Annotated in this window: 203 protein-coding genes, 4 tRNA genes, 1 other RNA gene and 1 pseudogene (1 of these 209 cut by a window edge); 104 read left to right on the top strand and 105 right to left on the bottom strand. The window is 41.4% G+C overall.

Features of this window, described 5'->3' with window-relative positions; translation table 11 throughout:
* The 4 genes from BR06_RS0114600 to BR06_RS0114585 all read left to right on the top strand — a co-directional run.
* Nucleotides 1-2,938: the 3' portion of a PEP/pyruvate-binding domain-containing protein gene (locus BR06_RS0114600; RefSeq protein ID WP_031484332.1), read on the top strand. The gene continues 647 nt to the left of window position 1, outside the view; only the last 2,938 of its 3,585 coding nucleotides appear in the window; its start codon lies beyond the left edge, outside the window; the stop codon is at nt 2,936-2,938.
* Between the two features lie 133 nt (nt 2,939-3,071).
* A complete protein-coding gene (locus BR06_RS0114595; protein WP_031484330.1) occupies nt 3,072-3,512 on the top strand; it encodes an exosortase system-associated protein, TIGR04073 family in 441 nt (146 codons plus the stop codon).
* A 78-nt stretch (nt 3,513-3,590) separates the two neighbouring features.
* The gene (locus tag BR06_RS0114590; protein ID WP_235727735.1) at nt 3,591-4,433 is read left to right on the top strand and encodes a DsbA family protein; all 843 of its coding nucleotides are present in this window, start codon (nt 3,591-3,593) and stop codon (nt 4,431-4,433) included.
* A gap of 20 nt (nt 4,434-4,453) precedes the next feature.
* Entirely contained in the window at nt 4,454-5,188 is a 735-nt protein-coding gene (locus tag BR06_RS0114585) for a class I SAM-dependent methyltransferase (protein WP_031484327.1), read from the top strand.
* 2 nt (nt 5,189-5,190) lie between these two features.
* Here the strand turns inward: BR06_RS0114585 and larB are convergent, their stop codons facing one another.
* From larB to galE, 3 genes are read right to left on the bottom strand one after another with little or no spacing between them, the layout of a single operon-like run.
* Nucleotides 5,191-5,949: a nickel pincer cofactor biosynthesis protein LarB gene (larB, locus tag BR06_RS0114580; protein ID WP_031484325.1), complete on the bottom strand. Its 759-nt coding sequence runs from the start codon at nt 5,947-5,949 to the stop codon at nt 5,191-5,193.
* Nucleotides 5,936-7,162 carry a nickel pincer cofactor biosynthesis protein LarC gene (gene larC / locus BR06_RS0114575; RefSeq protein WP_031484324.1) on the bottom strand — a complete coding sequence of 409 codons (1,227 nt, stop codon included), beginning with the start codon at nt 7,160-7,162 and terminating at the stop codon, nt 5,936-5,938. The genes larB and larC overlap by 14 nt, the downstream gene beginning before the upstream one ends.
* A gap of 44 nt (nt 7,163-7,206) precedes the next feature.
* Nucleotides 7,207-8,202 (bottom strand): UDP-glucose 4-epimerase GalE, encoded by a 996-nt coding sequence (gene galE, locus BR06_RS0114570; RefSeq protein WP_031484322.1) that lies wholly within the window; start codon nt 8,200-8,202, stop codon nt 7,207-7,209.
* A gap of 274 nt (nt 8,203-8,476) precedes the next feature.
* Here galE and BR06_RS0114565 point away from each other — a divergent pair, with 274 nt between their 5' ends.
* Nucleotides 8,477-10,015 (top strand): mucoidy inhibitor MuiA family protein, encoded by a 1,539-nt coding sequence (locus BR06_RS0114565; RefSeq protein WP_031484320.1) that lies wholly within the window; start codon nt 8,477-8,479, stop codon nt 10,013-10,015.
* A gap of 74 nt (nt 10,016-10,089) precedes the next feature.
* On the opposite strand, the gene BR06_RS0114560 is transcribed toward BR06_RS0114565, so the two are convergent.
* The 13 genes from BR06_RS0114560 to BR06_RS0114500 all read right to left on the bottom strand — a co-directional run bounded on the left by BR06_RS0114560 (nt 10,090) and on the right by BR06_RS0114500 (nt 23,163).
* Nucleotides 10,090-11,370, bottom strand: a complete 1,281-nt coding sequence (locus tag BR06_RS0114560; protein WP_031484319.1) for an OmpP1/FadL family transporter — start codon at nt 11,368-11,370, stop codon at nt 10,090-10,092.
* Between the two features lie 310 nt (nt 11,371-11,680).
* Nucleotides 11,681-12,424 (bottom strand): TlyA family RNA methyltransferase, encoded by a 744-nt coding sequence (locus BR06_RS0114555; RefSeq protein WP_031484318.1) that lies wholly within the window; start codon nt 12,422-12,424, stop codon nt 11,681-11,683.
* Nucleotides 12,425-13,876, bottom strand: a complete 1,452-nt coding sequence (gene thrC / locus BR06_RS0114550) for a threonine synthase (RefSeq protein ID WP_031484315.1) — start codon at nt 13,874-13,876, stop codon at nt 12,425-12,427.
* 37 nt (nt 13,877-13,913) lie between these two features.
* Nucleotides 13,914-14,417, bottom strand: coding sequence for a DUF456 domain-containing protein (locus BR06_RS0114545; RefSeq protein ID WP_031484313.1), 504 nt, complete (start codon nt 14,415-14,417; stop codon nt 13,914-13,916).
* 3 nt (nt 14,418-14,420) lie between these two features.
* On the bottom strand, nt 14,421-15,719 hold the full coding sequence (locus BR06_RS0114540) for a phenylacetate--CoA ligase family protein (protein WP_031484312.1): 1,299 nt from the start codon (nt 15,717-15,719) through the stop codon (nt 14,421-14,423).
* Between the two features lie 55 nt (nt 15,720-15,774).
* On the bottom strand, nt 15,775-17,205 hold the full coding sequence (dnaB, locus tag BR06_RS0114535; RefSeq protein WP_031484309.1) for a replicative DNA helicase: 1,431 nt from the start codon (nt 17,203-17,205) through the stop codon (nt 15,775-15,777).
* Complete coding sequence (rplI, locus tag BR06_RS0114530) at nt 17,177-17,671, bottom strand: 50S ribosomal protein L9 (protein WP_031484307.1); 495 nt, start codon at nt 17,669-17,671, stop codon at nt 17,177-17,179. The genes dnaB and rplI overlap by 29 nt, the downstream gene beginning before the upstream one ends.
* Before the next feature lie 10 nt (nt 17,672-17,681).
* A complete protein-coding gene (gene rpsR / locus BR06_RS0114525; protein WP_031484305.1) occupies nt 17,682-17,942 on the bottom strand; it encodes a 30S ribosomal protein S18 in 261 nt (86 codons plus the stop codon).
* A 2-nt stretch (nt 17,943-17,944) separates the two neighbouring features.
* Nucleotides 17,945-18,259 carry a 30S ribosomal protein S6 gene (gene rpsF, locus BR06_RS0114520; protein ID WP_031484303.1) on the bottom strand — a complete coding sequence of 105 codons (315 nt, stop codon included), beginning with the start codon at nt 18,257-18,259 and terminating at the stop codon, nt 17,945-17,947.
* A gap of 173 nt (nt 18,260-18,432) precedes the next feature.
* Entirely contained in the window at nt 18,433-19,197 is a 765-nt protein-coding gene (locus BR06_RS0114515) for an enoyl-ACP reductase FabI (protein ID WP_031484302.1), read from the bottom strand.
* A gap of 145 nt (nt 19,198-19,342) precedes the next feature.
* A complete protein-coding gene (locus BR06_RS0114510) occupies nt 19,343-20,245 on the bottom strand; it encodes a phosphoribosylaminoimidazolesuccinocarboxamide synthase (RefSeq protein WP_031484299.1) in 903 nt (300 codons plus the stop codon).
* Nucleotides 20,246-20,258: 13 nt separating this feature from the next.
* Nucleotides 20,259-21,563, bottom strand: a complete 1,305-nt coding sequence (hisD, locus tag BR06_RS0114505) for a histidinol dehydrogenase (RefSeq protein ID WP_031484298.1) — start codon at nt 21,561-21,563, stop codon at nt 20,259-20,261.
* A 202-nt stretch (nt 21,564-21,765) separates the two neighbouring features.
* Entirely contained in the window at nt 21,766-23,163 is a 1,398-nt protein-coding gene (locus BR06_RS0114500; RefSeq protein ID WP_031484296.1) for an outer membrane homotrimeric porin, read from the bottom strand.
* 302 nt (nt 23,164-23,465) lie between these two features.
* Between BR06_RS0114500 and uvrC the strand changes: the two genes are divergently transcribed.
* The gene (gene uvrC / locus BR06_RS0114495; RefSeq protein WP_031484294.1) at nt 23,466-25,271 is read left to right on the top strand and encodes an excinuclease ABC subunit UvrC; all 1,806 of its coding nucleotides are present in this window, start codon (nt 23,466-23,468) and stop codon (nt 25,269-25,271) included.
* 133 nt (nt 25,272-25,404) lie between these two features.
* Here uvrC and BR06_RS0114490 read toward each other — a convergent pair whose 3' ends face one another.
* Together BR06_RS0114490 and BR06_RS0114485 are read right to left on the bottom strand one after the other, a co-directional pair.
* The gene (locus tag BR06_RS0114490) at nt 25,405-26,091 is read right to left on the bottom strand and encodes a metal-dependent hydrolase (protein WP_031484293.1); all 687 of its coding nucleotides are present in this window, start codon (nt 26,089-26,091) and stop codon (nt 25,405-25,407) included.
* 2 nt (nt 26,092-26,093) lie between these two features.
* Nucleotides 26,094-26,672, bottom strand: coding sequence for a UbiX family flavin prenyltransferase (locus tag BR06_RS0114485; protein ID WP_031484290.1), 579 nt, complete (start codon nt 26,670-26,672; stop codon nt 26,094-26,096).
* A gap of 250 nt (nt 26,673-26,922) precedes the next feature.
* On the opposite strand from BR06_RS0114485, the gene purT reads away from it, so the two are divergent.
* Nucleotides 26,923-28,104: a formate-dependent phosphoribosylglycinamide formyltransferase gene (gene purT, locus BR06_RS0114480; RefSeq protein ID WP_031484288.1), complete on the top strand. Its 1,182-nt coding sequence runs from the start codon at nt 26,923-26,925 to the stop codon at nt 28,102-28,104.
* A 311-nt stretch (nt 28,105-28,415) separates the two neighbouring features.
* On the top strand, nt 28,416-29,720 hold the full coding sequence (locus BR06_RS0114475) for a Na+/H+ antiporter NhaC family protein (protein WP_031484286.1): 1,305 nt from the start codon (nt 28,416-28,418) through the stop codon (nt 29,718-29,720).
* 184 nt (nt 29,721-29,904) lie between these two features.
* Here BR06_RS0114475 and BR06_RS0114470 read toward each other — a convergent pair whose 3' ends face one another.
* Nucleotides 29,905-30,513, bottom strand: coding sequence for a hypothetical protein (locus BR06_RS0114470; protein ID WP_031484284.1), 609 nt, complete (start codon nt 30,511-30,513; stop codon nt 29,905-29,907).
* Nucleotides 30,514-31,322: 809 nt separating this feature from the next.
* Here BR06_RS0114470 and BR06_RS0114465 point away from each other — a divergent pair.
* Complete coding sequence (locus BR06_RS0114465) at nt 31,323-33,068, top strand: sensor domain-containing diguanylate cyclase (protein ID WP_169738251.1); 1,746 nt, start codon at nt 31,323-31,325, stop codon at nt 33,066-33,068.
* A gap of 191 nt (nt 33,069-33,259) precedes the next feature.
* Here BR06_RS0114465 and BR06_RS0114460 read toward each other — a convergent pair whose 3' ends face one another.
* The 4 genes from BR06_RS0114460 to BR06_RS0114445 form a co-directional block, all read right to left on the bottom strand.
* Nucleotides 33,260-34,210 carry a glycine betaine ABC transporter substrate-binding protein gene (locus BR06_RS0114460; RefSeq protein ID WP_456085392.1) on the bottom strand — a complete coding sequence of 317 codons (951 nt, stop codon included), beginning with the start codon at nt 34,208-34,210 and terminating at the stop codon, nt 33,260-33,262.
* A gap of 79 nt (nt 34,211-34,289) precedes the next feature.
* On the bottom strand, nt 34,290-35,771 hold the full coding sequence (gene betB, locus BR06_RS0114455) for a betaine-aldehyde dehydrogenase (RefSeq protein ID WP_031484278.1): 1,482 nt from the start codon (nt 35,769-35,771) through the stop codon (nt 34,290-34,292).
* Nucleotides 35,772-35,823: 52 nt separating this feature from the next.
* A complete protein-coding gene (betA, locus tag BR06_RS0114450) occupies nt 35,824-37,461 on the bottom strand; it encodes a choline dehydrogenase (RefSeq protein WP_031484276.1) in 1,638 nt (545 codons plus the stop codon).
* A 15-nt stretch (nt 37,462-37,476) separates the two neighbouring features.
* Nucleotides 37,477-38,262, bottom strand: coding sequence for a FadR/GntR family transcriptional regulator (locus BR06_RS0114445; RefSeq protein WP_034603058.1), 786 nt, complete (start codon nt 38,260-38,262; stop codon nt 37,477-37,479).
* Nucleotides 38,263-38,664: 402 nt separating this feature from the next.
* On the opposite strand from BR06_RS0114445, the gene BR06_RS0114440 reads away from it, so the two are divergent.
* Entirely contained in the window at nt 38,665-39,411 is a 747-nt protein-coding gene (locus tag BR06_RS0114440; protein ID WP_031484273.1) for a transporter substrate-binding domain-containing protein, read from the top strand.
* A 113-nt stretch (nt 39,412-39,524) separates the two neighbouring features.
* The gene (locus tag BR06_RS0114435; protein WP_031484271.1) at nt 39,525-39,797 is read left to right on the top strand and encodes a hypothetical protein; all 273 of its coding nucleotides are present in this window, start codon (nt 39,525-39,527) and stop codon (nt 39,795-39,797) included.
* Nucleotides 39,798-39,918: 121 nt separating this feature from the next.
* On the opposite strand, the gene BR06_RS0114430 is transcribed toward BR06_RS0114435, so the two are convergent.
* The 4 genes from BR06_RS0114430 to BR06_RS0114415 form a co-directional block, all read right to left on the bottom strand.
* The gene (locus BR06_RS0114430; protein WP_031484269.1) at nt 39,919-40,818 is read right to left on the bottom strand and encodes a class I SAM-dependent methyltransferase; all 900 of its coding nucleotides are present in this window, start codon (nt 40,816-40,818) and stop codon (nt 39,919-39,921) included.
* Between the two features lie 154 nt (nt 40,819-40,972).
* On the bottom strand, nt 40,973-44,878 hold the full coding sequence (locus tag BR06_RS0114425) for an efflux RND transporter permease subunit (RefSeq protein ID WP_031484267.1): 3,906 nt from the start codon (nt 44,876-44,878) through the stop codon (nt 40,973-40,975).
* 21 nt (nt 44,879-44,899) lie between these two features.
* The gene (locus BR06_RS0114420; RefSeq protein WP_031484265.1) at nt 44,900-47,092 is read right to left on the bottom strand and encodes an efflux RND transporter periplasmic adaptor subunit; all 2,193 of its coding nucleotides are present in this window, start codon (nt 47,090-47,092) and stop codon (nt 44,900-44,902) included.
* Nucleotides 47,093-47,150: 58 nt separating this feature from the next.
* Nucleotides 47,151-48,530 (bottom strand): TolC family protein, encoded by a 1,380-nt coding sequence (locus BR06_RS0114415; RefSeq protein ID WP_031484263.1) that lies wholly within the window; start codon nt 48,528-48,530, stop codon nt 47,151-47,153.
* A gap of 535 nt (nt 48,531-49,065) precedes the next feature.
* Here BR06_RS0114415 and BR06_RS0114410 point away from each other — a divergent pair.
* Nucleotides 49,066-51,186 carry a SpoIIE family protein phosphatase gene (locus BR06_RS0114410; RefSeq protein WP_031484261.1) on the top strand — a complete coding sequence of 707 codons (2,121 nt, stop codon included), beginning with the start codon at nt 49,066-49,068 and terminating at the stop codon, nt 51,184-51,186.
* 37 nt (nt 51,187-51,223) lie between these two features.
* On the top strand, nt 51,224-51,700 hold the full coding sequence (locus tag BR06_RS0114405) for a hypothetical protein (RefSeq protein ID WP_031484259.1): 477 nt from the start codon (nt 51,224-51,226) through the stop codon (nt 51,698-51,700).
* Nucleotides 51,701-51,874: 174 nt separating this feature from the next.
* Here BR06_RS0114405 and BR06_RS19855 read toward each other — a convergent pair whose 3' ends face one another.
* Genes BR06_RS19855 through BR06_RS0114390 form a run of 3 tightly spaced genes read right to left on the bottom strand, consistent with a single transcriptional unit; the run spans nt 51,875 to nt 54,663 of the window.
* Nucleotides 51,875-52,273: a bacteriohemerythrin gene (locus BR06_RS19855; protein ID WP_031484257.1), complete on the bottom strand. Its 399-nt coding sequence runs from the start codon at nt 52,271-52,273 to the stop codon at nt 51,875-51,877.
* A gap of 13 nt (nt 52,274-52,286) precedes the next feature.
* Nucleotides 52,287-53,516, bottom strand: a complete 1,230-nt coding sequence (locus BR06_RS0114395; protein ID WP_031484256.1) for an HD-GYP domain-containing protein — start codon at nt 53,514-53,516, stop codon at nt 52,287-52,289.
* On the bottom strand, nt 53,509-54,663 hold the full coding sequence (locus BR06_RS0114390) for an HD domain-containing phosphohydrolase (RefSeq protein WP_031484254.1): 1,155 nt from the start codon (nt 54,661-54,663) through the stop codon (nt 53,509-53,511). Before BR06_RS0114390 ends, BR06_RS0114395 begins: the two co-directional genes overlap by 8 nt.
* A gap of 592 nt (nt 54,664-55,255) precedes the next feature.
* Between BR06_RS0114390 and BR06_RS19340 the strand changes: the two genes are divergently transcribed.
* Nucleotides 55,256-55,669, top strand: a complete 414-nt coding sequence (locus BR06_RS19340; RefSeq protein WP_169738250.1) for a tyrosine-type recombinase/integrase — start codon at nt 55,256-55,258, stop codon at nt 55,667-55,669.
* A 115-nt stretch (nt 55,670-55,784) separates the two neighbouring features.
* Here the strand turns inward: BR06_RS19340 and BR06_RS0114380 are convergent, their stop codons facing one another.
* From BR06_RS0114380 to BR06_RS20560, 5 genes are all read right to left on the bottom strand, one after another.
* Nucleotides 55,785-56,363, bottom strand: a complete 579-nt coding sequence (locus tag BR06_RS0114380; protein WP_031484252.1) for a hypothetical protein — start codon at nt 56,361-56,363, stop codon at nt 55,785-55,787.
* 69 nt (nt 56,364-56,432) lie between these two features.
* On the bottom strand, nt 56,433-57,962 hold the full coding sequence (locus tag BR06_RS19850) for an RHS repeat domain-containing protein (RefSeq protein ID WP_169738249.1): 1,530 nt from the start codon (nt 57,960-57,962) through the stop codon (nt 56,433-56,435).
* Nucleotides 57,963-57,991: 29 nt separating this feature from the next.
* Nucleotides 57,992-58,207, bottom strand: coding sequence for a hypothetical protein (locus BR06_RS0114370; RefSeq protein ID WP_031484249.1), 216 nt, complete (start codon nt 58,205-58,207; stop codon nt 57,992-57,994).
* 313 nt (nt 58,208-58,520) lie between these two features.
* Nucleotides 58,521-58,597 (bottom strand) — tRNA-Pro (locus tag BR06_RS0114365).
* 362 nt (nt 58,598-58,959) lie between these two features.
* Nucleotides 58,960-59,133, bottom strand: a complete 174-nt coding sequence (locus BR06_RS20560) for a hypothetical protein (protein WP_169738248.1) — start codon at nt 59,131-59,133, stop codon at nt 58,960-58,962.
* A 538-nt stretch (nt 59,134-59,671) separates the two neighbouring features.
* Here BR06_RS20560 and BR06_RS0114355 point away from each other — a divergent pair.
* Together BR06_RS0114355 and BR06_RS0114350 are read left to right on the top strand one after the other, a co-directional pair.
* Entirely contained in the window at nt 59,672-60,220 is a 549-nt protein-coding gene (locus BR06_RS0114355; protein WP_031484247.1) for a hypothetical protein, read from the top strand.
* 423 nt (nt 60,221-60,643) lie between these two features.
* A complete protein-coding gene (locus BR06_RS0114350; protein WP_031484245.1) occupies nt 60,644-61,837 on the top strand; it encodes a type 1 glutamine amidotransferase family protein in 1,194 nt (397 codons plus the stop codon).
* A gap of 77 nt (nt 61,838-61,914) precedes the next feature.
* Here BR06_RS0114350 and BR06_RS0114345 read toward each other — a convergent pair whose 3' ends face one another.
* Nucleotides 61,915-62,625 carry a FadR/GntR family transcriptional regulator gene (locus BR06_RS0114345; protein ID WP_031484243.1) on the bottom strand — a complete coding sequence of 237 codons (711 nt, stop codon included), beginning with the start codon at nt 62,623-62,625 and terminating at the stop codon, nt 61,915-61,917.
* A gap of 169 nt (nt 62,626-62,794) precedes the next feature.
* Between BR06_RS0114345 and BR06_RS0114340 the strand changes: the two genes are divergently transcribed.
* A complete protein-coding gene (locus BR06_RS0114340) occupies nt 62,795-63,214 on the top strand; it encodes a PPC domain-containing DNA-binding protein (RefSeq protein WP_031484239.1) in 420 nt (139 codons plus the stop codon).
* A 79-nt stretch (nt 63,215-63,293) separates the two neighbouring features.
* Here the strand turns inward: BR06_RS0114340 and BR06_RS0114335 are convergent, their stop codons facing one another.
* Nucleotides 63,294-64,226 (bottom strand): glycine betaine ABC transporter substrate-binding protein, encoded by a 933-nt coding sequence (locus BR06_RS0114335; protein WP_031484237.1) that lies wholly within the window; start codon nt 64,224-64,226, stop codon nt 63,294-63,296.
* Between the two features lie 595 nt (nt 64,227-64,821).
* On the opposite strand from BR06_RS0114335, the gene BR06_RS0114330 reads away from it, so the two are divergent.
* Nucleotides 64,822-65,670 carry a hypothetical protein gene (locus tag BR06_RS0114330; RefSeq protein WP_031484236.1) on the top strand — a complete coding sequence of 283 codons (849 nt, stop codon included), beginning with the start codon at nt 64,822-64,824 and terminating at the stop codon, nt 65,668-65,670.
* 54 nt (nt 65,671-65,724) lie between these two features.
* Entirely contained in the window at nt 65,725-66,450 is a 726-nt protein-coding gene (locus tag BR06_RS0114325; RefSeq protein ID WP_031484233.1) for a hypothetical protein, read from the top strand.
* Between the two features lie 192 nt (nt 66,451-66,642).
* Here BR06_RS0114325 and BR06_RS0114320 read toward each other — a convergent pair whose 3' ends face one another.
* From BR06_RS0114320 to BR06_RS0114290, 6 genes are all read right to left on the bottom strand, one after another.
* Nucleotides 66,643-67,062, bottom strand: coding sequence for a cytochrome c3 family protein (locus tag BR06_RS0114320; RefSeq protein ID WP_031484230.1), 420 nt, complete (start codon nt 67,060-67,062; stop codon nt 66,643-66,645).
* A gap of 26 nt (nt 67,063-67,088) precedes the next feature.
* Nucleotides 67,089-67,847, bottom strand: a complete 759-nt coding sequence (locus BR06_RS0114315; RefSeq protein ID WP_031484229.1) for a 4Fe-4S dicluster domain-containing protein — start codon at nt 67,845-67,847, stop codon at nt 67,089-67,091.
* Nucleotides 67,847-70,906: a formate dehydrogenase-N subunit alpha gene (gene fdnG / locus BR06_RS0114310; protein ID WP_156952714.1), complete on the bottom strand. Its 3,060-nt coding sequence runs from the start codon at nt 70,904-70,906 to the stop codon at nt 67,847-67,849. The genes BR06_RS0114315 and fdnG overlap by 1 nt, the downstream gene beginning before the upstream one ends.
* A gap of 26 nt (nt 70,907-70,932) precedes the next feature.
* The gene (locus BR06_RS0114300) at nt 70,933-71,172 is read right to left on the bottom strand and encodes a hypothetical protein (protein WP_031484223.1); all 240 of its coding nucleotides are present in this window, start codon (nt 71,170-71,172) and stop codon (nt 70,933-70,935) included.
* Nucleotides 71,173-71,781: 609 nt separating this feature from the next.
* Nucleotides 71,782-72,843 (bottom strand): glycine cleavage system aminomethyltransferase GcvT, encoded by a 1,062-nt coding sequence (gene gcvT / locus BR06_RS0114295; protein WP_031484221.1) that lies wholly within the window; start codon nt 72,841-72,843, stop codon nt 71,782-71,784.
* Nucleotides 72,844-72,862: 19 nt separating this feature from the next.
* Nucleotides 72,863-74,608: a hypothetical protein gene (locus BR06_RS0114290; RefSeq protein WP_031484220.1), complete on the bottom strand. Its 1,746-nt coding sequence runs from the start codon at nt 74,606-74,608 to the stop codon at nt 72,863-72,865.
* Between the two features lie 372 nt (nt 74,609-74,980).
* Here BR06_RS0114290 and BR06_RS20765 point away from each other — a divergent pair, with 372 nt between their 5' ends.
* From BR06_RS20765 to BR06_RS0114275, 4 genes are read left to right on the top strand one after another with little or no spacing between them, the layout of a single operon-like run.
* Nucleotides 74,981-75,187 carry a DUF6485 family protein gene (locus BR06_RS20765; protein WP_084154161.1) on the top strand — a complete coding sequence of 69 codons (207 nt, stop codon included), beginning with the start codon at nt 74,981-74,983 and terminating at the stop codon, nt 75,185-75,187.
* A gap of 2 nt (nt 75,188-75,189) precedes the next feature.
* Nucleotides 75,190-76,215 (top strand): GAF domain-containing protein, encoded by a 1,026-nt coding sequence (locus BR06_RS0114285; RefSeq protein WP_031484218.1) that lies wholly within the window; start codon nt 75,190-75,192, stop codon nt 76,213-76,215.
* Nucleotides 76,216-76,241: 26 nt separating this feature from the next.
* Nucleotides 76,242-77,267 carry a rod shape-determining protein gene (gene mreB, locus BR06_RS0114280; RefSeq protein ID WP_031484216.1) on the top strand — a complete coding sequence of 342 codons (1,026 nt, stop codon included), beginning with the start codon at nt 76,242-76,244 and terminating at the stop codon, nt 77,265-77,267.
* Nucleotides 77,268-77,284: 17 nt separating this feature from the next.
* Nucleotides 77,285-78,061 carry an inositol monophosphatase family protein gene (locus tag BR06_RS0114275; protein ID WP_031484215.1) on the top strand — a complete coding sequence of 259 codons (777 nt, stop codon included), beginning with the start codon at nt 77,285-77,287 and terminating at the stop codon, nt 78,059-78,061.
* A 3-nt stretch (nt 78,062-78,064) separates the two neighbouring features.
* Here BR06_RS0114275 and BR06_RS0114270 read toward each other — a convergent pair whose 3' ends face one another.
* Nucleotides 78,065-78,580, bottom strand: coding sequence for an NUDIX hydrolase (locus BR06_RS0114270; RefSeq protein ID WP_031484213.1), 516 nt, complete (start codon nt 78,578-78,580; stop codon nt 78,065-78,067).
* Nucleotides 78,581-78,713: 133 nt separating this feature from the next.
* Between BR06_RS0114270 and rimI the strand changes: the two genes are divergently transcribed.
* From rimI to BR06_RS0114240, 6 genes are all read left to right on the top strand, one after another.
* Nucleotides 78,714-79,175, top strand: a complete 462-nt coding sequence (rimI, locus tag BR06_RS0114265; protein ID WP_031484211.1) for a ribosomal protein S18-alanine N-acetyltransferase — start codon at nt 78,714-78,716, stop codon at nt 79,173-79,175.
* 48 nt (nt 79,176-79,223) lie between these two features.
* Nucleotides 79,224-80,417 carry a phosphoglycerate kinase gene (locus BR06_RS0114260; RefSeq protein ID WP_031484209.1) on the top strand — a complete coding sequence of 398 codons (1,194 nt, stop codon included), beginning with the start codon at nt 79,224-79,226 and terminating at the stop codon, nt 80,415-80,417.
* Entirely contained in the window at nt 80,414-81,169 is a 756-nt protein-coding gene (gene tpiA / locus BR06_RS0114255) for a triose-phosphate isomerase (protein WP_031484207.1), read from the top strand. The genes BR06_RS0114260 and tpiA overlap by 4 nt, the downstream gene beginning before the upstream one ends.
* 45 nt (nt 81,170-81,214) lie before the next feature.
* The gene (gene secG / locus BR06_RS0114250; RefSeq protein WP_031484206.1) at nt 81,215-81,556 is read left to right on the top strand and encodes a preprotein translocase subunit SecG; all 342 of its coding nucleotides are present in this window, start codon (nt 81,215-81,217) and stop codon (nt 81,554-81,556) included.
* A gap of 53 nt (nt 81,557-81,609) precedes the next feature.
* Nucleotides 81,610-81,696 (top strand) — tRNA-Leu (locus BR06_RS0114245).
* 160 nt (nt 81,697-81,856) lie between these two features.
* Nucleotides 81,857-81,943 (top strand) — tRNA-Leu (locus tag BR06_RS0114240).
* Between the two features lie 77 nt (nt 81,944-82,020).
* On the opposite strand, the gene BR06_RS0114235 is transcribed toward BR06_RS0114240, so the two are convergent.
* Nucleotides 82,021-83,202 (bottom strand): MFS transporter, encoded by a 1,182-nt coding sequence (locus BR06_RS0114235; RefSeq protein ID WP_031484205.1) that lies wholly within the window; start codon nt 83,200-83,202, stop codon nt 82,021-82,023.
* An 18-nt stretch (nt 83,203-83,220) separates the two neighbouring features.
* Nucleotides 83,221-84,600 (bottom strand): bacteriohemerythrin, encoded by a 1,380-nt coding sequence (locus BR06_RS19845; protein ID WP_051677115.1) that lies wholly within the window; start codon nt 84,598-84,600, stop codon nt 83,221-83,223.
* A 252-nt stretch (nt 84,601-84,852) separates the two neighbouring features.
* On the opposite strand from BR06_RS19845, the gene BR06_RS0114225 reads away from it, so the two are divergent.
* The gene (locus BR06_RS0114225) at nt 84,853-86,256 is read left to right on the top strand and encodes a glutamate decarboxylase (RefSeq protein ID WP_031484203.1); all 1,404 of its coding nucleotides are present in this window, start codon (nt 84,853-84,855) and stop codon (nt 86,254-86,256) included.
* Nucleotides 86,257-86,314: 58 nt separating this feature from the next.
* Here BR06_RS0114225 and BR06_RS0114220 read toward each other — a convergent pair whose 3' ends face one another.
* The gene (locus BR06_RS0114220; protein ID WP_031484201.1) at nt 86,315-86,665 is read right to left on the bottom strand and encodes a DsrE family protein; all 351 of its coding nucleotides are present in this window, start codon (nt 86,663-86,665) and stop codon (nt 86,315-86,317) included.
* A gap of 129 nt (nt 86,666-86,794) precedes the next feature.
* Here BR06_RS0114220 and BR06_RS0114215 point away from each other — a divergent pair, with 129 nt between their 5' ends.
* Nucleotides 86,795-86,989, top strand: coding sequence for a hypothetical protein (locus BR06_RS0114215; protein ID WP_031484199.1), 195 nt, complete (start codon nt 86,795-86,797; stop codon nt 86,987-86,989).
* Between the two features lie 34 nt (nt 86,990-87,023).
* Nucleotides 87,024-88,283, top strand: a complete 1,260-nt coding sequence (locus BR06_RS0114210; protein WP_051677114.1) for a M20 metallopeptidase family protein — start codon at nt 87,024-87,026, stop codon at nt 88,281-88,283.
* A 134-nt stretch (nt 88,284-88,417) separates the two neighbouring features.
* Here BR06_RS0114210 and BR06_RS0114205 read toward each other — a convergent pair whose 3' ends face one another.
* The 5 genes from BR06_RS0114205 to BR06_RS0114185 all read right to left on the bottom strand — a co-directional run bounded on the left by BR06_RS0114205 (nt 88,418) and on the right by BR06_RS0114185 (nt 93,826).
* Nucleotides 88,418-90,508 carry a tetratricopeptide repeat protein gene (locus tag BR06_RS0114205; protein ID WP_051677113.1) on the bottom strand — a complete coding sequence of 697 codons (2,091 nt, stop codon included), beginning with the start codon at nt 90,506-90,508 and terminating at the stop codon, nt 88,418-88,420.
* Nucleotides 90,509-91,075: 567 nt separating this feature from the next.
* Complete coding sequence (locus BR06_RS0114200) at nt 91,076-91,678, bottom strand: transaldolase family protein (protein WP_031484193.1); 603 nt, start codon at nt 91,676-91,678, stop codon at nt 91,076-91,078.
* A 118-nt stretch (nt 91,679-91,796) separates the two neighbouring features.
* Entirely contained in the window at nt 91,797-92,063 is a 267-nt protein-coding gene (locus BR06_RS0114195; protein WP_031484191.1) for a hypothetical protein, read from the bottom strand.
* A 102-nt stretch (nt 92,064-92,165) separates the two neighbouring features.
* Nucleotides 92,166-92,663 carry a 2-amino-4-hydroxy-6-hydroxymethyldihydropteridine diphosphokinase gene (gene folK, locus BR06_RS0114190; protein WP_084154157.1) on the bottom strand — a complete coding sequence of 166 codons (498 nt, stop codon included), beginning with the start codon at nt 92,661-92,663 and terminating at the stop codon, nt 92,166-92,168.
* A complete protein-coding gene (locus tag BR06_RS0114185) occupies nt 92,660-93,826 on the bottom strand; it encodes an LL-diaminopimelate aminotransferase (protein ID WP_031484188.1) in 1,167 nt (388 codons plus the stop codon). Before BR06_RS0114185 ends, folK begins: the two co-directional genes overlap by 4 nt.
* Nucleotides 93,827-93,941: 115 nt before the next feature.
* Between BR06_RS0114185 and xerD the strand changes: the two genes are divergently transcribed.
* The 10 genes from xerD (at nt 93,942) to BR06_RS0114135 (ending at nt 107,116) form a co-directional block, all read left to right on the top strand.
* A complete protein-coding gene (xerD, locus tag BR06_RS0114180) occupies nt 93,942-94,856 on the top strand; it encodes a site-specific tyrosine recombinase XerD (protein ID WP_031484186.1) in 915 nt (304 codons plus the stop codon).
* A gap of 10 nt (nt 94,857-94,866) precedes the next feature.
* Entirely contained in the window at nt 94,867-97,542 is a 2,676-nt protein-coding gene (locus BR06_RS0114175) for a CBS domain-containing protein (protein WP_031484184.1), read from the top strand.
* Between the two features lie 374 nt (nt 97,543-97,916).
* Complete coding sequence (locus BR06_RS0114170; RefSeq protein ID WP_031484182.1) at nt 97,917-98,270, top strand: LapA family protein; 354 nt, start codon at nt 97,917-97,919, stop codon at nt 98,268-98,270.
* Nucleotides 98,271-98,290: 20 nt separating this feature from the next.
* Nucleotides 98,291-99,430: a tetratricopeptide repeat protein gene (locus tag BR06_RS0114165; protein ID WP_031484179.1), complete on the top strand. Its 1,140-nt coding sequence runs from the start codon at nt 98,291-98,293 to the stop codon at nt 99,428-99,430.
* Nucleotides 99,431-99,472: 42 nt separating this feature from the next.
* Entirely contained in the window at nt 99,473-102,115 is a 2,643-nt protein-coding gene (gene mutS / locus BR06_RS0114160) for a DNA mismatch repair protein MutS (RefSeq protein ID WP_031484176.1), read from the top strand.
* Nucleotides 102,115-102,567 (top strand): hypothetical protein, encoded by a 453-nt coding sequence (locus tag BR06_RS0114155; RefSeq protein WP_031484174.1) that lies wholly within the window; start codon nt 102,115-102,117, stop codon nt 102,565-102,567. Before mutS ends, BR06_RS0114155 begins: the two co-directional genes overlap by 1 nt.
* Nucleotides 102,568-102,590: 23 nt before the next feature.
* Nucleotides 102,591-103,829: a diaminopimelate decarboxylase gene (gene lysA / locus BR06_RS0114150; protein ID WP_031484172.1), complete on the top strand. Its 1,239-nt coding sequence runs from the start codon at nt 102,591-102,593 to the stop codon at nt 103,827-103,829.
* A 58-nt stretch (nt 103,830-103,887) separates the two neighbouring features.
* Entirely contained in the window at nt 103,888-104,616 is a 729-nt protein-coding gene (locus BR06_RS0114145) for a 16S rRNA (uracil(1498)-N(3))-methyltransferase (protein WP_031484170.1), read from the top strand.
* A 25-nt stretch (nt 104,617-104,641) separates the two neighbouring features.
* On the top strand, nt 104,642-105,907 hold the full coding sequence (locus BR06_RS0114140; protein WP_031484168.1) for a replication-associated recombination protein A: 1,266 nt from the start codon (nt 104,642-104,644) through the stop codon (nt 105,905-105,907).
* A gap of 84 nt (nt 105,908-105,991) precedes the next feature.
* A complete protein-coding gene (locus BR06_RS0114135; protein ID WP_031484167.1) occupies nt 105,992-107,116 on the top strand; it encodes a sensor histidine kinase in 1,125 nt (374 codons plus the stop codon).
* On the opposite strand, the gene BR06_RS0114130 is transcribed toward BR06_RS0114135, so the two are convergent.
* The 4 genes from BR06_RS0114130 to BR06_RS0114115 all read right to left on the bottom strand — a co-directional run bounded on the left by BR06_RS0114130 (nt 107,113) and on the right by BR06_RS0114115 (nt 111,939).
* Nucleotides 107,113-108,333, bottom strand: coding sequence for an HDOD domain-containing protein (locus tag BR06_RS0114130; RefSeq protein ID WP_031484165.1), 1,221 nt, complete (start codon nt 108,331-108,333; stop codon nt 107,113-107,115). The two genes, BR06_RS0114135 and BR06_RS0114130, sit on opposite strands and share 4 nt — an antisense overlap.
* Nucleotides 108,334-108,366: 33 nt before the next feature.
* Nucleotides 108,367-109,242: a CheR family methyltransferase gene (locus BR06_RS0114125; RefSeq protein WP_031484163.1), complete on the bottom strand. Its 876-nt coding sequence runs from the start codon at nt 109,240-109,242 to the stop codon at nt 108,367-108,369.
* 163 nt (nt 109,243-109,405) lie between these two features.
* Nucleotides 109,406-110,680, bottom strand: a complete 1,275-nt coding sequence (locus BR06_RS0114120; RefSeq protein WP_031484161.1) for a CgeB family protein — start codon at nt 110,678-110,680, stop codon at nt 109,406-109,408.
* A gap of 17 nt (nt 110,681-110,697) precedes the next feature.
* Nucleotides 110,698-111,939: a glycosyltransferase family 9 protein gene (locus BR06_RS0114115; protein ID WP_235727733.1), complete on the bottom strand. Its 1,242-nt coding sequence runs from the start codon at nt 111,937-111,939 to the stop codon at nt 110,698-110,700.
* A gap of 74 nt (nt 111,940-112,013) precedes the next feature.
* Here BR06_RS0114115 and BR06_RS0114110 point away from each other — a divergent pair, with 74 nt between their 5' ends.
* From BR06_RS0114110 to BR06_RS20355, 6 genes are all read left to right on the top strand, one after another.
* Nucleotides 112,014-112,709: a precorrin-2 dehydrogenase/sirohydrochlorin ferrochelatase family protein gene (locus tag BR06_RS0114110; protein ID WP_328285926.1), complete on the top strand. Its 696-nt coding sequence runs from the start codon at nt 112,014-112,016 to the stop codon at nt 112,707-112,709.
* Nucleotides 112,696-113,523: a cytochrome C assembly family protein gene (locus BR06_RS0114105; RefSeq protein WP_031484155.1), complete on the top strand. Its 828-nt coding sequence runs from the start codon at nt 112,696-112,698 to the stop codon at nt 113,521-113,523. The genes BR06_RS0114110 and BR06_RS0114105 overlap by 14 nt, the downstream gene beginning before the upstream one ends.
* Before the next feature lie 5 nt (nt 113,524-113,528).
* On the top strand, nt 113,529-114,839 hold the full coding sequence (gene hemA / locus BR06_RS0114100; protein WP_031484153.1) for a glutamyl-tRNA reductase: 1,311 nt from the start codon (nt 113,529-113,531) through the stop codon (nt 114,837-114,839).
* Nucleotides 114,840-114,856: 17 nt separating this feature from the next.
* Nucleotides 114,857-115,192, top strand: coding sequence for a hypothetical protein (locus BR06_RS0114095; protein WP_031484151.1), 336 nt, complete (start codon nt 114,857-114,859; stop codon nt 115,190-115,192).
* An 87-nt stretch (nt 115,193-115,279) separates the two neighbouring features.
* On the top strand, nt 115,280-116,314 hold the full coding sequence (gene tilS / locus BR06_RS20360) for a tRNA lysidine(34) synthetase TilS (RefSeq protein ID WP_031484150.1): 1,035 nt from the start codon (nt 115,280-115,282) through the stop codon (nt 116,312-116,314).
* 63 nt (nt 116,315-116,377) lie between these two features.
* Complete coding sequence (locus tag BR06_RS20355; protein ID WP_031484148.1) at nt 116,378-117,049, top strand: adenylate kinase; 672 nt, start codon at nt 116,378-116,380, stop codon at nt 117,047-117,049.
* A 144-nt stretch (nt 117,050-117,193) separates the two neighbouring features.
* Here the strand turns inward: BR06_RS20355 and mgtE are convergent, their stop codons facing one another.
* Nucleotides 117,194-118,546 (bottom strand): magnesium transporter, encoded by a 1,353-nt coding sequence (gene mgtE, locus BR06_RS0114080; protein WP_031484146.1) that lies wholly within the window; start codon nt 118,544-118,546, stop codon nt 117,194-117,196.
* Between the two features lie 169 nt (nt 118,547-118,715).
* On the opposite strand from mgtE, the gene nadC reads away from it, so the two are divergent.
* The 3 genes from nadC to nadB all read left to right on the top strand — a co-directional run bounded on the left by nadC (nt 118,716) and on the right by nadB (nt 122,277).
* Complete coding sequence (gene nadC, locus BR06_RS0114075; protein ID WP_031484144.1) at nt 118,716-119,588, top strand: carboxylating nicotinate-nucleotide diphosphorylase; 873 nt, start codon at nt 118,716-118,718, stop codon at nt 119,586-119,588.
* Nucleotides 119,589-119,598: 10 nt separating this feature from the next.
* On the top strand, nt 119,599-120,621 hold the full coding sequence (gene nadA, locus BR06_RS0114070; protein WP_031484142.1) for a quinolinate synthase NadA: 1,023 nt from the start codon (nt 119,599-119,601) through the stop codon (nt 120,619-120,621).
* A 75-nt stretch (nt 120,622-120,696) separates the two neighbouring features.
* Entirely contained in the window at nt 120,697-122,277 is a 1,581-nt protein-coding gene (nadB, locus tag BR06_RS0114065; RefSeq protein WP_235727732.1) for an L-aspartate oxidase, read from the top strand.
* A 77-nt stretch (nt 122,278-122,354) separates the two neighbouring features.
* Here nadB and BR06_RS0114060 read toward each other — a convergent pair whose 3' ends face one another.
* From BR06_RS0114060 to BR06_RS0114005, 12 genes are all read right to left on the bottom strand, one after another.
* Nucleotides 122,355-123,518, bottom strand: coding sequence for an FkbM family methyltransferase (locus tag BR06_RS0114060; protein WP_031484138.1), 1,164 nt, complete (start codon nt 123,516-123,518; stop codon nt 122,355-122,357).
* A gap of 110 nt (nt 123,519-123,628) precedes the next feature.
* Nucleotides 123,629-125,083: a TrkH family potassium uptake protein gene (locus tag BR06_RS0114055; protein ID WP_031484137.1), complete on the bottom strand. Its 1,455-nt coding sequence runs from the start codon at nt 125,081-125,083 to the stop codon at nt 123,629-123,631.
* Nucleotides 125,083-126,447, bottom strand: coding sequence for a Trk system potassium transporter TrkA (gene trkA, locus BR06_RS0114050; RefSeq protein ID WP_031484135.1), 1,365 nt, complete (start codon nt 126,445-126,447; stop codon nt 125,083-125,085). Before trkA ends, BR06_RS0114055 begins: the two co-directional genes overlap by 1 nt.
* Before the next feature lie 213 nt (nt 126,448-126,660).
* Nucleotides 126,661-126,924, bottom strand: a complete 264-nt coding sequence (rpsT, locus tag BR06_RS0114045; protein WP_031484132.1) for a 30S ribosomal protein S20 — start codon at nt 126,922-126,924, stop codon at nt 126,661-126,663.
* Nucleotides 126,925-127,104: 180 nt separating this feature from the next.
* Nucleotides 127,105-129,198, bottom strand: a complete 2,094-nt coding sequence (glyS, locus tag BR06_RS0114040) for a glycine--tRNA ligase subunit beta (protein WP_031484130.1) — start codon at nt 129,196-129,198, stop codon at nt 127,105-127,107.
* 17 nt (nt 129,199-129,215) lie between these two features.
* Nucleotides 129,216-130,088 carry a glycine--tRNA ligase subunit alpha gene (gene glyQ, locus BR06_RS0114035; RefSeq protein WP_031484129.1) on the bottom strand — a complete coding sequence of 291 codons (873 nt, stop codon included), beginning with the start codon at nt 130,086-130,088 and terminating at the stop codon, nt 129,216-129,218.
* 209 nt (nt 130,089-130,297) lie between these two features.
* Entirely contained in the window at nt 130,298-131,038 is a 741-nt protein-coding gene (gene recO, locus BR06_RS0114030) for a DNA repair protein RecO (RefSeq protein WP_031484127.1), read from the bottom strand.
* 19 nt (nt 131,039-131,057) lie between these two features.
* Nucleotides 131,058-131,939, bottom strand: coding sequence for a helix-turn-helix domain-containing protein (locus BR06_RS0114025; protein WP_031484125.1), 882 nt, complete (start codon nt 131,937-131,939; stop codon nt 131,058-131,060).
* Nucleotides 131,940-132,066: 127 nt separating this feature from the next.
* The gene (locus BR06_RS0114020; RefSeq protein ID WP_031484123.1) at nt 132,067-133,005 is read right to left on the bottom strand and encodes a SurA N-terminal domain-containing protein; all 939 of its coding nucleotides are present in this window, start codon (nt 133,003-133,005) and stop codon (nt 132,067-132,069) included.
* Nucleotides 133,006-133,158: 153 nt separating this feature from the next.
* Nucleotides 133,159-134,121, bottom strand: a complete 963-nt coding sequence (locus BR06_RS0114015; RefSeq protein WP_031484121.1) for a SurA N-terminal domain-containing protein — start codon at nt 134,119-134,121, stop codon at nt 133,159-133,161.
* A 29-nt stretch (nt 134,122-134,150) separates the two neighbouring features.
* Nucleotides 134,151-137,609, bottom strand: coding sequence for a transcription-repair coupling factor (mfd, locus tag BR06_RS0114010; protein WP_031484119.1), 3,459 nt, complete (start codon nt 137,607-137,609; stop codon nt 134,151-134,153).
* A 211-nt stretch (nt 137,610-137,820) separates the two neighbouring features.
* Complete coding sequence (locus tag BR06_RS0114005; protein WP_031484117.1) at nt 137,821-138,297, bottom strand: chemotaxis protein CheW; 477 nt, start codon at nt 138,295-138,297, stop codon at nt 137,821-137,823.
* A 263-nt stretch (nt 138,298-138,560) separates the two neighbouring features.
* Here BR06_RS0114005 and BR06_RS0114000 point away from each other — a divergent pair, with 263 nt between their 5' ends.
* Nucleotides 138,561-138,776, top strand: coding sequence for a hypothetical protein (locus BR06_RS0114000; protein WP_031484115.1), 216 nt, complete (start codon nt 138,561-138,563; stop codon nt 138,774-138,776).
* Nucleotides 138,777-138,829: 53 nt separating this feature from the next.
* On the opposite strand, the gene BR06_RS0113995 is transcribed toward BR06_RS0114000, so the two are convergent.
* Nucleotides 138,830-140,176 (bottom strand): UDP-glucose dehydrogenase family protein, encoded by a 1,347-nt coding sequence (locus tag BR06_RS0113995; protein ID WP_031484113.1) that lies wholly within the window; start codon nt 140,174-140,176, stop codon nt 138,830-138,832.
* 287 nt (nt 140,177-140,463) lie between these two features.
* Here BR06_RS0113995 and BR06_RS0113990 point away from each other — a divergent pair, with 287 nt between their 5' ends.
* Genes BR06_RS0113990 through BR06_RS0113955 form a run of 8 tightly spaced genes read left to right on the top strand, consistent with a single transcriptional unit; the run spans nt 140,464 to nt 147,771 of the window.
* Nucleotides 140,464-141,189 (top strand): pyridoxine 5'-phosphate synthase, encoded by a 726-nt coding sequence (locus BR06_RS0113990; RefSeq protein WP_031484111.1) that lies wholly within the window; start codon nt 140,464-140,466, stop codon nt 141,187-141,189.
* Between the two features lie 2 nt (nt 141,190-141,191).
* The gene (locus tag BR06_RS0113985) at nt 141,192-141,566 is read left to right on the top strand and encodes a holo-[acyl-carrier-protein] synthase (protein WP_031484109.1); all 375 of its coding nucleotides are present in this window, start codon (nt 141,192-141,194) and stop codon (nt 141,564-141,566) included.
* 16 nt (nt 141,567-141,582) lie between these two features.
* On the top strand, nt 141,583-143,121 hold the full coding sequence (locus BR06_RS0113980) for a bifunctional ADP-dependent NAD(P)H-hydrate dehydratase/NAD(P)H-hydrate epimerase (RefSeq protein WP_031484106.1): 1,539 nt from the start codon (nt 141,583-141,585) through the stop codon (nt 143,119-143,121).
* Entirely contained in the window at nt 143,115-143,573 is a 459-nt protein-coding gene (locus BR06_RS0113975) for a CBS domain-containing protein (RefSeq protein WP_031484104.1), read from the top strand. The genes BR06_RS0113980 and BR06_RS0113975 overlap by 7 nt, the downstream gene beginning before the upstream one ends.
* The gene (tsaE, locus tag BR06_RS0113970; protein WP_031484102.1) at nt 143,566-144,057 is read left to right on the top strand and encodes a tRNA (adenosine(37)-N6)-threonylcarbamoyltransferase complex ATPase subunit type 1 TsaE; all 492 of its coding nucleotides are present in this window, start codon (nt 143,566-143,568) and stop codon (nt 144,055-144,057) included. Before BR06_RS0113975 ends, tsaE begins: the two co-directional genes overlap by 8 nt.
* Before the next feature lie 40 nt (nt 144,058-144,097).
* Nucleotides 144,098-145,336: an aspartate kinase gene (locus tag BR06_RS0113965; RefSeq protein ID WP_031484099.1), complete on the top strand. Its 1,239-nt coding sequence runs from the start codon at nt 144,098-144,100 to the stop codon at nt 145,334-145,336.
* A 3-nt stretch (nt 145,337-145,339) separates the two neighbouring features.
* A complete protein-coding gene (cimA, locus tag BR06_RS0113960; protein WP_156952712.1) occupies nt 145,340-146,944 on the top strand; it encodes a citramalate synthase in 1,605 nt (534 codons plus the stop codon).
* Nucleotides 146,926-147,771: an MBL fold metallo-hydrolase gene (locus tag BR06_RS0113955; protein WP_031484095.1), complete on the top strand. Its 846-nt coding sequence runs from the start codon at nt 146,926-146,928 to the stop codon at nt 147,769-147,771. Before cimA ends, BR06_RS0113955 begins: the two co-directional genes overlap by 19 nt.
* 206 nt (nt 147,772-147,977) lie before the next feature.
* Here the strand turns inward: BR06_RS0113955 and BR06_RS0113950 are convergent, their stop codons facing one another.
* A complete protein-coding gene (locus BR06_RS0113950; protein WP_031484092.1) occupies nt 147,978-150,215 on the bottom strand; it encodes a DUF3536 domain-containing protein in 2,238 nt (745 codons plus the stop codon).
* 189 nt (nt 150,216-150,404) lie between these two features.
* Nucleotides 150,405-150,830 (bottom strand): hypothetical protein, encoded by a 426-nt coding sequence (locus tag BR06_RS0113945; RefSeq protein WP_031484090.1) that lies wholly within the window; start codon nt 150,828-150,830, stop codon nt 150,405-150,407.
* Nucleotides 150,831-151,068: 238 nt separating this feature from the next.
* Here BR06_RS0113945 and BR06_RS0113940 point away from each other — a divergent pair, with 238 nt between their 5' ends.
* The 9 genes from BR06_RS0113940 (at nt 151,069) to BR06_RS0113900 (ending at nt 158,663) form a co-directional block, all read left to right on the top strand.
* Nucleotides 151,069-151,329: a DUF493 family protein gene (locus BR06_RS0113940; RefSeq protein WP_031484088.1), complete on the top strand. Its 261-nt coding sequence runs from the start codon at nt 151,069-151,071 to the stop codon at nt 151,327-151,329.
* A 246-nt stretch (nt 151,330-151,575) separates the two neighbouring features.
* Nucleotides 151,576-154,392 (top strand): isoleucine--tRNA ligase, encoded by a 2,817-nt coding sequence (gene ileS, locus BR06_RS0113935; RefSeq protein ID WP_031484086.1) that lies wholly within the window; start codon nt 151,576-151,578, stop codon nt 154,390-154,392.
* An 89-nt stretch (nt 154,393-154,481) separates the two neighbouring features.
* Nucleotides 154,482-154,973, top strand: coding sequence for a signal peptidase II (gene lspA, locus BR06_RS0113930; RefSeq protein ID WP_031484084.1), 492 nt, complete (start codon nt 154,482-154,484; stop codon nt 154,971-154,973).
* On the top strand, nt 154,954-155,709 hold the full coding sequence (gene lgt / locus BR06_RS0113925) for a prolipoprotein diacylglyceryl transferase (protein ID WP_031484082.1): 756 nt from the start codon (nt 154,954-154,956) through the stop codon (nt 155,707-155,709). The genes lspA and lgt overlap by 20 nt, the downstream gene beginning before the upstream one ends.
* Nucleotides 155,709-155,945 (top strand): PLD nuclease N-terminal domain-containing protein, encoded by a 237-nt coding sequence (locus tag BR06_RS0113920; protein WP_031484080.1) that lies wholly within the window; start codon nt 155,709-155,711, stop codon nt 155,943-155,945. Before lgt ends, BR06_RS0113920 begins: the two co-directional genes overlap by 1 nt.
* Nucleotides 155,932-156,867: a tol-pal system protein YbgF gene (ybgF, locus tag BR06_RS0113915; RefSeq protein ID WP_031484078.1), complete on the top strand. Its 936-nt coding sequence runs from the start codon at nt 155,932-155,934 to the stop codon at nt 156,865-156,867. Before BR06_RS0113920 ends, ybgF begins: the two co-directional genes overlap by 14 nt.
* A 36-nt stretch (nt 156,868-156,903) precedes the next feature.
* A complete protein-coding gene (locus BR06_RS0113910; RefSeq protein WP_031484077.1) occupies nt 156,904-157,350 on the top strand; it encodes an NIL domain-containing protein in 447 nt (148 codons plus the stop codon).
* A complete protein-coding gene (locus tag BR06_RS0113905; RefSeq protein WP_031484075.1) occupies nt 157,350-157,865 on the top strand; it encodes a PilZ domain-containing protein in 516 nt (171 codons plus the stop codon). Before BR06_RS0113910 ends, BR06_RS0113905 begins: the two co-directional genes overlap by 1 nt.
* A gap of 60 nt (nt 157,866-157,925) precedes the next feature.
* A complete protein-coding gene (locus tag BR06_RS0113900; RefSeq protein WP_031484072.1) occupies nt 157,926-158,663 on the top strand; it encodes a protein phosphatase CheZ in 738 nt (245 codons plus the stop codon).
* A 103-nt stretch (nt 158,664-158,766) separates the two neighbouring features.
* Here the strand turns inward: BR06_RS0113900 and BR06_RS0113895 are convergent, their stop codons facing one another.
* Together BR06_RS0113895 and BR06_RS0113890 are read right to left on the bottom strand one after the other, a co-directional pair.
* Nucleotides 158,767-159,873 carry a M20/M25/M40 family metallo-hydrolase gene (locus BR06_RS0113895; RefSeq protein ID WP_031484070.1) on the bottom strand — a complete coding sequence of 369 codons (1,107 nt, stop codon included), beginning with the start codon at nt 159,871-159,873 and terminating at the stop codon, nt 158,767-158,769.
* A gap of 77 nt (nt 159,874-159,950) precedes the next feature.
* Nucleotides 159,951-160,334 carry a winged helix-turn-helix transcriptional regulator gene (locus BR06_RS0113890; RefSeq protein ID WP_034603055.1) on the bottom strand — a complete coding sequence of 128 codons (384 nt, stop codon included), beginning with the start codon at nt 160,332-160,334 and terminating at the stop codon, nt 159,951-159,953.
* 118 nt (nt 160,335-160,452) lie between these two features.
* Between BR06_RS0113890 and BR06_RS0113885 the strand changes: the two genes are divergently transcribed.
* Together BR06_RS0113885 and BR06_RS0113880 are read left to right on the top strand one after the other, a co-directional pair.
* Nucleotides 160,453-161,058, top strand: a complete 606-nt coding sequence (locus BR06_RS0113885; RefSeq protein ID WP_031484066.1) for a flavodoxin family protein — start codon at nt 160,453-160,455, stop codon at nt 161,056-161,058.
* 265 nt (nt 161,059-161,323) lie between these two features.
* Entirely contained in the window at nt 161,324-161,890 is a 567-nt protein-coding gene (locus BR06_RS0113880; protein ID WP_031484064.1) for a lectin-like protein, read from the top strand.
* Nucleotides 161,891-162,194: 304 nt separating this feature from the next.
* On the opposite strand, the gene BR06_RS0113875 is transcribed toward BR06_RS0113880, so the two are convergent.
* The 6 genes from BR06_RS0113875 to BR06_RS0113850 form a co-directional block, all read right to left on the bottom strand.
* Nucleotides 162,195-162,452, bottom strand: coding sequence for a HypC/HybG/HupF family hydrogenase formation chaperone (locus BR06_RS0113875; RefSeq protein ID WP_031484063.1), 258 nt, complete (start codon nt 162,450-162,452; stop codon nt 162,195-162,197).
* 35 nt (nt 162,453-162,487) lie between these two features.
* On the bottom strand, nt 162,488-162,976 hold the full coding sequence (locus BR06_RS0113870) for a HyaD/HybD family hydrogenase maturation endopeptidase (protein ID WP_031484061.1): 489 nt from the start codon (nt 162,974-162,976) through the stop codon (nt 162,488-162,490).
* A 73-nt stretch (nt 162,977-163,049) separates the two neighbouring features.
* Entirely contained in the window at nt 163,050-164,759 is a 1,710-nt protein-coding gene (locus BR06_RS0113865) for a nickel-dependent hydrogenase large subunit (protein ID WP_031484058.1), read from the bottom strand.
* Nucleotides 164,760-164,818: 59 nt separating this feature from the next.
* The gene (locus tag BR06_RS0113860) at nt 164,819-165,766 is read right to left on the bottom strand and encodes a hydrogenase small subunit (protein WP_031484057.1); all 948 of its coding nucleotides are present in this window, start codon (nt 165,764-165,766) and stop codon (nt 164,819-164,821) included.
* A 539-nt stretch (nt 165,767-166,305) separates the two neighbouring features.
* Nucleotides 166,306-166,950: a dTMP kinase gene (tmk, locus tag BR06_RS0113855; protein WP_031484438.1), complete on the bottom strand. Its 645-nt coding sequence runs from the start codon at nt 166,948-166,950 to the stop codon at nt 166,306-166,308.
* On the bottom strand, nt 166,926-167,960 hold the full coding sequence (locus BR06_RS0113850; RefSeq protein ID WP_031484055.1) for a 3'-5' exoribonuclease YhaM family protein: 1,035 nt from the start codon (nt 167,958-167,960) through the stop codon (nt 166,926-166,928). The genes tmk and BR06_RS0113850 overlap by 25 nt, the downstream gene beginning before the upstream one ends.
* Before the next feature lie 138 nt (nt 167,961-168,098).
* On the opposite strand from BR06_RS0113850, the gene surE reads away from it, so the two are divergent.
* The 3 genes from surE to gap all read left to right on the top strand — a co-directional run bounded on the left by surE (nt 168,099) and on the right by gap (nt 171,019).
* On the top strand, nt 168,099-168,854 hold the full coding sequence (gene surE / locus BR06_RS0113845) for a 5'/3'-nucleotidase SurE (RefSeq protein ID WP_031484053.1): 756 nt from the start codon (nt 168,099-168,101) through the stop codon (nt 168,852-168,854).
* Nucleotides 168,855-169,056: 202 nt separating this feature from the next.
* Nucleotides 169,057-169,980, top strand: coding sequence for a class II fructose-1,6-bisphosphate aldolase (fba, locus tag BR06_RS0113840; RefSeq protein ID WP_031484051.1), 924 nt, complete (start codon nt 169,057-169,059; stop codon nt 169,978-169,980).
* Between the two features lie 52 nt (nt 169,981-170,032).
* Nucleotides 170,033-171,019, top strand: a complete 987-nt coding sequence (gene gap, locus BR06_RS0113835) for a type I glyceraldehyde-3-phosphate dehydrogenase (RefSeq protein WP_031484050.1) — start codon at nt 170,033-170,035, stop codon at nt 171,017-171,019.
* Nucleotides 171,020-171,141: 122 nt separating this feature from the next.
* Here gap and BR06_RS0113830 read toward each other — a convergent pair whose 3' ends face one another.
* Complete coding sequence (locus BR06_RS0113830) at nt 171,142-171,897, bottom strand: M15 family metallopeptidase domain-containing protein (protein ID WP_031484047.1); 756 nt, start codon at nt 171,895-171,897, stop codon at nt 171,142-171,144.
* A gap of 373 nt (nt 171,898-172,270) precedes the next feature.
* On the opposite strand from BR06_RS0113830, the gene BR06_RS0113825 reads away from it, so the two are divergent.
* From BR06_RS0113825 to BR06_RS0113815, 3 genes are read left to right on the top strand one after another with little or no spacing between them, the layout of a single operon-like run.
* Nucleotides 172,271-173,083, top strand: a complete 813-nt coding sequence (locus BR06_RS0113825; protein ID WP_031484045.1) for an amino acid ABC transporter permease — start codon at nt 172,271-172,273, stop codon at nt 173,081-173,083.
* Nucleotides 173,084-173,113: 30 nt separating this feature from the next.
* The gene (locus BR06_RS0113820) at nt 173,114-173,947 is read left to right on the top strand and encodes a transporter substrate-binding domain-containing protein (protein WP_031484043.1); all 834 of its coding nucleotides are present in this window, start codon (nt 173,114-173,116) and stop codon (nt 173,945-173,947) included.
* 18 nt (nt 173,948-173,965) lie between these two features.
* Entirely contained in the window at nt 173,966-174,844 is an 879-nt protein-coding gene (locus tag BR06_RS0113815; protein WP_328285921.1) for an amino acid ABC transporter permease, read from the top strand.
* On the opposite strand, the gene BR06_RS0113810 is transcribed toward BR06_RS0113815, so the two are convergent.
* Nucleotides 174,801-175,496, bottom strand: a complete 696-nt coding sequence (locus tag BR06_RS0113810; protein WP_051677110.1) for an HD-GYP domain-containing protein — start codon at nt 175,494-175,496, stop codon at nt 174,801-174,803. The genes BR06_RS0113815 and BR06_RS0113810 overlap by 44 nt on opposite strands.
* 247 nt (nt 175,497-175,743) lie before the next feature.
* Between BR06_RS0113810 and BR06_RS0113805 the strand changes: the two genes are divergently transcribed.
* Complete coding sequence (locus BR06_RS0113805) at nt 175,744-178,182, top strand: methyl-accepting chemotaxis protein (protein ID WP_031484037.1); 2,439 nt, start codon at nt 175,744-175,746, stop codon at nt 178,180-178,182.
* Between the two features lie 42 nt (nt 178,183-178,224).
* On the opposite strand, the gene BR06_RS0113800 is transcribed toward BR06_RS0113805, so the two are convergent.
* From BR06_RS0113800 to BR06_RS0113790, 3 genes are all read right to left on the bottom strand, one after another.
* Nucleotides 178,225-178,872, bottom strand: a complete 648-nt coding sequence (locus tag BR06_RS0113800) for a lysophospholipid acyltransferase family protein (RefSeq protein WP_031484035.1) — start codon at nt 178,870-178,872, stop codon at nt 178,225-178,227.
* A gap of 189 nt (nt 178,873-179,061) precedes the next feature.
* Nucleotides 179,062-179,712 (bottom strand): lysophospholipid acyltransferase family protein, encoded by a 651-nt coding sequence (locus BR06_RS0113795; protein WP_031484034.1) that lies wholly within the window; start codon nt 179,710-179,712, stop codon nt 179,062-179,064.
* Between the two features lie 8 nt (nt 179,713-179,720).
* The gene (locus tag BR06_RS0113790) at nt 179,721-181,481 is read right to left on the bottom strand and encodes an ABC transporter ATP-binding protein (protein ID WP_031484032.1); all 1,761 of its coding nucleotides are present in this window, start codon (nt 181,479-181,481) and stop codon (nt 179,721-179,723) included.
* Between the two features lie 189 nt (nt 181,482-181,670).
* Here BR06_RS0113790 and yedF point away from each other — a divergent pair, with 189 nt between their 5' ends.
* Nucleotides 181,671-182,297: a sulfurtransferase-like selenium metabolism protein YedF gene (yedF, locus tag BR06_RS0113785; RefSeq protein ID WP_031484030.1), complete on the top strand. Its 627-nt coding sequence runs from the start codon at nt 181,671-181,673 to the stop codon at nt 182,295-182,297.
* Nucleotides 182,298-182,373: 76 nt separating this feature from the next.
* Complete coding sequence (locus tag BR06_RS0113780) at nt 182,374-183,135, top strand: pseudouridine synthase (protein WP_031484028.1); 762 nt, start codon at nt 182,374-182,376, stop codon at nt 183,133-183,135.
* Between the two features lie 75 nt (nt 183,136-183,210).
* Here the strand turns inward: BR06_RS0113780 and lolA are convergent, their stop codons facing one another.
* The 4 genes from lolA to BR06_RS0113760 form a co-directional block, all read right to left on the bottom strand.
* Nucleotides 183,211-183,852: an outer membrane lipoprotein chaperone LolA gene (gene lolA, locus BR06_RS0113775; RefSeq protein WP_031484026.1), complete on the bottom strand. Its 642-nt coding sequence runs from the start codon at nt 183,850-183,852 to the stop codon at nt 183,211-183,213.
* Between the two features lie 142 nt (nt 183,853-183,994).
* Nucleotides 183,995-186,220, bottom strand: a complete 2,226-nt coding sequence (locus BR06_RS0113770; protein ID WP_235727731.1) for a DNA translocase FtsK — start codon at nt 186,218-186,220, stop codon at nt 183,995-183,997.
* A gap of 92 nt (nt 186,221-186,312) precedes the next feature.
* Nucleotides 186,313-186,873 (bottom strand): elongation factor P, encoded by a 561-nt coding sequence (efp, locus tag BR06_RS0113765; RefSeq protein WP_031484023.1) that lies wholly within the window; start codon nt 186,871-186,873, stop codon nt 186,313-186,315.
* Nucleotides 186,874-187,002: 129 nt separating this feature from the next.
* Nucleotides 187,003-187,458, bottom strand: coding sequence for a type II 3-dehydroquinate dehydratase (locus BR06_RS0113760; RefSeq protein WP_031484021.1), 456 nt, complete (start codon nt 187,456-187,458; stop codon nt 187,003-187,005).
* A 129-nt stretch (nt 187,459-187,587) separates the two neighbouring features.
* Between BR06_RS0113760 and yihA the strand changes: the two genes are divergently transcribed.
* Complete coding sequence (yihA, locus tag BR06_RS0113755) at nt 187,588-188,214, top strand: ribosome biogenesis GTP-binding protein YihA/YsxC (protein WP_031484018.1); 627 nt, start codon at nt 187,588-187,590, stop codon at nt 188,212-188,214.
* Between the two features lie 85 nt (nt 188,215-188,299).
* On the opposite strand, the gene BR06_RS0113750 is transcribed toward yihA, so the two are convergent.
* From BR06_RS0113750 to BR06_RS0113740, 3 genes are read right to left on the bottom strand one after another with little or no spacing between them, the layout of a single operon-like run.
* A complete protein-coding gene (locus BR06_RS0113750) occupies nt 188,300-189,433 on the bottom strand; it encodes an LptF/LptG family permease (protein ID WP_031484016.1) in 1,134 nt (377 codons plus the stop codon).
* Complete coding sequence (gene lptF / locus BR06_RS0113745) at nt 189,430-190,590, bottom strand: LPS export ABC transporter permease LptF (protein WP_031484014.1); 1,161 nt, start codon at nt 190,588-190,590, stop codon at nt 189,430-189,432. Before lptF ends, BR06_RS0113750 begins: the two co-directional genes overlap by 4 nt.
* Nucleotides 190,591-190,644: 54 nt before the next feature.
* A complete protein-coding gene (locus BR06_RS0113740; RefSeq protein ID WP_031484012.1) occupies nt 190,645-190,842 on the bottom strand; it encodes a hypothetical protein in 198 nt (65 codons plus the stop codon).
* Nucleotides 190,843-191,056: 214 nt separating this feature from the next.
* On the opposite strand from BR06_RS0113740, the gene BR06_RS0113735 reads away from it, so the two are divergent.
* On the top strand, nt 191,057-191,851 hold the full coding sequence (locus BR06_RS0113735; RefSeq protein ID WP_031484008.1) for an undecaprenyl-diphosphate phosphatase: 795 nt from the start codon (nt 191,057-191,059) through the stop codon (nt 191,849-191,851).
* A 139-nt stretch (nt 191,852-191,990) separates the two neighbouring features.
* Nucleotides 191,991-192,067, top strand: a tRNA-Met gene (locus BR06_RS0113730).
* A gap of 42 nt (nt 192,068-192,109) precedes the next feature.
* On the opposite strand, the gene BR06_RS19840 is transcribed toward BR06_RS0113730, so the two are convergent.
* Nucleotides 192,110-195,331, bottom strand: a complete 3,222-nt coding sequence (locus tag BR06_RS19840; protein ID WP_051677109.1) for an ATP-binding protein — start codon at nt 195,329-195,331, stop codon at nt 192,110-192,112.
* Nucleotides 195,332-195,551: 220 nt separating this feature from the next.
* On the opposite strand from BR06_RS19840, the gene map reads away from it, so the two are divergent.
* The 7 genes from map to BR06_RS0113690 all read left to right on the top strand — a co-directional run bounded on the left by map (nt 195,552) and on the right by BR06_RS0113690 (nt 203,994).
* Nucleotides 195,552-196,346, top strand: a complete 795-nt coding sequence (map, locus tag BR06_RS0113720) for a type I methionyl aminopeptidase (RefSeq protein ID WP_031484004.1) — start codon at nt 195,552-195,554, stop codon at nt 196,344-196,346.
* A 117-nt stretch (nt 196,347-196,463) separates the two neighbouring features.
* Nucleotides 196,464-198,779 carry an ABC transporter substrate-binding protein gene (locus BR06_RS19835; protein ID WP_051677107.1) on the top strand — a complete coding sequence of 772 codons (2,316 nt, stop codon included), beginning with the start codon at nt 196,464-196,466 and terminating at the stop codon, nt 198,777-198,779.
* A 4-nt stretch (nt 198,780-198,783) separates the two neighbouring features.
* Nucleotides 198,784-199,197, top strand: a complete 414-nt coding sequence (locus BR06_RS0113710; protein WP_031484000.1) for a hypothetical protein — start codon at nt 198,784-198,786, stop codon at nt 199,195-199,197.
* Between the two features lie 144 nt (nt 199,198-199,341).
* Entirely contained in the window at nt 199,342-200,742 is a 1,401-nt protein-coding gene (locus tag BR06_RS0113705; RefSeq protein ID WP_031483998.1) for an outer membrane beta-barrel protein, read from the top strand.
* A gap of 268 nt (nt 200,743-201,010) precedes the next feature.
* A complete protein-coding gene (locus tag BR06_RS0113700) occupies nt 201,011-201,640 on the top strand; it encodes a hypothetical protein (protein WP_031483995.1) in 630 nt (209 codons plus the stop codon).
* A 26-nt stretch (nt 201,641-201,666) separates the two neighbouring features.
* Nucleotides 201,667-202,419 carry a DUF4198 domain-containing protein gene (locus BR06_RS0113695; protein ID WP_031483993.1) on the top strand — a complete coding sequence of 251 codons (753 nt, stop codon included), beginning with the start codon at nt 201,667-201,669 and terminating at the stop codon, nt 202,417-202,419.
* Nucleotides 202,420-202,602: 183 nt separating this feature from the next.
* Nucleotides 202,603-203,994: a response regulator gene (locus BR06_RS0113690; protein WP_051677106.1), complete on the top strand. Its 1,392-nt coding sequence runs from the start codon at nt 202,603-202,605 to the stop codon at nt 203,992-203,994.
* Here BR06_RS0113690 and BR06_RS0113685 read toward each other — a convergent pair.
* Complete coding sequence (locus BR06_RS0113685) at nt 203,991-204,194, bottom strand: hypothetical protein (protein WP_031483989.1); 204 nt, start codon at nt 204,192-204,194, stop codon at nt 203,991-203,993. The genes BR06_RS0113690 and BR06_RS0113685 overlap by 4 nt on opposite strands.
* Before the next feature lie 195 nt (nt 204,195-204,389).
* Here BR06_RS0113685 and BR06_RS0113680 point away from each other — a divergent pair, with 195 nt between their 5' ends.
* The 3 genes from BR06_RS0113680 (at nt 204,390) to BR06_RS0113670 (ending at nt 207,162) form a co-directional block, all read left to right on the top strand.
* Nucleotides 204,390-204,707 carry a hypothetical protein gene (locus tag BR06_RS0113680; protein WP_051677105.1) on the top strand — a complete coding sequence of 106 codons (318 nt, stop codon included), beginning with the start codon at nt 204,390-204,392 and terminating at the stop codon, nt 204,705-204,707.
* Between the two features lie 150 nt (nt 204,708-204,857).
* Nucleotides 204,858-205,217: a transfer-messenger RNA gene (gene ssrA / locus BR06_RS20150) on the top strand.
* Between the two features lie 94 nt (nt 205,218-205,311).
* Complete coding sequence (locus BR06_RS0113670; RefSeq protein WP_031483985.1) at nt 205,312-207,162, top strand: site-specific integrase; 1,851 nt, start codon at nt 205,312-205,314, stop codon at nt 207,160-207,162.
* Between the two features lie 7 nt (nt 207,163-207,169).
* On the opposite strand, the gene BR06_RS20960 is transcribed toward BR06_RS0113670, so the two are convergent.
* Together BR06_RS20960 and BR06_RS0113660 are read right to left on the bottom strand one after the other, a co-directional pair.
* A complete protein-coding gene (locus BR06_RS20960; protein ID WP_031483982.1) occupies nt 207,170-207,631 on the bottom strand; it encodes a DUF1643 domain-containing protein in 462 nt (153 codons plus the stop codon).
* A gap of 23 nt (nt 207,632-207,654) precedes the next feature.
* A complete protein-coding gene (locus tag BR06_RS0113660) occupies nt 207,655-208,653 on the bottom strand; it encodes a tetratricopeptide repeat protein (RefSeq protein WP_051677104.1) in 999 nt (332 codons plus the stop codon).
* Between the two features lie 316 nt (nt 208,654-208,969).
* On the opposite strand from BR06_RS0113660, the gene BR06_RS0113655 reads away from it, so the two are divergent.
* Both BR06_RS0113655 and BR06_RS0113650 read left to right on the top strand, forming a co-directional pair.
* Nucleotides 208,970-209,254, top strand: coding sequence for a type II toxin-antitoxin system RelE/ParE family toxin (locus BR06_RS0113655; protein ID WP_031483978.1), 285 nt, complete (start codon nt 208,970-208,972; stop codon nt 209,252-209,254).
* 10 nt (nt 209,255-209,264) lie between these two features.
* Complete coding sequence (locus BR06_RS0113650) at nt 209,265-209,576, top strand: HigA family addiction module antitoxin (protein WP_031483976.1); 312 nt, start codon at nt 209,265-209,267, stop codon at nt 209,574-209,576.
* A 156-nt stretch (nt 209,577-209,732) separates the two neighbouring features.
* Here the strand turns inward: BR06_RS0113650 and BR06_RS20350 are convergent, their stop codons facing one another.
* The gene (locus BR06_RS20350) at nt 209,733-209,921 is read right to left on the bottom strand and encodes a hypothetical protein (protein ID WP_156952711.1); all 189 of its coding nucleotides are present in this window, start codon (nt 209,919-209,921) and stop codon (nt 209,733-209,735) included.
* 91 nt (nt 209,922-210,012) lie between these two features.
* On the opposite strand from BR06_RS20350, the gene BR06_RS0113640 reads away from it, so the two are divergent.
* From BR06_RS0113640 to BR06_RS0113620, 4 genes are all read left to right on the top strand, one after another.
* Nucleotides 210,013-210,294 carry a peptidylprolyl isomerase gene (locus tag BR06_RS0113640; RefSeq protein ID WP_031483973.1) on the top strand — a complete coding sequence of 94 codons (282 nt, stop codon included), beginning with the start codon at nt 210,013-210,015 and terminating at the stop codon, nt 210,292-210,294.
* 589 nt (nt 210,295-210,883) lie between these two features.
* The gene (locus BR06_RS0113630) at nt 210,884-211,885 is read left to right on the top strand and encodes an extracellular solute-binding protein (protein ID WP_031483971.1); all 1,002 of its coding nucleotides are present in this window, start codon (nt 210,884-210,886) and stop codon (nt 211,883-211,885) included.
* 1 nt (nt 211,886) lies between these two features.
* A complete protein-coding gene (locus BR06_RS0113625) occupies nt 211,887-213,548 on the top strand; it encodes an ABC transporter permease (protein ID WP_031483969.1) in 1,662 nt (553 codons plus the stop codon).
* A 9-nt stretch (nt 213,549-213,557) separates the two neighbouring features.
* Complete coding sequence (locus tag BR06_RS0113620; protein WP_031483966.1) at nt 213,558-214,610, top strand: ABC transporter ATP-binding protein; 1,053 nt, start codon at nt 213,558-213,560, stop codon at nt 214,608-214,610.
* Nucleotides 214,611-214,721: 111 nt separating this feature from the next.
* On the opposite strand, the gene BR06_RS0113615 is transcribed toward BR06_RS0113620, so the two are convergent.
* The 3 genes from BR06_RS0113615 to BR06_RS0113605 all read right to left on the bottom strand — a co-directional run bounded on the left by BR06_RS0113615 (nt 214,722) and on the right by BR06_RS0113605 (nt 218,600).
* Entirely contained in the window at nt 214,722-215,777 is a 1,056-nt protein-coding gene (locus tag BR06_RS0113615; protein ID WP_031483964.1) for a hypothetical protein, read from the bottom strand.
* 679 nt (nt 215,778-216,456) lie between these two features.
* Nucleotides 216,457-217,932 (bottom strand): sensor histidine kinase, encoded by a 1,476-nt coding sequence (locus BR06_RS19830; RefSeq protein ID WP_051677103.1) that lies wholly within the window; start codon nt 217,930-217,932, stop codon nt 216,457-216,459.
* A complete protein-coding gene (locus tag BR06_RS0113605) occupies nt 217,932-218,600 on the bottom strand; it encodes a response regulator transcription factor (protein ID WP_031483961.1) in 669 nt (222 codons plus the stop codon). The genes BR06_RS19830 and BR06_RS0113605 overlap by 1 nt, the downstream gene beginning before the upstream one ends.
* A gap of 165 nt (nt 218,601-218,765) precedes the next feature.
* Between BR06_RS0113605 and BR06_RS0113600 the strand changes: the two genes are divergently transcribed.
* The 5 genes from BR06_RS0113600 (at nt 218,766) to BR06_RS0113580 (ending at nt 223,959) form a co-directional block, all read left to right on the top strand.
* Nucleotides 218,766-219,185, top strand: a complete 420-nt coding sequence (locus BR06_RS0113600) for a hypothetical protein (RefSeq protein ID WP_031483959.1) — start codon at nt 218,766-218,768, stop codon at nt 219,183-219,185.
* 86 nt (nt 219,186-219,271) lie between these two features.
* On the top strand, nt 219,272-220,474 hold the full coding sequence (locus tag BR06_RS0113595; RefSeq protein WP_156952710.1) for an efflux RND transporter periplasmic adaptor subunit: 1,203 nt from the start codon (nt 219,272-219,274) through the stop codon (nt 220,472-220,474).
* A 26-nt stretch (nt 220,475-220,500) separates the two neighbouring features.
* Nucleotides 220,501-221,220, top strand: coding sequence for an ABC transporter ATP-binding protein (locus tag BR06_RS0113590; RefSeq protein WP_031483956.1), 720 nt, complete (start codon nt 220,501-220,503; stop codon nt 221,218-221,220).
* Nucleotides 221,221-221,237: 17 nt separating this feature from the next.
* Nucleotides 221,238-222,455 (top strand): ABC transporter permease, encoded by a 1,218-nt coding sequence (locus tag BR06_RS0113585; RefSeq protein ID WP_031483954.1) that lies wholly within the window; start codon nt 221,238-221,240, stop codon nt 222,453-222,455.
* 100 nt (nt 222,456-222,555) lie between these two features.
* Nucleotides 222,556-223,959, top strand: coding sequence for an efflux transporter outer membrane subunit (locus tag BR06_RS0113580; RefSeq protein ID WP_031483952.1), 1,404 nt, complete (start codon nt 222,556-222,558; stop codon nt 223,957-223,959).
* A gap of 188 nt (nt 223,960-224,147) precedes the next feature.
* Here BR06_RS0113580 and BR06_RS0113575 read toward each other — a convergent pair whose 3' ends face one another.
* The 5 genes and pseudogenes from BR06_RS0113575 to BR06_RS20555 all read right to left on the bottom strand — a co-directional run.
* Nucleotides 224,148-225,485, bottom strand: a complete 1,338-nt coding sequence (locus BR06_RS0113575; RefSeq protein ID WP_031483950.1) for an HlyD family type I secretion periplasmic adaptor subunit — start codon at nt 225,483-225,485, stop codon at nt 224,148-224,150.
* Between the two features lie 21 nt (nt 225,486-225,506).
* The gene (locus BR06_RS0113570) at nt 225,507-227,624 is read right to left on the bottom strand and encodes a peptidase domain-containing ABC transporter (protein WP_051677102.1); all 2,118 of its coding nucleotides are present in this window, start codon (nt 227,622-227,624) and stop codon (nt 225,507-225,509) included.
* A complete protein-coding gene (locus BR06_RS0113565) occupies nt 227,621-228,133 on the bottom strand; it encodes a bacteriohemerythrin (protein WP_031483946.1) in 513 nt (170 codons plus the stop codon). The genes BR06_RS0113570 and BR06_RS0113565 overlap by 4 nt, the downstream gene beginning before the upstream one ends.
* Nucleotides 228,130-229,815: a peptidase domain-containing ABC transporter gene (locus tag BR06_RS0113560; RefSeq protein ID WP_031483944.1), complete on the bottom strand. Its 1,686-nt coding sequence runs from the start codon at nt 229,813-229,815 to the stop codon at nt 228,130-228,132. Before BR06_RS0113560 ends, BR06_RS0113565 begins: the two co-directional genes overlap by 4 nt.
* Before the next feature lie 54 nt (nt 229,816-229,869).
* A pseudogene (locus BR06_RS20555) lies at nt 229,870-230,686 on the bottom strand (hypothetical protein); the annotation flags it as partial.

The following is a 230,686-nucleotide window of genomic DNA, read 5'->3' as shown; positions in this document are numbered from 1 at the left end:
TAGCCGTAAAAAAGCTTTCGCCGGGCTTCAGGATACTTATTTGAATATTATCGGTGAGGATAATTGTTCCGAAGCATACCATTGGGATTGTGCCTCGGCATACAATCTGCGCAGTATGACTTATCGCCGTGAAGCTATTCTTGACGCTGTAACTCTGGCTGAAAATACTGGGGATGCTTCTATTGCAGAAGTTGCAAAGAAAGAATGGGCTATCGAAAATACCTCCCTCTCCGTTTGTATCATGCGCATGATCAATCCCGTTATTTCAGGTACTGCATTCAGCGCTGATACCGCCACAGGTTGCCGGGGAACGGATCGTAAGGATCTTGTTTCCATTGATGCCAGTTACGGACTCGGTGAAGCTGTTGTTGGCGGAATGGTTACTCCTGATAAATTTTACGTTTTCCAGCGTGATGACGGCTCTGAAGTTGTTGTCCGTTATATGGGTAGTAAGGATAAAAAGATTGTATATAGCGAAAAGGGCGGGACTAAGGTTGTAAAAGTCCAGCCTAATGAAGTTTACCGCTGGTCTTTGTCCTTGGCTCAGGCTGAACAGGTTGCGAAAGGCGTTCGCTCCATTAGTGAAGCCTATGATGACATGATCATGGATACCGAGTTCTGTCTTGATGCAGCTGATAGGTTGTGGTTCGTGCAAGCTCGTCCTGAAACTCGCTGGAATGAAGATTTTGAAGCACATCCTGATACTATTTTTATGCGTAGACTTGAGGTTTATCCAAAGGCTCTTGAGGGTGCGGAAGTCATTCTTGAAGGTAATGGAGCTTCTCGCGGTGCAGGGCAGGGGACTGTTAAATATTTACGGTCTGCTCTTGAACTGAACAAAATTAATAAGGGTGATATCCTGGCGGCTGAACGTACTGACCCTGATATGGTTCCGGGAATGCGTATTGCTGCAGGTATTTTGGCGGACGTCGGCGGTGATACCAGTCACGCTGCTATTACTTCGCGTGAGCTTGGAATCCCAGCAATTATCGGAATTCAGCGGCTTGAAATTCTTCGTTCTTTAGATGGACAGGAGATTACTGTCGATGGCTCACGGGGTAAAGTTTATCGCGGGTTGCTTCCTCTTAGGGAAGTTGGCGGTACTATTGATACTTCAACATTGCCGGAAACAAAGACTAAAGTAGGACTCATTCTTGCGGATGTCGGGCAGTCACTGTTTTTGTCCCGTTTGAGAGAAGTGCCAGATTTTGAAGTTGGTCTGCTTAGAGCTGAATTTATGCTCGGCAATGTCGGTGCTCATCCACTTGCTCTTGAAGCTTACGATAATGGAGATCTGGATAAACTGGTTCAGCATAAGCTTGATGAACTGGATGCCAGACTTACTACAGTCATGAAATCACAGCTTGATTCAGGGCTTATTTCACTGAATATCAAACTTAGAGAATATGTAGGCGCACTTACTGGGCTTGCCGAAGAAATGGATACTCTTGCCAGCGGTGACACTGCTCGTGGTACGGAAGAAATTCTTGCTATGCATCGTAAGCTTAGAGAGCTGGATAAAAAGCTTGATCATTACCTCGAGCATGCTGCTGAAAGTTTACATGTTTTGAAAACATCTGTGAAAATCGAAGATCACGTAAGAGCTGCACTAGGTATTCAAGCTGGTTCGGAAGAAGCAGCAGATTCCAAGTTTATTTACAGACGTTCGGAATCGTCGGATGAAATTTCCGATATGGTTGCGAAAGCCTCTGTGCATCCGATGGTCATTGAGATTAATGAAAACATTAAAGCTTTACGTGAAGAAGTTGCACTTAAGATGGGACTTAAATCCGAAATGGATGAAGTACGCACTTTACGTCAGCGCATATTTTCTCTCCTACAATCGCGCGGTCTTCGTTCTGGTAAAGAAAATTATATTCAAACCTTATCTCAAGGGCTTGCTCTGTTTTCTATGGCTTTTTACGGTAAAGATATCATTTACCGGACAACAGATTTTAAGACTAATGAATATCATAACTTACTTGGTGGGCTTCTTTTCGAAAACCATGAAGATAATCCTATGCTTGGATATCGCGGTGTTTCAAGAGATGTTCACGACTGGGAGCTCGAAGCATTCAAACTGTCTCGCGGGGTTTTCGGCGGAACTAACTTGCACTTGATGCTTCCGTTCGTAAGAACAATAGAAGAAGCCCGTAGTATGAAACGTTACCTTGCTCAGGTTCATAATCTTGAGTCCGGCAAAGATGGATTAAAGCTTATTTTGATGGCTGAAATTCCAAGTAATGCGATTCTCAGTAAGGAATTTATTAAAGAGGTCGACGGTTTCTCCATTGGCTCGAATGATATGACTCAGCTTGTTCTCGGAACCGATAGAGACAATTCGAGGCTTCAGCACATATATGATGAAGAGGACCCAGCCGTTGTGTGGGCTATTCTTTCAACCATATTTACCGGGCAGAAGTTCGGTAAGAAGATCGGGTTCTGTGGTCAGGGTGTTTCAAATAGCGTCATTCTGCGCGGGGTAGTCTGTATAGCTGGTATCGTTTCAGCTTCTGTTGTGCCAGATACCTATCTCCAGACTAAGCTGGATATGGCTGCTATTGAAGCTGAGAACATTAAAGTCAGCGAGCTTGGACAATGGATCAAAGATAGACATTTTGAAAGGCTTGCAGTGCTTATGGGTGGTAATGGCTATGGGCATATCAGTAAGAAGTACAAAACACCTGAGGATCTGGAAGATTGGTACGAAGGTGAAATAAGAAGACTCAATGAGCAGCTTCGCGATAACATTGATACTCCGAAGGAAGACTTTTACAGACAGGAAATGAACACTTTCCGTGGCACATTCCATAAGCCTGTGATTTATTCTGCTTGGAACTGGAGTCAGACAGTTGAAGATGCAATGCATCATGCCGGTTTTGCTACTTTCGAAGATCAGGAAGTTGCTTTGAAAGAACAGTATACTAAAAAATGGTAGACTTATGATAAGTATAGGAAGGTCGTCCTGTATAGGGACGACCTTTTTGAAATGCATCTTAACGGTTAGGAATCCACCTAACCTTGACAGAAGGCATATCTGAAGGCATATTATCTTAATATGAGGAGCCATAATGCACTATTGTAAACAGTTTGCAAAAATAATGATCATCGTACTCAGCCTCGCGATGCTAATGCTTAGCGGATGTTCGATGAAGTCTGATAATTACGTTGGAAGTCAGGACTCTTATGGTTCTAGAGCTCCTCGTAAGCTTGGGCGTGGTATGACAAATGTTGTAACATCTCTATTTGAAATTCCGAATCAAGCTGTTGATATGGCTGCCGAAAGTGATGGTCCTGCCGAGCAATTAGCAGGTTACTTTGGTGGTTTTTTTGTCGGAGTGGCATATAGTGCCGGGCGCGTTGTGTCAGGTACATATGATATTGTTACTTCTCCTTTTGGAGGTCCGGCTGGCCCCACAATGGATGATGAGTTTATTACATCTGAATTTGCTCACAAAACAGAAGCTACTAATGATAGTTTTCTTGATGTGACAGGTATGCCGCTAAATTAATTTTTCTCTAGATTTTTAAGGTAGTTTGATATTTAATTAGCCCTCCGCAGGATTTTTCTGCTGGAGGGTTTTATTTTTATGAACAAACAAGACACAAGGGCTGTTATGCTTAAAAATGTAATACTATTCGTCTCTTTACTGGTTTTTGCATCTGGTTGTGCAAACAAACAAATGTTGAAACAGCAAATTGCTGAAGTAATTAAAGAAAATCCGCAGCTTCTTCTAGAGGCAATGCGTGAAAATAACATTGAAGTGCTAACTATAGTTGAAAGCGGCCTCGACTCGCGCCGTGAAAAAACTCGGCAGGAACGATTTCAGGGAGAACTGGATAACCCTTTTAAGCCTGTTATTTCTCCTGACAGAGCCATTCTAGGTAATCCTGATGCTCCTGTTACAATTGTTGAGTACTCAGATTTTCTCTGTCCTTACTGCAGCAAGGGCGCCAAAGTTGCTCGCGACCTAGTAGAGAGTAATCCTGAAAAGTACAGACTGGTATACAAGCATCTTCCTTTAAAAGCTGATTCTAAGAAACTATCTGCCGTTTTTGAAGCAATTGCACTTATTGACAAGGATAAGGCTTTTAAATTTCATGATGAGGCATTTAAATTACAGAAAGAGCTGTATAATGACCCTGAGGGTAAGATTTTAGGAAGAATTTTGATCGGTCTTGATATTGACCTCGATAAATTACAGGAAGTTTTAAAGTCTAAAAAAATTGCTGAAAACCTTGCAAGCGATGAAGCAGAAGCAGAAGCATTTGGATTAAATGCGACCCCTACTTTTTTGATTAACGGGGTTTCAATTCGTGGCTATGTTCCAGCTGATAAATTTGAAATGATAATTGCTATTATCCTCGAAAAAAGTTCTCAGAAAGAACCTGTCGATGGAGAAGTTTGTGAAGATTGTCTTAATAAAATGTAATCTTATTTCAGAGTATTAGCATGAGAGATGTAAACAAAATAGCTGAGCCGCCTGAAGATTTGCATATATGTTTTGGTGGTGGCGACTTCCGCGTAATCGGTAAGAACATGATTACCATGTGCAAGAATAAACTTGGCCTGACTCCTCAGGGAAAAGTTTTGGATATTGGCAGCGGGATTGGGCGGTTGGCCTTTCCCTTGCTCGAGTATTTGGATGAAAGCGGTGGTTATGCTGGATTCGATACATTTCCTGTGGGTATTAATTGGTGTGCTGAGAATATTACGCCGGAGTTTCCTAATTTTAACTTCACGCAAGTAGATATTTTCAATACAACTTATAATCCCGGCGGACAGGTAAGGGGATCTGAGTTTGTTTTTCCTTATGAAGATAATAGCTTTGATCTAGTGATGCTAAATTCAGTTTTCACGCATATGATGCCGGATGATATTATTAACTATATCTCTGAAATAAATAGAGTTCTAAGTGATAAAGGGAGAATGTTTGCAACTTTCTTCTTGATTAACAAAGAATCTCTTAAGTTTATGGATCAAGGCAAGAGCGTCCATGATTTTCATAAATTCGGAGTTTTTTATACAGCCGACCCCAAAGACCCGATGGATGCCGTCGGGTACGATGAACAATTTGTGCACAATGTTTTTATAAAGCATAACTTTAAGGTTCAAGAAGTTATGCTTGGAAACTGGTGTGGACGTGAATCAACGAATCATCAGGATATAGTTTTGCTTACGCGGTAAGGTTACCTTTTGCCGTGCACTTTTCTATTGATGAGATGGGCGGCAACTCCTCCGCCGAACCCGTTGTCGATATTTACGACACTTACTCCCGGTACACAGCAGTTTAGCATAGAAAGCATGGTAGTCATGCCTCCGAGATTTGCTCCATAACCGACGCTTGTAGGGACGGCAATAACGGGGGCTGATACTAACCCGCCAACTACCGTGACAAGTGCGCCTTCCATTCCCGCCACGACGACTATGGCGTTAGCCTTACGCAATGTTTCTATGTACGGAAAAAGTCTATGAATTCCGGCAACTCCCACATCATAAATGCGCTCAACTTTGTTCCCCATCAGTTCGGCTGTAACAGCAGCTTCTTCTGCCACCTTAATATCTGACGTGCCGCCTGTTACAACTGCGATGCCTTCTAATTGCGTAGGAACGGTTTTGCACAGCGCTATAATTGATGCTTCGGGGTGGTGTTTAGCTTCAGGAAGTTCCTTTAAAATCAATGCCACCTGATCGTCTGAAACTCTTGTGAAAAGGCATAGTCCTTTCATCTCTAGGGCGGCTTTACATATGGTCTTTAAATGTTCTGGGCTTTTGCCTGGGCAGAAAATAACTTCTTCAACACCGCATCTAAGGCCTCGATGCGTATCCAGTTTTGCACAACCTAAGTCTTGAAAGGGCAGTTGTGAAATCGTTTCCAGAATTTCAGAATCATCGATCTGGCCGTCTTTATAGAGCTGAAGCAGTTTAATTAATTCAATCTCGCTCATTGGAGTCCTTTATAGGTAAAAAGCATTGCCGTTTTACCTCTTCTGAAATTATTCGCGGTGATAACCCTGTCAATTTTGAAATTTCTACTAAATTGTCGAATTCAGGTTTGCGGCTGATCAGATGATCATCGAATGTTGATATTTTGATGCGCACAGGATATTTTTGACCGTTTATTTCAACCTTATATTTGTCAAAGTGGCGCTTTGCAATGAACCTGTCCACAATACGGCTGCGTACGCCTATCGAGCCAGTTTGTTGCATAAGCTTACGGCACATTACTCTTTCTTCGCCCGGAACGCACATAATTGATACAAGGTGAGCCGGACGGTTCTTCTTGCCCGTTGTCGGTGTGATGTAGGCATCAAGGGCGCCAGCGTCAAGCATCTCATTTAGTGCGTGACCTAAAACTTCTCCACTTACGTCATCAACAAGAGTTTCAAGCATCATGGCTTGCTCATTGTTTTCGTGTGATGAAATATTTTCAATAATGCGTAAAATATTGGGAGAAGATTTGAGAGTAGCGTTGCCCGCTCCGCGGCCTGTATTAAGTGGAGTTGATGTCGGGTAAACTTTGATGAAATCATCAACAATACACGCAAGAATGGCGACACCTGTCGGGGTGGCTAGTTCAAACAGCTCAGTTGAAGATGCTATGGGGATGGATCTTTTACATAAAATTTCGAGAGCTGCTGGAGCTGGCGATGGAATTTTACCGTGATCCATGCAAATAATACCGTTGCCGACAGCAACAGGAAGGCATGAAATATTACCTTCCAGAAATTCATATTTGTCGAGAAGCCACAGAGTCCCAGCGATATCAATCACAGTGTCTACTGAGCCGACTTCGTGCAGATGAAAATCTTCTTTGTGAATTGATGATTCTGCTTCTGCAAGTACTGAAATAACTTCCAGCCCTTTATCTATGATAGTTGGAGTCATCTCCATAAAATTTGAAATATTTTTGAAAGCTCCGGCGAGGTCTTCGGCAGAAGCAAATCTTTCACCTTTAAGGCCGATGTCCATCTTAATGGCGCCAATTCCCATGGACGTGGTTTCCAGCGCTTCAATAGAGGCGGTGCAATGCGTCAACTCGCAAACAGCTTTGCTCAGTAGTGGAAGGCATTCCTCATCACCTGTCAGGTCGAGCAGGGATGCAAGCAGCATGTCACCAGCAACACCAGCCATTCTAGGGTCAATTAATAAGGATTTCATTTTAAGCCCTCACACACTGATTTACAGATCAGCAGAGTTGAAAATTAATAGGCGGGGTTTTTATGCCAGCGATATGCCGTCTCAATAATTTCGCGAAGATCATCGTATTTGGGGGTCCATCCTAACAGATTGTGTGCCTTTGTACTGTCGGCAACAAGTCTCGGAGAATCGCCGTCTCGTTTTGGTTCGAAGTCGTATGGTATTTTGCGCCCGGTGACTTCGCTTGCCGCGTTGATAACGTCTAATACACTGAATCCATTACCGTTACCAAGGTTGAATATGTGCGCGCCTTGCTCCTTTGCTAGATAATCAACAGCGGCAAGGTGGGCGTCACAAATATCTTGAATATGGATGTAATCTCTGACGCAAGTTCCGTCCGGAGTAGGGTAGTCATTGCCAAATATCTTTAGCTTACGCCCCTTTTCTATACTGCTTAGTAAAATATTCGGGATGAGGTGAGTTTCCGGTTTGTGAGCTTCACCTATAAGAGCGTCAGGGTGTGCGCCTGCAGCATTGAAATATCTGAAACAGACTGAATTGAAATTGTATGCTTTGGCATAATCTTCAAGAATTTCTTCAACGTAAAGTTTGGATCGCCCATATGGATTCAGGGGAGATAAAGGGTGATCCTCGGTTATTATATCCATGACAGGGTCGCCGTATACAGCCGCCGTTGATGAAAAAACGAAGTTTTTAACATCGTGATTACGCATTGCCCGTAACAGGTTTAAAGTTCCGGTAACGTTGTTGTCGTAGTATTGGTAGGGCTGCTGCACAGAGTCACTAACAACAATTAAGCCAGAAAAGTGAAATACTGCGTCGAATTTCTTTGAACTGAGAGCTTTATCTAGATCATCTGGGTTTCGAAGGTCACCCTTAATAAATTCGCCCCACTTTAAAGCGTCTGCGTAACCAGTTGAAAGATTGTCAAAAACTGTTACTTCGTGACCGTAATCACTTAGCATTCTTGACATATGTGAGCCTATATATCCGGCTCCTCCGCAAACTAGTAGTGACAATTTATTGTCGGAACTGCTCATCACGTCTCCGTGAGTTTAAATGTTAAAAATAGTTAACCAACTGATTATTTAATAAATTTTTAGTTTTGTCGAGAAGGACAGTTTTTTAGTTAGTAAATAAATATATCAATAATAACAATCGTTCAACCTTTGGGTCTTAATTGGGCGTGTCATTGTTAATTAAATTTTTTATATGTTTATATTTTGATGCTTTTTTTGATATAGTAACCATAATGATGGCTTAAATGGAGCTGATACTAATTAATGATTTGTACAGATAAAAGAGGGTGCTTACTTGCGTAAAAAAATTATATTTATGACGTTGCTTATTTCAATAATGTCGGCTTGCTATGCGTTTGCGTCTCCTGACCGGGTAGTGTTTTATCCTTCAGGAGCAGATGTATCTAGGCAAGTTAAAGTTGATTTAAAAACAACAAGTTATGGCGAAAGCGTTGAGTTTATTTTGCCTGGACAGGCTTTGCCTGAATCTTTTTCCATTGCGCCTCTTACGGAAGGTATTTCCATTAATGACGTTTCATGGCTTAGGGACGATTTATCCGAATCTTCAGCAGCTGTGAATATTGTAAAAAATATTGATTTGCTTAGTTCAAAATTAGCAGCTGTAAATGCTCAGGCTCAAGCAGTTGAAGGAGGCATCCTTTTCTGGAAGGAAAGAGGCAAAGTTCAGCAGACTAAGGCTGATGATGTTAACAAAATTGCGGGTTTGGTAGTTTCAAATTTGACAAAGCTATATAATCAATCTGTAAAGTTAAAGGTTCAGAGCCAAGATTTGAAAGAGTTGATTGACGATCAGAAGAGAAAGCTCAATGGAATTTCAGGACAAGGAAAAAGTCGCTGGATAGTTACAGTTTCTGTCGCTGGAGATGGAATTAAAAGTGGTTCATTTAAGATAGGGTATATGCTTCGCAATTGCGGATGGAGACCAAAATACAAACTGGATGCTTACCCTGAAACTCAGCAAATAAAGTTCTCATTTGAGGCAGAAATATGGCAGGGCAGTGGTCAGGACTTCAAAAATTATGATGTAGCACTGGCAACTGTTAAGCAGAATTCGCGAATGTCTCCTCCGAATCTTGCTCGGTGGGTTATCAAACCGCTTGAGCCCGAAAGTCCTCAGCCTAAAAGTTATGCGCGACCTATGATGGCGATGGAATCTGCTCCGATGAATGATGCAGCAGCCTCGCCTGCAGCCCCGAGACAGGTTCGCAAATCAACATATTCTATCTGGGAGCTTGGTACGAAGACTATTGTTGCCGGTCCAGCTAGAAAATACGCTATATCTGCTGAGAATTGGAATTCTGAATTCACATATTTAGCTCGTCCATCACGAAGTTCAGATGTATTTGTGTCTGCCAAGGCTGTGCTTAAAGAGGCTAGAGACTATCGGCCCGGTCAGGCTTTGGTTTTGATGGAAGGAGCAGTGCTTGAGAAGGTTAATTTCTCTTTTTCAGGTAAAGAGAAAACTGTGTTTTTTGGCGCGGATCCGCTTTTGAATGCTAAGCATAAAATCGTAGCGAAACAGTCTGGAGAGAAAGGTTTGTTTGGATCTAAGCAGACTTATGATTGGGATTATTTAATAACATTATCTAATGAACGCAAAAATAAGGTTGTGATTAAGGTTCAGGAATCTGCTCCGAGGGCTGGTGACAAAAGAATTAAACTTGTAGATAGCTCAAAGCCTGAAGCTAAAATTAAAGACAATAATTTTGAGTGGCTTGCTGAAGTTGCTGCGGGTCAAAAAACTGAAATTGAGTACGGCGTAAAATTAAATGCACCGGATGATATGGATATTGATTTAGGTTCAGGAAAATAAAAAATAAGGCCCGCTTCAATCGAAGCGGGCCATTTAAGTTTATAATAGGTTTTACGCCTATATCATAGGAATTATTAGAAGTTGTAACCTAGGCTGAGCCCTACAATGTGGGTCATGCCGTTAGTTGTTTTGGTATCAAGAACACCAGTTCCGGCTCTTGCTTCTATGGTACGATCTTTCATCCAGAGGTAATTGTAAGAGACGTCGACAACAAAGCTGTCAAAAGTCATACCCAAACCTGTTGATACCATCTGACGATCATTTGTCGGCAGCATGTAGTCTTCATACCCTTCGCGAATCGGGCTTTGGTCATAAACATAGCCGGCTCTTAGGGCTAAATCGAAGTCATCAAGTGGAAGGTATTCCACGCCTAGCTGGAATCTCCAAACATCTTCCCATTTCTTATTAATAGTTACGTTAGTTATGCCTATGGCTGTGGAGTCAGCAAAGTTGTAGGCGATGTCGCTGTATGAGCTCCATTCGGAGTAAATAGCGTCAGCTTCGAGGCTGATGTTAGGAATCGGTTTATATTCAACACCAAACATGAACATGTTTGGTGTATTCATAGACATTGTAACCTGTGAGTCGTTAAATCTTGTCGCAGTGCTTACTCCGGTAGGGACATTGTAGCTTGCTGATCCACTTGCGTGGTGAAGCATTTCACTGCGATATGATAATCCGATAGCCCATTCATCGTTTGGTGTAATTCTCACTCCAGCATTAAAACCGGGGCTGACTGTGTCTACTATGATACGTTGATCAACGTCATTTGTCGTATTGTTAGGATCGTTTGCGCCTGTTGGGTCAATCTTTTTACGAAGATCGGCTCTAACATACATGAGCTCAACACCAAGTGCGAAAGAAATATAATCGTTGAATTTGTAAGCAAGATTCGGGTTGACCGAGAAACTGTTTAATTCAGTATCATATGATGAATATCTACCGCTCCAGTTCTGGTCGAAAGATGTACCTAGTCCGAAGCGGGTGAATGTTCCTACTCCAAGCCATAGGCTGTCGTTTACCTGATGTGTAATATACGCGTGCGGTGGGACGAAAACTTTTTTGTTAATACTTTCTGCTGTATCAACGCCGTTGTAGCTAGTTGTTACGTCATTTGAAGGAGCAATTAGTGAAACTCCTGCTAATGTTTGAGTTCCTTCAAGCTGGGTAATTCCAGCTGCATTCCATGCAATGGCTGAAGCGTCATCCGCTTTGGCAATCATTGCTCCCCCAAGAGCATTGCTACGCGCACTCCATTCATAAAGAGCAAATCCAGATGCTTGTGCTTTTACGCATAAGATTGATGATAAAACAAGTCCTAGTAAGAAAAGAAATAGTGTAACCCTTATTTTCATTGTAACTCCTCAAAGCAAAATATACGTAACACTCAAAATAAAACCAAAATAAGCGTGTTGACTATTTTTGAAGCGATTAATCACTATATCTATTGATAATGTAAGTAAAGAAAATTTAAGATATCTGAATAGTGCTTTGATTTTTGTTAACATTGGACGCAATGTTTTAAATAAAAGATACATAAGTGTATGTTTAGAAGAGGTGTTACGTTGCATAACAATCAGAACTAATTGTTGTAGAGTTTTTATAAAAGAAAAAGGGCCGCTTGATAACTCAAGCGGCCCTTTTATTAGTAGAATGTAGCAATGACTATCTTACAAAGTAAGCAAGATATTCCTGATTTCCTTTTGGCCCTTTAATACTCGAAGGAACAATACCTTTAAGTGTTAATTGCAGTTCGGAGGCTGCAAAGTCTACGATCATGTCGACCGTTTGCTGGCGCAGTGCTTCGTCTCTGACGATGCCTTTATCTGTCTGGCCCGGACCTACTTCAAATTGAGGCTTAATAAGGCAGACTATTTCACCTGTATCTTTTAAAAAGCGCACTAAAGCAGGGAGTACCTTTGTTAGGGATATAAAAGATACATCACAGACAACGAGATCAATATCCTCAGGGATTAAGCTTTTTTCGGCATGTCGCAGGTTGATGCGCTCTAAATTTATTACGCGTTCATCCTTTTGAAGTTTCCAATGAAGCTGACCGTAACCAACATCTGCGGCGTACACTCTGACAGCTCCGAATTGAAGCATACAATCAGTGAATCCGCCTGTAGAAGCTCCGGCATCAAGCGCAACTTTATCTTTGGGATCAAGTCCCAATTCTTCAATCGCTGTGAGCAGTTTGTACCCACCGCGACTTACAAATCTGTCTTTGCCTTTAACTACTATTTCAAGGTCAGGTAAAAGTTGCATGCCCGGCTTAGTAATAGGTGTTTTTTGACCGTTCAGAAGATAGTGGGCTTGTCCCGCCATGATCATACGCTTTGCTTGCTCACGGCTTTCTGAAAGTCCTTGAGCGAAAAGCATTTGATCCGCGCGTTCTTTTTTCGCCACTTATTTTTTCTCCAGACCGAGCATAGAAACGACGTTATTAGCTGCTTTAGTAATGTAATCCGCTTCTGACATGGAATCTTTCAATGCAGACTCAATTACAAGCTCAGGTGCATTCGCTTTGGACGCATCAGGTGTAACTTCATATTCCGGTGGGAACGCGTTTTGGTAGTACATGTCCTGAAAGCCAACAAACTTAAGTTGATGAGCAGTAGAATCGAGTACAGCACATTCTTTGTCACTGATGAGTCCCAGTTCTTTTGCTCTGATGAGACCAGCTAAACATTCGCCGCCCTGTGTACAGGCAATGTGCCCATGTGAATTTGCGAGAAGCATGCTGTCCATGATGGACTGTTCGGAAACCTGAATCACTTGAAATGATTCCTTGCCGCCGATTGCTTCGTATTTATCTGCAAAATATTGAACTCTTGGGAATGATACGGGATTACCGATCATTGCCGCCTGCGCGACAGAAGGCTGTACAACGACAGGTTTATATTTGCGCTCTTTCGGATCATCTACTGAGTAGTAACGGTAGACAGGGTCGGCGTGAGCTGACTGAACGCCGAAGATGCGCGGAAGTTCTTTAATGATATCAAGTTCGTATAGTTTCAGGAAACCGGCCATAATGGCGGTGACGTTTCCGGCATTACCGATTGGAACGAAAATGCATTTTCCTTTGAGATCCCAGTCATACCACTGTGCTACTTCAAACGCATAAGATTCCTGTCCAAGGATTCTCCAAGAGTTCTTGGAGTTGAGCAGGGCTACTCTGTAGTTGTCAGCCAAGTGCTCGACTACCTTCATGCAATCATCAAATACACCGGGAACTTCAAGAACTTTCGCTCCGCTACCAAGTGGCTGAGCCAACTGCTGAGGAGTTACTTTCCCTTCGGGCAGAATAACAACTGATTTAACCGGTCCGCCTATGTAAGAAGCGTAAAGGGCTGCAGCAGCTGAAGTATCACCGGTGGAAGCACAAACTGTGAGTATTTCATCCCAGTTGTTTTTAGCGAGGAGAGCATTTATGTAACTGAATGCGCAAGCCATACCTCTATCTTTAAAGGAGGCACTTGGATTCTGCCCGTCATTTTTGTAGGAGGTATTAATTCCAACAATTTTATTTAAATTCGGACTTGATGCAACAACCGGAGTGTTACCTTCGCCAAGGTATAAGATGTCCTTTTCTTCAAGAACTGGAGCAAATAACTCGTAGAATCTGAAAATACCTCTGAGGCTGTCTTTTTTGGTGGCTGTACGTGAATCAAACAAATCGCGCCATTCCTGACCGGATGTTTTTTTCAACTCGTCAAATGTGAGATCCTGTAGAATGAAGACGGAACCACATTCAGGGCAAGTGTAGTATAATTCATCAATTCCGTAATGCTGTCCGCAACCGAGACAGTGGTATTCCATCTTTCCCCTATATGTAGGGAATGTATTAGCCTGAGACATAAGTCCTCCGCGAGGGTTTCATAAATAGCGGTAAATATTACGAAGGCCAAATCTTCGGAATGCTCAAAACGAACATCCATACTCCGAGACTGACCTTAATTGCCAAACCAAATGCTTTTCCCCAGAATGCACCCCATGCGGAGTGTTGGGCGTCAGCGAAAGTTCTACCATGCGAGAGTTCAAGGACTAAGCAGCCCCCGAATGAGCCGAGTAGGGCTCCGGGAAGTGCTCCCAGTCCGAAAAAAAATGGTGCGCCTAAAATTGCTCCGGCAATGGCGCCTACGAATGCGCCTATGCTGCCTCGGCCTGTTGCTCCGTATTTTTTTCCACCAAAATATTGTGCTGCAAATTCTAAAATTTCACCGACAAGAGCAATTGCTGCCAGAACCATGATGAAATTCCAAGTCATGGTCTCCGGTAGAAATAATTTCCAACCAATGACAAGACCCATAATGAGCCAGTTTGCAGGCAATCCAAAAATATGCAGGGCCAAAGAGCATAGCATTAAGAGGATGACCAATATCGCTAAGGCAGTAATCATCTCTTATTTCTCAACTTCTCTTGTGTCGATTACGCGTTGAGCTTTTCCTTCAGATTTTTCAATAGAATTATGCTGAACAAGTTCAACTTTAGGAGTAACCAGAATTTCATCCCTGAGCTTGTTTGCAATAAGTTTTTGTAAACCCTGCAATACTCTCATGTCTTCGACAAAATACTGATCTTTAATTTCGACCTTAACTTTAATCTGGTCAATGAACCCATCTCTGTAAAGTTCAATCAAGTAATTTTCACCAACCTCAGGAATAGCCATGATGATCTGTTCGATCTGCATCGGGTAAATATTAACACCCTTAATAATGAGCATGTCATCGGCACGGCCAGCTATTCTGTCAATTCGGCGAGAAGTTCTGCCGCATTTACACTTGCCGGGAATAAAGCGGGTCAGGTCGCGTGTTCTGTAACGAATGATTGGCATGCCCTCACGAGTAAGGGTCGTCATAACAAGCTCGCCTATTTCGCCGTCAGGAACGTGTTCACCCGTTTCCGGATCAATGATTTCTGCAATGAAAGAGTCTTCCCATATATGCATGCCGTCTTGCTCGGTACACTCAAAAGCAACACCGGGACCGTTCATCTCCGAAAGACCATAAGAATTGTATGCTTTAATATGAAGCATTTCTTCAATCTTTTTTCTGGTGTGTTCGGTGTGCGGCTCAGCTCCGATAAGAGCAATTTTCCAAGGCATTTCGGCTGGATCGTATCCCTCAGCTTTAACTTTACCAGCGAAGTAAAGTGCAAAGGACGGGATAATGTGGAGCGCAGTAACGTTGAAATCGCGGATAAGCTTGATCTGGCGCTTGGTATTACCTGCGCCTGCCGGAACTGTCAGACATCCAAGGCGCTCTGAGCCGTAGTGGATTCCGAGTCCGCCTGTGAAAAGGCCATAGCCGGACATATTTTGTAATACATCAGAACGCCTGACTCCAACTGCATACATTGAACGAGCCATTAGACTTGCCCATGTATCGAGATCTTTTTGAGTATAAAAAACAGCAGTAGGGGTTCCGGTTGTGCCGGAAGAAGCGTGGAGGCGAACAAATTCGTCAAGAGATTTTGTAAGTAAACCGTATGGATACTGCGAGCGGAGGTCTTCTTTTGTTGTAAAAGGAAGTTTTTTAATATCATCAGCAGTTTTTATTAATGATGAATCAATATTATTTTTTTTGAAAATGTCACTATAATATGGAGAATTGGAGGCTTGCTCGATTGTTTCTTTCAGTCTTTTAGCTTGAAGTTTTTCAAGTTCATTTCTATCGAGGTTTTCAACTTTATCGAAATACATATTATTTCTCCGGCTAGTTATTTTTCATTGATTCTCGTCTATTTGTGAGCTTCGATTATTCATCGCCATACTCAGACGGATAAGGCTCTGCAGCAAGGTTTTCAAAGGCCGTATATTGACCGAAAAATGCTAGTTCAACGCTTCCGGTAGGACCGTTACGCTGTTTACCGATAATGACTTCAGCCTTGTTATTGATAGGCTTGTCTTCTTTTTTGTTATAAAAATCTTCACGGTAGAGGAATAGAATAATATCCGCATCCTGCTCGATAGCTCCAGACTCACGTAAGTCAGACATCATAGGACGTTTGTCGGTACGTTCTTCAACTTTACGGTTAAGCTGTGACAGTGCAAGAACGGGTATTTTTAATTCTTTTGCAAGCGCTTTTAAAGAACGCGAAATGTCAGCAATTTCCTGCTCACGAGAGTCAGTTCTTGCGCTTGAACGCATAAGCTGGAGGTAGTCGACCATAACCAGTCCAAGATTGTGCTGGGATTTAAGTCTTCGACATCTAGCTCTTAGTTCCATCGTGGAAAGTGAGGGTGTATCATCGATAAAGATTGGAGCGTCTGTCAAGTCCTGAGCTGCGTCGTAAAGCTTAGCCCAGTCTTCATCATCGAGCTGTCCGGTACGGAGTCTCGCAAGGTCAACTTTACCATGACAAGCGAGCATTCTTGTCATGAGCTGGCCCATGGCCATTTCAAGCGAGAATACGGCCGTTGGAACGCCACTGTTCAGTGCCGCGCGCATGGCTACGTTAAGAGCGAAAGCTGTTTTACCCATACTAGGTCGTCCGGCAATAATGACTAGCTCAGAGTTTTGAAGACCTGCTGTCATTTCATCAAATTTAGTATAAGATGTGGGTATGCCAGTTACTAGAGATTTTTGTTCGACTCTAAGTTCTAGTTCTTGAAAAACTTCTTTAATCAGCTCTTTACTATTTTTAATAGTAGTAGTTTTTTTGGCGTCAGTAATTTCAAAAATTGCCTGCTCGGAATGATCGAGCAATTCTTTGACATTTTGGGCTTCAAAACTATCTGTGATAATTGTAGCGGCAGCGTCTATAAGGCTGCGTTGGATTTTCTTCTCAGCTACAATTTCAGCATGATGAAGAGCATTTGCAGCACTGACAACAGAGTTGGCAAGGTCTGCAAGATAAACAGGACCACCAATAGTATCAATATGACCTGTAATGGTTAAGTACTCATTTACAGTTACGATATCTATCGGTGCATTTTTGGCATAAAGAGCTTCAAAAGCTCTGAAAATTTCTTGATGGGAAGGGGAGTAGAAATCGTCTGAGTGGACTATGTCAACAAGATCATTGAATATAGTATTACTTAAAAAAACTCCGCCGAGCACAGCCTGTTCCGCTTCCAGATTGTGGGGTGGTACTTTCCTTAATAGATCAGACGGAGCATCAGAAGATGCTCCGCCTGAATTATAAGTAGAGCCGGGCTTACGCCTCTTCTGCTTCTGGTTCTGCAGGAGCTTCTTCTTCTACTGCGTGACCTTTCTTAGAAACAGTCACTTTGATTTCACCACGAACTTCCGGGTGAAGTTTAACTTCGAGAATAACTGTTCCTAGTGAACGGATAGGATCTGAAAGCAAAATTTTTCTGCGATCAATATCAAAACCAAGTTCAACAAGAGCATCAGCAACATTTACTGCGGTAACGGAACCGTAGAGTTTGTCGCCTTCACCAACACGAACTTCAACACAGACTTCAACTTCAGCAAGTCTGTCTTTGAGTCCCTGAGCCTGAGCGCGTAGGCTGTCAGCCTGTTCCTGAAGCTTTCTCTTTTCAAGCTCGAACTGCTTGAGATTAGCTGCGGAAGCAGGCATAGCAAGTCCCTGTGGAATCAAGTAGTTGCGACCGTAACCGGCTTTAACTGAAACGATTTCTCCAAGGCTACCAAGAGCGTCTACATCGGCACGTAAAATAAGTTTCATATCATGCCTCCTAGATGCTTCTCTTCTTAACGTCAGTGCTATGCACGGTGGTGTAAAGCATTAGGGCCATCTGTCTTGAACGTTTAATTTCAGTAGTCAGGCGGCGTTGGTGCTTTGCACATGTACCAGTAATTCTGCGGGCAATAATTTTGCCGCGTTCGGTAACAAAGTCCTTAAGAATGTCAGGACGTTTATAATCGAGTGGAAGTGCTTTATCTGCGCAAAAACGACAGAACTTCCTTTTTGGTGTGAATTTTCTCTTGAATGCCATGATTAAGCTTCCTCCTTAGCCTGTACGGTATCGTCAAGTTTAACTGTAACAAACTTGAAGATTCCTTCAGTGATACGGATGTTGCGTTCGAGTTCTGCTACCAACGGTGCTGGTGCTTTGAAAACTACACGAACGTAGTACCCACGGGACTGGTTCTGGACAGGGTAAGCCAACTGGCGTGATCCCCAATCGTCTATTTCCTCAAGATTGCCGCCTTCACGATCAATGATGGCTACAACCCCTTCAACGATAGCTTTGCGGCTGTCGCTCGCAAGCTCGGGGCTTAAAAGCAATAGTGCTTCGTACTTTCTGAGCATTTAAAAACCTCCTTATGGTCTATGGCCCTTTCCTTAAAATTTAGGGCAAGGCGAAAGAAGGGATGTTTAGTCCCTTTATGAACATCTGTCAAGTTTTGAGAGATTATTACGAAATAAAAAGCTGGAAGCGATGAATTCGATCCCAGCTTTTTATTTAAGTTTTATAGTAAAAACTAAATTCCCATGATGTTGTAGCCGCAATCAACGAAGAGAACTTCTCCGGTAACACCGCTAGACAAATCTGAGGCAAGGTAGGTGGCAGTCTTTCCTACTTCTTCTGTGGTCACATTCTTATGAAGAGGGCCGCGCTCTTCGATGTGTGAGAATATGGTCTTAAACCCGGATATTCCGGATGAAGCCAAAGTTTTAATAGGGCCGGCACTTAGAGCGTTAACTCTGATGCCTTTAGCACCCATATCGCAAGCAAGATAGCGTACGCTAGCTTCAAGAGCAGCTTTTGCTACGCCCATTACGTTATAGTTAGTGATGACCTTAGAAGACCCAAGGTAAGTCATAGCCATAACTGATCCACCCTCATTCATGAGTGGTTCAAATGCGTTACAGAGCGAAACAAGTGAATAGGCTGAAACGTTCATTGCGAGGTGGAAACCGTCGCGAGAAGTTTCAATGTAACGTTTTTTTAGGTCATCGCGGTTTGCGAATGCAACCGAGTGAACGAGTATATCAACGTCTCCCCATTGTTCTTTTACGAACTGAGCGGACTTTGCTACGTCTTCATCACTGCTGACATCACAAGGGAATATAAATTCACCGCCAAGCTCTTCACTGATAGGCTCAACGCGTTTTTTAATAGCATCATTAACATAACTGAAAGCAAGCTTTGCGCCTTGCTTTTTAAACTGTTCAGCAATTCCGTAGGCAATACTTTTTTCGTTTGCCACACCGAAAATTACAGCTTTTTTTCCTTCCAGCAGCATTAATTACTCCTTGTAGATAAAAAATATTAATCTGTAGTCAGAGTCGGGGTTCCAGAGACACCTTTAGAGGGCAGCCCTCAAAATGAATGTCAATATTGAATGGAAACTACGCTTCTGGCGAATTAAATTATTTAGTTAACCGTTTTTAAGCATCAAGTTCGGAACTGGTCAAGAGCTTAAACGCTTCTAGGTACTTCTCGCGGGTTTTTGATGCAATGTTCTCTGGAATTTCAGGTGCAGGAGGCTGTTTATTGAAATCAATGACAGTCAGCCAATCTCGCAAAAATTGTTTGTCGAAGCTAGGCTGTGATTGTCCTGCTTTATATCCTTCCATCGGCCAGAATCTTGAAGAGTCAGGAGTTAGAACTTCATCAATTACGATTAGTTCATCGCCTACAAGACCGAATTCAAATTTAGTGTCAGCAATAATAATTCCGCGCTCTTTAGCGAAGTCTCTAGCACGGCGGTAAATGGCAAGGGTTACATCCTGAACCTTTTCAAGGAGGTCGCTGCCCAGCATTTCCATTGCTTTATCAACTGTGATGTTTTCATCATGTTCGCCTAAATCTGCTTTTGTTGAAGGCGTAAATAGAGGCTTTTCAAGCATTTCAGACTCCTGAAGTCCCTTGGGGAGTTCATGTCCAGATACTTTGCCTGTTGCAAGGTAATCTTTCCAGCCTGATCCTGTGATGTATCCGCGAACGATACATTCAATTGGAAGAGGTTTGGCTTTCTTTACCAACACACTGCGGCCTTGAAGCTGATCTTTATACTTATGAAGAACTTCTGGATAGTCATCTACATTTGAAGCAATCAAATGGTTAGGTACGATGTCTTTGCACATTTCCATCCAGAATAAGGTGATCTGGTTTAGAATTTTACCCTTATCTTCGATAGGGGTCGGCATGATTACATCATAAGCAGAGATTCTATCTGTTGTAATTATAAGCAGTGTTTCAGCATCAACTTCGTAAATATCGCGAACTTTCCCTTTCGAGAGAAGTTTCAATTCTTTAATATCTGTATCGATCACATGTACTTTCGACATTTAGGTTACCTCTTTATTTGTAACGGGATTCAACTGAACGGGCGTGCGCTTCAAGTCCTTCAAGTCTAGCCAGTCTGGCAATTTTAGCGCCATGTCTTGAAACGTAGTTCTGATCTGTATAAATCAAACTGGATTTTTTGCAAAATGTATCTACTGAAAGCGCAGATGAAAATCTAGCTGTACCTACTGTAGGTAGAACGTGATTTGGGCCGGCAAAATAGTCTCCGATAGGCTCAGGGGTGTGGTGTCCCATGAAAATTGCGCCGGCATGCTTGATAAGTCCGATGGCGGACCATGGATCATCAAACGCCAATTCCAAGTGTTCAGGTGCCATATTGTTTGAAAAATCTATTCCAGTTTTTCTGTCAGGAACATTTACTACAGCACCCCATGCATTGAGGGACTGTAAGGCTATTTCACCGCGTGGCAATTTTTTCGCCTGAATCCTGAGTTCTTCTTTAACCTTGTCACCTAGTGTCTTATCCCAAGTGATTAAGATTGAAGCGGCGAGTGGATCATGTTCTGCTTGTGAGAGCATATCTGCCGCAATCCATACTGGATTTGCAGATTCGTCAGCTAGAATTGCTACTTCACTGGGGCCGGCTATCATATCAATGCCGACTTCACCAACAAGCTGACCTTTGGCTGTAGCTACAAAAATATTACCTGGTCCGGCAATTACGTCGCAAGGCTTAATGGTTTCAGTACCATATGCAAGAGCTCCAATCGCCCATGCAGAACCACCTGCGTAAATTTCGGTTATTCCAAGTATCTGCGCTGTGGCAAGTATGTATGGATTCAGCGTGCCGTCTTTTCTCGGAGGAGAAATGACCGCGATTTGCTTAACTCCTGCAACCTGTGCAGGAACTGCATTCATAATCATGCTGGAAATAAGTGGTGTTTCGCCGCCTTGTCCGCCGGGAACATATAGGCCGACGCGGTCAACTGGCCTGACAAGCTGGCCAAGTATTGTTCCATCTTCGTCAGCAGTCCACCATGATTCTTGAACCTGTCTGCGATGGAAATCTTTTACATTGCGGATAGATTCTTCAATTATTTCTAGGTCTTCACTTTGAACTTCAGCATATGCAAGACTGAGGTTATCCGCAGTAACTTTGAGCATATCCATGTTGAAAATGGGACAGTCGAATTTCTTGGTATACTTAATAAGAGCCTGGTCACCATCAGATTTAACAGCATCAAGAATGTCTCTGACGATTCCGTCAACTTTTTGATCTGGGTTTTTGCGCAGGTCTAGCCATTTTTTGATTTCAGGCCATGAATCTTGGCCGGAGTAGTCTATATTCTTGCAAGGCATTGAAATATCCTTAACTTGAAAAAGTGAAATAGTTGTTTGTTTTTACCGCTGTGAATTACTTAATATAAGTCCGATCAGTATCGTAATGCGGTTCAAAAGTCGAGCAGAATAGACGGGTGCAAATGTCAAAAAAAAGGCCGGAAGTATCAACTTCCGGCCCGGTGTCAGGTATAAATTGCTAGTAAGACTGGTCTAAGAATTCTTAGAATTCGTAAACAAGGCCAACTGCGAGTTTAAGAGCAGGATCTTCTTTACCGTCACGTGTAGTGTCGTAAGCAGACCATGTGTCTTTATCAAGATCCATTCCGATGTAACCGAATTCAATGATAGCAGCCAGTTCGTCGTAGATCTGGTAGTTTGTGTTGAAGTCAATTTCAAAAGCCTGGTCTTTAGTAGTCAAGAAGTTACCATCAGCGCTGATGTTAGTCAGGCCAGTGTTGTTCTGGATAAGATCTTTATCGTTGGTACCTTTGATGTACAAGAAGTGGAAGTCATGAGTCAGTTTGTCGAGGAAAGAGATATCTTCGAAAGACAGACCAAGAACCATCTGACCAACCTGCTGATTGCTGTTAAGGTCAGCAGAAGTTAGAGCAGAACCACCGTAGTAGTAAGTACCGAAAGCGAAGTCATTGTTGATTACAGGAAGACGTTCAGAACCATTGGATGTTTTGTCATCTTCACCAGAGGTGTAAGCGAAAACAAATTTAGGCTGCATGAAGTCCATGCCTGTGTAAGCAAGAGACAAGTCAGCGCCCCAACCGGAACGGTCGTTCTGTTTCTGGTCTGCATCAAGATCACCGTATGCGAAGTCAGCTTTTAGAACGATTGGATCGAACATGGTCATTCCGAAGGAAGTACCAGCCCACCAGGAGTTAACACTCTTGGTGAAAGTTGCAGCAGAAGGAGCTGTCAAGCCAGCGCGTCCGGAAACAGCTGTGTATGTGTCTTTACCGATAAGACCGTACATGAAGTAAGGAGTTGCTTCAAGACCGTCGATTGTTACAGGAACTGCACCATAGAAGAGGTCAAGTTCATCTTTGGAGTTAGAACCAGTAGTGGAGTAAACTCCGCCTGAATCATCAGAAGTTGCATCATATGCACGGATGAAACCAACTGAAGCAGCGATAACATCTGTGATAGGTGTGCTGATAGTAAGAGCACCAGCGTCAAGGTCACCCATTACCATGGAACCAGCAGCGGCACCAGGAAGGTTGATGGAGAAGATACCAGCAGTGGTCAATACTTCTGTTTCTGGGAAACGGTACTGCAAGAATACGCGTTTGATTCCGAGAGTACGGTCAGAAGAACTGTCAACAAGTGAAGAATCACTAGCTGTACCAATGCGAGTTTTGTATTCAACATACAATTCTGACATCAAGTTTTCGTTTGCAATGAAACGGAACTGAGTACGAGCTCTAAAGTAGAAGTTCAAGTCATCTTCTTGAACGCCATTGTTTTTAGCGGATAGGAAATCGCTGTTGTCCATGAAGTTAGCCTGGAACTGGAATTTACCTTTGGCTTCGAGATCAACCGCAGAAGCGGTTCCTGCCATAGCTAGCACTAGAGTAGCTAGAATAGCGAGGATCATTAATTTTTTCATAATTTTTCCTTCTTTTGCTGAATAAATAAAACTGTGGCAAAATTGCCTGACACCTACCTTCACAAACAGTTCTACAGAGTCGTGGGGTCGATGGCAAGCGAAAAGTTACATTTTTTTGACTAAAGTTAAAATTTTTTTACCGTATAAAAAATTATACCTTGCTAGGCTTTGTAATTACATAGAAAGACTATATATTTATAATAACACTGTACAAGCCCTTTATTGACGGGAATATTGGCTCAGGTTAGTCTTTTTAAAATATTTTTAGTGTTAGTATAAAAAATTATACAGGGGTTCTGTTCATGAGTTTTGAGTTTATTGCTGTCGATTTTCCGACATCGCCCGGTGTATATCTCATGAAAGATTCTACCGGCCTTATTATATATGTAGGGAAAGCTCGAATTCTTCGTAAACGGCTTTCATCATATTTCAGGTCTATTGATAAGCATACTCCTAAAACAAAGGTTTTGGTTTCAAAGATTGCGTCAATAGATACGCTTGTTACCGCTACTGAGAAGGAAGCTTTGCTTTTAGAGGCAAGTCTTATCAAGAAGCACAGGCCACGGTATAACGTGGTTTTACGAGATGATAAACAATATGTCCTTTTCAGACTTGATAAGCGCGCGGAGTATCCTAGACTCCGCATGACCCGGAAGGTTGTGCGCGATGGTTCAGTATATTTCGGGCCGTATACTTCTAGTTTCTTTGCGCGCGAAACTTGGAAAATCCTAGGTAAAGTATTTCCTTTGCGTAAATGTTCGGATTCCGCCTTTAGGAATAGAACAAGGCCGTGTCTTTATCATGATATAGGGCAGTGCCTTGGGCCATGCGTTAATTTTGTTCCGCGTGAGCAGTATATGGCGTTGGTGAAGAAGGTAGAGATGCTGCTTTCCGGCAAAGCTGCAGATTTGATCTCGGATTTGCGTCATGAAATGGAAGAGGCTGCAGCGGAACTCGCTTATGAGCAGGCTGCTAAGATTCGCGATCAGATCACAGCTATCAGCAAAACAATCGAAAAGCAGGCTGTTGTGCTCGATGATAGGTCTGATATTGACGTTATCGCCCTTGCGGAGTCATCGCGCGGGGTTGGTTTAGGATTACTTTTTGTTCGCAAGGGGCGTTTACTAGATAAAAAAGATTTCTTCTGGGCTGGATTAAGTCTTGAGGATGGTGAAGAAGTTCTACACAGCTTTATCAACCAATTTTATTCGTCAACAAAATACATTCCACCGAAACTTCTCGTGCCGTTTGAGTTTGATATGCAAGGTTCGTCTGAAATTTTAGCGGAGCGTAGCAAGTCACCAGTTCGAATTGGTACTCCGCAGACAACTGAAGAGAAGCGTCTTTTAGACATTGCCCGTAAAAATGCGGCTATTGGAGCACAGGAAAAAAAGAATGACGACATTCTTGATGTACTTTTTGCGAAATTAAACCTTCCTTCGCGCCCTGAGCGGATTGAGTGTATTGATGCCTCTCATCTTGGCGGTGAGGGGATGCGCGTAGGCATGGTTGTTTATGAGCTCGGTAAGCCTGAAAAATCGCAGTATCGCACTTATGTCTTTCCAGAGCTCGAGCATTCTTCTGATGATTATGCAGCGCTATATCACTGGGTGTTTAAGAGAATTGATTCTGGTCCGCCATGGGCTGATCTTATCTTAATAGATGGGGGGAAGGGGCAGCTTAGCTCAGTTGAAAAGGCTTTTGCCGATAATTGGAAGTCAGAGACACCAATTCCGCAACTTTCTTCAATAGCAAAGGGGCCGACTCGAAGGGCGGGTGAGTTAGAAGATAGAATTTTTACACCCGGACGAAAAAATCACCTGCCGCTCAAAGGTGGTAGTCCTGCCTTACTGTTTTTACAGCGGTTGAGGGATGAAGCTCACAGGTTTGTAATCGGTAAACAGCGAAAATCGCGCAAGAAGAAGGCCCTGCAGAGTGAGGTGCTGAGTTTGCCCGGTATCGGTCCGAAAACAGCACGTCTTTTATGGGATGAATACGGTTCCGTGCAGAAGATGAAAGAAGCAACTGCCGTGGAATTAGCTAAAGTACCGGGAATCGGTAAGGTTCGAGCTAAGCAGATATACAAGGCTTTTCAGGAGCTTGGTTAGGTTCAATCTTCTAACCAAGCTCAATCATATTTGGTGAAAATCTAACTTTACACTTTGATTCAGTGATTTTTTACCGTTGTGTCTCTGTGTTATCTTCGTTTCAAACTAATCCTATTCGTGATTAGTACGAATTTTATGCAACCTCAGTCGGTTCGCCGATAACTAACTCGGTTACTTTACATTCAGGAGCATACTTTGCGACCTCGGCAGTAAAGTTTGCGGTATTCTGCTCAAGAATCGGGAAGGTTCCCCAGTGCATGGGAATAGCGTTTTTGCATCCGAGAAGTTTGCACGCGTAGGCTGCATCATTTGAATCCATTGTGAACCAGCCGCCTGTAGGGAGCATTGCAACATCAATGTTGTTAAATTTACCGAACAATTCCATGGATGAGAATAATGCGGTGTCACCAGCGCAATATATGCAAAAATCATCTTCGTAGGTTACAATAAAGCCTGCGGGTGAGCCTTCTGAGCAGGAGTGAGCCGCCTGTACCATTTTGATTTTGATACCTGCCACTTCAACTGTTCCGCCCATGTTCATACCTATGATTTTGTCAGAAGCGATGCCCTGATCAATCATACTAGGCACGAAATCGAATATGCAAACCAGTGTTGCGCCTGTGGTGTTGCAAATTTCGGCGGCTTGACCGACATGGTCGCCGTGGTCGTGAGTAATCAGTACTACATCCGCTTTACTAATGGAGGTCCATTTCGCTGTAGTGGATGGGTTTCCTTCAAAGAAAGGGTCGATTACTACCGTTTTTTCGCCAGATTCAATGACAAAATTTGAATGTCCGTTCCAAGTAAAAATATGGTTCATAATTACCTCTGTGAGTTTTCGCCCCAGCGCTGATATAGATCGTGGGGGATATTTAATTGTTCTAGCACTCTGCCAGCCATATGAGCTGCGAGATCGTTAATGCTTTTGGGAGAGTGATAAAATCCGGGCGAGGCCGGCATTATGATCCCACCAGCTAATGTTATTGTTTCCATGTTTCTTATATGAATCAGGCTCAGGGGAGTTTCGCGGGTAACTAATACTAGCTTGTTGCGTTCTTTAAGGCACACATCGGCTGCTCTGTGAATAAGATTTGCACCGAATCCCTGTGCTATTGCTGCTAGTGATGCCATTGAGCAAGGGCAGACTATCATACCGTCATGTTGCCATGATCCGCTCGCTGGAGGTGCCGATATTAATTCCTGCGGGTAAACAAAGTCAGCGTGATCTGTTAAATCTTCAGGCATTAAGTTCGTTTCAAGTTCCATGACTTTCAGCGCCGCATCTGACAAAATAAGATGCAGTTCAACATCATCCATTTTGCCTAGTGCTTTAGCTAAAATTGAAGAGTAAATTGTGCCGCTTGCACCAGTTATAGCAAGGACAATTCTTTTTTTATCCATAATTAAAAGCCTAAATCCTTTCGAGTGGCAGGAGCCTTATTATTTAGCTGCGTTAAAAAGGATAAATACAACAGGGGATAGAAGTTTACAAGTCTCGTTCGTGTGTGAACGATTTTATTATTTAACAATAAATTAATTTACCTATTCCTAATTTCTTGAAATTTTGACTATCATATGAGACTAGAAACAAAACTTAATTCAATACTTGAAGAAATCACGTACACAATTTTTATCCGACGGAGAAAACAGTATGGTAACTCTTGGAACAGCCGGAACTAGTTCTGCTCGTAAGATGATGCTTCTTGGCGGTGGTGAGCTTGGTAAGGAAGTCGTAATTGAAGCTCAGCGGTTGGGTGTAGAAGTTATTGTTGTTGACAGGTATGAAAACACACCTGCTATGCAGGTTGCTCATCGCAGCTATGTTCTTTCTATGCTCGATGCAGATGCTCTCCGTAAAGTTATAGAAACTGAAAAACCTGATTTCATCGTACCTGAAATTGAGGCTATTGCTACTCAGACTCTTGTTGATCTCGAGAAGGAAGGATTCAATGTAATTCCTACTGCCATTGCCGCAAGACTTACTATGGACCGCGAAGGTATCCGTAGGTTGGCAGCTGAAGAGATCGGCCTCAAAACATCTCCATATAAATTTGCTGATACTAAAGAAGAATATCTCGCAGCCGTAAAAGAAATAGGCATTCCTTGCGTGATTAAGCCTGTTATGAGCTCGTCCGGTAAAGGGCAGAGCACAGTAAAGAGCGAAAGTGATATCGACTATTCATGGGAATATTCGCAGTCTGGCGGCAGAACTGGAGAAGGGCGCATTATTGTAGAAGCATTCGTTGAATTCGACTACGAAATTACCTTGCTCACAGTTCGCCACAAAGACGGGACATCATACTGCCAGCCTATAGGTCACAGGCAGGAAGATGGCGATTACCGTGAATCATGGCAGCCACAGCCTATGAGCGCCATTGCCCTCGAAAAAGCGCAGGATTACGCTCTTAGAATTACAAATGCACTTGGCGGGCGCGGCCTGTTCGGAGTGGAGCTGTTCATTAAAGGTGATGAAATTTTCTTTAGTGAAGTTTCACCTCGTCCACATGATACCGGCCTTGTTACCGTTATTTCTCAGGATATGAGCCAGTTTGCATTGCATGTCCGCGCGATCATTGGACTGCCTGTTCCGGCTATTCGCCAGTACGGACCAGCGGCTTCCAGCGTAATTCTTTCAAATGGTAAATCAACATCTCCTTCCTTCGTAAATGTTGATAAAGCATTGGAAGGTCCTGATACGAAAGTATTGATCTTCGGGAAGGGTGAATGTGACGGAGTACGCAGACTAGGTGTTGCTCTTGCGCTTGGTAAAGATGTTGATGACGCTAAAAAACGCGCTATCAAAGCTTCATCAACCGTAGAAGTTAAGTACTAAGCTCCTTAATTAAATAGGCAGCTTCATAGGTTTTGAAGGAATAATTCCAACCGAGACTGCGCAAGCTGTATAGATAAACAAAGTTTCGAGCTATTAGCTAAATTAAAGATCAAATCTTTGCGTATTGCATGTACGCTTAGATTTGATCTTTTTTATGTTGCTTATAAATTATATTTAATGAGTTAGTCAGGATTGACATTTTGCGTTAAAGGGAGAATTGATCTTTCTTTGGTGTTTTAAAAGAGGTAAGTATGCCTTTTTTAACTTTTATCGTAAAATAGAGAGTTTTGTTAATATAAGGATTGTTAATCATGAAACAGGAAGCTAACGGATGGGCTTTAGCCCCATTGGCCTTATTTTTGGTGATATTTATCGGCACTGGTTTTTCTCTAACTATGAGTGAAACTAATATGGCTTTTTATCAGTTGTCCGCAACTGTTGCTATATTGCCTGCAATAGCGTGGGCTGTTTGGATGGGAAAAGGCGTTTTGACGGATAAGATTAATGTTTTCCTTAGAGGCGCAGGTGATTCCGGAATAATAACGATGTGTATGATTTATCTGCTGGCTGGCGGGTTTGCTTCAGTTGCCAAAGCCATCGGAGGGGTCGAGTCGACAGTTAACCTCGGTTTGTCCGTTGTTCCTGCATCCATGGTTCTTCCTGGGCTGTTCATTATTGCGGCGTTTATAGCAACCGCTATGGGGACCTCTATGGGAACCATTGCAGCCATTGCGCCGATTGCCGTAGGAGTTGCGACCAAAACAGATATTCCATCAGCCTTGCTCATGGGGTCCGTTGTCGGTGGTGCAATGTTCGGAGATAATCTTTCCATGATTTCCGATACGACAATTGCGGCCACTCGAACTCAGGGTTGTGAAATGGCTGATAAATTCAAGATGAATTTCTTGATAGCAATGCCCGCGGCAGTGTTAACTATTGTCATATTATATATAGTCGGTGAGGGCGGACAGGTATTACAGGAAGGTAGCTACAGCTTGATTAAAGTGCTTCCTTACTTCCTAATTCTAGCGATGGCTGTGATTGGAATAAACGTATTTATTGTTCTGGGATCCGGTATTGTTCTCACAGGAATTGTTGGATTAATATCAGTAACTGATTTTGGAATGCTTAAATTTTCACAGGATATTTATTCAGGATTTACCGGAATGCAGGAAATTCTGGTTTTATCACTTCTGATTGGCGGGCTTGGTGAGCTGATTAAATACCACGGAGGAATAACCTATATCATTAATTTTATAGGTAAATTGACTCGTGGGACAAAATCAACAAGAGCAGGGGAGTTCAGCATTGGAGCTTTGTCCGTTTTTTCTGATCTATGTACAGCGAACAATACTGTAGCCATCATCCTGACAGGCGGAATGGCAAAAGAAATTGCCAAGAGCCATAATGTGGACCCACGCCGGAGTGCCAGCCTCTTAGATATATTTTCATGTATCATACAGGGATTGATTCCTTACGGCGCTCAAATTCTGCTAGCAGGCTCAATTTCACAGTTGTCTCCGCTCGAAATCGTCGGGAATATGTATTATTGTTACATACTTGCGTTTGTCGCAATCATAAGCATTATCATTGGATTTCCTAAAGCTAGATCCTAGTTTTAATCGGCCAGTTTTTTCCGGAGTTCCATCGGTGAAAGCTGGCCGATTATTTTTTATAAAGACTATCCCACCCCACCAAGGGATAAAGTAATTAACCAAGAGGCTTTCTTACTTTGTCCGCCTGACAGGGGGCATACCGATCATTAGTAAGGATCGGGGCTTCTTTGGCTGAAAATGGTAGCTATGGTGTTGGTTCAATAGGATCTTCAACGGGAGCTTCAACAGGAGCTTCGTCAGTAGTTTCGACAGTAGCTTCTACAGGAGCTTCGGTCTCTTCTGTCACAAAGTTGCTTTGTAGAGAGTCTGCAAACTCGTCCTCAACTTCTCTCCATGTTACAATATCCACCAGTCCAATGTATTTTTGGTAGGAAAGGTCTAGCTTTTTATCTTCATTATCTAGGTAAATATGAACATTAAAAAAGAAATCTTTTGAAACTGGAGTCCTATCGATTCTATATCTGGTAATGTTGCCCAACTTTACCTGAGCATCAAATGCCGCAATGAGTTTTTTTCTGAACCCGGTAACAACTGCGCCTGTTATTGGGTCACTCTCATCTATCTGCCTTACCATAGCGTTGACAAGTAAAGGCTCCTTATTCTGAAATTCAGCAATGTCTCTGGAAGAGAATTGACGAGTAAGGTCGCCCACTTTCAGCTGAAAAGGGAATTCCTCTTTGTCTGAGGGGATAATCTCGTAGTGCACAATGTTCTTGTTGGATTTTTCTTTATCAAGATAGGCCGTGAGGTTTTTTGTAAAGTCTTCGATTTTTTCTGCGAGTTTTTTTGCCATTGTATATTTCTCCTTCGTCCATTTGTGGATATAGTATTCTAGAAAAGTTTCTTCGATGTGTTTTAGATTCAGTTTATCATTATCAACTGTATAAAAAAACGTGTCAAGCTATCTGTATCTAGCTGTACCTTCACTCTGCCTGATGCGCTTAAAAAAAAAGGAGGGGTATAATTTTAGCTACTAATCTAACAGACTATATGACTATCTTGTTGAGCTAAATCATTTTCACCAAGCGGAGAGGTAGCCGGACTCTCTCCTCTATGCCATTTTAGTTATACACCTTCTTATAAAGTAAAGTTGCGAGGGGGCTTTTTAGGGTGTGTACTGATAAATATGATTGGAAGGGGGGGGGCATAGGGTTTTATTTTGGATTTTTTGTGAATTTCCTTTTGGTAGGTATTTTATACTTTATTTATGGTTATTTTAAGTATATCAGTATGTTTTTTTTACTGATCCCATAATCAAAATATTTAAAGATAAGCTGAAAAGAGTGAATTTAATATTGATGAATTTAACAGTGCTTAATTTGACCGCAGGAAACAGCTAATGCCTGTTCTGACGAACGAACTTAGTACTTGCGTTATACTTATCTCCGTCTACGAAAAGTGGAAGGATTATAATTCACTACCCGGGCACTTTTCCTGACTAAACTCTGTAAATTTGCGCCATCAATGTTTTGGATATTCCATCGCAGAACGTTTAATTACTCGAATAAATCATAAATCTATATTTCCCCTTTTGGTTTAATAAAAATGAAACACTATTTTTGTATAACTGCTTTCCTGTTGGCATTGTCTATAGTTCTATCAATGGATACTCTAGTATTGGCCCAACCCAACTCTGTGCCATCTTATGAAGTTTCTGGTGATAGTAAGTCTCTCCAAGAATTTGATATTTATGTCGCTGAGGACATTGAAAGAAACTTGACTGTTGATGATATATCATCGGGCAAAATCAATTGGAGGCTGACCTCTTCAAGGTTTAATATAAAATCTACTGAGCTTGCCTACTGGTTTTGTTTTGCTTTGGTAAATAAATCAACTCAGCCTGTCAGAAAGGTCATAAGTCTTGATGAACCTTTCGCGGAACAAGTTATACTATACTATCGTAATGGTAATTTGTGGCACAAAGAACGAGCAGGGCTTGATACTCCTTTGCTCAAACGGTCGATAGACAACAGAAACCCTGTTTTTTCAATTAAGATCGAGCCGGGCCAATCCAAAACTTTCTATATCAAACTTCATTCAAATTACGGAATGCTGACTGATGGCATTTTTGTTGATAGTCCAAGTGCATTTTTGAAACGTGAACAACTGGCGACTGCTTGCTACTTTTTTTACTTTGGAACTATCTCCGCATTGATTTTTTACAATCTATTTTTATTCATTTCTCTGCGCGATAAACTTTATGGCTACTACGTCATGCATGGCTTATGCTTTGGTGCTTGGGTAATGCTTTATAGCGGGTTCGACCTTTATCTTGGTATTAGTGAATTAGCTCATTACCGACTTAACTCAATCACCAATTTTATTCTGGTGTTTCTTGCCTTGTTCAGTAGGGAGTTGCTCCAAACTAAATTAAATCTACCAAAGATAGACAAGGTTTTGCTGCTGATAATTGGGGTGAGCTTTCTTTCTGGGATAGCCAGCTTTATCAATATTAATTATTATCAATACTTAAACTTTCTGGCTCTGCCAACATATGCGTACTTTATGTTTGTGGGAATATACGCTTGGGTGAAGCGCATTAAACTTTCCTCTTACTACTTATTAAGCATGAGCTTTTATTTTGTCTCGATAATCTTGCTTGGGCTACTTCTGATGGATCTTGTTCCTTATAGCCTAACTACCAGATATGCCTATCTGGGTGGATCAATGGCGGAACTGACAATTTTTTCTCTTGCTTTGGCTTACAGGGTAAAGTTGCTACAAAAGCAAAATATATCTTATCAGCAAGAATTAATTCTTGCTGAACGGGAAGCTAAGGGGCACTTGGAAATAGAAGTCGCTCATCGCACTTCGGAACTTAGGCAGGCAAACCAAGAATTAGCACGTATGGCAAAACAAGATGGGCTTACCGGCTTAGCGAACAGGCGACTTTTGGATGAGCGATTGCTACTTGAATGCAAGAGACTGAAGAGAGAAAACAGTGTTTTGTCTGTCATTATGTGTGATGTTGATTACTTTAAAAACTATAATGATTACTATGGCCATCAGGAAGGGGATGGAAGCTTGATTAAGGTCGCACGTGCCATAGAATCTAGCCTTAAGCGTCCTAATGACCTCGCTGGGCGGTACGGCGGGGAAGAGTTTTTGATAATTTTACCAAACACCGATGCAAAGGGCGCAGTCGAGGTTGCAGAACGAATCATGAGTACTGTTTCAGATATGAGAATCGAGCACGAAAAATCTAAGATATCAGATTACCTTACATTTTCTTTCGGTGTGGCTTCAGTGACATCGAACGAAGTACATTTGCCTGAAAATATTATTTTAGTAGCAGACGAGGCTCTATATAGGGCCAAAAGGCAAGGTCGCAATCAAGTTTGCAATTAAGATCACCATGATGTCCGCACTGATTCTCATAAGAAGGAAAGAGGTTGATGATTAGTAATTTTGTGTCTTTTGATGGAGTGCGCAGGATATTTGTTTTTCACCGGAGCCATGTAAAAAGCCAGCCCCCAGCACAAAACTGGAGGACTGGCTTTCTTTTAACCAAAACTAATTTCAAGTCTTATCTATTCTAATTAATTCTTCAAAGAAGCTTCAAAAGCAGATAATCCAGGTTTTCCGTCTATAGTTGTGACTCCTTCAAGCCATTTCTTATAAACTTCAGGATGTTCTTTAACCCAGATCATGCCTGCGTCGCCGAGTGACATTGAGCTGTCTTTTTCCACTGTGATCATGATCTGGTTAATCATGGAGATGGAGAAGGTCATGTTCTTTAGGAGCTGAGCAACGTTAGGCTGTTCTTTTACAAGTCCGGAGCGGACGTTGGTCCAGATAGTTGCTGTACCGTCATTGCCACCAAAAGTATCACCAGTGCTTCCTGTCAGGTATGTCATGTCGATATATTCGTTCATACTGTGAGGAGCCCAGCCTAGGAAAACAGACATCTTGCCTTGTTTCGCCATGCCCTGAACCTGAGAAAGCATTGCAGCTTCACTGGAAGGAATAAGGGTGAATTTACCTAGCCCGAACAGGTCCTTGTCGATCATGCCCTGAATGATTTCGTTACCGTCATTTCCGGCTTCGATTCCATAAATTTTCCAGTCCAGCTTATCTCCGAATTTAACGATATCTTTGAAATCTTTTAATCCTGCTTCGGCGCAGAATGTAGGGACTGCCAATGTGTATTTGGCTCCATCCATATTGATAGCATATTTTAGCACTGTGCCTTTTTCAAAGTACTTGTCAGCAATGGTAGCCATGGATGGCATCCAGTTACCTAGGAAGGCATCAGCGTCGCCTGTGGACATAGCTTTGTATGCGATGGGGACAGAAACCATAAGGTTTTCAGCTTTATAGCCGAGACTTTGCAGTACGGATACAGCAATATCAGTCTTAATGGTAACACCTGTCCAGCCTACGCTGGCAATGGTGATTTTTGAGGAAGCTTGTGCAAAGGCAGAAAAGCAGAAAAGTGAAACAACCAAAATAAAAACCGAAAGAACCCGCTTAGAGTGGGTTAACATCATAACTCCTTAGTTGAGGTTAAAAGTAGTGCCGGATAATTTTTCAATTGGACCGGCACTGCTTTGTACAAAACACTTTCAATTAAGCAGAAGTGTTGAACCAATTGAATGGTTCGGGGGCATGATTCCTAAATATATGCTTTACCTCTGTGTATTCTTCAAGTCCCATATGACCGAGTTCACGGCCCATTCCAGACTGTTTGTACCCGCCCCATGGGGCCTGTACGAAATACACATTGAAGTCATTTATCCAAACTGTTCCGAATTTCAGAGCTTTAGAAACTCTTTCAATGCGGTCGGCGTCACTTGTCCAGAATCCTGCGGAAAGTCCGTAGATAGTATCGTTGGCCCAGCGGATAACTTCTTCTTCCGTTTGGAAACGCTCTACGGTAATTACCGGCCCGAAGACTTCTTCCTGAACAATTTTCATGTCATTCTTGCAGTCGGTGAACAGGGTAGGCTCAAAGAAAAATCCGTCCTTTAATTTTGGATCAGAAGGTCTTTTTCCACCAGTAAGAAGCTTTGCACCCTCAGAAGGGGCCATTTGCACAAAATTTTCAACCTTAGCTAGATGCTCGGCAGAAATAAGCGGCCCCATCTGGGTTCCTTCTTCAAAGCCGTTACCTACTACAATAGCTTCAATTCTTTTGCGTAACTCTTCCACAAAGCGGTCATGAATACCGTCTTGTACCATGAGTCTTGCCCCAGCGGAACATATTTGCCCCGCATGGAAAAATACTGCGTTGAGAGCGTAATCAATTGCTACATCGAAGTCAGCGTCATCAAAAACGATATTCGGATTTTTGCCACCTAGTTCAAGGGCTACTTTTTTAACATTTACAGCCGCTGCGCGCATGATAGTCTTACCCGTTGCTATTCCTCCGGTGAAGGATATGAGGTCAACGTCGACGTTTTCGGCAAGCTCTGCTCCGACTTCTGCTCCAGCTCCAAGGACTAGATTGACTACTCCTTTTGGGAAGCCTACTTCTTCAGCAAGTTCGGTAACTTTGATTGCAGTCAGCGGGGTTATTTCGCTGGGCTTCATGATTATGGTATTTCCAGCGGCAAGGGCTGGGGCCATCTTCCATGCGGCTTGAAGTAGTGGGTAGTTCCAAGGCGAAATCTGACCGCATACACCGATTGGCTCACGAACAACTATGCTTGTGGAATTAGGCACTGGTGAAGCGATAACTTCGCCGCCATTCTTATCTGCAAGGCCCGCATAATAGCGGAAAATACCTGCTATATCGTTCATGTCCCAGCGGCTTTCTTCAACTGTTTTACCAGTATCCAGACTTTCAAGGCTAGCGAGTTCTTCGTTGTCGCGTTCGATAAGGTCTGCGAGTTTGAAAAGCATTCTGCCGCGTTCAGAGGCTGGAGTTGCGCTCCATTCGCCGGAATCAAATGCATTGCGTGCTGCGGTGATTGCAAGCGCGGAGTCTTCTCTGGCTCCTTCGGCAACCTTCGCAATTACAGAGCTATCAAAAGGATTTATAATTTCGCGTTCGGATCCGGAAAGGGCTGCAACCCATTCGCCGTTGATGAACATTTTTCCCTGTATCATAATGACCTCACAAAAAAGCTCCCCCGCTATGCGGGAGAGCTTTAAATTATATTTATTTAGTATGTTTGTAGTAAGGGGCGTCTTCTCTAGGCATCGGATCGTTTCCGAGAATCATGTCTGCCGCTTTTTCAGCAATCATCATGACAGGAGCGTAGATGTTACCGTTGGTCACGTAAGGCATGACCGAGGCATCAACAACGCGAAGTCCTTCTATACCGCGAACTCGTAATTGTGAGTCGGTAACGGCCATGTCATGGGTTCCCATGGCACATGTACAACTTGGGTGATAAGCAGATTCACCTTCGGTGGCAACGAAATCGAGAATCTCTTCGTCGGTCTGTGCTTGAATACCTGGAGCCAGCTCATCTCCACGGAGTTCGTCAAATGCCGGCTGAGTCATAATCTCACGGGTTTTGCGTATAGCCTGAACCCATTCTTTACGTTCATTCTCTGTAGAGAGGTAGTTGAATAGAATACTCGGGTATTCTTTAGGATCTTTGGATTTAATTTTTACGTGTCCGCGAACATCAGTGTTCATAGGGCCAACGTGAACCTGATATCCGTGTCCTGCTGCTGGAGCTGAACCGTCGTAACGGATTGCGACGGGTAGGAAATGATACTGCAAGTTGGGGTATTCCACTTCATCATTACTACGGATGAAACCACCAGCTTCAAAATGGTTGGTAGCAGCGGAACCAGTTCCTTTAAGCAACCATTCTAGGCCGATCTTAGGCTGGTTGTACCACTGTAAACATGGGTACATGCTGACAGGTTTTTTGCAGGCATACTGTACATATAGTTCAAGGTGATCCTGAAGGTTTTCACCTACGCCTGGAAGATCGTGAACAACGTCAATGCCTAATGCTGCAAGTTCCTTTGCATTACCAATACCGGAAAGTTGAAGCAGCTGAGGAGAGTTGATTGAACCACCGCAAGAAATTACTTCTTTGGCGTAAGCTTTTACAGTCTTTTTGCCTTTTTCATATTCAACACCCACGGCAGTTTTTCCTTCGAAAAGAATGCGTGTTGCCATGGCTCCACATTTTACTGTGAGGTTTTTACGGTTCTTAACCGGATGAATGTAGGCACGGGCTGCATTCCAGCGACGTCCTTTATATGTGGTACGGTCAAATTTACCGAATCCTTCCTGCTGGTAGCCGTTCACATCGTCAGTGAGAGGGTAGCCTGCTTCTTGGACAGCGCCAAAGAAAGCGTCGAAAAGAGGATTGTCACATTCTGGGGTGGTCAAGTAAACTGGGCCGACAGCACCCTGATATTTAGTAGCGCCTGCCATGCGGGATTCAAATCTTTTGAAGTAAGGCAAACAGTCTGCGTAAGACCAGTTCTCGAGGCCGTCGTCTTTGGACCATTTTTCGTAGTCCATTGCATTTCCGCGAATGTGGATCATTCCATTGATACAGCTGGATCCGCCAAGAACCTTACCGCGTGGCTGGTAAACTCGGCGATTCTTCATGTGTGGCTCAGGATCAGATTCATACCACCAGTTGTATGTTTTTCCTGCAAGAGGGTATGTTAACGCAGCAGGCATGTGGATACGAAAATCCATTTTGTAATCTGGACGTCCTGCTTCAAGCACGAGTACTTCGTTCTTTGGATTAGTACTTAGACGATTGGCTAGAACTGATCCAGCTGAACCACCACCGACAATTATAAAATCATATTTTTTCATAATTAATTAACTCCTTTATTCTTCAATATTATCATCAAGAAACGGCGCAACCATCGAGGCTGCATCGCCATTCATTTCATCAACACATTGGCGAAGTAGTGCATAGTGTAAGCCAATAAAAGACAACGCTTTCATCGGCTCGGCTTCTGCAATAGCGCGCGCTGTGTCGCTCCAGTTGTTGGCCGCTTTGGACCGGTATGAAGAGCTTTCATACAATGCAAAATCGTGAGAACTGAATCCCATTTGCAGTGCATGCATCACCCATTCAAAAAGTTCGTTTCCCGCCATGCGGGCCAGCATTATATTTAGATTACGGTCAATCTCAGCCGCAGCTACTAAATCAGGCTCTGGTTCGAGCAGTGTAGCCTTAAAGCGCAGAGCTTCCTTAAGTAATGCCTCTTTTTCTTCAGCACTTGAACGGGCAATTGCCAGAGTGGTAATTGTGCGGTCCATGCTTTCGCGAAATTCAATGAGAGTTTCAGGGGAAACCTGATGTTGTTTCAGGAAAAGAGCCAGTGATTCAGATACATTGGATACTTCCAACTGTCTGACATATGCACCGCCCTTGGCCCCCTTGCGGACTTCAAGAAGACCTTTCTGCTTGAGAATCTTGATCGCTTCCCTGATCACGCCTCGCCCAGTTCCGAACTGGGATTGCATTTCCCGTTCACTGGGCAACCGCTCGCCAGCCTTGAGTCTTCCATCAAGTATGGCGGCTTCAATCTGTAAGACAACTTCCTCACTCACTCGGCCAATGGAAACAGGTATAAAAAGTTTCTCAATAAATTTATCTTCGATCATTGGTCGTACCTTTAAGTTCGTTTTGAGGATGTTAAAGTCTTTTTTTGCCTGAAAGTTATGTGGTCACCCTCAAATGGTCGTACCATTAGTATGTGTGACTTTACTTTGATGTCAACACCTTTTTTATGCAAAGGTTGGTTTAACTCACCCTGCGGTTAAGTTTTTTTAACTTTAATTAATGGGGCAGTTTGTGAAATGATCTTCTTATTGTATTTGAAATAAGTACACTATATTGGTAGGTTATAATGAAACGAGATTGAGTATAAGGTATATCTCTTTGATATACATATATTTGCTCTAGTAAATTGTAAGTTTTTTTTGCCTAACGCGTTAAATTTATGTATGATATATTATATTTTTAATTAATTATTTTGATAAAGTAATAGTGTAGGTTAATAGTAAATGAAGCTTTTCTTGATCTGGATTATGACTGCAATTTTTATTGTTACTTCTCCGTTTGCACAAATAAGTGCTGCGGAGAATTTTCGTGTCATGCTTCACGTCGATTCTCTACCGCCGTATTCTTTTGACAAAGGTGACGCAAGGACTGGAATCATTAAAGATTTGTTCGCTGCTTTAGTTAAAGATACTGGTGATACAGTTGAATATGTTCGCGTTCCTTTTAAACGCGCGCTTTATCAATTCGATGAAGGTAAAATTGATATAGAGCCTATGTCCAATCCGATTTGGCGGAAGTCCTCATCTTTAAAAGCCATTTATAGTATTCCTTTTGCGGTATCCGAAGAGATTCTGCTGTTTAATGCGGACAAATATTTTCCAGTTAATTCACCCGAAGACTTATTAGGTAGGACCGTAGGAGTGATTAGTGGGTACTATTACCCCGTATATACACCGTATTTTGCTGATGAGCGTATTAAGCCTCATCCTCTTCGCAGTGAGAACAAACTAATTCAACTACTGCTTGCAGGGCGCCTGGATCAGGCGCTTATGAATAAGGATTTTGCTCAGTACCAAATTAAAACACAGAATCTCGCGGGGAAGTTGATGGTAGGAGAACCTTGCAGTGTTCTGGATATGATGATCCGTTTCCATCCTAGTAAAAAGAATGCGGTTCCACGCTTCAATGAGGCTATTCAAAAGTTATTAAATGATGGAACTATCGAACAAATTTATGATCGTTACCGCTAATATTTCAAAATTGGTAGAAAATATCTCAGGCATGCCTTGAGGTTCTTGGTATTGACATTCCTCCTCACACCATTATGATGCCGCATCAACATTAAAAAACGTGAGGAAATATAATGATTCTACCTATTATGGCTAAAGATATTGTTACTCTTAAGAAAGTAAACGGTGATGCATTTGAAGGTATTAAAGCCGTTGTTTCTGCTCAAAGGATAATTACTTTTGAGATAGATATGGTTATAGATGCTAAGGATTTGATCGTGCATACATCAGATAACGGCAATGCTGGAACTTACATTGTTCTTGAGTCTAATCGTATGCCTATTTGTGATGGCATTGATGCTCACTATCATCTGACAGTTAGAAAACTTTCAGCAGAAGAATTATAATTTAACGCTTAAATATGATTTGACTGTCATACCTTATGACATTTAAAAGCCCCGCAACCATTACGGTTACGGGGCTTTTTTGTGTTATAAGAGATATGTATTAGTTAAACATAAGTTTTATTTATTCTAGGACTGTATTCCGAGACTTAGTTCTTTTTTTCAACTTTATAACTGCCATTCCGAAATTGTGCGGTGATGTTTCCAGTTCAAATATCTGGACTTCCCCAATTTTATTTAACATGTCGATTAAATATCGAGGTCCGTCACAGCTGCAATTTTCAGGAAAAATGTCGTGCAAAATGATGAGTGCTTCTTCGTTTAAATGCTCGCGGAAAGCTTCGAAATCTCCTAGGCAGCCGGGTATTGTGTGATCTCCATCAATGAAAAGCACGTCAATCGGATCAGTGGAATAGGTCTTCCAGTTGGCCCCAATTTGTTTGGAATCACCTTTTACAAAAGTTACAATGTCATCCAATCCTGCGCGCTTAATCCTTTCGCTGACATCAGTAAACGGATCGATAACGCATTTTGTTCTTGTAGGCGGCTTGGGAAGAATATCCCTAAATAAGTCTAGCGAGTAGAGTTTTCCATTTTGATCCGCATCTTCAAGTGCTCCGGCAACCCAAAGGGTTGAAATACCGAGAAATACACCAATCTCAACCACCGTTTTGGGATTGAAATTTACGATTAAGGATCTTATGAATTCTCCTTGCTGGGGAGATAAAGAAGCAGGGCGCGTTACCGGATCTTTATAAAAATCACGGAGAACATTGCACCAGGGGACATCACATGTTTCAAGCCACCTAGGGAGCCTGAAGGTGTAAGAATACTCACGACCTTTAAAATGGGCTTCGAACAGCGCAGTCAGGTCTGAGCGTGATATCATTTTATTATTGTTTTCGTCTGTATGGATAAGAGAAAGCCTAAGAGCTGTTAGTTCAAGCTCAGTACCACTTATGCCGGTATCTCGATCAATATCCAAAAGATTTAATTTTATGTCATCGCTTATCTGATTGGGCATTTGTAACTCTCTTCGTGATTGAATTCTGTTTAATCTGATAATCAGCCTTAAATTACTTACATTTTTCCAATTGTATTGTAAACAATTAGGGAATTACAAACGACAGATTAAGACAAAAATGGATGACTCTTATTTGTTGTGACTATTTATAAAATTATTTGCTTATTCTTTTGAATTTTAATTCCTCTACCCCGCAATAAAGTACTGGCACAACAAACACGGTAAGAATCGCGATGGACATACCTCCGAACGAAGGGATTGCCATTGGAACCATGATGTCAGAGCCGCGTCCAGTTGACGTCAAAATCGGCAAAAGAGCTAGAATCGTTGTGGCAGAGGTCATTAGAGCCGGGCGTATCCTGCGTGTGGCACCTTCGATAATGGATTTTCTGATTTCAGCGATGCTATTTGTACGCATATCTTTCTTACTTTCATCGAGATATGTCGCCATGATTACCCCATCGTCCGAGGCAATACCAAATAATGCTAAGAAACCTACCCATATTGCTACGCTTAGGTTGATAGGTCCAACCTGAAACAGTTCGCGCATTGGCGTTTCGAATACCGAAAAATTGAGGAACCACGGTTGACCATACAGCCATACCATCAGGAATCCTCCTGACCATGCTACGAATATACCGGAGAATACCATTAACGTAGTCGCTAGAGATTTAAACTGTAAATATAGAATCAGCACGATTACGAGCAGTGCCAGTGGTAAAATCAATGCCAGTTTCTTTTGCGCTCTTATCTGATTTTCGTAACTTCCGGCAAACTCGTACGAAACACCGGGCGGGATGATAAGCTCGCCTGATTTAATTTTAGAATCAAGGAAAGTCTGGGCCTGTTCGACCACATCAACCTCGGCAAATCCGGGTTTTTTATCAAATAGAACATAGCCCACTAAAAAGGTGTCTTCGCTTTTAATTACTTGCGGGCCGCGCACATATTTGATTTCCGCCAGTTGGCTAAGTGGTATCTGCTCACCGCGCGATGCACTAACCAAAATATTGCCCAGCCCGTGAATGTTGTCCCTTAGTTCTCGCATGTAGCGAACTCTGACAGGATAGCGCTCACGACCTTCAACTGTCGTTGTCACAACCTTTCCGCCTACTGCGACTTCTATGACATCCTGCACCTGAGAGAGCATGATGCCGTGCCTTGCGATGGCCTCACGGTCGATGATTATTTCAAGGTACGGTTTACCTACAATACGATCGGCAATGACGGCTTCCGGCTGTACCGATCCTACTTGTTTTAGGTATCCTTCAAGATCGAGGGCGACCTTTTCTAGGACTTCGAGGTTCGGTCCTTTAACTTTAATGCCCATTGGTGCGCGCATTCCTGATTGCAGCATAACAATTCTAGCTGCGATAGGTTGAAGCTTTGGTGCGGAAGTGACACCGGGCATTTTTGCCGCATCAACAATTTCATCCCAGATATCATCTGGATCGGTAATTCCGTCCCAAGCTTCGCGATCAGGATTAAGGCCGGGGTTTAGGGCTGTTCTCCATATTCTAAAGGGCTTGCCTGATTCGTCTTCAATCAAATTACCTTTATCATCACGCTCATAATATCCCTGCACCAGATACGCCATGCCGTCTTGGGCAGGCACTGGTTCGCCTGCTACATTTCGGAAATAGTCCTTCTGATCCGGATCAAACTTAAAGCGCAGTCTGTTACCTGATTTATCGATTAAATACTCAGGCTTGTAATTGATGACAGTCTCAATCATTGAAATAGGTGCGGGGTCCAGTGAAGTTTCAGCTCTTCCTAGTTTGCCGACAGCCATTTCAACTTCAGGGATATTCTGGATCATCATATCCTGTTTTTGCAGAACATCCTGCACTTCTCCAATAGAGGCATGCGGCATGGTCGTTGGCATAAACAGGAATGCACCTTCATCTAGGTCGGGCATAAATTCTTTGCCCAGACCCGGGAAAATATGAGCTACTTTTACGTAAGCTTCCGAGGATCTAATCATTTCCGGCATAAATCCGGTTATGTTTCCAAACCCAAGCCAGATGGTAAGACCAAGTGTGACAATAAAGGATGGAAGCGTGAGAAACAGTATTTTATGCTCAAGACACCAGCCGAGCATTCTAGGATAATTTCTGCGAAAAAATTCAAAGAACAGCATAAGTCCGCCGATGGTAACGGCAACAAAAGTAAAGTTAATGCTTATTCCTTTTTCCGGCCCTAGCGGGAGCCATGAGTTTGTCAGTACCCACGCGACCATGGTTATGACAGTCCAGTTTTCCACATGACCGATGAGTCGATGTCCGCGGTGGTGAACAAAGGGTAGGGCAACGGTTTTAATGGCCAAATAAATGAAGAAAAGTCCCACCCACCATTTAACCATTAAGGAAATTACGATTCCGCAAAACAAGTAGACTGCAGCGCGGATGTAGGTCTTTTTCCCGCTCGCATATTTTTTGCGAGCTGTGAACAAAAGATGCGCCATAGCTGGTAAAACAGTTAAAGCAACGACGATTGAAGCAAGCAGTGCAAATGTTTTGGTGTAGGCGAGCGGCTTGAAAAGCTTACCCTCAGCGCCATCCATAAAAAATACGGGCATAAAGCTGACTATAGTGGTTGCAACGGCGGTCATGACCGCGCTGCCGACTTCTGTAGTTCCTTCATAAATCAGCCGAAGCCGACTAATCCCTTCGCCCGCTTTTTCGAGCTTTTTCAAAATATTTTCACAGATAATTATGCCCATATCCACCATTGTTCCAATGGCAATGGCGATTCCAGACAAGGCTACGATGTTTGCATCTACCTTAAATACGCGCATTCCGATGAAGCACATAAGCACGGCAAGTGGCAGCAGTGATGAAATAAGTAGTGAACTTTTAAGATGAATTACTGCGATAAGAACTACAATGATGGTGATCAGAATTTCTTCTGTAAGTGCAGTGTTCAGCGTTCCCAGTGTCTCATGAATGAGGCCCGAGCGATCATAAAATGGAATTATGGTGAGCTTCGATTCTGTTCCATCCGGCAGAATCTTTGATGGCATACCGGGGCTGATATCGATAATTTTATTCTTAATGTTTTCGATAACCTGCAACGGGTTTTCGCCATAACGGGCAACAGCCACGCCGCCCACAACCTCAGCGCCGCCTTTATCGAGAGCGCCGCGTCTAAGAGCAGGTCCTTTGATAACTCTGGCTACGTCACTGATACGGATTGGAATGTTGTTAACGACCTTAACAACCGAGCTTTCGATATCCTTCAAATCTTTGATGAAGCCAATCCCGCGGATAACATACTCGGCATTGTTGATCTCAATTGTGCGAGCACCGACATCAAGGTTGGACATTTTTACTGCCTGATAAACGTCAGCAAGTGTTACCTTAGCTGATCGCATGGCGTTCGGATCTACATCTATTTGATATTCTTTTACAAATCCGCCAACAGAAGCAACTTCGCTTACTCCGTCAGCCGCAAGGAGCGCGTAGCGGACGTACCAATCCTGTATGGAACGCAGTTCGTCTAAATCCCAGCCTCCTGTGGTGTTGCCGTCAGGATCGCGGCCTTCTATTGTATACCAATAGACTTGTCCTAAAGCTGTCGCATCGGGTCCTAGGGCGGGTTTAACCTGCGCCGGAAGAGTGCCTGCGGGAAGGCTGTTCAGCTTTTCCAGCAACCTTGAACGGGACCAGTAGAAATCAATATCTTCATTAAATATTACGTAAATTGTGGAGAATCCGAACATGGAATAACTGCGTACAGTTTTAACTCCCGGTATCCCAAGCAGCGCAACTGTCAGCGGGTAACTTATCTGATCTTCAACATCCTGTGGTGAGCGGCCTATCCACTTGCTGAAAATGATCTGTTGGTTTTCACCAATGTCAGGGATAGCGTCCACAGGGACGGGGGAGCGATCGACTCCTTCAATTTTCCAGTCGAACGGCGCAACGAAAATGCCGCCACCAATGACCAGAAGCAAAAGCATTGCTACTACAAGCTTTTGTTCAAGACAGAACAGAATGACCTTATCCACCAGTGATTTCGGGGTTGGTCTATCGTTTTTAGTTGATAAATTATCGCTCATGATGATTCTCCGTAATCCCGCTTATTGGCCTTTAATCTGACGTTCTACATCACCACATTTGAGCATTGTTTCACCGAAATAGGGATTGCGAATATCTTCATCACTTTGCAGCCACTTAGCGCCTTTGAAGTCAAAAGCCATGGGGCAGAATAATTCATATACAGGGGTGTCGGTTACGATTCCGAGTTTATCTACCGCCTCAGTAAGGCCATAAGATAGCGGCTCCAGACCAACGCGTACTCCGACTATATCTTTAGAGTTACGGATTGCGTCCAGACCGTTGTTCATGTTTTCGATAGATTCAGCCCAAATCGTATGAGGTTCACCAGTGAGTAGTCCTGAATTAACCTTTTTGAGTTCACCTGAAATCATGGCGGCATACTTATGCGCATCTTGCAGATTATCTGCAGCTAGGGAATCAGTAAACGCTGAATAAGCCGTGAAAACTTTACCAAGCTGAATTCTGAACTCTTCAGGGGTATCGAGAACTTTACCTATAGATTCAGCAAGAGCCGAAATGCCGAAGGTCATATCTAGACGCATAAAGTGCTTTGCAGTTTCAGCGGTGATCTTATGAAGTCTTTCTTTGTCCTTGGCTCCGCTTCCGAGAACAGCGTCATTCCTCAGGAGCATGGAATATTCTTTCCACGCGAGTGATACGTCACCTTTAAGGCCTGAGCTATTTATTGCTTCTATGCTCTTAAAGAATTCAGCGTAAAGCTCGCGGCTTTCGCTGACGTTGCCTGATTTCGCGACTTCCTGAAGACGATCAAATGAGTTTTTAAGGTGGACTACTTTTGAAACAAAAATAGGGGGAAGCGAGCTCTTTGGAGTAGCCTCAGTGCCAGCAGTCTGCATCTGACTATGATCAATTGCTTTAATCCCGCTTTCCTGATTCATCATGGAAGGCTTGGCTATAATCTGGACCGCGCTATCGATTTTAAAGTTACCATTTGTAACGACCTGTTCGCCTTCAGCTAGACCATATTTAACGATATAGTAGTCGCCAGCCCTTGGGCCAAGAACAATCTCGCGACCTTCATATACGCCGCTCTTATTGGGCACGGCAATGTAGACAACAGCGCGTTTGCCAGTAATTAGCGGCGCGGAAGCGGGTATTACCAATTGTGCTCCGGCATCGCCTTTTTTAGCTACTTCCGCCAGATTTACAGCGCGGACAAACATGCCCGGCTTGAGCTTCATCTTTTTATTGGGGACTTCAAGTCTAATGCGGATTGTTCTGGTTTTTTCATTAACAACAGGGTCAATATAAACGACCTTGCCTTCGAAATCCTTACCGGGATAAGCTTCAGTTGTGAAACCGACTCGCATTCCCATCTTTATCCAAGGCAGATCCGATTCGTATACTTCCAGAATAACCCATACGCGCGATAAGTCCGCAATGGTGTAAATCGGCATTCCTGTTTTAACATAAACACCCTCTACAACATCCTTTTTAATAACAATTCCGCTCATGGGAGAATAAATAGTGATATGGTCGGAAGCCTTACCATTCTTAACTGTATTTGCAATCTGAGCTTTCGATAGCCCGAGGAGTCTGAGCTTTTCGCGCGTAGCCTGCTCGGTACGTTTTGCGGTGTTCTTAACAATTTGAAGGGAGCTGTCTTTTAGAGCTTCAGCCGCTTTTACCGCTTGAATCAGTTCAGCCTGAGCGGTTAGTAGTTCTGGACTGTATATGGAAGCCATAGCCTGACCTTTGCGGACCGAGCTACCTGTGTAATCAATATATAATTTGTCAATACGCCCGCCGGCCCAAGCTGTGATGGTTCCCATGCGGGTTTCATCGTAGTCTACTTTTCCGACCATCCTTGTTTCAACGCTGACTTTGCGTTTAACAACGGGACTTACAACAATATTAGCTAGTCTACGCGCTTGTTTTGTCAGGCTGATCTGGCGAAGGCTGATAGCTTCATCACCGGAATCACCACCTTTTTCGAGGGGGATAAGGTCCATAAAACATAAAGGACATTTGCCCGGGCTTGGCAATTGAATTTGCGGATGCATGGAGCAGGTCCAAACTACCTCTCCTTCCGCTGTCACTTCTGCTTCAAGTCCATGGTCAGAATGCTCGGCAACAGGGTTTGTATTACCACTATTTGAACCACTCGAAGTCCAGAATCCGGCTCCGAATGCCAGAAGGGCTATTGCTACAACCGACAATATGCCGAGTTTCCCGAATTTAAATTTGGTCATATAAATGTTTCCATATTTTGGAGATTATCAATTTTTGAGATTGTCAGGTTTTGAAAAGTTATTGCTTAGTCGGCATAGATTCAGAAGATTTGAGTGCGGCCTGACCATGGATAGTGCATGGAATTTCCTTACCAACGAGGAATTCAATGGCGGCAACTCTCTTGGCCTGATCTGCCAAGGCCTGATAAAATGCCAGTTGAAATTCGATGAGGGTTCTTTCCGCGTCAATCAGATCCGTGGACGTTGCTGAACCTGACTGAAACGCTTCAATGGAAACAGCCAGAGATTGTTCTGCTTTCGGGGTTAAATTATCGCGGTAGAGGCTGACTTTTCTTAGGGCGTCTTCGTACTTATAAATTTCAAGTTCAAGGTCAGCTAAAAGGCGACGCTCAAGCCCCGATTTTTCGCGGCTGGCAGCCTTCACATTTGATTCAGCTTCAAGGACTTGTGCTTCCTGCTTATCAAACCAGATTGGGAGGTTTATGGACAATCCGGTGATCAATGGATCTGTATTAGCGTTAGTTACGTTGGGCGACCTAGATTCGCCTGTTTGAATATAATCAATTCCGAAGGTGAAATCAGGATAGTAATCTTTTTCGGCCAATTCTACGGATAGCTTTTGCTTATTGATTTTATGTCCCAATGCTTGCAGACGTGGATTGCCGGATTTAAAATCTTTTTTGAACTGTTCCGGGTTAACGTCAATTTTCATTACGGGAATAGAGGATGGCAGCGGTAAACTTTGCCCATCAGGTCTGTTCATAGCGGAAAGTAGTTTTGCGGCTGTCGGTCTTTTGCGCTCTTCAAGCGAGCGGAGCCTGTCTTGAAGTTTACCAAGTTCAACTTGCGTTTTCATCACACCGTCATATGCTCCTGCTCCTGTTGAATATCTGGAACGGGCAACGGATTCTAAGTATTTCATTAAATTTATATTTTCACGCGTGATTCGAATAGCCTGCGCAAGGTAGGCGTAATCATAATACGCTCTTTTAACATCGTAAAAGACTTTTAGCTTTAAAGTATCAAAACCGGATTTTTTAATATCTGCATCGCGAAGGGCTTGTTCACCTTTTATTCCCAGCTTTCCAAACCATGGCAAAGTCTGGCTGAGACCATATTTGAATTCTTGAGGGCCCGTTCTTGTTTCAACAGGCTGAATGAACCATGCAAAATTGAATCTAGGATCAGGGAGGCTCGAAACGGAAGTTTCGCGTTGTAAGGCTGCTTTCCAACTATAAAAAGCGGCATAGAGATCGTTATTGTTGCGGGCAGCTTCAACAAGATATTCTCTTAGTTCTTTAATTCCTTCGCCTGCAGGTTCATAGCTTGCGATTTGCTCCTCTGAACTACTTTCCGCCTGACATTGCATGGGATACAATGCCGAGACAATTGTTAAAAGCAATACTGCTGCGAGTTGGTATCCGAGCTTAAGTTGCATCTGATCTCCTAAAAAATATCTACTTTGATTAAAGCCACTTCTAGCTTAGCAAATACTATTCCAACCTATAGAGGGAGGGAATTATAATCTCTAACATGAACCTTAACTCATATATATAGCTTGGGGCTAGCATTAAAAATCTTATATGTGCACTTTTTTGCACTAATGGCTGTTGATATTGCGTATTATTTTTTTTAATAACTCAAATTTGCACAAGTGTTAATCAAAGTGCCTCTTGCAAAAGACTACCTAATTGGTATAGAATTGAGTCGCGTTCTTCGTTAATTTGGGTGTAAAATGGCTTAAGTGCAGTATTTGGCACATTCAAGGTTTATGAAACATGACATTAATAATGTATTAAATCTTAAGATACTTAAATAATGAGTAAATACATTAGTGGAACATTAAGTGAAGTGTCATGTCTGTCCTCAAATATGTATATCCTTAAAGTTTTAAGTAGAGTAATATTACTTGATCCGAGTTCACCCTTTTTTGTCGTAACTGCGACAAGGCGATTAATGCAGGACACTCTTCTATGAAAATAAGATCCAAGTTGCTGCTTTTGCTCCTTTTGGTATCAATTCTTCCACTTCTAGCCGTTCAATTTAATGGTTTAGATTCTATGCGATTGCTCGCTGATAGTATTGGTGGAGAAGTACGACATGAACTTGTCCAAAAAAGTAGTGTTGAACTTAAAAGGTTAGTTGAAGATCATGCTAGAGTTCTTGAGAAACAACGGAAAATTGTCGAGCTCAATTTGCGGCAGCTTTCTGCGGAGCTATCACTCTGGATTCAGGACAGGGGAGCATATACTCCACCGGAAGTTCTTTTATATTCCGATCCCAAAAACGAGGAGTCTGAAAAGATTCGTTTGGCTAAAAAATATAGCCCTAAATCATGGTCCGGCATGCACCGGAATCTTCGTCTAAATTTTAGAACCTTGCGTTACATGCCCGGACCGGCGTCTTTCGCAGATATTGTTCCTATCGAATATATGTCGTCAGTTCTTCCTCTTTTCAAGAATACGGAAAGAAATAATCCAGAGCTGAATCTCTGGATACGAGCTGAATTTCTTTCTGGAGAATCGCTAAGTTACCCTGCACTATCTTTTGTAGATAAAATGCACTCTGCTGTGAGCACAGTTAACAAAGGCAGTGAAATAAACTGGTCCTCGCCACGCAAAGATGTCGTAACTGGAAAAACCGTGCTTACGGCATCGGTCAGTATCATATCGAAAGACGGTACTAAGCTTGGAGTTCTCTCCACAGACGTTCCACTTGATACATTGCTACATGGTTACAATCACTTAAATGCTTTCTCTCACAATATTTTCTCAGTTTTAGCTAAAGCAAAGACAGATGTAGACGGCAATAAAAAAGTTATGGTGGTTGCTGAAGAACTACCTGCAGGCAATAGGCACTCCATGATGAAAATGAACATGTGGATGCCATCCTTAAATCAGGAGCAATTGACTTCCTCAGGCAGCGCTGAATTTGAGAAATTCCAGACACTTCTTGAACAAGGAAAATCTGGTGTAATGAGCATGCCCTATAAGGATATAGAAAGTATTTGGGCTTTTTCTGCGCCGGATAAACGCGGAGTGGCACTAATTCTTATTCTGCCTCATTCAGATGTGGTTGAACCGGCTCTAAAGGTTGAAGCATCGATCCATACTAGTATTAATGAGCAACTTAAAGGATTGGTTTATATCCTTGTGTGCGTTGTTCTGCTTGTAACACTGTTGGCATTTTTCATGTCGCGCCGTTTTACTGAAAGTATTTTGATTCTTGCAAAAGGAGTCAAGCGGATTTCCACTGGCGATTTTGCTGCCCATGTCGAAGTCAAAACTACTGACGAAGTTGGCGAACTGGCCGACAACTTTAATAAAATGGTACCGAGTTTGCGCGAACATATTGAGATCAAAAGTGCAATTGATGTCGCCATGGAAGTACAGACCAATCTTTTGCCCCAAAAATCACCTGTGATCGATTTATTCGATATTCATGGTGAGAGCAGATATTGTGATGAACTTGGTGGCGACTACTTTGATTACATTAAAACTTATGGTGATAATGACCGTATATGTTTCGCAGTAGGGGATGTAAGTGGACATGGAATTCAGTCTGCAATGCTTATGGGGTCAGCTCGTGGGTATTTGCGGGCAAGAATGATTAATGACGGAGAACTCGGAAAAATTATGACTGACGTAAACCGCTTAATCGCGTCAGATACATACAAAACAGGGCAGTTCATGACCATGATGATGGTTGAACTTGATCCTCATACAAAAAGATTGCGCTGGGTCCGTGCAGGACATGAGCCAGCACTGATATTTGACCCACTTACCGGAGATTTTATTGAACTGGTTGGCGACGGTCTTGCCTTAGGAATAATGGATGAATCCTGTTACTTTGTGAGTCAGTATGATGATTTCGGAGCAGGGCAAATTTTGATTTTAGGAACTGACGGAATCTGGGAAGCATCGAATGAAGACGGTGAATTCTTTGGAAAACAGAGACTTAAGGAGGTTATTGCAATTGGGAAAGATAAACCGGCAGTAGAAATAGTTAACAGTGTCCTTGATGCTGTACAAAGGTTTACTGGTAAAAAGCCTCAAGAAGATGATCTAACAATAGTGGTTATTAAAAGTTATTAACTTTCAACATAAACAACAGTTTTACGGAGTTTAAATTATGAAAAAATTTACTAGCATCGCATTGGCAATGGTTCTTACCCTTATGTTCTCATCCGCAGCTTTCGCAATGGATATGAGTGCGGGACATGGCAGCATGGGGCATGGAGAGAAAGCAATGGTTACCGGTACCGTTCCTGAAGGCGTAGATATGATGGAGAAGGGTCTTACTTCCATGAAGCACGGTATGGACATGATGAAAGACTCCTCTACATCTGCTGACGGTATGTCCATGATGAAAAAAGAAATGATGCCGATGCATAAAGGTATGTCCATGATCGAAAAGGCTGCCGAAGGAACTAAGAACGCTGCTGAAATTAAAACTGCCATGAAGGGCGGTAACATGGGTATGATGAAAATGATGAAAGGTATGGGCGGAATGAAGACTGACGCTGCAACAGGAATGTCCATGATGACTGAAGGCATTGCAGATATGGATAAAGCTATGACCACAGTTAAGGGTCTTATCGGAATGTAATTCTGGTTATCTTTGCAGCTTCCTTTACAGGCTTTATAAAATAAAAAAGGGTTGGTTAACGACAAGTTAACTGACCCTTATTTTTTACTCTTTGTACTAAACAGCTTTAATAATAAAACTCTCACAACAAAACTTTTGGTTGAACGCAAAAAAGACATCTGGTGTCCACACAAACTAATCGATGACGTTGTTCTCCACAAAATCCTTTATGTTGCAGTCTTTCTGTAGCACGTGTTTGATAATCCATGATTCCGTAAACTTTTCAAAAATATCTACGTCAATAGGTCCTTCCGAATATAATTTCACAATCAATATTTCAACTGCATCAGCCATTTTTTTATGTTCTTCTTTATGCTCTTGAAGATTCGGGTATCCAATTTCTTGCATATAGGATTCTTCCGTTGCAAAGTGTTCCTTGGCATACTGTAACAACTCACGGACAAGAGCTATTTGTTTTAAATCTGTACAGTTCTCATCCTTTGCACCTGTATTCATTATTTCAAACATTTTTTTTTGCTGAGCATCAATCTCAGAGTGACCAATACAATATTTATCATCCCACTCTATATGCATGGTTTTAACCTCTCTACTGTTTTACTTCTGCAGAATAACCGATCTTGGACTTAGGTGACAAATAAGATAGTTCCGCAGGATTCAGATCCTTAGGAGAAAGAATCTTATCAATCTTACTATCAATATCTTCTCCAAGAGTTAAAATCATAGCATCATTTTTAGGTACATCGGAATCATATAAAATAACATCAGGAAGCAGCGGGTTTTCCCCAATGGACACAACCAATGCTATTTCTCCTGAATCCAATCTGCAGATCGACCCTGGAGGATATATGCCCAGCATTCTGATAAAATGCCCTAAAACGTTCTCATCAAGCTTTGAAGCCCATTTCCCGTAAATCGTTGCAAGCGCCTGATGAGGAGTTAGGCTCTTTTCAACACGCCTATTATTAATTAAATTGTCATAAATATCTATAATTGAGACTATTTTAGGTAACAAACTGACTTTATCAAAAGTTATCTGTAAAGGGTATCCTGTACCATCTCTGCGCACATGATGATGATAAATAATTTTCATTACGTCTCGATCTACAGATTTCATTCCAGATAGCAACCCTACGCCGAAAAGCGGGTGCATCTGAATAATTTTAACCTCTGATTTAGTGAAAGTACCTTGTTTTAAGAGTATTTTTTTGGGTATTTTAGATTTTCCAAGATCATGCATTAACGCACCAAAAGCCAAAGATTTCATTTCACTTTCACTAATTCCAAGTTGCTTGCCGAGCATGCAGGATAAAATAGAAACATTTAGTGAATGATAATATAACCCCTCTTCTTCTGCTGAAAAGTTTATTAAATTCAGTGTAGCTTGTACATCGGCACTAAAAATGATCGCAAGTTCATGAGACATTTGCTGAGCCTTTTCACTATAACAAGTAGTCCCACTCAAAATTCCCTGCATGATTTCATCCGCTTTGAGCGCCGAAGCATAAAATTTTTTTTCGGTTTCAACAAAATTTTCTTTACGCTTTTTAAGAGCTGAGGCTTTCTTTTTCTTTATTTCTTTTGCGTCTTTTTTCGGGGCGGATTTAGTTATTAAGGTGTCAATAACTAGAGGTTCTGTGCTGCTCTTTGCTGGGTCGTAATAAACATAATCACAGCCGATTCCTAGAATATCTGCAATTTCGCTCTTTTCCTTAAGCAAAAATTTAGACCGTAAAAAAGAGTGATCGAACCACGATACATCTTTTAGATGTATATACATGCCTAGCTGAACCCTTTTAACTGAAATTTTTTTAAGCATAGCTATCCTCACCCAAAACAACACTTTCCTTGATGAGTATTGGTTCAGTTACATCTAATATGTTTTGAGCATGCATGTGGATGTAGTCGATATTCTTATCTGATAAAATTTGGCCTGTTTTTATTAACAGGAGGTTTTTTCCCTTTACAGTCACGTACAAATCTTGCGCCATGATCATTTCAGATTGTAAACCCAGAGGGAAAACTTCACGCAAATAAAAAGTAGCTTCTTCACCTTGTGAAGATATTAAGCCCTGCAAAATCTCATTATCATACCAACCGTTTCGCCTGCTTAAAATAAAAACAGCTTCACCAGTACTTTTACCTTTTTCAATTAAGTAGTGAAAATCAAATAGGACTTTAAAAATTCTAGATAAATATGGTAAAAATTCTCCTGCGACATCATCTTTAGGGAACCCTTTTCCATTATATCTTTTGTTCGTATACATCATTATTTTAAGGGGCAATGGATCACAGTTGGGATCATTTGACAATGTAACGTCTTTTATTTTTGTTAACTGCTCATGGAGAAGGGCATATGAATCTTTTTTACTTTGAGAACCACACAGCATATCTTGAATAAGTTCAGAGCTAAGATTCGTAATAGCTAAAATGTAGTATGCCAAAACATCTTTAGCAAAAGAGGTATCAATATGAATATATTTTTCAATCAAATCAATATTTGTACAAATTCTATCGAATGCTCTAAAAACAACTGGAATTTTTGCACCGTAACCCTCTATTATACCACCGATCAAATGTTTGCTAATTGGAACACTAGTCTTATCGTGACAAGTACCTCCTTTCAAAAGACTTAAAAGAGATGCCTTGCTGCATGGTTTAACAATTATTTTATTAGCAAGTCCTTTGTCATTTATCTCTCGCCTTAATTTATCCTCTAGGAAAGAAATTATCAAAACGCGTTTGATATCGCCAAATTTTTCTTTTATTTTTTCTAAGACTTCGCGCACGTCCAAATAATTATTACATTCGATAATTATAACTGATGGAGGAGTGTTACTAGATAAGATTAATAAATTTACTAAATCTATGCTGGAAGCAACGACATTACAAATCGGACTGCATAACTTAACAATTGATGAAATAATATTCATATTCTCTGAGACAACAAATAAATTTTTATTCATAATATTTCACCATACAACTAAATACTCTACAAGATTACACAACAATTCAGCACAACAACATATGGTAATACCATCTAACAGACGCTGTTTAAATCGCGATTTTTATACACAAATAATCTTCAACATATTTCGGCAATAAGGACATTTATCTGGCAATATATAAAATAATCTACGATGTGATTAATATTTCCAATCTTAGCTTATTATAATGTCTGTAAAATATATTATGTCAAAGATTGAATGTTACATAGCGTAAAGATAATGCAATTACCTTATTATTATTATACCTCATCTAAGATCTTTGCTAGCACAAAGTTAATATTAAACACTCAGAAGTGCGAGAAGGCGCGTGCAGTAGTTTTATTAGCTGGTTTTGGTAGAGAATTGAACGGCTGAAAAGATTAAGCATGTTTGTAGGTCAGTGCTGTTGTGGGACTGAACTTTTGTTTTGAGAAGTAGAATACCTCTAGATATGAATCTCAAGGAGTAATGTAGAGGATCTTAAGTCGTTAATAAAAGTGGCTGCACCGCACCTAAGCTGGGCCATTGAGTTGAATGGATGTGTGGTGCTAGAACGGGAAATTCGGAACTGTTGTCGTTGCAATGGTTGGATCACAACTATGAAAACTCTACATTGCATATCAGAGGGACAAAAACGGCAACGTCAAACCGTTTGATTCCGCTCAACCTGACTGACAATAATAAGTTAAAAGTAAAGAGAGAGCTAAATCCCTCATCTCAATTTATAATTGAATATCTTAACAAGCCGCTGAAAAAAATAAGACGAAGTTTTAAGACTGCTGTAGAAAAAGCTGGAATTACTTACCCGGTACGGATGTATGACATAAGACACTTGTGGGCGACAGAGATGCTCAGAAATGGGGCAGACCTTGCTGCTGTATCAGCAATGCTTGGACATTCAAGCATTAGCACAACTCAGCAAAAATATTACCATCTTATGCAAGGTGAGAAAGCTAAAGCTGTTAATTTGAAGCCAACGTTGTGATCGTTCCTTTGTTTGGTGTAGATCCGAAATGATGGCTCGTTTTATGTGTCATTCTGCATCTACTTTATCCTCATTTATATTTATCATGCATAGCAACGGTGTCATCCTGCTATAGTTAGTGCTTAAGCCGTAAAGAGCTATTCAAAATATAAATAAAACTACCCATGCAAAAACAATCTAAAACAACGCTTATTGGTGACCCAAAATAACTATTTGATGAGTAAAAATATCCCAAAATTGTATACTGCAAGGTTAATCCCAAAACGAGCATGATAACACCGATAATTATTCCTTCATCATTTATTTTTCGAACCATCTTTTTTTTATAAATAAAATATAAAATAATCGCTGATATAGCGACCCATAAAAATGATTTTGCAACATCTTGAATAATTGTAATGCCATCAAAATAAAATTTGATAAACACAAAGGCAAATAATGATTCAACAATAAAAAGGGATGAGAAAGTGATAAATGTCACCCTTAGCAACCCCCTAAAAGTAAACATACTTTTCAAATAAGACATGAAAGATCGATGAGCGCTAGAGAGCAAGAAGGGAGAAATAGTAACACAGAAAAACAAGAGGAATAGCGAGCGTCTACCAATCAAAATCCCCATGATATATACACTTATAGCGACCATCATCCAAACGAACCATTGATCTTTATAAAATAAGTAATATTCTTTCAGCATAAATGATCCTTATCCGTGATTAGTCTAAGCTACGGGAGAAGCCTCCCGTAGCTTAGTACCTTTTTCACATTATTTTTTTTTACTATTCTTCAAATCAGACCTTGTTGGCCTACGTTCTCTCTTTCCGAACCTGCCTTCTTGTATTTTTTCAATATTTTTATCAATAGTATTTTTACCTTCTTCGGCTTGCTTTTTTTTCTTGTTTTCTTTGCTCTTTTCTTTTTGTTTTCTCAGGTCGGTTCTAAGCGGAACATCTTCCTTTTCTCCAAATCTTCCTTCTTGCAATTTCTTAATATTTTCACCAACATCTTGATTATTAAGTGTATCCACAACGAAATCAAGGGCTGCACCTTCCAATGAAGGTCTACTTGGATCTAAGGCATTAATTACAGTAGGTGCGTATTGAGCTATTCTTGGCACATAGCCCATCAAACCATCCCGATCCACAAAATTATTCGGATCATCCCAGCAGTAGCCATAAACATCCACATCTCCGCCCGCAAACCCAATTGGGTCGGGAGTGGTGAAGCGTCCAATTTCAGGGTCATACTCACGGTATCCAAAATGAACTAGGCCAGTATCTTTATCGAGAAGTCCCGCTGCGAAACCTAGAGGGATATCAATAGCTCCATTAGTATCGACTATGAGATTACCAAACGAATCAGATATAATTTGCTCTACCTTATTTCCATTCCCATCCGCAACCATATAGATGGAGCCGACCTGATCAGATGCGAAATAATACATCTTGTCGTTGTATATCATAGCAACTGGATCGCCTTCATCATCGTAGGCGAAGGCTTTCACGTTTTGGGCCGCACCATCAGCGACAGCTTCAAGTGTTGTAAAGTCCTTCCATAGATACTTTTCGGTAACCGTTCCATTAACGGATTTGGCTATACGCATACCTTCGGAATCGAAATGATATTCAACAATACGACCGTTAGGTAGTTGTGCTTTGTGAAGCGCACCGTTTGGCAGATACGAATATTTTGTGATCTGCCCATTGTCCTGCTTCAAAACAAGCCGACCTTTGGCGTCGTAAGAATACTTAACCTCGCCAGCCTGAACAAGTTTCAGACTTTTATCGTAAACATACTGGCACTTACCAAAACTTACCGTGTCAGCGAAAAGCCGCTCGCCAAACTTGCCGTATTCGTACGACTCAATGACATTACCGTCGTTAAAAACCCTGCTGAGCCTTCCACCCTCATCGTAGTCATATTGAACATGATGATAAATGGTTCCGAGGTGGAGTAGCTTTTCGACAATTCTACCATCACCGTCACGCGCAGTTGTGAGTGTCGAGTAGGGGGCTTGCATTTCCGCTACAGCAAAAGGAGTCACCTTAATGTTTTCATCCGACTTAGAACTGACACCATCACGCTCAAATTCATCGTGTAAATCAGCGCCTGTTCCTGTTGTAGGGGAGCTAGAGCCAGTCCGCATAGCTTCCGATAAAAGATCCTTGCCATAGCTGGTCTTAGCTAAATCCTGAGCCAGTTTAAGGTCTGGGTTCTCTTGTACAAACTGCGCACGAGCCATTCGCTCAATGCGATTATACTTTTCCTTCTGATTCTTAGATTCATGCTGTTTCATATCCCAACGCCGTTTAACATCAGGTTTCATCATGGAAGGGTACATTTTATCTGATTATCTGAAGAGGTAAATTCCGAAAAATCAGTCTCAGCCATATGCAACCTTTCACCTGTAGAGCGAGAAACAACTTCCCACATATTATCAAGTTGCATTTCTGGTGGTTCGCTTGTGCCATACATTCTTACTGATGGGTTTAAATCTTGCCATCTTTTCTTCTGCAAAATAAAATTGCTCTGGGTACTCATAAAAAAATCCTCTTATTAAGGTTAACAAATAAATTCTCTCAGGATCATCGATTCTGAAAGAATTCACCACGTCCAATAAGAATAGGATAAGTTATATAGGCGACAGAGGATGGCAGACAGTGACGCGTGGAGATGTATTTTTAATTTCGCACAGGCATGAATCTAGTTGAAGCGGTAATTTAACAGGAGGTACACACCCACCGTAAATTCTTCATTATGGTTTCAATGTATACCAAAGTGTATACCAAAGTGTAGACCACGCAAAAAAGGGTTGGTTAACTTAACGTTAACCAACCCATATTCTTTACTCTTTTGGTCGGGATGAGAAGATTCGAACTTCCGGCCCCTTGAACCCCATCCAAGTGCGCTACCAAGCTGCGCTACATCCCGACTCGAGTGAAAGTTGAAATATTCCCATTTTTGCTCACTGTCAACTTAAAAATAATTTTTGATGAAATATTATTAAATCAGGGTGGATGAGAGATTTTTGAACTAGAAGATGCTCGGCTTCTTTTTTTGCTCTCCGGTCTACAGTCTGTCCCCCATCAGCTTGTAATACTGAAAAAAGTCTCGACAATAGTAGAGACGGGGACAGACCTTGAATCTTACGATTCATAGTCCGGCGATTTTGTTTAGCAGTATATCCGCTTGGCTTGTTTCTCGTTAGTATAGATGCGTGATTGATTACGACGCGGATCCGAGAACTGCTTGATCTGAATTAGGATAGTGATTTTTGAAATGAGGGCAGATGCTTAAACTTGTTCGTTTTCATCTTTCGATTCTAGAGAATCGTTTTTTTCCTGATCATTCAAAGATTTGACCATGGCGTCAATGTTTTTGCTGACGGAACGATACTTAAAAAGGTCGTTCTTTTCCATTTTCGTAAAAGCGTCTGCTTTTTCTACAATTCCTGTGTCTTTACTCATAAAAACCTCCATTACGTTTTGGCGTTAGCTACTTTCGTTTTTGAGATTTTCTAGCCTGAATCAACAAGAGCACTATACACTAAATTTAGATCTTGTCTAGACCCTAATGTGTTTCAAAATTTGATCGGGTTAGCTTTATGTGGAATTATGGTTTTAGATAATGAAATGAAAGTGTAATTGGCTGGCTGTAGAATGTTATGTATTTCACAAGCTCAAATAGTGATTGTTTTGCTTGGGTAAAACCATGTTGTAATTCAAATAGCATGATTTTGCGCAGTTTTTATGTTGTATAATAATGTTGCAGTCTATTTTGCATTAAATGCATCAATAGTTATATTAAATATTACAAGTTTTAGATTAATTCCTTTGAATTGTATGTTGGCGCTCGATGCAGTTTTGAGAAAAAACTGCCCATCTTAACGAGTTTGTGTTAGATGGTAAGCAGTTGTTAACTGTTGATTTCTTGATTGTGAACTTTGATATTTTTGGTTATTAAGTTTTATCGCAATCTTTCACACGCTCAACACTGGAGGAAGCAGTGGGTAATCCTAAAGAGTTCATTTTATATAGCGGCGGCGCTCCCGGTACTGAAACCGAATTTGGAGTTAACGCTGAAAAATACGGTCTTCAGGAAGTTAATTTCAGCTTCGAAGGACATCAAGTCACGCGTACCCGAGGCTTGCGGGTTCTTACTGAAAAAGAACTTGAGAGCAAGGATGTCAGTTTAACATACGTATCTAAACTGATGAGCCGCACTTTTACTCGGGCGCCTATTTTTCGTAAGGTTCTTCAGAGCATATGTTGGCAAGTTAATAGCGGTCATGAAATTTTCATTATTGGAACCATCCTCGAAGATGGCACGGTAAAAGGTGGAACAGGGTGGGGTGCTGAGTTTGCAAAAATATGCAACAAGCCGCTGTTTGTTTTTTCTCAGGACAAAGAGTGTTGGTATACCTGGCAAAAGGAAAAATGGGCCGAATGCGACGCTCCTAAAATTACTCACAGGCATTTCACTGCCACAGGCACTCGTTTTCTTGAAGAGGCCGGTAAGAAAGCAATTGAGAAACTATTTGTAGATAGTTTTTAACACTACATATTGTATATGCATTTAAAAACCCTTGCTGTGGTGTGGTCTGTCCCCCGTCAAGCAGACAGGTGATAAAATCCCCATAAAGATGTTTTAAGCGGCCAGTTTTATCCGGAATTCCACCGGGGAAAACTGGCCGATTCTTTTTTTGAAATAGTTCAGTTGTAACATAAGGTCACTCTTCCTTTGCCTACCTGACAGGGCATACCAAATTTCAATTAGTTGCGGGGGCTTATTTTGTTTTTAGACAAAATATGAATAAAAAAAGAATCCCAAGTTTACTAAATTAATGATATGTGAATAGTTACTATTTGAGATTGCAGCTTAACAAACTATTTTGTGCGAAGCGTATTAACGAAATTTCTAACGTGATAAAATAACATAGTTTATGATGTGAGGGGAACCTTACTCAAGGAGAGTTGAATGATGAGAAATTACAGGTGCAATAGTCTTTTACCTCGGTTAACTTTAGCTTTTGCCGCATTGTTTGTTTTTATGGGGTTAGTGCTTCAGCCTGTTCCAGCATTTTCCCGGACCATTAAAACAATGGTTGTGCCGGACAGAGCGCAGTCTAATATGCAGCCTGCGATTTTTTATTCATTCAAAACATCTGCTCACAGGTCTAAGGTAGAAAAAGGTTTGGAAATGAAATTTCGTATTTTTAATCCTTACCTGACAAGTGAACCTACTGGTATTCAGAAAGAAATACTTAAATACCTAGAAGCTGGTAGAGCTTCAGTTGTAGAAAAGAAAAAAAATATCAAAGATGGTGAGAAGCTATTTGAACTGATCATGGCTGACATTAAATCTAATCCAGATTCTCCTCTTGCAAAAGCTCACGAGGCAATTGGTACGTTGATGATGGATTATAAACTGTTAATCATTGAATCGACTGGATTAACCGTCCTTCATCCAATTTTTTACAATCCGGAAGTGAAAGAGCTAGAAGTAGGCTATGCAACAGCGAATGATGTGAATGATACTTTGTATGGACTTTTCTTCCTCGATGCAGCTTTTAATCAGGGAAAGCCTGTTTTCGGAACTTGTCATGGAGCACAGCTTGGATATTTGTATGCAGGTGGCGGGCTGATCAGACTTTTCCCTCCTGTGAAAGAATGGAAGGTTAAACCACTTTATGCTCGCAAAAATCCTTACGGAGCGCCCACTGAAATATGGGCAATCGATCAGATGCTGAATGCGCGAGATCAGAAGGACCGAGCAGACTATGGTATGCTTAAGTATCCCTTGCCTGAAATGTTCGGCAAAGGCGGAGTTGTTGGTCAAGCATATGTGAATAAGGATTTGAATCATACTCTAGGTATGACTGAACCCGTTCCGACAATAGATAATTTTGAGGTACTCTCATTTCATCCACTTAGCTTGAAGAAAGGGCAGGTTGATAAATACGAAATCAAAGGTAATGTTCCGGGATATCCGCAAGTACAAGACGCTAATCGTGAAGCATTCAACAAGGCTTTACGTAGAGGCGTTATTGTTGATCTCTTTAAGTACAAGACTCTCTTAGGTTTTCAATACCATCCACAGTACACATATGACAGCTTGCAGACTTCGGCTGTATTTGATTACTTAGTGGAGAAGGCTGCGGCGGTTAAATAGTAGATTAAGCTTTAACAATTTGTCTTTCGATATTGGGCCAGTCTCTTTTGAGGCTGGCCCTTTTTGTTAACAACTAATTAAGAGTCTTTCATTGCGGATATAAGCTTTTCGCCAGCTAGTTCTATGTGTGAACACATTGCGGTTTGAGCTGCTTTTTCGTCGTGAGATTCTATTGCGTTCAAAATAATTTCATGCTCTTCAGCTACTTGTTCAAAGCCCCAGTCGTACTTAGCCTTTTGTTCCATCCATAAACGCACTGGCTGACGCATTTCAGAAAAAAATCTTATTAACACTGTATTATGGCAGGCTTTCACTACCGCTGAATGAAATGCTAAATCTGCGGTGATCATTTTTTGTCCGCTTTTTTTTGCCTGCAAAAATTTCTTGTGCTCTTTTTTTATGTCTTCGATATCATCTAAGGTTGCCCGCTTAGCGGCAAATTTTGCAATAGATTGTTCTAGTTCTAATCTGGCTTCCATCAAATCATTAATTTTATCATGCCCAATTGTGAGGAGAGATAAACCAATTGATTTTGGCTCAACGTTACTGGCCCAATCCGTGACGCGAGTTCCATCTCCAGGACGAACAGAAAGCACACCTATCAATTCGAGTGCGCCCACGGCTTCGCGGATAGAGCTCCTTCCAACTCCAAACTGCTCCATCAGTACCGGCTCAGGAGGGAGCTTTTCCCCTGGTTTCAAATCACCACCAGCAATCATTGAAATTAACATTTCAACAACCTGATCACTTAGACGTTTGCGTTGGACCTTGAGAGAATTCTTTTTCATAGTTTTCGACCTTAAGAGAATTCTGGCATATATTCAAGAATCTGTTTTTGGTTGACAAAATAATTATTTGAAAGTTACAACTAGTTTAAACATCAGACGTTAAGATGTTTGTTTTTGCATAAATAGCTGTTTTTAAAGCTAATAACAATAAAATAAGGATGGTATTATTATGGAATACAATAATTATGGTTCTAAAATTCTCGTGAGATTAGATCCGGGCGAAGAAATTATTGCATGCTTAAGTGATATTTGTCGCAAGGAAAATATTGAACTCGGCTGTGTTTCTGGAATCGGAGCTATTAACAAAGCTACTGTTGGATTGTTTAATCCTGAAACAAAGAAATATTTTTCAACGACTCTGGAGAAATATTTCGAAATTACGAGTCTGACTGGCAATATCTCGAGAATGAACGGAGATGTATATTTGCACTTACACGCAACTCTGAGTGACATAGATTACAACGCATTTGGCGGACATCTAAATGCAGCAACAGTTAGCGCAACCGCTGAGATTTGGATTGATGTAGTTTCGGGCGCAGTCGGTAGAGAATTTAGTGAAGAGATTGGTTTGAATCTGCTGAAATATTAATAGAGGTAAGGTGAGGGATTGAAATCGTGCCATCATGTATTGCGAACATGATGGCACGATGGTAAAAACAGGTATATTTTTACTGTTTTGCGTATTTAGCCTTGACCGCTTCGAATGCATCTTTGCCATCAATAGTTTTGACGTTCTTGAGCCAGCCTTTGACTTGGTCGAGATTGGCGGAGATCCATTTGGATGCTACTTGGTCGGCGGGATTATTTTTGTAACTATACTCGCTAATCCATTCACTTTGGGTTTGGGATGTGATGGAAAAGTTTTCGAGCAGTTTCTGAATTTCTGGGTAATCAGCGGCGAAGCCTCCGCGGGTAACGGTATAGACGCTACTACCAGAGATCATGGCTTCGCTTCCGGGAATACCTTTAAGGAAATGGATATCCATTTCAACATCCATCCAGTGCGGTTTCCAGCAACCGAAAACAACCCAGTCGCCTTTATTGATACGGCTGGTGACTCCGGCGAGCATTACTGAGGTGGCAGTTCCCACGTGTTCCCAGTCACCTAGTTGACCTACATTATCCTTGAGAATTGATTCCATGGCGGTGTGCATACCTGTGCCAGCTTCGATATTGTATATAGTCTTACCAAATTTTTCTGGGTATTTGTGTACATCATCCAAGGATTTTATTCCGCCCTCGTATGCTGCGTCGGACACACATACGCCAATTAGAGCATCGCTGAGATTGGAGCGAACCTTAACGACTTTTCCTGCCTTGACTTGTGGGTCGAGCATGGGGTCCTGCTGCGGGGTCCAGCCGCCGAGAAATATATCCATGTCATTAAAACCCATGCTTTTGTAAATAACTGGAGGGCCTACTTCGATCAGTTCACTTTGGTAGCCCATGGCTGAAATTATCTGGGCGACTATGTGTGTCTTTGGGGTCACACCGGGCCATAACGGAGCACCGAATTTAATTTTCTCTGCTGCACTTGCACTTGTAGGGATAGTTAAAACAAGTACAAGTAATACGAAAAGCCTGATTAAGCAGGTCTTCATTTGATACTCCATGAGTCTGAGATGAGTTAAAAAATTGAATTGAAAACAAAAACTAACAATGGATTTACTAATCCAGATTATAATCTATAGTCATGATTATGAAAAAGATCAAATTTGATTTTAAATTAAGTTTTATTTCTATAAAAAATACATTTTTGTGCTTATTTTTTAAAAAATACAGTAATTTATTATGCAAGTATATTCTGTTTTGTTTTGTAAAACAATGTTGTAATTGTAATATTAATTTGCAATATATTTAAAAAGAGTCGTTTTTATGTGTATTATTCCATTTTACTTCATGAGAACGTCATAATTTGCGTAATTAATAATTTTATGGAGATTACCACAGTATATAATTACAGACAGGTCATTAGAATAGAATGAATGTTTAGTTATTGGTTTTAGTTTGGAATTAATAATCCCGCTTACACTATGTGTGAGCGGAATTTTTGTTTTCTTTTTTATCAATTGCGACACTCCGCGTCAGCGACTGTCGTATATATTGATTAGCCTGTTGTTAGTGGATGTGGCTAATTCTTGCAAAACAATAATTTTGAGAGAATTTAATTGTTAACCATAATAATAGGATTTCTTTATGCTTAGACAAAATGATTATATTTTACAGAGGAAAAAATGGGAAGATTTAAACTCTTCGCTTAGAATGTACGGTACAAGTGAACCTCCCGAAATGCAGCTTGAAAACATGTGGGAAGTGGTTTCGCGTTCGACGGGAGAAAAGCTTGAGATGGTGGAGGTCGATTTTTCGGAATTTTCCTCTTCGGATCGAATGTATCCTTCCATGATGAAGCCTGAGGTTAAAAGACGTTGGGATATGAAAAAGCAGGAATGGGAAGATCAGCTGGATAGGTATAAACGAATTGAGCGGATGGCTCGTGCTGAGTTTTTATTGGATAATCCAGATCTTCCGGTGGCTCAGGATTTAGCTAAGACCAACTATGGAAAGGAACTTGTTAGCGAGCATAGTCATGGGGCCGTACAGCGAAGTCGAACTATGGAACTTGATACTAGAAGAGTTAGTAATCCCGAAACGCATATTTTGAAGGAAGATAGTGGTAAATTATCAAATAATATTGAGCGATTTAGTTCAAAGGTAGATCTTGATAATCTTGAGGGGGCAGAATACTATTGGACAGTTGAACCGAGTAGCGGGGCTTGTGATCATTGTCAAAATAGGGGCGGAGTAGTTTTTAGAGCTGACCCCGGACCTGCGCATCCTAATTGTAGGTGTAAGATTAAAAAGCATGCTGTTTTGCCTAGGAAAGATGATGGGTATAAACATAAAGATAGAGCTGGTCGTCTTAAGAAGGCTTTGCAGCCCAAATTGGATCATTGGGGACGGGTGCATAATAGGTGGCCTGGTAAAGAGTCAGTTTATATTTATCCGATACAAAAAGCTGGCGAGTATATGAAGAGAAATAAATAATAATTAAAATTGGGCCGCATGCCGTAAAGGCATGTCGGTCGTAATGGATATAGCATGACAACTTACGTGAAGATGTTTTTGAAATTTGTGAGAAGCAACTGGTTAGCGGTATTGCTATTGACTGTTTATAATATTTATTGTTTTTCGCAGCCCCCTGAATTGTATAACTCTTTTTACGGACGTCTGTTCTTTATCGCATTTATTCTGGTTTTTTATGAATTAGGCATAAGTAAAAATGTAAGTATCTTGTTGTCATTTATGGGCAGAATTTGTGTTCTCTATTTGGTGCTAATCGGTATTCATTTTTTGGATACATGGCTTGCTCCTCTGTTCATTAATAATGTTTTCGACACATGGCTTATAGAAAAAATGTTGTATGCGATTGATCTTATAAATGGTGTACATCCCATTATTGAAGACGATTTTTCAGAAGAAACTTTTACATGGGTAATTTTTGTAATTTCAGGAGTGATTATTCAGTCCTTCTTATTTGCTTTGTTCTCTTTGCCAATATTTATGGCTGTAAATATGAAATTAGTTAAGTTCAGGACAGTCAAATTTAGTTTGTACAAGTTTCCTATTAAGTTTCTAATTTTGATTATGTTTTTTGCTTTATGCTTTGTTTTTATTGTTATTGCTGCTCACTCGGATAGCAATATATTATATGCTATTTGCGCTATGATACCTGTTACATTTGTCCCGTTGCTCGGATTTGTGATGGGCAAAATTGAATATGATAATGGATTAAAAGAAGAGTCGTATACCTTAAATAATAATTAAGATTTTGTTAACATCGCAGTTCTTTGTACGTTGAGACTTTATATTTCTGCTTGGGCTGAATGTGTTAGAACCTTCCCTCATCTAGCTTACCCCTAAACCAAACAAGAAGCCCGTTTACACTAAGTGTAAACGGGCTTTCATGTGGAGTGCTACGGACCTTTGAAGGTCTGATGCAATAGACTGTAACTTAGGTTACTTTATTCCATCCGGATGACATGAGGAGGATGTACATCCAGTCATTTCAGGGTCATTTCCGAATTCTTTAACGTGACACGATAAGCATGAAGGGCGCTTAGCGTTCAAACGTTTTTTATGCATTGCCTTGAAGTAGGACTTGTAACCTTTCGTTGGCACTGGTGCAAAGTCAGTGTGACAAGTCGAACAGCTAGTTGGAACCTTGGATTTTTTAAGATCGTGGTGACAATCAATACATTCATAGTTCTCATGACTAGTATGATTGAAAGCAACTCCGAGGTCGTCTTTGCTATTGCCTTTGATGAAGTTAATCATAATTTCATCTTGAGGTGCTTCGAGAGCTTCCTCAGCATTAGCTGCCATGGCTATAACCGTCATGCCCATACAGAGTAGGCACACGATGAATAAGTTTTTCATTTTATTTCCTCTTAGTGTGTGTCTGTTTAGGCTTTATTGTTTTTGCCAAGAGCTGCTGACAAAAATCCGCGACGCGAACTCTTTGTCGGAGCAGGTCCGCTAGCCGTCATAATTGTTGTGCGCTGATCAGTCGAAGCTACGAGGTGCTCAGCGTAATTTTCAGGATCTGTTTCACACAGATAAATTACGCGAACATCTTCAGGGTCAGCTAAGAATGCTTTAGGCTTGGTCTTTTTAACTTCAGCCAGACGTTTGTTTGCAAGAGCCAACATATCTTCACGATCACCAAAGTTCATGGTGCCGGTCGGGCAACTCTGTACACAAGATGGGAGCATGCCGATCTTTACGCGATCGATACACATGTCACATTTGTTCCACAATCCTGTTTTAGGATCCTGGCGTGGAACATTGTAAGGACATAGTTCCCAGCTTTCTACGCGGCCTGGTTTGATAACAGCTTTATCTGTCATTTCAACTGCGCCGGTTTCTGCGTCCTGAGTTACTCCGCCAGGTGCGTACATGTTTACCATGTACTTACAAGGTGGCTCAATGCAATGTCTGCACTGCTCAGGGAAGAAGTTCCAGCTCAGTTTACCTTTATCGTCCATTGTTTCATTAAAACGAACAAGACGAATAGTTTTAGATGATAGATCCTGCGGGTTCTGGTGAGAACCCATATTGCGTGTCTTTTCAGCAGGGAGTTTCTTCCACTGCTTGCAAGCCACCTGACAACCGCGACAAGCGGTACAAAGGGTGAGGTCTACGAAAAAGCTTTTACCGTTCATTACTTGTCACCCTCCTTCCACTTACGCAGATTGACCATAAAGGCTTTGTATTCTGGAATACCAGTGTTTGGGTCACCAACGTTCGGGGTAACGATGTTAGCAGAGTCTCCGCCATTAACCGGTGTTACCCAGCCGAAGTGCCAAGGCATTCCGACCATGTGAATCTGTTGTCCCTGAACAAGGTATGGACTAATTCTTTCAGTTACCATTGCGATGGCCCATAGTGAACCACGAAGGCTTTCTACAGTAACTTTATCGCCGTTCTTAATTCCGCGAAGTTCAGCTAGTTCTGGGCTGATTTCTACGAACATCTGTGGCTCGGCTTCAACTAACCATGAACACCAGCGAGTCATTGAACCTGTCTGCCAATGTTCGGTTACACGGTAAGTTGTTCCGACGAATGGGTAGCGAGGATCACATACAGCTTTCTCTTCGCTCTTAATCTGCACAGCTGTTGGGTTGTGCAAACGCTTGGAGAAAGGATGATCTGATACTGGACACTCAAGTGGTTCGTAGTATTCAGGAAGCGGTCCATCAGCACGGCCCGGTCCGAACAGCTGTCCGAAACCATTTTTGCGCATGATAAATGGATGCTTGGTGCCTGGTTTCCAGCCACCATCAGGAACATCACCGACCCATTTGGTACCGTTCCATGCGATAACTGCTTTATCTGGGTTCCAAGGATTACCCTTAGAGTCAACAGAAGCGCGGTTATAGAGGATACGACGGTTAACAGGCCAACACCATGTCCAGTTCGGGAACAAGCCAATTTTTGCCTGCTCTTTAGTCTGGGTGGAGTCGTGACGTTCGGATTTATTACCTTCGTCAGTTACTGAGTTACAGTACAACCAGTTACCAGAGGTAGTGGAACCGTCATCCTGCAAGTATGCAAAACTTGGAACCTGCTGTCCTTTCTTAAAGGTCTTACCCTTTACGACAGTATCTTTGGTGAACCAACCGTTACATAGCTTAGCGGTTTTCTGAGCACTGAACTCGTAGTGACCTTTTTCATTCTTTTCACACATGTTGTTAAAGCTAAGATGTGTGATCGGTTCTGGATATACGCCGCCTTCTTTTTCATAAAGGTGAGCAAGCTCTTCCCAGATTTCGTGGAAGTAGTGACCATCTGTCATTACATCTTCGAAGGTATCTGGTCCTTTATAACGCCACTGCATCCAGCGACCTGAGTTGGAAACGGAACCTTCTTTTTCGATGGCTGATGCACAAGGAATAAAGAATGTTTCAGTTTTGATTTTCTTCGGATCCATGTCAGGACCTTTCCAGAAATCACTTGTTTCACAACGGAAGAGGTTAACGTTAACCATCCAGTCTAGTTTACCGAGAGCTTTACGAGTTTTTACAGCGTCAGAGCTGGAACAAGCTGGGTTCATACCCCAGATTAAAGCACCGGAGAATCCGTCATTGTACATTCTGTCGATTAGTGGAATCCAAGAGTATACACTGGCTTTATGTGAATCGAGACGCGGAAGATACTGGTAAGCATCTGCTGGACTGTCTTCGGAATACATAGCTTTGATAAGACTTGCAGAGTATTTTGGATAATGCTGCCACCAGTTAGCACTTTCTGGATCTTTGCTGACTGGGGTGTATGTTTTATTGTACTGATCAAGTGTGTCCTGACCTGCGAGCGGAGTTTTAAGATATCCTGGAAGGATATGGTAAAGCAAAGCGTAGTCAGTTGAACCCTGAACGTTACACTCACCGCGGAGTGCGTTAACACCACCACCGGCAATACCGATGTTACCGAGCATTAGCTGAATCATAGCCATGGCGCGAATGTTCTGAACCCCAACTGAATGCTGAGTCCAACCCATTGCGTACATGATTGTTCCGGCTTTGCCTTTCACACCTGTGTCTGTGTAAGTCTTGTAAAGCAGTTCCAAATCTTCAGTGGAAACACCGGAGATAGTAGATACTTTTTCAGGAGTGTAACGAGCGTAATGCTTTTTAAGAATATTGAACACACACTGAGGATCTTTGAGTGTCTTATCCTGTTTTGGAATCCCGTCTTCGCCCATTTCGAAAGCCCATTTAGACTTGTCGTATGAGCTAGTTTCTGGATCGAAACCGGAGAATAAGCCATCATTGAATTCGTAGTCTTTACCAACGATAAAAGAAGCGTTGGTGTAGTCGACCATGTATTCTTGGAAGAACTTCTTGTTCTTAATGATGTAATTGATCATACCGCCGAGGACAGCGATATCAGTACCTGAGCGTAAAGCAATATAAGCATCAGATCTAGCTGATGTACGTGTGAAGCGAGGATCGACATGAATAATCTTGCCGCCGCGCTGCTGTGCTTTTACAGCCCATTTAAAAGAAATTGGATGATTTTCGGCAGCATTACTACCCATAATCAAAATACAATCACTGTTCTGGAGATCATTCCAGTGATTTGTCATCGCACCGCGTCCGAACGACTCTACCAGAGCCGCTACTGTTGCGCTGTGTCAGATCCTGGCCTGGTGTTCTACATATACCAGACCTAATGAACGCATGAAGGCGTGCATTGCGTAACATTCTTCATTGTCAAGCGCTGCGGAACCAAGAGAAGCGATACCCATTGTGCGGTTAACGGTCTGTCCCTTAGCATTTTTCTTTTCAAAACTTTTGTCGCGAGAATCTTTGATAAGACGGGCAATGCGTTTCTTACAGAAATCCCAGTCTTTTTCGACGAATTCTTCGCTGTAAGGAGCGCGATACATGAACTTACCCGGACGTTCCGGATTTTCTGTCATCTGAATTGAGCTTGCGCCCTTAGCACAGAGTGAACCTTCATTAATAGGATGATCTGGGTTACCTTCAACATTGAGAGCACGTTTTGTCTCAAGTGAGGTGTTAACTAAAAGACCACAACCAACTGAACAATATGCACAGACTGATGTGGTTTGCTTGGTCCATTTAGGATCAAGAGCTTTAGCCCGATCGACTGCTGGAGCTGCGAATGCTTTGCTGAGTCCGCCAAAGGCAGGAACAGCAGCAAGCCCGGCGGCTGCAACAGTAGTAAGCTTCACAAAATCTCTACGATTCATTCTCATCATCGCTCCTTAAAATTTTGTTTGAGTTATCTTCCACGAATTTCCTGCCCTAGAGTCACTTGCAAATCGTATCCGGATAAACCGATGTAAACTGGGCTGAATTCAGTGTCCCCAAACATTTGAGGAAATGAGGTATATGAATTGTAACATACATTCATTTCCTCAGCTGCTTCAGCGCAAGTTTTAAGCGAAATGCCTAGACCGTTAAAGGGCAATTGAAACGCCATGACCTCAATTGATTTTCTAGAACCATTCAGAATTTTCATGTGTCCATTCATCTCTGATCAGATCTATTTAAGTTAAAAATCATTCAATCCTTCAATTGTTGCTGGAACGGAAGTTGGGAGAAGCTGCGTTTGTAGGTGAAGTTTAGATACAGTACCGTCTGCAAAAATAATAATTACAAGATGTTTCTAATTGGCAAGATGCCCTTTACCTGCAAATAGTTTTTTTCCCTGAACTTAAACTATACACATAGATAAGAAGATAAAAAAAAAACTTGCTTGTTGTGTGACTGACACAACGGCAAGTCGCTGTTATTAATTGAATATAGCGATTTTTAGGGTGTAATTGTTTGATATATTTGTATTATTTGTCGTAAGTGTGTTTTTTGTGACAAGCTTACGATGATGTGTCAAAATATATTATAAGGCTGAACTTGTGTTTTTAACCTTTTAATATACTGATTATATTGACATTATTTGGTGTTATGTCTCTCATTTCTTATTGTGGCAAATAGGACATAATAGCTTTTATGGACAATTATGTAGTGTAGGAAGATACAAAAAAGTATTAAAAAACTCCCGCAAACTAGGGGTTTAGCCGTTTGCGGGAGTTTATTTCAAATCAGTAAATCTGTTTGCTGTAAAGCTTTGCTAGTCCAGTTTTTTTCGAGCAGTGCCTTCTTTATAAAAAGGAAGTTCGCTTTTAGTAGCTTTAAAATCGGTGCGAGCACCTTTTACTACAAATTCTTTAGCCTCGGCGGCGTCAGCCTGAACGTAAGCTAGCGCGATTGAAAATCCGAGAGTAGGGGAGAAGGAGCCACTTGTGACAACTCCAACCTCTTTGCCGTCAAGATGAACTTTATCGCCATGTCTTGCTGAACGACGTCCTTCTATCTTTAAAGGTATAAGCATTTCTTTAACATCGGTGAAAGCATCGTCAGCGAGTACAAAAGAATATCCGCCTTCGCGTGGATTGTGATCTGTATCAAGATCCTGACCGTAAAGCGGGTAGCCCATTTCAAGGCGGAGTGTGTCGCGAGCGCCGAGACCGATCGGTTCGACATCTTCATGTGCAACAAGCTTTTTCCATAGTGATAGAGCTTTATCGGATGGAAGGTAGAATTCGTATCCTAGCTCACCTGTGTAACCTGTTCTGCTGATTAGTAATTTGCATCCATCAAATTCAGTCTGACCGAAATTGAAATATTTTAGATTCTTGAAATCTCGCCCAAAAACGGATTCCAGAACATCGAGAGCAAGTGGCCCCTGCAAATCAATCTTAGCTGTTTCGTAGGAAACGTTTTCAAAATTGACACTTTCCGGCAGGTGGCAATCAATCCAGTTGAAGTCGGTTTCTTCGCGTGATCCATTAATAACGAGCATGTATGAATCTTCTGCAAGGCAATAGATGATTAAGTCATCTAGAACTCCGCCTTCTTCGTCTGTTAAAAATCCATATCTGCATTTACCGGGTGCAAGTGTGTCCAGGTTTTGGGTTACCAGTTTGTTGAGTGCGGCTTTGGCCCCTTCGCCTGAAACAACAAATTCTCCCATATGGCTGATATCAAAGATACCGGCCTTTTCGCGGGTGTGCTTATGTTCAACAATGATGCCTTTATATTGAACGGGCATTTCAAAGCCTGCAAAAGGAACTAGTTTAGCTCCGTTTTCACGATGCCACTCTGTAAGGGGGGTGATGCGTAAAGCTGACAAGGTTTTCTCCGATTTCTTTTTAAAACATTCCGCTTACAACGGTCCCATCTGCATATTGAGTGCGACTCTTACGGATAGATTTGAATTCATCTAAAACAACAACCAGTCGACCATAATACTTTTTAACTTTAAGTCCGTATTCAGTCAGGTCATCATCAGCCCGTTCAATGTATTCGCGCCTGAGATAAGGGTCATTTAAAACCCGCTCTCCAATACTGAGGGTTGTTGCGACCAGCTTGTCAAAATAGTTCACAATTTCGAACTTAAGATCGTTCATAATTGAGTTCATTTCTTCGAGCATGACTAAGTAGCTGACTTTTTTACCGCGGTACACTCTATCCTTGAGATCTTCAAGAATTTTAAGCTTTCTAGCTTGCTGAATGTAACTGTATTTGGACCAAACTTCCTGATATAAATCTGATAAGTCATTAAAAGGTTCGTAGTTATCGGGAGCCAGCAGATAGCTATCAAGAACTTTTACAACGCCCGAATAGAACTCTTCAGAGTAACCGACGATTCTCCGCTGATGCTTTGAAAGCCAAGCAAATAGAAATTTTAATCTTTTTTCGTGAGTTTCAGTATCCTGAATAAGTTCGTTTCGTTTGTAGACAATGTTGCCTGCATACTCACCACGCACAATATCATTAAGTAATAAGGTCATGCTTGTTGCATCTTTAATGATATTAAATTTACCTGAGCATTCGCCTGTGATGGGGTGGATTACTTCTTGTTTATAGACAGACAGAGCGCGATCTTCACGAACGTTTTCCATGTTGAATTTATGCTGCCGATAGCGGACTTTCAAAATTACAACTCTATTTTCTATATCAACAAGGAAGCCGCCTTTTTTGAGTGCGGCGAGTGTTTCTTTGTTGTCACGGCTGACTTTCACTAAAGCTATTTTTTCGACTCGTGGATATTGTTTCGATTTTGGATGTGAAAACAAAGAGGTGATGGTTCTATCTGATTGTCCTAGAACTCTGACCATGAACTTTTCGCCCATTCTAAAAAGACGACGAGCAAAAAGGGCCGATGATGTTCTGCGCTCAGAAACGATAGGAAAACCGTGAAGTTCCATTAAAAATGTATAAACGAAAAGTCTGTTTATTTCATACAGATTATTATCACCCGGTTTAAATTTTCCAATCTTAATACCAAATCTTTTTAGCTCAGTGTCTAGGTCTGACGGCAGTGAACCAAAAACTCCTGAAAGGAAGAATTTACCTGAGTTATCTTGAGCCATGACGTGAGCACGCTCAATTTCAAGAAGGTGAGGAAGAAGGTTTCCATATCCCTCTATGTCGGAAATGTCAGATGTGCCGTATTCGCTTTTAAAGTCTTTGTGGGATCTTTTAGGGAGTCTGCTTTCAAATGATTCAATATTGCTTTTGAGAACCGAACTAACCAGGGGGCAAGAGTTTTCTGTATCCACATCGTCTAAAACGCTAGGGCTATGCAAGATGTCGAATTGGAATATTTCTTGAAAAATATTAAGTGGTCGTTCAAGAGCAACCATACTAAAGCCTGGAAGTTTCTTGTATTCATATAAATCAACTTCGAAGGAGGGGAGTAGCTCACGAGCTTCTACAAGAGGGTAATCTCCGTAATTTTCGAAGTAAGGGCGTAATAGGCAGTTTTTTATATGGACATGATTAAGGTAGACCCTAAGACCTTCTATCGTTTTAAGGTCATAGAGATTTCCACCATTCCTGGCTACCTCTTCAGGACTTTCACCTACATATTGGGAAAAAGCTTTCTTCCACATATATAACCCTACAGAATAACGAAGGTTTGAAAACTTATCCGCATCGGAGATTACACAAAATAAACGGATGTAATAATTATGTTTTATTTATTATATCGAACTGCTGTGAATTACAATGAATTTTTTCTAGATTTTGTATAGAAAATATCATTTGTTTCAAACAAACGTTAATAATTTAAATTATACCTCTTAATTTTAATTTAATCTCATTTAGGTAATTAAATCAAGAACCAGAGGTGTTTTATTAGGAAAAAATACATAAACTAAAAGCTGAACTTATTGACCGCCATGCCGCTTTCAAATAAGACTTGTACGGATTCGGTTTAATCGAGAAATAATCTATCGTAATTTATATAATAAGGGTGAAAAGCTTTGAGTCTTGAGAATTGCAGTAATAAAGTTAATAATGCTAAGAATTGTCCGTGTACTTACACTAATTGTGATAAGCACGGTCTTTGTTGTGATTGTGTGCAGTATCACCGTAAAAAAGATCAACTCCCGGCTTGTTATTTTACAGCGGAACAGGAAAAGACTTATAATCGAAACATCGATTTCTTCATCGAGTGCAGGACCAAGTAAAAATGCCTAGAAACGAAATGTTAATTAATATTCTCAGCATTGTTTGTAATGTATTTGAGGCACATACAGTTGTTTTGTATTTACCTGACGGTCAGCATGGATATGCTCTGTCTACCTTTTTTAGTCTTGGTGATGATGTTAACTCAATAGGAAGTCCGCTACAGAAAAAGAGTCTGTCTGGTATTGTTATCGCTAAAAATGAGCCTCTTTTTATCAACAATATGGATAGGAAGGGAGCTACATCTCTCGGTTACTATGGTTCTAAAGAAGATGGTAAGATTAAAGCATTCATGGGAACCCCCCTTGATCAGAATCTCGGGGTAATATGTCTCGACAGTAAGCGCACATACTCTTTTAGCACTAAAGATTTAAAAATTCTTTCACAGTTTGGAAAGATGATTACATCTATGATGGGCTGTATCCGTTCTGCAGACGCAGAAGGGAAAAAGAATGAATATTTCATGACTCTTAAGCTGCTGCATGATTTGCGTAAACGTCAACCTAAGTGGGATGCTTTTCTTAATAATCTCTTAGGGATGATCGCAGGTACAAGCGGATATTCTCATACTTTTCTTACAGTAATTGATCAAAGAGGATCGTCCTTTTATGTGGAAGGCGAGAACGAGCCTATCTTGCAGAAGGGCAACTCTAAATCAATAGCTTTTCCAGTTGGAAGTGGTCTTGTAGGCTGGGTTTATAAAAATCAGGAAGCTATTTTTATTGACGAAAACAGTCAGGGACAGGCAAGCTCAAGTTTGCTTGGAGCAAGTGCTACCACTAGGGAATTCTTGAGTGTAATATGTCTTCCTCTTGTTTTTCAGAAGAAGACACGGGGTGTACTTGTTTTGGCGAATAGTGAACCCATGGGAATATCAGAAGATTTAAAAGACTTTTTGTTTATGGTTTCTGAATATCTCTCTCAGTTTCTTGAAAATCTTTTACTGAAAAGTCGACTTGCTGAAGCGAGGACAGCCTTGCAGAAAGCTAATCCGGCTAAAACAAATCCTATTTTAATGAATGATAATTAACCCCTTCACGTAAGAGGCTTTTATATATGTTATGGGCTAGATTAATGAGCTTTTTGGGCAAAGACCTTGCGATGGATCTCGGTACTGCCAACACTTTGCTTTACACTCCCAAAGACGGAATCGTATTAAATGAACCGTCTGTTGTTGCGCTTGATGCCCGTGACGAATCCGTTATTGCTGTCGGTAAAGAAGCCAAAGATTATCTCGGAAGAACTCCTGATAAAATTAAAGCTATTCGCCCGATGAAAGACGGGGTTATCGCTGATTTTGAAGTTACTAAAAAAATGATTTCTTTTTTTATTCAGAAAGTTATCAATAAACGTAACTTGGTTAAGCCAAAAATTATTATTTGCGTTCCGACAGGCATTACTCAGGTTGAAAAGCGTGCTGTTATTGAATCAGGTCAGCAGGCCGGCGCCAGAGAAGTCCGCTTAATTGAGGAACCTATGGCCGCGGCAATCGGTGCTGGGCTGAATATTCATGAGCCTGAAGGGAACATGGTTGTTGATATCGGTGGTGGTACGACTGAAGTCGCAGTCATTACTCTTTCATCCATTGCGCACAGTCAGTCCGTGCGTGTTGCGGGCGATGAAATGAACTTGGCAATTATGCGCTATATGCAGGATGAATTTAAATTGTTGATCGGTGAAAATACTGCTGAGCGCGCTAAGATTACTGTGGGCTCTGCTATTGAACTTCCCGAAACGCTGAGAATGACTGTTTCCGGTAGAAATTTGCTTGATGGAAAGCCTAAAGCAATTGAAATTACCGACGCACACGTTAGAGAAGCTATTGCTGACCCTGTTGCTGCAATTGTACATTCTGTAAGGGTCGCGCTTGAGCACACTCAGCCGGAACTGGTTAGCGATATAGCTACTAACGGGCTGCTACTTGCTGGTGGTGGAGCACTTCTTAAGGGGCTTGATGTTCTCATAAGTCGCGAAAGTTCTCTAAAAGTCATCATCGACAGCGACCCGCTGACCACTGTTGTCAGGGGAACAGGGCTTAGCCTCCAAAAAGATAAAGGCTTTGATAAAGTCTACATCAACTAATTTTTATAAGTATATTTATGAACTCTATCCTAGATAAAGCGTCCAAAATTGTTCTTGAGGCCGGTAGTATAATTCAAGAAGGGTGGAAGAAACCTAAGAATATCAAGCATAAAGGTCGTATTGATCTCGTAACTGAGACCGATCTTGCTGTTGAATTATTTCTTAAAGAAGAACTTTCAAAAATACTTCCCGGGTCAGCTTTTCTAGCTGAAGAAACAGCTGGTGATGCGAAGCTTGTTGACCGGACATGGATAATTGATCCTATTGATGGAACAACTAATTTCGCGCACGGTTTGCCAATGGTTGCGACTTCTGTTGCGCTTTGGATAGATGGAGAGGTTTCTCTAGGTATTATTAATCTACCTATCATGAATGAGATCTTTACCGCTGTTAAAGGTGGCGGCGCTCACATGAATGCTGACGAAATTCATGTCTCAGATTGCGCTGGTATGGAAGAATCTCTCATCGCTACGGGTTTTCCTTACGCCATTGAAGATCATGTGGATTTTATTACCAAAGCACTGAATAAGGTGTTGCTCAGCACTCAGGGAGTGCGCAGGCCTGGGGCTGCGGCTTTAGATTTGGCATATCTTGCTTGTGGTCGGTACGATGGTTTTTACGAGAATGCTTTAAGGCCGTGGGATACTGCTGCCGGATGGGTGCTTGTGGAAGAGGCAGGAGGGACTGTTACAGATTACGAAAACGGTGCATTTAACCTTTATTCTCCGCATATTCTTGCTACAAACTCAAAACTTCATGATTCTCTCGGAAAAATATTAAGATCCTGTCTGTAAACCTTATTTCATTTTGTAGAGCATTTCTAACTCATGTAAAAATACGAGGGTCGGAGTAAGCAGTTCGCGGCACTCTCTTATCAGCCAATCGAGTTCATTTGCTGAGTAATAGTAGCCCCGTTCCACTTCATCTGGATTGGGAGTTGAAACGACGTTCATTTTAGCAAGAATATATATGGTTATGAACTCATAGCCCGTTTCAGATGAAGCTTCTATCTTGTCGAGTTCTTTAATCTTCGCATTTTGTATTCCTAGTTCTGTCCACAAAACTCTATGAGCCGCATCTTTCCTTGATTCTGTTACAAACACATGTCCGCTAGTTGAAACGTCCCAGCGTGAAGGGTATTGTTTTTTTGTGGAGCTTCTTTTTTGCAGATAAAGTTCTCCACTGCTATCATATAGTAAGACGATGACCGAGCGATGCTTTAGTGACTGTCTGTGCGCTTCGGCAATGTTCATCCTTGCCAGCGGACGGTCGGAATCGTCGACAACTTCGACATAATTTATTTTATTCTTCACTTTTTCCTAATTACCATCAGATTTTTATGCCACTCGTTCTTCCAATTCAACTGAATTGTGTGTAAAAGAATCGAGTTGACGCTAATTACGAACTCCACACTCTAGTCATCTTTACTGACAGATAGTTTACAATATGAAAAGCACAGAAGTCACATCTTGTTGCGAGATAGTTGAACTTGGGCTTGAGTCTCTTAATGAATTAAGGGCTCTTGAGCAGACTTGTTTTGATTATTCGTGGAGTGAGGAGCAGTTCAGGCTCGGCCTCGAAAGAAGGGCTTTTTATATTTTTGGTTACGTCCTAGAAGGGCTTCTTGTCGGTTATCTCGCTTATTCTAGAGTGTTAGACGAGATGGAAGTTTTAAATCTAGGTGTTCACCCCGATTTTAGAAGAAAGGGAATAGCTCGAGAGCTAATGCAGGCTTTGATTAAGCAAAGTAAAGAGACCGAAGTTAGAAAAGGTCTTTTGGATGTAAAAAGGTCAAATTTTCCTGCCATAGCTCTTTATGAGAGTTTAGGGTTTAGGCAGGTCGGGGTTCGGAAGAAATATTACCCTGACACTAAAGAAGATGCGCTTCTTTATGATCTTGAAATTTAGATTGTTTGTTTAAGTTTATAATATAAATTGCTAAAGCACGGAGTGAACATGCGCTTCATTAATCAACTTGATATTACCGGTAAAAAGCTTCTCATCAGAGTGGACTTTAATGTTCCTCTTGATGGTGAAACAATTACTGACGACAACCGCATCAAAGCTGGAGTGCCTACTATCAAGTATGCTCTTGAAAAGGGCGCTGCGGTTATAGTCATGGCTCATCTTGGAAAGCCTAAAGGTGAAAAGGTGGTCAAGTATAGTCTCAAACCTGTGGCTAAGCGCCTAGGTGAATATCTTGGGCTGGAAGTTGTTCTGGCTCCTGATTGTGTTGGTCCTGAAGTGGAAAAGATGGCTGCTGCGCTCAAACCGGGACAGGTTCTCATGCTTGAGAACCTCCGTTACCATCCCGAAGAGCAGGGCAAGACTCCCGAAGAAAGGGGCGATTTTGGCGCGAAACTGGCTTCGCTCGCAGATATATATGTGAATGATGCTTTTGGAGTTGCTCATAGGCCTAATGCCTCTGTTGTGGATGTTCCTTATTCCGCTAAACAGTGTTGTGCTGGTTTTTTGCTTAAGCTTGAATGGGAAAACCTCGGCGAAGCTCTTAAAGCTCCTAAGAAGCCTTATATTGCGATTTCCGGTGGCGCTAAAGTTTCAACGAAGCTCGGTATCCTTAATAATCTGATCGGCAAGGTTGATCACTTTATTATCGGCGGGGCAATGGCGAATACTTTTCTGCTTGCACAGGGCAAGAATGTCGGTAAATCTTTAGTCGAAGACAGTCTTGTCGATACCGCCCGTGAAATTATGACCAAAGCTGCCGCGTCTGGTACAGATTTGCATCTTCCAGAAGACTTTGTATGGGGCGTAAATACTGATGAAGCTTCTGGTATCTGTACCGGGGATAATGTCCCTGAAAATGGAATGCTTCTTGATATCGGGCCTGTTACCGCTCAAAAATTTTGTGATGTTATTTCAGAAGCTCAGACAATAGTATGGAACGGTCCTATGGGACTTTTTGAGAAGCCGGCTTTTGCCGAGGGTTCGATGAAAGTTTGCAAAGCTATGGCCGAGTCTGACGGCACGACCATCGTTGGAGGGGGAGATACCGATGCAGTTGTTCACAAGGCTGGACTGCAAGACGACTTCACCTTTATATCCACAGGAGGCGGTTCATTCCTCGAGTTTCTCGAAGGGAAAGAACTTCCTGCCTTCAAAGCCTTGAAGGAGAATTTGGATAAATGAAAAAATTGATGGCCGCTAACTGGAAAATGTACAAAACCCGTGCGGAAGCAAAAGCTACCGCTGAGGATTTTATTTCTAGAATTGATGGTAAACTACCCGCAGACAGAGAAGTTCTCATTGCTGCCCCCTTTACTGCTCTTGAAAGCGTAGGGACTGTGCTCGCTGGAAGGGATGGCTGCCACCTGTGTGCCGAAAACATGTATCCGGCCGAGGAAGGGGCATTTACCGGCGAAATATCACCGGAAATGCTAAAAGATGTCGGATGCGGGTTCTCCTTAGCTGGACATTCCGAGCGTAGGCACGTTATGGGTGAGTCCAGCGAATTTGTTGGTAAAAAAGTTGCGTTCGGATTAAATGCCGGACTTTCCATGATTCTTTGCATTGGTGAAACCATCGAGCAGAGAAAAGCTGGAAAAGTTCAGCAGATTATTGATGAACAGCTTGAAGCCGGACTTGCAGAAATGCCAGCCGAATTTTCGCCAGAATCGATTGTAATTGCCTATGAACCTGTCTGGGCGATTGGTACTGGAGAAGTGGCTGGAACGGAAGAAATTGTCGAAGCTCATGGTTTTGTTAGAAAAAAGCTAAAAAATATTTTTCCTAAAAAAGCTAGTGAAATCAGAATCTTATATGGTGGAAGTGTTAAACCTGCCAACTGCGCTCAGATTATATCGCTTGACAATGTCGACGGTGTATTGGTAGGAGGCGCGAGCTTGGACGGCGAAAGTTTCAGCCAGATTGCTCTGGCATAAATGAATCAGCCATAAGCTTGATTAAAAAAAAAGGAAAAAAAAGCTTTGCAAACGCTAGTAATTACAGTACACGTTATCGCCTGCATCTTCTTGATTATCTTCGTTCTTTTACAGAGCGGTAAAGAAGATATGGGTGTTATATTCGGCGGAGGAAGTGGCTCAGTTTTCGGTAGCACCGGAGCTGGTGGAGTTCTAGTTAAGATTACTGCTTTTCTTGCAGCAGTCTTTTTGATCACATCACTCAGCTACAACGTCATTTCTGGAAATAAAGTTTCTGATGATTCTATCATGCTTCAGGGTGACACAATTGTTACTCCGATGCCAGAAGGCGAAAAACCAGTGGTTACTTTCGAAAACCCAGCTGGCGAAACCGAAGTAAAAAAATAGTATTAGTTAGCCCTCAAATAGTTCTTTGATAATATAGGTTCAGATTTTTCAGAGCCGAGGTGGTGGAATTGGTAGACACGCTAGCTTGAGGGGCTAGTGGAAGAAATTCCGTGGGGGTTCGAGTCCCCCCCTCGGCACCATCTGAAAAATATGTTTAGACGATAAGTCTAAATATTCTGGACAATTATTTGCAAAAACATCTTGCAAATAAATTCAAATCTCGGTAAACCCTCTATTACCGAAACGGTTGCAGACGTTCATCCCTCTAAGTCGCATCGTTCTTTGAATAAATTCACCTCAGCCGAGGTGGTGGAATTGGTAGACACGCTAGCTTGAGGGGCTAGTGGAAGAGATTCCGTGGGGGTTCGAGTCCCCCCCTCGGCACCATGAGTGCATAAAAAGCCGCAGCTTGCAAAAGCTGCGGCTTTTTTGTGTTCTTTGGAATGAGTGTGGTTGTTAAAAAACTATGCAGCTTTATCTTTAGTAATGGGAACTAAAACCATAAAACAAATGCCCACAATAAATGTTAAAATTGCTGCTGACATTAGGAAAAAGTTGTAACCGGTTTTTTCTACGATGCGGCTACCCATGAATGGGCCGAAAAAAGATCCGCAATGGATAGTTAGAACCATCATATTTGCATTGAAAGCTCGAAATTTAGAATCACTGCTTAGATATAGCAATGCATTAAGTGGTGGAGTGCAGAGTCCCATTCCCAGTCCGAACATGACCGCCATAGGTATAAGCCATTTCGCGTCATTAAGCATTATGAGTGTTGCCAGACTTGCACTAGTGATGAGCATTGCCGTGGTTATCAAAATCTTAGGATTAGTCAAATTGAAAATATTGTTCGCTCCCAAACGAATAGCGATCATGACACCCATTTGAACGGTAAAATATATGCCGGAATTTTTGATACCTCTGGAAAGCGCAAAGTTTTGGAACAAAAAGAAAACGCTAGTGAAGACCATGAAGTAAAAAAAGTTGGTCAACAGGGCGCCCATAATGGTCGGTGTAAGCAGATTGGAAAAAGAATCCTTTGCGCCCAATCGGTTAAGCTTGGATGCATTCACGTCTTGCGAAACTATTTTTTTTCTAAGATACAGTACCGCGAAACTTACTGGCAGCATAAGCCACGCTGTTCCGGCATAGAGCCAGGTTGAATCTTTCACATATGGCATAAGAATATCTGATAGGAGGGGCAATAGTGAGTATGGCAGTAGGAGGGCGGCCGAATATATACTAAAAGCAGACCCTTCTTTTCCTTTGGGGATGATCGACACAAGTAGCGCTGTGCACGGGGCAAATAGAAAGAAGCCCCCAATTCCTTGCATAAGTCTCAGTGTAGCCAGTCCCCCGAAGGAATCAACGAACAAAAAACCATTGCCGCTGACGAACATCAAAACAATCCCGAGAGTCATGGCTTTGAAAGCGTTATCTCTTCTGATGTAGCTAGACATGAATCCGTACATGATCATGCCTGCCATGGCATAAAGTCCAATAATTAAGCCAGACTTACTATCTGTAAAACCCATACCCAGCAAATAAACATGCAGACTGAAGTAAACAGCCGCATTACAAACAATCAGAAATACAATCCCGCAGATTAAAAGAAAGCTTGTCGTAATAAGTGAATTTTTATTCATAGTGCGTATTCACTCATACTATTTCTTATTCTCTAACATAAACTTAACATACTTCCGATCAGTATGATTAATATGTGTGATAATCCAGTCTTGCAGAAACTTGTCAACGCTTTCTGAGAAAACGTACCGTTTGTCTCGGTTTAGCTCCATCACTTCTCTTGTGATGCGTCTATGCTCTTTCATATGAATTTCAATATCAGGATATCCACGCTTCTGCATGAATCCTTCTTCTCTGGCAAAATGGCTTGTGGTATATTCCAGTAGTCTGTCGAATAACCTTGCAATGGCTTCGCCTTCCTGACCATTGTTAACAGCCTTTTGGAAATCTTCTGCGTATTTAACAAGCACTCGGTGTTCTGCGTCAATTGAGGGGATGCCCAGCAATAAATCTTCCGACCAAGTTACGTTTTTTTTAATATTAGTTTTAGTGGATTTCTCGCAACGCACTAGAACTAAAAGTGAATCACCATGCTCCAGCACTTCATTTGCATCAGGATCTTCTACGTCTTCTCCATCAACGCGGTGTAATACCAGCGCTTTTGGGGAATTTGTCCGTTTGAGAGCTTCCGCAACTTTGAGCGGCTCATCTTCTAAGTATGGAAATATTTTAAGGCTGTATCCCATTACGTCATGACCGGCGGTGCTTTTATTGTCCGCAGGGGCAACACCTGCATGGCGAGCTAGGATGTGTGCGATCTGCTCGCCTCCGAGAGTCATAGGGTAGACTACTGTGTTCGCTCCTGCTCTTAACATTCTATATTCAATTGTTGGGTCAGTCCCTCTTGCTACAACGAATATGTCTGAATTAAGTTCGCGTGAAGCCAATGCAATATTAATATTGTCCGCATCATTATTAATGCAGAGCACAATGTATTCAGCCCGACCAATACCTGCTGAAAGCAGAACTCCATCTACTGCGGCGTCTCCGTGCATGGTTAAGTATCCACGTTGTTCCGCTTCGCTCAATCTTTCTTCGTTTGTATCCAAAACAACAAAATCCAGTCCAAGCTCAAAAAGTTTCAGGCTGATGGACCTTCCTATACGGCCATAACCGCAAATAATGGTGTGTGATTTGAGATTGTTTATTTTTTCGTTCATTTTGCGTTTCTCGTATAAGTTTTTTATTCCGGATTGCACTATCATTTTAGCCAGTTGCGTAGCAAATACAGCTGCGACACCGAGGCCTGTAAAAATTAGTATAATAGTGAAAATTCGACTGGCTGTTGAAAGAGTATGCACTTCACCATAACCGATAGTCGTGATGGTGATAACCGTCATGTAGAGGGCGTCAAGTACAGTCCATCCATCTTCAAGCAGTAGGTATCCTGCCGTTCCAACTAGTAAAACGAGTAAGATGGCAATAAGTAGTTGTAAGTGAGGGCGTGTTTTGGGTGTCATTTATTCATTAAGTAAAAGTTAATTGGGTTTTGAAAACTCAAATCAATTTAAACAAGTTCGCACATAATGAAAATGATAATTATCGAATATTAATTCCTTAGCGCTATATAAATATAATCTTTGTTCCGCAATGATCTTGCACCGGATATTCCAATATGTTTATATCTAAATTAAATTGATTCAGCTCATGAAGTGTAAGAAAAGTTCATAAACGTTATTTTTCAACTTACCAATTAAATAAGGAGCTAACTAATGATACATAAAGTTCAAAAAAAGAAAAAAGATAAGGGCAATAAGAAGAATTTTATCATGCCTATTTATGGTTCGCGTGACTTAGAAGATCCGATCCCTAAATATTCCATGCCGGAGGGCAGCATCGATCCAAGGCATGCATATGCTTTAGTTAAGGATGAATTGATGTTGGATGGTAATTCCAGATTAAACCTTGCTACCTTTGTCACCACTTGGATGGAAGATGAAGCGCGGCAGCTTATGACCGAAACTTTTGACAAAAATATGATTGATAAAGATGAATACCCGCAAACCGCTGAGCTTGAAGAGCGGTGCGTTCATATTTTATCAGAGCTTTTTAATGGGCCGGATGAAAATGATACTTGTGGTTGTTCAACTACAGGATCGAGCGAAGCCGCAATGCTTTGTGGAATGGCATTAAAGTGGAAATGGCGTGATCGCATGAAAGCGAAAGGGAAGCCCACTGATAAACCAAATATGGTTATTAGCTCGAGTGTTCAGGTTTGCTGGGAAAAATTTTGTCGATATTGGGAGGTCGAGCCGCGTTTAGTGCCAGTTTCCGAAGGTCACTATAGTATGAAGACTAAAGATGTCTTAGAAGCCTGTGATGAAAATACCATCGGTGTTGTCGCAATTCTGGGGACGACTCATACTGGCGAATTTGAGCCGGTAAAAGAATATAACGATGCGCTTGATAAATTCAACGCTGAAACTGGATATGAAATTCCTTTGCATGTTGACGCTGCAAGCGGTGGATTTATAGCTCCCTTCCTTACTCCCGATCTCGAATGGGATTTCAGACTCAAGTGGGTAAAATCGATTAACGTATCGGGCCATAAGTATGGATTGGTTTACCCCGGTGTTGGTTGGGCAATCTGGCGTGATTCTGAAGAATTGCCGGAAGACTTGGTTTTCCGTGTTAATTATCTTGGTGGTGAAATGCCAACCTTCGCACTTAATTTCTCTCGTCCCGGGAATCAGATTATAGCACAGTACTATAATTTCATACGGTTAGGTAAAGAAGGGTACACCCGCATTTTGCAGTCATGCATGGATACGGCGGAGTTTCTTAAAGAAGAGCTTGAAGAAACTGGAGTATTCCAAAGTCTTATTAAACAGTTACACATGCCACTTATTACTTTCCGCATCAGGCGGGATGTAGATGCTGATTTTGATGTTTTCCGTATTTCTGAAATGCTCCGACATCGAGGATGGCTGGTTCCGGCATATACTATGCCTGAAAACTGCGAAGACGATAAAGTTCTGCGAATAGTCGTTAAAGAAGGAATGAGCATGGATATGGCTCATCTTTTCATGGAAGATATGCGCCGGATACTGGAATACTTGCAAACAGATGATCACTCTGCGAAAAAAAGCAATAAAAACACTCTAAAACAGTGCTAAATAAATAGTTGTTATTAAGCCGGATCTGTAATGGTCCGGCTTTTTTTATAACCAACGGTTATGGTTTTATATATGCACAACCAGCGGCTTGCAGTTTGCATAATTCGATGATTCCTGCGGGCACAACTTCACATATCTCGATCATGTTTTCTCGTTTGAAATGAAGTTTTATTAGTGAATTACTACAGAGGCAAAATCTGACTCCGTTTGAATGAAGCGACCGGATTCTGGAAATATTTTCTTCGCAGAATTCAGTTCTAAAAAGGCGAACAGAATTTCCATTTGAAACTAGGTGTATTTCAGAATCCGTTGCTGATGGATCTTTAATTAAGTTTTCAATATTACCAAGTGCCATGTTCAAAATCTTATCATCATCCCAATCAATATGAAAAACGACTTTGTAACTCATTTTGATATCCTTATTCATAAAAGTTGTAGATTATATCTAAAAAAGAACAATTATTCATAGACATCAGTACATGCTATCAATACTATTTTGATGTTTTTAAGTACATAATTTTTATTTGAGGAGATATAGATGAGCGATGTTAAAAAGAGTGTAGATTATATTTTTCACGGTCTTGATGCGCTTGATGTGCTGCTTTGTTCAAAAGAAGCTGAAAATCTTAATGTTCGCAGTATAGTAGCTCTTTTACATCCACTTATTGAAGATGCTAAAAAGCGCGCTCAAACTGAAGTTGCAGCATTAAACTCTGGTCGCGAAAAAGAGTAGTTTTTTTGTTAAATTTTATGGGAATTTCAACTGCATGACTTTAAACAATCTTGTCCAGCTAGAGCTGGATTCTTTGGTTGCGCTCTATAAGCGTCTGCATGCAAATCCTGAACTTTCATGTTTTGAAGAGAAGACGTCTTCACTATTGGCTGATCATTTAGAGGCGTGCGGCATAGAAGTCATTCGAAATATTGGTGGTTTCGGAATTGCTGGCATACTTGAAAATGGAGAAGGTCCGACAGTCATGATTCGCACTGACATGGACGCTTTGCCAATTGTTGAAACTTCTGGCGCTGAGTATGCTAGCACAGTTAAAACTGTTGATGGATCAGGAAGATCCTGTGGTGTTATGCATGGTTGTGGTCATGATATTCACATGACTGTCTTTGTCGGGGCTGCAAAAATTATTTCACAGATGAAGGATGCTTGGAAAGGTAGAGTACTTTTTGTGGGGCAGCCGGCTGAAGAATCAATGTCTGGCGCAAAGGACATGCTTGATGACGGGCTATTCGAAAAATGCGGTGTTCCAAATTTCTGTTTAGCCATGCATGTTTTCCCTACTATTTTGAGTGGATCAATCGCGGTGCGCTCCGGTCCAATTATGGCGGGTACTTTTCAGCTTAAAATTATTGTTCGCGGAGTAGGGGGGCATGGGGCATTTCCCCAGGAAGCCCGTGACCCGATAGTACTTGCGGCAAGAATAGTGACTTCTTTACAGACTATAGTTAGCCGCGAGATCAGCCCGTTAAATCCGGCAGTAGTTACGGTCGGATCAATTCATGGCGGAACAAGATCGAATATTATTCCTGAAGAAGTGGTGATGGAAGTCACAACCAGATTTTTTGATTCAGATAGTCGAAATCGGATATTAGATTCCATCAAGCGCATTTGCAAACATGAAGCTCTTGCCATGGATCTTCCCGAAAACTTACTTCCGATAATAGAGCTTAATGATTCTGATGAGGTTCCCGCAACTATAAATGATAAGGACCTCACTGGTATAGTGAGATCTGTAGTGGTTGAACATTTGGGTGAGAGGAATCTTTCAGAACCGAATAAGGTTATGGGTAGTGAAGATTTCGCTCTTTTCAGGAAAGCAACTTTGAACGGGATTCCCTGTTGCCTGTTTTTTGCTGGAGCAACATCTCCTTCCGACATGGACTTATTTCACTCAACCGGAATAACGGTGCCCGGTCTTCATAATAGCAAATTTCTTCCTCCGCCAGAATCTACGATATCTACAGCAGTCACTACGATGGTGGCAGCGACAATTAAAGTTTTGAGTTCTGTATAAACGGAACATAAAGATAATATTTTTTAAAATTAGTCTGATAAAAAAGAGCAGCCTGCATAATGGTTATGCAGGCTGTTTTGTTTGGACTCGAATATTTTGGGGAGCTAAGTTTAGTGCTTAAATCCTTATATCAGTTAAAAAGGAAAAGAGGCTCCTTTTCCGGCTCCAGCTTTTGCCAGCTTAGTATCAATGGCATTAAGCCTTGCCTTTGCAGCTTCTTTTTGTGCTTTTCTATCGGCCCTTTTAATTACCGTATTCAAAAAGCGTTTGGCAGTTTCGAACTGTCCTTTACGCTCATAAATCATGGAGACACGGTACATTGCTGTTACCGCCCAAATATTTTGTGCTGGAAATTTATAAGCTAGCTCAAGATAATTTTTCAAAGCTTCTTCCTTGTTTCCAGTAGCTTGCTCTCCCTCTGCTATCCAAAATAAAATCTCAGCTTTAAGCTCATCATTTAAAGAATCACGGTTGGACCAGATTCTTTCAAGTATCGCTTGAGCTTTTTTTAGGTCGCCTTTCTGCTGAATCAAAAGAGCAAGTTTGAGTTCTTTTTCTGGAGGTAGGGCGCCTCCGGAACTTAGAATCTCATTGTACGCTTTGAGAGCCTTAGTTTCATTACCTACAGCTAAGTCATATTCAACGGCTGCGATTAGCCATTTCAAATGCATTTCAGGGCCGAATTCGTTGGGATCAACTCTTTTAAGGTAAAAAGCTGAGAGCTTGAAATCTCTATTTTGTGCCGCTTTTTCTGCTAAATAAATGAAGCTTTGTGCTCCAAGTTTAGAGTGCGGAAAAAGGTACGCACATCTGCGTGATATATTCATATCCATTTTTTTAGCTGCATTTTGCGCAAGTTCAGAGAATAAAAGGAGTCTATCCAGCGGCTTATCATTCACTTGGTTGTTAAAAGTGTTTCCAGAAAGAGGAGTCCAGAAAGGTGCATAGATATCGTTAAAGTAATCAATGCCGGCAGCTCCGCAAAGTCCTGATATAATGAACAAGTGGGAATCTTGCCCTGAGTCGTCTTTGGAAAGTATTTTTGAAAAATCAGGTTTAAATACAATTCCTGCTGCTATTCTCAAGCTGATTGGCAGTAAATTTGAATCAAGTTCAGACCAGATCTTTTGTGTCAGATCCATATCGCCTGTTAAAAAGGCAAATGCCAGTTTGTAATTTTGTAATGCGCTAACAAGATCATCTGATAAAAGGAGTGATCCGGTCTCACGGTCAATGGTTTCAAGAGCTTCTTCCGGTGTCATGGACATCAGTTTGTTACGGAAAGTTGTCCATGCCGGTGATGCTGGAGCTGCCATCTTCCATAGGGTAGGGGACTTAAAAGCTGGTTCAAGAACTCCCGCCTCTAAAAACGCGGAGGCACATACAAAATTCTCATTGTAAAAAATGTTGGTTGCGTTGGAATTCATTCCTGTTTCGAGGTAAGTGGTTACAGATGTCCAAAAAGTCTGAACTGTGGAATTGCTTACATCATTAAGTATGGATTTGGATTTATTCCATTCGCCAAGGCTGGAAGCAGCAATAGACATCGCGATCAGCTCGCGGTCACCATCATTAATAATGGTAGAATTAAGCTGAGCAGGTTTGAAGTTAAGTCCTTTTTCAACGGATTTTGCAAAGTCGGGCTTTGTATTGACTACGAAGTAAGTAGTGGGCCAAACCTTTTCAGCCTGCTCAAAGGATTGAGTAAGAATCATGTTTTGAGCTTCGCGAGCAGAACCTGAGGTTACTTGAGCGCTCCAAAACATTGAACGCCAGACATCAAACCAGACGTTTTTCAAGTTAGGTTCATTCTTGAATTGGCTTGTCATTGCACCTTGGTCCATAAGTCTGGCAGCCTGACTGAACCAGATGACGCTTTTGACCGGATCACCTAGAGCGCGCTGAGTTTGACCACCAAGCCAAAGCCTGGATGTTTCAAGTGTTTTGTCGTCAAAAGCAGGGGTCCCTTGTAAAATATTCATGCAAGCGGAATATCTTCCAAGGTTATATGCAGTTTGAGCTCGCTTAATAATCAATTCAGGAGAATCTCCGCTTCCTGAATAATTTTGCTCTAAAATGTCCCACGCACCATATTTTTCAAGCCATGAATCAAAAGATTCATTTTTCTTTGAGCTGGCAGCAAATGATGTTGTGGTTGCTAAAATCAAAATGACTAGAGCAAGAGCTGACGAACGAAATTTATAGGTAGATAAAATTGAAATCATGAAATCCTCATTTATTCAAAATTGGTTAATAGCAGAAAATACATTCACCAAAGTAGATAAAGAAAACCACGCAAAGAGGCAAACACTCTGTCCGTTTTATTTTCAACTTTGGTGTCTATGGTCATATTTTCAATGAAAATGGATGTGGTGGGTGTTTTTGAGAGTATTCGCTTTTAGTTTCAGCCTTAAGCAATGATCGACAATGTATAAACTCCTTTAATTTAACACTAAATCTATCGGTAAGTTATCGATATAAAGTGACATAATCGGCAATGCGTGACGCTTGTCGATTAGATTATTTTCAAAGTTTACATAATTTACATTATGAGACACTCGTATAAAGTTAATTATTACAAACATTTAGACCTTAAGTGTAAATTAGAGATCAAAATTATGCTAAAACACTACATTTCTTAGCTTGAAGCTCATTTAGTGACTTGGGACTGGTCTTATTCGCGAATATGAGGATGAATATGGATTGCACTTAATTCGTGCTCAGACGTTATTCTGGGAACCTGTCTTCAATATGAACTGGTTTTCTTAAACGAATTTTTTGCTAATTTAGAACTATTGGTTTTGAGCTAATCCGATTAGCAACTCATATGAAACCGAAATTGAATTTGCACCGGCTTTGATTGCTTCGGTCACTTTGTTGCTGTCAGTCAGTACTGATTCAAAACCAGATACGATAATTGGGACTTTGTTTTGCTCGGTATTAAATATTTGAGCAGTATTATTAATGAGTGCAAATGTGTCGCATTTGTCTGTGTCTGTTTTTTTATTGCAAATCGTCACGAACTTCGCACCTGCTCTTAATGCCATTGCAGCTTGAACAGGGTTTTCTATTGAAGTCATGTTTACGCTTATATCTTGCTCTGAAAGAGTTTTTAATGTTTTGAGACCTTCAAGGTTAGCTTTAACTTTTAAAACAACGTTGGGGCCTAATTTGAGCGTTATCCTAGCGGATTCTAGCATTTCATCAGCAGTGGAACCTGTTATAGAAACAAATACGGGGCCATTCATTATTTTGGCAATGTCTCTTACAGCTGTATCAAAAGAATGCGGATCTTGAATTTCTAGATCTGAGCGCAGATTTACTCCGTCAATTAACCTATAATCGAGAGCCTTAGTGACTTCATCTGTTGTCATTGGTTCCAGAAAAATTTGCATACCGCTCTCCCCTTTTCATCTCTACTAAAATAAAAGATACAAACCATAAAAGAGCACCCTTTGAGCCGTTACAGCTGAAAGGGTGCAAAAAAGACTACTATGATGAAAGTCTGGCTGGTTATTCGCCGCTATCAGATTCGATGCGTTTGATGTATTTGTCACGGCATTCATATGAACAAAAGCATTCAACGTTTTCGCCGTTTTTTACGCGTATGTCGCTATCTTTCTGAACGTAAGTTCCGCAGATAGGGTCTTTAACCATTTCTCCGGCCTTAACTTTCTTATCCTGCTGCTTACTCTCTTGATTCTGCTTATTTCGTTTTTCTCCGGTGAACAATTTCCACATAATAAAAAGAGCCGCACCAATTACAACAAACTTAAGCATATCCAGTTCCACCTTAATTTTGCCCATTAGATTTATTCTTAAGGGCTTGAAATTTAAAGGTCATGCCTGAAAGTTTATGCAACTTTTAGACATGACCTCGTATTAATTCTGATAAATCTTTTTACCTTCAATGCGGTAATCGATTTTATCTAAAGCTTCGGAAACTTTGGTCCCATCAGGGAAGCTCAGTTCCGACTCAAGTTCTGCCAGCGGATGAAGAACAAATGCCCGATCCTTTGCACGCGAATGCGGAACAGTCAGATATTCTCCACTCTCTATTACTTCGTCTCCGAATAAGATCAAATCTAAATCAATGATCCGTGGACCGTTAATTTGTTTTTTTACTCGTTGCATCTGCCCTTCCACCGCTTGGAGCGTTGAAAGAAAGCCGTGCGGAGACCAAAGTTCTGGATCTACAGCAAAACGAACAACCTGATTTGCAAACCACGCTTGATCTTTCAGTCCCTGAGGTTCGGTCATATAAATTTCCGACCAGACGACTGGATCAATGCCTTCGTATTTTTCAAGTCTCGCCACTGCTTCATTCAAATTTTCATCGGTATCCCCGATGTTTGAGCCAAGGCTGACGAAAACCTTTATAGTTGGGAAATCCGTGATACTGCCTCCTTGAGTCTTTCGGTGTCGACCGTTAGTGAGATGCGGAAATATCCTTCTCCAGATTCTCCAAAGCCATTACCGGGAGTTACTACTACGCCGGTTTCTTGGAGAAGTTTGGAAACGAACTCGGATGAAGTGTAACCTTCCGGAGTTCTAGCCCAAACAAAAATAGATGCTTCAGGTACCTTGCAGGAAATATTAATTTTCTGCAAAGCCTCAACAACTACATCGCGGCGTTCTTTGTAAATTTTACGGAATTCTTTAACATAAGGCTCACCCTGCTGAAGAGCAATAATGCCTGCTTCCTGTACAGCCTGGAAAATACCTGAGTCGACGTTTTCCTTAACTTTACCAAGCCCACCAACCAAAGTTGCGTTACCTACTGCCATTCCGCAGCGCCATCCAGTCATATTGTATGTCTTAGATAGGGAGTGAAATTCTATAGCAACGTCTTTTGCGCCAGGAGTCTCTAAAATAGATATAGGCTTTTTATTTTCATCATAATAAACTTCGGTGTAAGCCGCGTCCTGAACGATGATTACATTATGTTTATGTGCAATATCAACAATTTTTGCAAAAAATTCAGGAGTTGCAGTCGCTGATGTTGGGTTGTTTGGGTAGTTGATGAAGAAAACTTTTGCTTTATCCCAAGTTGCCGCATCAATTGAATCAAGGTCAGGCAGGAAGTCATTTTCTTCGAGAAGTGGGATCATTTCAACTACGCCGCCGGCAAAGCTACTTGCAACGGGGTAAACTGGGTAGTTCGGAGAAGCTACGAGGACAAGGTCACCCGGATTAACAAATGCGAGTGGGAAATGAGCAATACCTTCTTTAGAACCGATCAAGCTGACAACTTCACTTTTAGCATCAAGTTCAACATTAAATCTTTCTTTGTACCACTGTGCAACAGCTTCACGGAAAGACAGCATTCCAACATATGAAGGATACTGGTGATTTTCAGGACGTTTAGCAGCTTCGTAGAGTGCATCAATTATGAACTGAGGAGTTGGAAGATCTGGATCGCCGATACCAAGGCTGATAATATCTACGCCCTTTGCAGCTACTTCTGCTTTAAGTCTGTCGATCTCTGCGAAGAGATAAGGTGGAAGAGTTGCAATCCTGTCGGCAAGTTTAAAATCTGGCATTTTTAATATACTCCTTGAAGTTTTTTTTGATTATTATGGGAACTGTTTAATGGGGCTTGTTTACTCTGTCAATGAACTTGAGCAGACGGAAGCATCCGTGTAGTGATCAATTCATATGAATGAGAACAAAAACAATAAAATTCCTAAGCATGAATGGGTTGATCGCTATCTTGAGTATTTGCTCATAGAAAGAGGTCTTTCAGAGAACAGTCTTGATGGATATTTGAGAGATTTGGAATCATTTCAGTCGTTTTTGGATGAAAGGTCCTCAAATATTGAAGTGACAACAAGCCAGACTCTATTGCTCTATCTCACCTATTTAAGATCAAAATCACTTAAAAGCACATCACTTGCGCGCCATTTATCTTCACTTCGAGGTTTTTTTGCTTTTTGTACGTCGCGTGGATTTTTAAATGAAAACCCCGCTATTTTACTTGAAAACCCAAAACTTCCTAAGAAATTGCCGGTATTCCTTACAAGGGAAGAAATATCAAATGTTCTTGCTAAGCCAATTCTGACAACAAAACTAGGTTTCAGAGATAAGGTGATGCTTGAGCTGTTGTATGCTGCTGGAATGAGAGTGTCTGAATTAATAGGATTAAAGGTTGAAGACTTTGATCCACAAACAGGGGTTCTTATTATTTTCGGTAAAGGGTCAAAGGAACGGCTAGTACCTATTCACTATGCTGCTCAAGATTTCTTAAACCATTACATTAACGAATGGCGCGCAGCCTTCAATCCGCAAGTAAAAAATGTTTTTCTAAACCGTTCTGGAAAAGGTTTAACTAGACAAGGTGTTTGGAAAATGATCAAAAAATATACACTGGAAGCTGGTATAAAAAGATCAATTTCTCCACATACTTTCAGGCATTCTTTTGCTACACATCTGCTTGATGGTGGCGCAGATTTGCGCACAGTCCAGTTGCTTCTAGGCCATTCTGACATTAGTGCTACTGAGATTTATACTCATATCCAGGCTGGACGATTGGTTCAGCTTCATAAACGTTTTCACCCTCGCTCAGCAATGTGAGAATTTAAATATGTCTAAAAATGATGAACTTATAAAGGCTGAAACAGTCATAACAGGTCACGTAAATGCTGATTTTGATTGCCTTGCCGCTATAGTTGCTGCCGGAAAATTATATCCCGGTGCAACTCTTATTTTTCCCGGTAGTCAGGAAAAGAATCTCCGCAATTTCTATATGGAAAGTGCTACCTATTTCTTTAATTTTAAGCACTTAAAAGAAATTGATAAGGATTCGGTAAAACTTCTCGTGGTGGTTGATACCTCGCGTAAAGTCAGGATTACTCATGTTAAGTCTATCCTTGATAATCCGGGTTTAAGAATTCATGTTTACGACCATCATATGCAGTCGGATTGTGATCTTGAACCTGAATTGATTATAAAAAAAGCATGGGGCTCGAGCGTAGCTATTCTTTCCCACGAAATTCGCAAAAAAAATATTACACTTCTTCAGGAAGAAGCAACAATACTTGGACTTGGTCTTTATGAAGACACTGGGTCCTTTATGTTCAACTCGACCACCATTCATGATTTTGAAGCTGGAAAATGGTTGCTTGAATCTGGAATGGAGCTTGATGTCGTAACTGACCTGCTCCACCGTGACCTTACTTCTCAGCAAATTTCATTGCTCAGCAAACTTCTTGAGGGTGCACAGACTCATACTATTAATGATCTTGATATTGTCATTTCTGAAATCAGCACTCCTGAATATGTTGGTGATTTTTCCGTTCTTGTTCATAAATTTATGGATATGGAGAATGTTAAGGTTCTTTTCGCGCTGGGCAGAATGAATGATCGTATTCATCTTGTTGCGAGGTCGAGGGTAAAAGATGTTGATGTGGGAGATATTTGCACTAACTTTGGTGGTGGCGGGCATGCATATGCCGCTTCCGCAACAATCAAAGACAGGACGCTTGCTGAAGTTCGGGATGAACTTTTTGCCATGTTATATTCTAAGGTTACGCCTAGAGTTAATGTTGAAAATTTGATGTCGAAGCCTGCTGTTGCGATTCCCCGAGACATGACAATATTGCAAGCTGTTGAGCGCATGACTCAGTTCAGCCTGAAAGGCGTACCTGTCGTGGACAGCTTAGAGAATATGCGCTGTGTCGGGATACTTGAGCAGAAAACGGCGGATAAGGCTGTTGCCCATCAGCTTGGTGATGTGGACGTAGAAGTTTATATGCAGCACCCTTTTTCATCTGTAAAAACAGATTGTGGGCTTCACCGTGTAATGGAGATAATTCTCGGGCAGAAGCAACGGCTTGTGCCTGTTGTAGAAAATGATAAGGTTTTAGCCGTTATAACACGCACAGACTTAATCAATATGCTTGTGAAGGATCCTGCGCGGATTCCGGAGTCTCTTTTCCCTGAAAATAAACAAGAGCGTAATATTCGCAATATTATGCGGAATAGGCTTACGAATAAGATCCTTGATATTTTGGAAACTGCGGGGCAAATGGCGGAAGAATCCGGTACAGAAGCTTATGTGGTTGGGGGATTTGTTAGAGATGTACTGCTTACTCGCTCAAATTTAGATTTAGATTTAGTCGTAGAAGCTGATGGAATTGAATTTGCTAAAAAGTTAGCTAAAAAAATGTCTGGCCGTGCTAAATATCATCGTAAATTTAAAACTGCTGTGGTCATTTTACCTGATGGTCAAAGAGTCGATGTGGCCACTGCTCGTCTTGAATATTATGAATATCCAGCCGCCCTGCCTACCGTGGAACTTTCATCTATAAAAATGGATCTTTACCGTCGCGATTTCACTGTTAATGCGCTTGCTGTGCACATAAACCCCTCAAGTTTCGGCAAGCTAGTCGACTTTTTCGGTTCTCAGCGTGATTTGAAAGATAAAACTATAAGGGTTCTCCATGCCCTAAGTTTTGTGGAAGATCCTACCCGTATCATGCGTGCTATCAGATTTGAGCAGAGATTTAATTTCAGAATCGGTGGCCAGACTTTTAATTTAATTAAAAACGCTCTCAAGCTTAATTTATTCAACAAGTTATCTGGCTACAGATTAATTCATGAGTTGAAACTTATTCTCGAAGAAAACGCAGTAGTGGCAAGTATTAAGCGGATGGGGGAACTTGGCGTTCTTGAGGCTATTCATCCATTCCTTGGCTTAACAAAAGCCCGCATGCAAGTAATCGAAGAGCTTGAAACTATTATAAGTTGGTACAATCTACTCTATCTTGAACCGAGCATTTCGATCTGGAAAACGTATTTTCTGGGCATGTGCATGGGAACTACAAAAGCTAAAATGGAACAGATTTATCACCGTTTTAGTTTCTCGCAAACTGAGGAACGAGAATTTGTTCATATGCGCGAAAGTATTTTCTGGGCAGCTGGAAATATAATGAATATCCGTGAAGAACTTAAGCCAAGTGAAATATACGAAATTTTGCACCCAGTGCCCCTTGAAGGCGTTTTGTTTATTATGGCAAGAACTAAGCGTGAGATGATTAAAAAGTACATTTCGCAGTACCTGACGAGCCTCCGGCTGCAAACAATAGACATTTCAGGAGATGATTTAAAGGAACTTGGCCTTATCCCCGGTCCTCAATATGCTAAGCTGTTGCACCGCACTAAACTTGCGTGCCTTGATTCAATTATTAAAGGTAGGGATGAGCAACTTCAATTTGTAAAAAAACTGATAAATGAAAGCGAAGTCGCTCAGAACTCATAGTTTTGAGTGCTTATTATTCTCGAAATGGAGTGGTTCTGTGCCAGTCTAATAAAAAAAGAGTTTTCCTTGCCCTTGAGCTGTAACCCGTGTAGAACATGCACACTTTTGATTAAATATATTTATAATTTTGATTTACTGATTGCACAACTCAGCTTATAAAGATTTAAGTACCGTCTAAAGCTGAGGTGCTATTATTGCTGCCTTGTGAAGTTTGTTGTCTCTTTTACAGATATGTTTTTTGTGCTGGGTAAAATCTTTGTTGTTTATAGCTTTATGCGATTAAGCTTCGGCAGTTTGCATACTTGCTTTAACTATATGTAGATTCAAGCCGTTGTTTGACAGTTTTGTCGAGTAGTAACACTAAGGAGGGTTTCATGCGTTACTTGAAGGTTTTGGCTCTGGTTATTTTATTTTTCGTATCAATGGTGTTCTTCATCCAGAATACCCCTGAGCTCTCTAAGGAAGTTGTACTTTCTATGTCTTTGTTAGATTTCACATTTACAAGTCAGTCTTTGCCTTACTATCTTTTGATTTTGGTGGCATTCTGTGCGGGCTCTTTCTTGTGCTTAATTTACTTCATGGCAGACAAAGTTCGTCTTTCCGGACAGCTTCGCACTTGCCGTACAAAAATGGCTAATCTTGAGCAGGAAGTTAATTCACTTCGCAACCTGCCACTTGATGGCCAGAATTATCCCTCCGCAGAAGAAAGTGAAGAAAACGCCCAGTAACTCGTATTTACGAGGTTAAAGTGTCTTTTCTAAACTTATTCAGGAAGAAAAAAGCGACGGCGTCCGTTAATCGGGCGCCGTCGTATTTGTCTGGCATTGCTAAAACTGAAACAGGTCTTGCAGATACCCGCGCTGCTATTGATGAACTAAGTAAAGCTGTGAAGGATACACCTGAGGCTGTTGAAATCTATCTTGCCCTTGGTAATCTTTACAGATCACAAGGTGAGATTGAGCGTGCCGCACAGATAAGAAACAGTTTGATTGTTCGTCCCGGACTCGCCCCTGTCACCAAAGCTCGTGCTCTTTATGAGCTTGGTAGAGATTTTAGTCGTGGTGGTTTTTTAGACCGCGCTGTAAGTGCTTTTGAAAAAGCACGCGCTATTGTTGGTGATTCTCCAGAAATTTTGACCGAGCTTGCTGAAATTGAAGCTCGGGGGCGCGAGTTTGAAAAAGCAGCTCATTATCATGCAAAGCTGGACCAGCCGGTTCAGGAAGCGCACTACCTCGCCAGATGTGCAGAAGATTATTTCAGTGATGGTGATGACGCTACGGCATATCGCATTCTAAAAAAAGCTATAGATATTTATCCTAGTTCAACTGAGTCATGGTTATTAGTCCTCAGTCGTTTAAAAAAGGATAACAAGCTTGATGATTTCCGTGAAAAATTTCGTGAAGCACTTCAGAAAGTACCAAATCATTTAAGATTTGTTCTTGTTGAAGGACTACTTGCTGAATCTACAATTTTTGGCGATACTCCGACCAGCGTTGCTGTTTCTGATGGTGAGAAGAATATCTCATTTTATGAAGTGATGGTTGAAGAAATTGAGAGTTCCGATCCTGATGTGAGCATGCATTATTATGGAGCAAGGCTCTTGCAGCTGTGCAACAATCAGGAAGAAGCAAGTGTCTGGCTTGAAAAAACACTGATACTGAATCAGAATTTCTGGCTGGCTCGACTTGAACTTTTTAATCTTGCGCAAGATCAGCAGCAATTAACTCCGTCGTTTAAAAATCAGCTGGATTTTTTTGTGAACATTGCTCACAAAATTAAAAAGTTTACCTGTTCAAGCTGTGGATTTAAGCGTGATAGAATTTTCTTTGTTTGCCCAAGATGCCGCAGCTGGCATTCCATAACGTTCCGTAAAGAACTGAACCAATAATCCCTACGCGATAATATTGTGAGCAAACAGAAACTCACCCCGATGTTCGAGCAGTACCTCCAGATTAAGGAGGACCATCCTGATTCACTACTTTTTTATAGGATGGGAGATTTCTACGAGCTTTTTTTTGAAGACGCAGAAATTGCTGCGCGAGCTCTGCAAATATCCCTCACCTGTCGCAATCCTAATTCTGATCTGAAAGCTCCCATGTGCGGCGTTCCGCACCATGCCGCGCAAACGTATATATCCCGTCTTCTTGAGCAGGGTTATAAAGTTGCGCTATGTGATCAGATAGAAGATCCCAAGCAGGCAAAAGGACTTGTAAAACGAGCTGTAACGAGGGTTTTTAGCCCTGGAACGGTTGTTGAAGATTCTACCTTAAATGCCAAAACTAATAACTATCTTGCGGCCCTCATTTGGGATGAATCTAAATCCGCCGGCGGACTTGCTTGGATGGATTTTTCCACGGGACAATGGAGTGGAATCCATAGCAAGAATGAACATGATCTTTGGCAGTGGGCTTTAAAAGTCGGACCTAGAGAGCTTATTCTTCAGCAGGGTAAGCCTGTTCCTAATCAGTATGCGGATATCGAAGCCCGTATAACCCCTGCCCCTTCAGCTGGATATTTTAATTTAAAAACTGCCTCTGACAATCTTCTTGAATCTCAGAATGTTGCAGACCTTGAATCGTTAGATCTTGAAGATAAACCGCAGCTGACTCAGGCTTGCGGAGCGCTCATTGCTTATTTACGCCAAACGCAGATGCAGGAGCTTAAGCACTTAGGCGAGTTCAGGCCTCTTAGTTTGACTAAGTATATGATTCTTGATGAAGTTACTGAGCGCAATCTTGAATTATTCAGGCGTCTTGATGGTAAAAAAGGTAAAGGCACTCTCCTTGCTGTTTTGGATAAAACCATAACACCAATGGGCGGAAGGCTTCTTTCTACCCGCTTAAAACAGCCTTGGCGTGACTTATCTCCTATTGATCAGAATCAGAAAGCGGTTACATTTTTTTATGAAAATGATTCATTGCGCGGCACAATACGTGAGCTTCTGGATACTGTTTATGATTTAGAGCGTCTTTCCACGCGCGTAGTGCTTGGTAGAGCTAATCCTAAAGATTTCATTAGTTTGAGATATAGTCTTAAAACTTTACCTCCAATTCATGAGCTTCTAAAGAACGCTATTTCATCCACTACGCAAGATGAGTCTGTAATTGTTGCGCCGGTTCTTAAGTCCATTGCTAAAAAGTGGGATTCCATGACCGATGTGGCTGATCTTCTTGAGAAGGCCATGGTCGACTCCCCTCCTCCTGTTATTACAGAGGGCGGACTTTTCAAGCTCGGATATAATGCTGAACTTGATGAGTTTATAGAACTCACTGAGCACGGTGAAGCAAAGCTTGCCGAGCTTTTACAGCACGAAAAAGAAAGCTGTAATCTGCCGAAACTTAAAATAGGCTATAATAAAGTTTTCGGATATTACTTTGAAATTTCCAACGCGTTCAAAGGTCAGGTTCCAGATTATTTTGAGCGCCGCCAGACACTTGTTAACTGTGAAAGGTACATCAGTCCTCAGCTCAAAGAACTTGAAGAGAAACTTATTTCAGCCTCGGATCAGCGCAAAAAACTTGAATATAACCTGTTCCAAATCATTCGTGAAGAGATTGCCGGAAATCGTAGTCGCTTTATGTTTATGGCGGACGCAGTCGCTGCACTCGATTTTTGGCAGGGACTTGCGGAAGTTGCGCGTGTAAACCGCTGGGTTTGTCCTGAGGTCCACGCTGGAATGGAAGTTGTTATCGAGGAAGGCAGGCATCCTGTTGTTGAGGATGTTCAAGGTTCTGCGAACTATATTCCGAACAATCTGACCATAGACGAAAAACGACGTATCCTGCTGATTACCGGTCCTAATATGGCTGGTAAGTCTACTGTACTTAGACAGGTGGCACTCATGGGAATATTGGCTCAGATGGGATCATATATTCCAGCTTCAAGTGGCAGAATTGGGCTTATGGACCGCGTTTTTTCCAGAGTTGGCGCATCTGACAATCTTGCTCAGGGACAGTCCACTTTCATGGTTGAGATGATGGAGACGGCTAGAATTTTGCGTCAGGCATCTAAGCGCAGCCTTGTTATCCTTGATGAAATTGGGCGCGGCACATCTACTTTTGATGGACTTGCTTTAGCGTGGGCGGTGGTAGAGGAACTTTCCCGCAGGGCGCGCGGCGGGATTCGGACTCTTTTTGCTACGCATTACCATGAGCTTACCTCCCTTGAAGGAGTTATCGATGGCCTTAGAAATTTCAACATTGCTGTACGTGAATGGAAAGGTGACATTCTTTTTCTCCGGCGACTTGTTCCGGGACCAGCTGATAAGAGCTACGGTATTGAAGTTGCTAAACTTGCCGGAGTTCCGAAGGTTGTTGTTGTTCGCGCTAGGGAAATTCTTGCGAATCTTGAAGAAAAATCACAAGATAGCAACTTGCATACCATGGCCCGCGCGGCTACTGTACAAAGCATCTTGCCCGGGATGATATCTTCCGGCACAAAAGAAAACAACGATACTCCACCTGAAGATCATGAAATAGTTAAAGAACTTCGTGATCTTGATGTAAATGGATTGTCACCCATAGAAGCTATTACTTTGTTAAATCAGTGGAAAAAATCACTGGGAGATAATTGATGAAAAAACTTTCATTTAAAAAACATATTTTGTTGGCAGTATTGGCTGTAGCAATGCTGGCTGCTACTGGTTGTGGTGTTAAGGGCTGGCCTTCTCCGCAAAATAGTGAAGACATGTTTAGCCTTTCATCTGTGACAGGCCGCAGAACCGGTGAATGTCTTAAGGTCGTTGTTAAGGTTGACGGGGCTTATAAAAATGTACAAAGTTTGTCTCTTCAATATCAGGCTGATGGCGACGGAGCCGGCGAAGGATGTATAACCTGTCCTTTTTTTCCCGCGATTCGTAAGGATTTTACCCCTGGCTCCGAAGGTATACAAACAGACGGTTCAACTTTCGTATTCAGCGAATGCGGGCTTGATACCACAAAAGCCTATCGTTATAGAGTGGTCGCTCGCAATTCATACGAAGCCCTCGGACTTGTAATTTCCGACGTATATATAATTACCCCTTAATTAGTAAATGGAGTCTTTCTTACATGCATCATTTTGAATTTAAAAATAATGAACTTTTCGCAGAAAATGCAAATATCTCTGAACTTGCTAAAGAATACGGAACACCTCTTTACGTTTATTCCGCTGCAACACTTCGCAGACATTACGAAGCATTTGATTCTGCTTTTAATGATCTTGATCACCTCACCTGCTACTCTGTTAAGGCGAACTCAAACTTAAGTGTGCTTAAGCTTCTAGCTGAAATGGGCGCAGGTATGGATATTGTTTCTGGTGGAGAACTTTACAGAGCTCTTAAGGCCGGAGTTCCAGCCAGCCGCATAGTTTATTCAGGCGTTGGTAAAAAAGCATACGAAATTGCAGAAGCTCTTAAAGCTGATATTTTGATGTTTAATGTTGAATCTGTTGCTGAAATGCACAGAATTAACGAAGTTGCCGCATCAATGAAAAAAACTGCGCGCATTAGCTTCCGTATTAATCCTGACGTGGATCCTAAAACTCATGCTTACATTTCAACAGGAATGAAAAAGAATAAGTTTGGCCTCGATATGGATACAGCTCTTGAAGCTTACAAAACCGCGAAAACTCTTTCAAACGTCGATCCTATCGGCATGGATTGTCATATTGGTTCTCAGTTGACAACAATTGAACCTTTCCTTGAAGCTTTGGATAAACTTCTTGTGTTCAAGGGCAAACTTGCTGACATGGGCATTGAAATTGAACATCTCGACCTTGGTGGTGGACTCGGAATCACTTATGATGACGAACAGCCTCCGCATCCTAAAGAATTTGGTGAAGCATTAACTAAAGCTCTCGAAGGACAGAATTTGAAAATCGTTCTCGAGCCCGGGCGCGTTATCGCCGGTAATGCAGGAATTCTTGTTACCGAAGTTGTGTACACTAAAAGCACTCCTTCTAAGAATTTCTTGATTGTAGATGCTGGAATGAATGATTTGATTCGTCCTTCGCTTTATCAGTCCTTCCACAACATTTCTGAAGTTGTAAAAAATGACCGTCCTAAAGTTGAAGTAGACATCGTTGGACCTATTTGTGAATCCGGTGATTTCTTGGCTCGTGACCGTGAGCTTCCTGAAATTAAACAGGGTGAGTTGCTTGCGGTCTACTCTGCTGGTGCATATGGGTTCACCATGGCGTCCAACTACAACTCTCGTCTCAGAGCAGCTGAGATTATTGTTGATGGCGATGATATTATTATCGCACGCAGAAGAGAAACTTACGAAGATCTTCTTAATCTTGAATCTTAATTCTTTGGCGGGCCGGTTTCAGCCGGTCCGCCAATTTTTACAGGTTGTTTAAATAAAAATGTCCCGCCTAAATTCTTTCTACCTTCCTCCCGAAAATTGGATGTCCCCTTTTGTTCTTGCTGGCGGCGAAGCTCGTCATATGTGCAAAGTACTACGTACTAAAAAAGGTGATACCGTTCGCCTCTTTGATGGCATGGGCCGAGAAGGCCTTTTCAAAGTCGATGAAATTTCAAAAAGCCGAGCAGCCTTAGAGCTGGAAAGCGAAAATATTCTTGATGACATAAGAGGACTTACTCTTGCGATCGGATGGAATAAATCTAGTCGGCGCAATTGGCTGCTCGAAAAAAGTGTTGAGCTTCAGGCTATGGGGCTTATATTTTTTCAAGGTGAATTCAGTCAGGGTAAAGTTCCTGAAAATCCTAAAGATACATGGCAGGATAAAAATGTCGCAGCAGCTAAGCAGTGCGGCAATGTCTGGCTGCCTAAATTAGAGACAGTTTCCGGCTCTATTGAAAATCTGATTGAAAGATCCAAGGACTTTTCTAATAAAATTATTCTCTGGGAAAAAGCTGAAAAAGACGCTGTTCCCGATTATGCTATTTTTGCTCAAGAATCGACTTTAGCTGTAATCGGCCCTGAAGGAGGATTCAGCTCGCGTGAAGCTGAACTGTTAATGGATAGCGGTTTTATAAAGTGTAGTTTAGGCGATAGTATTTTACGGTGGGAGACTGCCGCGATGCTCTGTCTTGGCGCAGCTTACCTTGAGAAACAAAAACTTTCCCTCTAAATTTTCTTGTTAACGGAGAAATGAATTGAAGCTCGAGCTAACAGATAATCAGCCCCTTGCGGATCGCATTCGCCCCACTACCTTGGATCAATTCGTCGGACAGAATCATCTCCGTGAACGTATCGAAGCGTTCGATAGATCCAAAAGGTTGCCAAGTTTATTGCTTTTCGGTCCTCCGGGATGCGGCAAATCGACCTTAGCAATGCTCCTTGCTCAATCGACTGGACGGCACTACATGCGAGTCAGTGCTCCGGAAGCAGGGATTGCCGCGCTTAGAAAAAAACTTGCTGGAATGGATATTCTCATTCTTGATGAGCTTCACAGATTTTCAAAAGCACAGCAGGATTTTTTCCTGCCTATTCTAGAGTCTGGCGAAATAACTTTACTCGCAACTACGACCGAGAACCCTTCTTTTAGCGTTACAAAACAACTTTTATCAAGGCTGCATGTTCTTCGGCTTAGATCTTTAACAAAACTTGATTTAGCTGATATTGCCAAGCGGGCAATCGAAGAGTTGGAATTCGAGCTTGAAGAGGAAAGCATTAACTTGATTTCTTCCATGTCTGGTGGTGATGGGCGCACCCTTCTTAACCTGATTGAATATGCGTCTCAGCTTCCTAAAGATAAAAGAGAACCTGAAAAACTACGCACCATCTTGCCTGAAACGATAGTTCGCGGTGACCGTGACGGAGATTCTCATTATGAACTTGCTTCAGCCATGATCAAGTCCATTCGCGGCAGTGATCCTGACGCGGCTTTGTATTATCTTGGTTGTTTGCTCGAAAGCGGTGAAGACCCTAAATTTATTACACGTAGATTGATTATTTCTGCTGGTGAAGATATCGGGCTTGCAGATCCATATGCGCTGACTATGGCTGTTTCATGCCAGCAGGCTGTTGAATTTATAGGTATGCCTGAAGGATTTATTCCTTTGTCTGAAACTACAGTCTACTTGGCTCTGGCCCCGAAAAGCAATACGACGTACGCGGCCTATCATACGATAAAGCAAGAAATCCGGCAGAACGGTATGCAGCCGGTTCCTCTTCATTTAAGGAATGCGACTTCCGCACTGCAAAAAGAATGGGGATATGGCCGTAATTATAAGTACCCGCACTCTTTCCCGAAAGCATGGGTTGAGCAGGACTACTTGCCGCCTGAACTTTCCGACCGTGTTTTTTATCACTCTAAAGAACAGGGCGAAGAACCTCGCTTGAATGCTTGGCTTAAAGGACAGAAAAGATCGGCTCATCCGCGGGTTGAGCCCCCTCCAAGTCGAAATCGTAAAAAGTAACTGACCTATTTAATCATATAATTTATTGCTTGTCCTTGATGCGGGGTGTATTCTTAGTAATGAACTTTATATGAGGATAGGATTATGTCTTCGCTAAAAAAGCTTGTTATTGAAAATATTGTTGAAAGTATTAGTGTTGGATTAATGGTTATTTCGAATACAGGCGAAATAGTTTTTTTAAATAAGGCTGTATGTAAAATACTTGATTTAAATTTAACCGAACATCTTGGGTGTGGTTGGGGTGAACTTTTTATCAAAAATGAATCTTCAAATGTTGAATTCAATCAGGTTATTATAGATCTTATTGATGAGCAGAAGATTGGTCTTACGCATCGAGTCTCTTATTATCCTGAAAGTAGTAACTCTACTAAAGAATTATCAATAACATCTTCTTTTCTTAGTAATAATTCAAAAATATTAGGGATGGTTTTCCTTTTTGAAGACGTTACGGATTCCCATCAAGCGGAAGAGCGTGAACGCAGAATATCATCTAGAAATGTGGAGTTGCAAAAAGAGAGAATTGCGGGACTTGACGCTCTTGCGCAAGCGGTAGCCCATCAAGTTCGGAACCCCACTTCAATTATTGGTGGTTTGGCTAATATTGTTTCTCGAAAACTCCCCGATAAAGATCCTTTGCAGAAAGAAATGCAGGCCATTTCTGAAGAGGCTATGAAGCTAGAGAAGCTTGTTTCTGTTGTAAGGACATATTCTACAATTCCGCAGCCAATTTTAAGTGAAATTAATGTAGGTTCTTTCTTTGAAAAGGCAATTGAAAGGGCAAATATAATTTTAGCGAAAATAGGTGAAAATACAGTTGTAAATATTGAAAGCAATATCTCAGAGCTTAATATTGACGGTTCTTTATTTACATCAGTAATCGTTGAACTATTGCTTAATGCCAGTAACTTTACACCGAGTCCATCCACTAAAGTAGACATAAAAGTCTTTATTGAAAACGACATCTTAACAATTAAAGTGATAGATCATGGGCTTGGTATTGAGACGAAAATTTTACCTTATGTTTGCGATCCTTTTTTTTCTACAAAAGCTAAGGGCGTTGGAATGGGCCTCTCTTTAGTAAAAAAGATAGTATTTGAACACCAAGGCAAACTCTTTATAGAAAGCGCTGGGCCAAATATGGGAACAACGGTAACTATTGAGTTATTATGTTCTGATGGTATCTGTTGTCATAAAAACAATATGTTTTAAGTGAAAAATACTTGAAAAAGGTCTTCTATCTGGTGGTCATATTCTTCGACAATCGATGACAAGCAAGCTGCATCAATACCAAGTAATTCCCAAGCTCCATCTTCAATACCTGGAAGAACATACATCCCGCCGTTTGAAATTTCGATAGCATTTGTCAAATTATCCGCAACCTGAAGAATTGTTGCCTGAATTTTAGATTCGGCATCTTGAGGTGAGTGATGATGGCTAATGATATCAGTAAGTTCTGAAGGAAAATTCCATTTACCCAGCATGTCTTTTGCGACGTGTTCATGGTTGAAACCGAGGGTCATTTCCTCTGCTTCAACAAGCGGAATAAAGTTTTCTCTTGCGTACAGCATTGCTTGAATTGAACTACAAGGCATTTTTTTAAAGATGATAAGTCGTCCTACATCGTGCAACAGCCCAGCTGTGAACATGACTTCAGGGACAACTCCGTCAACTTTCTCAGAAATAATTTTAGCAAATACTCCGCAGGTCAATGAATGCAGCCAGAAGGTGCGCATATCAATTAGTTCCGGAGGAATGTCTTTAAAATAGCTGATAGTCGAAAGGCCTAGAGCTAAGGTGCAAAGTTCTTTGCTCCCTACAAGGGCAACTGCGCGAGTAAGTGAATCTATTTTGGATGGAAATCCATACAAAGGGCTGTTGACTAGTTTTAGAAGCTGAGCTGAGATCCCCACGTCAAGACCTACAACCGCTGCAATTTCTTGAGCAGATGCAGATGGATCATCAACAACTTTTTTAACTTTGAAAAATATATCTGGAAAAGAAGCAATTTTTATCTCTGCGTCAACTACGTCTTCAACCTTGCCTTCGTCTCGGAAGAAAAGGTCTCGCATATCTTCGAGTTCTGTTACGGTCTGTTCTTCATATGTAGGCAGCTTCCACCCTTCCATAATTTGCACAGCGGCACGATGTACAGCTATATCAAACATTTTCATTATGGCGGGGTGATCATGGTTTACAAACATGAAATAATCCCTAACATAACGAAAAGCCATATTCGCACTTTCTTCGTCAGGTTCGGCCAGCGGAGAACTTAGGACTTTTACATCGCCAATGCCCTGCCTCTGAAAAAAAACAATATTACTACTGGTAATAACAGACCCAGCAGGAAGAAGCATTCTTCCTGCATGAAGCAAATCCGCGCCTAAAATCATACCGGGCTCAAGATCATCAATTCCTACACTACGCATCTCAACACCTCATAAATTATGTTAAAGCCAAATTTAAATCTTCCTGTAAGAGATGGCTCCTTCATGGTGTTTGGCTTTAAAGGTGTTAGTTATCGTATGTAAAGATTCAGAATGCCCTACATAAAGATGTCCACCCTCAATTAGGTTGTCATAAAAAGCACTTACAACTTTCTTTTTCATTTCTTTATCGAAATAAATTATCACATTTCGACACAAAACGATATCTGATTTAGGGATCTTTTTTAATGCAATTCGATCGTTTAGGTTGATTTTGGCAAAACGAACAAGCTTTTTTATGTCCGCATTGACTTGAAATACACCGGGAGAAGTTTCAGTGAAATATTTTTTAGTAATAAGAGAAGGAGTTGTTTTGAATGCGTACTTTGCATACTCACCTTTTTTCGCCTTCTCGATGATGTCGGAAGAAATATCATTCGCAGTGATCTGTATGCGCCACTTGGAAAGCTCAGCTTTCAGCATTTCATGGATGATTATTGATAGCGTGTAAGGTTCTTCCCCAGACGAGCATCCGGCAGACCATATCTTGATATCCAGTTTTCCTGATTTACGTTTCTCGTCAACAATTTTGCGTAAAGTTTCGTTGGTGAAGACTTTAAGCTGTGCATTATCCCTGAAAAAGCTTGTTTCGTTTGTCGTAATGAGGTCAGCTAATTTATTTAATTCAGCCGCTTTATTTCTGTCATATTTTAAATATTCTATGTATTCTTTAAAACTTTTTAAATTAAGCTCAAGAATACGGCCAGAAAACCTGTTTTCAACAAGATACTTTCTGTTACTATTTAGGAATATACCAGATAACTCATAGATAATATCTTTGAGTTGTGTAAATTCTAGTGTGGAAATTTTTATTCCACCACTGAAGCCGCTTCCTGAAAAAAGGCCTGACATAAATTCTTCTCTCTAAGATTTAAATATATTTATTTGCTTTATTTAATTATAACTATTTTTCCCTGATAAGGGAAATGCGTACTAATTAGATAAACAAATTCGAAAAGAATCAATTATAATAACGTACACCATTTATGGGACCACTTTCAGTATAGTATACCACTCATCTTTTGTATATTTTTTTCCATTCATCTAGAAATAAAACTGCTGTGTCGAGTGGATCCAATTCACCTTGCTGTTGTCTTATTGCGCTAATAAGATCTTCAAATGATACATTTAATGGAAGCCCCAGCTTCTCAATTAGGTTGACCACTTCACTCTTTAATTCTTCGGGAAAATCAGGAGTAAAGAGCTCTTCTGAGGTCCTTTCTTTAGGCCATCCATCAATTTTATCCATAGCAAAGTCAATTAAGGTCTGCATTCTAATAACGTATGTATGCTCAGCAAGGACGCGCTTTCGCCCTTTTTCTGCATAAAGATCCCGTTCATCAGGGTGGGATAAAAAGTAGCTGATTTTCTCATCTAAATCTTCAAGGTTATCAAAATGTGCCAGTTCACCTTCAGAAAATGCTTCTGACATAAGTGATCTGCGATCAACTAGTTGAAAAGCTCCGCAAGCAGCCAGTTCAAAAGTTCTCGGGTTAATAAAATCTCCCCCACTGACGAGTTCATCTGCATTAATTGATGAATGGAGGTTTAAATTTATTTTTGTTGCATTGAAAATTTTCACGCATTCTTCAGAGGAAACCCTGCGTCCGCCAAGCTGAATATACTTATCGAGAATATGATCTCCTTCCCATTCAGAGCCCCATATTTTGAGTCCGTGATGAATCAGTTTGCGAAAAGCCATGCGCCGATTTGGGTACCCTGCCCCCATAAATGAAACGTCCGCGCCATATTTGCGCCTATCTATGACGCCAATATTTAGAGGATGATGAAAGTCCGGGTGAGCCGCTAGAGGAAGATAAAGAGTGTTATTCACTCCTATTTCCTTAAGTTTATCAAAAAAATGCTCTTTTTGAATCACAGCAAAAATATCATAAAACGGAGCGAAGCTCTGCCAATAGGTAAATAGCCGGAAGTCTTCTACAAACCACATGGCTGTGATAACTTTATCCCGCTTCAATCTCTTTAATGCTTGATGTGTAAGCGGTGCCTGCGCCATGGAAAGCACCATGTCCGGCTCAAATGTCTCGGTTTTGGCTAAGACTGCCTGCGACAATACTTGAAGGAAGCTATTTTGCAAATATTGATGCCTGTCTGACGTAACCTTCAGATTATCAAGAGCATTATAAGCGTCATAGAATTCCGGAGCCTCAAAAGTTTCAACGAGGTGTCCCATTTCTTTGAGAGCGGCTACGCAGAATCTTCCAACAGGTAATGAACCTCCATATAAAGGAAGTACAACAAGTATTCTCAGAATTTTTTTCGAGTTCAAAATATTATCTTTCAACTTTATAACCTCGATCCTGTTATCCAGTCTTTTTCTTTGTAAAATTTTTCCGCAAGTTCAGGAAAAGGTCCGTATTCGCCAATATCTAGTATTCCAAGGTGGCACCCAATGAAATTGCGCAATCTTTCTCTGCGTTCGCTAGTAATGTCCTGCCCTGCCTTTAATACGTACTTAGTGCCGAGGAAATCACAAGTAGATTCAAATACTGACAACCCTTGCGGCAGGTGATCTGGCTTACGTGTTGCGATAAATCTAGGCATGGATGGCTCTTTAAAAGGCTCAAGACATTTTAAATTATTATAGCACGGCTGAGATTCAACACATGGAGAGCAATCAAAATCCGCTTGAATAATTGTATGTCCTTTGCCGTATGGCCCAGTTTCAAAGCACCATGCGGATGAAAGGAAAAATCCCAACACAGGTGTTCCGAAGTGTGCGGCAAGGTGCATGGTTCCGGTATCTGGAGTCATAAGCAGGTCAAGATTTGAAACGGTCTTCGATAAATCTTCCCAACCTGTTGTTCCAACAAGGTTTTCAACATCTTTCGCTATGGATGGCGGAAATTTTGCCAATAGTTTTTTCCCAGCATCTTTTTCGGAACTGCTGCCTAGCAGAAATATTTTTTTATTTTTATTTACAGATCTGGCTGCCATAACCATCGGGGCAAGTACATCTATAGGAAGTGATCTGCGTGACTCTCTCCCAGCCATAACAACACCTATTCCGCCGCCTTTAGGCGTTGCTAGCGGATTAACTTCTGAGGCTGGTATCATTTCAGGACTAAGTGCAGCCCAGTAGTCTACTATATTGATATTGTTGCGTCTTTCAGTGGCAATCCGAAATCCAAAGTCGATCCATGGGTTACGTATAGGTTGGCCGTTTACCCGTTTGTGCCCAATGACTTTTTCAGGGTTAAACATTGAGGCCATCATATAGTTCATGGGAGAGAAATTTAAGTTATAAATGTAATCGAAATTAATATCTTTAAGTGTCTGAAAAACTTTGTAATTAACTGGAAGAGCCGAGCTTATACCGTCTCCAGAAATCCCTGTTCCATGTGCAATTAGCGTGTGGATGATACAATTAGGGTATAAAATTTCAGCCAGATCATTAAGCGAACGATCAATGCAAAGATGGACTTCCAGTCCGCGCCCGGCAAGGGTAAGGATAAGTCTTTTAGTCTGGACAAGGTCTCCAAACCTTGTGAGTTGTACAACAAGAGCTCGTTTCATAATAAATTCCATTTGTTGCAGAATCCTGTGAGCAAAAAATATATCTGTTTATTGGCCTTTTGTCATTTTACAATAAGGGTACCCTTTTGCTATACCAATCTTCTATGACGTACTATCCTATTTTCCTGAAAGTGGAAAACCAGAAATGTCTGCTAGTTGGAGCAGGATGTGTTGGGCTTCGCAAGCTGAAATCTTTATTGCAATCCGGCCCTGCCGAAATCACGGTACTTGATACTTGTGATCCTTGCTCTGAACTTAAAAGCATTAGCGAAGATCCCCGTGTCCGTTTTGAAAAGCGCAATTTTGAACCGGAAGATTTAGATGATAAATTTATGGCATTTGCATGCACTTGCAACAAAGCTGTAAATAAACAAATTGCAGATATATGCCGTGAAAAGAATATTCTTTGCAACATTGCGGATTACCCTGATGGGAGCAATTTCATCGTACCATCCGTAATTAAACAGGGAGATCTTACTCTTGCAGTCTCTACGGGCGGCAACAGTCCGGCTTTTACAAAAAAAATTCGTCGCGATTTACAAGACGTTTTTGGCGAACATTATGCAATTTTTCTGACCTTGATGGGCAGAATCAGACCTCTGGTCCTTGACCTTGGCGAGGAAACAAGCCAAAACACCGCTTTGTTCAGGCATCTTGTAGCGTCTCCGATTTTAGATGAACTGGAAGCAGGAAACATGAGCCGTGTTAAAGAATTATTGGCTGAAATTCTGCCCGAAGAACTTGTTCCCCATATCCCGGAGTTAACTGATGACTTTGTTTGAGTTCTTTCAATACGTGATTATAGCCCTGTATTTAATGGGGATGATTTTCTTCATAGCAGGCGCTCTTAAGAATAGCCCCATAATGGGTAAGCTTGGAAATCTGTGCGCTATTGGCGGGTTTGCATTGCATTCTCTCGATTTGCTGCTCGCCGTGACCTTATATAAAGGAACTGTGCTGACTGGCGGATTCTTTTACTTCAGCCTGCTAGGTTGGAGTTTGATTCTCGTTTATTTCGGTCTCTGGTGGAAAATACGCAATACTTTCTTTGCGCTCACAGCTTCACCTTTGGCTCTGTTGCTATTTGTCGCATCTCTTGCGGCTCAAAGCCTTAAAGTGACTCTCCCTGCTCATTTGGCGGGCCTTTTTATAGGTCTCCATATCGGAACCATATTTGTAAGCATCGCTTTGATGGCAATGGCTGCGGGAGCTGGTGTAGCTTTTATATACCTAAACAATAAGATTAAAACGAAGGCCAACCTTACTGCATTCGGTAAAGAGATGCCTTCTTTAAATACCTTCGATCGTGTGAATCATTGGGCGATTATGATTGGTTTCCCGCTCTATACTTTAGGACTCGCCGCCGGGTTCTTGTGGGCGCGAGGAACCTTTACTAAAATGTTCTCATGGGATCCGAAAGAAATCGTAACGTTACTGGTCTGGTTTTTATTTGCATTCCTTTTCCATCAGCGCACAATCGTTGGCTGGAGAGGCAAAAAACCGGCAATTCTGGTGATCATTGTTTTTGTCATCACCATGATATCACTGTGGGGAATAAATTTCTTTATCCCTACTCACCATAGCTTTAAAGCCTGATTTTTATGGATCATAATATTTATCTTATAGGTCTCAATCACAAATCTGCAGGTGTGGATATTCGTGAACGTTACGCGCTAACCAATGTCGAAGAGTTCGAAGCTGGACTCCTTGATCTTGGTGTTCGTGAAGTAATGGCACTTTCTACCTGCAACAGAGTTGAGATTCTCGTCGTATGTTCTGAGGCTATCACCGAGAGTGAAATCCTTACATACTGGGCCAATAAGTGTTCAGGTTCCAGATCAGATCTTGAACCCAACACCTACTGTCACAAAGACCTCAAAGCCGTGAATCACTTATTCAGAGTGGCTTGCAGTCTCGATTCAATGATAGTCGGCGAACCTCAGATTCTCGGTCAGCTTAAAGATTCGTATCGTAATGCTGTCGAAGCTGGAGCAGCTAGAGTTATCATTAACAGAATGCTCCACAAAGCATTTTTCGTTGCCAAACGGGTTCGTACCGAAACTTCAATAGCTTCGAGTGCTGTATCTATCAGTTATGCCGCTGTAGAGCTTGCCAAGAAGATTTTTGGCGAACTAAAAGGTCAAAAAGCTATGCTCATCGGGGCTGGGGAAATGGCGGAGCTTGCAGCAACTCACCTGCTTAACTGCGGAGTTGAAAAGATTCGCATTGCCAACAGAACGCTCTCTAATGCGCAAGATCTAGCTAAATGTATGAATGGCGAGGCCATTCCTTTTGAAAGCTTATATGACTACCTAAGTGATACTGACATCATCATCAGCTCCACCGGAGCGCCTCATGCTGTCATTAAAGCTAAGGAAATGAAAAAGGTCATCAAGAAACGTAAGTTCCGCCCAATGTTCTTCATCGACATTGCGGTTCCACGTGATATCGACCCAGACGTAAACAGCCTCGATAACGTATATTTATACGATATTGATGATCTTAAAGACGTAGTTGAAGAAAACATGTCTCAGCGTGAAGATGAAGCTGTCAAAGCAAGCTCTATCGTTGAATCAGAGACGCTCTCTTTCGGGAATTGGATTAATTCTCTTGACCTACAGCCCACTATTGTCGACCTGTTTAATCGCAGTGAAGGCATTGCTCAGGCTGAACTCGCCAAGACCCTTAAGCGCCTTGGCGACGTCGACGACAAAACCAAAGAGGCCCTCGAATTTATGGCCCTTTCAATTGGTAAAAAAATACTTCACGAACCGGTTACGTTCCTAAAACGCAGAACAGAAGAAGAAGGCGCTGCGGACAGGTTTGTTGATCTTGCCAGACGCATGTTTAATCTGGACAACGATACCATTCCACCAGATGCGCATTGTAAACGTAAGAAACCAAAAGATTAAAGTTTAAGGATATTTAAATGAGAACCTATCTACTCGAAGACATATACGAAACTGACCTCAAAAAGATTTCCGATGCACTAAAAGAGCTGGAATTCACAGGTGGTCTGGATGATCTTTTCTACATTCCAGTTCCAAATGATCTTCTACAAGATGAACAAAAAGAACATCTAAATGAATGCGGCCCCTATTTCATGGCGCTCGAAATGACAGAAGGCGCAATTAGCGTTGAATTGCTAGTGCGAGGACGCAATAAGTTACGTTGCTCCTGCGTTTGCTATGCAACAAAAGAACAGCGCAACCATATGCTTGATTACATCGATAAATTTATTGATGATCTTGAGATCTCTTTATAGCTATTTCGCCTTCAGCTGGTCCAAAGGAGCCAAGCCCCCTCTGGACTCCTATTTATTTTAAGAGGGTTTAAGCCGCCGGAGGCACAAATGGCACCACTACCAAAATCATTACAGGAACTAGACTCTGCACAAGCTCGTTTATGCCTCGATATTGAGAAGTTCGGTAATCTTAAATCTGATATTAATTTTGCGTCAAAGAAAGTTCTTGTAGCTGTCTCAGGCGGAATTGATTCAGCTGCATTGTTGATTATATCTACCCTGCTTGCCAGAAAATCTGGTGGCAGGGTTTTTTGTGCACATGTGGATCATAATTTGCGCAGTGTATCAGTTGAAGATGCTGTTTTTGTTGAAAAATTGTGTGCAGATCTTGGTGTAGGTTTTGAGAAGAAAAGTGTAGATGCTAAAGGTTATGCCGAACTTAATTCGATTGGACTTGAAGAGGCTGGGCGTATTTTGAGGTATGATTTCTTCAACTACTGCTTGAAGAAATTTGATGCTGATTTTTTGTTGCTAGCGCATCACCTTGGAGATTTGTGCGAAGATGTTGTGATGCGCCTTATTCGCGGTACTGGGTGGCCCGCTCTTGCGGGGATGGATGCTTATGATCCGGATCGAAAGCTCTTACGCCCTCTTTTGGAGACGAATAAGCGGCAACTTGAAACATTTCTTAAAAGTATAAAATGTTCGTGGCGCGAAGATGAAAGCAACAGTTCTAATAAATATACCCGCAATAGGGTCCGAAATAATATTATTCCACTTTTGCTTAATGAGAATCCCAGTTTTGGAATAAATGTCGCTAGGCTTAAAAATCAGGCCGATTTGGATCAGGATTACTGGGAATCAGAAATCAGTAGGTGTTTAGATCAAATTAAGCGCCTTGAAGATGGGTCTTTTTTCGCACCTTCGAAGATTTTAAAGCAATGTCACCCTGCTTTGAGGTGCCGGTTGTATAAAAAAATTATTGAGCTTTTAGGTAAAGGACATGCCCTCGCTGATTCTATAAATCTTCTGGAAAATTCGTATGTTGCAAAGAAAACAGGATCTGTATTCCAATTTCCATCTAACAAGACTGCGACCATCACCAAGCAAGGTATAGTGTTCAAATTTTCTCAGAGATATTGACAGTTAATGGATCTCGGATTAGAGCTTGTGAAATTTGTTACTAATTCTTTAGGAGGACTACAGATGAATATTCTTATTTTTGGACCAAACGGTAGTGGTAAAGGAACTCAGGGCGCACTAGCTAAGAAAAAATTTGAACTTGATCACATTGAATCAGGTGCAATTTTCCGTAAACACATTGGTGGCGGAACTGAGCTTGGAATGAAAGCTAAAGCATTCATCGAAAAGGGCGAGCTCGTTCCTGATGATATTACTATTCCAATGGTTCTAGACGTTCTTCAGTCTTCCGACGAAAACGGCTGGTTGCTTGACGGTTTCCCACGCTCCATCGTTCAGGCTCAGAAACTTTGGGAAGCTCTTGAAAAAGACGGCGTAAAACTCGATTACGTTATCGAAATTCTTCTTCCTCGCGAAGTAGCTAAAAACCGCATCATGGGTCGTCGCCTTTGCGAAAATGATCCTAACCACCCTAACAACAAATTCATCGACGCTATTAAGCCTGAAGGTGATGTTTGTCGCGTATGTGGCGGTGCTCTTACTGAGCGTGCTGACGATCAGGACGGTGACGCAATCAACAAACGCCACGACATCTACTACGATGAAACTACTGGTACTGTTGCAGCAGCATACTTCTACAAAGATCTCGCAGCTAAAGCTGGATTCAAGTACATCACACTTGATGGCGAAGGCACAATCGATTCTATTAAAGAAACTCTTATGGCTCAGCTCGTATAATCCGGTTTTTACCAGATTGCATTATAAAGCCCCCCTACCGCAAGGTAGAGGGGCTTTTTGCTGGGCAACTAAAAAGTTTTGGGATGCTTAAACCCTTTTCGCAAAGAGGTTTAAGCCGCCGGAGGCATCACAAGCCAATCTTTATTAAAGCAAAAATATTCCGGCAAGTCCAAGTAGTGATAGAAATCCTAAACTGTCGGTGATGGTAGTAAGAAATATTGAAGAAGCCTGAGCTGGATCACGTCCAAATTCTTTTAGAATAATCGGTATAGCTCCGCCAACTACTGCTCCTATGAGCATGTCTATAAATAATGCGCCGGACATTACCATTGCTAGTGCGGAGTTGTCTGTCAGTAGATACACAGCCAATAGAACTAGTAACGATATGCAGATACCGTTAGCAAGGCCGATTTTTAGTTCGCGAAAAACAGCCTGCCATGATTTTTTACGATCGAATGATTCTGTGGCAAATTGCCTAATCATAACGGCAAGAGCTTGTTGTCCTGTATTTCCTGCTTGATTCGCAACAATTGGCATAAGAACGGCCAAGATCGCCATTTTAGCAATATTTGCTTCAAATAAATGAACCACCCACGCTGATATGGCAGAGTTCGCAACGTTAATCACCAGCCACGGCAGCCTTTTCTTTACGGAATAGGTCCACGGTGAATCGGTGGTTTCATCCGTACCCGCACCAACCATGGACTGCATGTCTTCGCTGGCCTCTTCATTAATGATGTCGATAACATCATCAACTGTGACCACGCCAAGCAGTCTGTGATCAAAATCTGTAACAGGCATTGCGAGAAAATTGTAATGACCAATAAGTTTAGCCACTTCTTCTTTGTCGACCTCATAGGTGACAGAAATAAGATGCTGATTGTGAGTGAGTTCTTTGAGCTTTTTACCGGGCTGCGAAATTAGAAGATCGCGTAAGGATACAGCTCCGGTCAAATGGTGACGGCTATCAACAAGGTAGGCGTAATAAGGAATACTTTTGTCTTCAACTTCTGCGCGGATCGAAGCAATAGCTTGGTCCACAGTGAAATCTTCGCGAAGAATTGCTACTTCGGTATTCATAACACCACCAGCTGTTTCGGGATCAAAGGTAAGAAGAGTCGAGATTTCTTCTCTATCTTCAGCTTTAATCTGACGTAACAGACTTTCGCGCAGATCATCATCAAGGCCTTCAATAATGTCAGTCGCATCATCTGGAGACATGAACTCCAGAATGCGGGCAGCCATTCCTATATTAAGCCTTTCGATCAGTTCTCGCTGGTCGTATTTTTCCATCTCAGCAATGGAATCGGCGGCAGCACTAATTGGGAGCTGCTTAATGAACTTAACCTGTTCTTCAAGCCCCAATTCTTCAATGTGATCAGCAGCATCCGCAGGATGCATTGCATCAATAACCCGCTGGTCAACTTGCCCAGCGAGTCCTTTACCGCTTTCTTGCCATTTTCTGAGTGGTTCAGGTATACCTTTTGCCTTACTCATGGCGCTCCAACTATCCCAAATACAACTAAAGGTCAAAATTTCTTAATACATCTTTTTTACGAATGTTCTTTGTGAAATCCTTATCAGGCCTTGTGTCCATTGAAAAAAACGGATACCAAAATGTTAGCACAATCGTAAGTTAATTGTTTAAAATAATTATAGGTATAATATGAGCGAAAATAAATTTGACACTTTCTTTCAGGCTGAAGCTAAAATGTTTCTTATGGCTACAATCAGAGTTGCTTTAAGCGAAGATGGTCCAGACCTAACTTCCCAAGGTGTATTTGAACCTGATGATATTGCAAATGCACAGATTATTGCGAAAGAAGATACAATTATCGCAGGCCTTCCACTCATCCCGCTTATCCTAGAATTCACAGATAAAGATAAAAAATGTAAGATTCACCTCAATGTTAATGAAGGTGACAAAGTTTCTGCAGGTACGCTCGTTGCTGCTATTCAGGGGCCTGCCGTCCTACTTCTTAAGGCAGAAAGAATTATGCTTAATTTTATATCTCATCTTTCTGGTATTGCGACTCTTACCAATAAATATGTTCAGGCTCTTGATCATAGTGAAACTATCCTTCTCGATACTAGAAAAACTATTCCGGGACTTCGTTATCCTGAAAAATATGCGGTATTGGTTGGTGGTGCTCAAAATCACAGGCTGAACCTTGTAGAAATGCTGATGCTGAAAGATAATCATATCGACCGTGCTGGATCTATAACTCTAGCAGTCAATAAGCTCCGCGCTAAGTATGAGCCCTGCCCTCCTATCGAAGTTGAATGCAGAAATCAGAAAGAAGTGGACGAGGCTGTGGCTTGCGGAGTTGAACGTATTATGCTTGATAATATGACCTTTGATGAAGCTAAAGCTTCCGTAGCAACTATCCCTGATTCAATTGAAACTGAAATCAGCGGGAATGTGACTCTGGAAACAATTGCCAAACTTGCTGAGGCCGGGCCGGACTTTATTTCTGTAGGAAGAATCACACACTCTGCAAAATGTTCAGATTTGAGCATGCAGATATTCGCAGCTTAAGGTAAATAAAATGTATTCTAAAATAATTACCGATTTAAGAGAGAAGTACGGAAAGCGTCTAGCAATACTAGGCCACCACTACCAGTCTGATGAAATTATAGCTCACACAGACCTTGCAGGTGATTCACTTGAGCTTGCTCGTCAGATTGATAAACTTGAAGCTGAATACATCGTTTTTTGTGGTGTTCATTTCATGGCAGAATCAGCGGCTATAGTTCGCAAAGATAATCAGAAAATTTACATTCCAGATGCTAAGGCGGGATGCGTCATGGCAAATATGGCTCCTGCCGATCTGGTTGATAAGGTTCTGACGAAAATTTTGAATGAAAGTGGCAGAAAAATAATTCCACTGGCTTACGTCAACACTCCTGCGGCAGTTAAAACCGTCTGCGGTAAACATGGCGGTTCGGTTTGTACGTCAGCTAATGCTGTTAAAATGATGAAATGGGCACTTGATCAAGGTGATGGTGTTCTTTTCCTTCCTGACAAAAATCTTGCATTTAATACTGCTGATAAACTTGGCATTCCAGAAGAAAAAAGATTATTGCTTGATATCCGCAAAAATGGCGAAAATCTTGATGTCAGTGAAACTCTTGATAAGCAGCTTTTGGTATGGCCCGGACTTTGTGCGATTCATCAGAGGTTTAAACTTTCCCAGATTGAAAATCTGCGCATTCAGCATCCCGGTTGCAAGGTTGTTGTTCATCCTGAATGTCCGCCTGCACTTGTTCAGGCGGCTGATGGAGATGGTTCAACGTCCTATCTTATCAAGTATGTATCTGAATCTCCTGCGGGATCGACCATAGTTGTTGGGACTGAAACCAATCTGGTCTACAGGTTAGCTCAGTTGTTTCCTGATAAAAAAATTATTCCATTAAGTGTAAGTTTTTGTAGCAGTATGGCTAAAATTACTGAGAAAAAACTTGCAGAGCTTCTCCAGAATATCGAAACCGCTGACTTTGAAGATGTTTCAGATGAAATTAGGGAGCCTGCGAAAGTTGCTCTTGAAAGGATGCTTAAAGTCTGCGCGTAATCCCTTGTACCAACCTATAGCCGGAAACCTTAAAGGCAACCGTCAATTGAGATAAATGACATGCAAGAAAACCGTATGAAAACCGAAGTGTTAGTTATCGGGGCAGGAATTTCCGGATGTATTTCCGCTTTAACAGCAGCAGAGAAAGGCGTTGAAGTCATTCTGCTGACTCAAGGTGAAGATCTCTTTACCGGAAACACCCGGCTTGCCCAGGGTGGTATTGTTTATACGGGGCCTGAGGATTCTCCAAAAATTCTTGAGAATGATATTCGCACTGCGGGCTGGAATTATAATTACTCAAAAGCTCTTCGTACCTTAACTAAACATGGCCCTGAGGCGTTAAAGCACATTCTTCTTGATAAATACCCTGTTCCTTTTGCCCGTGAGGAAGATGGTGAATACAGCCTTACTAGGGAAGGTGGCCATGCCGTGCAGCGTATCCTATACTGCGCGGATCATACTGGGCAATCTATTATGGAAGTCCTTTCAAAAGCCGTTATATCTAATCACAATATAACAGTGTGCACTCAGCGCACCGCAATTGATATTTTAACAAATCATCACCATGCCAAGTCTACTGAAATGAGATATTGTCTCAGTAATAAATGTCTTGGAGCATATGTATATAATGAGTCAATCAATGCGGTTGAAACAATACTTGCCAATTACACAGTCTTGGCAACAGGCGGACTTGGACAGATTTATCTGCATACCACAAATTCTACCGGGTCTATCGGGTCCGGCATTGCCATGGCTACCAGAGCCAAGGTCAGAGTAATTAATTCTGAAATGGTTCAGTTTCACCCCACAGCATTTTATCAGGGTGCACGGTCAAGAGCTAGTCGCAGATTCCTAATTTCAGAGGCTGTCCGTGGAGAGGGAGCAAAGCTTATAAATTGTTATGGTGAAGCTTTCATGCCTCGCTATGACCCTAGAGCTGATCTTGCTCCGCGTGATATTGTGACCCGTTCGATTCAGGAAGAAATGCTCAGGACCGGTGAAGAGTGTGTTTATCTGGACGCTGCTAACCACGTTGACCACAATCTTTCAAAAAGATTTCCAACTATTTTCGGCAGGTGTGCTGAGGCTGGTATTGATATGGATTCAAAGCCTATTCCAGTGGTTCCTGCCGCGCATTATTTCTGCGGTGGTGTTCTTGTTGACGACAAAGGAAAAACGACCCTTGATAGACTGTACGCTGTTGGTGAATGTTCCTGTACCGGAGTTCATGGTGCGAACAGACTTGCCAGTACCTCGTTGCTTGAGGGGCTATTGTGGGGATATAACGCTGGTAAAGACATCGTTGCGCAGGCTGCCAGAAAGTCCAGTCTTTCTAGAAAGCTGATGGATTCTATACCAGATTGGGATAATTCCAGTACGAACACAAATGAGGATCCTGCTCTGATTGCTCAGGATTGGATGTTGATTCGAAGCATTATGTGGAACTATGTAGGGATTACAAGATCCTCTGCTCGCCTTAGTCGCGCCATGTATGACTTGCAAAACCTAAACAGGGATCTACGTTCATTTTACAAGAGAACTCCCCTGAGCAGGCCGATTGTAGACTTATTTCATGGTTGTCAGGCTGCTCTTTCAGTCACAGCCGCTGCATCTAAAAACAAAGAGAGTCTTGGTTGTCATTATAGGGTTGATTAATACAATCAATTATTCCAAATAAAAATGGCCTTGAACTTTTCGTTCAAGGCCATTTTTATTTGGAATTCTAAAATTTGTTATGAATAGGTTTGATAACCGGAATATTTTTCACGAGGAATTGCATAGAAAACGCTTTCATCTGAACTCAGTGAATAGTGTCCAATCTTAAAAACATAATCTTCAAGGTGATCCATTAGCATAAGTGGGGTGTCTATAAATTGTTTTTTTGAGTGGTAAAAACAAATTGCAAGTTGAGTTCTACTTGCAACGATTAAATCAATAGCCCCTTCTAACATTGGAATTTCGGCATTTTCAATATCACAAAACAGAAAATCTAATTTTTTAAGCGAAATATTTTGGGCTTCGTCATTTAGTGAGCATAGGTTAATTTTATCTTTACCATCATTGCTAACATTTGAATTTACGCAACTAGCAGATCCATTGGCTATAAAAGTAACTTGCTTAGAACTATTCCATAGCCCTTTTTCAATTAACTGAAATTTTTTAGAATCATCTAATTTTTTAGAATTTGAAATATCTAGTGAACTTGAGCCGAGTGGTTCAAAACCAAACAGTTTGATAAGTTTGGGGCAGTTTTCAATCATAAAAACAGCCTCTCCCCCATCGTAAACGCCACCTTGTACAGCATATTCTACAATTGAAAGATCAATAAAATCAAAATAGCTTACAGCGGTATTTTCAGGGTATAAAGATTTTAGATTATGGTGATCTTTAAATATTATACTAGGGATGCCGTCATCTGATGTTTTAATATAAGTTAAGGTAGAATTTATTGAGCGTGCATCGCAAAGATCTCCAAACAACCTTCTGTCATCTTCTGTTTCAAGCTTACTTGATATTTTATTTATTTTATCTTGAACTGAGGATAGATCTTTTGGAAAAAATACATATTTGAAGAATTTAGGCCATGCAAAAAAACCAAATTTCTTTATATTATTTGTATTAAGTACTTTTTGTATTTCAAGGAAATAAAGCGAGCAGACTATTGTTAAAGCAAAGTTGTCTTGTTGTTCTGCAAGTTCTTGCGGGGTAAGAATAGGTCTCTCAAGGAACTTTCCGGTTTTAAAGGTGTCAGCAAAAGCGGCAACCTTAACATCAGGCCTCATTGATTTTAGAAGCTTGTATGACTCTTCACCGCCCTGTCCAGTTCCATAAAGACAGATAGTAGCATTTAAAGGGATCTCATCAGGATGTATGTAGTTGATACTCGAAAAGTCCATATTATGATCTCCCTGTTAAATATAAAGTGTCATAGAGACATGATAAATATTTAATTAAAACAGCTTGCTAATAATATCGGAAATAGCTTGGTCAATCGATATGTATTAGATTATTTTCTCCAAAATTCAGGGACACAAAGGACAATAACGGTATAAATTTCAAGTCGTCCTAGGAGCATGCAGAAAATTAATGCCCACTTCCCTACTTCGGGAATATGAGAAAAGTTGTCAGTAGGTCCAACTGAGCCTATGCCCGGTCCGATATTGCCGATGCAGGCAAGTGATGCTGAAAATGCGGAAACGACGTCCACGCCTGTTGCCGCGACAACAAGACCGCAAATGACGAGAAGAGCTATCCAAAGAACCGCAAATCCAAGTATGTCATTCATTGTTTCAGGCTTAACAACCGTTTTGCCGAGCTTTACTCTGTTTACTGAGCGTGGGTGAATAATTCGGAATATCTCTTGGTAGGACTGCTTTAGAAGAAGCATGATGCGCAGGTGCTTCATACCTCCACTAGTTGATCCGGCACAGCCACCGAGAAACATACAAAAGAGTAGTAGTCCTTGCGCCAGCGCAGGCCAAATTTCATAGTCGGCGGTGGCATAACCCGTCGTACTCATAATTGAGGCAACTTGAAATGATGTATATCTGAATGTATCCGCAACAGTCTCGTAATCATTGGCAGCGTAAACCACGATTGTAACAATTACTGTGATTACGGCCGTTACAACACCAAAAAAGCGAAATTCAGGGTCACGCCATAATAGTAAAGGACGCCCTTTTAACATCTGGTAATGAAGGCTGAAATTTATTCCGGCAACTAACATAAAGAAAGTAATTACGTAATCAATATAGGCACTGTTAAAATAGGCTACAGAAGTATTTTTGGTAGAAAATCCGCCTGTTGCGAGTGTTCCGAAGGTGTGACAAAGAGCATCGAAAACATCCATACCACCAAACATAAGTAAGACAAATTCAATGCCGGAGAAAAGTAGATAAACTTTCCACAGTACTAGGGCTGTATCTTTAATGCGCGGCTTAAGCTTATCCGGCACTGGTCCGGGAACTTCTGCTTTATAAAGCTGCATACCGCCGACGCCGAGGAAAGGAAGAATAGCAAGCGAGAGAACAATAATACCCATTCCGCCTAGCCAATGAGTAAGACTGCGCCAGAAAAGTATTCCTTTCGCAACACTTTCAATATCATTCATTACTGACGAACCAGTTGTGGTAAAGCCTGATAATGATTCAAAAAAACAATCTACGTTGTTGGTGAAGACATCACCTAAATAGAATGGGAGTGAACCGAAAAAACCAGCCGCAACCCAGCCGAGTGCGACAATTGCCATCCCCTCTCTGTGACTTAGTCCTTTGTTCTCGTCTTTGCTGCGAAAACCATAGAAAAGCCCTAATCCACAAAGGCAAGAAATCACCATTGACTGGATTAAGGGCATTATGCCGGAGTCTTGGTAGTACAATGAAAATCCGAGAGGCATTATCATTGTAAGACCGACGCACAAAACGAGTGCTCCGATAATGTGCAGAACAACCTTCCAACGCATTAGTAATACTCCAACTTAGTGGTGAGAGCGTCTTCGATTGCTGAAATATTTTTGCGTGTTGAAATAATGAGCAGTCTGTCGTTCGGCTCAATAACCGTTAGACCTGTCGGGATGATAACTTCTTCGCCGCGCTGGAAGCATAGAATCAGAGTACCCTTCGGTAGATGAAGATCCATAATTGGTTTGCCTACGATTCCTGAGTTCTCTTGTGCAATAGCTTCAAGAGCTTCAGCTTCTTCCCCTTTAATGGAAACGGCAGAAATAACTTTACCTTGTCTGACAAAATGTAAAATAGAATTAATTGCGGAAAGTCTAGGGCAAACAAGATGATCAATACCAATCGGTTCAATCAGAGGAATGTATGCAAAATTACTGATGCGGGTAATTGTCTTGCGCGCTCCTAAATTTTTAGCGAGTAGGCAAGATAGAATATTCATCTCCTCATCACCAGTAACAGATATGACCATATCAAGGTCGCCGACATTCTCTTCTTTCAGTAAGTCTTGGTCCGTTCCATCGCCGTGTAAGACAATAATCCGGTCCAGATTCTCAGAAAGTTCAGCGCACCGTTCTGGGTCGCGGTCGAGAAGTCTTGTATGAAATTTTTTGTTATCGAGAGCTTGGGCAAGAAGAAGTCCAACGTTTCCGCCGCCAACTATAAGAACTTTACGAATTGGATCAGAAAGAATTCCAGCAAGTTTCAATAGTTTATCTTGCTGATCGCGAACACATGCAAAATAAACAATATCGCCTTCTTCAATTGTATCAAGACCACCAGGAATAATTAGTCTGTCTTCGCGTACTAAGGCCGCGATAACAACATCAACACCGCCGAGGTGTTCTTTGATGTTCATGAGTGTTACGCCAGTGAGCGGGCTTTCTTTCGGAAGCTTCACTCCGATAAGACGAACCTTACCGCCAACGAAGTCATTGATTTCGACGGCTCCGGGAACACTCATAACTCTTAATATGGATTCAACGACTTCTTCATCAGGATTAATAAGGGTATCAATTCTAAGATCACCTTCTGTAAACATCTCTGGATACTTTGTGTAGTCTTCATTTCTGATGCGAGCAAGTTTGATGATTTTTGGAGCGATGCGGTTCGCAAGAAAAGTAGAGATAAGATTGATCTCATCTTTATCAGTTACCGCTAGAAAAATATCCGCTTCTTGAACTCCGGCCTGTTCCAATATTTCTGGATTTGAGCCAGATCCAAGTATTGTCTGAACATCCAAAGTTTCAGAAACTCTGGTAAGAGCTTTTGAATTTTTGTCTATGACAACAACGTCTTTATTCTCACCGGATAGGCGGCGGGCAACATTAAACCCAACTTCACCGGCTCCAACAATTATAACCCTCAAAAGCTACTCCTCATCTAAAATCAAATAACACCTGAAAGCGAAAAAGTGAAAACACCTTGAAACCTGAAATTATTACGTCTTAATAGCCGAAATTCAGCAATATTGCCATCGACATTCTACTTAATAAATAGATCTATTTCAGTCAAACAGAAAAAGCCCGTTGCATTAAGCAACGGGCTTGATATTCTTTGCAAAAACAAGATGTTAAATGCGTTACGCCATCTTGTTGACTGCAGCGTGAAGACGAGAGATCCTACGTGCTGCACAACGTGCGTGGATTACTTTCTTTGTAGCTGCTGCGTCGAGAGTTGCTGTAGCTTTACGAAGAGTTGCTGAAGCAAGCTCAGTGTCGTTAGCTTCTACTGCTGCACGAACATCTTTTACAACATTTTTGATACGAGTACGTACCATGTTGTTGCGTGACTGACGAACGAGGCTCTGACGGTGTCTTTTGAGTGCTGATTTATGATTAGCCAAGGTATTTCTCCTGTATCTTAAATTTGTATTTCTTTCTCCGGACAGCCGGAGTTGCGTTCTAACAAAAACGGTCATTAACCAAAATCATTCGCTATTGTCAAGCTTTGATAGCACTTTTTAGTAATAAAAAATATAATAAAAGTTGAAAATAACAAGTGAATTATAAAAACGGACGACAGGTTAAACCTGTAGCGCGCCGAAATCGGCCAGTCTGCTCAATCTATCGACTAGAGCTTGGAGCAGATTAAGCCTATTAATTTTTAATGTTTCATCTTCGCTGATGACCATGACATTATCAAAAAAGTCATCCACGAATGGTCTTAATTCTCCAAGAATTCCAAAGAGATTCGTGAAGTCGTCATTATTCCAAAGTTCTTCGAAACGGGCCGCAGTATCATCGAGTTTGGTAGCAAGATCTTTTTCCTGTGGTTCTATAAGTTTTGCAACTTCGTAACCACCAGTTAAAACCAGACCTGCTTCACTACCCTGCTTTTTGATAATGTTGGATGCTCGCTTAAAAGTAAGCACCGCCTGTTCGAATCCATCTTCTTTCGCAAATTCAGATAAAGCTTCAACTCTAGCTTTAAGTGCAGTTACGTCTCTGAATCCGGCACCCAAAGCAGCGTCAACGACTCTTGTTTTATATCCCTGCCCAGTAAAGTAGGCACGGAGTCTGCTGGAAATGAAATCTCCAAGCTTTTCAAGAATCTCAGCTTTTTCAAGCTTCCATTTAATTTCCTTAGAATAACCTTCATAAGCAATGTCGAGTATTTCGAGGATGTCGACGCTTAATCCGTATTCCAGGATCATCCGGATAATACCAAGGGCTGCGCGCCTGAGAGCGTAGGCGTCGTTAGCACCGGTAGGTATTTTATTTAGACCAAAGCAGCCGACGAGCGTATCAGCTTTATCAGTCATGGAAATTATAGCTCCACCGAGGGTGGAAGGAACAGGGCTTTCTGGTCCGGCTGGAAGATACTGCTCGCTGATAGCTTTGCAGACAACTTCGTCTTCGCCGCGTTTAGCTGCGTAGATACCGCCCATAAGGCCTTGTAGTTTGTCAAATTCATTAACCATTTCAGAAACAAGGTCAGCTTTGGCAATTCTGCCTGCTCTGGCCATTTCGGTCTGCATGTCCGGGTCAACTTTTCCTGCTATCAGAGCGGCTAAGCGTTCCATCCTGCGGGATTTGTCACCCATGGTTCCAAGAGGTCCAAGGAATACAACATTTTCAAGCTTCTCAAGCCAGACACTGAATTCGGTATCAAGGTCTTTAGCCCAGAAAAAGCGACCATCTTCAAGTCTTGCTTTAAGAACTTTCTCCCAGCCCTTACGAACTAGTTCTATTTCTTTAGGAACAAGGTTCAAAGTACAGAGGAAGTGCGGAAGCAAGCCGCCGTCTTCTTTCTGAATACCGAAACATTTCTGATGGCTTTCCATGCTTGTAAGCAGAACTTCTTTTGGAAGTTCGAGAAAGGATTCATCAAAATTGCCGATGATAGGCATGGGGAGTTCAACAAGATTGCTGACTTCCTGAAGGAGGCTGTCTTTCCATACAACTGAACCGTTAAGCTCAGAAGCAAGTTTGTTGCCCTCTTCTTGTACCAATTCACCGCGTTTTTCGGGGGAAATGACAATAGAGCATTTTTCATCAATTATTTTGAAATAATCTGAAGCTGTCGGAACTTCAAATGGTCCGGGACCCATAACACGGTGACCGTATGTCAGGCGTCCAGAAGATAGCTCAGCCAGTTCAAAGTCAATAACGGTCTCACCGCATAGGCAAAGCAGCCAGCGCAGCGGACGACCGAAAGTGAAGTCTAGGCTGCCCCACTTCATCTTTTTAGGGAATGAAAGCTTTTTAATTGCTGTTAGGCAAATTTCTGGAAGAATATCTACTGTTTTAGCTCCACCGACAGTCTTTTTAGCTCCGAGATAATCACCTTTAGGGGTCTCAATGATATAAATATCTTCAAGAGTAATCCCTTGCGATTTTACGAAACCATCACAAGCTTTGGTTGGCTTTCCGTCAGCATCGTAAGCTATTCTTGCCGGAGGACCAGAGACTTCCTCTTCAACTTTTTTCTGATCAAGAGCTATGTCTTTTACAGATACAGTAAGTCTGCGGGGTGTTGCAAAAGCTTCAACTGACGCAGAGTCAATCATATTTTCGCTAAGCAGACTGCTGAATATATTTTTAATATCCTCACCCAAACGTGGAACGAAGCGGGCGGGCATCTCTTCAATACCTATTTCAAGTATAAAATCGGCCATATCAAATTCCGTTTTTTTTAATCGTTTTCAAGCATGGGGTAGTTCATTTCAGCGCGTTCTTCTGAGTAAAGTTTTGCCGCCGCTGAAGCCAAAGTACGCACTCTGCCTATATAAGTTGCACGCTCGGTAATGGATATTGCGCCGCGAGCATCAAGCATATTGAATGTATGAGAGCATTTTAGACAGTAGTCATATGCAGGGCGAGGAAGTCCTTCTTCGCACAGTCTCAAACTTTCAGCTTCATACTTATTGAAAAGGTCAAGAAGCATGGCCGAATCACTGAGTTCAAAATTATATTTGGAATTCTCAATTTCGTTCTGATGGAAGATCTGACCGTACGTAATCTTATCATTCCACATCAGGTCGTAGACTGATTCTACACCTTGTAAATACATACTAATTCTTTCGAGTCCGTATGTTATTTCGACGGTGACAGGGCTGAGGTCTATCCCCCCACACTGTTGAAAGTAGGTAAACTGAGTTACTTCCATTCCATTAAGCCAAACTTCCCAGCCTAGCCCCCAAGCACCCAGTGTTGGAGATTCCCAGTCATCTTCGACAAAGCGGATGTCGTGAGCTGCCTGGTCTATCCCAAGGGCTTCAAGGCTCTTGAGGTATAGGTCCTGAACATTGTCAGGAGATGGTTTTAAGACAACCTGAAACTGGAAATAATGCTGAAGCCTATTCGGGTTTTCACCATAGCGTCCATCTGTAGGACGACGGCAAGGTTCGACATAAGCAGCATCCCAAGGTTCAGGACCGATCACTCTGAAAAAGGTTGATGGGTTGAATGTTCCGGCACCTACTTCAATATCTAGGGGCTGAACCAAACAACAACCGTAATCAGACCAAAAGTTCTGTAACGTAAGTATAACATTCTGAAAATTCATTAAAATCCTCACATCTAGAAAAAAACTACACTTTCTATAGATTCATTATTAACAATTATACGCTGTGTATAAAGTCAAAAATGTCCGACTTATCAACAAATAACAACAGACTTTATTTAGACTTTATCAATATTTTATTATTTGAAAAAATCTAAAACAAAATGCAAATCAGTCTAGCCTACCAAATTAAGATTAGACTGTGAGCATTACTAAATTTTTCTATAACTACTTCCTTCCCAAACTAGGCCCATATGATAAGCCATGAATCTGTCCATGACTGCAAAGCATTCCTGCCTGATTTCATATGGGATGTTCAGAGACATCCAGTTCGCAGGCCCGGTATCCTGAATCCATGCCAGCGTACGAATCGTTCCGGAGCTGACAGTGTTCCCTCGCCTGCCGCTATCGCAGTCAGAGCAGATTATACCACCCTTTTCCACATCAAATACTACAGGACGAGAGCTGAAAAGAGGTTTGCCGCATAGTGAGCAAATTGTAAAGTCTGGATTGTACCCTTGTTCGAATGCAACCTTCGCTCTAAAAAATAACGGGAAAAAATCATCAGGCTCTGACTCTTCAATAGCATCAAGAGTTGCAGATAAAAGATCATATACTCTGCGACTACTTTCTTTCTCTGTTCCAGCTGATTCAATAAATTTTAAACAATTTGCCGCAAGCCCCATTTTACGAATATCTGTTCGTATTCCGGGATAACTTTTCATCAGGCTTCCTTCTTTAAGGACCTGATATGCTCCAGTCTTATTGCTTTCAATTTTGAAGAGAACCATCGAGAAAGGTTCTAAACAGCCACCGAATCTTTTCCGGCTTCTACTGCCGCCAAATGCGAAAGCTGTTTGCACACCTCTTGAGGCTGATAAAAATCTCACCCAGAGGTCATTTTCTTTAAATTTTCCTGTTTTAAGAATTAAAACTTTTTCTGTTGTTTCCATTTTTTAAGCACTGAAATTTCTATTCAGAAACAGGGAAATCAACAGTTTTTACTTTACCTTCAACAGCATTGAAAACGAAAGGTTTGCCGTTGTATGTAACATCAACTCCGCCGCCATTACCAAATTTTATCTTTAAGCTTTTGTCGTATGAAAGCAGCAGTGATTGTGATTTGTTAAGAACATACTCACTGCTTTTGCCATCAATTGAAACTTTAAGCCAGCAAGCCTGATTTGGCTTTGCTGTAATTACTACATTATTTCCCTGTACTTGTGCTACAGGAGTTGTAGTCGCTTCCTCTTCAGGAACTATTACGACTTCTTCAGCTTTAACTTCCTCGACAGCCTGAGCTTCAGTAGCAGCTTCCTGTTCTGACTCCTCGGCTTGAGTTTCAACTACAACTTCAAGCTCCTCACTATCCGCTTCAGAATTAGTTGCAACCTCGGGAGCTTCTTCAACTACAACTTCAACCTGATCGGTCTTACCAAAATCGAGTAAAGCATTGTCGTGCAGGTAATAAATAAATCCTGCTAAAACTCCAATCAAAACTAAAATCATCAATATAGATGCAAATGAAGATCTACTCGATTTTACTGAATAATCTTTTTGTGCTGAGTTGTTCTGATCAAAGCTGTTTTGCAAACTTTCTTCAGGCTCTTCATCGACAGAATAAAATTTCGAAAATTCTTCACCGATTTCTTCAGAATTAAGGCCTAGAACTTTCGCATAGTTCTTTATAAAACCTTTAGCGTACACCGGGTGAGGAAAATCTTTTTTATTGCCATCTTCAATAGCATATACATTCACTCGGCTAATTTTAGTAAGCTCCATGATCTGTTCTATGGTAAATCCTTGACGTTCTCTTTCCGCTTTTAGTCGGGAACCAAGCTCTTTTAAATCCATAAGGCCCTCGTATAATATACTGGCTGCTTCGATCAAAGATAAAAATCTTTGAAGTTGTTTTTTACAACAGGTTTTTTTTTAAAAAAACACAAAAACGTCCGCTAACCGTTCTCCCCGAAAAAAACTTTTACTTAATTTGAATTACCGCTTTTTCTCTAAGTTTTTTTATATAATCAGCAAAGACAGCGTCTTGCTTTTCCCGGTAAAGACGATCATAAATCTCATCTCTATTTTCGGCAAAAGTGTCTTCTTCATTTTTTGCATATGAATCAAGTTTAAGCAGCGCTAATGAAGTTTGAACTTCAAATGGCTGACTTATGTCACCAACCTTAAGTCCGGTTAAGGCGTCGTGCCAGGTTTTTGCGAGATCTCCCCATTCTAACACTCCAAGATCTCCACCTGATCCAGCACCGGGGCCGGCCGTATACTTATCTGCCGCTTCTTCAAATGTGATTTCACCTGAAATGATTTCTTCTCTGATTTTTTCTGCTGAAATATCTGAGGGGAAAAGAATTAATTTCAGATGAACACTTTGATTTTCTTCAGCCTCTTGAACTTTAGTGCTGTTCCATACGGCCTTAATTTCTTCCTCGGTAACAACAACTTTGTTTTTGACTTTGAAGGAAAGAAGTCTGTGTTTACGAATGTCTTTGCGCAATCCATCTTTAAATTCTTCGAGAGTTGTTTTTTGCAGTTTCAGCTGACGGTTGAACTCCTCATCATCAAGATTGCTGGAGCTTTTAATTCGATTAACTTCACCTTCAATATCTTTATCTGAAACAGTAACTTTTAGCTTTTTAGCTTCCTGATCAATAATCATCTCATTAATAAAACGATGAAGTATTTGCGCCCTAATGTTCTTAACCTGTTCTTGTTCAACTGCAGAAAGACTCTTTCCGCTAAATTGTTTCAAAATAGGAGCCATTTTAGCGTTCATCTCATACATTGTAACGATGTCGCCATTAACAACAGCGACAACGCCGTCTACAACTTTTTCTTCTGCTTTCGCAAAAGAACCTGTAAAACAGGCTAAAGCGATTAAAAAACTAATAACTATACGCTTCAATTGATAACTCCCGTAAATATATGAAATAAATAAATATTTATCAAATTATAACAAGATAAAGCTATGCAGATTTTTGCCACAGTCTTATCCATACACCATGACTAACTAAACTCTTTCATCGAAGTATGCAAGATTAGTAAAAAGAACTAATAATTACTCTGTTTGTGCATTTTTATCTTCGGTTTGAACGGCTTCTTTGCTCTGCTCTCTGGGTAGTAACTTTTTGCTGATTTTTATTTTTGAAGCAGCTATTTTTTTCTTCAACCACAATTCAAACTTGTCATCTAATTTTTTTTCAAGCAGAACTTTTTCAACAGCAGAGTATGCTTGAAGTGGTGTTAGTAAGGTTGCGCTTTTCTTTTCTTTAAGTATCAAACAGATAAATTCTCTTTCCTGAGCTATAATAGGACTTGCTTTGCCTGGTTCTAATTCTTTAACAAACGATTCCCACCCAGCAGGAAGTTGATCGTTTCTAATCCATATCTCTCTGACGGACACCTGTTTGAAACGGCTAGATATTTTATCAGGGGAAACACCTTTTCTGTATAATTCTACACCCTTGGAAACTAAATCACGACTAAATCCTTTAATCATTATGAATTGATATCCGGCTGATATGTAAAAGTCAGATAAGTGTGTGCGGTAGTAATCTTCCGCTTCTTTGTAGTCAATTTTGATTTCGGGGCGAAGAATCTGGCTGAAAAACTTATCCATTGCCAGTTGGTATCTGAGCTGTCTGCGCCACGAATTAAGGTCAATGTATTCCTCAATTAAAATTTGCTCGAAAGCTCCTTCTGGGTAATCCGAGCGAACTTCATCTTCCGCTTCTTTCAGTTCCTGATCGGAGACAGGTACATTACGCTCCTGAAGTTCTTGCGTAACAAGCTCTTGAACAATTATATCGCCAAGAATTTGCCCATACTCACTCCTGACTTGATTTACAGAAGGGACAAAACCGGCACTTCCATCATGCATCAGATCATATTTATAATCTAACTGTGTAAGATATATGGGTTTACCGTTCACACGTGCAATTATGCCAGGTTCTTCGCTTTTGTCCTTACATCCTGAAATCAGTAGCAACGTTAATAGTAGGAAAATGATTGTCTTTTTCATAAATAAATTCCGCATATAACTAATATAATTTAAGTTTTGTCGACTAACACTTCAAGGTCTTTACAAATTTTATTAAGCCCTGGAGCTATTTCAGATCCTTTGTCAAACCTGATTTCAAGGCTGGCTGGTGGCTTCAAGCGCGCTGAATTTTTCGGATCTCCGATCCAGCCTATAAGTTTAGCTGGATCTACAGGGTTTTTACTTTCTTCCCATGTTAGTACCACTCGAGCCGGAAATAGGTCTGCTCTTGTTACGCCGAGTCTAGCTAATGTCTTTTTGAGGTACAGCACAGTTATGAAGTTTTCGACTTCCTCTGGGAAATGCCCGAATCTATCTTTAATCTCGGCTGAAAGCTCTTCGATTCGAGCTTCATCTATGGCGGATGAAAGTGCTCTGTAATACCTGAGTCTTTCTCTGGCATCAGGAACAAAGTCTTCCGGTAAATGGGCTTTAAATACAAAATTCATTTCAGGATCTGAAGCAATGGTGCTGTCATCTCCTTTGATTCTACGTACTTCTTCGTCAAGCATTTCCAGAAACAGGTCAAGCCCAACTTTAGCCATTTGTCCCGATTGAACTTCACCGAGAATGTTTCCGGCCCCGCGCAGTCTAAGGTCTTCCATAGCAACTTTAAAGCCGGCCCCTAAATAGTCCAACTGCAGAATAATCTGCATGCGCCGTTTAGCCTTCTCGGTTAATGAATCGAGGGACGATACAACGAAATATGCGTAAGCCTGTCTAGTGCTTCTCCCTACCCTTCCTCGTAACTGATATAGCTGACCAAGTCCGAACATCTGAGCTTGATCTACAATTAATGTATTGGCATTCGGGAAATCAAGGCCGGATTCGATAATTGCGGTCGCGATAAGAATATCCAGCTCTTTGTGCCAAAATTTATGGATGGTATCTTCCAGATTCTTTTCAGACATCTGACCGTGAGCCATACCTACTGTTGCATCTGGTGCCAGTTTTTTTACAAACTCAGCTACCCTATCAAGGCCCTGTACTCTGTTATGGACCCAGAAAATCTGTCCGCCCCTTTCCAGTTCGCGCTTAACTACAGACGCAAGCATTGCTTCGTCACGTTCGATCAATGCTGTTTCTACTGGTTTACGGTCAACAGGCGGAGTTTCAATGGTACTCAGGCTTCTTACACCGGATAGTGACAACTGTAAGGTACGTGGAATTGGTGTAGCAGTTAGCGTAAGAGCATCAATGTTTTTACGCATTTCTTTGATGCGCTCTTTGTGACGCACTCCAAAACGCTGTTCTTCATCAAGTATAAGTAATCCGAGATTCGGAGCTTCAACATCTTTAGATAGGACTCTGTGTGTTCCTATAAGGATATCAACTTTACCCGCTGACAACTCTTCCAAAACCCTTTTTTGGCGGGTTTTAGTGACGAACCTGCTGAGCATGCCGACGTTGACCGGAAATCCTTCCATGCGCTGCACAAATGTCTGGTAATGCTGTTCTGCCAAAACAGTTGTAGGACAAAGTAATATAACCTGCTTACCGTCTAAAACTGCTCTAAATGCAGCTCGGAGTGCCACTTCTGTTTTACCGAATCCGACATCGCCACAAACAAGTCTGTCCATAGGTTCAGGACTTTCCATATCCCTGAACACATCTTGGATAGCTTTTTCCTGATCAGGTGTTTCTTCAAATCCGAAAGTACTTTCAAATTCCCAGTACATGTCATCCAGAGGCCCATATGCGTACCCTTTGGCAACTTTGCGGTATGCATACATTTCGACAAGTTCACCGGCAATTTTTTCAATAGCCTTACGCGCTTTTTCACGGGTTTTGGACCAGCGTGTTCCGCCTAGTTTATCTAAAACACTACATGAACCTTCCGGTCCTTTATATTTTTGGACAAGATTAAGCCTGTCGACCGGAACATATAGCTTGTCGTCAGAATCGAAGTACAACACTAAATAGTCGTTTGTAACGTCACCAACTTTAAAGTGATGTAATCCTCCGAAACGCGATAATCCATAGTCCCGGTGAACAAGCAGATCTTCTGGCAGTAAGTCTTCGTAACTTGTCATTCCCTCGAAGGCTTTGTCTCTGATGCGGGTTCCTTTGGCGGCTTCGGGTTGAAGCACGCCCTCACCGAGCACCATAGTCTGGTTCCATTCAAGTTCCATCCCGTTTTTAAGGGGAGAAATGAGAGCGTAAATTCCTTTATTCAGCGGGGAATATTCTGTAGAAATTGAAAGTTGTTCAGATTCAATGAGAGATAGAAATTTTTTGCGAGATCTATCAGTTCTGAAGCTAAGCACCGTCTGGAATCGTTCATAATTCCACTCTTTAAGTGCAGCCACAAGCGCAGCCCAAGGTCGTTTCATCTGCTCCGGCTTCCAAAAAATATCAGAAAATGCGGTAAGCGATCTTTCAGGCAGATCTATCCCGTCTTTCTCACGCCCGATAACTAGATCTTCGTACACAATTTGGCGTTCGCCCTGCCATGTTGATCTAGCCTTTTCTTCGTTCCAGCAAATTGTGTTTATAGGCCATTTACAGCCTGCGTGAGCTGATTTGTCATGTAGAAAAGTTTTCCAGCCATATTCATGATCTTTAAGCCTGAGTCTTAAATTTGAGGCGGATGAAAGCACCCATACGGCTTTTTTAGATAAAAATGATTTTAGATCAGTACAATCAGGATAAAAGAGTCCGGGCCAGATCATTCCATCTGCGTTACCAACTTTTTCATGAAGATTTGAATGTCCTTCTGCAGAAATTTCACCGGTCGTTTTAAGGTGGTCCCAAAGATCGGCGGCAGCATCGATGTTGTCACCTGTCAGCATGGCTGGTGCTACGGGGAGTAAGGTTACTTCATCGAGATCAGCTTTGGAACGCTGAGTAGAGGGATCAAAAACGCGTATTTCTTCAATGATATCACCGAAAAATTCGATCCTTATGGGTAGATCATAACCCGGAGCGTATATATCTAAAATGTCTCCGCGCATGGACATTTCGCCATAGCCGGAAACAAGTTTAGTGCGTGAATAGCCCCACGAAACGGCCTGCTCAATGAGCATTTCCGGGTCCATTTCTTCGCCTTTGGAAAGATTGATATAATTATTTTCGAGTATTGAGGGGGCTGGCCATTTCGGTAGCAGATTATCAACAGTCATCAGTACAGACTGTTTACCTCCACGGGTCAAAGCATGTAGCGCAGCCCATCTATCTGCCCACTCGGAAGCGAGAGGAGATTTTGACAGATACGGTGGAAGGAAAACCCAGTCTCTTTCCCAAGCAGGTATAACTTTACCTTTCTGGTCACGGTCGTTGCGGCTGAATAGTGTGATTAACGCTTTCAGTTCTGCATATTCACGAGCTCCCGGCGCAACCATGACAACAGATTGTCCGCGGGAATGCAGATTGTGCGCGGTGAACGCCTGTGTTCCGGGGCCACTTTTAAAAACTCGTGCAGTAGTTCCGCTTCCGGTTGCAAAAGCGGTTAATTCGGACGGTAACGACAATTTAGCTCCAAAAAATTATTATAAAAAAGAAAACCGTCCTCCCGATAATTCAGGGGACGGCTTTTTTTTGCAGAGAAACAGTTCTGTTGTCCAGTAAATAGACGTTTAATCGTAGATTAACTGGTAACAGACTCATAAATTCAATCGTATTCAGAAACAACCACATGCTTAAGATAAGTTTGCAGTGTCCTGTACCTCTTTTAAATTCTAGCTAAACCTGTGCAAGCAATTCCTGTTCATCGTCTGAAAGGAGCCTGTTAAGATCAAGCAGAATAAGAAGTCTGTCTTCAAGTTTACCAACTCCGCTGATGTATTCAGACTCGAGCCCTGAAACAACAGGTGGTGGTGGCTCAATTGTATTTGCCGGAATCCTGAGAACTTCTGAAACAGAATCAACCACAAAACCGATTATCATATCAGTAATTTCAATAACGATAATACGAGTGTGCTGATCATGTGCTCTAGTCTCAAGACCAAATTTGCTTCTTAGGTCAACAATAGGAATAACCTTACCGCGAAGGTTAATTACCCCTTCAACAAATACAGGTGCTCTTGGAACTTTGGTTATTTCCATAGTTCGAATAATTTCCTGAACCGCCAGAATATCAACTCCGAACTCTTCTTCGGCAATACTGAAGGTGACTAGCTGGATTAGTTCATCATCAAGCTTGATTTCATCTTCTTCCATTCCTGCCCCCTGATAGTTGCTATTGTAATGCATGATCAAAATTGACCATGAAAAAAGTTATTCTTATCAACAAACTGTTCTTATTAATTCGGTATATTATTATTCATCTGGAATATTTGCAAGCTAATCATAAACTTATTACATAATTCATCAAAAATTTTTTTCTACTAAAAATTGACTAGTCACGTATAAATGACTATCTAGTCATCTGACTGAAATAAAAATCATCAATTAGGCGAAGACTCAGGAGGGTATGAACTCGCATGGCTCAGTTTTCCCCAACGGATAATGTTACTTTGGAAGATCAAATTAAATCATTAGCAAATGATGAATTGCTTGATTTCTGGGAAGAAACCCAGTTTCTAGCTAAAATGTTGAATCAAGAAAACCAAGAAGAAGTTCCATACAGTCCAGAATACGAACGGTTAATTTTACAGGAACTGCAACTCAGATCTTGTATGAAATCTTTATCACCTTAGAAAATAAAAAGCCCGCTTAAAGCGGGCTTTTTATTTATGAGCATAAATTTCGGCTAATCTAAATTGCCAACAGGTCTGCGTCCTACACTGAAGTAAGCAAAACCGTTGCTGCCGAGGTATGACGGATCGTAAAGATTTCTTCCGTCAAAAATAACAGGCGCAAGCAGCGCTTCTTTAACTTTATCAAAATCAGGATTTCTGAACTGGTTCCAATCGGTCACAACTGCTACAGCATTGGCGCCCTCAAGCACTTCATACTGGTTGTGTACGATTTCCACTAGATCATTATCACGTAGAAGCTCTTCTGCTTTCGTGTGAGCTACTGGATCAAAAGCTTTAATCTTCATTCCGGCCTCAGTCAGCTCGGTGATGATGGATAAAGCGGAAGATTCTCTCATGTCATCAGTATTTGCTTTGAATGCAAGTCCCCATATTGCAAGGGTCTTTCCTTTCACTCCGCCCTGAGGTTCGAAGTAATCCAAGATCTTGCGGGAAAGCATTTTCTTCTGTCTGTTGTTAACAGAATCAACGGCTTCGATGAGTTCAGGTCGTGCGCCGACTTCTTTAGCAGTGTTGATCAGGGCTTTCACGTCTTTAGGGAAACATGAACCGCCATATCCTACGCCCGGGTATATGAAATAGTAACCGATGCGATGATCTGAACCAATGCCGAGTCTGACTTCACGTACATTTGCCCCAACTTTTTCACAGATTCCTGCCATTTCATTAATAAATGAAATTTTTGTAGCAAGCATGCAGTTTGCGGCATATTTTGTCATTTCCGCACTTCTTGTTCCCATAAAGATCATTTTTGATCTGCTGCGGGCATATGGTGCGTATAATGTTTCAAATTCTTTGCAGGTTGCTTCTTTTTCAGTTCCCACAACAACTCTGTCTGGTTTCATAAAGTCGCTGACAGCATCGCCTTCTTTAAGGAATTCAGGGTTGGATGCGACATCAAATTCAAGATCAAGTCCGCGTTTATCAAGTTCTGCTTTAACTATTGCGCGAACTTTATCAGCGGTTCCGACTGGAACTGTCGATTTATCAACGATAATCTTGGATTCTGTCATGGTCTGCCCTACTTCGCGGGCAACAGCTTCAACATATTTCAAGTCGCAACTACCGTCTGGGTTGCAGGGAGTCCCGACAGTAATGAAAATAAAGCGGGCTTTGTCCAGACCTTCTTTAAGGTTGGTAGTGAATAAAAGTCTTTTATCTTCATAGTTTCGCCTAACCAGATCTTCAAGACCAGGTTCAAAAATATGAATCTTACCTTCTTTGAGAGTTTTGATAACGTCAGGATTTACGTCTACACACCACACGTGGTTTCCCATTTCGGCAAAACAGGCAGCACTGACCAATCCTACATAACCAGTTCCTACTATACATATGTTCATTAGCTATTCTCTTCTTGATTACTTTACGTTTAAAAAAACCGTCACTAACAGGACGGTCAAAAAAGTCAAATTATTTAGACCTGAGCCTGTTACTTGCAATCGGATATAAAGGCGATAACGCCATTGTAATTTTAATGTCAATGTCAAGTGTGTGTTTAACGATATGACAGTTGCCATCAAAGTCCAATGACTATATCCTCGACTGATAACGCCGGATAAATTCTGTGATTTAAATTTATAAAATATTCGGTTTAGTTAATAAGTTAAAATTATCGGAGGATATAAATATGCCCCTTTTATGCGTTAATGTTGATCATGTTGCTACCGTCAGGCAGGCTAGGCTTGGTACTGAGCCGGACCCTGTTGTTGCGGCTGCAATGTGTGAACTTGCCGGTGCTGCTGGAATTATCATGCATCTGCGTGAGGACAGAAGACACGTTCAGGATCGTGATATCGATCTTATCAGCCAGACTATTCAAACAAAATTTAATTTTGAAATGGCTGCAACTGCTGAGATGCAGACTATCGCACTTAAAATTAATCCTGCCACTGTTTGTCTTGTTCCTGAGAAAAGAGCAGAACTAACAACTGAGGGCGGGCTTAATTGCGTTGGTCAGGAAGAAAGATTTATAAAATATCTCACTCCTCTTCATGCTGCAGGTGTTCGCTCAAGTTTATTTATTGATGCAGATCCTGCTCAGATTAAAGCTTCACATAAAATTGGCGCAGAATATGTAGAAATTCATACAGGACATTTTGCCGATGCTAAAAATAGAACCGAGCAAAAAACTGAACTTGCTCGCATAATTGACGGCATAAAAATGAGTCAGGATCTGGGTTTGAAGGTAAATTTGGGTCACGGTCTGAATTACACAAATATTCTCGACTTTGCTGAAGTTGAAGGGATTTGCGAATACTCAATCGGGCATTCAATTATGGCCCGTGCAATTCTTGTGGGAATTGATAGAGCTGTCAAAGATATGGTCGAAATAATAAGAACTTTTGCGGATTAAAAATGATAGTAGGTCTTGGAATAGATATTACCGAACTTAATAGAATAGAAAGCTCGCTGGAGAAATTCGGCGAGCGTTTTTTGCAGACTTTTCTTACTGATGAAGAAATTAAATTTGTTCCAGAAAAAAAATCTGTTCCGCACCTTGCCGCCCGTTTTGCTGCAAAAGAAGCGGCGGTAAAAGCCTTGGGAACTGGTTTTTCCTTGGGTATCACTTTTAAAAGTGTTGAGATTTTTAATCTCGAATCAGGCGCTCCGCTTCTAAAGTTTAATGGAAAGGGGCTTGTGAAGGCTGATGAAATGGGTGTAAAAAACATACTCATATCCATAACACATGGGCGAGACACTGCTGCGGCTGTTGTAATTCTTGAAAAGTAACATACGAGGGTAACCAATGTTTTCACCGCTTCCCACACCACTGCAAATGAACGGATGGGACCGTGCCGCGATAAATGAAATAGGTATTCGTGGCGAGATCCTTATGGAAAATGCTGCTCGTGAAGCTGTTGCCACTCTTCTTTCTGAGTTCGGCCCAGTTGAAAGCAAAAAAATACTGATCATTGCAGGCTCTGGGAATAACGGTGGTGATGGCTTTGTCATGGGACGGCAGCTTGCAGATTTAGGTGCAGACGTTTTAATCATGCACACCGCGCCTAAAAATAAATACAAAGGTGATGCTTTATATCATCTTAAAGTTGCAGTTAAAGCTGGAGTCCAGCTTAAATTTTTCCGTGCAGCGGATAAAGTTTCCCTGCCCAAATCAGATATTATTATAGATGCCCTGCTCGGTACGGGTTTTGATAATGAACTTAGGCCTTTTGCACAATTGATAGTAGAAGCTATCAACTTAAAAAAAGATGAATCCTATATTTTTTCTGTCGATGTACCATCTGGTTTAAATGGTCTCACGGGAAAGGTTCATACTATAGCTGTTAAGGCTCATGCTACGGTTACGTTTGAGGCCGCAAAAGTTGGGCTGGTTTTGCCGGAATCTAAAGCTTACACTGGAAAGCTTATTGTTCGGCCAATCGGGATTCCTGATTATGTTAAGAAGGCTCACCCTGTTGATCACTTTTTAATGAACAATAAAATTTTTGAGATTATTCCCGCTTTAACTCCGGGCATGCATAAAGGAACATCTGGTCATGTTCTGATTATCGGAGGAGCACCAGGGATGACCGGGGCTTTGGAACTTGCCGGTCTTGCCGCAATACGATCCGGGGCTGGATTAGTTACTCTCGGCTGCCCTTCCGGGCTAGCTTCTGAGGTGAGTGCGTTCATGCCGGAACTGATGACTATGGCGCTTGGTTCCGGTGATCATTGGGATGATCAAGCAATTAAAGATCTACTCCCGGTGCTTAAAGACTATGATGCATTAGCTATCGGCCCGGGGCTGGGTAGAACTGAAGGGGCGATGAATCTGGTCGAAGCTATCGTTTTAGCAGACCACCCTCCGGCAATATTTGACGCAGATGCGCTGTATGCATTGTCTAAGCGGACGCACCTTTTGCCGTTGGTTAAGGAGGATACAATTTTTACTCCACATCCCGGCGAAATGGGTCGGCTTGTTAATAAGAGCATTCCCGAAATTGAGTCCGCGCGTATAGAAACAGCGCATAAATATGCGGTTTCAAAGAAAGTGGTTATGGTTCTTAAAGGAGCTGGCACAATTGTCGGTTGTCCTGATGGAAAAACCATGATCTCACCGATTTGCGCCCCGAATCTTGCTGCGGCGGGGTCAGGTGATATTTTAGCAGGTATCATCGGAGCATTGCTTGCAAAGGGAATTCACGCTATGCAAAGCGCATGTATGGGTGTATACTTACACGGAAAGTGTGGGTTATATCTAAATAAAAAATTTCCGCACAGAGGCAATATCGCAACTGAAATTGCTAATAGTATTCCAGAAGTTCTTAAGGAGGAATTATGCTAACAGCTAAAGACATTATGACATCCGGTGCTCTTACCCTTACGCCTGAAACTGAAGTTGTTGTTGCCGCGAAGTTGCTTCTTGAGAAACATTTGAACGGGGTTCCTGTTGTTAACTCAAAAGAAGAACTCGTTGGTGTAATCTGCCAGAGCGACCTAGTTGCTCAACAGAAAAGCCTTTCAGTGCCATCATTTTTCACCATATTGGATGGCTTTATTTCATTGTCATCAAGTGATGATCTTGAAAAAGAAATTAATAAAATATCAGCTACTAAGGTTGAACAAGCCATGACTCCTAACCCTGTAACTATAACACCTGAAACAAGCATTGAAAAAATTGCTGACCTGATGGTTGAGAAAAAGCTTTATACCCTACCTGTTGTTGAAGACGGGAAACTTATAGGCGTGGTCGGTAAAGAAGATGTTTTAAAGGTTCTTACTAAAGCTAATGGTTAAGAATCAGTTCATTATTAATTTGCCAGACGTGGAATCGACCCTTAAATTCGGTTCTACGCTGGCAGATTTTTTTAAAAATAAGAAAGAATTCGTGCCTATTTTCCTAAATGGAGACTTGGGAGCGGGGAAAACAACATTTGTTCGAGCGTTGGTAGAATCTTTTCCGGGTGCTGAAAACGCAGAAGTTAGCAGTCCTAGTTTCAATATTCTTAATATTTACCCTACAAATCCTCAGGTTGAGCATTTTGATCTCTATAGATTAGAAGGTCAGTGCCCTGATGATGAATTCTTTGATTTACTGAACAATAAAAAAACTTTGACAGTAGTGGAGTGGATTCAGTATCTCAGAACTGAATTTTGGCCCGATAGTGCCCTACTCTTCACTTGGAAAGATGCCAAGGCCGGCAGAAAGATTGAGTTGACCGTTCATGGACCAACAACTCCCCTCCTAGAAGAGATATTCACTTTTCTTAAGTCATTCTAAGATTTACGTTTAATAAATATGGTAAGGAGATAATGTTCAAATGAACATCGTAGTACAAAAATTCGGTGGAACTTCAGTTAAGAACCTCGAATGCATGAAGCAGGTTATGGGAAAAGTTTTGGTTCCTTACGAGCAAGGCAGCAAAGTTATTGTTGTTTTGTCCGCAATGTCCGGGGAAACTAACAGGTTGATCTCATTAGCTAATGAATGGTCTGAAACGCCTGATCTAGCGGAGATGGACTCTCTTGTTTCAACAGGTGAACAAGTTTCAACAGCTTTGTTTGCAATGCTCCTTAAAGATAAAGGCATTAAAGCCCGCTCTCTTTTGGGTTTCCAAATGCCGATTAAGACGAACACGTCTCATTCCCGCGCACGAATTTTAGATATTGATAGCGATGAAATTCTTCGCCTTCTAGAGAAAAACGATATTTTAGTTGTAGCAGGATTTCAGGGCTGCACGGAAGAGAGACGAATTACAACGCTGGGGCGCGGTGGTTCTGACACCTCTGCAGTTGCTATGGCGGCGGCTGTTGATGCTGATGTCTGCGAAATATACACTGATGTTCCCGGCGTGTTTACCACCGATCCTAATATCTGTTCTCAGGCCCGTAAGCTCGATACGGTTTCGTATGATGAGATGCTGGAGATGGCCAGCATGGGAGCTAAGGTCCTGCAAATTAGATCTGTTGAGTTTGCTAAAAAATATAATGTAAAAGTTCATGTTCGCTCTACTTTCAGCGATGAAATTGGAACATACGTTACTCAGGAGGATGAAAATATGGAATCAGTAATGGTTTCCGGCATTGCATATGATAAGGATCAGGCTCGCGTTACTCTAGCAAAAGTGCTCGATAAACCGGGGGTTTCCGCAACTCTATTTACTCCTCTTGCTGAAAACGGAATTCTTGTGGACATGATTGTTCAGAATCCTAGTCGTGATGGTCGTACTGATATGACTTTCACCATTCCTAGGGCTGATCTTGAAATTACTCTTGAAGTTCTTGATAGAATCAGCGTTGAGATGGGTGCTGAAGAAGTTCTTTATGATCAAAACGTATGTAAAGTTTCTGTCATCGGCGTTGGAATGCGGAATCATTCTGGTGTTGCTGCAAAAGCGTTCCAGGCTCTGCGTGATGAAAATATCAATATCTTGATGATCAGCACCTCTGAAATTAAAATTACATGCCTCATTGAGGAAAAATATAGTGAACTTGCCATCAGAACGCTCCACAACACGTTCGGGCTTGATAAAATCGGGTCTGAAGAAAATATGCTGTAATAAATTATGACTATAAAAATATATGATACTACTCTGCGTGATGGAACTCAAAGTGAAGAGATAAATTTAAGCGTACAAGATAAAATACGTATAACAATTAAGCTCGACGAACTTGGCGTGCATTACGTTGAAGGTGGATGGCCTGGATCTAATTCCACAGATAAAGAATATTTCGAGGAGATTAAGAATTATCACCTCGAAAATGTTAAAGTTTCAGCGTTTGGCTCTACTCATAATACACGGATGAAGGCTGAAAATGACCCGAATCTGGCCGCTCTTGTTGAGTGCGGAGCTAAGGTTGTTACCCTCTTTGGTAAAAGCTGGGATTTTCACGCGACAAACGCTCTCGGTGTTAGCTTAGACCGCAATATTGAACTCATCAGCAATAGTATCGGATTCATGCGCAAACATGTTGAAGAGCTGTTTTTTGATGCGGAACATTTTTTTGATGGATTTAAAGATAACCCACAATTTGCTCTTTCATGCCTTAAAGCTGCACATGATGCGGGGGCTGATGTCCTTGTGCTGTGTGACACCAATGGAGGCACGCTTCCAAATGAAGTGGCCGAAGCTTGCAAAGAAGTACTTTCTAATATTCCAGGATGTAACATTGGGATTCATACTCATAATGACTGTGAGCTTGCTGTAGCAAATGCCCTTACGGCGGTTAGTAATGGCGCTGTGCAGGTTCAGGGTACTATGAATGGCTATGGAGAACGTTGTGGTAATGCAAACCTCTGCTCCATCATTCCTAACCTTGAACTCAAGATGGGTTTTGACACTATCGGTAAAGAAAATTTGATTAAGCTTAAGAGCGTTTCAAATTACGTTACTGAAATTGCAAATTTACGCCCGTTTCTTAGACAGCCTTACGTTGGAGCTGCGGCTTTTGCTCACAAAGGCGGCGTACATGTTAGCGCAGTAATGAAAGACTCAAAAAGCTATGAGCATATCGAACCTATTTTGGTCGGTAACGATAGACGGGTTTTGCTTTCTGATCTTTCAGGTAAAAGTAATATTCTCTATAAAGCTAAACAGTTCGGTTATGATCTTGATAAAAATGATCCTGCTGTAAAAACAATCCTTGCAGATATTAAAGAACGCGAAAGCATCGGTTTTGAATATTCTGCAGCTGAAGCTTCATTTGAATTGCTGTTCTTTAAAGCAATGGGCTGGTCTAAGCGTTACTTTGAGTTCATCAACTTTTTTGTTGTCGATGCTAAACGTAAGGAAGATAACGAGCCGTTTTCCGAAGCAACTGTGATCGTCAAAGTTCATGGAGAGGAAAATCATACGGCAGCATCCGGAGACGGGCCTGTTAATGCTCTTGATAAGGCTCTGCGTAAAGCGCTTGAAGGGTTCTACCCTAGCCTCAAAGATGTTAGACTACTCGACTTTAAAGTACGCGTACTTTCTGGCGCGATTAGAGATACAGACGGAACAAGTTCAAATGTTCGTCTGCTTATCGAATCTTCAGATGGCAAGAGCCAGTGGACAACAATGGGTGTCAGCAGCAATATTATCGAAGCAAGTTGGCAGGCACTCGTAGACTCAATTAATTATAAGCTTTTCAAGGATGATCCACAAAAATGGCCCAACTCAATGTAGAAGATATATCCATAGATAAGCCGAGCAAGATCTCAATATTATGCGATAATCAAACTATGAGTGAATCTTTGGGTAAGGAATGGGGACTTTCTATGGTCCTCAATCTTGCTCAGGATGACCTTTGGTTATGGGACTGTGGTGGTAGTGATCTTTTTCTTAAAAATGCGAAAGAGATGGGTATAGACGCCAATAAGGCTAAAGGTATTGCCCTTAGTCATGGACATTGGGACCACACAGGGGGGATGGACGCACTCATGGAAACCGATTTTCTCGGACCCGTGTATGCTCACCCTAATTTTGCAGTCAAAAGGTTCTCTGCGTGTAATGAAGCAAAGGTTAAGGATGCTTCATTTCCGTGCGAATATCCGGGAACTATTATTGTTCGCGACTATGTAGAGCTTGATGAAGGTCTCTTCATGATCACCGAAATACCGCGCATACCCGGCTTTTTTGAAGCAACGGGTGGCCTGTTCATGGACTCTGAATCTACTATTACAGATCATGTCCCCGATGACGCGTTTCTGCTTATGATGACAAGCTCGGGGCCTGTGGTTGTCTTGGGATGCTGTCATAGCGGACTTGCTAATACTCTTTACCATTTGCGCGATTTAACCGGACTTAAATCAGTTCACGCTATTGTCGGCGGTCTTCACCTATTCAAAAGCGATACTGATGAATTCGAAAAAACCGCGAAAGTTATTGAAGAGTTCAGCCCTAAGCTCGTTGCTCCCGGCCATTGCACTGGTGATAAGGGATATGAATTCCTTAAAGATCGGTTGTCATGCGAAGTAATTGCTATGGGATCTGGTTCCGTTTACGAATTCTAGATTTCGTAAAATTCACTTCCTCAGTTTATAGGTTAATTTAAAAGCCCCCTTGGAAAAGTTAATTTTCCAAGGGGGCTTTTAATGGTAAATTAAATTTATAGTGCAAAAAACAAGAGTTTAATACAGCCATTTCTCTTTCAGGTCATAGTGATAGTTTAATAGATGCGTATTTAGTATACTTTTCCGTTACTCTCCCACAATTAAAACTATAAATCAAAACCAAGCAATTCACTGAGTTCCGATGAACTCTCCCCTTCTTGCACTTTGTCCCAATAACAGCTCTGTAGCTTCCACACATTTAATGGCAAACCTATGTGCTTGGCCCGCGTTAGAACCTCAGTAATTTTACCGCGCATGGTGGTCTGCTTATGGAGCATATCGCACAAGGTTACAGATATGCGCTCAGCAAGAGCTTCGGTATCTGGGTGATCATTACCTGAATCTTTTATGAACTCTATGAAATCATCACACGCTACAACGTCAGTAAAGAGATAAGACCAAACAAGCGGCGCCCATAATTCCTTCCATTTTTCAGCCCATGTCTGACCCGTTTGATAATCTTCATACCCGATATAAAGGGCCGGACCAAACTCGATTACAGGTTGAAGCCTGTTGTCCCACGAGTTGTCGGCAGCGTGCTTCACCCACGCCATAGAAAGTGACTGTTGTTTCTTCCACGGCAGTTGATCAAAGTTATACTGCTCAGTGTAATTGCTTTTCTCGCCTTTAATTTCAAGGCTACCAGAGATCAACCCAGCTCCTTTGGTCCATGTCCAGCTGTATGCTGTAACGGCAGATTCTAGACTCCATCTGATATCAGCCTGACCTGTCGCGTCTTTGATCCCATTGTGATCAAGTATTATAGAAACCGTAGCGCCGGGCCATTCAACGCGGCCCTGTTCACCAGGCACCGGAAACGCTCCCTCTGCAATTAGTCTTATAAGTCCCTGCGCAATCAGGCTTCCGGCAGAATCGCTTTGTTTTTTAATTTTATTATTCCAAAGATCCACGCCAGAGCCGTATCTGTCTTCATTCGACTGCGCACTTGCCATAATCTGTAAAAACTTTTCTTCAAGTCCAATGAGCCCTGTATCGGTAGCAATCTCGATAGCTCGCAGTGCGAAAGTCATATCGTTAACAGGTTCAAGGCGAGCAAGATCATCAAAGAACCAGCCGCAGCTTGCAAAAGACGAGAGAGCCCATTTTTGCATGGATAGTAATTTCCAACCAAGATCAGCTAGTCGCGAGCCTTCTTTACACTTAAAGTAAAGCTTGAAGAAAGTGTCTTCGTCTACAAGACCGCTAAGTAGTGACCCATATTGAACAAATGCTTTATGTGGATCATTGAACACTGTTCCACCTACAGCAAAAAAGTGTTTATCCATTAAGGTTTTTATTTCATTTAAGCCATCACGAAGGGGTTTTCTCCACTGCTGATTCCAACCATCATGCCCACCGGTGCAGCATCCGCAATCAGACCGCCATCTCTCAACTCCGTGATAACAACTCCATGATGAGTCTTCACGAACTTTGACTTTTCTAGTGGGTGGATTCTGCTCAAGATAAGCACCATAATTCGTCAGATTTATGCCGTCGCGTTCTTTGGCTCCTTCAGATAAAATATGTGCAAGGGCCATTTCGCCGAATTCAAAATGGTGGCCGTAAGTTTCTCCATCAGTACCGATGGAGAGAAGCCCTTCGCCCGACGCACCGGAAAGTTTATTCCAGAAGTCGTCTCCGTTTTTGAGAAGTCCTTCAAAGGCGATGGCTTGCGATAGTCCGCCATCATAAAAGAATACAGCTATGGATTTTCCAGATGGAAGCTCAACAAGGTAAGGCTCTTTGATATTAAGAGACCCCTCATCACATTGTTGCAAGTTATCTGATCCGAGGTCAGCTATTGCTTCAGCCTGACGCGGGGCAAGCAAGGTAAACGCTATGCCCTGCTCTGCTAAAGCTTCTAGAGACGCGGTGTTGCATGCGGTTTCAGAAAGCCACATACCTTTAGGTTTACGTTTAAATCTAGATTCAAAGTCAGCAATTGCCCATGTTACTTCGGCTTCTTTATCCAGCTTCGAAGCAAGGGGCATAATTACGTGATGATAAATTTGAGCTATGGCATTGCCATGTCCCCAGCGAGCTAGGCTTTTGGCATCTGCATCGAGTATCTTGGTATAAAGTTCAGGCTCAGAGCGTTCTATCCATCGGAAAAGTGTAGGTCCAATATTGAAACTGATCCACTCGTAACAGTTGATGATATCAAAAATTCCTTTGCCTCCCATGCGCCTTGCCCATGCCATGGGACCATAGCTTTCACGGCAAATCCTTTCATTCCAATGCCTAAAGGGAGCGGCGCTGCCTTCAGGGAAAATCATATCAAGCCATGGATCTTCTCTGGGGGGCTGATAAAAATGACCGTGAACGCATAAAAATTTACCTGACATATGGAACCTCGCTAAAAACTGTTTTTCTTTTTAATAGCCTATTTTAACCTGTAAATACAACAGAAGAGAACCGTTTATTTACGTTAAATTTATTACTAACTATTAATATATTTATCTCATATTAATAATAAAAAAGCCCTATTCATATTTAATGAACAGGGCTTGGTAAAAACTAAATATAATAACTTGTTATTTAGCGCTGAAAAGCTTTAAAGGCGGCTTCACCTTTTTCTTCGGGGCACTCCTTTTCGGCGTCACCGCTTTTGGAATTTTTGCAAATAGGTTTTCGCAGCTGTAGCATTCCCAGTGTTTATCTCTTTCCTGCAACCGGATAAGGACACCCTCCTTATCATAGCAAACCTGACAGTACGGTCCTGTCACTTCTGAATCATCATTAATCCAGTATTTCTGACCATCAAAGTCCATGCATTCTGCAAGATCCAAAATGTCAGCGACTTCTTTTATTTGCGAACGCAGTTCTTTGTTTTCGCTATAAAGCTCAAGATAGTCTTCTTGAATAACCTTAAGGAGCTTTGCTGCGTCCTGAGCACGATTATCGCGAAACAGTTCTAGAACTTTTCGGAAATTTGTTGCGTGAATAGAATTATTTTTCATAATATTGTCCTCTTTTATTTTCAAAATACGAGGCTGCTTAAATGTTTTATCGGCAATTTAACATTCTGCTTTAGATATTGGGTAATATTATTTACATACCATTGACAGGTTCTTTCATGATTCATATATCAACAATGCATTTAGGTGATGTAAAATTAATTTTTCGATAGTTATTTTTTGTTTTGATGGAATTTGAGAAGACCCTTCCATATAGGAAGTAAATATATCAGGAGTAATTATGACAGATGCATTAGAAACATTTAGAAGTACCCTTGAAGAACACCACGAATGGCCTTGCGAATATACATTCAAATTTATTGTGCCATCTCAGTCACTTGGTGAGTTGAAATCCCTTCTTGAAGGCATTGCTCACTCTGAAAAAGAATCTAAAACAGGTAAGTATACCAGTGTAACTGCAACCGCCACAGCAGACGGTTCTGACTTTGTAATGAATATTTATCACAAAGCTGCGACTATTGAAGGGCTTATCTCTTTGTAATTAAACGCTGAAAATGGCTGCTTATTTGGGATGAAGGTTGACTTCCGTCGGCCCTTGTTTAAAAATGACGCGGTTTCATTACATATATGATAGATTTTACATACGTAATTAAACAGTCTGCATAATTCTTAACTGTCTATATTAACACCTCTTTTGCGTAATATAGAACAAAATGAGTTGAATTACTTAGCAGCCTGATAAATTGGTTCAATATTTTAAAGCGACTCCCGGAGGATTTTCTAAGCGATGAGCGATTATAAAAAGACCCTGTGTCTGCCAAAAACAAAATTTCCAATGAAGGCAAATCTCAAGCAGCGCGAACCTGAAATGCTTAAACGCTGGGAAGAGACCGGGGTCTATAACAAAATGGTTGAGGCCAATAAAGATGCTGAGCAATATGTTCTGCATGACGGCCCTCCTTATGCTAACGGGCACATTCACATGGGTACTGCCATGAATAAGGTGCTTAAAGATATCATAATCAAATCCCGCAACATGCAAGGCCAGCTCGCCGAATATGTTCCCGGTTGGGATTGTCATGGTCTGCCAATCGAGCATAAAGTTGCACAGGATCTTAAGAAAAAGAAAAAAGAACTTCCAACTCTTATCATCCGCAAACTTTGTCGCGAATATGCACTTAAATTTGTTGATATCCAGCGCAAGGAATTTAAACGCCTAGGCGTTTTAGGTGTATGGGACAATCCTTACCTGACACTTAAACCTGAGTACGAAGCAGCAACTGCGCGTGAACTTGGGAAATTTATGGAAAATGGGTCTGTCGTTCGAGGCAAAAAACCTATTCACTGGTGTTGTTCATGTAAAACAGCACTAGCTGAAGCGGAAGTCGAACACGAAGATCACTCTTCGCCATCCATTTATGTCCGCTTTCCTTTAAATGATGAAAAAGTTCTGAAAGCACTTCCTGCGGATGTTGCTTCTAAAGTTGATCTGTCCCGTACATTTGTTTGTATCTGGACAACAACTCCGTGGACATTGCCTAATAATATGGCAGTAGCTCTGCACCCTGAATTTGATTACTGCGTAGCCGAAGTAAACGGTGATTTTTACATTCTCGCTGAAAGACTTCTCCCTGTTTGTGCAGAGTCTTTCGGTTGGGAAAAATACAACATGCTTGCTACATTTGAAGGTTCCAAACTTGAAGGAGCTGTTGCAAAACACCCCTTCTACGACAGAGAATCTCCCGTAGTTCTTGCTGATTACGTAACTCTCGATAGTGGTACTGGTTGTGTTCACACAGCTCCGGGTCATGGTCGTGAAGATTTTGAAACAGGTAATCGTTACGGACTTGAAGTGTACTCACCGATCAATAATGATGGTGTTTATCTCAAGGAAGTTGAATTTTTTGCAGGAATGAATGTTTTCGCGGCAAACCCCAAAGTCATCGAGAAACTCGAAGAAGTTGGCAATCTACTTGCTCGTGAAGACATTTCTCACTCCTACCCTCATTGCTGGCGCTGTAAAGAGCCTGTAATATTCCGCGCAACAACACAGTGGTTTATCTCCATGGAGAAAAACGACCTGCGCAAAAACACCCTTAAAGCTATCAAGGATGACGTAAACTGGATTCCTGCTTGGGGTGAAAATCGTATCTTTAAGATGATCGAAAACAGGCCTGACTGGTGTATTTCACGCCAGCGCAATTGGGGCGTTCCAATCATCGCGCTTATTTGTCAGGAATGTGATGAAGTATACAATGAAGCCAAATGGGTATTCTCAGTAGTAGACGAATTTGAGAAGCACGAAACTGGCTGTGATTACTGGTTTGAAAAAACAGTCGAAGAGATTGCACCTGCTGGACTTAAATGTCCTAAATGTGGCGGCAATCACTGGGATAAAGAAACCGACATCCTTGATGTATGGTTCGATTCAGGAACCAGCTTCGCAGCTGTAGTTGAAAAAAGAAAAGAGCTCCGCTTCCCTGCCGACCTTTACCTTGAAGGTTCAGATCAGCATAGAGGATGGTTCCATAGCTCACTCTTAGCTTCTATGGCGACTCGCAAGACGCCTCCTTACCGCACTGTTCTGACACATGGCTATGTTGTTGATAAACATGGTAAAAAGATGTCTAAATCCATCGGTAACGTAATCGCGCCGCAGGAAATCATTGACCAGCACGGTGCTGAAATTCTGCGCATGTGGGCTTCCGCTGTTAACTATCAGGAAGATGTCCGTATCTCTGACGAAATTCTCAACCGCATGGTTGATACTTACCGCAGAGTTCGTAATACCTGCCGTTACCTCCTTGGTAATCTGGATGGGTTCAATCCTGAGACAGACGCTGTTGCAGTTTCAGATCTTCTGCCAATTGATAATTTCGCATTAGATCTAGTAACAAGACAGCACAACATTATTCAGAAAGCATACACAGAGTTTGAATTCCACAAGGTTTACCATACTCTGCATAACCTCTGTACTACAGAGCTATCAGCATTCTACCTCGATATCATCAAGGACAGACTTTACGTGTCCGGTGCAACCAGCCTTGAACGCCGCTCAGCGCAGACAGTTCTGTGGCAGGTTACTATGATGATGTTGCAGGATATGGCTCCGGTTCTTTCCTTTACTTCTGAAGAAGCGTTCTCGCATCTGGCTGAAGAAATGAAATGCGGAGTTGATACTGTATTTGCTATGCGCCCACAGTTCCTTAAAGCTGACATCAGCGATGATGAAAGAGCTAAATGGGAACTTCTTATGGACGTTCGTAGCGAAGTGACAAAAGCAATTGAGCCGCTACGCAGAGAAAGAGTTATTGGTCACTCACTTGATACCCAGATCACTATTTTTGCTGATGAAACCATCACAAAAGCACTCGATGGCGTTAAGATGCGCGAATTCTTCATTGTTTCTGGTGTAGAGGTTAAACCTTTTGCCGAAGCTGGTGAAGATGCTGTTAAGCCTGAAGAATTAGAAGGTCTTGCAGTTGGTGTTGTGAAGTCTGAAGGTGAAAAATGTAGTCGCTGCTGGAGATATGATTCTTTAGGAGCAAACGCAGATCATCCTGAGCTTTGCCCACGCTGTACCGCAGTAATTGTTGGCGAATAAGTTTCAGCGATTTTATAGTTATAAAACCTCATGCCCCCGCTCTCATTGATTTATGAGGACGGGGGCATGTTTGCAAAAAAGGGCTTTCAATGAAGAAATACTCACTGGCTGGAATTATTGCCGCAGTGATCATTATTTTTGATCAGATTACCAAAGTTGCTGTTCGCAGTAATATGGAGTTGTGGTCTTCAAAATCATTGATTCCTGACTATTTCAATTTGGTCTACGTGGTGAATAAAGGGGCCGCTTTCGGCTTTTTGAATCGCGGAGATATCACATGGCAGCGCACATTTTTTATAGTTATTACCGTTGTAGCGCTCAGCGCGATCGGCATGCTTTTAAAGTCTACTGACAAGAAAGACACTTTTGCAATATCCGGCCTTGGTTTGATTCTTGGCGGAGCTGTTGGGAATTTGATTGATAGAATTCTTTACGGTGAAGTTACAGATTTTTTGGATGTTTATGTAGGCACGCATCACTGGCCAGCATTTAATATTGCCGACATAGCCATATGTTTAGGTGCATTTGCAATGATCATTTCTATCTATCGGAATAAACCTGATGCATCCGATTCTGTTTAATATAGGCGATCTAACAATATACAGCTACAGCGTGTATCTCACTGCTGGATGTCTGTTGGCTATGGGGTGGACAATGCGTGAAGCACGGCTAAAAGATTTGCCGTATTCCCTCGCTCCCGTTGCCGGAACAATTGCCATTATATGCGGACTTATCGGTGCGCGGGCACTTTATGTTACGCTCTACTCTCACGAATTTATTAGTAATCCCGTTGAAATATTTTATATATGGCAAGGTGGACTGGTTTTTTCAGGGGCGTTTTTATTTGGCTCCCTGAGCGGTTTACTTTTCCTTAAATCGCGACAAGAACCGGTACTGCCATGGCTAGATTGCTTTGTACCCGGAATAGCTCTAGGTCAAGCCGTCGGGCGCTTGGGATGTTTTTTCGCTGGATGTTGCTATGGAAAAGTCACAGACCTTTCCTGCGGGATAACTTTTACAGATTTAGATTCTTTAGCACCATTAGGGCGTTCATTGCACCCCACGCAGTTATATCATAGTCTGGCGGGGCTGATTACGTTTTTAATTCTGATCTTTGCCAAAAAGTTTATCAAGAGTGACGGTAAATTGACCGGATTATTTCTAGTATTGTTTTCTGTTTTCAGATTTATTATTGAATTCTTCAGAGCGGACTACCGCGGTCACTTTGGACCGATCAGTGTTACACAATTCATTGCACTGGTAGTATTCTCACTCGGGATTTACTTTTTGTTTATAAATAAGCACAGGAGCACATAATGTTTTTTGGTAATATACCCACCCTTCCTGCCGAAACATGGTTCATTATTCTTGGCAGCGTTGGATTCTTTGCGGCACTGACTCTTTTTGCTATATGGGATGCATTTAAAAGGGAATTCCCTTCTAATATGGAAAAAGTAGGTTGGATTCAGCTTGTAATTTTTATTCCCTTTTTAGGCTGTCTGGCATACTTTATTCTTGGACGAAACAGGGGGAAGAAGTATGAAGAAGAATAGCTTTAAAAAATCACTTATTTCCGGAGTGCTTATCCTTATAGCTGCGGTCGGCCTTGCCGGACTTAGCGGCTGTGTTACAACTTCTGATATGGATAGCCTCAGGCTGGAAGTAAGACAGAGCAGAAGCCAACTGAATAAAAAGATCGACACTCTTGATCAGCAGATGAATCAAGCTGATACTTCCATACGTGACGAAATTAAAACTTCAAGCACCCCAGTGCAAAACCGTCAGGCTAACATATGGGCAGAAGTTAATACTTTAAAAATAGAAGTCGCGAAGATTCAAGGATCCTTGGATACTCTTGCTACTTCAATGTATGATTTAAACGGTGGAGATTCTAACAGTACTGTCTCTTTAAATGAACTTACACAGCAGTTTTATGCTATGCGTATGGCTCTTGAAAGCCAGCTTGATATGAATTTGGATCTGATTCAGCCTCATCCAGAAACTGAGAACAAATATCACAAAGCCGTTTCAGCAACAACACCAGCACCAGTCGGAATTGCTGCCGTTGTTACTCCAGTTGTTAAGAAAGAAGCACCAGCTGATCCAGCTAAAGCACTTTACAATAAGGCTCTTGAGTTATTTAAAGTTCGAGAATATAAAAAAGCGATTGTTGATTGGTCAGAGTTTACCAAAGCCTTTCCTAAAAATAGCCTTGTACCTAATGCCATATTTTGGAAAGGTGAATGTTATTACCAACTGAAAGACTATCCTAATGCAGCACTGAAGTATCAAGTTATCATAGGTAAATATCCTAAGAGTAATAAATATAACTCAGCTATGCTTAAACAAGGATTAAGTCTAATCAAGCTCGGAAAAACTAAATCCGGTAAATACATTCTTGAAGATCTTGTGAAAAAAGCTCCTGATTCCCTTGAAGCGAAAAGAGCTAAACAATATCTTAAAAATCTTAAATAATATTATTCATAAAATCTTTTACTTGGAAGTACCTAAATGACTGAAAATAAGAATTTCAATAAAATAGTTCATTTATCTTTCCCACCTACAGTTTCAGGGCGACCTGTAATTTGTAATCTCGGTAAGCTTTATAATCTTAGCTTCAATATTCTTAAAGCAGACATAAATCCCCGCCATGAGGGAAGCATGACTCTTGAAATTATGGGGCCTGAAGAAGAGTTTCATAAGGGGCTGAATTATATTAAAGAGAACGGGATTAAAGTTATTCCTGTTACGCAAAAGATTTCAAGAGACGAAGAGTCCTGCATGCATTGCGGAATGTGTCTTGCTATGTGCCCTACCGGAGCTCTTTCTTTAGACATGGATACTCGCAAGGTTCTTTTTGAACTGGACAAGTGTACAGCTTGCGGAATGTGCACAAAAGTCTGTCCTGTTCGCGCAATGGAAAATGACCCTCAGGAGAAAGAAAACAGGACAACGTAATGGATAGAGAAGCCGTTCATCACACAAGTGTTAAGACTCGTATCAAAGGATATGGGAGAATAGCGTCGTCGCTCACAACAGAGCCTCTGTTCAGGGGAAGCGTTGGGGGGAAGAAGCATCCGGCAGAAGATCTAGATGACTCTAAAGTACCTGAGTGGTTGAAAGTGTACGTCATCGAGCTTGATAGAAAGCTGGACCAACTGCTCGGCATTCAAAGTATTCAAGATCTATCTAAAGACTTTCCGATTGATATGGAAATTATAGAAATTTCCGGAAATCGGATCATTTTCCGTTCAGATTTTTCGATCAAGCCCAAAAATATAATGGAAATTGTTCTCGTTTTAAATCAAGTTCCATTAAGAATGGCTGGCGCAAAGGGACTTGTTGAAACGGGAACGGATTCTAAAACATGGGTTATGGATTTTAGCTATATCAAAGAGCATGATCTTGAATCCATAATTAAATTTGTTTTTAGTGAACAGCGAGAACTGATAAGAACGCATAAGATCCGCTAGCTATGTGTTATGCTTTTATAGCCATAAATCTGTAATATTATAACCCCGAAGGAGCGCGCAGTGATTAACGACGATCAAATCGTACGTGACATGATGGAAAAAGTTTCTGAAGATCTGACCAAAAGCTTAAAAGAAAGCATAACCTCAGCTATTCAGAAAGAGATTTCCAAAAGTATGTCTAAAACACTGCTTGAAGGGGAATTTTATCGCAGAATTAATGACGATCTTCAAAGTGGTTTAAAAGAAATATATCAAGAAGTTTCAAAAGCAAAAAAAGGCCCTATCAATGCTTCTGCAGATATGCAGATCGAAGGCAATCCTGATGACTTGTTCAATGAAGCATCAGACCAGCTGGATGCAATTATGCGCACAACTGAGAAAGCTGCTCAAGAAATTATGGATATTGTTGAGAAGCTTCAGGAAACTCAGTTTGCTCTTACTGGCATAATAAAAGCTTTTGAATCAGGTGGTGTAAAAAAAGAGCAACGCGTTCAACTTGGTGAGATTAACCAAGAGCTTGGAGCGGACCTCATGACCATCATGACTACTTTGAGTTTCCAGGATCTCACTGGGCAGAGAATCAAGATTATTGTCGACACAATTAAAAGTGTAGAAAAAATTGTTCTCGATTTATACATGTCCACAGGACTTAAGATTAAGGCCCGTGAAAAAGCTCCTGAAAAGTCACTTGCAGAATTAAATCAGGTGGCAGAAGTTCAAATGAGTGATTTAAAGGGGCCTACTGAAAAGTCTGAACAGGGAGAAGTTGACGACCTACTCGCTTCTCTCGGAATGTAGCTGGTTTTTATTTTATATAAAATTTTAAAGCGCGCTCTGTTCAACCGAACAGAGCGCGCTTTTTTTTGAACTGAATTTGTTTTCAAGCAGAGATTATCGTTGTTTAGCTTTTCATCATTTCTGCAATTAACTCTGCGCAAGTTGTTAAGGACTTAATCTCAATAAATTCTTCTAGTGTGTGAACTTTGCTCATTCCAATTCCGAGAGTCAGAGCGCTATATCCTTTGCCATAAAGTATATTGGAATCACTACCGCCACCGGTACTGACCTGCTTTGGTTCTAGCCCAATATTTTTACAGCTTTGCTCAGCTTTGGCTAAAAGTGGACTGTCTTTATCTACATGCAGAGCAGGATAAGAAATTTCATAAGCGAACTTGTGATCTCCACCGAATTTTAACGCTGAATCGGCACAGCATTTTTTCATATGTTCAATAATTTTCTGGAAGGTTTGATCATTTGCAGAACGAACTTCTGCAGAAAGTGTAACTTTATCAGTAACGATATTGGTAGCACCTCCACCTTCAATTCTTCCAAGGTTTGCTGTTGTATTTTCATCGATACGCAGCAGCTTCATGTGTGTTACAGCCTCGGCCGCAATTTGAATAGCGCTTATCCCGGATTCTGGCACAATGCCCGCGTGCGCGGATTTTCCTATAAAAGTAATATCAATGCCTGCTTTTGCGGGAGCCTCGACAACAATAGTGCCTACAGCACCTCCAGAATCAAGCACAACCACTTCTTTCACTGGAAATAAGCTAAGATCCATATTCTTGGCACCATGCATGCCTGACTCTTCACAAATCGAAAACATCAAATATATATCGGGATGTGGAATATTTTCTTCTTGTAGATGCTGGATGGCTTCAATCATCATGGATAGTCCAGCTTTATCGTCACCGCCAAGAACGGTGTCTCCCGAGCTGTATACAATGTCTTCTTTGATAACCGGTACAACTCCGCAGCACGGATATACACAATCCATATGAGCTGAAAATCCTATGGGGTCCCCGCTGCCAGTTGCCGGAATGCGAACATACACATTCCCGGTATTACCGCCACATGCCTCACCTGCCGAATCCTGCGCAATCTCATACCCTTTTTCTTTCATCAACGAGCAAAGATATTTCGATACGTTCTTTTCTTTAAGAGAGGGACTGTCTATTTTTACTAAATTTAAAAACAAATTTAAAATACGATCTTTATTTATCACTTTGCACCAACTTTTATTCGTAATTTATTGATATTTGTAAATATCACTTAAGTTTAGATAATGAAAGTTGAAAATAATTACTTCTTTTCATACCCTTCACCCTTCAAAACTTCTCCATTATACAGAAATTCTTCATATCCTACACCCCAGTCTCGCATGCTTTCTAATACAGGCATTAAACTTACGCCGATTGGTGTCAGCGAATATTCAACCTTTGGCGGAACAACTTTGTATACTTCACGGTGAACAAGGCCATCGCCTTCGAGTTCCCTAAGTTGTTTCGTGAGCATTCTTTCAGTTATTTCAGGCATCTTTTTGCGTAATTCACCAAACCGCAAAACTTTTTCACGGAACAGTAAATATAAAATAATCGGTTTCCACTTGCCGCCTATAACAAGTAGCGTCAGTTCAAAAAAACACTTATACTCTTTACCGTTAAACTCTTTTATGGCGCATGGCATATTCAAAACCTCTTTATACTATACTTTATGTAAGTACATATCAAAAAAGTGGGTACTTGTACAAAAGGAAGTTTAGGGTATTATCAGCCTGTCTTTAACGTTAAATACGGAGAAAAAAATGTACGCATTAGCTATTAACGGAAGTCCACGCAAAGGTGGTAATACAGAAATATTATTAGAAACAACCCTAGAGCCTCTGACTGAAGCTGGCTGGGAAACTGAGCTTATTAAAGTTGGTGGAAAACCTATGCATGGCTGCATGGCTTGTTATAAATGTATGGAAAATAAAGATAATAAGTGTGTTCTTAAAACGGATAATTTCAATGAAATATTTGAAAAGATCTCAAGAGCTGATGCTATTATTTTAGGATCTCCTACATATTTCACAGATGTTTCAGCCGAACTTAAAGCTGTTTTAGATCGTACAGGTATTGTTTCGATTGCAAATGGTCAGGTTTTGAGAGGTAAAATCGGAGCAGCAGTTGTGGCTGTGAGACGAGGCGGAGCGACACATGTTTATGATACAATTAACCATATGTTTCTTATGAGCCAGATGATTGTGCCGGGTTCAACCTATTGGAATATGGGTTACGGTAGAGAGAAAGGTGATGTTAAAAACGATGCTGAAGGTCTTCGCAACATGAATCATTTGGGAATGGCTATTGCGTGGCTTGGCAAGGCAGTAAAGCCACATATTAGCTCTTACCCTGCTCCGCGCGATTAAATTTTATATAAAAATTATTTATAAAAAATATAATAGTAAGTAAAAAGCCTTTTCCGCATTGGAAAAGGCTTTTTACTTTTTTAACTAAATACCTATTAATGCAAGTATAAATAGTAAAAAATAAGGATTATTTACTATTGTACATATTTATTTTTACACTACTAAGTGTAACTTAAGATACTTGCCATATTACGAACTAGAATATATATAAGTTAGATATCGAATATAATTTATTTTAGCTGTAATATTTCCTGGGGAGGTAAATATGAAAAATAAATCAATGCTGTTTGTCTCAGCTTTACTGATGATTTTACTGGCAGTTCCAGCAGCAGCTTCAAATTACTCCTTTGGCGATTCAAAGTATAAAATTGTTACTTCGAAAGGTATTTCTTGGAATGATGCTAGGCTTGCGGCTGAAGCAGCAGGCGGACATCTTGCGACCATAACTTCTATTGAAGAAAATAATTTTCTTAAAGATAGAATTTTCAAAAATAAAAAAGATGCTTACTGGCTTGGTGCTTACCAAACTGGTGATAATGATAAAAGCACTCCAACTGAAAATTGGAATTGGGTAACTGGTGAAGAATGGAACTTTGCAGACTGGTCTAATGTTGAACCAAATAATGCACAGATTAACGAAATTCACCTTAGTGCTGATTCAAGGTACCAATTTCAATGGAATGACGAAGGTAGTGCCATCGACACTATGATTAAGGGCTATGTGATAGAAACAACATCAACTCCAACCCCTACTCCGATTCCTGCTGCAATTTGGCTGTTGGGCGCTGGCGTTGTCGGACTTGCTGGATTTAAGGGTAAGTCTAAGAAATAAATAGTTTAGATTCTCATTTTACACGCTCTATAAGTAATTACAAAGGTTTAGAAGATTATTCTTCTAAACCTTTGTTTTATGGAAAATACAAATTAAGATACAAGATGCTTTTCTTAGTTAAGGTTTTTGATAAAGATCAAAGGTACTTGAAATATATATTTGCAGGCTTAATCTTAAAATGAACTTAGCTGAATAAATTTTTAAAAAGAAAAAAAGCCCTGAATCTTATTTATAAGATTCAGGGCTTAAAATTTTGCTAGCAGCTAATATGAGTCGGCTCATAGCAAATAAAATTAAGTATGAATTAAAATCCGCAGGCTTCCGGCTTTGTTCCATCTGCTAAACTGAGCATCTCTCTTAATATTTTAAGAGTCTCTTCCGCCTCAGATGTCTCAATTTTGCGAAGAGCAAAACCAGCATGAACTATTAAGTAATCCCCAACCTTAACGTCTTCTGCCATAAGCATTAACGAAACATCAAGGTATGTCTCACCTTCACCCACACGACAATGTGCCATCTTGTCATTAATGGACTCAATTTCAACAGGAATAGCTAAACACATGAAATAAACCCCTTATTTACGGTTAATGTCCTGGCTTACAAAGGATTAAAACTACCGCCGGCAGCTTTCACTTCAATAAGTACTTTTTCCTTCATAACCGGAAGCTGTACTTTAACGGTGTCAGAAACATGCTCGCACATTGTCTCGTAATCAAAAGGCTCAATACCTACGACAACACAATCCGGGCGGCTGTCGCATAGATCACATAAAACTAATGTATCAAGTAAGTCTGTCTGATGCATGGAATCTTTAAAGGCAAGACTCTTACGTAAATCCTCTCCTGTCAAGCGGTAAACAGAACCGGGTTTATCATCACCCAGTACAGCATCAACCACTATAAGCATATCACATTCCATAATTGGTCCCATTAATATGGTCCCAAGTGTGCCGCCATCCATAAGGGTCACGTTCGGTGAGAAAGAGTATTCTTTTTCTAAATCAGTTATAACTTTAACGCCGATACCTTCATCGGTGAAAAGGATATTTCCAACTCCAAGAACTAAAATTTTTTGATTGTCAGACATCTTAATCCTTTTTAAATGAAAAACGGGAACTCAGCGAGGCCGAGTTCCCGTTAAGTAATCTAAATTAAGGGATTTACATCACCTTAAACTTGTGAACCTCGTTAGTTCTAGCATCGATAACATGCACACCACAAGCAATGCAAGGATCGTATGAATGAACAGTACGTAGAATTTCAACCGGACGCTTAGCATCAGCAATTGGAGTTCCAATAAGGGCTTCTTCAACTGCGGACATTTTGTTCTGGTTACAGCGTGGTCCGAGATTCCATGTTGAAGGAACAACAAGCTGGAAGTTCTCGATTTTGCCGCCTTTAATTTTAATCCAGTGTGAAAGACCACCGCGAGGTGCTCCAACAAAACCGACACCTTCAGCTTCAGAAGGCATTTCAAAATCAACCGCGATGTCGGAGTTTCCTGAATTAATGTTATCTTCGAGGTTATCAACCCACTCTTCCATGGCCCCAGCCACAACAGCGGTTTCAATACCACGAGCTGCAGTACGTCCAAGAGTCGAGAAAAGAGCTTCTTTTCCAACACCGAGGGTACCGAGGACGCTATCAACAACAGGTACGAATGCTTTATTTCCCCTAGCGTAAGCTGTGAGAACGTGAGCAAGAGGACCAACTTCCATGGACTCTCCCTTATAACGAGGAGCTTTCATCCATGAGTAGCGATCTTTATCTTCGTAACTAGTATACTGAGGATCAGTTTCGCCATCATAAGGGTGCAAGGAAGACTCACCCTTATACCAGCTGTGTTTAATATCTTCTTTGATTGCGTTAGGATCGAAGTCCATAACATTACTAAGATCACGGTTCATAATTACACCCTGAGGGATGAAGCGACTGTTAATGTCTGTTTCATCACTTGGGAATTCACCGAAGCTTAGGAAGTTCTGAGTTCCGCCGATTCCAGCCCAGTCTTTGTAGTTGGAAGCAACCATTAAGAGGTCAGGAATGTAGCATTCATCAACAAATGCTTTAGTTTCTTTGTACAGGTCTTTGAACTCTTGGATACGTTCTTTTGATAAAGATTCGTAACAAGTTACACCACCAACAATGGTGAACTGAGGATGCGGGTTCTTAGCGCCGAATACAGCCATAGCACGGGCAGCTTTGACCTGAAGATGTAGACCTTCGAGGTAATGAGCTGTTGCGATAAGGTTTTCTTCAGGCTTCAGGTAGTACGCATCGTGACCACCGAGGAAGTATGCATTGGTAAAAATACCAAGCTGACCAGATTCAACAAATGCTTTCAGTTTAGTCTGAACAGCTTTGAGGTCTTCTGGTTTAGTAACACGTGATGACATGCTGTTTGCGAGTTTAGCTGCCTTAACAGGATCAGCTTGAAGTCCGCTAACAACGTCTACCCAGTCAAGGGCATGTAGATGATAGAAATGAACAATATGATCGTGTAGATACTGAGAAGCCATAACTAGATTACGAATAATTCTAGCATTTGCAGGGAGTTGTTTATCAACGCCTACAGCATTCTCAACTGCGCGGGTTGAAGCAAGAGCATGTACGTAAGTACAAACACCACAGGAACGCTGAGTGAAATGCTGTGCGTCTCTAGGGTCGCGTCCTTTAAGAATGATTTCCAGTCCGCGGAACAGCTGTGCGCTGGACCATACGTTACTGACTTTACCATTCTCAACTTCAACTTCAATTTTTAGATGTCCTTCGATTCGAGTAAGCGGGTCAACCGTAACGGGACCTGAGTAGTTCTTATCAAAGGGGGTGGCCGCTACAGCTGGCCCCGATTTAGACTTACATCCAGACATATACAATCCTCCAAAAAATAGAATGTAACTTCAACAAACTTCTAATTTAAATGATGAAACTAACCCTGCTCGTAGAACGGGCTCATTGCATCCCAGAAGTCTGGCTCACTACAACCGATGCACGGATGTCCAGCTTCAATAGGCCAGTTGGTCTGATTAAACTTGACTTTTGGACAGTTGTTGTATGTATCCGGTCCCTTACAACCTAGCTCGTAAAGGCAGTAGCCCTTTCTAGCTTCTTCGGAACTGAAAGATGGTGCAAATTCGTCAGCTTCAAAATGCTTAAGTCTTGGGCAATTGTCATGAACAGACTCGCCATAGAAGAGAGTCGGACGACCGTCACTATCAAGTTCAGGAACACCCTTAGTAAGGAAGTGAACAACTGCGCCAACAAAATTGAATGGGTTAGTCGGGCAACCAGGTAGATTTACGGTCGTAACTCCACCAAGTGCTTCACTTACGCCCATTGCCTGAGATGGATTCGGCGCCGCAGCCTGAACACCACCGTAACAGGCACAAGTACCGATACAGATGGTAGCCATTGCTTTAGGAACAATTTCCTTACAAATATCAAGCATTGTTTTTCCGGCAACTTTCCCCATTACCCCTTCGTGAGCAGTAGGTACTCCACCTTCAATAACACAGATAAAGCCTTCAGGAGCGTTTATAGCATCATGCAAAGCTTCTTCAGCAGCATGTCCTGCCGCAGCCATGATAGTTTCATGGTAATCAAGAGAAATCGTGTCGAGAATCAAAGCATCGATGTAAGGAGAAACAGTACGAAGAACAGCCTCTGAACAGCCGGTACATTCGGCCATGTGCAGATAGACAACAGACGGACGCCTTTTCTGGGTAAGAGCAGCAGCTACTTCAGTAGCATAAGCAGGTCCCATTCCCATAATAGCGGCAGTCGTTGCGCAGAACTTCATAAAGTCACGGCGTGATACGCCATTCTGCTCCAGGCGTTGCTCCGCTCCTTCTTTTCCAAGTCCCACAGAGAATTTCATAAAAACCTCCATCCTCTAATTAGATATCAAAGAGTCGTGCTCTCTGACGACACCGTCTCCATGATGGAACCAGAAACATATCCAGTGCCGGAAACCGTGGGTTTGAACTAATAATATACCCTTCTGCAGTTGCAATTAGATTTAATGCACATGCAAAAAAATCTAAATCTCTTGTCCAAGCAACTGCTTATCTATTGGTAATACTGATTACATGTAAACCATTTAACTATGACTGCGTCAACCCAAAATACTAAATTATTGATTTAGATGACTTAGAGCCCCTTTTATAGACAAAAACAGCACTAAATAGCGCCAAATAGCACGATTTATAGTTTGTTATGCACGGAGATTGCCTGAATTGTAATAAAGTATTGCGACAATCATAATTGCGATAAATGCAATCACATCAGCATTGTTAATACCATTGCGCGCAATGATGTTATCAGCAAAAAAAAGAAGACTTGCTCCTGTAAAAGGAGCAAGTCTTCTTAAAAAAAATCTTTAATGAAGTAACTTAGGAGTTTTTTTGTCTTGTGAAACTATGCGTCCCTTTTTTGAAGGGCCTCTAAAACTTTTTCTTTTATTTGAGAAAAAATTTCATCGGGGGTTTGATCAGCATTAATAATTTTAATTCTGTCATTATTCAATGCCGCCCATGTTAAATACCCTTCACGGACTCTTGAATGGAAATCAATTGATTCTGCCTCGAAACGTCCTTCTTCAAGGGTCTTGTTTTCGTCCATATTACGGGTTGTGGCTCTTCTGAGTCCCAGTTCCGGCTCAATGTCCAGTAAAATGGTTAAATTCGGCCAGCAGCCAGATACTGCAACCTCATTAAGTTCTCGCAAAAGCAAAGGTTCAAGACTCCGTCCATATCCTTGATAGACAATGGTAGAATCTGCAAAACGGTCTGATATAATGATTTTGCCAGCTTCAAGTGCTGGCTTAATAACCTGACTTACGTGCTGAGCTCTGTCTGCAAGGTACAGAAATAACTCGCACTGACCGGTAATATCAGTACTTTCCATATTAAGAAGTATTTTACGCAACTCTTTACCGATTCTGCTGCCGCCTGGCTCAAGTGTCACATCAACATTGTGCCCGGACTCTTCAAGAAATTTTACAAGCTTTTTAATCTGTGTCGTTTTTCCGGTACCCTCTATACCTTCAAAGGTAATGAACATTGACCCCCCTTTTTTTTGATGTCTGATTGAAGATTATTTTCATCAGGTGACTTTTGTGACCTGAATAAGTACCTTTCAAGAAAACGCTGGTATGGTGTCCAGTTGCTTTCAGCCCCTTCAATTTTATCAAGTTCAGCAAAAATTGTGTTCATCTTGGCATCTAAGTTATCTGCAAAATGTAAGATAAATGCTTCAGGTGTTTTGGGACGCTTGGGTGCACCATACTCATATTCCCCATGATGAGACAATATCAAATGTTTAAAGTGAAGCTTTAAGTTGTCGTCGAGATCTTTAGCTTTCTTTAAGAAAGGTTCAAGCACTTCTACACCTATATGAATGTGTCCGAGTAAACGACCTTCGTCTGTATAGTCATTTTTTAAGCCTCCAGACAACTCCCAAGCCTTACCTAAATCGTGAAAAATAGCTGCAGCGAGTACAACCTGACGGTCAACTTCTGGATAGTTATCACATATGGACATGCACAGCTTAGCAACTGCAAGCGTATGTTCTAACAATCCGCCGACATATGCATGGTGTACAACCTTTGCACCTGTAGCAAAGAGAAGACGCTTATGGATTTCTTCATCCTTAAGGACTTTTCTACAAAACTTTTTCCATGGATTATGATTCATATGTTCAGCAACCATGTAATCAAGTTCCTGCATCATATCTTCAGGTCGCTCAGGACTAGAAGGAAGAAAATCCGATATTTCTAGTTTATATGATTCTGGATCAAGAATTTCAAGTTGCTCTATTGTTATCTGCGGCTGATCTCTAAAAGATCCTACCATTCCTCCAGCAACGACAAACATTCCCGCGTCAAGATTTGTAAAAGATTGACTTAACGGGCTCCATATTTTGGCTTCAACCGCTCCAGTTTTATCCTGCAAACGTAGATTCCAGAATGGTCCATTCTTAGATTCTCTAATTTGGGCGTCAGAAATCAAGAAAATATCTCTGACTCTTTGCCCCTTAATAATATCTGTAATATATGTAGTTTTTTGTGACACTTCTTGCTATTCCCAAGTTGCTTTGATACCTCGCCTTCAAGGCTATAGTTTTTTCACTATAGCCGAAGACAAAATGTTAATTACTTTAATAGATGTATTCATAGTCAAAGCAATAGAAGACTGTCCAATAGAAAAATTATGAACATACTTTTGACAAATGATGACGGAATCGAAGCCGTCGGCTTAAGAGCCCTTTATCACAGCATGAAAAAAGCTGGGTTATCTGTACAAGTTGTAGCTCCTGTCACAGAGCAATCTGCTGTTGGACATGCTATTTCTTTATCTTCGCCGCTTCGTGTTAAAGAATTTGAGGAAGACGGATTTTCTGGACTTGGTGTCTACGGCACGCCTGTAGACTGCGTTAAGCTGGCAATGACGACACTACTTGAAAATAAGCCGGACATTGTTATTTCCGGCATTAACAACGGTGCGAATACTGGAGTTGATATACTCTACTCTGGTACGGTATCAGCTGCAACTGAAGGTGCGCTCATGGGAATTCCGGGATTGGCCGTTTCTTATGACGACTTCAACCCTACGGATCTTACTGAGCAGGCAGATTACTGCGTCAAAATGCTTAGTAAATTACCGTGGGATAGCATGGCTGAGAAAACTGTTCTCAATTTAAATTTCCCAGCACTCCCGATTGCGGACACGCAAGAAATAAAATTTTGCCGCCACACACGGGTATCGTGGAAAGATTGGTATCATGTTCGTCAGGACCCGCGTGGGCGTCCATATTACTGGCTTGACGGTATCATGCCAAAGGACAATATCAGTCCCGGCACTGATAGAGATCTGCTTACAAAGGGGTATATCACTATGACCCCACTTCATTTTGATTTTACAAATCGTGAAGCAATTGCAACTCTCGAAAAGTCCTTTGGTCAATAATCAACATGGTTTTTAAACTGTTTATAGACATTTACTTTCTATCTAGTGTACATATTTAATATTTGGAACCCAAAAGCGGTATAATTTTCTGATACATAAGCGCCATACTTAGTTATTTAGGATTATGGCATCTTTTGTTCAAGTTTAGCCTTACCTTTTTTGCAACAACTTTTACTTCATTCATTCTACCAAGGAGAAGTTTATGCCACTCGTTTCGCCTAAAGAAATGTTCGAAGGAGCATATGCCGGTGGTTACGCCATTGGAGCATTTAACGTAAACAACATGGAAATCATTCAGGGAATCATGGAAGCAGGAAGCGAAGAAAACGCTCCCCTAATCCTTCAGGTTTCCGCAGGTGCTCGCAAATATGCAGGTCAGGGATACATCGTTAAATTGATGGAAGCTGCTCTTGCAAAGACCGATCTACCTGTTGTTCTCCATCTTGATCACGGCCCTACCTTCGAAATGTGTAAAGAAGTCATCGACGGCGGATTTACATCTGTAATGATTGATGGTTCACATCTTCCGTTTGATGAAAATATTGCTCTGACCAAACAGGTTGTAACCTACGCGCATGATAAAGGCGTATGGGTTGAAGCTGAACTTGGCCGCTTAGCAGGTATTGAAGAAGATGTTTCTTCTGACGAACATATTTATACTGATCCTGATGAAGCAGTTGAATTTGTTGATCGCACAGGTTGTGATTCACTAGCTGTTGCAATCGGAACAAGCCACGGCGCATACAAATTTACCGGAGAAGCAAAACTGGACTTTGATCGTCTAGACAAAATCTCCGCATTGATGCCAAAGCTTCCAATCGTACTTCACGGCGCATCAAGCGTTGTGCAGGAATATGTGAAAATGGCAAACGACTTCGGTGGTGACATTGGCGGAGCTAAGGGTGTTCCTGAAGATCTGCTCCGCAAAGCCGCTTCAAAAGCTGTTTGTAAAATTAATATTGATACCGATATCCGCCTTGCAATGACAGCTGTAGTACGCAAGTACCTCGCTGAAAATCCAACGGAATTTGACCCTAGAGGTTACCTCGGTGAAGCTCGCAAAGCTGTGAAAGAAATGGTTCGCCACAAAATCACAAACGTTTTGGGATGCTCTAATAAAGCATAGACTATTATAGCCGCTCTTTTTGAGCGGCTAATTTTTTATAAGGAGTAAACTAATGGCAGTAAAAGTTGGTATTAATGGGTTTGGCAGAATCGGTCGTTATCTCACTAGACTTATTCACGATAGCAAAGATCTTGATCTTGTTGCGGTAAATGCACGCGCTTCTAACGAAGATCTTGCACTCCTTCTGAAGCATGATTCCGTACAGGGAACATTTGCGGCAGATGTTGAGCCGAATGAGAAAGGTTTTACCGTTAATGGTAAGCAGATTATAGTTACCCGTTGCGCACCCGGTGAATGGACTTGGGGCGAGCTAGGTTGTGACGTTGTCGTTGAATCCACAGGGAGTTTCCGCGATCGTGAAAATTGCGAAAAAATGATTGCTTGCGGCGCGAAAAAAGTTGTTATAAGTGCTCCTGGAATTGATGCCGATACTACCATAGTAATTGGTGTTAACGATGAAGATCTTAAGCCTGAACACAACATCGTATCTGCGGCATCCTGTACCACTAACTGCCTTGCTCCAGTAGCGAAAGTTATTAACGACACATTTGGTATTGAACGCGGTCTTATGACCACCGTTCACGCCTACACAATGAGCCAGAGAGTTCTTGACGGTTCCCATAAAGATATTCGCAGAGCAAGAGCTTGTGCGGTCAATATCGTTCCAACAACAACTGGTGCGGCCAAAGCTGTATCTTTAGTTATTCCGGAACTTAAGGGTAAACTTGATGGTATGTCAGTTCGCGTCCCTACTCCGAACGTTTCACTTGTAGACCTTACCTGTGATCTTGCTAGAGAAACCACAGCAGAAGAAGTCAACGCAGTTCTTAAAAAAGCTGCCAATGATAGCTTGGGCTACACAGAAATGCCGCTTGTTTCCCAGGATTACCTTGGCGACACTCACGGCGGAGTTGTTGACGGACCGCTTACAGCTGTTATGGATGGAAAAATGCTCAAGCTCATCATTTGGTATGACAATGAAGCAAGTTTCACCAACCAGCTCGTTCGTTTAACTACAAAAGTAGCTAATATGATCTAGCCCTCAAAAGCATATTCTTAGATATTTAAAGTCCCTCGGTTCATTTGAATCGAGGGACTTTTTTTGCCCTATTCGTTTTAGCAAAAATGAGTGATAAATATTGAGAACATTAACAACTTATATCAAAAGTTAGCGGCTTGAATATGCATCCAATCTTTGTTTTTTGCTCGCCCTAGACTGGTCCACCCTTCTGCTTCCCAAAAACTCCACCACGCATCATATTCAGGCTTTGCGAAAGTCGCTTTATCGCTATCCCATCTAAACTTATTATTATCGGGATCATAATCCACAGCAATTCCCCAGCTATGGGTTGACGTTCTTTTCCCAGCTCTCATTGGACGGACGTTCAAGCAACCTCCCCAAAGGTTAAGGCGCAGTTCCTCAATTCTTCCTTGTCCGTAATGAGAAAATGTTTGTGTCAGGACTCTTTCAAGGCTGTCGTGAACTTTTTCATGACACAGATATGAATTAACAATAGTGCCTTTATCCCAAGCCAGTTTATGTGGATATGGCAAATGCAATCGTACTTGGTTTTCACCAACCGGCCCGTAATAATTTAGTAATTCATTTGCGGATTGGTTAGGCCATGTTGAAATTGAGACCTCATCTCTTTGACCGTTGCGCGACCTAAGAACAGCATAAGCAGATGTTGTTCCTATATTCCAACCTCCGTCAATTATCCCGGATAACAAATTCTTAGCTTTAGCCATAACTTGAATATATCCAATCAGACATTTTTCGTCTGTCCAATTGTCAGGTATTTGCGGAATAGCTTTAATTTCAGCTAAAGTAGCCTGACCGGCAATTCCATCCACAACTAGGTTCGCTCCGTTTTTATTGAGTAATTCCTGAATAAACATTATTTTATCTTTCTTCATAACCCTTCCTTAAACTGAATTGATACAATGTTGATATGAACTGGTTTTGATTAAAAAACACCATATGATGATTTTTATTATCACACATAAAAAGGTTTTGCACGTATAGAGTAAGTTTTTTACTATATGGTCATTGATTTAAAATTATAATAAAAAGGCGACATGTTCTGTCAGAACATGTCGCCTTTTGCTAATTGGCAATAATATATTTCACCTTTTCTATACCTGTTAATTATTATAATATATTAATTTAAAAATACCATTGTAATTTAATATGTATATTTTAACAGGAACTAGACTGCGAAATTATACTTATTTGTTATAATAAATAGGTTCTGGATTTGTAGCGTAATTAATAGTATTGAGAGCTAATATGTTTGGAAATAAATCATTTAGAGAAAATTACTCTTCAAATAAAACGTTCGTTTTAGACCTCATTATTTTTATTTTTTTAATGGTTGTTGTAAGCTTGTTTTTGTATGAAGGGTCAGAAAAGTTAGGTTACAACTGGCAATGGTTCAGAGTGCCCTCTTTCATATTTACCTATGACAACGATGTTTTTGTTCCCGGCCTTCTGCTCGAAGGGCTAATGGTTACATTAAAGATTACGGGCCTTGCTTTTGTTCTTACATTTATCATAGGACTCGGAACGGCTATATTGAGTCTATCTCAGTCGTTTGTCGGGAACAGTATTGCTCGTGTGTACCTTGAAGTTATTCGCAATACTCCACTGCTCATTCAGCTGTTTTTTATGTATTTTGTTGTTTCTCCCATATTTGATATCAGCGGATTCTGGGCAGCAGTCATTGCTTTGTCTCTTTTTGAGGGCGCCTATGCTTCTGAAATTTTCAGGTCAGGGATTACGTCAATAGATAAAGGCCAATGGGAAGCGGCATATAGCCTTGGGGGGAACACGAAATTTGCCTATCTAAATATTATTCTGCCACAGGCAATACCGCGCATAGCTCCTCCACTTGCAGGGCAAGCTATAGCACTTGTAAAGGATTCCGCTCTCGTTAGTACTGTCGCCATTTACGACCTGACTATGCAGGGTCAATCTATTATTTCTGAAACTTTTTTGACGTTTGAAGTTTGGTTTACTGTTGCGGCCGCGTATCTGGTTGTAACCCTTTTGCTTTCATGGACATTGGACCGACTTGCGAGCCGTTTTAAGAGTGCATGGTAAGTTTAAAATTTTAACACGGAGTAATTTATAATGACTTTATGGAGAACCGTTAATGTCGGTCTCGCAGCTGTAATCATGATCATGGGGATCTCTACAGCCGTCTGGGCCGGTAACGTAAGACAAAGTTTGGCGCAGGAAAGTGCTATTGAAACTATTCAAAAAAAACAAATATTACGTGTTGGATTTTCAACATTCAAGCCGTGGGCAATGAAAGATAAAAACGGCGAATTTATCGGCTTTGAAATAGATGTCGCTAGACGCCTTGCAAAAGATATGGGCGTAAAAGTTAGATTCATCCCGACTAAATGGGATGGCATCATTCCCGCTTTGTTAACAGGAAAATTCGATATAATTATCGGCGGAATGGGCATTACCCCTAAACGCAATCTCAAGGTCAATTTCTCTGACCCTTACGAATTTACCGGAATGTCCATTATTGCCAGCAAGTCTGCTGCTAGTGGAAAAACATCCCTTAAAGATTTCAACACAGATTCAACAAAAGTTTCTGTCCGTCTCGGCACAACTGCTGAGAAGGCAGCCAAAAACTTTTTACCAAATGCTAAAATCTTGAAATTCAGCGATGAAGCTGCATCCATTCAGGAACTGCTAAATGGTAAAGTTGATTGCTTGATTGCATCTAACCCGCTCCCTGCAAATCTTGCTCAGAAATATCCTGAGAAGTTGTACCTACCTCTCAAAGATGATTTCACCAAAGAGCCTATCGGCTTTGCTGTAAGAAAAGGTGATCCTGACTTTCTTAATTACCTCAATAACTGGATCAAAGTCACCAATTCTGAAGGTTGGCTTGAATCCCGCTTTAACTACTGGTTCAATACCAAAGAATGGGAATCACAGGTCGAGTAATTATTAAGAATGTATAATATGAAAAAAAGGGTAACATCCCTTGATATACTGCTACTTGCAGTTATCATTGGGGTGTTATCCGCTCTTTCCTATCATTTAGTTTCAAAGCTTAATTATCATTGGAATTGGTCAGTAATACCTAATTATATCTATAGATATGATCAGGTTACGGGCCATATAAAAGCAGGGCAGCTCACTCAGGGACTCTTGGTGACGCTGCGTCTTTCCGTATGGTCAATTTTGTTTGCACTGATAATAGGCACTGTCATGGGTATTTTAAGAGTAAGTCCGCGCCCTCTTTTTCGTATGATATCCAGCACGTACGTGGGGCTTATTCGAAATATTCCACCCCTTGTTCTTATCTTTATTTTTTATTTCTTTCTTGGCGACCAATTGATGAGCCTGACTGGTATTACGGATCTATCCTATTCCATGGAAGATAAAGACTTTCCACTTCTAACATTCTTATTCGGTCCTATCGAACAATTACCCGCGTTTCTATCCGGAGTGCTAACTATGTCCCTATTCGAAGGGGCCTATATAACAGAGATTGTAAGAGCCGGCATAGAGGCGGTTCCGAATGAGCAATGGGAAGCATCAAAGGCGCTAGGTTTCAACCGTCCCAAGCAATTGATTCATATCGTTTTGCCACAAGCTTTTTCGCAGTCTTTGCCTACTTTGGCGGGGCAGTTTATTTCTACTATTAAAGATTCGTCCATTGTTTCGGTCATTTCGATACAAGAGCTTACATTTGCCGGACAAGAACTCATGTCTGCGACTTACCGTACATTTGAAATATGGTCGGTTGTGATTATTCTCTATTTCTTGCTGACGTTCCCATGTTCAATAGGCGTCAGAGCTTTGGAAAAAAGGATGAACCGTCATAAGCAGGATTAATCTCACAAACATACTTTTCTATTTTATCCGATATGATCAAAAAAGCATCCACGACCGTTGGATCGAACTGTGTTCCAGAACAGTTTACAATTTCTTTTACTACTTGTTCAAAAGGGATTGCGTCCCGATACGGACGATCCTGCATCATTGCGGAAATAGTATCCGCCACAGCTATTATACGAGCGCCTAAGGGTATATCTTCACCCTTCAACCCCTCAGGGTATCCACGCCCGTCGAATCTTTCGTGATGGTGTAAAATCATCCGAGCTATGCCATTATCACCGGAAAAGAATTCAACAGGACCTACTATCCCCGCTCCCGTGACGGGGTGCTGTTTAATGACTTCATATTCAGCATCAGTCAGTCCGCCTTTTTTATTGAGAATCGAATCTGGAATACCAATTTTACCAATATCATGTAAATGCCCTGCAATATGCAATGCCGTGCAATCCTCTTGGCAAAGCCCCATTTGAAGGCAAATTTCCTGCGTAATAACTGCAACATCTTCTGAATGAGAACTGGTGCAACTATCCTTCGCATCAATTGCATTACCTAGAGATTCGGCAAATTGATGAATTGTTTGTTGAACAATATTTAGCTGAGTCTCATTTTGCTTATTTTGCGCACCAACAATATCTATTATATCTTTCATTTCTACTGATCCTTGAATATTTATTAGTTCAACACTTCTCACTGAGCCCATTGAAATTGAATGTCATTGTCAATATTGAATTGTAGTTCAAAACAATAAATCAGTCATTTATAGACGACTATCATTTAATTCACATTATATTATGCCAATATTTCAATAGTTTTCAAAGTTGTAACATTCTTGACATCTAATCAAAACCTTTGATGCCATAAGTTGCCAATAACTTAAGCTGAGGAGGTCAACCAGCATGTCGTTAAAGTTTAAATTAATATCATTTTGTCTAGTTCTTGGTTTGATTCCATTAGTTATAGTCAGTGTATTCAGCGTTGAATTGGCGTCGAAAGCACTTTCCGAACAAGCGTTTAGTCAACTAGAATCTGTGCGTGATACAAAAAAGAAAAATTTAGAGGACTTAATAAGCAAATGGTATCATGAAGTGGAACTCTTTTCGAACGTTAAGGAAGTCTACAATACTGTGGGAATGATTGGAGAGTACGCAATTGATAACGGGTTTCCGGGTAGACGTTTAAATGTTCATTCAGATGAATATATCGAGATTCACCAATATGCTAAAAAGCCATTTGAGCCTTTCGTAAAAACGCTGGGCTATGATGATGCGCTTCTTATCGATGATTATGGACGCGTGCTTTTCACTGTAAATAAGGAAGCCGATGTAGGCATAGATTTAGTAAAAGGCCCTTACAAAGATTCAAATTTAGCAAAGGTATGGAGAAAAGCTGTTAAGGGTGAAATAGTCTTCGCAGATTTCGAACCATATGAACCTCTTGGTGGAATTCCGGTGGCCTTTATAGCAGCACCTGTTCGTTCACATGCCGGTGATATTCAAGGGGTTGCAGTCCTTCGCATTCCATTAAAAGAGATCAATTCAATCATGACTCTCCGTTCAGGAATGGGCGAAACGGGCGAATCATACCTTGTAGGCCAAGACCTTCATATGCGTTCTGATTCTGAGTTGAATCCATTATACAGATCAGTAAGGTCTTCATTTGAAAATCCGGATCTTGGAAAAGTTGACTCGGTCGCAGTCAATCAGGCGCTTGCGGATATTAGCAATACATCCCTAACGGTTGATTCCAAGGACATCTCATTTCTAACCGCTTACGCACCTCTTAAAATTGGAACTTCAACTTGGGCTCTCATTTCTGAGATCCACAAAGACGAAGCTTTTTCAGCTGTAACAAGACTTCGATTAATCACATTACTGATTACGATCACAACGGCTATCCTTGTTGTAATTATCTCTCTCATCTTTTTGCGATCTGAAATAATTAACCCGCTTAAAGATATCGAAAATTATGTAGCCGCCATCTCTACCGGTAATTTCAAAGCTGATATTGAGGGTGTATTCAAAGGAGAAATCAAAAATCTCGCTGACGGTATCCAACTTATGGTATCGGAATTAAAAAACAAACTTGGATTTTCTCAAGGGATACTTGAAGGAATGACAGTCCCCTGTCTTGTGTCTGATACCGAAGCCAGAATTTCATATATAAACAATCCGCTCTGCAGGCTTTTAGAAAGCAGTGATTCATGTGAAAGCTGGATTGGAAAACCTGTAAAAGATTTATTGCAGATTCCTGAAGATGAGCAAGGCATTATTGCTCAGTGTTTATCGGAAAAGAAACCTGTTCTTAACCGCGAACGCAAGTTGCACACAAAAAAAGAAGGCCATCGTAATGTTAGAATTGATGCCGCTCCACTCTACAATCTGGACAGTGACTTAATTGGCGGTTTCGCAATCATCATTGATTTGAGTGATATCAAAGCGAAAGAAGATCAGATCACTGAGCAAAATAAGATAATGGTTGAAATTACAGCTAATGCTGAGTCCATTTCAAAGTACTTAACTAACGGTGCTGCAGAGATTGAGTTACAGGTTGAGAACGTTTCGGCTAACACTGAACGCCAATTTGATAAAATTGAGCAGTCTTCGCAGGCTGTAACTGAAATGAACCGGACACTGGTGAGTTCTTCTAAAAACGCTGAGACAGCCGTTCAGCAGGCAAAAAACACACAGCTACGGGCTGAAAGCGGCATGCATACTCTTACTGAGACCAGTATTGCGATACTACAGTTAAAATCCTTATCTGATATGGTGATGGAGAATATGCATGAGCTTGGTGAGCAAACACAATCTATCGGCGGAATAATAAATGTTATTAATGATATAGCTGACCAGACAAACCTGCTCGCACTAAATGCGGCCATTGAGGCAGCACGAGCTGGCGAAGCGGGACGCGGATTTGCTGTGGTTGCAGATGAGGTGCGCAAATTGGCAGAAAAGACCATGCTTTCTACAAATGAGGTGGAAGGCGCAATTCATAGAATTCGCGAATCAGCTAAGTCTAATATGGAAAAAACAGACTTGACGGTAGCGGCTGTAGAACATGCAAGCGGGCTAGTCTCTAAATCGGTTGATGCTCTCCAATCAATTTCAGATATGTCAGTAGATACAGCATGCGAAATTCAACTGATCGCCAAAGCAACTGATGAGCAATCCCGGGCACACGACCTGATCCATAAAAATGTGGAAGATATTAAATCTATTGCGGGTGAAACAAAAAGCGATATGCGGCATTCTTCTGAATCCATATCAAGCTTGGCAAGAACGGCAGAAGAACTGGAAAAATTGATTAAGAAACTAAGTCTGGCAGGAAGCAAATAAAACTCAATAGCAAAAATTGATTAATAAAAATCTGGGCCTCGTTTAAAATCCGTGGCCCAGATTTTTCATAGAATTTTCTAGCTTTAAAGCTTCAGATTCAAGCACTTCGGGAGTTAGCTTCTCGTCAGTGACTCTAAATGGCTTATCCATGAAAACCTTGCAGCGGCTAAAAGGCTTAGCGACTTCAAATCTGTCCCATGATTTTTCGAAAACCGTAGGATTATCTACGTACCCCCTGATAGGAATGATGGCAGAACCTGTGCGTTGCGCGATAGCTAAAATACCCTGCTTAACCTTATGACGGGGGCCTCTGGGGCCATCAACAGTTATGACACCAATACGTTCTTCTTTTTTCATCAAGCGGGTCATAGAAAGCATTGCTTTGACCCCGCCCCGTGTAGAGGAACCTCTGGCTACCTTGTAACCTATGCGCTCCAAGGTCTTGGTGATAATCTGACCGTCGCGGCTATCGCTTGCCATGGTCACGTATGGAAAACCTTTAGTGACGCCATATGCTGTCAGAGTAAAAATTTCATTATGCCACAAAGCGAGCATTGCAGGCTCTTTGTTGTTCATAAGCCTAGTTAGGTTCTCAAAACCTTCAACCTCAAAACGAAGAGTTTTAATCAGAGCTCGGTAGCAAAATGCCATGGGCGCAGCGACTAATACGGGTTTTACTTTAATCTTCATAGCAAATCACTCAACATATCCGAAAAGAATATTATTAACTTTAAAACGTAAAAATGCGGTCCTTAGCAGCTACATGAATTAGCTGATAAGAACCGCATTGAAATCGTAAAATACTTAGTTCACTCAACTGAAGAGAGCATAACTAAAAGTTTATAAAAAATAAAGTGGCTTGAGAACTGAAATCCATATTTATTTATACCCTGAACCAAGGTTTAGGAGTATTTCTTCTACTTTATCGGCTTCAATTTTCAATAGTTCAGGAGTTAGCTTCTGTTCAGTAACCCGAATAGGCTCACCCATAAAAACTTTACAGCGGCCAAAAGGTTTCGGCAATTGAAATTTATCCCATGACTTGTTAAAAACAATGGGATTTTCAAGGTAACCTCGCATAGGAATAATAAGAGAATCGGTTCTTTGAGCAATGGCTAAAATACCCTGCTTAAGCTTATGCCTAGGCCCTTTGGGACCATCTACAGTTATTATTCCTATTCGCCCTTCTTTCTTCATTATACGAGTCATACCGAGCATAGCTTTTAAACCGCCACGAGAGGAAGATCCTCGCGCAACTTTATAGCCGATGCGGACCAGTACTTCTGTAATAATCTGCCCATCATTACTATCGCTGGCTATGGTGACATAGGGCAGTTTTTGTGCATAACCGTAAGTAGACAGAGTTAACAACTCATCATGCCAAACAGCTATTATAACAGTTTTATTACTATCTAAAACCTTGGTTACATTTTCTAGTCCATCGACTTCAAAACGAATAGTTTTTGCCAGCATTTTATAAAGAAACGCCAGCGGAGCTGCAACAAGTGCAGAATTAACTTTTATTTTCATATGGCCTTCTAAGTATCTTGGAACTGCATGTTATATAGCTTGATGTATAAAGGGCATTTTTTAAGGAGTTCTTTATGACTGCCTTTCGCGACAATTACACCCCTTTCCATAACAACTATAACATCAGCTGTAAGGATGGTAGAAAGTCTATGTGCAATTACAATACTTGTTCTATCTTGCATTAAATTTTCAAGAGCCATCTGAACGACACGTTCTGATTCTGTATCAAGTGCGCTGGTTGCTTCATCTAGTATGAGCAGTGGCGGATTCTTAAGAAGTGCTCTTGCAATAGTAAGCCTCTGTTTCTGTCCGCCTGACAACCTAACACCGCGTTCACCCACAATCGTATCGTATCCCTCGGGAAGTTTTTCTATAAAATCATGTGCAAATGCTGTTTCAGAAGCCTTTTTGACTTCCTCAAAAGGAGCATCCTGATGAACGTAAGCAATATTTTCACGAACACTGGCATTAAACAGGAAAGTTTCCTGAGAAACCATTCCCAAGTTTAGGCGCAGTGACTTTAGCGTGTAGTCTTGAATGGGGATACCATTGATTTCAATAGATCCATGTTCAGGATCGTAAAAACGAGGAATAAGATTGACTAGAGTAGTCTTACCGGAGCCACTAGGCCCTACTACAGCAATTTTCTGCCCTGCTTTGACCTTCAGGTTGATATTATTAAGAATCGGTCCATCAGAGGACGGATAACTGAATGTGAGGTCTTTAATTACCAGCTCTTTAAACGGCTGAGTCAGCTCTTTAGAACCGCCCTTTTCTTCGTTAATAGTAGGGGAATCCAATATTTCGAAAACCCTTTCAGCCCCTGCAAGCGCCCGCTGAATAGTCAGGTTTGAAGCGTTGATTTTCTTAATTGGTTCATAAAGCATGATAAGTGCCGTAATGAATGAGAAAAAAGTACCTGGTGTGGACTCGCCACTAATAACTTGCATACCGCCGTACCACAGAACAAGGCCAATTCCGAAAGCCCCTACTATCTCCATTATGCGTGATGATAGCTCACTATGTAAAACCTGTTTAATCGCAATGTTAACGAGTCGGTGGTTTTCACTATCAAACTTTTTAGATTCCAGTTTTTCGTTTGCAAAGGCCTTAATGACCTTAACTCCACTGAAAACTTCTTGAAGCTGTGCATTGATGTCTGAAATTTTAACCTGATTTTTACGGCCCAATTTACGTAATTTTCTACCAAAATAGAAAAACGGAAAAATAGCCAAAGGCAGTACAAGCACGGCCCAGAAAGCCAGATATGCGTCTCTGTAGAAAACGAGACTAATCAAGGCTATAATGGTGATTGCTTCACGGATCATCATTATAAAAGACGGTAAGCTCTGCCTGATTTCCATAACATCGTTAAGGATTCTGGACATGAGCATGCCTACCTGACTTTCTTCAAAGAAGTTCATAGGTAGACAGACTATCTTTTGAAACAAATCATTTCTGAGCTGTTCTAGAACCATTAAGCCTGCGGTATTCATAAGATAAGATTGGAAAAATCTAAAAAATCCCTTAATTAGCATAACCACAACAAAGGCTATAGGGATTAAAAATAGAGCTTCGCGATCTTTACTGATGAAAATGTCATCCATAGCTGGCTGAATGAGGTATGCAGTACCGGCGGTCGCTGCTGCAACAAATGCCATAGATACAAATGCTATAAAAATTCTGAATTTGTATGGTGCAAAATAAGATAAACACCTACGAATCAGGTGTTTGTTGCTTAAGTAATTATGTTTATCGCCTTTGGGCAAAGTATTCTCCTTTAATATGGCTAATAGCCGAATGCGATAACTTCCATACGTCTCATTTGGAATGATCGCAAGTGTCGATTCTGTTGAGATAGCTTTTCTCTATATGTATACCATTGGATGATAGTATCAATCGATTTGACGGTTTGCGCAGCTATATGATTGAACAATAGTCAATAAGGGGAATATATTATGCCAATAAAAATAGAATGTCAGGGGCTGCCTTGCCCGCAGCCTGTTATACAGTGCAAGAATTTAATTGAATCAAGTAACCCTTCTTCAATAGAAGTGGTTGTTGATAACGTGCCTGCCAAAGAAAATGTTTCAAGATTTATGACTACGAAAGGGTATGAAGTTACCGTAGAAGAAAAAGATTCATTAACAACTATTAAAGGTGTTAAATCTGCTGGCGGCAACAATTCTGAGGCAGAAGTATGCGAAGAATGTACAGTAATGAGTACTGAAGAATTGGCGAGAATCGATAGTAAGACCTTGATTTTCTTGAACAGTGACTGCCTGGGAAGCGGAGATGATGAACTTGGCGCAAAGCTGATGTTTAACTTCGTTTCTACCCTGCCCGAGCTTGGTGATTCTCTATGGAGAATTATTATGGTTAATGGCGCGGTCAAACTTGCTACAGATGGCCATCCATGTCTGGAAAAATTAAAAGAGATGGAAGCTGCCGGAGTTTCAATACTTGTTTGCGGAACATGTCTTGATCATTTTAATCTGCTGGAGAAAAAAGGGGTTGGCGAGACCACAAATATGCTCGATGTGGTCACAAGCATGCAGCTTGCAACGAAAGTCATTAAAGCTTAAACAGAACTTTGAGTGTCACCCGTAATGTTTCGGGGCTTAGCTCATAATATCAACGAGATTCTGTTTAAAGGACGACATGGCTGACAATATAAAAAATCCCGATACGGTTCGACTTAATAAATTTATCGCTTCTTCCGGTCTTTCATCAAGACGCGGAGCTGATGAATTGGTTAAACAGGGTAAAGTAAAAATTAATGGCGAACGTGTAGATTCCCCCGGTATTCAGGTCGACCCTGAAAATGACCAGGTGGAAGTGCGCGGTCAGCTTATAGAAAATAAAACGAAAGATGAGCATACTTATATTTTATTAAATAAGCCCATCGAAACAGTAACTACTGCAAAAGATCCTCAAAAGCGTAAAACTGTGATGGATTTGCTGTCTAAGGAAATAGTGAATAAACGAGTTTTCCCTGTTGGCAGACTCGATTTCTATTCCGAAGGCTTACTATTCCTCACAACTGATGGCGAGCTATGTAACCGCATGACTCACCCTCGCTGGCATCTGCCGAAAGTCTATGAAGTTATAGTTCGCGGCCCTATCAGTAAGGAAAACATCGCAATCATGGAAGCTGGAATGTTTTTATCTGAAGGAGATATACTCGCACCTGTTAAGGTGAAAGTTTTATCTGAAGGTAAAGACACAACCAAGGTTGAAATGATCCTTAGTCAGGGCGTGAATCGTCAAATCAGACGTATGTTCAGAGACTTTGACACAACTATTCTCAAAATTAAGAGAACTAGACAGGGTCAAGTTACAATTGATAATTTACCCGCTGGTAAATGGCGGGAACTGACCGCAGAAGAAGTAGCGTCGCTAAAGAAAGACGTAGGACTTTAAATAAAAAAGGGAGTGCAGATGTTAATCCGCACTCCCTTTTCTTTTGTCTTTTGAAAAAGAATCTATAGTAATTGACTACTGAGTCTTGGTATTGTCGTCCACATCGACTCCTGCTGGAGGCGTGAAGTCGAAAAAAGAATCTTCGACTTCGGGGTCTAGTTCAATGTTTGAAAGAACGACTTCGTTGCCGTTTCCGTAGAAATCAACGACTAATATTTTAGTCAGCATCTTATTCGCATCTACCCACACAAAAGCAAGCACAAGACCTGTTTCCGGCTCAAGCGGAAGCAATTTAAGCTTAATAAGCCCATCTTCCATGCCCTTATTTTCAACAACAAAGTCTTCTTCCAGTTTTGCCTTGCCTGAAATGAACTTGATCATAGTCTTGGAATTGAAAATCTGTTTTGTGCGATATTTCATGGCAACCTTATCATCTGGAAAGTAATCCCAGACTATAGATTCCCCTACTATCAAAAGTTCAGGTTCCGGCTTCACAGACTCCCAGTGTAGAAGTGAAGGCTGCTTGAAGGTAATTTTACCTGAGCGAATTTCACTCTCTTTACTTGCGGCATTCGTCAAAGTCTGAGTGAAATCGGCCTTAAAAGATTTAATTGAATCGTATGTTTTTTGAATATCGGAAGTCAGCTCATCGGCCGAAGCGGTTGAACCGAAGGACAATAACGCAATCAGTACCAGCAAACAGAACCGTAATTTCATATATTCCTCATAAGTCAGTTTTTGCGTTCATCTACTTATCTAGTATAACCTTATTAAGCTTAATATGAAAGGGACACTAAAAGCTGCCAATCAGCAGCAAGTGGCTAGTTTATTTGAACCAGAATGTAATTAGACAAAAAAATTAGTCGCGAGTAACGAGAATAATACGTGGTTTGCTACCATCCTGCGGGCCCAGAATTCCATCCTGTTCCATCTGCTCGATGAAACGTGCGGCGCGGTTAAAGCCGATACGGAAACGTCTCTGCAACAGAGATATGGAAGCTTTGCCTTGATCGAGCACAAACTTAACTGCTTCCTGATAAACGGGATCATCGGACTCACTAGGCATACTACCGGCGCCCGGCCCCGATGGAGTTTCTTTCCAGTCAGTGAAATCCAGATCAAATTCCTGTGGATATTTTTTCTTCCAGAAATCAACTACCAACTTAATCTCGTCATCTTCTACCAGAGCACCGTGCAACCTGCGAAGCTGCGCCCCACTCGGCTTGAAAAGCATGTCGCCTCGACCAAGCAGTTTCTCTGCACCACCCATATCTAAAATGGTTCGAGAATCGTGCTTTGAGGTTACCTGAAATGAAATTCGTGTAGGAAAGTTAGCCTTAATAAGTCCGGTAACAACATCAACTGAAGGACGCTGAGTTGCGAGTATAATATGTATGCCTGATGCACGTGCAAGCTGAGCAAGTCGAACTATACTTATTTCGACGTCTTTACCCGCTGTAAGCATAAGGTCAGCAAGCTCATCAACAACGATGACAAGGAATGGCATATGTTCGAGATCAGCGAGATCTTCCGGTATATCATCACCTAATTTTACAAGTTTTTCATTGTAACTGGCAATGTTTCGAACTCCAAGCTTGGCCATAGCCTGATAGCGTTTGTCCATCTCGAAAACGGCCCACTCGAGTGCACTTTTTGCCAGTGCCATATCAGTAACAACTGGATGTACCAAATGCGGAAGGCTTGCGTAGACCGCAAGCTCAATCCGTTTAGGATCGATGAGTAGAAGTTTAACTTCATCTGGCCCAGCACGATATAACAAACTCATGAGCAGTCCGTTAAGACAAACACTTTTACCCGCTCCGGTCGCACCAGCTACAAGTAAATGTGGCATTTTAATTAGATCGGCGACGACAGGTACACCTTGAATGTCCTTACCTAGAGCCATTGTCAGCGGAGATTTTGCATTCTTAAAGCAATCTGCTTCGAAAATTTCACGGAGATAAACAACCTGACGTTCTTCATTAGGAATCTCAACACCAACAGAATCTTTGCCGGGAATGGGGGCTTCGATTCTTACGGCAATAGCTTTAAGAGCCAAAGCTATATCATCTGTAAGGCCAGCAATCTTACTGACTTTCACACCGGGAGCCGGCTTGAATTCAAACATTGTAACAACAGGCCCGGGAATAACATTCTGAATTTCGCCATCAATGTTGAAGTCTTTCAAACATACAGCAAGGCTATTAGTTTTACCCTCTAAAACCTTAGGGTCTACCTTTACTCCAGTAATCTTAGGTTCCAACAACATATCAAGTGGAGGGAAATCTGCTTTAATATCAAATTTTTTAGCTTTCGGCTTAGCTTTTTTCTTCGCAGGTTCATTTGATATAGGCTTAAGAACTATTTCAGCATCACTTTCTTCAGCGGATTCCTGCTGTTTATCTTTTTTCTTTTTGCCTACGATATTTCTTAAAGTCTTACTTGAGGTAGCCTTTTCATCTTTTTTACGGTCGTGTTCAACTTTTAAACGTTTTGCTCTGCGCTCAAAACGTTCTTTATTCTTAAGTCCGAAGTCAATGAGGATGGTTCGGATTCTCTTACCAATAGAAGCCCAACTTAGGTTGAGAGTCAGCTGAATACCAGCAAGAGTGGCGAACAACCAGAATAGAAAAGCTCCGACAGGTTTAAGGTAATAAAAGGACCACTTGGATAGAATTCCGCCAATAAATCCACCCCCATGAACAGCCAGTGTCTTCTGGTAGTCAGTCAGCCATGGGTGAGATGACCATGCCAATATACAGACATAGAGCAGAACAAATCCTGACCATCTCCACCAAGGTTGTTTTAAGGCGGTAAGAAATGAAGCAAGCCCGAGATACAGGCAATAGATCGGTATCAGCCAAGCACCTATCCCGACCATATCGACCATAAGGCCAGCGGAATACGATCCGGCTGGACCTATTAAATTCTTTATTTTCCAGCTCGAACTGACAGCCTGATTCAGGGTCGGATCGCCTGGATGGAAGGAGTACATGCTTATGAAAAGAAAGACGGCTAAAAACATCCAGAATAAGCCTGAAATTTCTTTTGCGAATTTTTCGCTAGGCAGTGTCTCATCCTCCATTTTGTCCCGCGGTATCATGCTGGGACTGTTTATTTAAATACTCCGGGCAATATAAGATCACCCGGAGCAAACTATTTTTACAAAGAAAAGGCTTATTTTTCGCGGCCTAAGTATTCTTTAGAGCGGGTATCTACTTTAACTTTATCATTTTCATTAACGAAAAGAGGCACATTGATTACAAGACCTGTTTCAAGTGTAGCAGGCTTGGAAGCACCACTCACACGGTCACCCTGAACGCCGGGATCAGTCTGTGCAACAAGCAATACAACTGAAGCAGGAAGTTCCATTCCAATAACTTCTCCATTATAGAGAAGAGCTTTGTTGCTTTCGCCTTCTTTAATAAAGCCAGCAGTATCACCAATTACATCACCAGAAACATTCATTTGGTCATATGATTCTAGATCCATGAGTACGTAGTCTTCACCATCTTTGTAAAGGAACTGCATCGCTTTGGTTGTCATATCTGGCTTATGAACTTTTTCACCGGAACGGAAAGTCTGATCAACTACGCGTCCTGTGAGCATGTTTTTAAGTTTAGTACGAACAAAAGCTCCGCCCTTACCTGGTTTAAAGTGCTGGAATTCAATGATATCATAAGGTTTCCCGTCAATTTCAATCTTAAGTCCATTTCTAAAATCTTTAGTAGATATCATTTTTCCTCCGCTGGAATATTAGGTGTACGACCTTTACGGCCTGTATAAAATAAAATGGTCAATTAACTATTTAAATTGAACATTCGAAATAACTATCGACAAATCATGCAATAAGCTGCTTAAGAGATATTAATCAGCATCCACATGAGAAAATAATGCCTGAACGGCAAAGGCATAACTCAGAATTCCGAATCCGGCAATTACTCCGATGCACTGTTTACCCATGAAACTACGCTGTCTGATAGGATCTTCAGTTCGCGCCCATATATTACTGATGTGAACTTCCACGCATGGAACTTCGATCCACGCGAGTGAATCCGCGATGGCAAGGCTTGTATGTGTATAGGCTCCGGCATTAAATGCGATACCGTCAACTTTATCAGTTCTAGCTTTTTCAAGCCTATCAATTAGCGCGCCTTCTGAGTTGGATTGGAAAAATTCAAGTTTTATCTGTTCAGATTTATCGCCCATTATTTTTTTCAAATGATCGGGAATATCTTCAATTTTATCAGAACCATATATTTCAGGCTGTCTCTTGCCTACATAGCCAAGATTTGGACCGTTCAATATTAAAAAGGTGTACATATTAGCTCCTTTATTCTTTTATGGACTTGACCTAAGCCCATTCTTGAAAGATTATCTGACTTGACTCACTTAAACAAATGGGTGATCAGTCTTTCTTACTGTAAACTTAACATTTAAGGACAATTCCTAATGGATAATACTCTCGAATTAATAGAAACTGTATATGAGATTGATCAGCTACAAGATATGCCCGCGCCTCAGATAATTCTCGCAGGCCGCTCAAATGTAGGCAAATCTTCCTTAATAAACTGCCTAGCTGAAAGAAAAAAACTCGCTAAAATAAGCTCCACTCCGGGTAAGACAAGAAGCCTGAACTACTATGCAGTAAATCCGCATGGCTACTATCTAGTCGACCTGCCCGGATACGGATATGCTAAGTGTTCAAAGACCGAGCGCGCCAAATGGGGCAAACTTATTGACCGTTATCTCGAAGGAAACGGTTACGTAGTTGCTGCCGCCGTTTTATTAGACAGCCGTCTTACTCCTCAAAAAAATGATATTGATATGATCACCTACTTTAAGGAGTGTCATATCCCGATCATCCCGATTTTGACTAAAGCTGATAAAACTAAGCAAAGGGAACGCGCCATAGTTCAGAATAAATGGCAAGACATCCTAAAAGTAAAACCTCTTTGCGTTTCCAGTAAATCCGGAATGAACCGCACAAGACTCTGGAACATACTCGATGTAACGGCAATGCCTGAACTAGGCATGGAGCCTGTTATTACTATGCCTATTGAGAAAGATACTAAATAGCCAGGTTCAACTATTTCAGTTCGCAAACTGACAAAAAGACTGGTTATTCGTCAACTTAGATGAAATAATCGGTCTTTTTTTGTGCCTATTGCAGCTTTTTATTACGCCCGAAATATTTGCCAACAGACTCAGGAATCAGCACCCATGCTAGCCGAAGCGCGGCAAACACGCTAATCACAATATTACCTATCCATGCCGCAATAATTGGCGGTAACACCCCTGAATCACCAGCCGAAGCTCCGATCATAAAGAGTGCGTAATAGGTGAAAGTAAATGCTAGGCCAAGGCCTATATTCAGATAAACATTTTCTGAGATAGTTATAAGCGCAAGCGAAACAAGGGCCATGGCTAAAAGTGAAAAGGCATACGACCACTTCGAGTGCCATGCTGTTTTCAGTCTATTAACATTTGAACCAGACTTTTGTAGTTGATCAATCACATCGTCCAATTGCCATAGCGGCAATTGGGCCGGATCTGCCCCTGGGTCAACGGCTTTAAACACCTTGAGGTTAAGTTTAATGGGCATGGTATAAATTGGATGTTTGCGCGATGTGAACCTGTCAGGACTAAGCTCCACAGCATTTTCAAGCTTCCAGCCATACTTATCACTAACTTCAGCACTTTCAGATGTTATGACTTTCAGTATCTGGTTATTGCCCTCACCGAATTCATACACAGTAATTCCCTTTGCCTTGTTTCCAAACGGCATTACTTCGTCAGCTTCAACTATGTATTTACCTTCACGGAACCAGATATTGTGTAAAACTCTTTTGTCGAGCTGGCTTTTACGTACATCCTCTTTCCATATCCGGAAGGCTTCCTGCTCGCCATATACACCGATAACCTGAGAAAACATGAGCTGTCCCATGCTCCAAAATACAGCGTATATAATAAAAAATCGTACAAACCACCCCAGAGACAAACCTCCGGTTCTAAGCGCAAGCAGTTCTTTACTTTTAGCCATTACACACAGCTGAATGAGCATTGCCAGCAAAAACACTGCGGGCAAAATCTGTGAAAAAATCAACGGCATCTTTACCAGAAAATACCGGAGAATAATCCCGATCCCGAGTCCGGCTTCAATGAAATCATCAAGTCTGTCGAAAAGGTCTGAAAGCAAGTAAACACCTGTCCCAACACCCAGACAAACCATCATTAAAAACATATTCTGCTTTAAAACATATCCGGCTAAATGTCCGGGGAGCAGTTTACGAATCATGCTGCTTTCCTCCGGAATTTCTTAAACAGTTTAATTCTAACTCTGAAAGAATGCTCCATCACTGCCATTCTTAATAAAAAGATAGATGCGGCGGCAAAGAGAATATTCGGAGACCACAACCCGACAATTGGTGACAGTGTACCGCTCTCCCCGAGAGTTATCCCAAGCGACAGCATCGTGTAATAAACAAGAAACAGCCCCATAGAAATTATGATCCCGTATTGCTGTTTAAGGCCACGGAATATACATGCAATAGGCATAGCAAACATACCCAGCACCAAACAAGCTACTGGCAATGCTAACCTTTTTTGAATCTCAACTTCAACTTTTCTGAAAAATTTTGGTTCAACATCGCCTGCGCGATCTCCCCCCTTACTGATCCTGAGAAGTTTTTCCCACGACATTTCTTTAGGACGCGGGTCATCAACATCATAGCCGGACAAAAGAGATCCTAAGTTTATCCTAACATCATAATTTTTAAATTTAAGCACGCTTAATTGGTCATTTTGCTGCTGATAGATACGGCCGTTTTCAAGATGAACAAGCAATCTGCCGCGTTTAGGATCAGTTCTGATTTCACCAAATGGTGCAACAATGGTTGCAGTCATGGTTTTACGGGTGTTGTCACGCACAAAAACAGAACGCATGGTTCCGTCTTTATCGTCCACCTCATCAGCGTAAAAGACTAATCCCGGAAAATCTCTATTAAAAACTCCCGGCTGAATGGCAAGCTGACTTTTGGTGCGAGCAAACTCCACAAGTGCACTACGAAAGTTCTCCGTTCCCCACGAAAGACCATACAATGAAAAGAAAACATCAGCTCCCGTGCAAAGCAGGCAGAAAATAATCGGAGCGGGAAGTAGCTTATACAAACTAATCCCACCGGATTTCAGAGCTGTGATCTCATTATCAGAGTTCATCCTCAAAAAAGTGAGAAAAATTGCCAGCATCGTAGCAATAGGAGTAAGCACAAGTAGGAAAAAAGGGCATAAGTATATAAACAACTTAGCCATTTCTAAAGCGCCAAGACTCTGTCCAACGAATAGATCTCTAAATTGCAGAAGTCTGCCAATTAAAATCAATCCCATAAAGCCGGACAGGCTTAGGCTGAAAATGGAAAGGAGTTCCTTGAATATTTGTCGATGAAGAAGCTTCAAATTGATTCCAGGAGGAATTGCAGACCCTCAGGTCCTGTTATGGAGAAATAAAATTTAATCACAGTCGGAATTTTTGTCAGAGTTTTCCTTGTAAAAACGATTCAAAAATTCCATATCTTTCGGAGACAAATTAAAGCGCATTGCGGCATCTTCAAGCAATGCTAAATGAGATTTGCCAGTTTCGTCCTGTTGATCGGAAATCCATTTAATGGCTTTCCGAGTCAGTTCACACTGGGGAATGATGGTAGACATATATTTTATTCCTTTAATGACAAACGTTCGTAAGCAATATTACTACACCAGCTTGCCCCCCCTTGCAACTTCAAGCAGGCTGGAATATTTAAACATCTTGCAAGCGCTGATATCGATGTGTCAGGTCCCTGTTTTTATATAGCTCAAGGCGAGATCTTTTCTAGTATAATACTATTTTATTTAATATTTATTTGTGAATTTTACGAGGTAAAAAATGTTTTCTTTATATACAGCGGCAATTCTCGGAGTTGTCGAAGGCATTACTGAATTTCTGCCTGTTTCAAGCACAGGTCATCTAATTATCACAGGACATCTGCTCGGCTTTACCGGTGAAAAAGCTGCTTCATTTGAAGTCGCTATCCAGCTCGGAGCCATTCTCGCAGTGGTCCTGCTTTACTGGCCAAGGTTCTGGGGATTGATTGTTCCGGCACCCGGTCAACGCTTTTCGGGAGTCAGAGGTCTTTATTTGCTGTTCTTAACAAGTTTACCAGCATCATTACTGGGCTTGATCGCGCATGATGCAATTAAGAAATACCTTTTTAACCCATATACTGTCGCATGGGCTCTTTTGGTCGGTGCGATAATGATTTTGATTGTTGAGAGAAAAGAAAGAAGACCAAGCTGTTTCACGCTCGATGAAATTACGCCTAAACTTGCTTTTGGAATCGGGTGTTTTCAGTGTCTTGCACTATGGCCCGGCTTTTCAAGGTCTGCCGCAACTATCATGGGTGGTATGATTCTGGGCGCTAAGCGCCAAATTGCGGCGGAATATTCATTTATTGCAGCCGTTCCTATTATGTTTGCAGCTACTGGCTACGATATGCTTAAAAGTTATCATCTATTTACCATGGCCGATGTGCCTTTTCTTGCAGTCGGGTTTGCAGTATCGTTTATTTCAGCATGGATTGCTGTTAAGGGCTTTATTTATCTTCTCGGCAAACTAACATTACGTCCATTTGCTTATTATCGCCTTGCGCTGGCCCCTTTAGTCCTTTTTTTCTGGGGTTAAAGCTTGCTCAGCAACAAGCCTGAATAGCTAAGCAAAACACTTATTTTAATAAAAATTTGATAAAATTGAATTTTTTACTTGCCAAGAGCAAGAGGACTGTATAGTACTCTTTCTCGTTGGTCGCGAAGACCACAAACGTGGCGAGGTAGCTCAGTTGGTTAGAGCATGCGGCTCATATCCGCAGTGTCGGGGGTTCAATTCCCTTCCTCGCTACCACGATTATAATAAAGCCCTGCATTTGCAGGGCTTTTTTACGTTCTATGAAATGATTGTTCTACTTATAAGCTCAGCCAAATCATTGGCTTCCAGTGGCTTTGCAATGTAGTCATTTACTCCCGCACGAAGAAAAGCCTCCCTATCGCCTTTCATGGCAAAAGCAGTCATTGCAGCGATCGGAATATGAATCTTATCCTCTCCGGCCTCTCCCCTTCGAATAGCCTTAGTAGCTGCCACTCCATCCATTACTGGCATCTGTATATCCATAAGCACTAGATCGAAGGAATCTGATTTCAGTAGCTCAAGGGCTTGCTCTCCATTTTCTGCTGTCAACACAGTATGTCCCATGTTCTTAAGCATACCAACGGTAGCTAATCTATTGAGTTTATCATCCTCTGCCAAGAGAATGCTTATACCTTTGCTTACGTGATTAGTTAGAGCTGCTTTAGTCTTATCAGGTTGCTCTTCAATCGTTTCAACTGGAATACTCAAATAGAAGGTTGTACCTTTGTCCAGCTCGCTTACGACCGTCATGCTTCCCCTAAGGAGGGAGATGACACGTTTAGCTATTGAGAGGCCAAGTCCAGCCCCCTGATAGTGCCTGGTATAGCCACCGCTAACCTGAGTGAAGTGGTCAAAGATTGAATCGAGCTTGTCCTCAGGGATACCAATTCCGGTGTCCGAGACCGTAAAGAGAATATGTAACTTATTATTAGCTGCTAAAGGTAAAGCACTTGCTTCAACTTTAATCGAACCTTTATCGGTATATTTGATCGAGTTACCTATCAAATTGATTAGCACTTGTTGCAAGCGGGTGCTGTCTGTTTTAATTTGAAGAGGAATTGACGGAGATACACTTAATTGCAGATCAAGCCCCTTGGGCGCAGCTGTTAGTGAAAACATCTGTTCAAGCCCGATGAACATGTCATGAAGGTTGAAGCTCTCATTTTGCAAGTCTAGCTTATTAGCCTCTATTCTTGACAGATCTAGGATGTCAGTAAGCAACCTAGTCAGCCTCTTGCTTGCTTCTACACCATAATTTGCATACTCCGTCTGCTCTTTGTCCAATTCCGTCATAAGGAGGAGTTGTAACATACCCATAATGCCATTAAGCGGAGTGCGTATTTCATGACTCATGTTGGCCAGAAATTCCGACTTACCCCGGTTGGCCAGCTCAGCCTGTTCCTTAGCCGCTACCAACTGGTCTTCAGCTTTTTTACGGTCTGTTATGTCATTAAAAATACATGCAAACTGATTCGGAGCTGGACTAAAAGCTGTTACATTGAAATAATTATCACTTAGAACTGAATAGTTTTCAAAAAAAACAGGTTCACCAGTTAGAGCTACTTTTCCATAAGTATCGATCCAGTACGATTCAACTTCGGGGAATATCTCCAACATGGTTTTACCAATGACTTTACTCGAAGACAGTCCAGTCATTTTTTCAAAAGCTGGATTTACCTGCAGAAAACGATAATCAACTGGTTTACCTTCTGAATCACAAATGATTTCATGCAAGGAAAAACCATCCAACATCTTTTGAAATAAGGTTTGGTATTCATTTTCAATACGGCGTTGTTCCGTAATATCACGACCGATTGACAGCAGCGTCTTCATTTCTCCATTAGAATCGCGCTCAGGAACGAGTCTCCAATCTAAATATATGTTCTTGTTTTTTCTTTCAAATACAAATTGAGCTCCGAACGGTTTTTCAGAAGTAAATGCCTCTTCTATCCAGCTTTTCCACAAGGAACAATCTTCTTTCGGAAAGCCTAGTTCTGAATGCGTCTTGCCAATGCACTCCTCAACAGGAAAATCAATCAAATCGCTTGCATTCTCAGATACGTAAACATGCCTACCATCACGGTCAAATCGTATGACATAATCAGGAAGACTGTTAATAAGTGTGAGATATAAGTTTTTATTTTTGCGTAAAGCCTCTTCTGTACTTTTTAGAGAAGAAATATCAATTGCGGCCTGAAGAACAAGTGGAGTTCCATCAACATCTTTAAAAGGAACATCGTGGGCCAAAAAGGTAGTTCCATCAGGATATTTTTTTTCCCAAGATGTGCTTTGGCCTGTATTCAAAACTTCCATTGTCGGGCATGTTTCACATTTTTTTGATCGTCCATGCGCAGCCTCAAAACACGGAACTTCATCACAATCACCATGACGATGCCTGTAATACTCGTTGGCAAAAACAATTTTGTGCTCTTTATTCTGAAGGAAAACTGACATTGGCAGATGATCTAATAAAGACAGGATCCATTTACGACTGTTTATAACTAAATCTTCCGCTTCTTTGCGGTTTTCTATTTCCTGCCTGAGGCTGGCAGTTTTCTTTTTAACTTGTGTTCTAAGAAATGTAATACCTCCCAAAGCCATAAGAAGCATGGCCGGGATAACGAATATTAGTACTTCTTTGAGTATTTCCGTAATAGAATAAGATGTTTTCGGTAGGATAGGACCAAACCATTTGATATACAATTCATCATAAATCCCATTTGAGATTACAATGGACAATCCCTCATTTAATTGAGCTAGAAGTTCCTTATCTCCTTCATGAACAGCAAAACAAAAATTCTGTTCAAATCCAACTAATGGTGCGGCCCCAGTTTTTAAAGTTTTATCGACTTTTGAAGATATATCTTCAACGTTTTTTATTTCAAGTTTATTAAGTATTTGCCAACCAGCAACCCGTTGAACAAGAACAGCATCATAATCCCCTTTTGAAAGGAGGAGCATGGCCTCTTCGTATGAGTCCACTAAAATGAGTTCGTCCGTCAGATTTTTCCTAAGGGCATATTCATGCGCCGTATCTCCGCGCATAACTAAAACCTTCTTACCGATCAAATCAGCTTCACTTTGTATCAAAGACTCGCCTTTGCGAACAAATATTGCTCCGTGCATTCGGAGGTATGGAACGGTGAAATCATATATCTTATCGCGTTCTTTTGAATAGGAAACCAAAGGAAGGACGTCCAAATCACCTTCCTTGAGTTGTTGCTTCAGCTCTGCCCACGGACCAACCTTAAATTTAACGCCATAACCAATCTGGTTAACAACGGCTTTCATTAGCTCAACAGAGAAGCCATCGGCACTACCATCTGGCAAAACAATGGCGAATGGAGGATAACTGTATTCACTGGCTGACTTAAGTGTTCGAATTGCGGGTGAGTTATCACTTTGGGCTAATAGCAATGAGGGATTGATATAGACACTGAAAAATATATAAAAAACCAAAAAGTACTTAAATAATGACATAAGAGTCCCTCAAAAAACAATTCAAAATTTACAACAACAAAATCATAAATAAAACAATAATAGATCAAACTGTACCTTATATTTAAAAAAACTAATAATGCAAGTCGTTGTTTTAAAATTTAGTTCATTATAATTTAATAAACAAGCCAATCTTCCCGTGAATCAGTCCCCCTTAATTTCTTCTTTGACTTCGATACTCTGTCGCTCTATTCTATTTCGCATGAGCAATAAAATTTCGATCAAATCAAAAGACGATATAGCCTTGATGCGTAAAGCCGGACTTCTGCTTCAAGCAACTCATATGGTTGCTAGAGACTTAATGAAGCCGGGAATAACGACTGCAGAGATTAATGAAGCAGTTGAATCATTCATAACCCAAAATGGTGCAATTGCCTTATTTAAGGGTGTTCAAGGCGTTACCCCGTACCCTGCCGGTTCCTGTATATCTATAAACGATGAAGTAGTGCATGGTATCCCCGGTTCGCGAGTTTTAGCTGATGGAGATCTTGTATCTATAGATATCGGGGTAAAATTAAACGGCTGGTGTTCAGACTGCGCCTGTTCATATGGTATTGGCGAAGTCTCCAATGATGTGCAATGTCTTTTAGATGTAACTGAAGGCTGTCTGCGTATTGCCATTGATAAGATCAAGCCGGGAGTAAGCTGGAGATCCATTGCAACAGTAATGGCTGATTTTGCGCAAAAAGCCGGTTACTCAGTTGTTAGAGATCTTATCGGCCACGGCATTGGGCGGGAACTATGGGAAAGTCCTGATGTTCCAAATTATTCTACTCGGGCAATCCCGGACTTTAAATTGGCAGAAGGAATGGTTATCGCTGTTGAACCTATGATAAACACTGGAACGCACAAGATTTACACAAAACCGGACCATTGGACCATTTGCACTAAAGACGGGGAAAATTCAGCTCATTTTGAACATACCATTGCCATTACATCTTCTGGCGCAGAAGTTTTGACCTGTGATCCTGACGGTAACGGGTGGGCTTTAAATTGATTCAATATTATTTTGCTGTTAGATTTCACTTTTTGTTTCATTTTTGATAAACTTCAAATTGATGTTATTAAATCAGTATAAAAATTATAAGGTTAAGTCTTGAAGCATAAAAGAGATATGATTCGTCTAAAAATTTGGACTATTATAAAACAAATGCACTGCATGTTGTTTTTTATCTTTGTGCTATTCTCCGCCTGTTCACTTACAAACCTGGCCTATGCAGATAAAAAGCTTGAAAGCGTTACTCTTCAGCTCAAGTGGTTTCATCAATTTCAATTCGCTGGATACTACGCTGCTCTAGAGAAAGGATTTTACGAGGACGAAGGGCTTGATGTTACTATTCTTGAACGTGACCTAAAATTCAATCCTGTAGACCAAGTTCTTAATGGCAGTGCTGATTTCGGAGTCACTAACTCTGAGCTTCTACTCCACTATTTAAAAGGTAAACCTGTTGTTCTTTTATCTTCAATTTTTCAACATTCACCATTGGTTTTCCTATCTAAAACATCCCCACTGGTTCACAGTCCCCATGGTTTTTTTGGAAAAAAAGTTCTTATGAATTCAGCATCACAAGATATTGAACTCAGGTCTATGCTACAACGCGAAGAAATCTCACTTAACGAAATTGACTTGATAGATAAATATGCATCTCCTGAAGATTATTTAGACCCAGATATTGATATTATTGCGGCCTATATTACTAATGAACCTTATTATCTTAATATTAATAATATTCCGTATTCAACGATTTACCCATCTACGTATGGCGTTGATTTTTATGGGGATAGCCTTTTTACATCTCTAAAACGGACTAAAAAAAATCCTGACCAAGTTAGAAGATTTGTTAGAGCAAGCCTTAAAGGTTGGAAGTATGCTTTAGAACATCAGTCTGAATTAATTGAAATAATAATAAATAAATTCGGATCTTTAAAATCTAAAAACCATTTAATTTACGAGGCCGGAAAAGTTAAAGAACTGATTTCTGCTGATCTTGTAAAAATTGGCCATACGAATCCTGGAAGATGGCAATCTATCGCCAACAGCTTCGAAGATTTAGAAATGATATCTAATTCTGAGGACTTTAGTAATTTCTTTTTTGATCCAAATGTCGGTCGTTATGAAATAGAAAAAAATACGGTCACTTACATTTCCCTGTTGTTCTTGTTATTTGTTGTCATTTTGTTCTTTATGTTAGCTCTTACCCGAAAATTAAAAATAGAAGTTAATACACGGATAGATATTGAAGAAAGATTAAAGAAAAGTGAACAATATTACCGAAGTCTATTCCAAAATACTGGCGCAGCAACAATTATAATTAATGAAAATATGCTCATTAAACACTGTAATGATAATTTTGCGATTTTATATGGTCGTAAAAGAGAAGACATTGAAAAGACCATAACGCTTAAGGACTTCGTTGCGGATGAAGATATTCATCGTATATGCCGCTATCACGAGGCTCGATCTAGAGACTCAAAGTCCGTACCTAATAGGTATGACTTCAAATTTGTTTCTGCCGATGGAGAGTTTAAAAATATCCATGTATATATCGATTTAATAAGTGGATCAACCGATAGGGTTGCGTCTTTAATCGATATGACTGAAAAGGTTAAAACTCAGGAAATTTTGATACAAACAGAAAAGATGATCTCAGTTGGTGGCCTTGCTGCAGGCATGGCGCATGAAATCAACAATCCTTTAGCGGGGATCTTGCATGGATCCCAAAATATTCTCAGAAGACTTTCTCCGGACTACAAAAATAATACGAAAATTGCCTCGGATGTTGGATGTACTTTCGAAGACATAAATTCTTATCTTGAACAAAGAGGCGTGCTAAGGATGATTAGAGGTATTCAGTCCTCTGGAGAACGAGCAGCTGAAATTGTAAAAAATATGCTTGAGTTCAGCAGGCGCAGCGATTCAGGAAGAACTTCATGTGATCTGAACAGTATATTTGAAGATACTATTGATATCGTCTCATGTGATTATGATTTAATCAAAAAGTATGACTTTAAGCATACGCAAATAATTAGGGATTATGCAGAAGAATCGCACATGGTTAGTTGTTTTAAGACTGAAATTGAACAAGTTCTACTCAATTTAATAAAAAATGCAGCCTACGCCATGTATGAAATATCTCATCAAAGATCTCCAAAATTAACTTTGCGCACTAAAGTTGAAAAAGAGTTTATTATTATAGAAGTAGAGGATAATGGTCCGGGAATGCCGGAAGATGTTCGTAAAAGAGTTTTCGAGCCTTTTTTTACAACCAAATTACCCGGCTCTGGAACAGGACTTGGACTTTCCGTTTCTTACTTCATTATAACTCAGAATCATAAAGGATTATTTGAAGTTGAATCAGAAGTTGGAAAAGGGACTAAATTTTCAATAAAGCTTCCTAGAATTCGATCAATACCTATAAAAAATGGATAATTATATGTTTCGCAAAGTCATCTCAATTGCCGTGTTGTTGCTTATCTGCGCCGTCCCTGCCTGTGCAAAAAAGCCTGCTGTATACCCAAATGCTCACTCAGAAAAAGTTGGAAAAGCCCGCACAGATCAGGATATTAAAGCTTGCTTGCAATCGGCCGATGACAGTGTCGGTAAAGCTTCACGAGGTAAAAGCAGTGCGTCATCAGGACTAAAAGGTGGCCTTATAGGTGGAGCAATAGGATTAGGAATTGGAATTGTGACTGGTAGCCCAGGAACATCCGCTCTTGCCGGTGCTGCTGGTGGATCAGCTGGTGGAGCTGTTGGCGGAGCCGTTAAAGACAACACTGACGGCGTGTACCGTAATTTTGTAGAAAAATGCTTGAGAGAAAAAGGCTATGAACCTATTGGCTGGAGATAATTTGATTATTTAACGTTTTTAATCCTGACAGATCTTATTATTTAAATTTAAGTTTTATTCTAAAGCTTTTAGCTGTTAAGAATATATGATCATTGCCGATTAAATATATGGACAGTAAATTTTAAAAATAAGCGATCAGTAAAAATGAAAATTCTTATAGTTTTTATAATACTTATGACAATCCCTTTCTCCGCGTTTGCGTGGAAGGGAAAAGTTGTGGCAGTGGATAGCGCAACTTCACTGATCATTCTTAAGGATGGAACAGATCCTATAAAAGTTCATATTTCTCAAATCAAACAATCCTCACATGTTGATGCTGCAAAAGCCCAGCTTGAGACTAGTAATATAGCTTTAATGAAAGATGTTACTGTTAAGACTGTTAAAAACATTTCCAAGAATGAAATAGAAGCAAATGTAATTCTTGATGGTGCTAATTTAAATGAAAAGCTTGTTGCTGCCGGGGTAGCTTTTAAAGTTAGTGAGCCAGACAATCCAGCTCCAGTGGAGTCTCAGCCTTTAGACCAGAAGTCAGCGGAAGAGACTACAATAAATCCTTCAATGGATTCTACTCCAAACGAACAAAGCGCATCTGAAGAAGTTGCCGACGCAAATAAACCTGATGCACAGGAAATAATCTCCGAATTATCTGAACCTAAGCCTCAATTAACGGAAGAACGCGCACCTCAGCAAATTTTCGATGCGCCTCCTCCAAGACAATCATACAAGGCTCCTGCTGTTAGATATGTTCAAGTTCAACACCAGCCGCAGCAGCTTGGTTTTTGGCCTAGCAGGCCGGCCCCTGTAGCGACTCTACCATATGCAGCTACGCCTGAATCTGAAGCTCAATATGACACAACTTCTGCGTCCACAGCTGCCCCTTTTGCGATTGCAGGTGAAGAAGCTTCAAGCATGAAGCAAGCTGGAGACATAGCTCGAGAAGAACAGGAATTAGCGGTTCGCGTAAGTAAGAGGTCTCCAATTAAAAAGAATAAAGGATTCTTCACTTCCAAGAAAAGATCCGAAACATTTGTCGGAGCTTCTTTGGGAACCCAGTATACAACTAAACAAAAGTCAGATGTGCCCTACTCTTCCTTTGGGCCCGGCGGAGGACTTGGTGTTCGGCACTTCTTTCCTTCTGGGTTAGGTCTTGGTGGCGATCTATTAATAAGTGGAACTTCCGGTGCGTCTGGGACAATTGCAGCTTCATCTAATGCAACGAATGGAACTTCATACGATTATAAATCTAAAAGCTTTATGACATACAGCTTTACAGGGTCATTGCTTTATAGATTTTATGCGGATTCAAGTTTTTCACCATACATAGCGGCTCATGGCGGTTATACCTTTTTTGATTTCCCTGCGACAGAATTCGGACTTTCTGACGGTGCACCTGTTGCCGGCGGAGGCCTTGGGTTCCTTTACGAATTTGACTCAGGGTTCACCATTGGATCTGACGTAAGATATCTTAAAACCTTCGGCACTAAGGCTCATGATCCCGACGGATTTTTAAATACTACAATAAACTTCGGCTATACATTCAACTGACATCATAGTTGTGCAATATTATTCAATTCATTTTTTCTGCCAATTCCAAAATCCGCTATTCTCAAAATGGGCTAATCAGTCCTTTTTGAGATTCTTCTATTTGTTATCCTGATCCTAATTGTTCAACTCCATTCATTTAAAAAAACACACTACGTTTTTTTCAAATGGTGTTGACTTGCCCTATTTGAGACTGTATACGTTTTTCTAATACGTATCACCTTGCGGTTAATAATTTTATATAAATAACTACAAAGACGGGTTATCATTAATGCACAAAAGATCAATCATCCCACTTATACCAGCAATATTAATCGTTATATCACTAGTCATCCCCTCATATGCTCACGCACATAAAGTCTCTGTTTTTGGCTATGTCGTTGACAGTGAAGTCTACACCGAAAGCTATTTCAGAAAAGACAAACGCGTTCATAATGGCAAAATTGAAGTCTACAGCTTAAAAACAAACAAGCAACTTTTGACAGGTAATACCAACGATGCAGGCGCATTCAACTTCCCTATTCCCAAAGCTATTACCAAAGATCACTCAGGTCTTAAAATAGTACTTGTCGCATCTGAAGGACATCGAAATGAATGGATATTAAACCCCGAAGATATCTTTCCGCAGTCCACAGTTTCAAACGCGTCTGAAACGACATCGGCCCTCCCCCCGGAAGTTAAAAAAAACGCAACTGAAGCAATAGAATTTGATAGCTCCAACATAAACATATCTCATATAAGTGCTCAAATTGAGGAATTAAATTTAAAAGTTGATGCTCTGAAAAGGATCATTCTTGACCAAAGACAGGATGGTCCTGCGGCAAAAGATATTTTTGCAGGTATCGGATATATTTTAGGTTTTTTTGGGATAGCGGCATTCCTTACTTCAAGGAAAAAATAGTTTTTTAATTTACAACAGGATTAAAAATGAAAAAAACACTCATAATTACTGCCTCTTTGTTTTCTTTACTGTGTATGACAGCAACGGCTTTTGCTCATTTTGGAATGTTAATTCCGGAAACGTCTATTGTATCTCCTGCGAAAAAAACAATTAACTTTGAATTGTCTTTTTCTCATCCATTTGAAGGAATCGGAATGGACCTTGAGAAACCGAAAAAATTCAGTGTTTATAAAGATGGCAAAGAAACGGATCTGCTAAGTTCTTTAAAGGAATCTAAACTTCTCGGTCATAAATCCTTTTCCACATCTTTTAATTTTAAACGTCCAGGGATGTATACATTTTACATGGAACCAACACCCTACCCTGAACCTGCTGAAGATAACTTCATAATTCACTATACTAAGACAATTGTATCTGCTTTTGATGAAGGTGAAGATTGGAACAAGCCACTGGGTGTAAAAACTGAAATTGTTCCACTTACCCGCCCATGGGGCAATTATTCTGGAAACGTTTTTCAGGGTGTCGTACTCCTTGACGGTAAACCGGTCCCATATTGCCGAGTAGAAGTAGAACTTTACAATAAAAATTCTAAAACAAAAGCACCCCACGAATGCATGGTCACGCAAGAAGTTTTATGTGATGCTAACGGTGTTTTCACTTTTACTTGCCCTAAATCAGGTTGGTGGGGATTTGCTGCTCTGAATGATGCGGATTATAAAATTAAAGGTAAAAGTGTAGAGTTAGGTGCAGTTTTGTGGACTGAAATGATTGCATATTAACCAAATAGATAAATTATATAAATAAATCGCATTATTTCGAATAGTAAAGGGCAGATATTCAGTCAGCCCTTTACTTTTATTTAAACTTAGGTAACTCTTTCTATGCTCAATATTGCAAGGGGTTAACATACTAAATCAGGGTGAATTAAGTTTCTTCTAAAAATACTTCAATTTGGAGAATTAATGCGTAAACCGCATGTCTTAATTGTTGATGACAGCAAAACCATTAGATCTGTACTGGGATTACAACTCAGAAACAGAAATATAGATGTTACTGAAGCGGTCGATGGCCTTCAGGGGCTTAATTGTATACGTGAAAGATCATTTGATTTGGTTATTACTGATGTCATGATGCCTAAGATGGACGGCTACCAACTCTGCGCTGAAATAAAGAAGAACCCAAGTACACAAACCACTCCCGTTATAATTCTCTCCACCAATGAAAAGAATGAGCAAATAGAAAAAGGTTTTCAGGCCGGTGCTGCAGCATACATTACAAAAAATAATGCAAGCAAAGAACTTTTTCCATATGTTCAAGAGATACTGGATAGATCGAAAATACTTCGCGACAAACTCATTCTTGTAGTTGATGACTCCAAATACATTATAAAAGTAGTATCGTTTGGCCTGACCGAAGCTGGCTTTAAAGTAATTACTGCAAAAAATGGGGCCGATGCCTACGAAATGGCTGTTAAAAACAGACCTGATCTGATCCTGTCTGACATTAATATGCCCATCATGGATGGTATTGAGTTCTGTGAAAAATCCCAAAAGAATCCTGATCTAGCCAGTACTCCATTCATCATAATGAGTTCTGGAGGTGACCGCAGGACTATGCGCGAGTTACTTCATAAAGGGGCTTCCGCCTTTCTAGTCAAACCGTTCAATATAGACCAGCTTGTCATTACGGCCGAAAAACTCTTGAGCGATCATTTTAGAATGCTGCTACAGCAACGTGAACAGCTCAAGATTGAGCGCACACTGATTCTGGGCAGCATAACAAGCCTAATTCAAGCTCTTGAAGCACGCGACCCTTATACTCGAGGCCACTCTGACACTGTTGCTGATATTTCAGTTAAAATTGCGCAACAAATGTCATTCAACTCACATGACCTAGAAAGAATAGCCTTTGCAGCACGACTGCATGATCTCGGGAAAATAGGAATTAGGGATGATGTTCTATTAAAGCCGGGCGCGCTGACCGACCAGGAATATATGCTAATTAAACAACATCCGATCTTAGGAGCGGAAATACTGCAACCCATTCCAAGTATGGAAGATATTATTCCAGCAGTATTGCATCACCACGAAAGAATGGATGGGCAAGGATATCCTAATGGACTTATGGGGAATGAAATCCCACTTTGGGCGCGAATTATTGCAGTTGCGGATGTATATGACGCGCTCACAACAGATCGCCCATACAGAAAGGCAATGAGTCACGATAAAGGCATACGTATCATAACTCAAAACTCCGGCACCCAATTTTGTCCTGAATGCGTTAAGACATTTGAATCGCTGGTAGTCAATGACCCTTGCCAGCCGAAAGAATTTAGTCTGGCTGTCTGCAGTTAGGATTCTCCGAGAGTATCCAGTCCGGAAACTTCCCAAGCTTTCTCTTTGCTGACCTCTTCTCCAGAATCAAGAATTAGAGCTTCAACATCCTGCTCTACGTCTCCACTCTCTTCAACACCCATCTGAAATATCCGTTTTTGATTCATATCATATATATAAGCGTTATCTTCGTAGAGATAAAATTTAAAAGGGAATTCCATAAGTTTCTCCATTTTCAGGTTGTTTTCAATGCACAGCTATTAACACTTTGTTGCATGACAAGAAAGTGTTAATGATATAGATATAATATACTCTTTGATGGTTACAATAGTTCGAGCAAATTATAATTTTGTGCCTTAAATCGCCATACGAAGTGATATTCACTTTACTCGCAACGATGAAATTTAGGAGCTTTTATGAGATTAATCTTACCTTGGGTATTACTCTTAGCTTTTTTAATAGTACTGATCTCAACGTGCGCATTTGCAGAAAAAGAGACTTATAAATGCAAAGGTGGCGCTGTCTGCATCGAAGATAGGATCGATTTTGGAGCTGCAAATGTGGTTTGCTCAGATGTAAACGGCGACGTGCTTGCAAATTGGATCTGCGAATATGAAATTGAATACGTTTGTAAAAACACCTTAACCGGACAGGTAAAAAAAGGCGGATTCAATCCGATTTCAAGTTCGCTATGTTCACACCTTTGCGGACCTTGCAAAGACGGCTGGGAATAATTATTTTTAACGCCTAAGATCCTTGCCATCGACTGAGCAATGATATAGTTCTACTGACTTCTTGCATAGATTTCGGTGATTTATTTTCACCGAGCTATTGCATCCTCTTCTTAATGACTTATAATATAAGCAAGAAGAGTTCTATGAAATGGGGGCGCACTGGTTTCGACGGGGATGAGAGAAGCTAAGGCTGCAGGTCGAGGCGCCGCTGGCCTCGTAAAAAGCGGCACAATCATAATTGCAAATGACAATTACGATTACGCACTAGCAGCTTAATTAAGCCGCTATGTCATTGCTTTGATGTCTGATATCTGCATTGACAACAAAAATTATCAGGCTGGCTAGTTTTCGGTTGCACGTCCCGAAAGCAGTGAGAACCTAGCACGCGCTGGCCCACATGTTGCCTGTTCAGGGGCGTCCATGAGGGTGAGAAACAATACCTGGACTATGCCTGTAGATGTCTTAGTGGAGCATTCCCGGACGGGGGTTCGATTCCCCCCGCCTCCACCATCCCATTGAAATCATTGAGATTTTCAAAGAAAAAAGGTTCATGACATATCCAGTACCAGCTTTAGTACATAAGCTAGTACAAAGAGGATGTTTCATGAGCCTTTTTTTGTGCCTTCAGGGTAACACCTACCATTTCCGTAAATCAGTTCCAGCTAAATTGCGCCCATACCTCGGCCAGCGTGAAATAAAAAAAACGCTCAAAACAGGAAATATGCTTGAAGCAAGACGCAAGTCTTTGCTATTAAATATAAAATTTGAACAATTCCTATCCGAGGTTAAAACAATCATGGTAGACACAACCCTTTCAGAATTTGAAAAGAGGAAGCTAATATCAAATCTTTTTTACGCTATTCTGAAACAACAAGACGATTTTCTCGATGCTGAATACCTTGACTTTCCAGAAGAACGAAAATGGATGTCCCCAAACATAGCGGACAAAATACTGGACGATGACAGGAATGATTTTGAAAAAAAGCTCTTCACTGCATGTATGAAGGATCACACTAGTCGTAAGTATGATATTGTAAAAACGCTTCTATCTGGGCCACCTGATGCCGCATTTTGTGAAGCATTATCAGGAACAGAAAGTCCTAAAGAAAAAACTAAAAACACATCACGAATATATAACTTTCCATTTATAGTTCCTGAAGAATGCTTAACAGGCAGTTTTTTGCATGAATTATCGTTGGCTAATCTCGATGCCTGTAGATTTATCCTTGAGCGTAAACAAGGCAAAAATCCTGCCATCCCAGAAATATACCAACAAATTTTACATGAAAAATCATCTGGGACACAATCAGCACCTGTTAACAACTCAAGTGAACAAAATACTGATATCAAGACGCGAAGTGTTCCACTAACTCAAGCGATTGAAGAATATATAAAGGACCGCGAACACACAGGGCGCTGGTCAGACAAATCAAAACGAGAGAATATCTCCTGCTACAACAACTTTTTAGAATTTGCGGGCAGAAGTATTGATTGTTCCCAGATCCATTATCATCTGGTTGCGGAATTTCGGGACGCACTGACAAAGCTTCCTGCAAACCGTAAAAAAATAAAAGAATATCGGACCAAGACGATTGCTGAACTCATCAAAATGAAAGTGACCAAGACAATGTCAATCACAACGGTAAATAAAAATCTGAATAGGTTGTCATCATTGCTAAAATTTGCAGTTAAACTTGAGTACATGAGCACGAACCCTGCTGAAAATATTGAAATTTCTACCGTTGAAAAGGACTCAGAGCTACGTGCAGTATTCACCCAAGATGATCTTGAAAAAATGTTTCATTCCGAACAGTACAAAACAGATAGTTTCTTACACCCGTTCATGTTCTGGACACCGCTTATTGCCTTGTTTACGGGAATGCGCCAAACTGAAATAGCCCAGTTGTACTTAACGGACCTCTATCAGGACGAAGCAACGGGCATCTGGGTAATCAACATCAACGACGGAAAAGACAAAAAGGTTAAAAATAAAAATTCCCGAAGAACTATTCCACTGCATCCATTTTTAGCCTCGACTCTCAACCTACCAAAATACAAACAACTTTTAGAAAAACAAGAAAAAAGAAGATTGTTTCCAGAACTTCCATACGGACGTGATGGATATGGGCAAAATGTTAGCCGTTGGTTTAATGGTCATGGTGACGGAAAGACACGGGGCTTTAAACTCAGTTGTGACATTGAAATGCCGACTGATGGCACCAAAAAAGACTTCCACAGCTTTAGACACACATTAATCGACCACCTAAAGCAAAAAATGGTCAACCTCCCGCTATTACACGAATTTGATGGTCACTCATATGGGACAATGACCATGGACAGATATGGTAAGGCCTACAATATTCAAACCGTTTACAATGAAATAGTTTGCAAAATCACCTTTGATAAAAAACTTGATTTAGATCATTTGGTAAAGTCTAAGTATGTAATTAAATAGTCATTTTTTACAAAGGAACTGGGGCAAGGTTACGACTTTTATAGAGAGGGTGTCCCGGTTTTCCACTCTTTAACTTCACTAAGCATTTTGGATTGGAGACTAACGGCAAAACGTCTTGGTCTCGCTTGTATAAACCACCATCATTAGACCATGCACAAATGACCTCGTCAGACTCTTTTATCAAACGCTTTAGGTGGGCATCATTTTTAGGGCCAACAGGGTCATTTACTGTGGACAGAATATCTGGATTTGTAGATCGATATGCAAATAGATTGGCAATAGTTAACGATCCATACCCCCACCTTTTTGCGTAATTGATACAAACCCTAGATGTAGGATCGTCAGTTTCATTGTCTGCAGTGGATGGATTTAGGCATATGAACAATACTGTGGGTAATAAGTTATCCCATTCCCGCCTAAGCTCATAACGATAATAACCGCATTCTGATATTATTGCTGTTTTTTTCATATTTTTTAGGTCGTTTCTTATCCCTAATTATCTTTAGAGTTTATCTTTTTCCATAACTTACCTGCTTCAACTTGAGCCTCAGATATTTGCTGGGATGTCATTTTACTTTCTAGCTCACTTAAAAGATTAACTGCTTTTTTTTCTCCATTAGCTTGAGCAATAGAATACCAAGCATATGCTTTTTTGTAATCCTTAGGTGCCCCTTCCCCTAATTCATACATAAGAGATAAATTAAACTGTGCTCTAGCATATCCTTGCTCTGCAGATTTAAAATACCAAGTGAATGCTTTTTTATAATCCTTAGGAATGCCTTTTCCGAAATGGTACATAATAGCTAAATTATACTGTGCTTGAGCATCCCCTTGTTCAGCAGATTTAGTTGCCCAAGTTAATGCTTTTTTAAGATCCTTAGGAATTCCTTTTCCTGAGCTATACATAATAGCTAAATTATACTGTGCCTTAGCATACCCTTGTTCAGCAGATTTAATAGTCCAAGTGAATGCTTTTTTAATATCCTTAGGTATTCCTTTTCCTGAGCTATACATAACAGCTAAATTGAACTGTGCTTTGGCATTTCCTTGTTCTGCGGATTTAGAATACCAAGTGAATGCTTTTTTATAATCCTTAGGTATTTTTTCTCCATAGTTATAAAGAGTACCTAACTCAAACTGTGCAGGAGCATACCCTTGCTCAGCAGATTTAGTAATCCAATATATTACCTTTTTATAATCTTTAGGTGTTCCATTTCCTAAAGAATATATAAGAGCTAAATTATACTGTGCTTGAGCATCCCCTTGTTCAGCAGATTTAGTTGCCCAAGTTAATGCTTTTTTATAATCCTTAGGTGTTTTTTCTCCAAGGTAATAAATAACACTTAAACTTAACTGCGCTTCAGCATTTCCTTGGTTTGCATTCTGCACTATTTCAGAGAATTCATCTGATGCTACTCCTAAAGAAGTTATCCCCCCTAAGAAAATAGTTAACAGCACAAGTACGAACAATAGCTTTTTTATAAATCTCACAGATTTTTCCTTATTTCTAAAATTAAAATGAGCCTAGCTTATGCCATAAATCTTAAGTGCATGTAAAACTGTAATTTTACGCTACACCTATTTTGGCCACTTCTGCCGAACTGAATCTACGTTCATCTGGGATTAAAAAATCCTTAAATCGGCACTCTGTTTACTTAGGCTTAGCTCCCAATAGACAACAGTACCACCAGTCTATACCCCCTTCTTTTTCTCAATCCACTTGTCCACCTGAGGCGGGTCATAAATCTAAAAGATAAACCTCAACGTAACGCTTGACGTGATACCTTACGCGTTATACATTTGATTCATGATTAAGTCATTTAAGAATCGTGAAACAGAGAAGCTGTTTAAGCGTGAGTATTCGCGGATTATCCCTAATCAGCTAGCTAGAGCGGCTTATAAGAAACTAATTCAAATTGATTCGACTCATGATCTTAAAGACTTAAAAGTTCCTCCGGGCAATCGGCTTGAACTTTTGAAAGGCAATAGAGCCGGACAATATAGTATAAGAATTAATAATCAGTACCGAATTTGTTTTGTCTGGGAAATGGACCACGCTTCACAGGTGGAAGTAACTGATTATCACAGTTAGGGAGATAAATATGGCAGATTTTAGTCCAGTTCATCCCGGTGAAATTTTACTGGAAGAATTCATGGAACCATTAGGATTAAGCCGCAATAAGCTTGCTACGGCTCTTTGTGTTCCGGCGCAGCGCGTCGGACAGGTGGTGAAGGGACAGAGAAGTATCACCGTAGATACCGCCATGCGGTTAGCTAAGTTTTTTGGGACAACTCCGCAGTTTTGGTTAAATATTCAGCAGCGGTATGATCTTGAAGTTGCGAAGGATGATAAGCTTGTTGTCCGAATTGATAGGGAAGTGCGGACATGTGAAGAGCTTCATTTGTGTGCTTGATTTTTTTGTAATTGGATAGAATAAAGCCGAGATTATCCTTTTGGATAGCCTCGGCTTTTTAAATTTCAATCGACCATACAATCTTGCAAGGTAGTGGTAAAGTAACCACGCTAGATGCCAAGCTTCATGCCGAATCAGAATTTGAGAAATATCGTATCATTCAGGATAGGCTTTTTGTGTCGGATTTTGATCGGTTGGTGCGTGATGTTGATAAAGATAACCGATAACTGGTACTCCACCTGTAATTCTCGCAATTCGACGTGCGCACGTTGGTTGAATTCGCGGACCGGATTGATCTGAAAGGTATGCATGCAGTATTTCATCTTGCAGTCCTTGCGTATTCATGCAAGGTCATTTTTTGCGACGCATTAAATCGCAATGGCAAGACTACAAGGTTAATTAAAATTTTTATATTAAAACTTACAGGAGTACGTACATGACAAAAGCAACTGCACGCCATCTTTTGGTTAGTGATGAACAGACCTGTCTGGACCTGAAAAAACAAATTCAGGACGGCGCAGACTTTGGTGAACTGGCAAAAAAACACTCCAGCTGTCCTTCCGGTCAGCGGGGTGGCGGTCTCGGTGAGTTCCGCCCCGGCCAGATGGTCCCGGAATTTGATACCGTTGTGTTCAATGAAGCCGTTGGCGAAGTTCATGGCCCCGTAAAAACACAGTTCGGTTACCACCTGCTGATCATCGATAGCCGCGAAGACTAAACAACTCTTCACCGCTATAAAGAATAAAGCCCCGACTTAGTCGGGGCTTTATTCTTTATAGAGTTACACACTCTCTTCAGCAAAAACATCCTCTATCCACTCACAGGACATCCCGGTCCCCGCAGCATCTGCAGGAGCAGGGTCGCTTTTGATGGCGTTCCTGTCTCCAACCTCCGCAGGCCGCCACTCTGCAACGGTAATCCGCTTAATGCCAAGCTTCACGCCGAATCAGAATTCGAAAAATATCGCATTATTCAGGATAGGCTTTTTGTATCAGATTTTGATCGGTTGATCGGAGATATAGACAATTCCTAACGATTAGTTTTTCACATGTTTTGAAGCTTTACGTAATTACTCGGTAAGTATGGGGAAAACTCACCACAATAGCTTTTTTTAAGTTTTTGGCTTGCTACAATCTACTAAAATTCTATCCTAAGTTATTTAGCCGAACAGTCATTTTTAATCTGCATTCTAACAAATTCATACCTTTTTAGTATAATTTCGTTGACAAAGCCAAACGACATCCTTACTTGTTATTGAGATTCACTTTCAACATCAACAAGAGACTAGTAAAACAACGGAGAAAAATATGAAAAAACTTATCACCCTCGCTATCACCGCTATTATGGTTGCAGCATGGTCTGCGTCAGCCTTTGCTGCAGATGTTATTGTTTATTCTGCACGCAAAGAACACCTTATCAAACCTCTGTTTGAAGCATATACTGCCGAAACTGGAGTAAAAGTAAAATACATCACAGGTAAAGCAGGAGCACTTCTCGAGCGTATCAAAGCGGAAGGCACCAACACTTCGGCCGACCTGTTTATCACAGTAGATGCAGGAAACCTTTGGCATGCTGCAGAGGAAGGAATTCTAACCCCGATTAATTCTGCTATTCTTGAAAAGAACGTACCTTCGCATCTTCGAGATCCCCAGAACCGTTGGGTTGGTCTTTCTGTACGCGCTCGTACTATCGTATATAATAAAGACAAAGTTTCCCCTGAGGAACTGAGCACCTATGAAGCTCTCGGCGAAGCCAAATGGAACAAACGTCTTTTGCTCAGAACATCTAAAAAAGTTTACAACCAGTCTCTCGTAGCATCTATTATCGCCGACAAAGGTGAAGCTGAAACGGAAAAAATTGTTAAATCATGGGTGGCTAATCTGTCTGTAGCTCCTTTCTCCAGCGACACCAAAGCTCTTGAAGCGGTTGCTGCTGGCGTTGGTGATGTTGCAATAGTCAACACATATTATTTCGGCCGTCTTCTCAAGAAGAATCCAGATCTCCCGCTCGCTATATTCTGGCCTAATCAGAAAACAAGCGGCGTTCACACGAATGTTTCCGGAGCAGGCGTGACTGCAAATGCTAAGCACAAAAAAGAAGCTGTTAAGCTGCTTGAATGGCTTTCCTCTGACAAAGCTCAAGGTAAATTTGCATCTCTGAACATGGAATACCCTGTTAACCCAGAAGTTAAGCCAGACCCGATTGTTGAAACTTGGGGAAAATTCAAAGGTAATCCTATGAACGTATCCAAATACGGTGAATATCAGGCAGAAGCTATCAAGCTGATGGATAGAGCCGGATACAAATAACATGTTTCTAAAGAACTCTCGAAATTCAGTCGGAATTCGACCTCCAGCATTCCGGCGGAACATCTTTCGCCTCAAGTCTCCGGCATGGTTCGCCATTGCCGGAGCACTTGCGGCTGCTTCAGCCACGCCTCTACTCGTAATCATGAGCTATCTTTTTTCTCCACAGCAGGAAATATGGTCGCACTTGACTGAAAACGTACTCGGTGGACTGATATTTAATACCGCGATACTGCTGGCCTGCATTTTGCCCCTTACAGCTATAGCCGGAGTGGGACTTGGTTGGCTCACCGGAGCTTGTGATTTTCCAGGCCGCAAATTTTTCTCATGGGCATTGGTTCTGCCCTTTGCCATTCCTCCTTATGTGTTTGCTTTTGTTTATCTTGGAATTTTCGATTTCACAGGACCAGTACAGTCTCTTATAAGAAGCATATTTCCTTCCGCTGGATTTATAGATATCCGCAACGGACTCGGGGTCTCGACAATCCTCTCTCTTGCCTTCTATCCATATGTATATCTCATGAGTCGTAGCGCCTTCATGACTCAAGGACGCACTGCCCTTGAAGCAGCCCGCACGCTGGGTCATTCACCGGCAAAAGCATTTTTTAAAGTAGCGCTACCAATGGCCCGCCCTTTTATAGCAGCCGGACTTGTGCTGGTCTGCATGGAAACTCTTGCTGATTTCGGTGCAGTTTCGATCTTCAACTACGACACTTTCACCACAGCCATTTATAAAGCATGGTTCGGTATGTTTTCCCTTGCAAGTGCAGCACAGCTTTCTTCCGTATTGGGAATAATAGTTCTTGTCGCACTGGTTACCGAGCAGAAAATGCGCTCGCGCATGCGCTTCACAGAGGCAGGAAGACCAAACAACACTGAACGCCTAAAACTATCCGGCCCTTGGAAGTGGGTAGCCTTTTCATCCTGTGCTTTAATGTTTTTTATGGCCTTTGCTCTTCCATGTTTCAAACTGATTATGTGGGGACTTGAATCCATTGATTCAGATCTTTCCAGATATCTTGAATACGGATTAAATACTTTTTTACTTGGCCTTGTCGGAGCAACCTTAACGATCGCAGCTGCCCTTGCTCTTGCCTTTGTTAAAAGAAATGATGCCGGTCCACTTATGAACTGGGCCACACGCCTTGCTACGCTTGGCTATGCCTTGCCCGGAACCGTTCTGGCTGTAGGTATCTTTATTCCTGCAGCATGGCTGGATAATACTGTAGTCGGTGGGCTGAAAGACCTTGGATTTAATGCCACGCCATTTATACAGGGCTCACTGGGCCTGATGATCGCAGCATACTGTATTCGTTTTCTTGCCGCCGGATTCGGTTCTGTGGACAGTGCAATACAGCGCATAACTCCATCCATAGGCGAAGCCGCCCGCACTCTTGGAGCAACAGGAACGGCTTTGCTTGGCCGCATATACATTCCTATGCTCAGAAAAGGACTACTTACCGGAGCCATTCTTGTTCTTGTAGACATCATGAAAGAAATGCCCATAACCCTGATGATGCGGCCTTTTGGCTGGGACACTCTTGCTGTCAAAATATATGAGTACACTTCCGAAGGAGAATGGGAACTGGCAGCAACCCCAGCCGTAGCCTTAATACTCGTCGGACTTATACCTGTGCTGCTGCTCACCAAACAGATGGACAAATAGGAGGCTACTATGCCGGAACTTCTTAAAGTTAACGAAATAGATAAATTTTATGATAATTTTCATGCAGTCAAAAATGTCAGTTTCACCCTCGAACAGGGAGAGATTGGTTGTCTACTTGGCCCTAGTGGCTGCGGCAAAACAACACTTTTGCGCTCGATAGCCGGATTTGAAGATATAGCGGCCGGTTCCATTTCAATCGCAGACAGAAAAGTTGCTGGAAACAAAACTGTCCCACCAGAAAAACGCAGTATCGGCATGGTCTTTCAAGATTACGCACTCTTTCCTCATCTCACAGTGAAAGAAAATATTGCATTCGGAATAGATTCACTTTCGAAAAAGGAACAGAGTAACCGGATTGAAGAGTTGCTCCAAACGGTTGAACTACTGGGAGAAGGGGATAAATATCCTCACGAACTTTCCGGTGGACAGCAGCAACGTGTGGCTCTTGCACGCGCACTCGCTCCAGAACCTAAGCTCTTGCTCATGGATGAACCTTTTTCCAATCTTGATGTAGCTCTGCGCGAAACCCTTTCCACAGAAATCAGGAAAATCCTTAAGGATCGCTCTATTACAGCGCTGATGGTAACTCATAACCAGAATGAAGCCTTTGCCATGGCGGACAAAGTTGGGATACTTTCCAGCGGGACCATGCAGCAATGGGACACTCCGCACGCTGTTTATCATCGTCCTGTGAATCCAGTAGTGGCAAGTTTTGTGGGGGAAGGAATGTTCATTAAAGGTGAGGTTACCAGCCAAAGCACAGTAGAATGCGCCCTTGGAACGCTCAGCGGAGAACTTCCACAAGAGTACAGTCCTAATTCAAAAGTAAACCTGCTAATCAGACCTGAAGACGTAGTCCATCATGATGATAGTCCATACGGAGCTAAGATCATATCCAAGACATTTCGTGGTCCTACTATCCTCTACACACTTGAACTGGACAGTGGAGAACAAATCCTCTCGCTTGTGCCAAGCCACCACCAGCATGCAATAGGTCAACGTATCGGAATATTTCAAGAAGTAGAAGATCTGGTTGTATTTCCGGCGGATAGCTGTCTTTAAAAGAGCAGTCATGCGGTTCATGTTAATAAAAAAGGGTTTACATCGTATTTGATGTAAACCCTTAATTTAAGAAGTTCTTGGGGCGGAACTGAAACGCCGCATCTTCTTTCTTTATCTTCGAATAGTTTCGGCCACGTCGAGCAGTCGCTCTCTCACTGTGAACATATAGCGAGCCATTTTTCCTCGGTGGTCAGCGAACATGGAATCTTCTTTGCCTCTCAAGACAACCGTAGGGTTGAATGTACAGATCTTGTTCATGGCGACCATAGCCTCCTCAAGGTTCTGAGTTCCACCCTTGTCCACATTGGTAATTTTTTCAGGATACAGTTCTTTCAACACAGTAATTACATCACGAAGAACCAACGTCATGCCTTGCGCGAAGTAAACACGATCATCCAACTCGGAGCCCATCAGAGTCTCTCCCGGTGCAGATAGCCAACCCAGCGGAACGTCAATAAAGTTTTTGGAAAGGATGAAAGTCAACATCTCATAAATCTCGCTGGCCTTGATGTTGACAATAGCACGGGAATCGCCCTTCTTCTTGTCAGCCACTTTCGTGCTAATCAACTTATCGGCGTACTTGTGGACATTAGCCACTCCATCATCATACGCGGAAGAGGAAGACCTCTCGAAGAAACCCCATATCCGAGGACCGTAGGTAAAGTCTCGTTCACGAGCTTCTTGCATCCACGGATTTTCAGGGTCCATGGATCCGTACTTTGCCATGGTAGTAGAGAAAAACTTCTGCAAAAGAGTCGTAGCTGTGAGAACTCCAAGCTTGCGATTGACCGCATTATCGAAATGAGATTTTGGAGTCACAAACAGATACTGAGGGGTCCACCCATCAGCCAGCTCAGCTTCCAACCGGGACACAATTGCCAGAGCAAGAACCCGGCCCTTCATAGTCTCAAGCTCTTCCTTGCTCGAAGCAGAAGCATCTGGGTTATTGAAGGCAGGATGAGCCTTAACCTCTACTATCTCCGAATAAACAGGGACGGATATTTCAGGCCACTCAGTAGTGGAGAACATATAACCAATGCCCGAAACGGCCCACCAAATACCCCACAATAGCAAAGGAATAAAGAAAGCCAACACCTTACCACTAGTCGGAACCAACTTATGCAATTTTTGCATAACACTCATAATAACACCTGTTTTTTTCTTCATTATTTATACAGTCACCTTTTGTTTAATCATTCTAACGATCCTGTAATCAACTCGCAAGTGCAACTTCAATAAACTTTGCATAAAGGATAAGCGGCGTTAACCGAGAGCTTCTCCCTACAGCTAAATTTTCCTATTATACTGTCCCTACAGGATTACTCAGGACTATTCAGTTATCCCGATATCCCGATATCCCGATATCCCGGAATACTGACATAATAATGCGTACTATGCCCGCCGCTAGCATTCTGTTCAAAATTCCACGATCCTTTTAATCTTTGATATCGCGGAGAGCTGTATCTGTAGAGCATTTTGCCAGCTTGGCATATTTGGATGTATTCATGTAGCGCTCGAACCATTCTAAAAATTTTGTCATTTCTTGGTCAAGACGCGGGGCTTCTGGAAACAGGTGGCCTATTCCACATAGTCCACCTTGTGCTGTAGGAAATGTTATTCAGGCAATGAAAAAGTTAATGCAAAGGGTTAAGAAAAAACACCTTCAGCAGATTGGGATGAGAAGGTCCAAAGTTTAAACTAAACTAGGAATTACAGCTCCATCAAAAAGGCTGGCTGTCAGATCAAGCATGAACCACTACAATTAAATCCGTTTTTATTAAGGCGAAGATTATTTTTTTGATTATTTTTTATGAAATTTATTAATCAGATTCCAAATACAAACACCTCATGCAATAGGAATTTTAACATAGAAGACACTCCCTATTCCTATACAGCTTTCAACTTCAATTTTTCCCTTATGAGCATCAACAATTTGTTCGCAAATAGATAATCCCAAGCCACTTCCTCTTGTCTTTCTGGACCGCGCTCTATCAACTCGATAAAATCGTTTGAAAATATGTGGAAGTTCTTCGTTGGGAATTCCGATGCCGGTATCCCTTATTGTGATCACTGCTGAATTTTCAACCTGCTCTAGACTAACATATATGACTCCACATGTAGGCGTATATCTAATGGCATTGCTCAGTATATTAACCAACAATCTTCTTAGACTGGATTTTTCTCCATAAACAAACACTTTGTCTAAAGAACATAGCTTCAGAATCAACCCTTTTTCTCGGCAAAGAATGGAAATATCATCACATACTGTACTGATAAATTCAGCCATATCAATCGATTTTAATTCAAGGTGCTCCTTGCCTGCATCTGCTCTGGCAAGAGTTAACAGCTGGCTGATAACTACGGACATTTCATTCGATTCTTGAGCAATTATTTCAAGGGCTTTTTGGTATGTTTCGGCGTCTCTTTCTTTTTCCAGAGTAAGTGTAGCCTCGGCTTGAATAACGGCAAGAGGAGCTCTAAGTTCATGCGAAGCATCAGCAGTAAATTCTGTTTGACGTTGAAATGCTCGTTCTATCCTGTCTATCATTTTATTTAGTACAGTAGAAAGCTCACCCAGCTCATCCTTTGTCTTAATCTTGATTCTCTGGCTTAAATCGTGTTCTCCTATTTCCTGAGCTGTTTTGGTGATTTCTTTAACGGGATTAAATGCTTTTCGTGTAAGGAAAACACCTCCAAAACCAGAAAAAGCAATTGTAAGCGGAATGGCCGTAAGGAGTATGCGCAATAGTTGATCAATAGCTAGATTAATGTCCTTTGTGGGTCTGGCTATTACCAGAACAGCTGATTTAATTTCCACGGCTTGATTCGTGTTAAAAATGGATTTTTCGGGATGTTTTCCATCTTTAGGATGAAGCCCATTCATTTTTTCGACAAACCGCTTCAATTGGATAATTGGATTATCTGGAATATAATGAGTTGCGAATACCCTCATTTTTTCGCCCTTTAGGCGAGATTCCGTTGAAAAAACGTTTTCACCGGAAAGAGCCTGATTAATCAGAGAGTTACTTATAGGGATTCCATGTCCCTTGTGAGATATATGGGTCAATTTGCCGTTTGTGTAAAAATAGATAGCGACAAGCTCTCCGGCCTCTTCCTCAAATGTTCCGGAGGCAATAATTGGAATGAGATCCTTGAATTCTGCTAGTTGCTTCCCTCTCACTCTCAGTGAATCATCAAAATTACTGTGCAATGTTCCTGAAAGTGTAAAATAAATCCCGCATCCTAAAAGAATTAAAAGAACACTGAGGATAGATAGGTACCAGAGAGTAAATTTAAACCTTATGGTATTTATTAAATTCATTACGACTTCATTCTATATCCAGCACCTCTAACGGTCTGAATAATTTGTTTACCCTGCTCAGGGTCTATTTTCTGTCTTATCCTTCGAATATAGACATCCACCAAATTTGAGATGCTGTCCAAATCATAATCCCAGGCATGAGATTCAATCATGGTACGGGTTACGACCGCATTTGGATTGCGCATTAGATATTCCAAAATGACATATTCCTTTGTCGTCAGTTCGATAGGTTCACTTTTCCAGTGAACCTCACGACTCTTTGTATCGAGAAGCAATTCTCCTACAGACAATTTAGACGATTTTGAGGGGTTATCACGTCTTAAAAGAGCTCGTGCACGAGCTAAAAGCTCAGCAAACGCAAATGGTTTGGTGAGATAATCATCCGCTCCGGTATCAAGCCCTCTGACCCTATCTTCAACAGTGTCCCGGGCGGTCAACATGAGAATGGGAGTGGTGATGTTCTTTCTTCGAAGATCTTTGCAAATTGCCAAGCCGTCTTTGCTTGGCAGCATAACATCTAAGATAATCAAATCGTAGGAATGTGTATCCGCGTAACACTCACCTTCTTTTCCATCATAAGCACAATCAACAACATATGCATTCTCTTTCAGACCACGTTTCAGCACATCGCATAGTTTTCGATCATCATCGACAATAAGAATTTTCATTTTACCTCCCTGACATTTAGTGAAGGCAGTATCTTTCACAAATATTAATAGAAAATGAATAAAAAAATATTTTTTATTCATGTGTCATTCATTTTCTAGGGTTCTTTTCTACCTTCAAGCTTATCGCAGCTGAGTACAGAAACTTTTCATTAAGGAAATGGTCATATGGAAAAACTGGCATTCATAATTGTTGCTACACTTTTATCGATAAATTCTTATCAACTCAGTGCATTTGCTGAAGAACTAAGCATTAAAGACTGCATAACTCTTACGGGCAATGAAAGTCAGTGTAAGGATTGTTGCGATTGTCTTGAGGTCGATGCCGCTACCCGCCGTCAGTGTCGGCAGGCATGTACCAAAACTGACTTTCGCCTGAACTACAGGACAATGGACATGAAAGTTCCATCGACACTCGGCCCTGATGGAGATTACTCCGTTGCACTTAAAGCCGCAAATGAGCAGGCCTGCAAGGAATATTGTGATGGATCAGATGAATTGGCTTGCGGAGACCGGCGTTATTGCCGCGATGCATGCAATGCAGCTTATTTTGAAAACTCTTCTGAAAAGGAAGCATCGCTTTGGTAGTTTTGACAGGAACCATGACGGATTTCTAGATATAAATGAACATTGATTTTTTGTTCAAACAAACGGTCATATAAGGTTTTGTAATTATGCCATCTACACGAAAAATGATTGTGATGAAAACGCTAAAAAGCGGTGTGAATCTTTTAAAAATTTTACTCATGGTTGGAGGTGTTCTTTTTCTAGTCCAATATGCACAGAATAATTGGGTTGAATCTTCTCCTCTGGATCATTCTGAAGCTCCTATTTATCGGCTGGAAAAAATCAAAAGATGCGACATGGAAAATACGATTTCCTGTACCGGAACTATTGCTGCAGTTGGAACTGTTGAGGTCGGAACGCAAGTCTCCGGCACAATAAAAAAAGTATTGGTCGATTATAATGATCAGGTGAAAGAGGGGCAGATTCTGGCTGAACTTGATCTGGACCTGTTCAAAGCTGCTGTGGAAATAGCTAGAGCTTCTGTTCTCAGTGCTAGTGCTCTCTATAAACAGGCCGCAGCAGACTATGAAAGGAATAAACCTTTATACAAAGAGGGACATCTCTCAACTCACGAACTGCTTGTATATGAGACGGAAAAAGATATTGCAAAGGCGCAGATCCTATCCGCAAAGGCCGCTGTAAAAAGTGCCGAGACAAATCTTGAAAATGCACAGATCAAGTCTCCCATTGACGGCGTTATTCTCGAACGGAACATCGACGTAGGCCAGACCGTAGCGGCTAGCTACAGCACTCCTACTCTTTTTATTATTGCTGAAGATCTATCAGACATGGAGATTGAAGCTAATGTGGATGAAAGCGATGTTGGAATAGTTAAAAAGGGACAGCAGGTTAAATTCTCTGTTCAATCTTATCCCGACACAATTTTCTGCGGAACAGTGAGCCAGATTCAGCTGAACCCTACCGAAACTTCCGATGTTGTTACATATACCGTAATTGTGGATGCACCAAATAAAGAAGGTCGGCTTCTACCGGGAATGACTGCTACTGCTGATTTTTGTGTCGAAAAAGTTGAAAATGAACTGGTGGTACCGAACGCTGCCTTATATTTCAAACTTGACATTCATGACAAAACAGAAACCACCGGAATCTATATTCTTGAAAAGGGAATTCCTAAACGGGTTCCAGTCAGCCTAGGTATGACTACGAATACGGGCACAGTGATAAAAGATACTGAGCTAACAGCTGGTGAGTCTGTAATTATTGGGAAGAATGCTAATAAAGTAGAAAGTTCTCAGGGGTTTTTATCAAAGATTTTACCCAGCGGACCAAAGGGCGGCCCGAGAATGTAATCCTGTTGATTTTTAAGGAATTTAAAATGGAATTAATCCAGCTCAAAGAAATTACAAAAACATTTCACCTTGGCGGAGAAACTGTCCGGGCACTAGACAGTATTACTCTCACTATCCCAAGAGGTGATTTCGTCGCGATAATTGGAACTTCAGGGTCTGGTAAGTCTACCCTAATGAATATTTTAGGTTGTCTGGATAAGGCTGATCAGGGGGAGTATTTGCTGGAAGGAGTTCCTGTAGGACAACTTGATAAAAATGCTCTGGCTGACATTCGCAATAAGAGAATCGGATTTGTGTTTCAGGGCTTCAATCTTCTTCCGAAAACAAGCGCGCTGGAAAATGTGCAACTGCCACTAATCTACAGGAGGGGAGATCGAAAATATGATCCGGTTATAATGGCGGAAAAAGCTCTTGAAATGGTTGGTCTCGCAGACAGGATGCATCATGAACCCAACCAGCTTTCGGGTGGGCAGCAGCAACGCGTAGCTATTGCCAGAGCCTTGGTGACTCAGCCTGCAATTATTCTGGCTGATGAACCTACAGGAAATTTAGACAGCCGGACAACTGAAGAGATCCTCTCTCTTTTTCAAAAGCTTAATGCAAATGGCATCACAATTATTATTGTCACCCATGAAATGGAAGTTGCTGAACATGCAAAGCGTATTGTGGAATTCAGGGACGGACGCATAATAAATAAATACAAGATTCCCAATAGGCGTTGTGCCCAGCATAATGAAATCCTTTAGAAACGGAAACATCCTCTATGAGATTAAGACAATTTATAATTGTTGCATTTAGAAGCATTTCTCGAAACAGAATGAGAAGTCTGCTCACCATGCTGGGAATTATTATCGGACTTGCGTCGGTGATTTCTCTGGTCGCCTTAGGCAAGGGATCTCAGGCAGACATCAAGGAGAAGATATCCAGCCTAGGCACAAATCTAATTATGGTTAAGCCGGGCAGCACCATGTCTCATGGAGTAAAAGGCGGGGCCGGTAGCCGAAGCTGTCTGAGTATGGATGATATTGTGGCTATCTCTAATTTTGCTCCAAATGTCGGCAATGTTTCTCCTGTTATAAGGGTTTCAGGACAGGTTATTGCCGGGAGTGAAAATTGGAGCACAACCATTGAGGGAGTGGATGTCAGTTACCCTACTATTCGCAATTATGAAGTAGCCTTAGGTTCTTTTTTTACTTCCAGAGATATAAAAGTTAAAGCCAAGGTTGCGGTTCTAGGACAAACCGTTGTGGATGAGCTCTTTTCCGGTCAGAATCCGGTTGGGACGCGAATTAGGATCGGAGCCATTCCTTTTGATGTTGTCGGAGTTCTTTCTGAAAAAGGCCAATCAGCCATGGGAAATGATCAGGATGATATAATATTTGTCCCATCCACAACCGCCCTTTACCGTATGAGTGATGGCGAAACCGTTCATGATATTATGGCCAGTGCTGTTTCCGAGTCATCCCTTGATTTGGCTCAGTCTGAAATTGAAAGTGTTCTTCGTAAGACTCATAGGCTCAGTTCAGATGATGAAGATGATTTTGAAATACGCAACCAAACGGAAATTGTTAGCATGGCCACTCAGGTGACAAGTACCCTGACCATCCTGCTCAGTGCCGTCGCCGGTGTTTCACTTTTAGTCGGGGGTATCGGTGTCATGAATATTATGCTGGTTTCTGTCACCGAGAGAACCCGTGAAATTGGCATCCTTCTCGCGATAGGTGCACGAAGTTCAGATATATTGACACAATTTCTTCTCGAAGCGGTGATCCTCAGTCTCTTAGGTGGTATTATCGGTATTTTAACAGGCTTAGGCATTGCCATTGGACTTGGTTCTACTTTGGGTATCCATGCGCTGTTCGACCCATTTATGATAGTCTCCAGTGTCCTCTTTACAGTGATTATCGGGGTATTTTTCGGTTATTACCCAGCACAAAAAGCTTCTAGACTCAATCCCATCGACGCAATGAGATATGATTAAATGCAGTTATAATTTATGGCACTTCAAAGTTTTCCGGTACGCAATGAACGCGTCTTAATCCCGTAGCCACTCTTTCCGTTAATAATTACAGGTAAAGTTCATGAGAAATATTGTTATATATGTATGTCTGGTTCCCTTCATTCTTAGTGGTTGCGGCTCTTTGTTGCAGACTGAGTACACTCCACCCGAAGTTACTGTTCCCAAAAGCTGGAATTCTACAGGAAATAGTACCTCTGAAATCTCCTTATCTGCTGCCAAATGGGCGGAAAGCTTTGAAGATGCGTCGCTTACAAAACTGGTTAAGCTGGTGCTGGAACGTAACAATAACCTTGCTGCAGCTGGATTTAGGGTTACACAGGCCCGGTTACAGGCGGGACTTGCCTACAATGATATGTTGCCACAGCTTTCAGGTGCTGTCGGCAGCGTCAATACCAAATATTTTGATAAAGGCGGTTTTACCAATTCATATGCCGGAGGTTTTAACATTAGCTATGAAGCAGATCTGTGGGGCAAACTTTCCCGCACCCGTGACGCTGCCATGTGGGAAGCTGTTGCAAGTAATGAAGACCGCATGAGCACAGCCCTATCTCTGGTGGGTACGACTATGAAGCTTTACTGGAGTATAGCTTATAGCAATGTGCGCATTGACTTGTGCAGGAGTAATATTCAGTCTTCCGAGATGACTTTAAAACGAATACTTGCTCAGCAACGCTATGGTTCAGCATCGAAACTGGAAGTCAACAAAGCCAAGCAGGAATTGACCATTCAGCAGGCTAAATATTATTCCTATATGCAGAATAGGCAGGAAAATATAAATTCTCTGACGATCCTTTTTGACTTGCCTCCAGGGAAAATTATGGCCGACCCTAAGAGTCTTATCAGGTCCACTCTTCCAGTGATTCCTGCCGGACTTCCTGTGGAATTGCTATCTCGCCGTCCGGATCTGCGTGCAGCTGAATCACGTTTACGCAAATTGTTGGCCAATACCGATGCAGCCAAGGCCAGCTTTTACCCTACCTTGTCGTTGACCGGCAGTCTCGGTGGGTCAAGTGCTGAACTTGCTAATATGCTGGATAACCCTTTTGCTGCCCTTGCTTCAGGCATCGCGTTTCCGTTCCTCAACTGGTACAAATTAGAATTGAACCTAGATCAATCCAAGGCCCAATATGATGAAGCAGTGGTCTCTTTTAAACAGACACTGTACGAAGCGATGAAAGAAGTAGGGGATTCCCTTTCGAATCGTAAAAATCTAGCTGACAAGAGCAAGTATCTTAAAGACAATCTTGATGCAGCCCGCAATGTCGAAAATATATATGAAGTGCGCTACAGGTCAGGGTCAGGAACTTTTAAGGACTGGATGGACGCGCAGGACACAAGGCGTACTGCCGAGGAAAGCATGGCAGAAAATGTCTATGCGCAATTGCTCAATTACGTGAACCTCTATAAAGCCCTTGGTGGAAATCCAGATCAGTATAACCCGGTTAAAAAAGGGAATCCAGCATAGGATATTTTAGAAACTCCACCATTTTTATAAAGCCCCATTTCAAAAGCCTCGCTTCCATATGGAAGCGAGGCTTTTTTTGTTCATGAAGTATAATTAATGTGCCTAACGAATAAGCTGCTTTTCAGTATTACTGAAAAGTTCCGACTTAACCTGACATTGAATCCTTAGAACAAAATTCCAATTAGATACTATCTTTCACGAAAAGATTGCTGCAATGACAGATAAATAGGTTTCATAAAGTAACCAATCAGAGTCTTTTCACCAGTCCGGATATCTGCCATTACAGTCATGCCCGGTAATACTTGTAGTTTTTGGCTACCTTTTTCGAGGTAAGTCTTTTCTAGCGTGACTATCCCCTCATAATAAACTCGGCCCTTTTCGCCAACGATAGTTGTGGGTGAAATATCAATCAACTTACCTTTTACCCCGCCATAGCGGGCAAAATCATAGGCTGTGAATTTTACTGTCACAGGCTGTCCCACTTGAATATGCCCCACGTCGCGTGACGAAATATGAACTTCGGCAATAAGATCCTTTCCTGTAGGAATAAGTTCAAGCACAGTTTCTCCGGGTTTTACTATTTCCCCCAGCGAATTGACCTGAAGATTATGAATAACACCATCTTGTGGCGCTTTCACAGACAATTGGAACACATCCATCTGAAATCGCTTTATTATTTCTTGTATCTCTGAAGCCTCAGCTTCTACTACTGTAAGTTCAGACATCCATGATTCAAGAGCTTCTTCTTTCAACTTAACAAGTCTATTCTTGCTTTCAGTAAGTTTTTCGCCAACCTGAATACGATGTACCGGAATCTGGTGTAGACTTTCCTGCACTTGTAAAAACTGCCTTTTTACTCCGAAATATTCACTTTTACCGACTAATTGCTGTTTAAAGAGCCCTTCATATGATTGATACTCTTCTTTCAAAAGATCGTTTTGTTGACGTAGAGTATCCTCTCTGCTGTTCAGATTTATAAGTTCAGCTTTATACTGATTAATTTGATTATTAAGGATCGCTCTTGAAGCATTCATAGACTCTATCTTTTGCGCATGAAGTCTTCTTTGCTGGGCGGCTAGATCCTTATAGCGTTCATCCACTTTTGAATAGTCGGGATTTCTACCGTCAATCAGCGCGGCAAGCCTTTCTTTACGTAAATCCAGAGCAGCCAACCGCCCAAGATGTTGATCCAAATTGGATACAGAGACAGTTGGATCCATTATGATAAGGTCCTGCCCCTTTTTAACGGCTTCCCCATCTCGAACCAGAATGGCTGAGACAATTCCGCCATCTTCGCTCTGAACTCTTTTTATATGACCTGAAGGAATTATTTTACCACTGCTGACAGCCACTTCGTCAATTTTGGTAACGGATGCCCATCCAATAAAAGCTGCAATGACAAGCGTGAGAGTAATAATGACGTAACGAACAAGCCGTGGCACTCCTGTCTCTTCAAGCAGCAATGCTTGTGAGAGATGAAGAGAATCTTTTTTATTAATGCGAACTTTTCTATTTTCAGAACTCATGGCTACTTCCTTTGAATACAATTAGAATAAACAGGATTTATATTCATCCGGCAAACGAGACATAACTTCATCCCTCGGGCCAAAAAGTTTTACTTTTCCTTTTTCCAGCCAAAGAATTTTATCGGCAGCTTGAAGATATTCACAGTGATTTGTTACAGCTATTACTGAAGCTGTTCCCTTCAAATCGTTGATCATATTCATAAAAAAGGGTCGATCTTCTGATGAGGGGCGTTCGAGCACTTCGTCAAGTAATATGATTGGAGCAGGTCGCACCAAAGAACGGCAAAGATTCAATTTTTTAAGGAATCCCGTATGCATCTGCTTCATTCTGTAATCACCGATTCTGGTCTCAAATCCATTAGGCAATGCTTCAATATCTTTAAGAACACCTACAATTTCACAAGCTTTTCTGAGTTCTTCGTTGGTAGCTGTTGGATGAGTCAATCTAAGGTTCTGGGCTATTGTTCCATAAAAAAACTGCGGAACCTGCGGGGTATACCCAATTGTTCGCCTAAGCAGTAGTGGGTCCATTTGGCGCAAACTGGTATTGTTAAGCGCAATCATCCCTGCCTGTGGACGGTATAAACCTAGAATCAATTTAAGAATTGTCGACTTGCCTGCCCCATCATGACCGGTAATGGCCAGAAATTCACCATGATCAACAGAAAAGTTAACTCCAAGCAAAGCAGGATGGGCATCGTTTGTATATCTAATGGAGACCTGTGAAAACTTAACATTACCCAGCATTTTACGATTGAGCATAAGCAGGGATTCAGAGTGCTGTTCAATCTCCAGATTCATGAGCCTATCAACTTGCTTAACGCTCTTATTAATACGCTCAACCTGCAACATAACCACGAAGGCGGATCTTAAAGGAGCAAGGATACGCCAGACTAGAATCATTGAGGCCACCAAGGCCCCCATAGTCATTTCTCCGGCTATAACCCCATTTACTGAAACTGCCATTGTTAAAACACCGGCAGCCATAATAATGGTATTAGTCAGAACACTAATCTGCGAAGCCAGTTGCGAGGACTGATAGGACTGAGCTGCACATTCCGCAGAAAGCTGACGGTATCGTTTTTCCCATATCCTAGGAGTACTGGTTAGTTTGATGGCTCTTATTTTGGTAAGAATCTCCATGACAATTTCCTGCCGCGCAGCACCAACCTTGGCAACACCTGCATTCGCCCGCTTTACAAGCGGCATGTAAATAACTGCAAGGATGGCAAAAAGAACTATCGCCGTCAGTGGCACAAACACCACCTGTCCTCCCAATACCCACATCATAAAAAGAAGCAGAATAATAAAGGGCATCTCGAGAAGCGATGTAAAAGCCTGCCCTGAAAAAAAATCACGGACTGAATCAAAATCTTTGATGCGCGAGGCCTGTGAGCCTATAGAAGCGGATTCTGTGTATGATGGAGGTAAATAAAGAATACGTCTAAAAACCTCATTTCCGACAATGTTTCCAAGTCGTGCCCCGATAAAACTCATCATTCCAGAGCGGATAATCCGTAATCCGAAATCGCTAAAGATGAAAACCATGACCCCGACTACAATATAAGCAAGCTTCGTATTGTTATCAAAAAAAGGCATTTGGTCATAAATGGTCATTATAAACAAAGGCATAATCAGTGTAAGCACACTGAGCAAAAAAGATATAAGTAACCCGTGCTGAAAAGTTTTACAGAATCGCGCAAGAACATTTCTGAACCAGTTTTCTTGTTTACGGTGAAGTGAATGACCTCTCGTGTCCACCTGATCAAAATAGAATGCTGTGCCCATCCGTGTGTCCGGCTTGAGCGCCTGATAAGACTCACTTTCTCTGATATAAGCCAGAAAGTTTAATCCATCACTTTTGGTCAAAACCATAGCGTTGCCGTCACTGCCTACAAACAAACAAGGCAGGGTTCGATTATCGATATTGTTTAAACGCACGGCCATTGACCGGCTGCCGAACTTCAGATTAGCCATAACATTTAAAAGGTCGGACAAGTCTAAATTTTCAAAAAGATGAGGCATAGCTTCAGCCAAATGAACATCATTTCCTCGCCAGCCGAGAGCGTCAAGAAGTGGTGGTATGCAAAGTCCATATCCGCCGGGAACAGCAAAGGGAGAGGAATTACCACTAATCATTGCGCCCCCTTACCAAACTTAGAATTTCTTACAACAAAGGTCTGATAGTCAATCCCGTTAATATGGTTAACCCACCAATCCAGAACAGACAGCTTTAGGCCACTTACAATATGTAATCTCCCTTGTTTAAAATCCTTGTAATGATCTTCAATCATCTTCATGAAAATTGCGTGCTGCTCCAAATGAGCTTCCATAAGAGGGCTTTTAATATTTTCCATTATAACTTTTTCATGTTCAAAATGAATTTTAGCATAATCCAAAAGACGTTGAAAAATCTCATCTCCTTTATATAGATTTTCAAAAGAAGCTTCTTGGTTATTGAGAGCTTGAATAATTAAATTTAAATCCAGAGCATATTGAGTAAACAACATATGATCTTTATCGACTTGATCGATGTTAATAAGTTGAATGATACCAGCCACATCATCCCATGTTCGAGCGGATTGCAGAATCCAGCGTTTCCATGCCATCTCCCATCGCCCATTTCTTTCTGCAGTTTCAGATATCATGGCTGCATCTCCTTCTTGAGTTTTCCACTCTCGAGGCTGTAGACAGAATCAGCCATTGAAAACAAAGTTGAATTTCCGGTAGCGATTATAATGGTGCAATTGCCTTTCAGCTTATTCATCAACCAGAAAAAAAGCTGCTCACTATCCGCATCCATGGATTCATTTACTCTATCCATCAGGATAACCCGAGGACGAACAGTCAAAGCTCTGGCAAGACAGATCCGCTGAATTACTCCAGTAGGTAAAAATTCATAAAGCCTGTTGCCAACCTTCGTTTCATAACCAAGAGGCAACTCTGAAAGAACATTATCAAGTTGCAAAAGAGAGGCTGCATCCATAGCCACTTGCCTGTTTGCCGGATTGAAAAGAGTCAGATTGTCAAAAATAGTTCCGTTGAAAAGAGTGCCGTGCTGGGGAATATATTCAATCCTTCCCTTGTAATTATCATGACATACGTCACGCAAGTTATGACCATCTATAAATGCCTGCCCGGAATCTGGACGATTCAAACCGTAAATAATGTTGAGCAACTCCGTGGTGGGCCTGCCGCCCTCTGTATTGATGCAAACCATTTCACCGTCTTCAACAGTCATATTAAGTTCGCTAAAAATTTCACTCCCATCACTTTCACGCCTGAAGGAAATATTATCAAGGACGACTTTACCCTTGATTTCATCTGGCAGACATGGGGCTTCAAGATCATATTCTTCGCGGAGATTTACTATATTTTTAATTTGTTCTTTCGCTATCTCAATATCAGCATGCCGAACCCAGAATGAAGCAAGACTTCTGAAAGGCTGGAAAAATCTCCCGCTGAGCAAAGTACAGGCTGCAAGGCTACCTAAAGTAATTTGGCCTGAAATTGCGAGACTACCTCCCACAAAAAGGACTCCGAATAGATTAATCTGTGAAAAAAGATTGCCAATATTTACCGGTAGATTACCGCTAAAGATCACATCATAATCCAACTGCGCTGCATCGGCTTCAAGCCGCTCATGACGACGCAACATTGATTCTTCAAGGGTAAGGGCTTTTATTGCGTGAATTCCGCCTAGAGCTTCCACCAAAAAGTTATAACGACGGTCCGCCTGATTCTTTTGCTTAAGCCTGTTTACGCTGTAACTACTTCGAATAAAGGATGTAATGATCATGAATATGGTCGCAACAAAGGCAAGATAGGCCGCGACCTGCCATCCACCTAAAAACCCCACTACTGCAAGGAAAAGAAATGCAAACGGAAGATCCATCATCAACTGAAAAGCTTGTCCTGCATAGAAAGAGCGTAGTGTATTCACCCCGCGCAAACGATCAAGGTGTACTCCGGCTCCGTCTTTTTCAAAATCCTCCAGCACACAATTTATCCAACGACAAACGCAAGCGTGGGCAAGGCTATGTTCAAAACGGGAGGACATCCAGTTGGTAATGGTTGAACGGCACAACCGTAAAATAAACTCTAAAATAAGAGCACAGAAGAACCCCGCAACCAACCACAGCAAAGTGTTCGTTGCCTGAGTCGGGACAATACGGTCGTAGACCTGCATCAGAACTATTGGCAAAGCCAGAGAAAGGACATTAATTCCCAGAGAAGCAAGGAACAAATCAAAAGAATTACGAATGAACGCTGGCATAGCCCAGAGGTCACTCATAAATCCTTTTTTTTCCTTGAAGTATGATAAATCCATATATTTTTACCTGTATTTTCGGTTCAACTGACAGATATAGATTTCAAAACAACACTACCAATCTGCCTGATCCGAGAAGTCTTCAGCTTCATTTTCGAACGCATCAAGGTTGTCAGCACCATCGGAACTGTCCTCGTCATTCTGATCATCCCCTTTATCTTTACCCTTACCTTTTCCTTTACCAGAATCTGATTCGACCGACTCCGTCCAACTATTATCATCACCAAACGATGACGAGGACTGATCTCCATCACTATCAGTAATGTCAGTCCAGCTTCCACCGGAATCTTCACCTTCACTATCCATGAGGAAAAAGTCTGTTTCAAGAGAATCATCTCCATCAGCACCTTCAACTCTTTCATCATAATGAGGTTGATCTTCAGTCACTCCGGGAGGAGCTTCATCCTGACCGTTACCAACACCCATATTCCCCTTAGAACCACCCTTGTCAGTAGAGTCTGCTGAATCCATATCAGATTCAGTAGAATCCTGATCTCCGCCCTTTCCTTGGTCGGGACCATCTTCGACACGGCCCCATTGATTCCCATTCCCGCCTCCAGAATCAGCAGCATCATCCGTAGTATCGGAATCAGTGTCAGTAGATTTCTGCCCACCTGCCTTGCCTTGGTCAGGACCTTCTTCCACCTGTCCCCAGCGATTACCTGGCTTTTCACCACCGTCTGATTCTGTTTCCGTCTCACCCTCGGGCTCGGGAGCTACTACGGGTTCCTCTTCCGAAACTACTTCCGTTTCAAGCTCTGGCTCAGGTTCGGGAGTTGGCTCGGGCTCAACAATAGGTTCAGTAATATCATCAACAGGATCAGGTTCAGGAGTTGTATCAGGCTCACCTACAACTTCTGATTCTGGTTCC

Origin of the sequence: Maridesulfovibrio frigidus DSM 17176 (assembly GCF_000711735.1) — a bacterium.
GTDB lineage: Bacteria > Desulfobacterota > Desulfovibrionia > Desulfovibrionales > Desulfovibrionaceae > Maridesulfovibrio > Maridesulfovibrio frigidus.
Note: the sequence above shows the minus strand (reverse complement) of the source record. Positions and strands in the feature narration are given on the sequence as shown.

Excerpts from the sequence above, each read along its gene's own strand:
- BR06_RS0114595 (WP_031484330.1), top strand. The coding sequence starts at position 3,072 with ATGCACTATTGTAAACAGTTTGCAAAAATAATGATCATCGTACTCAGC.
- BR06_RS0114590 (WP_235727735.1), top strand. The coding sequence starts at position 3,591 with ATGAACAAACAAGACACAAGGGCTGTTATGCTTAAAAATGTAATACTA.
- BR06_RS0114585 (WP_031484327.1), top strand. The coding sequence starts at position 4,454 with ATGAGAGATGTAAACAAAATAGCTGAGCCGCCTGAAGATTTGCATATA.
- larB (WP_031484325.1), bottom strand. The coding sequence starts at position 5,949 with ATGAGCGAGATTGAATTAATTAAACTGCTTCAGCTCTATAAAGACGGC.
- larC (WP_031484324.1), bottom strand. The coding sequence starts at position 7,162 with ATGAAATCCTTATTAATTGACCCTAGAATGGCTGGTGTTGCTGGTGAC.
- galE (WP_031484322.1), bottom strand. The coding sequence starts at position 8,202 with ATGAGCAGTTCCGACAATAAATTGTCACTACTAGTTTGCGGAGGAGCC.
- BR06_RS0114560 (WP_031484319.1), bottom strand. The coding sequence starts at position 11,370 with ATGAAAATAAGGGTTACACTATTTCTTTTCTTACTAGGACTTGTTTTA.
- thrC (WP_031484315.1), bottom strand. The coding sequence starts at position 13,876 with ATGTCTCAGGCTAATACATTCCCTACATATAGGGGAAAGATGGAATAC.
- BR06_RS0114545 (WP_031484313.1), bottom strand. The coding sequence starts at position 14,417 with ATGATTACTGCCTTAGCGATATTGGTCATCCTCTTAATGCTATGCTCT.
- BR06_RS0114540 (WP_031484312.1), bottom strand. The coding sequence starts at position 15,719 with ATGTATTTCGATAAAGTTGAAAACCTCGATAGAAATGAACTTGAAAAA.
- rplI (WP_031484307.1), bottom strand. The coding sequence starts at position 17,671 with ATGAAACTTATTTTACGTGCCGATGTAGACGCTCTTGGTAGCCTTGGA.
- rpsR (WP_031484305.1), bottom strand. The coding sequence starts at position 17,942 with ATGGCATTCAAGAGAAAATTCACACCAAAAAGGAAGTTCTGTCGTTTT.
- rpsF (WP_031484303.1), bottom strand. The coding sequence starts at position 18,259 with ATGCTCAGAAAGTACGAAGCACTATTGCTTTTAAGCCCCGAGCTTGCG.
- BR06_RS0114515 (WP_031484302.1), bottom strand. The coding sequence starts at position 19,197 with ATGCTGCTGGAAGGAAAAAAAGCTGTAATTTTCGGTGTGGCAAACGAA.
- BR06_RS0114510 (WP_031484299.1), bottom strand. The coding sequence starts at position 20,245 with ATGTCGAAAGTACATGTGATCGATACAGATATTAAAGAATTGAAACTT.
- hisD (WP_031484298.1), bottom strand. The coding sequence starts at position 21,563 with ATGCCTTGCAAGAATATAGACTACTCCGGCCAAGATTCATGGCCTGAA.
- BR06_RS0114500 (WP_031484296.1), bottom strand. The coding sequence starts at position 23,163 with ATGAAAAAATTAATGATCCTCGCTATTCTAGCTACTCTAGTGCTAGCT.
- uvrC (WP_031484294.1), top strand. The coding sequence starts at position 23,466 with ATGAGTTTTGAGTTTATTGCTGTCGATTTTCCGACATCGCCCGGTGTA.
- BR06_RS0114490 (WP_031484293.1), bottom strand. The coding sequence starts at position 26,091 with ATGAACCATATTTTTACTTGGAACGGACATTCAAATTTTGTCATTGAA.
- BR06_RS0114485 (WP_031484290.1), bottom strand. The coding sequence starts at position 26,672 with ATGGATAAAAAAAGAATTGTCCTTGCTATAACTGGTGCAAGCGGCACA.
- purT (WP_031484288.1), top strand. The coding sequence starts at position 26,923 with ATGGTAACTCTTGGAACAGCCGGAACTAGTTCTGCTCGTAAGATGATG.
- BR06_RS0114475 (WP_031484286.1), top strand. The coding sequence starts at position 28,416 with ATGAAACAGGAAGCTAACGGATGGGCTTTAGCCCCATTGGCCTTATTT.
- BR06_RS0114470 (WP_031484284.1), bottom strand. The coding sequence starts at position 30,513 with ATGGCAAAAAAACTCGCAGAAAAAATCGAAGACTTTACAAAAAACCTC.
- BR06_RS0114465 (WP_169738251.1), top strand. The coding sequence starts at position 31,323 with ATGGATACTCTAGTATTGGCCCAACCCAACTCTGTGCCATCTTATGAA.
- BR06_RS0114460 (WP_456085392.1), bottom strand. The coding sequence starts at position 34,210 with ATGATGTTAACCCACTCTAAGCGGGTTCTTTCGGTTTTTATTTTGGTT.
- betB (WP_031484278.1), bottom strand. The coding sequence starts at position 35,771 with ATGATACAGGGAAAAATGTTCATCAACGGCGAATGGGTTGCAGCCCTT.
- betA (WP_031484276.1), bottom strand. The coding sequence starts at position 37,461 with ATGAAAAAATATGATTTTATAATTGTCGGTGGTGGTTCAGCTGGATCA.
- BR06_RS0114445 (WP_034603058.1), bottom strand. The coding sequence starts at position 38,262 with ATGATCGAAGATAAATTTATTGAGAAACTTTTTATACCTGTTTCCATT.
- BR06_RS0114440 (WP_031484273.1), top strand. The coding sequence starts at position 38,665 with ATGAAGCTTTTCTTGATCTGGATTATGACTGCAATTTTTATTGTTACT.
- BR06_RS0114435 (WP_031484271.1), top strand. The coding sequence starts at position 39,525 with ATGATTCTACCTATTATGGCTAAAGATATTGTTACTCTTAAGAAAGTA.
- BR06_RS0114430 (WP_031484269.1), bottom strand. The coding sequence starts at position 40,818 with ATGCCCAATCAGATAAGCGATGACATAAAATTAAATCTTTTGGATATT.
- BR06_RS0114425 (WP_031484267.1), bottom strand. The coding sequence starts at position 44,878 with ATGAGCGATAATTTATCAACTAAAAACGATAGACCAACCCCGAAATCA.
- BR06_RS0114420 (WP_031484265.1), bottom strand. The coding sequence starts at position 47,092 with ATGACCAAATTTAAATTCGGGAAACTCGGCATATTGTCGGTTGTAGCA.
- BR06_RS0114415 (WP_031484263.1), bottom strand. The coding sequence starts at position 48,530 with ATGCAACTTAAGCTCGGATACCAACTCGCAGCAGTATTGCTTTTAACA.
- BR06_RS0114410 (WP_031484261.1), top strand. The coding sequence starts at position 49,066 with ATGAAAATAAGATCCAAGTTGCTGCTTTTGCTCCTTTTGGTATCAATT.
- BR06_RS0114405 (WP_031484259.1), top strand. The coding sequence starts at position 51,224 with ATGAAAAAATTTACTAGCATCGCATTGGCAATGGTTCTTACCCTTATG.
- BR06_RS19855 (WP_031484257.1), bottom strand. The coding sequence starts at position 52,273 with ATGCATATAGAGTGGGATGATAAATATTGTATTGGTCACTCTGAGATT.
- BR06_RS0114395 (WP_031484256.1), bottom strand. The coding sequence starts at position 53,516 with ATGCTTAAAAAAATTTCAGTTAAAAGGGTTCAGCTAGGCATGTATATA.
- BR06_RS0114390 (WP_031484254.1), bottom strand. The coding sequence starts at position 54,663 with ATGAATAAAAATTTATTTGTTGTCTCAGAGAATATGAATATTATTTCA.
- BR06_RS0114380 (WP_031484252.1), bottom strand. The coding sequence starts at position 56,363 with ATGCTGAAAGAATATTACTTATTTTATAAAGATCAATGGTTCGTTTGG.
- BR06_RS19850 (WP_169738249.1), bottom strand. The coding sequence starts at position 57,962 with ATGAAACAGCATGAATCTAAGAATCAGAAGGAAAAGTATAATCGCATT.
- BR06_RS0114370 (WP_031484249.1), bottom strand. The coding sequence starts at position 58,207 with ATGAGTACCCAGAGCAATTTTATTTTGCAGAAGAAAAGATGGCAAGAT.
- BR06_RS20560 (WP_169738248.1), bottom strand. The coding sequence starts at position 59,133 with ATGAGTAAAGACACAGGAATTGTAGAAAAAGCAGACGCTTTTACGAAA.
- BR06_RS0114350 (WP_031484245.1), top strand. The coding sequence starts at position 60,644 with ATGATGAGAAATTACAGGTGCAATAGTCTTTTACCTCGGTTAACTTTA.
- BR06_RS0114345 (WP_031484243.1), bottom strand. The coding sequence starts at position 62,625 with ATGAAAAAGAATTCTCTCAAGGTCCAACGCAAACGTCTAAGTGATCAG.
- BR06_RS0114340 (WP_031484239.1), top strand. The coding sequence starts at position 62,795 with ATGGAATACAATAATTATGGTTCTAAAATTCTCGTGAGATTAGATCCG.
- BR06_RS0114335 (WP_031484237.1), bottom strand. The coding sequence starts at position 64,226 with ATGAAGACCTGCTTAATCAGGCTTTTCGTATTACTTGTACTTGTTTTA.
- BR06_RS0114330 (WP_031484236.1), top strand. The coding sequence starts at position 64,822 with ATGCTTAGACAAAATGATTATATTTTACAGAGGAAAAAATGGGAAGAT.
- BR06_RS0114325 (WP_031484233.1), top strand. The coding sequence starts at position 65,725 with ATGACAACTTACGTGAAGATGTTTTTGAAATTTGTGAGAAGCAACTGG.
- BR06_RS0114320 (WP_031484230.1), bottom strand. The coding sequence starts at position 67,062 with ATGAAAAACTTATTCATCGTGTGCCTACTCTGTATGGGCATGACGGTT.
- BR06_RS0114315 (WP_031484229.1), bottom strand. The coding sequence starts at position 67,847 with ATGAACGGTAAAAGCTTTTTCGTAGACCTCACCCTTTGTACCGCTTGT.
- BR06_RS0114300 (WP_031484223.1), bottom strand. The coding sequence starts at position 71,172 with ATGAAAATTCTGAATGGTTCTAGAAAATCAATTGAGGTCATGGCGTTT.
- BR06_RS0114290 (WP_031484220.1), bottom strand. The coding sequence starts at position 74,608 with ATGTGGAAGAAAGCTTTTTCCCAATATGTAGGTGAAAGTCCTGAAGAG.
- BR06_RS0114285 (WP_031484218.1), top strand. The coding sequence starts at position 75,190 with ATGCCTAGAAACGAAATGTTAATTAATATTCTCAGCATTGTTTGTAAT.
- mreB (WP_031484216.1), top strand. The coding sequence starts at position 76,242 with ATGTTATGGGCTAGATTAATGAGCTTTTTGGGCAAAGACCTTGCGATG.
- BR06_RS0114275 (WP_031484215.1), top strand. The coding sequence starts at position 77,285 with ATGAACTCTATCCTAGATAAAGCGTCCAAAATTGTTCTTGAGGCCGGT.
- rimI (WP_031484211.1), top strand. The coding sequence starts at position 78,714 with ATGAAAAGCACAGAAGTCACATCTTGTTGCGAGATAGTTGAACTTGGG.
- BR06_RS0114260 (WP_031484209.1), top strand. The coding sequence starts at position 79,224 with ATGCGCTTCATTAATCAACTTGATATTACCGGTAAAAAGCTTCTCATC.
- tpiA (WP_031484207.1), top strand. The coding sequence starts at position 80,414 with ATGAAAAAATTGATGGCCGCTAACTGGAAAATGTACAAAACCCGTGCG.
- BR06_RS0114235 (WP_031484205.1), bottom strand. The coding sequence starts at position 83,202 with ATGAATAAAAATTCACTTATTACGACAAGCTTTCTTTTAATCTGCGGG.
- BR06_RS19845 (WP_051677115.1), bottom strand. The coding sequence starts at position 84,600 with ATGACACCCAAAACACGCCCTCACTTACAACTACTTATTGCCATCTTA.
- BR06_RS0114225 (WP_031484203.1), top strand. The coding sequence starts at position 84,853 with ATGATACATAAAGTTCAAAAAAAGAAAAAAGATAAGGGCAATAAGAAG.
- BR06_RS0114220 (WP_031484201.1), bottom strand. The coding sequence starts at position 86,665 with ATGAGTTACAAAGTCGTTTTTCATATTGATTGGGATGATGATAAGATT.
- BR06_RS0114215 (WP_031484199.1), top strand. The coding sequence starts at position 86,795 with ATGAGCGATGTTAAAAAGAGTGTAGATTATATTTTTCACGGTCTTGAT.
- BR06_RS0114210 (WP_051677114.1), top strand. The coding sequence starts at position 87,024 with ATGACTTTAAACAATCTTGTCCAGCTAGAGCTGGATTCTTTGGTTGCG.
- BR06_RS0114205 (WP_051677113.1), bottom strand. The coding sequence starts at position 90,508 with ATGATTTCAATTTTATCTACCTATAAATTTCGTTCGTCAGCTCTTGCT.
- BR06_RS0114200 (WP_031484193.1), bottom strand. The coding sequence starts at position 91,678 with ATGCAAATTTTTCTGGAACCAATGACAACAGATGAAGTCACTAAGGCT.
- BR06_RS0114195 (WP_031484191.1), bottom strand. The coding sequence starts at position 92,063 with ATGCTTAAGTTTGTTGTAATTGGTGCGGCTCTTTTTATTATGTGGAAA.
- BR06_RS0114185 (WP_031484188.1), bottom strand. The coding sequence starts at position 93,826 with ATGCCAGATTTTAAACTTGCCGACAGGATTGCAACTCTTCCACCTTAT.
- xerD (WP_031484186.1), top strand. The coding sequence starts at position 93,942 with ATGAATGAGAACAAAAACAATAAAATTCCTAAGCATGAATGGGTTGAT.
- BR06_RS0114175 (WP_031484184.1), top strand. The coding sequence starts at position 94,867 with ATGTCTAAAAATGATGAACTTATAAAGGCTGAAACAGTCATAACAGGT.
- BR06_RS0114170 (WP_031484182.1), top strand. The coding sequence starts at position 97,917 with ATGCGTTACTTGAAGGTTTTGGCTCTGGTTATTTTATTTTTCGTATCA.
- mutS (WP_031484176.1), top strand. The coding sequence starts at position 99,473 with ATGTTCGAGCAGTACCTCCAGATTAAGGAGGACCATCCTGATTCACTA.
- BR06_RS0114155 (WP_031484174.1), top strand. The coding sequence starts at position 102,115 with ATGAAAAAACTTTCATTTAAAAAACATATTTTGTTGGCAGTATTGGCT.
- lysA (WP_031484172.1), top strand. The coding sequence starts at position 102,591 with ATGCATCATTTTGAATTTAAAAATAATGAACTTTTCGCAGAAAATGCA.
- BR06_RS0114145 (WP_031484170.1), top strand. The coding sequence starts at position 103,888 with ATGTCCCGCCTAAATTCTTTCTACCTTCCTCCCGAAAATTGGATGTCC.
- BR06_RS0114135 (WP_031484167.1), top strand. The coding sequence starts at position 105,992 with ATGTCTTCGCTAAAAAAGCTTGTTATTGAAAATATTGTTGAAAGTATT.
- BR06_RS0114130 (WP_031484165.1), bottom strand. The coding sequence starts at position 108,333 with ATGCGTAGTGTAGGAATTGATGATCTTGAGCCCGGTATGATTTTAGGC.
- BR06_RS0114125 (WP_031484163.1), bottom strand. The coding sequence starts at position 109,242 with ATGTCAGGCCTTTTTTCAGGAAGCGGCTTCAGTGGTGGAATAAAAATT.
- BR06_RS0114115 (WP_235727733.1), bottom strand. The coding sequence starts at position 111,939 with ATGGAATTTATTATGAAACGAGCTCTTGTTGTACAACTCACAAGGTTT.
- BR06_RS0114105 (WP_031484155.1), top strand. The coding sequence starts at position 112,696 with ATGACTTTGTTTGAGTTCTTTCAATACGTGATTATAGCCCTGTATTTA.
- hemA (WP_031484153.1), top strand. The coding sequence starts at position 113,529 with ATGGATCATAATATTTATCTTATAGGTCTCAATCACAAATCTGCAGGT.
- BR06_RS0114095 (WP_031484151.1), top strand. The coding sequence starts at position 114,857 with ATGAGAACCTATCTACTCGAAGACATATACGAAACTGACCTCAAAAAG.
- tilS (WP_031484150.1), top strand. The coding sequence starts at position 115,280 with ATGGCACCACTACCAAAATCATTACAGGAACTAGACTCTGCACAAGCT.
- BR06_RS20355 (WP_031484148.1), top strand. The coding sequence starts at position 116,378 with ATGAATATTCTTATTTTTGGACCAAACGGTAGTGGTAAAGGAACTCAG.
- mgtE (WP_031484146.1), bottom strand. The coding sequence starts at position 118,546 with ATGAGTAAGGCAAAAGGTATACCTGAACCACTCAGAAAATGGCAAGAA.
- nadC (WP_031484144.1), top strand. The coding sequence starts at position 118,716 with ATGAGCGAAAATAAATTTGACACTTTCTTTCAGGCTGAAGCTAAAATG.
- nadA (WP_031484142.1), top strand. The coding sequence starts at position 119,599 with ATGTATTCTAAAATAATTACCGATTTAAGAGAGAAGTACGGAAAGCGT.
- nadB (WP_235727732.1), top strand. The coding sequence starts at position 120,697 with ATGAAAACCGAAGTGTTAGTTATCGGGGCAGGAATTTCCGGATGTATT.
- BR06_RS0114060 (WP_031484138.1), bottom strand. The coding sequence starts at position 123,518 with ATGGACTTTTCGAGTATCAACTACATACATCCTGATGAGATCCCTTTA.
- BR06_RS0114055 (WP_031484137.1), bottom strand. The coding sequence starts at position 125,083 with ATGCGTTGGAAGGTTGTTCTGCACATTATCGGAGCACTCGTTTTGTGC.
- glyS (WP_031484130.1), bottom strand. The coding sequence starts at position 129,198 with ATGGCCGATTTTATACTTGAAATAGGTATTGAAGAGATGCCCGCCCGC.
- glyQ (WP_031484129.1), bottom strand. The coding sequence starts at position 130,088 with ATGAATTTTCAGAATGTTATACTTACGTTACAGAACTTTTGGTCTGAT.
- recO (WP_031484127.1), bottom strand. The coding sequence starts at position 131,038 with ATGGAAACAACAGAAAAAGTTTTAATTCTTAAAACAGGAAAATTTAAA.
- BR06_RS0114025 (WP_031484125.1), bottom strand. The coding sequence starts at position 131,939 with ATGGATTTAAAAGAGCTTGGTTCCCGACTAAAAGCGGAAAGAGAACGT.
- BR06_RS0114015 (WP_031484121.1), bottom strand. The coding sequence starts at position 134,121 with ATGAAAAAGACAATCATTTTCCTACTATTAACGTTGCTACTGATTTCA.
- BR06_RS0114005 (WP_031484117.1), bottom strand. The coding sequence starts at position 138,297 with ATGGAAGAAGATGAAATCAAGCTTGATGATGAACTAATCCAGCTAGTC.
- BR06_RS0114000 (WP_031484115.1), top strand. The coding sequence starts at position 138,561 with ATGGCTCAGTTTTCCCCAACGGATAATGTTACTTTGGAAGATCAAATT.
- BR06_RS0113995 (WP_031484113.1), bottom strand. The coding sequence starts at position 140,176 with ATGAACATATGTATAGTAGGAACTGGTTATGTAGGATTGGTCAGTGCT.
- BR06_RS0113990 (WP_031484111.1), top strand. The coding sequence starts at position 140,464 with ATGCCCCTTTTATGCGTTAATGTTGATCATGTTGCTACCGTCAGGCAG.
- BR06_RS0113985 (WP_031484109.1), top strand. The coding sequence starts at position 141,192 with ATGATAGTAGGTCTTGGAATAGATATTACCGAACTTAATAGAATAGAA.
- BR06_RS0113980 (WP_031484106.1), top strand. The coding sequence starts at position 141,583 with ATGTTTTCACCGCTTCCCACACCACTGCAAATGAACGGATGGGACCGT.
- BR06_RS0113975 (WP_031484104.1), top strand. The coding sequence starts at position 143,115 with ATGCTAACAGCTAAAGACATTATGACATCCGGTGCTCTTACCCTTACG.
- tsaE (WP_031484102.1), top strand. The coding sequence starts at position 143,566 with ATGGTTAAGAATCAGTTCATTATTAATTTGCCAGACGTGGAATCGACC.
- BR06_RS0113965 (WP_031484099.1), top strand. The coding sequence starts at position 144,098 with ATGAACATCGTAGTACAAAAATTCGGTGGAACTTCAGTTAAGAACCTC.
- BR06_RS0113955 (WP_031484095.1), top strand. The coding sequence starts at position 146,926 with ATGGCCCAACTCAATGTAGAAGATATATCCATAGATAAGCCGAGCAAG.
- BR06_RS0113950 (WP_031484092.1), bottom strand. The coding sequence starts at position 150,215 with ATGTCAGGTAAATTTTTATGCGTTCACGGTCATTTTTATCAGCCCCCC.
- BR06_RS0113945 (WP_031484090.1), bottom strand. The coding sequence starts at position 150,830 with ATGAAAAATAATTCTATTCACGCAACAAATTTCCGAAAAGTTCTAGAA.
- BR06_RS0113940 (WP_031484088.1), top strand. The coding sequence starts at position 151,069 with ATGACAGATGCATTAGAAACATTTAGAAGTACCCTTGAAGAACACCAC.
- ileS (WP_031484086.1), top strand. The coding sequence starts at position 151,576 with ATGAGCGATTATAAAAAGACCCTGTGTCTGCCAAAAACAAAATTTCCA.
- lspA (WP_031484084.1), top strand. The coding sequence starts at position 154,482 with ATGAAGAAATACTCACTGGCTGGAATTATTGCCGCAGTGATCATTATT.
- lgt (WP_031484082.1), top strand. The coding sequence starts at position 154,954 with ATGCATCCGATTCTGTTTAATATAGGCGATCTAACAATATACAGCTAC.
- BR06_RS0113920 (WP_031484080.1), top strand. The coding sequence starts at position 155,709 with ATGTTTTTTGGTAATATACCCACCCTTCCTGCCGAAACATGGTTCATT.
- ybgF (WP_031484078.1), top strand. The coding sequence starts at position 155,932 with ATGAAGAAGAATAGCTTTAAAAAATCACTTATTTCCGGAGTGCTTATC.
- BR06_RS0113910 (WP_031484077.1), top strand. The coding sequence starts at position 156,904 with ATGACTGAAAATAAGAATTTCAATAAAATAGTTCATTTATCTTTCCCA.
- BR06_RS0113905 (WP_031484075.1), top strand. The coding sequence starts at position 157,350 with ATGGATAGAGAAGCCGTTCATCACACAAGTGTTAAGACTCGTATCAAA.
- BR06_RS0113890 (WP_034603055.1), bottom strand. The coding sequence starts at position 160,334 with ATGCCATGCGCCATAAAAGAGTTTAACGGTAAAGAGTATAAGTGTTTT.
- BR06_RS0113885 (WP_031484066.1), top strand. The coding sequence starts at position 160,453 with ATGTACGCATTAGCTATTAACGGAAGTCCACGCAAAGGTGGTAATACA.
- BR06_RS0113880 (WP_031484064.1), top strand. The coding sequence starts at position 161,324 with ATGAAAAATAAATCAATGCTGTTTGTCTCAGCTTTACTGATGATTTTA.
- BR06_RS0113875 (WP_031484063.1), bottom strand. The coding sequence starts at position 162,452 with ATGTGTTTAGCTATTCCTGTTGAAATTGAGTCCATTAATGACAAGATG.
- BR06_RS0113870 (WP_031484061.1), bottom strand. The coding sequence starts at position 162,976 with ATGTCTGACAATCAAAAAATTTTAGTTCTTGGAGTTGGAAATATCCTT.
- BR06_RS0113865 (WP_031484058.1), bottom strand. The coding sequence starts at position 164,759 with ATGTCTGGATGTAAGTCTAAATCGGGGCCAGCTGTAGCGGCCACCCCC.
- BR06_RS0113860 (WP_031484057.1), bottom strand. The coding sequence starts at position 165,766 with ATGAAATTCTCTGTGGGACTTGGAAAAGAAGGAGCGGAGCAACGCCTG.
- tmk (WP_031484438.1), bottom strand. The coding sequence starts at position 166,950 with ATGTTCATTACCTTTGAAGGTATAGAGGGTACCGGAAAAACGACACAG.
- surE (WP_031484053.1), top strand. The coding sequence starts at position 168,099 with ATGAACATACTTTTGACAAATGATGACGGAATCGAAGCCGTCGGCTTA.
- fba (WP_031484051.1), top strand. The coding sequence starts at position 169,057 with ATGCCACTCGTTTCGCCTAAAGAAATGTTCGAAGGAGCATATGCCGGT.
- gap (WP_031484050.1), top strand. The coding sequence starts at position 170,033 with ATGGCAGTAAAAGTTGGTATTAATGGGTTTGGCAGAATCGGTCGTTAT.
- BR06_RS0113830 (WP_031484047.1), bottom strand. The coding sequence starts at position 171,897 with ATGAAGAAAGATAAAATAATGTTTATTCAGGAATTACTCAATAAAAAC.
- BR06_RS0113825 (WP_031484045.1), top strand. The coding sequence starts at position 172,271 with ATGTTTGGAAATAAATCATTTAGAGAAAATTACTCTTCAAATAAAACG.
- BR06_RS0113820 (WP_031484043.1), top strand. The coding sequence starts at position 173,114 with ATGACTTTATGGAGAACCGTTAATGTCGGTCTCGCAGCTGTAATCATG.
- BR06_RS0113815 (WP_328285921.1), top strand. The coding sequence starts at position 173,966 with ATGAAAAAAAGGGTAACATCCCTTGATATACTGCTACTTGCAGTTATC.
- BR06_RS0113810 (WP_051677110.1), bottom strand. The coding sequence starts at position 175,496 with ATGAAAGATATAATAGATATTGTTGGTGCGCAAAATAAGCAAAATGAG.
- BR06_RS0113805 (WP_031484037.1), top strand. The coding sequence starts at position 175,744 with ATGTCGTTAAAGTTTAAATTAATATCATTTTGTCTAGTTCTTGGTTTG.
- BR06_RS0113800 (WP_031484035.1), bottom strand. The coding sequence starts at position 178,872 with ATGAAGATTAAAGTAAAACCCGTATTAGTCGCTGCGCCCATGGCATTT.
- BR06_RS0113795 (WP_031484034.1), bottom strand. The coding sequence starts at position 179,712 with ATGAAAATAAAAGTTAATTCTGCACTTGTTGCAGCTCCGCTGGCGTTT.
- yedF (WP_031484030.1), top strand. The coding sequence starts at position 181,671 with ATGCCAATAAAAATAGAATGTCAGGGGCTGCCTTGCCCGCAGCCTGTT.
- BR06_RS0113780 (WP_031484028.1), top strand. The coding sequence starts at position 182,374 with ATGGCTGACAATATAAAAAATCCCGATACGGTTCGACTTAATAAATTT.
- lolA (WP_031484026.1), bottom strand. The coding sequence starts at position 183,852 with ATGAAATTACGGTTCTGTTTGCTGGTACTGATTGCGTTATTGTCCTTC.
- BR06_RS0113770 (WP_235727731.1), bottom strand. The coding sequence starts at position 186,220 with ATGGAGGATGAGACACTGCCTAGCGAAAAATTCGCAAAAGAAATTTCA.
- efp (WP_031484023.1), bottom strand. The coding sequence starts at position 186,873 with ATGATATCTACTAAAGATTTTAGAAATGGACTTAAGATTGAAATTGAC.
- BR06_RS0113760 (WP_031484021.1), bottom strand. The coding sequence starts at position 187,458 with ATGTACACCTTTTTAATATTGAACGGTCCAAATCTTGGCTATGTAGGC.
- yihA (WP_031484018.1), top strand. The coding sequence starts at position 187,588 with ATGGATAATACTCTCGAATTAATAGAAACTGTATATGAGATTGATCAG.
- BR06_RS0113750 (WP_031484016.1), bottom strand. The coding sequence starts at position 189,433 with ATGATTCGTAAACTGCTCCCCGGACATTTAGCCGGATATGTTTTAAAG.
- BR06_RS0113740 (WP_031484012.1), bottom strand. The coding sequence starts at position 190,842 with ATGTCTACCATCATTCCCCAGTGTGAACTGACTCGGAAAGCCATTAAA.
- BR06_RS0113735 (WP_031484008.1), top strand. The coding sequence starts at position 191,057 with ATGTTTTCTTTATATACAGCGGCAATTCTCGGAGTTGTCGAAGGCATT.
- BR06_RS19840 (WP_051677109.1), bottom strand. The coding sequence starts at position 195,331 with ATGTCATTATTTAAGTACTTTTTGGTTTTTTATATATTTTTCAGTGTC.
- map (WP_031484004.1), top strand. The coding sequence starts at position 195,552 with ATGAGCAATAAAATTTCGATCAAATCAAAAGACGATATAGCCTTGATG.
- BR06_RS19835 (WP_051677107.1), top strand. The coding sequence starts at position 196,464 with ATGATTCGTCTAAAAATTTGGACTATTATAAAACAAATGCACTGCATG.
- BR06_RS0113710 (WP_031484000.1), top strand. The coding sequence starts at position 198,784 with ATGTTTCGCAAAGTCATCTCAATTGCCGTGTTGTTGCTTATCTGCGCC.
- BR06_RS0113705 (WP_031483998.1), top strand. The coding sequence starts at position 199,342 with ATGAAAATTCTTATAGTTTTTATAATACTTATGACAATCCCTTTCTCC.
- BR06_RS0113700 (WP_031483995.1), top strand. The coding sequence starts at position 201,011 with ATGCACAAAAGATCAATCATCCCACTTATACCAGCAATATTAATCGTT.
- BR06_RS0113695 (WP_031483993.1), top strand. The coding sequence starts at position 201,667 with ATGAAAAAAACACTCATAATTACTGCCTCTTTGTTTTCTTTACTGTGT.
- BR06_RS0113690 (WP_051677106.1), top strand. The coding sequence starts at position 202,603 with ATGCGTAAACCGCATGTCTTAATTGTTGATGACAGCAAAACCATTAGA.
- BR06_RS0113685 (WP_031483989.1), bottom strand. The coding sequence starts at position 204,194 with ATGGAATTCCCTTTTAAATTTTATCTCTACGAAGATAACGCTTATATA.
- BR06_RS0113680 (WP_051677105.1), top strand. The coding sequence starts at position 204,390 with ATGAGATTAATCTTACCTTGGGTATTACTCTTAGCTTTTTTAATAGTA.
- BR06_RS0113670 (WP_031483985.1), top strand. The coding sequence starts at position 205,312 with ATGAGCCTTTTTTTGTGCCTTCAGGGTAACACCTACCATTTCCGTAAA.
- BR06_RS20960 (WP_031483982.1), bottom strand. The coding sequence starts at position 207,631 with ATGAAAAAAACAGCAATAATATCAGAATGCGGTTATTATCGTTATGAG.
- BR06_RS0113655 (WP_031483978.1), top strand. The coding sequence starts at position 208,970 with ATGATTAAGTCATTTAAGAATCGTGAAACAGAGAAGCTGTTTAAGCGT.
- BR06_RS0113650 (WP_031483976.1), top strand. The coding sequence starts at position 209,265 with ATGGCAGATTTTAGTCCAGTTCATCCCGGTGAAATTTTACTGGAAGAA.
- BR06_RS20350 (WP_156952711.1), bottom strand. The coding sequence starts at position 209,921 with ATGAATACGCAAGGACTGCAAGATGAAATACTGCATGCATACCTTTCA.
- BR06_RS0113640 (WP_031483973.1), top strand. The coding sequence starts at position 210,013 with ATGACAAAAGCAACTGCACGCCATCTTTTGGTTAGTGATGAACAGACC.
- BR06_RS0113630 (WP_031483971.1), top strand. The coding sequence starts at position 210,884 with ATGAAAAAACTTATCACCCTCGCTATCACCGCTATTATGGTTGCAGCA.
- BR06_RS0113625 (WP_031483969.1), top strand. The coding sequence starts at position 211,887 with ATGTTTCTAAAGAACTCTCGAAATTCAGTCGGAATTCGACCTCCAGCA.
- BR06_RS0113620 (WP_031483966.1), top strand. The coding sequence starts at position 213,558 with ATGCCGGAACTTCTTAAAGTTAACGAAATAGATAAATTTTATGATAAT.
- BR06_RS0113615 (WP_031483964.1), bottom strand. The coding sequence starts at position 215,777 with ATGAAGAAAAAAACAGGTGTTATTATGAGTGTTATGCAAAAATTGCAT.
- BR06_RS19830 (WP_051677103.1), bottom strand. The coding sequence starts at position 217,932 with ATGAATTTAATAAATACCATAAGGTTTAAATTTACTCTCTGGTACCTA.
- BR06_RS0113605 (WP_031483961.1), bottom strand. The coding sequence starts at position 218,600 with ATGAAAATTCTTATTGTCGATGATGATCGAAAACTATGCGATGTGCTG.
- BR06_RS0113600 (WP_031483959.1), top strand. The coding sequence starts at position 218,766 with ATGGAAAAACTGGCATTCATAATTGTTGCTACACTTTTATCGATAAAT.
- BR06_RS0113595 (WP_156952710.1), top strand. The coding sequence starts at position 219,272 with ATGCCATCTACACGAAAAATGATTGTGATGAAAACGCTAAAAAGCGGT.
- BR06_RS0113590 (WP_031483956.1), top strand. The coding sequence starts at position 220,501 with ATGGAATTAATCCAGCTCAAAGAAATTACAAAAACATTTCACCTTGGC.
- BR06_RS0113585 (WP_031483954.1), top strand. The coding sequence starts at position 221,238 with ATGAGATTAAGACAATTTATAATTGTTGCATTTAGAAGCATTTCTCGA.
- BR06_RS0113580 (WP_031483952.1), top strand. The coding sequence starts at position 222,556 with ATGAGAAATATTGTTATATATGTATGTCTGGTTCCCTTCATTCTTAGT.
- BR06_RS0113575 (WP_031483950.1), bottom strand. The coding sequence starts at position 225,485 with ATGAGTTCTGAAAATAGAAAAGTTCGCATTAATAAAAAAGATTCTCTT.
- BR06_RS0113570 (WP_051677102.1), bottom strand. The coding sequence starts at position 227,624 with ATGATTAGTGGTAATTCCTCTCCCTTTGCTGTTCCCGGCGGATATGGA.
- BR06_RS0113565 (WP_031483946.1), bottom strand. The coding sequence starts at position 228,133 with ATGATATCTGAAACTGCAGAAAGAAATGGGCGATGGGAGATGGCATGG.
- BR06_RS0113560 (WP_031483944.1), bottom strand. The coding sequence starts at position 229,815 with ATGGATTTATCATACTTCAAGGAAAAAAAAGGATTTATGAGTGACCTC.